This is a genomic window from Escherichia sp. E4385, from assembly GCF_963883145.1.
Taxonomy (GTDB): domain Bacteria; phylum Pseudomonadota; class Gammaproteobacteria; order Enterobacterales; family Enterobacteriaceae; genus Escherichia.
In genome coordinates this window covers 1-230,686 of record NZ_CAWOOJ010000001.1, presented here as the reverse complement: position 1 = coordinate 230,686, position 230,686 = coordinate 1, and the positions used below count along the sequence as shown (strand labels likewise).

The window sequence follows — 230,686 nt, the reverse complement described above, 5'->3', positions numbered from 1 at the left end:
TCAATGGATTTCACCCTGCCCGTTCTTCAGCGTACAGGTGGGCTGGATATGGTCCCGGCAGCGATTGTTCACGGTTTTATTCTCAGCCTGTTAGTGCCGATCCTCATCGCCTTTTTCTCCGCATAATACCTCTCTGGCGGTAGATCCCTGCCGCCAAAATTGCGCTAAATCAATCTCCCTTAAAGTTGCATGAAAAATCCCTTTTATCCCCGCGTTAAGCGACTTAACCTTAAACATGTATATTAAATATAACTTTAAAAGGTGTGATCATGTTTTGTGTGCAATGTGAACAAACTATCCGTACTCCGGCAGGAAACGGCTGCTCATACGCGCAGGGGATGTGTGGTAAAACGGCGGAAACCTCTGACCTTCAGGATTTACTCATCGCGGCGCTGCAGGGGCTTTCTGCCTGGGCTTTAAAAGCGCGTGAATACGGCATTATCAACCACGATGTAGACAGCTTCGCGCCGCGCGCATTTTTCTCAACCCTGACCAACGTTAACTTCGATTCTCCGCGTATTGTCGGCTACGCTCGTGAAGCGATTGCCCTGCGCGAGGCGCTGAAAGCACAATGCCTGGCTGTAGATGCCAACGCCTGCGTCGATAACCCGATGGCTGACCTGCAACTGGTGAGCGATGATCTCGGCGAACTGCAACGTCAGGCAGCTGAATTTACGCCAAATAAAGATAAAGCCGCGATTGGCGAAAACATTCTCGGCCTGCGTCTGCTGTGCCTGTATGGCCTGAAAGGTGCAGCGGCCTATATGGAACACGCCCACGTTCTCGGTCAATACGACAACGATATTTACGCCCAGTACCATAAAATCATGGCGTGGCTGGGGACCTGGCCCGCCGATATGAACGCGCTTCTTGAGTGTTCAATGGAAATCGGCCAGATGAACTTCAAAGTGATGAGCATTCTGGATGCAGGCGAAACCGGTAAATACGGTCACCCGACGCCAACCCAGGTCAACGTCAAAGCGACGGCGGGCAAATGTATCCTGATTTCCGGTCACGATCTCAAAGATCTCTACAACCTGCTGGAACAGACCGAAGGTACGGGCGTTAATGTCTACACCCACGGCGAAATGCTGCCTGCTCACGGCTACCCAGAGCTGCGTAAATTCAAGCATCTGGTCGGTAACTACGGCAGCGGCTGGCAGAATCAGCAAGTGGAGTTCGCTCGCTTCCCTGGCCCTATCGTGATGACTTCGAACTGCATCATCGATCCAACCGTAGGGGCTTATGACGATCGTATCTGGACCCGCAGCATCGTTGGCTGGCCGGGCGTGCGTCATCTGGATGGCGAAGATTTCTCTGCGGTCATTGCCCAGGCGCAACAAATGGCGGGCTTCCCGTACAGCGAAATTCCGCACCTGATCACCGTGGGCTTTGGTCGCCAGACGCTGCTTGGCGCAGCAGATACGCTGATTGATCTGGTGAGCCGTGAAAAACTGCGTCATATCTTCCTGCTTGGTGGCTGTGACGGCGCACGCGGCGAGCGTCACTACTTCACCGATTTCGCCACCAGCGTGCCGGATGACTGCCTGATCCTGACCCTCGCCTGTGGTAAATATCGCTTTAACAAACTCGAGTTTGGCGATATCGAAGGTCTGCCGCGTCTGGTGGATGCTGGTCAGTGTAACGATGCTTACTCAGCGATTATTCTGGCTGTCACTCTGGCAGAAAAACTGGGCTGTGGGGTGAACGATCTGCCGCTGTCGCTGGTGCTCTCCTGGTTTGAACAGAAAGCGATTGTCATTCTGCTGACACTGCTTTCTCTGGGCGTGAAAAATATCGTCACCGGCCCGACGGCACCTGGTTTCCTGACACCAGATCTGCTGGCGGTGCTGAACGAGAAATTCGGCCTGCGTTCTATCACCACTGTTGAAGAAGACATGAAGCAACTGTTGAGCGCGTAAGGAGTTTGTCGATGACGATGCCAACGAATCAATGCCCGTGGCGGATGCAGGTTCATCACATTACGCAAGAAACGCCGGATGTGTGGACGATTTCCCTGATTTGCCACGATTACTACCCATATCGCGCCGGGCAATATGCGCTGGTCAGCGTGCGAAACTCAGCGGAAACGCTGCGTGCTTACACCATTTCCTCCACGCCTGGCGTGAGTGAATACATCACCCTGACCGTGCGGCGGATTGATGACGGTGTCGGCTCCCAGTGGCTGACCCGCGATGTAAAACGCGGTGATTATCTCTGGCTTTCGGACGCGATGGGGGAATTTACCTGCGACGATAAAGCAGAAGATAAATTCCTGTTACTGGCGGCAGGCTGCGGCGTTACGCCAATTATGTCGATGCGTCGCTGGCTGGCGAAAAACCGTCCGCAGGCCGATGTACAGGTGATCTACAACGTGCGCACACCGCAGGATGTAATTTTCGCCGATGAGTGGCGTCATTATCCGGTAACACTGGTGGCGGAAAATGACGTTACCGAGGGGTTCGTTGCCGGACGCCTGACTCGTGAACTGCAGGCAAGCGTTCCTGATTTAGCCTCACGTACCGTGATGACTTGTGGTCCGGCACCGTATATGGATTGGGTGGAACAGGAAGTGAAGGCGCTCGGCGTGACGCGTTTCTTTAAAGAGAAATTCTTTACGCCAGTGGCGGAAGCGGCGACCAGCGGTCTGAAATTCACCAAACTGCAACCGGCGCAAGAATTTTACGCTCCGGTTGGCACCACGCTGCTGGAAGCACTGGAAAGCAATAAAGTTCCGGTTGTCGCCGCCTGTCGTGCGGGTGTTTGCGGCTGCTGTAAGACGAAAGTGGTTTCCGGTGAATATACGGTGAGCAGCACAATGACGCTGACCGACGCCGAAATCGCTGAAGGTTACGTACTGGCCTGCTCCTGCCATCCGCAGGGAGATATGGTGCTCGCGTAATCGCCTTATGCCCGATGATATTCCTGTCATCGGGCTGTTTAACCGTTAGTGCCTCCTTTTTCTCCCATCCCTTCCCCCTCCGTCAGATGAACTAAACTTGTTACCGTTATCACATTCAGGAGACGGAAAACCATGAAACAAACGGTTGCAGCTTATATCGCCAAAACACTCGAATCAGCAGGCGTAAAACGCATCTGGGGAGTCACGGGCGACTCTCTGAACGGTCTTAGTGACAGTCTTAATCGCATGGGCACCATCAACTGGATGCCTACCCGCCATGAAGAAGTGGCGGCCTTTGCCGCTGGCGCTGAAGCACAACTTTCAGGAGAACTGGCGGTCTGTGCCGGATCGTGCGGCCCCGGTAACCTGCACTTAATCAACGGCCTGTTCGATTGCCACCGTAATCACGTTCCGGTACTGGCGATTGCCGCCCATATCCCTTCCAGCGAAATTGGCAGCGGCTATTTCCAGGAAACCCACCCGCAAGAGTTATTCCGCGAATGTAGTCACTATTGCGAGCTGGTTTCCAGCCCGGAGCAGATCCCACAAGTGCTGGCGATTGCCATGCGCAAAGCGGTGCTTAACCGTGGCGTTTCCGTTGTCGTGTTACCGGGCGACGTGGCGCTAAAACCTGCACCAGAAGGGGCGACCACGCACTGGTATCATGCGCCACAGCCAGTCATAACACCGGAAGAAGAAGAGTTACGCAAACTGGCGCAACTGCTGCGTTATTCCAGCAATATCGCCCTGATGTGTGGCAGCGGCTGCGTGGGGGCGCATAAAGAGTTAGTTGAGTTTGCCGGGAAAATTAAAGCGCCTATTATTCATGCCCTGCGCGGTAAAGAACATGTCGAATACGATAATCCGTATGATGTCGGAATGACGGGATTAATCGGCTTCTCGTCAGGTTTTCACACTATGATGAATGCCGACACCTTAGTGCTGCTCGGCACACAATTTCCCTACCGCGCCTTCTACCCGACCGATGCCAAAATTATTCAGATTGATATCAACCCAGCCAGCATCGGCGCGCATAGCAAGGTAGATATGGCGCTGGTCGGCGATATCAAATCAACCCTGCGCGCATTGCTGCCACTGGTGGAAGAAAAAACCGATCGCAAGTTTCTGGATAAAGCGCTGGAAGATTACCGCGATGCCCGTAAAGGGCTGGACGATTTAGCTAAACCGAGCGAGAAAGCCATTCACCCGCAATATCTGGCGCAGCAAATTAGTCATTTTGCCGCCGATGACGCCATCTTTACCTGTGACGTTGGCACACCTACGGTATGGGCGGCACGTTATCTGAAAATGAACGGCAAGCGTCGCTTGTTAGGTTCGTTTAACCACGGTTCGATGGCTAACGCCATGCCGCAGGCGCTGGGCGCGCAGGCAAGCGAGCCAGAACGCCAGGTGGTCGCCATGTGCGGCGATGGCGGTTTTAGCATGTTGATGGGCGATTTCCTCTCGGTAGTGCAGATGAAGCTGCCAGTGAAAATTATCGTCTTTAACAACAGCGTACTGGGCTTTGTGGCGATGGAGATGAAAGCTGGTGGTTATTTGACTGACGGCACCGAACTACACGACACCAACTTTGCCCGCATTGCCGAAGCGTGCGGCATTACGGGTATTCGCGTGGAAAAAGCCTCTGAAGTCGATGAAGCCCTGCAACGCGCTTTCTCCATCGACGGTCCGGTGCTGGTGGATGTGGTGGTTGCCAAAGAAGAATTAGCCATTCCACCGCAGATCAAACTCGAACAGGCAAAAGGTTTTAGTCTGTATATGCTGCGCGCAATCATCAGTGGACGCGGCGATGAAGTAATCGAACTGGCGAAAACGAACTGGCTAAGGTAAAAAGGGTGGCATTTCCCGTCATAATAAGGACATGCCATGATTGATTTACGCAGTGATACCGTTACCCGACCGAGCCGCGCCATGCTCGACGCGATGATGGCCGCCCCGGTTGGGGACGACGTTTACGGAGACGACCCTACCGTTAATGCTCTGCAGGAGTATGCGGCAGAGCTTTCCGGTAAAGAAGCCGCCATTTTTCTGCCTACCGGCACTCAGGCCAACCTGGTCGCTCTGCTCAGTCACTGCGAACGCGGCGAAGAGTATATTGTCGGTCAGGCGGCGCATAACTATCTGTTTGAAGCCGGTGGCGCAGCAGTGCTGGGCAGTATTCAACCGCAACCCATCGATGCTGACGCCAACGGCACGTTACCGCTGGATAAAGTGGCGATGAAAATCAAACCCGACGATATTCACTTCGCCCGCACCAAATTGCTCAGTCTCGAAAACACCCACAACGGCAAAGTGCTGCCGCGTGAATACCTGAAAGAAGCATGGGAATTTACCCGTGAGCGCAATCTGGCGCTGCATGTTGACGGTGCGCGCATCTTTAACGCCATCGTGGCTTATGGCTGCGAACTAAAAGAGATCACGCAATATTGTGATTCGTTCACCATTTGTCTGTCGAAAGGTCTTGGTACGCCAGTCGGTTCGTTACTGGTCGGTAACCGTGACTACATTAAACGTGCCATCCGCTGGCGGAAAATGACCGGCGGCGGGATGCGCCAGTCCGGGATCCTGGCAGCCGCCGGGATGTATGCGCTGAAAAATAACGTCGCGAGGCTGCAGGAAGACCACGATAACGCCGCCTGGATGGCGGAGCAGTTGCGTGAAGCAGGCGCAGATGTGATGCGTCAGGACACCAATATGCTGTTTGTTCGTGTCGGGGAAGAAAATGCTGCCGCGTTAGGCGAATACATGAAAGCGAGAAACGTACTGATTAACGCCTCGCCGATCGTCCGCCTGGTGACCCATCTCGACGTCTCACGCGAGCAACTGGCTGAAGTCGCCGCCCATTGGCGCGCATTCCTGGCGCGTTAAGGAGAGAGACGTGCCGCAACGCATTTTAGTTCTCGGTGCCAGTGGCTACATTGGTCAGCATCTGGTGCGTACACTCAGCCAGCAAGGGCATCAGATCCTGGCGGCGGCACGTCATGTCGACAGGCTTGCAAAGCTGCAACTGGCAAACGTCAGTTGCCATAAAGTCGATCTCAGCTGGCCGGATAACCTTCCGGCCCTGTTGCAGGATATCGATACCGTCTATTTTCTGGTGCACAGCATGGGCGAAGGCGGCGATTTTATCGCTCAGGAGCGTCAGGTGGCTCTCAACGTCCGTGATGCGCTGCGCGAAGTGCCAGTTAAGCAATTAATCTTTCTCAGCTCGTTGCAGGCTCCGCCACATGAGCAGTCGGATCATCTGCGCGCCCGTCAGGCCACGGCGGATATTTTGCGTGAAGCCGGTGTGCCGATTACTGAATTGCGCGCCGGAATTATCGTTGGCGCAGGTTCAGCGGCGTTTGAAGTGATGCGCGATATGGTCTACAACCTGCCGGTATTAACGCCGCCACGCTGGGTACGTTCACGCACCACGCCCATCGCGCTGGAAAACCTGCTGCACTATCTGGTGGCACTGTTAGATCATCCGGCCTGCGAACATCGGGTCTTCGAAGCCGCTGGGCCAGAGGTGCTCAGTTATCAACAACAATTTGAACATTTTATGACCGTGAGTGGTAAGCGCCGCTGGTTGATCCCCATCCCCTTTCCCACCCGCTGGATTTCGGTGTGGTTTCTCAATGTGATTACTTCCGTACCGCCCACCACCGCCAAAGCGTTGATTCAGGGGCTGAAACACGATCTGCTGGCAGATGACACCGCGTTACGTGTACTCATTCCACAACCGCTGATCGCTTTCGATGATGCGGTACGTCGCACATTGAAAGAGGAAGAAAAACTGGTCAACTCCAGCGACTGGGGATATGACGCGCAGGCTTTTGCTCGCTGGCGACCAGAATACGGTTACTTCGCCAAACAAGCCGGTTTTACGGTTAAAACGTCCGCCAGCCTTCACGCGCTATGGCGGGTAGTCAATCAAATCGGCGGTAAAGAACGTTATTTCTTTGGCAATATTTTGTGGCAGACCCGGGCGCTAATGGACCGCGCGATCGGTCATAAACTGGCGAAAGGTCGCCCTGAGCGGGAATATTTGCAGACGGGAGATGCGGTAGATAGCTGGAAAGTGATTGTCGTTGAAGCGGAAAAACAACTTACGTTGTTATTTGGTATGAAAGCACCGGGACTGGGGCGGCTTTGTTTTACGCTGGAAGATAAAGGCAACTACCGCACCATAGACGTTCGCGCTTTCTGGCATCCGCACGGCATGCCAGGCCTGTTTTACTGGCTTTTCATGATCCCTGCGCATCTGTTTATTTTTCGCGGTATGGCAAAACGAATCGCCAGACTTGCAGAACAAATCACAGATTAATCGAAAAAAACCTGCGTGATTCTTTCATGTTTCCCATTGCATCAAGGGGGAAATCACGAAAGAATGCGCACGTCGTCTTATCAACAACAGTGGAATGATATGAAGGTACTGGTTACCGGCGCTACCAGCGGCTTAGGTCGAAACGCGGTTGAATTTTTATGCCAGAAAGGCATCAGCGTGAGAGCGACCGGTCGCAACGAAGCGATGGGCAAATTGCTGGAAAAACTGGGCGCAGAGTTTGTCCGGGCGGATCTGACCGAACTTGTCTCATCGCAGGCTAAAGTGATGCTCGCAGGCATTGATACGCTGTGGCACTGCTCCAGCTTTACTTCGCCGTGGGGAACGCAGCAGGCTTTCGATCTGGCCAACGTTCGCGCTACGCGTCGCCTGGGCGAATGGGCTGTTGCCTGGGGAGTGCGTAACTTTATTCATATTTCTTCGCCTTCACTGTACTTCGACTATCATCACCACCGGGATATCAAAGAAGATTTTCGCCCTCACCGCTTCGCTAACGAGTTTGCCCGCAGCAAAGCTGCCAGCGAAGAAGTGATTAATATGCTTTCGCAGGCGAATCCACAAACGCGCTTTACTATTCTGCGCCCACAAAGTCTGTTCGGACCGCACGATAAAGTGTTCATCCCCCGCCTGGCGCATATGATGCACCACTACGGCAGCATTCTGTTACCGCATGGCGGCAGTGCGCTGGTCGATATGACCTACTACGAAAATGCCGTGCATGCCATGTGGCTGGCGAGCCAGGAAAACTGCGACAAACTGCCTTCCGGCAGGGCATACAACATTACCAATGGTGAGCATCGTACACTGCGCAGCATCGTGCAGAAGCTCATCGACGAACTGAATATTGATTGCCGTATTCGTTCAATTCCCTACCCGATGCTGGATATGATCGCCCGCAGCATGGAGCGTTTAGGCCGCAAGTCAGCGAAAGAGCCGCCGCTAACTCACTACGGCGTCTCCAAGTTGAATTTTGACTTTACGCTGGATATTACGCGTGCACAGGAAGAGTTAGGTTATCAGCCTGTCATCACGCTGGATGAAGGGATCGAGAAAACTGCCGCCTGGTTGCGCGACCACGGAAAACTGCCGCGCTAATCCTGACCGTATTTCTCCAGCAACGCTTGTGCAATTGCCAGAGTTTCTGCATCCGCTTCGCCGTTATATAACGTCGGGCGGAAGTGCATCTGGAACGCCATAATCACTCGTTGCTGTTCGCCAGGAGTCATTTCTGGTTTCACGTCATAGCCGTAACGGGCCAACAGTTCCAGCAATGAGGCGGTATCTACCGGTGTGTGCGGCGCGCGCCCGGCAAGATAAAAGTTCACCCGCTGCGCATCAGGCCAGGCACCAATCCCCTCTTGTGCCAGTTGCTGCCAGGGAAATAATGGACCGGGATCATCTTTGCGCTGCGGCGCAATATCTGCATGAGCTACTACGTTTTCCGGTTTGATGTGATAGCGGGCGATAATATCCTTCGCCAGTGGAATGAGCGCCTGAATTTGTGTCGGTTCAAATGGCGCAAAATATTTCACCCCCGCTGATGTTTTCCAGCCGCGATTTTCCAGCTCAATACCTATAGAGGTGTCGTTAAGGCGCGTTGCCCCGCGCCAGGCGCTAATCCCCGCATGCCAGGCCAGTTCCTGTTCCGGTACCAGTTGCCAGATACGCGGCTTGCCGTTGTAAAGTGGTGGCTCGGCAGGAACCAGGTAATGCGAACTTACGTGCTTATCGGTCAGTGTCGCCAGTGACGTATCAAAGTCCTCTGCGGTGTAGTGGATCACCAGCACTTTAATGCGCGGATACGCCGCCTGCGCCTGGTGTCGGGTATCAAGCTGGTATCCCTCTTTCTCGACAATGCCTTTTTCGCCTGCACACCCAGCCAGAAACAAAGCGGCGGCAACCAGCCAGAAGACTCTGCTCATCGACGCGTTTTCACCGCCGTTCCGCTGACGCTAACCATCAGCATACTGCCGTTTTGCCCGACCGTTTCGTAGTCGATATCAATGCCGACCACGGCGTCAGCCCCCAGCGCTCGCGCCTGCTCACCAAGTTCCTCAAAGGCTATCTCCCGCGCTTTACGCAGTTCTTTTTCATACGCACCGGAACGTCCGCCAACGATATCGCGGATCCCCGCAAAGAAATCGCGAAAAATGTTAGCGCCTAAAATCGCTTCGCCGGTCACCACACCGCAATATTCAACGATGGTCTGACCTTCAAGTGTTGGGGTTGTGGAAAATTGCATGATCGATCTCCTTGTTTGCTAAGCCTTCGATCTTCAAAGCATTATCGGACTGATACGCTATTATTGAAAGGATATCATTATTATCGTAGAACGCTTTCAAGGTGTTCGCTTATAAGGAAATCATTATGCGCTACAGCAAATTGACTATGCTTATCCCTTGCGCACTGTTACTCAGTGCTTGTACCACCGTCACGCCTGCCTATAAAGATAATGGCCCCCGTACGGGATCTTGCGTTCAGGGCGGACCTGACAGCGTGGCCCAGCAGTTTTATGACTACCGCATTTCGCACCGCAGTAACGACATTACCGCTCTGCGTCCATATTTAAGTGACAAACTGGCAACTTTGCTGAGTAATGCCAGCCGCGATAACAGCCATCGTGAATTATTAAGCAGCGATCCGTTCTCCAGTCGCACCACTTTGCCTGACAGCGCACAAGTTGCCAGCGCCTCGACCATCCCAAATCGCGATGCGCGCAATATTCCGCTGCGGGTGAATCTGAAACAAGGCGACCAGAGCTGGCAGGATGAAGTGCTGATGATTCAGGAAGGACAGTGTTGGGTGATCGACGATGTGCGCTATTTAGGTGGCAGCGTACACGCACCTGCCGGCACTCTGCGCCAGTCCGTTGAGAACCGCTAAAACCTTGATTAAACGATAACCCCCATAAATTGTCTGGCATTCTGTGAAGAATGCCGACATTTATGCTCGCCGCCCTTCGCCGCCGTTATTTTGTGCTATGTTTATTGAATAATGTGCTTTGCTTTTAACTTTTAAAGCAGAAATATTGCATAATTATTCTGTCAAAGGTACTATCTTCGACTTCAATAGCTATCCGACTGCCAGTATACGAGTGTCAATGAGTATTCAATTAAACGGCATTAATTGCTTCTACGGCGCACATCAGGCGCTGTTCGATATCACGCTGGATTGCCCGCAAGGCGAAACGCTGGTGTTACTTGGCCCCAGCGGCGCGGGGAAAAGCTCGCTGCTGCGTGTACTCAATCTGCTAGAGATGCCGCGCTCCGGTACGCTCAACATCGCAGGCAACCATTTCGATTTCACTAAAACGCCATCTGACAAAGCGATCCGCGAGCTGCGTCGTAACGTCGGGATGGTGTTTCAGCAATACAACCTATGGCCGCATCTGACGGTACAGCAAAACCTGATTGAAGCGCCCTGCCGCGTGCTGGGGTTGAGTAAAGATCAGGCACTGGCCCGTGCAGAAAAACTGCTGGAACGTCTGCGTCTCAAACCTTATAGCGATCGTTACCCGCTGCACCTGTCTGGTGGTCAGCAACAACGTGTCGCTATCGCCCGCGCGCTGATGATGGAACCGCAGGTACTGCTGTTTGATGAACCGACCGCCGCGCTGGATCCGGAAATTACCGCACAAATCGTCAGCATTATTCGTGAGCTGGCGGAAACGAATATTACCCAGGTGATCGTCACCCACGAAGTTGAAGTGGCGCGTAAAACCGCCAGCCGTGTGGTGTATATGGAAAACGGTCACATCGTAGAACAAGGCGACGCGAGCTGCTTTACCGAGCCGCAAACCGAAGCATTTAAAAACTATCTCTCTCACTAAGATTCGGGATAACAACAATGAAAAAAGTTCTGATTGCCGCGCTAATTGCAGGTTTTAGTCTTTCCGCCACAGCTGCCGAAACCATTCGTTTTGCTACCGAAGCCTCTTATCCTCCGTTTGAATCGATGGATGCGAATAACCAGATCGTCGGTTTTGACGTCGACCTGGCGCAGGCGCTGTGTAAAGAAATTGATGCGACCTGCACTTTCTCTAACCAGGCGTTTGACAGCCTGATCCCGAGCCTGAAATTCCGCCGCGTAGAAGCGGTGATGGCCGGGATGGATATCACCCCGGAACGTGAAAAGCAGGTACTGTTTACCACCCCGTACTATGACAACTCCGCACTGTTTGTTGGTCAGCAGGGTAAATACACCAGCGTTGATCAGCTGAAAGGCAAAAAAGTCGGCGTGCAGAACGGGACGACGCACCAGAAGTTCATTATGGATAAGCATCCGGAAATCACCACCGTGCCGTATGACAGCTACCAGAACGCAAAACTGGATCTGCAAAACGGTCGTATCGACGGCGTATTCGGTGACACCGCTGTAGTCACCGAATGGCTGAAAGATAACCCGAAACTGGCGGCAGTGGGCGACAAAGTGACCGACAAAGATTACTTCGGTACTGGCCTCGGCATTGCGGTACGTCAGGGCAACACTGAACTGCAGCAGAAACTCAACACTGCGCTGGAAAAAGTGAAGAAAGATGGCACTTACGAAACCATCTACAACAAATGGTTCCAGAAGTAATTCCTGATGAATGAATTTTTTCCTTTAGCAAGCGCCGCCGGGATGACCGTCGGCCTTGCCGTTTGTGCATTGATTGTCGGACTGGCGCTGGCGATGTTCTTTGCGGTATGGGAGTCGGCAAAATGGCGTCCTGTCGCGTGGGCAGGTTCGGCGCTGGTAACCATTCTGCGTGGCCTGCCAGAAATTCTGGTGGTGCTGTTTATCTATTTTGGCTCCTCACAGCTGCTGCTGACGCTTTCGGATGGCTTCACCATCAATCTTGGGATCGTGCAGATCCCGGTGCAGATGGACATTGAGAACTTCGACGTGAGCCCGTTCCTTTGTGGTGTCATCGCTCTGTCGCTGCTGTATGCCGCCTATGCCTCGCAAACGCTGCGCGGTGCATTAAAAGCGGTGCCAGTTGGCCAGTGGGAATCCGGTCAGGCGCTGGGGCTGTCGAAATCGGCTATTTTCTTTCGTCTGGTGATGCCACAGATGTGGCGTCATGCGTTGCCTGGCCTCGGTAACCAGTGGCTGGTGCTGCTGAAAGATACCGCGCTGGTCAGTTTGATTAGTGTGAATGATTTAATGCTACAAACCAAAAGCATCGCTACCCGTACCCAGGAACCATTTACCTGGTACATTGTGGCGGCGGCGATTTACCTGGTGATTACCCTGCTCAGCCAGTACATTCTCAAACGCATTGACCTGCGCGCGACACGTTTTGAGCGGAGGCCCAGCTAATGTTTGAGTATTTACCTGAACTGATGAAAGGGCTGCATACCAGCCTGACGCTAACCGTTGCCTCGCTGATTGTGGCGCTGATTCTGGCGTTGCTTTTTACCATCGTCCTGACGCTGAAAACGCCGGTGCTGGTGTGGCTGGTGCGGGGTTATATCACGCTGTTTACCGGTACGCCGCTGTTGGTGCAGATCTTCCTGATTTATTACGGGCCGGGCCAGTTCCCGACGTTGCAGGAGTATCCGGCACTGTGGCATTTACTGTCAGAACCGTGGCTGTGTGCACTGATTGCGTTGTCGCTGAACAGTGCGGCGTATACCACGCAACTGTTTTACGGCGCGATCCGCGCGATCCCGGAAGGTCAATGGCAATCCTGTAGCGCCCTGGGAATGAGCAAAAAAGACACGCTGGCGATCCTGCTGCCGTATGCCTTTAAACGCTCGCTCTCTTCTTATTCCAACGAAGTGGTGCTGGTGTTCAAAAGTACCTCTCTGGCTTACACCATTACGCTGATGGAAGTGATGGGTTACAGCCAGTTGTTGTACGGGCGCACCTACGATGTGATGGTATTTGGCGCGGCGGGGATTATTTACCTGATCGTTAACGGCCTGCTGACGCTGATGATGCGCCTGATCGAGCGTAAAGCGCTGGCGTTTGAGCGACGGAATTAATATGGCTGCGTGCTGATGCCGGATGCGGCGTACATTAGCTGGATGATTTGTAGGTCTGATAAGACGCGTCAGCGTCGCATCAAACACCAGCACATACCCCACATACTGCATAAATTCTTATAATGAAGACGGGCAACCCACTAAGTTGTCCGTCTTTTTTTATTCCATTTAAATTATTTAATCATATTTATTGCATATAAATTCACTTAATGGCATTGTTATCCCATGCCACAGACACGGCCCAAAATCATAAGATTGACAGACGGGAGTTCCATCATGAAAAAGTTAGTTCTTGCCGCATTACTTGCATCCTGTGCGTTCGGCGCTTCTGCCGCGGAGAAAATCAATTTTGGCGTATCAGCGACCTATCCTCCGTTCGAGTCGATGGATGCCAATAACCAGATTGTCGGCTTTGATATCGACCTGGCAAAAGCCTTGTGCAAACAGATGCAGGCAGAATGTACTTTTACTAATCACGCGTTCGACAGCCTGATCCCGTCACTGAAATTCAGGAAATATGACGCCGTTATCTCCGGTATGGATATCACGCCGGAGCGTAGCAAGCAGGTATCGTTTACCACGCCCTACTATGAAAACTCAGCCGTCGTAATTGCCAAAAAAGATACCTACAAAACGTTTGCCGATCTGAAAGGTAAACGTATTGGGATGGAAAACGGCACCACGCACCAGAAATATATTCAGGATCAGCACCCGGAAGTGAAAACTGTCTCCTATGACAGTTATCAGAATGCCTTTATCGATCTGAAAAATGGCCGTATTGATGGGGTATTTGGTGATACAGCGGTGGTGAACGAATGGCTGAAAACCAATCCGCAACTGGGCGTTGCGACTGAGAAAGTGACCGATCCGCAATACTTCGGCACCGGCCTGGGTATCGCTGTACGTCCTGATAACAAAGCTCTGCTGGAAAAACTGAATAACGCGCTGGCAGCGATTAAAGCAGACGGCACATATCAGAAAATCAATGACCAGTGGTTCCCGCAGTAATTGAGACTGATGACAAAAGTAAGATTGCCTGATGCACTACGCTTATCAGGCCCGCATCAACTCTGCAATGTATTGATTTAGCATGATTTTGTAGGCCGGATAAGGCGTTCACGCCGCATCCGGCATGAACAAATCGCACCTGATCAGCAATCTGAAGCCGCACCTGCGGCTTTTTTATTGCTTCACCAGCAGCGTCAGCACTTCATAGTGCGCGGTGTGCGGGAACATATCAAAAAGCTGTACCCGCTCAATGCGATAACCAGGCAGTTCGCGAATATCTTTGGCCATCGTTTGAGCGTTACAGCTGGAGTAAATGATAAAACGTGGTGCCATCGTTGCGAGATAATCACACAGCGGTTTACCAATGCCGCGGCGCGGCGGGTTAACCAGCACCAGCTCCGGCACATCTCCCTGAGCGGTGGCAAACTGAGTGGAATCCAGCGCCTGAAATTGCAGACGCGTTAAGCCCAGTTCAGCGGCTGATTGCTTCGCACAGGCAATGGCTTCTGGCGCAATTTCGATCCCGGTTAACTGCATGTCAGCCGTCGCGCAGTGTAAACCAAACCCCCCCACGCCGCAGAACAGATCCCACATATGTTTAACCGGCAGCTGCCGTACCCAGTCGCGCGCGGTGGCATACAGCTGGCTGGCGACCGCCGGATTAGTCTGGAAGAAACTTTGCGGGCGGATCCACAGCGGCACATCGTTAAAACGCTCTGCCAGCGACTGTTGTTCCGTCAGGTAGATCTCCGTCTCCCCTTCCATAATCGCCATATGTACCGGCTGAATGTTGACGGTAATGACTTTCAGCTGCGGCAATTGTGCCTGTAACCACGGCAATGCCTTACGCAGTTGTGCCAGTTTGGTTTCAGAACGCAGTACAAAGCGCAGCATCATGCCGCCATCACTCTGGCTTTCAGTCAGCAGAATGTATTTCAGTTCGCCACGCTTACGCGCCACGTTGTAAGGCGTTAACCCCGCACGGGCGATAAACGGTTTTAGCGCCGCAAAAACGGGCGCAAAAGAGGCAGGATAAAGCGGGCAATCGCAAAGATCTTCCGGCGTGCCGTCGCGATGCAGCATTCCGAGCAGTGGTTTTTCAACACTGCCACTCACCACCATTTTGGCTTTATTACGAAACCCTTGTTCCGGGCCAGACACCGGCGCGCACCATTCCTCAACCGGAAAATCGGCCAGCAGATTCTTAAGATCGGCGGTTTTAGCGGAGAGTTGCTGTGGTATCGGCTGCGTTATCCACTGACAGGAACGACAGCGACCCGCGTCGTAAAGTGCGCACTGCATACATTGACCTTCACATCATCAGGGGCGACGATTATACACATTATTGCAACTGGAAGAACCGCCGACTGGTCGAGGGAACGAACAGCAGCATCAGGATGAGCATATCCGGCAGCTTCTGCAGCATCAGGCTATGGAAGATTTCACGTTTTGATTCACCGGGAATGCTGAACAACTCCGGATAACCATAACCCAGCGAAGCAGCCCACAAATAACTGGCGGCCGTGATTTGTGTCAGCAGATACAGCCAGCGCGCCCAGCGACGCCCTTTCACCAGCGAAAACGCACACCAGATCTCAATAAAAACCAGCGCCAGACTGCTTAAAAAGACCAGCGTTAAACTCCAGGTTTGTACGCTGCGATGAATGAACTCGCCAATACCGCGCACGCCTAATGTATTGAAAATCATCAACACGTCGAGGCCACGGATCATAATAATGGCGAGCGCCGCCACCTGCACCAGCGCAGGCACATTCAGGCGAGCATGTGATGAAGATGTTTTCTTAAAAAATCCCAACGGTTCGTCTTCCATGAAAACAATGCCGCGACATGCGCGGCATTATGTAGCCAGGTTGGCAAATTTTAGTGTCTTCAGCCACGTCTTGCACGCTGGATATCGCGTATCCGCTGCTTTTCTGCGCGAGCCATCAGATACCAGGCGATAAATCCGACAATTCCGACCGCACCGAGAATTAACGTTGCAAGTGCGTTAATTTCTGGATTAACCCCCATCCGCACGCTGGAGAAGACCAGCATCGGTAACGTCGTGGCTCCCGGCCCGGAAACAAAGCTGGCAATCACCAGATCATCAAGCGACAAAGTAAAAGCCAGTAACCAGCCAGAAATGATCGCGGGCATGATCATCGGTAGTGTAATGACGAAAAACACTTTCAGCGGCATCGCACCGAGATCCATCGCCGCTTCTTCTATCGATCGATCCAGTTCCCGCAGACGCGACGAAATAACGACTGCCACATAAGCCATACAGAAAGTGACATGCGCCAGCCAGATGGTGAGCATACCGCGGTCCGCAGGCCAGCCAATGGCATGTGCAAGCGCGACGAATAACAACAACAGCGACAAGCCCGTGATGACATCTGGCATCACCAGCGGCGCGGTGATCATAAAGGCAAAACCATTTGATCCGCGAAACCTGCCAAAGCGCACCAGCACCACCGCCGCAATTGTCCCGAGGATCGCCGCCGCCGTCGCCGCACAGGCCGCAATTGTCAGGCTTAAACCAACCGCACTCATCATTGCGTCATCGCGCAATAACTCACCGTACCAACGCGTTGACCAGCCCGCCCACACCGTCACCAGCTTCGAGCTGTTAAATGAATAGATAACCAGCATCAGCATTGGCGCATAAAGAAAGGTGAAGCCCAGCAGCAAAATCACAATCCGCCAGGGCGAACGAACGACCGGTAAATTATTCATCCGTGTTCTCCCACACTTTTTTGCTGATACTTGTGGAACCACATAATAGGCACGATTAGCAGCAACAACATGATAATCGCCACTGCCGAGGCGACAGGCCAGTCACGGTTATTGAAGAACTCCTGCCACAGCACGCGGCCAATCATGATGCTATCCGGACCGCCGAGCAGTTCCGGGATCACAAACTCGCCAACCGCAGGAATAAAGACCAACATCGATCCGGCAATAATTCCGCCTTTGGTGAGTGGCACGATCACGGTAAAGAACGTTTTCAGCGGTCGTGCACCGAGATCCAGTGCCGCTTCCACCAGCGAATAATCAATACGCATCAACGCGGTGTAGATTGGCAGCACCATAAACGGCACATAGGCGTAAACAATGCCAATATAGACCGCCAGGTTGGTATGCAGAATGGTCAGTGGTTGATCGATAACGCCCAGCCACAGCAGGAAGTTATTCAGCACGCCATTGTTTTTTAATATTCCCATCCAGGCATAAACGCGGATCAGAAACGAGGTCCACGACGGCAGGATCACCAGCAGCAATAAGATATTGCGGGTCGAGGGTTTACTGTGCGCCACCGCCCACGCCAGCGGGTAGCCAAGCAATAAGCAGCAGATGGTCGAAATCGCTGCCACCTGTAACGACTGGAGATAAGCATCGAAATAGAGCGGATCGTCGGTAAGTTGCAGGAAATTACCAAGATTGAGGGTGATTGACAGTTGCCCGTCGGCCCACTCCATCAGTTCGGTATAAGGCGGAATAGCTCGCGCCATCTCTGCAAGACTTATTTTAAAGACAATCAGAAATGGCAGCAGGAATAGCAAAATTAACCAGATATACGGCAGGGCAATCACCAGTTTGCGCCCGTGCTTCATCTGCCACTGCGTAAGCCACTGTTTTAACCCGCCCGGCTGGACAGGAGGTTCAAGTGTACTCATCTTTGCTCCTTAAACCGTCAGCACCACACAACTGTCCACTTCCCAACATAAACGAACTTCATCACCCCAGGTCGGTAGCCCTTTGCGGTGACGATGCGCGTTTTGTAGCTGGGCGCTAATCATCTGCCCGCTTTTCAGTCGAACGTGATACACCGAAAGATCGCCGAGATAGGCAATGTGTATCACCTCCCCCACCGCGAAGTTACAACCATTGGCGGGCGGCTCCTCGCAAAGCATGATTTTTTCCGGTCGCAGCGCCACATGTACCGGCACATTATCGACCACTGACGCCAGCGGATCGACTTTCAGCGGATGGACCAGCCCCGGTGAATCGAGCAACAGGCCGTCTTCCTGGCGCTCTTTTAGTAGCCCTTCAAAGACGTTGACTGAACCAATAAACTCAGCGCTGTAGCGGGTAGTCGGATGCTCGTAAATCTCTTCCGGCTCGCCAATCTGAACAAATTTCCCGCGATTCATAATGGCGATACGCCCCGCCATGGTCATCGCCTCTTCCTGATCGTGAGTAACCATTACGCAGGTCACGCCGACACGCTCCAGAATATCCACCACTTCAAGCTGCATCCGGTCACGCAATTTTTTATCCAGCGCGCCCATCGGCTCATCGAGCAGTAATAGTTTCGGGCGCTTGGCAAGGCTTCGGGCCAGGGCCACACGCTGGCGTTGGCCACCGGAAAGCTGGTGCGGTTTGCGTTTGGCGAACTCCTGCATATGTACCAGTCCGAGCATCTCGTTGACCCGGCTGGCAATTTCCGCTTTTGGCAATTTGTCCTGCTTCAGGCCAAAGGCGATGTTCTGTTCCACGGTCATATGGGGAAACAACGCGTAAGACTGAAACATCATATTGATGGGGCGTAGATAAGGAGGAACCCGTGACAGGTCGACGCCATCAAGCATAATCTGCCCGGCAGAAGGTTGTTCAAAACCTGCCAGCATACGTAGCAGTGTGGACTTGCCACAGCCGGATGCGCCCAGCAGTGCAAAGATTTCGCCTTTATAAATGGTCAGACTGACATCATCGACCGCATGTTGACCATCGTAGGATTTGGTCAAATTACGGATTTCTAATAGTGGTGTCAGCGACTTACGACTTTTCGCCTGCGGGCGAGGGATAGCGTCATTCACGGCTGCTCTCCGGCATTGAATGTGTGCAAGCGCACCATGATGGTGCGAATTGCCGGTGGGTGTGGTGCACCCGTCCGGCATCTACAACAGCAGATTATTTTCCGCTCTTCACTTTGGTCCAGGCGCGTGTGCGCACCCGATCGATTTTTGGATCCTGCACTTGTAGTGTGAACATTTTGGCGCGAACGTCCGCAGGCGGGTAAATTCCTGGGTTATCACGGACTTCCGCACTCACCAGCGGCGTGGCTGCTTTATTGGCGTTAGCATAGAACACATGGTCGGAGATATGCGCGACCACATCCGGACGCAGCAGGTAATTCAGGAACTGATAAGCTTCGTCTTTATTTTTGGCATCCGCAGGCATGGCGAATACATCAAAGAATGCCATCGCCCCTTCTTTCGGAATCGAGAAAGAGACATTCACACCGTTTTTCGCTTCTTTCGCGCGGTTAGACGCCTGCCACACATCGCCCGCCCAGCCAATAGCGACGCAAATATCGCCGTTTGCCAGATCGTTAATGTATTGAGATGAATGGAAATAACGAATATTTGGACGCAGCTTTAACAGCAGATCGGTTGCCGGGCCAGTGTAATCATCCGCTTTGGTGCTGTTGGGATCTTTGCCAAGATAATTCAGCACGGTAGCAAAAACTTCTTCCGGCGCATCAAGGAAAGAGACACCGCAGCTTTTCAGTTTTTCCAGATTTTCAGGTTTGAGGATCAAGTCCCAGCTATCGACGGGCGCGTTTTCGCCCAGTACCGCTTTGACTTTATCGACGTTGTAGCCAATTCCGGTGGTCGCCCACATATACGGCATGGCAAATTTATTGTCGGGATCGTGTTTTGCCACCAGCTTCAGCAGTTCTGGATCGAGATTCTTCCATTCTGGCAATTTGCTTTTATCCAACGGCTGGAATACACCAGCAGTCAGCTGGCGTTCAAGAAAACTGGCTGATGGAACGACAAGATCAAAGCCGGTGCTCCCCGCCATTAACTTGCCTTCCAATACTTCGTTGGAATCGAAAACATCGTAGACGACTTTTATACCCGTCTCTTTTTCAAAATTTGCCACTGTATCCGGGGCGATATAATCAGACCAGTTATAGATGTGGAGTGTTTTTTGTTCAGCCGCGAGAGTGCCGACAGAGACGGCCATCAGAGCACCTGCAACCAGACCCGATAGCCATTGTTTTTTTAAGGCGGTCATATCTCTTTCCTTCTGAAAGTTCGTTAACAAACGAACAAAAGTTGTCACACTGAAAGATATGCAATAAACGTGCATATTTTTTATCGGCGCGGCGCAAGAAAAGAGAACTCTCTCCCGGCCAGCATTGCTCGCTATATAAAAGCCTCGCAAGAATAACTTTAGCCAGGGTTTGAAACTATAGCTGTAATTAAAAAACAGTATTTAACAAATTTTTATGCGCATTTGCTCTATGTGATAAAGCAAATTCGGCATAAGACAAGTGAAAAAATCTTTAATGGAAGGTTAAATTTAGCAGGAAATATTATAATGCGCAGTCACTGTGGCAGCGACTGCGTGCTCAAAAAGAGTTATCAGTGAAGGAAATAGTTTTCGGTAACGTTATTTTGCCCTTCATCGTCAGTCGGCAACAGCAGTTGATGGGCATTGGCTTCAAGGATGACCATCGAAATCTGCTCTTCACTCTGGCGTACGAACCATGCAAATTGTTCATAGGTTACGCCCTGCATAACGGATAAAGACTGGCAAACCACCAGCTTTGGCAGATTATCATCCTGCATATCAAGAAATGCTTTCACAGTCAGCGAACTAGCATTGATGGCCGACAAATCCGCCGCCAGCGGCAACACGGCTGAAGGTCTGACTTCCGCCATGGCAGAAAACAGGATCGTGTTATCAATCAGGTCGATTTTGGCATCAAAGACACCGTCAAAATTCTGCATATGCGGCAGATGTAGCGCCTGACAGTTATCACATTCAAAAAAACTCATCCCCAGGTCATCGAGCCATTGACGCAACGTATCCAGACCAGGAACGACCAGCGATGTCATAATTTTGTACAACCTCTTCCGATAAAAAGACTGGCACAGCTTACGCAAAAAGCGCAGGCAAAACCATGATCAGTCACGTTATTGCGACTAACCACCGGTTTTTAAGCAATATTCTGCCGTGGCGTGACGCTCAATCCAGCGGATCATTTTACCCGCGATGTCGATACCGGTGGTTTTCTCTATTCCTTCCAGACCGGGCGACGCATTCACCTCCATCACTAACGGTCCGCGATTTGCACGCAGAATATCCACACCAGCAACATCCAGTGCCATCGTTCGTGCGGCTTTTATGGCGATTTCACGCTCCTGCGGGGTAATACTGGCAATGCTTGCCGCGCCGCCACGATGCAAATTGGAACGAAAATCGCCCTCCTTCGCCTGCCGTTCAATTGCCGCGACCACTTCATCGCCAACGACCAGACAACGAATATCACGGCCTTTTGCTTCTTTTATATATTCCTGCACCAGAATATGCGCATTAAGACCGCGAAAAGCGTCAATTACGCTTTCTGCTGCCTGACGCGTCTCCGCCAGCACCACTCCAATCCCCTGCGTGCCTTCGACCAACTTGACCACCAGCGGTGCACCACCGACCATCTCGATTAAGTCGCTGGTATCATCCGGCGAATGCGCCATGCCTGTTACAGGCAGGTCAATGCCCTGTCGCGCTAACAGTTGCATGGAACGCAATTTGTCACGCGCACGGGCAATCGCAACCGATTCGTTCAACGGATAGCTCCCCAGCATTTCGAACTGGCGTAACGCCGCAGTCCCATAAAAGGTAATGGCGGTGCCAATGCGCGGGATCACCGCGTCAAAATGGGGTAGCTTGCGGCCTTTATAATGAATAGAAGACGCCGCAGGATTAATGTTCATATAGCAAGAAAGCGGATCGAGAATTTCAACCAGGTGACCGCGCTGTATAGCGGCTTCACGCAGCCGCTTACACGAATAGAGCGTTCCATCCCGGGACAATATGGCAATTTTCACCCTGCACCTCTCTGTCAGACCTGGTCAAAAGCCCGCGTATCATACATCGGCGTTACGGTTTTAGCGCGTCGCCCAACCTTGTTTATGCAAATAATCGAGAATAAAAGGACGGCTTTCTTTGATAATCGTCCGACGAATATGATCGCTCCAGGTATCCCGACGATTATTGCTGCCACGGCTGAGATAATATTCCGCCAGTTGCTCGTCATACTGCGCCAGAGCGTCTTTATCCAGCGGTTGATAGCTGTTTTCATGCACCACAATAGAGGCGGGTAAACGCGGTTTGAGATCCGGTTTATCCGCAGGCCAGCCAAGACACAGACCAAATAGCGGCAAAACATGCTTCGGTAACTTCAGCAGTTCCGTCACCGCTTCGATATTATTGCGTAGGCCACCAATATATACTCCGCCCAATCCCAGAGATTCCGCTGCAGTTAATGCATTTTGCGCCATCATCGCCGTATCAACGACACCGAGCAACAGTTGTTCCGCCAGGCCAAGTTGTGCATCCGGACAGATCTGTAAATGACGGTTAAAGTCGGCACAGAACACCCAGAACTCCGCCGCTTGCGCCACATGTTTTTGCCCGCCGGTCAGCGTTACCAGTTCTTCACGCAGCGTTCTATCGGTAATGCGAATAATGCTACTGCATTGCAAAAAACTAGAACTGGAAGTCGCTCGGGCGCTGTTGATAATCGCCTCACGCTGCGCCTCAGAAATGGGGTCATCAGTGAAATGGCGAATGGAGCGATGGCCACAAATAAGTTCAATGGTTGGCGTCATTATCTTTTTCTCTTTCTGAACGTGAAGATTCCAGTGGACGGTTCATCAGTTGTGGGGCAAGCCGTTTTGCCACCTGAAGAATAACCACCACCGCAGCGGGAAGCATGAGCAAAACACCGAGAAAAATCATCAGAATTTGTATCTCTGGCGTCGAAAACGGCACCGGAAGCGAAAGGTAATGGCTTAACGACAGCAGCGCCGTCACCAGTAACATCATGCCGATGAATTCCAGTATCAGCACGCTTTTAGGTAATTTACCGATCGCGCGCATAAGCTTCCCTCTGCAAAGTGAATTGCTATTTTAAAACCTTTCGTTGCGTTGTGCTTAACAGTTATAGCTTTAAGCAATCAATGCAACAGGTTAAACCTACTTTCAGCGAGTAAATTTTGGCGTAATCATGGCGGACATAAACAGATGAGGAGAGAAACAATGCAAACCGTTATTTTTGGTCGTCCGGGTTGCCCTTACTGCGTGCGTGCTAAAGAGTTGGCAGACAAACTGAGTAATGAACGCGATGACTTTGAATATCAGTATGTTGATATTCGTGCAGAAGGGATTAGCAAAGAAGATTTACAACAGAAAGCGGGTAAACCAGTAGAAACCGTACCGCAGATTTTTGTCGATCAGCAACACATCGGCGGCTATACCGATTTTGCTGCCTGGGTGAAAGAGAATCTTGAAGCCTGATTGCCGGATAAGCCCTCTCTGTTTGAGGGCTTTATTGATTTTTTCTGTGCTGTGACTTGAACAAACTACTAATAAACAAGAAACACAACGCCCCCAACGCACACCAGAAGACGGCGCTCAATAACCATGCCAACTCTTGCCAGAATGAGCGTGTTGGTGAAAAAAACAGACGCATAATTAACATAGAACACGGTGCCGCCAGCATTGCGCCAAACAGCGGTTTAAGGACTTCTCTACGCTGCGAAAAAAAGCTGGCAACCGCCCCAGGAAGAATGAAAAACAGCAAGCCGATTTCAGGATGCCCGGCAGCCCGAAAAGCGCCTTTCATTTGCGTCGCCAGGAACAGGCACACTACAATGAAGAGGACAAAACAGCAGATTGCCCCCGCCCAACGTTGTTTATGTTTCACTCGCTCCTCCTGACACTGCCTCTATCGAACACATTTTCGCCACTATGGCGTTCAGTAAGATAAAGCCGCTTCGCATTCCATGCTAATATAGGCCAACGCAATTTTTATAGCCGTTGGTACTTAATGTGATTACACTAGTAAAATATATTGTTTCTTTACTATTGCTTATGTGCGCTGAATGAATCCGCGCCCTGATTTCAGGTGAAAACATTATCTTAAATTACCATTTCTTTCAACAGCTTACTCGTAAACAAGAAGTTAGTCTCCGTGAATATAAACGTCGCCGAATTGTTAAATGGGAATTACATTCTGTTATTATTTGTAGTCCTTGCGCTTGGACTATGTCTAGGAAAATTACGACTTGGTTCAATCCAACTGGGTAATTCCATTGGCGTTTTAGTCGTATCGTTACTATTAGGGCAACAACATTTCAGCATTAACACCGACGCGCTTAATCTTGGCTTTATGTTGTTTATTTTCTGCGTCGGGGTCGAAGCCGGACCCAACTTTTTTTCCATTTTTTTCCGCGATGGGAAAAATTACCTAATGTTAGCTCTGGTGATGGTTAGCAGTGCGCTGGCGATCGCCTTAGGGTTGGGTAAGCTGTTTGGCTGGGATATCGGTCTGACGGCCGGTATGTTGGCTGGCTCCATGACATCGACACCGGTTCTGGTCGGTGCTGGCGACACATTACGCCATTCCGGTATGGAAAGCGGACAGCTCACCACGGCACTGGATAATCTAAGCCTTGGGTATGCGTTAACCTATTTAATTGGCCTGGTGAGTTTAATTGTCGGTGCACGTTATTTACCGAAGTTGCAACATCAGGATTTACAGACCAGCGCCCAACAAATCGCTCGCGAACGTGGCCTGGACACCGATGCCAGCCGCAAAGTTTATTTGCCGGTGATCCGCGCCTACCGTGTCGGCCCGGAGCTGGTGGCCTGGACCGACGGCAAAAATCTGCGTGAATTGGGTATTTATCGTCAAACTGGTTGCTACATTGAACGTATTCGTCGTAACGGGATTCTGGCAAATCCAGATGGCGACGCCGTACTGCAAATGGGCGATGAGATAGCGTTAGTGGGATATCCAGACGCCCACGCCCGCCTCGATCCCAGCTTCCGTAACGGTAAAGAAGTTTTTGATCGTGACCTTCTCGACATGCGTATCGTCACTGAAGAGGTCGTCGTCAAAAACCATAACGCGGTAGGTAAACGTCTGGCACAACTAAAGTTGACCGATCACGGTTGCTTCCTTAACCGCGTCATCCGCAGCCAGATTGAGATGCCAATTGATGACAACGTTGTGCTTAATAAAGGTGATGTTTTACAGGTGAGCGGCGATGCCCGTCGCGTGAAAACCATTGCTGACCGCATCGGCTTTATCTCGATTCACAGCCAGGTCACAGACCTGCTGGCATTCTGCGCGTTCTTTGTTATTGGCCTGATGATCGGGATGATTACCTTCCAGTTCAGTACATTTAGCTTTGGCATGGGTAACGCTGCTGGCTTGTTATTCGCCGGCATTATGTTGGGCTTTATGCGCGCTAACCACCCGACCTTCGGTTACATTCCGCAGGGGGCGTTAAGCATGGTGAAAGAGTTCGGCTTGATGGTGTTTATGGCAGGCGTTGGTTTAAGCGCCGGTAGCGGTATTAATAACGGCCTGGGCGCGATCGGTGGTCAGATGTTAATTGCCGGATTGATTGTCAGTCTGGTACCGGTGGTTATCTGCTTCCTGTTCGGCGCTTATGTACTGCGTATGAACCGCGCACTCCTGTTCGGCGCGATGATGGGTGCGCGTACTTGTGCTCCGGCAATGGAGATCATCAGCGACACCGCACGCAGTAACATCCCAGCCTTAGGTTATGCGGGCACTTATGCAATAGCTAACGTACTGCTAACGCTGGCCGGGACAATCATTGTCATGGTATGGCCAGGACTCGGATAAAACTGAAGTTGCCCTGAAAATGAAATTTTTTTGTACAATCGGCGAACTTTTCTTTGGGGCATCAGTCTTAATTAGTGCCACTGCTTTTCTTTGATGTCCCCATTTTGTGGAGCCCATCAACCCCGCCATTTTGGTTCAAGGTTGATGGGTTTTTTGTTGCCTGAAATTTATGCCGTTTAAAATCATGATGTTAGAAGCACTGTTTTTTAACGATGGCGACAAAATGGCGGCAGCGTCAAAGAGAGAGCGCCATCTGTCCTGATTTCATTGGATGCGGCTGAACCGGATTTGACTCTTTTGGCGTTGCAATCGAACGAACAAAAGTTTCATGGGTAACAAAAGTATGGCTGCAGTTAATGTTCTGGCACTGGTTGTAACGCTCTTTGGTCAATGAAGATACCTGAAAACTGCTGCGAGTATGGGCGGCACTTCCACACAGTGGGCAAATCATCATTTTTCGAGCTCTCCCCATTTTTGCTAAATTCACAATAATGATACCGCATTATTCCATTTTGAAAACTTAAAAGTTCTCCATTGCGAAGAATCACTCCATTTCGAAATCATCAATCTTCACTTCAAGCTCCAGACTGGTCGTAAAACCGTTATCCGGGCTGACGGTATGCGTCAGAGTCGTAATGGTCCATTCCGCATCATCTATCGGCTGTTTAAAGCCACTGACTTTCACTGGCATTTCCGTGTAGAGATCTGCCCGCCCTTCCGCCAGTTGTAGCGAGAATGACGCAACGCCGCGTTGCAGGCGTTCCCACTGCATTTTCGCTGCCCGTTCAGCGTTGCTCCGGTTGGCATAAGTGCGATTAAGTACCAGCACGTTTTCATCCGTACCCACCAGGTAATCGCCCTGCTTCGCTTCCGGCTCTTTCTTCTGCTTCTTAGTCCTGCGCTTACGCTTCACCGTGGTGCTTTCTTTCTTCGCAGGTTCGCGGGTATGCAACCAGCTGGCAATTACGCCCGTGTAGGCTCCGCGATCTGCCAGGGTAAAGCGGTGACTGTCGCCGTCCTTCCGTGTGATAGTGATCACCGGCAGTGGTTTACCGCTGGCGCTTTTACCCTGTCCCTGCCGGATGAATAACAGATTGCCATTTTTCACCGACGCAATAGCACCGTACTGGCGCGCCAGCCGCATCAGAAAACTGCCGTCACTCTCATTGGTCTGGTCTATATGCTCCACGGGTTTATCCGACAGGTCTTCACCCAATGCCATCTTCAGTTTGTGCCGCGCAGCTATTTCCTTCACCACTTCCCCAACGGTGGTCTTGTGCCACGATTTTTCACGGCGGGTATTCAGGGTTTCACGAAAATCAGCACTTCGCGCCCGGATAGTCAGGCGGTCCGGTGCGCCAGTGTGTTCAATCTCGTCCACCGTGAATGCCCCTTTCGGGAAAAGCGGCTGCCCCTTCCAGCCCAGCGCCAGCGTAATGACCGCACCACGGCGCGGCAGCACGATTTTTCCGTCAGCGTCGTCCAGCTCCAGATCAAGCTGGTCTGCTTCAAAGCCCCGATTGTCCGTCAGCGCCAGACTCATCAGGCGGTTATCCAGCACTGTGGTGATATCCCTGCCCTCAATACTGATGCTGAATGCGGGAGTTTTGTTACCTTTGTTAAGCAGTTCAGAGCTGAAATTCACGACAGCAGCCCTCCCACCGTTTTACTGATATCGCTTAAGGCAGACGTTGCCATGTCCTGCAGATTATTCAGTTGCGCACTAAGATCACCGAACATATCGGACAGGGATTCATCCACCCGTTTGAGCGACAGGGTGAACTCAATCCGGCGCGGCATACCGTCGCGGAAAAACTCCGTTTTAGTCTGATTCAGTCCCTCAATCACATACATGCCGTAAATCGTGCCGCTGCCTTCAATCAGGGGCCATGCTTTCCCCTGTTCTGCCATCTGCTCCAGTGCCAGCAACGACAGCCTGCCGCCTGTTATCTCCGGCATAAGAACACCAGAAAGCGTCAGCATGTCGTTGTCCGGTCCCAGAAACTGCGTGGACGGACGACGATTTACCCGGCTGTTAGCCGCATGTCGCCAGCTGCGTTGATACTGCAGTTCCTGATACGGCACGGTGCGCAGCATAAACACGTACAATCCAAGCACCATCATCATGCGTCGTATCCCCCTTGATCGCTGTAGTTACTCCTGGCTTTTGCCTTCAGCCTGCGTTCACGTTCATCAAGCTGGCGTGCCACCTCCCGCGCAATATCCTGCGCACTTTGTCCTGGCTGCGTCTGAATGATGATCTGCGTCGGTGCCTCAATCCGTTGAACGGGCGGCACAGTGGCTGCACGACTCACCATCGCTCCGCCGCCTTTCGCGGGAAGTGCCAAAGGATGCAACGGTGGAAGCTCTGCAGGCGCGGCAGCAACGCCCATCATTCCGGCGACAACCGCAGCCAGTGCAGCTGTATTTCTCCGGCTGGTCACGTTTGCCGGGCCGTTGACAATTTCAGGCCCGTTTTCACCGACAATGCCGAACTGCCCGCGCGGGATATACCCGCCGCTGTCATACATCCCCGCAAAGCCATATCCCCATGACGGAAAACCACCCGATGTCATCATCACTTTACCGTCTGCATTCACCGTCGCAGGTTGCTGATGCGTCACGCTTTCCGGCAGTTTTGCCTTTGCGGCCTCTTTACTGACAATGCCGAGTTTTTCCAGCAACCAGGATACGCCGGATTTGAGGGAGTCCAGCGGATGCATAACCATATTCAGCCCTTCCGCCAGTGCCTCCCCGAATCGTCGCCCCATTGCCGCTGCGCTCTGCAGTTCGGCAGAGGTCGACTTAACAGGCGTCAGCAGATCAGTAAACCAGCCCCACAGCGCCTGTACTCTGTCGCCAATCCACTGAAACACAGGCTTAAGTGGTTCGAATGCAGCACTGATGGGACCTGCCGCCGCTTTGAATCCCTCCACCACGCCACCGAGAAATGCGGTGATGGGTTGCCAGTATTTCCAGACAACCAGCGCCACGCCTGCCAGTGCAGTAACCACTAGACCTATCGGACTGAGCAGAGCACCTAACAGACCAGATATGGCATACAGGGCAACGCGCAGCATCGCCAGTGGACCAGATGCCAGTACTCGCAGCACCGTGCCTGCGGCGACCAGTCCACCGCGCAGTACCGCCAGAGGATTCATAAACATCACAGCAACCGCACGTAAACCGGATAATCCAGACCGCAAAAGTGCAACCGGCGCACCTGCTACAGTTTTCAGGACATTTCCCGTCAGTGATGCCGTACGGCGCAAAGACGACAACGGCGCAGTAAGTAAACCCGCTGCGTTACCCGATGAAGCAAGCCCGCGTCGCAGCAGTGCCAGTGGAGCGCCAGCTAACCAGGACAACGCGCTGCTGGTTCGTGTTACTGCTGCCGTAACGGAAGGTAACGTTTTGATGCCCAGCACAGAGAATCCCAGACGGATGACTGCCAGCGGCCCCAGCACTGCAGCCAGCGCCACAGCCAAGGTGCCGAGGCCTACGGTAACCGCAGCCACAACAGCCGCTACTTTCATCAGTGTGCCTGTCAGTTCCGGGTTAGCTTCCACCCAGCGGCGCAACGCCCCCGTGATGCTTTTCACCGTGTACAGAATATCCATCAGCGGCTGGCGCAGCGTTTCGCCCAGGCTGCTGAAGGTGTTCTGCGCTCCGGTTTTGACCAGCAACCACTGAGCAGAAAGTGAGTCTTTGTTGATGTCGGATTCTTTCTGCATGGAACCGAGCGCATCATTGCCCGCTGTCAGTTTTAGCTGGCGCTGCAGTTCCGGCAGGTTGTTTGCCAGTTTCGCCGCGTCATCGCCAAACTCTTTACCAAACAACATGGTCATGGCAGACAGACGTTTATCCTGCGGTAGTGCGTTCACCTTCTCCAGTACGCGCTGGATAGTTCCCATCGCATCCTTCGTCATCTGCTTTTCAATCACTTCAGGATTGAGTTTCAGCAGATTCATCCCTTCAAAGAAACTCTTGCTTTGCATGGTGGCAATGGACAATTCACGCACCATCGCGTTTGCTGCACTGGCTGCAACCTCTGGCGCAGCGCCCAGTGTCAGAAAGGTGGAACCCAGCGCCGCCGCTTTACGATAATCCAGACGATCAGCCACACCGCCCAGGCGTTGCATGACATCAATGATGTCTGCCCCTTTCGACATGGCGTTATCATCCAGATAGTTCAGCGCATCACCGAGCTGTTCAATATTGCGGGTAGGGATTTTGTAGAGCTGGGCGATTTTCCCCAGACTTTCTGACAGTTCATCCGCTGGCAGCTCAAAAGCTGTTGCCGCCTTTGCTGCCGTGCTGGCAAAGGCCAAAAGGTCACGTTTCTGGTCTTCCCAGCTGTCGTCAGGGTTTGCGACGTTCATGCGCGCACCACCTTCAACCAGTGCGGCGAAGTCCACCGCACCATTTTCCATCGGTAACTGTTCGCTGGCAGCCTTGATGGCATCCTGCATTTCATAAAAACGCGCAGTGCGATTGCCATTATCGTCACGCAGACCATTGACCTGCTTTGCCACACCTTTCATGGCATCTTCCATACTGGTATAGCTTTTTACTGCCGCCATCACTGGTGCGCCCATTGCCAGCCCTGCAGCCGTGGTGGTGGCTCCGGCACCTGCAATACGATCACGCACCTCCAGCGAACGGGCATAACTGGCACGCGCCGCATTCATCCTGCGCTGAGCTTCCCCCAGTCGCTTCAGGCGCGCCTCCTGTTTCGACAATTCCTGGTTATAACGTGATGTTTCACGGGCTAAACGGGCAGTTGCTCCCGCATCATCTTTCGCAGAAATTCCCGCCCGGTACAGTTCTGCACGCACAAGCGCCGTTTGCTTCTGCAAATATTTTTGTTGTTCTTCCAGGCGTTGGACTGCCAGCGTTTGCCGACCTAAAGCCACAAGGTGCCGTTGTGATGGTTGTTCCATCGCCTCCAGCTCAGAGCTAAGCAAATTAGCCTTCTGTCTGGCATAGTTCAGCCTGTCGCCTAACTTCTTGTTATCGGCCTGCAGCTTGCGAAATTTTTCCAGGCTGTTACCCGCCTGATTGAGTTGCTTTAATGCGTCACGGGAGTTTCTGATTGCGCAAGCCAGCTCTTTCGAACTGGCCTGTGCAGCACGGAATGGGCGGGTGAGTTTGTCAACCGCATTAAGAATGACCTGCAGGCGCAGGTTATTATTACTCATCGTTGGCCCCGCTTCTCTGAATCGCTTTATACCGCCATTCCAGCACTTCGGTCAGCGGCATAACGTCAGTAACGGATGGCGGCCAGTGGAAAATGGTGGCGATATCTGCCACCAGATCGTCAACCGTCAGGCTGTCGGTAAACCGGCAAGCACCGACTTCTTCAACAAAAAAGTGACAACCTCAACCGACATAGCAGTGAGGTCTGCCGGGTCCATCTCTGCAATTTCCTGTGCAGTCAGTGCCGGACTGGAAATGCGGGGGATCACGGTCATCATCGCGTTCACATCCATATCCATAATGGCCTGCAGGCGTGTACCGCGCAGCGCACCGGACTGCGGTTTACGCAGCACAATTTCGGTAATTTCTGTTTTACCGCGCATGATGGGGGTGTCCAGTTGAATGGTCTTTTCAGTCTGCTTATCGCTCATTTTGCTGTCCTGTAAATTGGGTTCTGGCGCGGCATTCCGCGCCGTTCAGATACATCAGAGGCCAAGGGCGTTGCGGTGCGCTTCCATCAGGTCCACACCGTCCACAATTTCCACCATGTTGATAAGGTCCACTTCATAGAGCACCTCACCATTGATAGTCAGCTTCGCGTAGCTGTTGGTACTGGTCACTTTGGTGGTGTTGCTTTCGCCCGTCTTCCACTCACCGGAATCCACTTCTTTGTGACGTCCGCGCACCACAAGCTCTACGGCCTGCACTTCCCCGGTATCGTCACGCTGGATAGAGCCGGTAAAGCGCAGCTGGATGCCATCCACCGTGGCTTTGCCCATCTGTTTAAACAGCAGCAGTTCAGTACCACCAATGGAAAATTCTGTGTCCAGCGCACTGTCATCCAGTCCCAGATCCACATCCACTGCACCCGGCATTCCGCCGCCGCGATACTTCTCATATTTGCGGGTGAATTTCGGCAGCGTCAGCGACTCAACGATCCCCTGCCAGTTGTTCCCGTCGTTAAACAGGTTCAGGTGTTTTAATTTGCGTGGTAAAGCCATGTTGTCCCCTTACGCGCTGACCTGGCTGGCGAAATTCACCAGGTACTGATCGGTGATGCGCTGGCGCAGCATCAGATTTTCAAGTGGCGGCACTGGCGTGTAGTCGTAGTCGATGGTGAGCTTCCCGGCTTTCAGCGTGTCTTTATCGTTCACCGACTCGTCCAGCCAGCAATCACCACCAATGAGATAGCCCTGACTGACCAGGCTGCGCATTTTGGCACGGATACCCTCGATAATGTCGCGGGCCAGTGACGGATTCAGCGGTTTATCCACCGCCCACATGTGCGCTTCTGCCATTGTGTCCATCAGCACCTGCGCCGTGCGGGTGTAGTTTTCGAAGGCAAAGAGCGGATCATCACTCAGACAGCGGGAACCCCAGAAGCGGAAACCGTCCTTGCGGATAAGGGTGGTGACGTCGTTCTGGTTAAGCAGACCTGCATCGGTTGCCGGGTCCTGCAGATCCCAGAACACATCAGCAGAAATTCCGGTGACACCGTTCACGCCCACGTTGGACAGGCTTTTGTGCCATCCGGTCTGCTCGTCAATTTTGGCGCGCAGGCCAAGCGCACGCGCGGTGGCGTATGCCGTTGCTTCGGCATTCAGCACCGTGTCCCAGCTGATAAAATCCGGCCAGATCAGCATCCCTTCACGCTGGCTGAAGTTTTCACGGTAAGTGATCGCCTCCTGCACCGTCTTGCAGCCATATGCTGACAGGTAGGCAAACCCACGCAGGCTTTGCGCCACACTCAGCAGCTCAGTCGCAACGGCTTTGTTATCTTGACCTGGCACGCCGAGAATGCGCGGTTTAACGCCGAGCTGTGACTGAGCAGATAACAGGGCTTTCATGCCTGTTTTTTTACCCTCGGCGGTCACTGCGCCGATGATATTGGTTGTGGTTTCTTCTTCCGTTTCCCCCTGGGGCACACGCACAACAACGGTCACGGGTTTTGCCTGGTCAGCGATGGCATCCAGCGAACGAGCCAGCGTGCCGGACTCACCCGCTTTACCGCTGGCAGTCAGCACATCAGTGATCAGCACGGGTTTATTAAGAGGAAACATTTTTGCATCGGCATCATCGCCCGTGCAGACCATACCCACGATGGCGGTGCTCACCGTGGTAATGGATCGGGTGCCTTCGTTGACTTCAACAACGCGCACTCCGTGGTGGTAATCCTGAGCCATAGCGGCGAACCTCCTGATTGGATTAGGCTTCGCCCTATGTTGAAGTGATTGTGCCTGACAAACAGCTAAGCGCAGTTGTACCGTTATTCACACAAAATGACGGTATTTGTCTGCTTGCAGGGATAATCAAAATAATGCTGATTCAGGGAGATTAATTGCTCTTATTTGCCGGAAATTTTCTATAAATGGTGGAAACACCCACATCAAAAATCAGTGCAATACGCTGTCTTGATTCTCCGGCCTCGAGTAAACGTCCAATCTGTGCCCACTGTTCGGTGGTCAACTTAGGACGGCGTCCACCTACTCTGCCTTTGGCGCGAGCTGCAGCCAGTCCCGGCCTGTCGGACTTAGTGCCACTGATTTTATCCTCAAAAATCCGCGCACATCCCGCGCAGTTCAGCGCATTGCGTTGCAAATCAGTGTTCTGGTCATTTGTTGATACACGTACATAGCCAATAAGCATGAGCATCCCCCTAAATAAAAACCGGGGATGATGCCTGTTGGCCATTATCTCTGTATTTTCAAAAACGTTCGACTGGTGAAGCTCTTACCACACATTTACTGATAGTGGCCGTGTACTTCCCGGAACAACCCAAGATATCTAATATGAATGGACTTAATTTATGGTGTGATGACAGCAATAGTAGCATCTACCCCAAAATGAGAATCTGTTACATACAATAAAGCAATTCCTAATTGATTGAATTAATGATCATTGATAATATATGTAAATATTAGCTCACGAGTGTTTAGTTGCAATTCTTATACCACTCAATCTAAAGTTGACAAATTAAATGAAAAACGAACCACATCTTATTATAACAGAGACACCCAGCACTCGAAATTCCATTATAGACTCAATGAAAGGATTAGCTATAATTTTTGTCGTGTGGGGCCATTCAATTCAGTTTGTAAAAAAAGATAGTTTAAATTTTTTTGACAACCCATTATTTATTACCATTTACAGCTTCCACATGCCATTTTTTATGCTGCTTAGCGGCTATCTTTTCTATTTTTCTCTCAAGAGAAAACCATCATCAATTATCAAAAGAAAATTCATGCAGTTAATAATCCCATCCATTGCATGGTTCATTGCTGAATCCATTTTTGTGGGAAGAGATATAAATTTAATAAATATTAGATATGGAGCCATCTACGCCTTCTGGTTCCTTTCTGCACTCTTTGCAGTATCTATTGTTTATACTATTTGTCACTCAATAAGCAAACAATATTCTGTGGTGCTTTATTTACTGATATTTAGTATATCCCTTGCATATGGAGATGATTGGAATATGGACAAAATTAAATTTATGGCCCCTTATTTTATCGCTGGTATATCCGCCCATCGCATTTTAGATTTTGCCTCTAGAAATAGGCACAAAATTGGTGTGTTATCCGTATTAACATGGATTGGCATGCTTCTCCTATGGAATAGAGAGTATTATATTTACATATCTAAAATGACATATGAGAATGTTGATTTCTGGCATCAATCATTCATTATTATATTTCGCTACTTCATTGGCTTCGCCGGAAGCATATCGCTTATATATGCTTATACATTTTTATCAACGAAAAACAATTTATTTATACGAGCCACATCCTTTGTCGGTACTTACACCTTTCCCATCTATATAATCTCGTCGTTTATTTTTTACAGAATAGAGGCATACGTGAACATTAATAACCTATGCGAAAATCCACTCATATATAACCTCATCATAACCCCTTCATTTGTTTTCCTTATTGTAACCACCTGCATAATTGTAGCAAGGTTATTGAAAACCAACAAATACACCTCACACATTTTATTAGGAGGTAGGCAAATATAAAGGCATTAAGAATATTTTTGCCAATAGATAATAGCGAAAATGGGGTATAATGATGTATTATTTATCTATTATACCCCATTCAAATTGTCATGTATTATTCCCGTACAACCTGTAAATTATCATCACTGATACCGTCATCGATCATCAAGTCGCCAGCATCTTTGACGATTTACACTAAAGATTTCTACACTGGTTGCAGCGGCCAGGTGATATCCGGCGCAGTTGATGTATCCACTTTCGTCAGTGCATAGCGATATTTCTGCCATGCTGCCAGTCGCGGCACGTCAGCGTCATCGATATAACCGCCCGCCTGCGCATCAGCCAGCGGGGCGATAACGACTGACGCTTCTGCCAATAGTGCTGCTTTTTTCACATCTGCTACCGCAACGAGTTCATCATGAGCCGGTGGCGGAATATCCCCCCATGCTGGCATTCCGTCATTCCCGGCAACACGCACCTTACCTGCGGGAGGGTTGATGAATTGCTGAAAAATATCTTCATTCACATCATGGCCCGACTCCGGCCACATCCCTGCTTGTTCATACTCATTCTGTAGCTCATACGGATAAAATGCGTTTGTTATTGCGTCATAGCGATACGTTCTCATACCTATTCCCCCACTACGATAGCGCTACCACCAGTGCTCACATTTGTATTTCGTGAAATGATATTCGTTGCAGTACACGTCCCGGCTATTGTGCCAACTCCGCCTGACCCTGGTACATAATCGGACGTAATTGCCCATCCTATTGCGCGATTTGGAAATGGAATGGGTAGCGGGCTTGTAATATCCCCAGGGCCATTGTCTATTCCCCGCCACTGCAGAATCCTGCCTCCAGGTAATTTCTGCCAGCCAGAGCCAGAGCTAAAAGCGTTCATGTCAGGAATTTGATTTGTGCCAGTCCCAACGTCGCGTTGTGCGGCGTTTTTCAAACCCAGGAATGCGAGAAGACCAGCAACATCCTTTCCACTCAAATTAGTCAGCGTATTGTCCAGCGGTTGTTTACCTGACAGCGCATTAAGCATTGTCGTGGCAAAATTCGGGTCATTCCCCAGTGCCGCCGCCAGTTCGTTCAGCGTATCCAGTGCCGCAGGTGCAGAGCCTACCATTGCTGCAATCACCGATTTCACAAATGCCGTGGTGGCAATCTGTGTATTGTTGACCGACTGTGCCGCAGTAGGTGCTGTTGGCGTTCCGGTGAGTGCCGGACTCGACAGCGGTGCTTTGAGTGCCAGCGCATTGTTAATGGTGGTACTGAATTTCGGGTCATTATTAATAGCAGCTGCAATTTCTTTCAGCGTGTCCAGCGTGGCTGGTGCACCGTCAATCAGGGTGAGCAGTGCCGCCTGTACAAACGCGGTGGTCGCAACCTGCGTAGTATTATTCCCCGCCGCTGGCGTTGGCGCTTTGGGTGTTCCGGTAAACGTCGGACTTTCTTTGGGTGCATACTGTGAATGTGGGTCCTGTGCGGCAAGATGTTTTGCCATCAGGTCATCCACGTACACCTTCAGCTCCAGTACCTTATCATTCACATACTTGCGGGTTGCCAGCACTACAGCAGGGTCGATTTTCAGGGTGATATTGTCCGTGCTGCTGGTTATCAGCACCATACGCACGGTCTGGGTACGCCCGCTGCCTTCAGCCAGTTGCGGCTTATAGCTTTCCGGGCAGTTGCCCACGGCAATCAATGCCCCGAACTCATCAAACAGGCCCACTTCACGTATCCACCAACCGCCCTCGTTTTCAGGGATCACCTGTTCAGCAATAATCTGGCTGCTGTTCTGCGGGTCGATATAGAGCATATTCAGCGCAGCCCGGCGTTTCTCATTTACCAGTGCCGTCTGCTTTGCGTCCGGCGCTGGCAATGTTCCGCCGCCATCGCCGACCGCCATATGGGTAATTTTTACAGGCACACCGAGCGCGGCGGCGCTGGCAAGTTTCGCCGCGCCAATATCCGTCAGCAGGGTATAAAATTTTGTGCTCATGGATTCACTCTCATTGTGTCAATAACATGGACCGCCCCGCCTTCATGCGCGGTGCCGCCGGAAATAATTGTTTCGTTGATATACGGATAGATCGTGATTTCTTCGCCAAGATAGCTGGCGGCTCCCACCCAATGCGGGCCGCTGGTCTGCAGGTTGATGGACATGCCGACCATGTGACGGCTACATGGTTTGGCATCGCTTATCAGTCGCTCAAGTTCCAGATAGGTATCTTCAGTGATGCCCTGGTCCTGCACGCCGATATCCAGACGAAACGTGCCCGGTGTTTCTCCGGTCTGCCACCACTCAATAATGCGGATCAGGAATCCGAACGGTTCCACCACCCGCCGCACGGCACTGGTGGTTCCTTTGTGCTGATGAATATAAAAAGCATCCTTCACCACCTGGCGTTTGACGCTTTCCGTCCAGTCCTCGTCCCAGCGATCCACAGAGAACGCCCAGGCGAGATAAGGCAGGAAGCTGACCGGGCAGGTAGCCGGATTCCACAAGTCACGCAGCGGCACCTGCAGATCAGAAATCCCGCTGCACGTTTGCGCCAGTCGGCGCTCCAGTGAAGTTGACCCCGATGGCAGCAGACTATTCATCCGTTCCCCCGTTGGTCACGCTCCACTCCGTACATGATGCCGCCTGCGTTTTGTTCAAAACCACATCCGCCAGCGGCGAAGCCAGCTCCACACGCTGCACACCCTCAACATGCAGGGCGGCAAAGATGGCGCTACGGCGAATATCCCGACCAAGCCGCGTCTGACTGGCGATGTATTTCTGCAGGCTGGCTTTTGCCGCTGCCATTACCGGCTCTGCTTCCGGTCCCGGATAGAGAAAAATGGTGGCTTCCACGCGATACGGGATGATCTCCGCGCTGCGAACCGTCAGACGGTCAGCCACCGGGCGGACATTCTCACTGTTCAGTGCTTTCTCCACCACATCCAGCAGGTCTTTTTCTGCTGTTCCGTCGCCTTCGCGGCTAAGGACTGTCAGCACCACCTCTGCAGGTGCCGGACTGGTTGCACTGGCATCCGCCACCCGACCGTCGGCGCTTCGGGCATGAAATTCATAAGCGGCAGTTGGCCCCGCAACAGAAAGCCCTTCAAAGGCTGCGGGCACACGCAGGCGTAACGCTTCATCGCTTTCCATCACAGCCGCAACGGGTGGCACAGCGTCATTATCAGCAGGCGTCACCGTCAGGCGTTTCACGTTGTAGTTGGCAGCGAGCTGGTCAAGATCGCCGCCCATCGCATAAGCCACCATCACCGCCTGCGCGGCTTCGTTAATACGCTGGCGCAGAAGCAACTCACGGTAAGCGTTCTCCTGCAACAATTTGGTGACGGGTTCAGATTCCAGTTCCAGCGTGCGGATCACTGCTTCCTGCTCATCTTTCGGATGAAGCGCCACAAATTCTGCCTTGCGTTCGGCAAGCAGCGTCTCAAAGTCTGGCACATCGACAATCTGCGGCGCAGGCAACTGCGAAAGGTCAATCACTGCCATTCTCTGCTCCTGTTGATACGGAAAGGGAAACAGGCACACCGTTATTACGTCGCCCGGTCAGCTCCACCATCATTGAACCGTCAAAATGGCTGTTGATAGTGATGGAATCCAGCGTCATCCGTGGCTCCCAGCGACTCAGCGCCACATACACTGCCGACATGACCTGCAGGCGTAACGCCGGATTTTGTGGCTGGTCTATCAGTGCCGACAGCAGGGAACCATATTCACGGCGAGCAATGCGGCTACCCTGCGGCGTCAGCAGAATGTCCCGCACCGACTGGCGCAGATGGTCAATATCAGTAATGGCTTTACCGCTGGTATTGTTCATCCCGCTATAAAGCGTCATACCGGGCCTCCGGTGGTGTCACCGCCTTTCAGAACGCCAGTATGCTGATGCGCATCAACCACGATCCCGTTAGAACTCATTGCACCGCCGCCCTGGGTAACGCCACCATTGATCACCACTTCGCTGTTAATACGCGTGCGGTCAGCCTCCAGCACAAACTCACTGGTTTTCAGGGTGATGTTGTCGGCAGCCTCAATGACCATGGATTTGATGCCCCTGACATACCAGCGCCCGGTGGCGGGTTCGTATTCAAACCAGCCGCCGTCAGGATGTTCTGTCACGCAGGCGTCCGCCGACGTCGACGGTGGTGCGAACTGATTCGAATAGACAGCGGGCAGCGCAAAGGCGGTCTCCAGATTGCCGCCCAGACTCAGCAGCACCACCTGCTCACCTTCCGATGGTCGCCACCATGTGCGGGCATTCCCGGCACGCAGCGTCAGCCAGTTGATCCAGTTAGTTTCTAAGTCGCCTGTTTTCACCCGGCAAAGCCAGTTTTCCCGGTCCACTTCGGTGACTACACCAGTGCGGATCAGGTTGGTGATAAGGCGCATGATCTCGGTTAGTTGTCTATTCATATAGAAAATGATGTCATGACTAAAATTCTGATGTAATCTGAACAGCATGTACAATCGACCACACAAATTAGCTCGTTATGACGCCTACATCCGTAATAACATCCTTATTAATCGCAGCCATTGCAATTGCGTTCTTTGGAAGCAATCAGTTTAAAAAAGACATTAAGAATATTTTCAAATATAAGGTGGAAGAACTCAAAACTCCTGAAGACGAAAAAAAACCGAAACTGAAAAATCTGCAGATAGAATTCAATTTTTTTGTCAACGTCTTATATTTATCGGCTTAACAGGGTTCCTTTTATTCAAGGGTACAGTTGAACTAGCGGATACATTCTGGCCAATCGATATATCATCACAGCCATTCTTCGCCCACATACGACAAATCAAAACCCTAAGTTATGTTGCTAAAGCACTCGCAGTATCATGTGGTTTTCAACTTGCATTTATGCTTATAACAAAAGGACCTGATGAAGCAGTAGAACCTATAATGCTCGGTATAGCTTCAGTAATACTACTCATGCTTTCAGTAATAGACCCAGACAAATGGACAGTTCACAATTCTATTTCTGTAGTGCTATTGATCATATGTATCGCTGGACTATTCTTTTTATCCAAAAAACTAAAAAATAATGAATAGAAATTAAATGATGATATTTAAAAAGTTAATAAACGCAACAATGCATCTCGAACTAATAACTGAGAGCTTTCGTTGACCCCTAGTAGTTGGCGTTGAGTATAATTTACTTCAGGCCCCTTCTTGCTGACTCGGTCACGAAGTCCGTAATGGTGAACGCGGGCAATACGCTGCACCTTACCTTCAAACTGCACGCTGGCAGAATCCGTGCTGGCGGCGATTTTCAGGTATTTTTTGGTGCGAAGTTTTGTAAACATCTGCCGTTTGATGCGGCCTTTTTTACTGCGTGCTGTTACTCGCCTCGGTTCATAGCTGCTGCCATCAGGATTGCGTTGCATCCTGATGTTCTGCTGCTGTGCCCGGCGCAGTTCCTGCGCCAGCTGGCGCATCATGCGGCTTCTGGCGGCTGGCTCCAGATTCGCCAGCAAGGCACTCAGCCAGTCGTCCACTTTCTGCAGTTCAGCCACGTTTCACCGTCCACATTTCTTCAGGTTCATCAGGTTCCGCTATAGCTTCAACGCTCGACACACTGCCGTCAGTGCTGACCAGCACACGCTCCGTCAGTTGCAGGTTCAGGCTGATATCACAGACATCGTTGCGCAGAATATCCACCTCAAAGGTGAATAGTTTTTCCCGTAACGCCGGGTTATTGATGGCATCGGGCTGGTTATCCCTCAGCCACAGCAAAACCGGGGCCATCAGCAGATTCTGGTCGCCGCTGAAATCCTCAATCACCGCGTTCAGGGTGTAACGGTACTCCCACGACATGGAGCTGGCCCCCGTGGCAACCAGCGAACCGTTATCCACAAACAGATGCAGTTTGTCCGGGTTATTGCGGACATAAGGCACCGCTTTATTGAGGGCGTGGCGCAGGGATTGTGGTTTGTTCACTGTTTCGCTCCTGACACGCAATAATCATGTCCACTTTGTCTGCACAGACCGCCCAGGCGGCCTCCGTTTCATCCAGCAACGCGTTCAGATCACCGTTAGTGCGCGGCGCTGCCTGCCCCAGCCAACACGGCGTCACTCGCGGACAACCACTGACGGTAAGCTGCACCTCCGGTGAGTGCCGGACGTTCCCGCAGCCGGATAATGTCAGCAGGCAAAGGAGTATCAGCCCAGCGGCGTAAATCCTCGTTCTCACGTTTCAGTTCCTCAATCCGGCGTTGTCGTTGTCTCAGCAGCGCGCTGGTCTGTTCTGCGTCGGCATAGAGCCGCGCCTGCTCCCGGTTATTGGTTTCAGTCAGAATGGACAGGCTGATAAGCTGGCTGTTGCTCTTTGCCAGTGCCTGGCTTTTACTCCGAAGCTCGTCTGCCTGCGTGCTGATGGTCTGGCTGGCATCAGCCAGCCGCCACGTCTGCCAGCCCAGCGCCGCCAGTAATAACGCCAGCACAACCAGCAGCAACCGGTTCATGCTGATACCTGTTGCGCCATCCGATTACGGGTCATCCAGAAGGCAATAACGGTCAGTAGATAAAAGACCATGGTAATAGCCCACCCCGTCCAGGCGAGACTTACGACAATCAGCAATCGCATCACCCAGCTGATAAATACGTTTTCTTTTCGGGTAATGCTCTTCAGCAAAGATGCCCTCAACTCCTGCCAGAGCGGGCCGTTCTTAATTAACGCAGCCAGTGCTACCGGAATTACCGCCCATGTCAGCAAACAGGCTACCCAAACGCCGGACGCTGCCAGTACCGGAAAAATCCCCTGCGGATACACCATTGCTGCGATTAACAGCGCCATCCATAACATCAGAAACAGCCCGCTGATTAATTTCTTTTTCATTTCAGTTTGCTCCCTGTAAACACCAGGCCATCTCCCGCGCACGGCGGTTATCCAGCCCCTGATTAAACACACCTTTTACATACACCCAGCGCGGCAACTGTCGGCACGCATCCGCCCAGCGCCGCTGGTTGAGCAATTTCACCAGCGTGGAACTGCAGGCATTGCCCGTTCCCACGTTGAAGGCAAACGACACCACCGAGTCATACACCTTTTGCGGCGGCTGTTGCTTCACACACCTTTCCAGCGCCCGCTCCACACGTAGCACGTTGGAGATCAGCCCTTCCGCTGCCTGTCGTTCCGTAATGGTTTTTCCTGGAATGACACCTGATGTATTACCAATGCCGTCGGTCCAGACACCCGCGCTGCACTGATACGGCTGCAGACGACAGCCTTCGTAATCGGCAATCAGTTTCACCCCCTCCACGGAGGTGTGAAGCTGCTGAAAACCCGGCAGCGTGGCAGCAATAGCCAGCACGGCCCCGACAAGACAGCGTTTAACGATTGATGGATTCATAGTCCTCCCGCGAGATCTGCCCGTCGCACAGAAGCTGGTAGGCTTTGTGTTTGTAGTACCAGTTGATAGCCAGCATCAGCACACCAATCATCAGGCCGCCCAGCGTTGAGGCATCCTTGATGGACAAATCGCCCAGCCAGGCCAGCACAACGGCGATGCAGTACGTGATAAAGGCGCTGATTCGCTCAAGCGTCATAATTCAGTCCCATAGCTGGACGGTCTGCACGGTGGTGGTTGTCGGAATGTCCGGCAGCTCCACCTGCAGTCCGTGAGGTAAAAAGGGGCCGTATTCGGCAAGCCCCGGATTTGCCTTCAGTACCTGCTCCGTGACACCCTGCGTGCGCCCGTAATGACGCCAGCAAAGTGCATCCACCGTGTCATACTGATGCGCTCGCACTTTCATCAGATAAGCTCCACTGTGCAGTGCGGCGCGTCCTGCACCCGGCTGATGGCCCAGCGGGCGTCACGCCACAAATCACCGCTGGCTTCCGCCAGTTCCTCGCCTCGCTTCACACCGGATGCCGTGGCGTCATAGTCCTGGTAACGTTCGTTGAGCATGGCGCGTGCCCAGCAGTAAACCGCGTTGAAATAGTGCTGAATACGCTCACTTTTGCCGTCCAGCTGTTCTGCCGGAACCTCTGCCAGCGAGGCATACCCCAGCATCTGCTGGCGTCTGCGAAACTCATACAGCTCTGCGTTGACCTCCGAAATTGCCGACAGCGCAACCTGCTTTAAACGCGGCTGCGTCACCGTGCCGTCAGTGCGCATGACACTGCGAAACTCCGACAAGTCCACATCAGGCCAGAACGGCGTATTCCTGATGATTTCCGCCTGTTCCGGTGCCTGTTCTGGCGCAACAAACTTCATGCTGCTTTCTCCTGAAATAGAGGGCGGTGGACGGGGTTTTGATGTGGCAGTGCCTTTCGCCACCCCGTGCCGCCCGTGCGCGGGGGCACGTTCTGTCAGCGGCTGTCATTGCGCAGTCTGCGCTCCAGCTGCTGTTTGTCTTTTTTCACGCCACAGCGGGGATCGAGCTGTAACGCATGGTTGAGATGATTAAGGGCGGAAGCCGGATTGCTTTCACTCAGGACAGCGCCAATCGCTTTATGCAGACGCGCCCGTGACTGGTCCGGCATATCCAGACCGTCTGTCAGCTCCAGCGTCTGCAGCAACAGATCGGCATCAAAGCCGGTGGCGGCAAGCATTGCGCTCTGCGCTGCATCTGCCATTTCCTCTGCCAGCACGGTCTGCACGTTGCGGTTACCCAGCGGCATCACCCAGCCATGACGCAGGGCATGACGCCCGATCTCCAGCGCCCCGGCATAATCTCCGGCATCAATGCGCCACAGCATCACGTACATCAGCACGTCATCCTGTTGAGCGCCTCCGGCAGCCAGGACGCCCTCCGCCCAGGCGGCATATTTCGGCAGCAGCTCCACCTTTATTTCCGCTTTTTTCACCGTGGACTGAACGCCCTTGAGACGGCGGCGGTCTTCCGCCAGTTGCAGCAGCATCAGGTCATAGCCCGACGCGTGGCGAACGCTGCCGCCCTCGCGGGCGGCCTGTTCAGCCTGAACGCGCAGGCGATGCTGCCGTGCGGGACTCAGGCTCATGGGTTACGCTCCGGCTTCTGCTGCGGCGGCGCTGAAGTCGCCAATCTGGATGTTTTCCACCAGTGCAGCGCAGCGGTAGTCCTCAACCACATAGGCTTCGTTAACGGATTCAAAATTTTCAATCCGGTCACGTTTCGGGTTGTCGATAACTGAACGGCGGCGGGTGTCTTCCTGCCAGTAGATGGACAGGTTATCCAGACGGGTGATCAGCAGCGCATTCGGCGGGAAGAACGGCGCACGCACGGCCTGCAGGCCACCCATGCGTTTCTGACTGATGATCATATCGGCAGCCAGTTTTTCACTGTTTTCCTGCTCTTTGTTGACCAGCGGGAAATACTTGTCAGACAGCAGTTCACGACCGCAAATCACCACCAGATCGTCATCGTCCTGGTAGACCACGTCGATAAGCTCATTAACGGCATCCATCACTACGGCGTCCAGGTTGGCATATTCGCCACCTTTGCCGACTTTCACCGCGCCCGGTGTGGTTTCACCGCCCGTGGTGGTGCTGCCCATGACGTGATCCGGTGCATCCTCACGGATTTTCTGCAGCCAGCCTTTATTCACATCCTGCAACAGCGGGTTTTCGCTACGGTTGGAGGTTTTCGCACGCTTCACGCCGTTAAAGCCGATCATGATGCGGTCCAGTGCCTGACGTTTCACGATGGCGTCACGGATACGCACCTGGAAATCCTGAAACTTCGCCCACAGGTCCAGCTTCGCGTAGGTCAGCACCGTGTCAAAGTTGGTCTGCTCGCATTTATATTCCACATCGACCATCAGCGTCGGATCGACAGGTTCACGCTCTTTCGCGGTGGTGTCAGTGGTTCCGGCAATGGTGCTGCCAACACCCAGCCCCAGCAGCTGACCGGACTGCTCAGTCACTGGCGTGACGTTAATCAGCGTCAGGAAAGCGGCGGACTGCTGGATCTGGTCTTCCAGCGTCTGCTGCACAGACGGTTCCACGGTGAACTTGCTGGACAGTTCTTCAACTGCCACACCGTTCAGACACGCCAGCTGCTGCAGGTAAGCGTTAAAAGCAAAGCGGGTATTCTTCTTCATCGGGTTTTGTGCTCCATCAGCAATTGGTCAGAGTGTCAGCGGGGGCGTTACCGCCTGTTGCACGCTGGCGGTAGTCCTGGCGGCTGTCTTCATGACTCAGCTTGTCCACCAGTTCGTTAAAGGCGGTTTGCTGCGCCTGCAGGGCAGTCTCCAGCTCAGACAGGCGTTCTTCCTGCTCAGACAGGGATTTTTCGGTGCGTGCGCTCAGGTTCTGCTGCTCAGTGGCGACCAGCTCCACGGCCTTATGCACATCAGAGAACCGGGCGTCATCGGACTGCTCTTTTTTGGTAAACAGCGCCGTGACACGGGCAAACAGGGACGGTTTGTCGTCCTGGATTTCTTCCAGTTCGATCACCGTTTCCTCTGCAGCGGTAAAGAGATTGGCAGGATTCTGCTTGCGGTTTGCCAGTGGGTTATGGGCTGCACTGGCGCTGAATGTCAGCATTTCAGTGCCCAGACTGGCAGGGTCATCAGTGGCAGCCAGGCCGACCAGGTAGGCTTTGCCCGTATCAGCAAACTTCGGGCTGACTTCCATAGAGGTGAATAATTTCTGGCCTTTTTTCACCAGTTCCACCAGGGATTCCGTTGGCTCAACGTCGGCATACAGCGCCATCTTGCCTGCCAACGGACCTTCCGTGATTTCTTCAGCAAACAGCGCCGTCACCTTGCCGTAGCGGTTAAAGGTGCTGTCCGGCAGATAAGACTTGATGTGCTCAAGGTTAATCAGCGCGGTATACACCGCCGGGTTGTAGCTGGCTGCCATCTGTTCCAGCCATTCACGCTGGATTTCGCGTCCGTCGGTGGTGGCACCTTCCACCCCGATGCGAAAACGCTTTGCTTTCACTGTCATGAGCCGTGCTCCGTTAGAAAAAACTTACTGGAGCCTTATGGTTGCGGTGATGGGGGCAGTGAAACAATGCGCGGTATTTGTACCGACAACCACACAAACCGCAGGCGGGGAAAGCCTTCATTCAAGGCTGTAGGTTTGTGCCATGAACACCACACTGACACCCGCAGATCTCGATCCCCGTCGGCAGGCCATGCTGCTGTACTTTCAGGGATACCGCGTAGCCCGCATTGCTGAAATGCTGGGCGAGAAAGTTGCAACCGTTCACAGCTGGAAAAAACGCGACAAGTGGGGTGACTATGGGCCGCTGGATCAAATGCAGCTCACCACCGCCGCACGCTACTGTCAGCTCATCATGAAGGAGCACAAAGAAGGGAAAGATTTCAAAGAGATTGACCTGCTGGCGCGCCAGTCGGAGCGCCACGCGCGGATCGGCAAGTTTAACAATGGCGGCAACGAAGCCGACTTAAACCCAAACGTCGCCAACCGCAACAAAGGCCCGCGCCGTCAGCCGGAAAAGAATGTTTTCACCGATGAACAGATTGAGAAGCTGGAAGAAATCTTCCATTCCTCCATGTTCAACTACCAGCGCCACTGGTGGGAAGCCGGAAAAACCAACCGCATCCGCAACCTGCTGAAGTCACGCCAGATCGGCGCGACCTTTTACTTTGCCCGTGAAGCCCTGATTGACGCTCTGCTTACCGGACGTAACCAGATTTTTCTTTCCGCCAGCAAGGCACAGGCCCACGTCTTTAAGCAGTACATCATCGACTTCGCCAAAGAAGTGGAGGTGGAGCTGAAAGGCGATCCGATGGTGCTTCCTAACGGGGCCACGCTTTACTTCCTCGGCACCAATGCCCGCACTGCCCAGAGTTATCACGGCAACCTGTATCTGGATGAATATTTCTGGATACCGAAATTCCAGGAGCTGCGCAAAGTGGCTTCCGGTATGGCTATTCACAAAAAATGGCGACAAACCTATTTTTCCACGCCTTCCAGCCTGACACACAGTGCTTATCCGTTCTGGTCCGGTGCGCTGTTCAACCGTGGACGCAACAAAGCCGACAAGGTGGACATTGACCTGTCCCACAGCAATCTGGCCCCCGGCCTGCTGTGCGCAGACGGGCAATACCGCCAGATAGTCACCGTGGAAGATGCGGTGCGCGGCGGCTGTAACCTGTTCGACCTAGACCAGCTACGCATGGAGTACAGCCCGGACGAATACCAGAACCTGCTGATGTGTGAGTTCGTGGACGATCTCGCGTCCGTGTTCCCGCTCAGCGAGCTGCAGGCGTGCATGGTGGACAGCTGGGAAGTCTGGACTGACTTTCATGCACTGGCCCTGCGCCCGTTTGGCTGGCGCGAAGTGTGGATCGGTTATGACCCGGCAAAAGGTACGCAGAACGGCGACAGCGCCGGATGCGTGGTGGTGGCTCCGCCAGCCGTGCCAGGCGGTAAGTTCCGCATTCTTGAGCGTCACCAGTGGCGCGGGATGGACTTCCGCGCCCAGGCTGACGCCATCAAAAAACTGACTGAACAGTACAACGTGACATACATCGGTATCGACTCAACCGGCGTCGGTCACGGGGTTTACGAGAACGTAAAAGCGTTTTTTCCTGCCGTCCGGGAGTTTGTCTACAACCCCAACGTTAAAAACGCCCTGGTACTCAAGGCCTACGACATTATCAGCCACCGCCGTCTGGAGTTTGACGCCGGGCACACCGACATTGCGCAGTCATTCATGGCAATCCGCCGCGCCACCACCGCCAGCGGCAACCGCCCGACTTATGAAGCCAGCCGCAGCGAAGAAGCCAGCCATGCCGATCTGGCTTGGGCAACAATGCACGCACTCTTTAACGAACCGCTGCAGGGCGAGTCCGCCAATACCAGCAATATTGTGGAGATTTTTTAATGGGAAAGAGTAAGAAGAGCCGCACTGCGTCGACGACCCAGATTCAGCATAAAAGCCAGACTTCAGCCGAAACATTCAGCTTTGGCGATCCCGTTCCTGTTCTGGACCGCCGTGAACTGCTGGACTATGTGGAATGCGTACAGACAGATCGCTGGTATGAACCGCCAGTAAGCTTTGACGGACTGGCGCGCACCTTCCGCGCTGCCGTGCATCACAGTTCACCAATTGCGGTGAAATGCAACATTCTGACCAGTACCTACATCCCTCACCCGCTACTCAGCCAGCAGGCTTTTTCACGTTTTGTGCAAGACTATCTGGTATTTGGTAACGCCTACCTGGAGAAACGTACGAACCGCTTCGGTGAAGTTATCGCCCTTGAACCTGCCCTGGCGAAATACACCCGACGTGGGTTAGACCTGGATACCTACTGGTTTGTGCAATACGGTATGACAACCCAGCCGTATCAGTTCACGAAAGGCAGCATTTTTCATCTGATGGAACCGGACATTAACCAGGAGATCTACGGCCTGCCCGGTTATCTTTCTGCCATTCCGTCAGCTCTGCTCAACGAGTCCGCCACGCTGTTCCGCCGCAGGTATTACATTAACGGCAGTCATGCAGGCTTCATCATGTACATGACCGATGCTGCGCAGAACCAGGAGGATGTGAACAACCTCCGCAACGCAATGAAAAGCGCCAAAGGTCCGGGTAACTTCCGCAATCTGTTTATGTACTCGCCTAATGGTAAAAAAGACGGACTTCAGATTATCCCATTGTCAGAAGTCGCAGCGAAGGATGAATTTCTGAACATCAAGAACGTCAGCCGTGATGACATGATGGCTGCGCACCGCGTACCGCCTCAGATGATGGGGATTATGCCTAATAATGTCGGGGGGTTTGGGGATGTGGAGAAGGCAAGCCGTGTATTCGTCCGAAATGAGCTAATGCCACTACAAAAGCGATTACAGGAGATGAATGATTGGCTTGGCAAGGAGGCGATACGGTTTGATACCTACTCGCTAGATATAGCCCCATAATAAGAAAAGCCACCGTTTGGTGGCTTTTCTTCATTTACTCAATAGGTTCAAACTCATCTTGAGGAATCAGCGTCGATTGACAGGCTTGGCTTAGTACCCCTGATAATTTACATAATAACCGATAGTTATGAGGAGCATCATCACTAATCTTTTCGACCGTTAAAGTGATTGATTTTGGATCATCCAATAACATCTTCTTGATGTCATTACTTAAATACCTAGGGCAGTAACCAACGATTTCAGCTGGTTTATCTGCACGAACGACAACAGCATCCCCATCGTATTCATTTTGAAGATCCAAGCAAAGACGCAAAATTTGCCCCGGTTTCAATTCAGATACACGAGCATTAGCTAAGCTATTCAAGTAACCAAGTCCATGTAAGAAGAAAAAATGCTCAAAGTTACCATCAGAATCAAAATCAATTTTTTTGAAAATCTGCAGCTGATCAGTGCTTCGTAAGCCTCCCGAGCGAGCAAGAATATCGATAGGATTTACCTTATCTTCTTCAAATCCAAGCCATTTAATGAAACTCGGATACTCTGGACGTCTCGGTGATAAAAGGCGATTTTTAAAAAGAGGAAACAATTCTTCCGATACATAAGTTTCACGAACATCACTCATGCCGCTAAACTTTGTAAATTTAGAAGATTTAAGAGCACCTTTGGTATACCTGAAAACATACCCCGATTTGCGCTCTTGCAAGTTACCAACAACATGCCAGTCTCTGGTATCTGGTGCCTGCCATGCGACGTAAACGGAGTTTGTATTAGTCATTCTAGTAACCTTCTGCGATTTTCCATTACCATTAACGTTGCAAATCTACGTGCACTGTCGGATATACACGATGAAGGCACTTGGTTAAACACATCTGTAATGGAATCTTCTGTTAAAACGCTCAACTTACCTAACCAATGGTCGCGAGCGGCAACTCTCCCTTCAACTGCATGTTGAAATGCTTCAACAGTCAGCAAGGGCTTTTTATCAGTTTTTGCTTTGAATAGCTCAGAGCGAGCTTTTCTTACAAAACATGGGATTTGTCGATTTTTATCTTTAGTATTAAGCCGTTCGTTACGCTCATCATCTAACATCTCCCTTCCTAAACTAGCGGCATGATCGTATGTTGGACACAAAAACTGCTCACCAGTTTCATTGTTAAGCATGATTGCCCAATTTTCATGGTGGCGATCTTGATTACTCACAAGTGCATCGAGCATCAAATATCCACAAAATACATCTGCTGCATTTAGCCCGGTTAGATCATATACACTCGGAGGAGGCTTGATAGATTCCCTATCTAAACAACCCAAGACCCTTGTGACAGTGTGTTCTCTGACCCTTACCGGCTTTTCCCCGGCTTGTAAAGGCCCAGGATAATCGAATGTCGAACTGTGAAGCACTTCATTTCCCATTACCATCCGGAAACCAGATGGAATGATATTCTGAGTCACCACACCGAATCGACCATTGTATCGCGCCAAATCATAGCTAGCATGTGGAATGTTAAGCAAATGACATAACTCAGCAGCACACTTTTCAGACCAATGCTCGCCAGTACCTGGCCTAGAGTACTTAAACAACTGCAAATTTACAGTGTCATCGGAGAAATAGAACCAAAACTTCTCTTTGGTTCCTAACTGTTCAAGATCGTTAGCTACGGGGCTAAGCTCTACCAATTGGTATGGCATCTGACATCCCTGTTTAGCGGATTATGAATAAGTTAGGTTCCATTTTATCCAAACATTGTCAAATACCCTAAGATTTATTAGATGATAGAGCGACACTGTATGTATGTCCAGCAATCAAATCAATATATAACTCTTATATGACTTAACGCGCGCTCGTATCCCCGCCACGCCTGCCCGCTTTATGCAGTGGTTTTCATGCACCTGCATGACATAAGCAAAAGCACGCCAGCTCTGGCGGGCCTCAGCAAAAACGATCCCCAAACGATCATGCGGATTCATGCGGCATAGTCATGCACTGCCGAGGGTCGTGAAAATCCGTATCTGAATGACCGCTTGAAAAACGAAACATACAGGTTTACAAAGATGAAAGTCCGCTGTGAGCGAGGAACGGAAGTTAGTTTTCGGGCAACATAATCCATATGCAAGAGGACCTCCAAAAAAGAATGGGGCATCTTAGCGGGATACTTACAACGATTCTTGCCATATTCACAGCAAGCACTCTGTTTGGCGTATTTTTATTCAAATAGCAAACAACAATAAAGGAATTTTCATGAACAATATTCCCGCTATGCCACAGTTAGGGATTTATGTCTCAAAAATCGATCCCACCCTACGCATCACTGTAACCGACATTGATATTGTTGATGACGATGATGACTCTCCTGATGATGAATTGTTTTATTTAGTCCACTGGATCGAGGGGGAAGATGAAAGTGATATGTCTGCGATGGAGTTTGAGCTAGACCCAGTAGAGTGGCGGGCTTTCGTTGAATCTGAGCAATTAGTGTTTGAGCGCGATCCGTACATGGATTCAGTCCCCGAAAATTCAAACCTTGCGAAGATTCGGGATTCACTCATGAAAACTAAACAGAATGACCGTTCTTAAGCATCCATCAGGAAAGTAGCTTAACGAGTGTTATCAATTTGGGGCAAATGTCCGCCCACCTTACGCCTCGTTTCACTCGTTGCCCAAACCAGCCCCCATCAGAATGAATCCTCCTGGGGGCAACGTTTCTTAATGCAGCCAGCTGTCGTCTTCCCACACCTTCTGCATAATTTTCATCACTTGTTTTTTTTCTTCGTCCAGTTTCAGTCCGGTCAGTTCCACACCGTTAGAGCTACCTTTGCGGATGCGAATTACCGTTTTGGGATACAGGGGGCGCAGATTGCGGTAAAGCTCGGATTCAAGGGCGTCCAGGGTAGACTGGCTAATTTTTTGCTCTTTATCGATCATTATTTCAATGCGCATAAATTGCCCCTCAGTTAACAACATCCATTGAGCGGTTATATTCGTGGGTTCTGATTTTTGCCATGAGTTCATCCGTCAGTTCTGAAATCCAAAGCAGCGCAAGCTCTTTTTCCTGATCACTACATTCACTGGCCACTACAAGCTTAAGAAAAAAATCAATTCGCTGGAGTTTCAACGACTCTAAAAAATAATCCTGCATCTTCCCTCCTATCTCACTGTGGGTAGACAATACTGTATACTTAACCACTGGTTTTATATACAGTACATAATAATATCGTTAAAGTAAAAAGTTTTTTTAAAATCAATAGGATTTATCCTTTGCTTATTATTTAGAGCATTAATTGTTAATCAGCGTAATTAATACAGGTTCCGCCATTTATCATCCTCCTGCAGACGCTGGTCCCGATAGAAGATACGCAGGCCTGCTCCTGACGGAATACTGCCGCCGCGAAGAAGTAAATCGACTTCTTTCTCGCTGCCATCAAATCCTCTGGACTTCAGTTCATAGACGAGCTGCTGTCGCTGATGGTCTGTAATTCGCTGTTTATAGTCTTTACGCCGTTTCGGTTTCACCAGGCGTAACCTTGCTGCCAGTTCCCGGCGCTCTTTTTTGCTCATATTGTGCAGGTAATCGTGCAACTCCTTGTCATCCATGCGGGTAATGACCGTTCTGGTGTCCCCATCAGCTGATTTATCTTTCTCCTGCTGGTTCAAATTTTCAGCAAGGGGACAGTTATTGCCACGAGTCCAAGGGGCGCAAGCGCCCTGGTCGGCTACCGCCTCCTGAACGTCAACGGCCTTACGAACCATTTTCCACTTCACTGCATGAGTGCAGATCTTGCCCTCTGAAATGGGTGACCAGATGCCATAAATACGAATACCGTGATCGCCATAGGCGGTCGGCTCTTCGTTAATTTCATAAGCGGTTCTGATAAGGTGATATTTGCGGGGAACCAGTACGCCGCCCTGCTTCATGATGTAGGTGGCAAAACAACCAGCATCAGCAGCAGCCAGGATGGCATCAAGACGCGGGTCATCCAGTACCGGCGCACCTGCTTTTTTGTCACCCTGTTGCCTTGCCGCCTGACCAGCCAGCAAGCGAAGTTCACGGTAAGCCTGACGTCCCGGAATACCAAAGAAGCGGAACTGCTGAACACGATGCAGAGACGCCCAGGCATTCACGTATTCGGCGTTATCACGCAGGGATTTACCCGTTTCCTTGCTGATCTCGCCGGCCAGACCACGTCCGTCAATATTTTTACTGATATATTTCGCGATGTAGCTTGTCGGCGTTCCTTTGCGCGGGTTAATCAGCTCAGACTTAAAGCGTGGTCCCGTGTTATTACCCAGCTCCTCGCGGTCTTCACGGATGGCAAACTTACGCAGTAATGCAGTGATGGCGCGGCGGTCTTTTTTACGCATGAAGCACATAAGATGCCAGTGCACAGTACCGTCATGGTGCGGCTCAGCCACCCGCACGCCATACCAGCGCAGCCCGGTTTTATGCATTGCCTTACGAAATGCAGCAAACATGCCGACCAGATAATCGCTGCTTTGCCTTACCGTCGCGTTTGTCCAGGTCGGGTTGGGTCTGCCGTTGTTGAGCGTGGAATGGAAACGTGACGGACAGGTGATAGTGTAGAAAACGGCGCAGTCACCACGCATTTCCGCGATAAGCTCCAGACCTTTAACGCAGGCCATCATCTCATTGCGGCGATGTGCCGGGTTGCTGCTGCTGGCGTTTACCACATCTTCCATATCCAGCGTGTCTCCGTCTTCGTTCACCAGTTCATGAGAACGGAAAAACTCCAGCGACTTGCGGCGCTGCTCACGTTTATGCATCACGGCTTCATAGCTGACATAGGGAGATGCTTTTTTGCTGACCAGACAGACAGCACGCAACTGCTCTTCCCGCCATTCGCAACGCATCCTCCACAATTTTCGATACCACCAGTCGGCGCACAACATACGCGCCAGCGAACCCGGTATGAGTTCATAGGGCACGGGTTTGCGGCGGTTTCTTTTCCGACGAAGTTTCTCAAACGCAGGCGGGATAACATCCAGACGCAGGGTTTCCGCAGCCACCTTTTCCCATGTCTTGCGGATTTCTTCTGGCTTAACGTCATCGGTGGCGTACAAATCACCACAAGCGGCCTCAAGACACATGCTCATATGCGCTGCTACCAGGGTGGACAGGCGTTTCACCTGATCCTGGCTCATTTCAGGCAGGATCAGCAGACCCTCCAGCCCTTGATGGCTTGCCATAAAACGGAAAGAAACAGATAGCTGACTGTCACGTACACAATCCAGTCGCTCCAGACATGGCTTAATCGTCTCACGCAAATAGCGGGAATAAGCCTTTGGCCTGCCCAGGCTGCTGAAGTATTCGATACGTTGCATCAGCGGCTTGCTGATATGAGAAGGCTGGGCGCTGACATCTGCCAGAATGACCATGTCCGGGTTAAAACGCTGCTGTTCATGCGCCAGCTTTGCCCGGCTAATGAGCTTATCCTGCTCCATTTCGCGCTGGACAGGATCACGGGATTCATTAAAGAAATAACGTTCCCAGACCTGATCACTCAGTGCCTCGCGGCGCTGCTGTTCCTGCTCGTTATCGGCAGCGTACAGAGTGATCATGTTTGAAAGTGCAGACTCCGGCGCAACTTCCGCCGGTTCCAGATAAGGGTTAATGGCCTTTTTCGGGCCGTTCCATGAAAATGCTACAGCGACCTCGTTAAAGCCGCTAGAGTTGCTCATATCGTCATGACTCATACACGCACCTCGTACACAGCAGAACTATCCACGCCACGCGAAGGATCAAATCCCACCCAGCAGCGCGCCCCGGAAACAGCAATGATTTCTGTTGCAGATTTACTCTCGCCAGCCGACACGCCGATGCTGCGTTTTGCCTTGATGTAGTGGTGAGTGAAATTGCGATACAGCGAACGAATCAGGGATGTGTCACTGTTAGAAACAATGACCGGATGACCTTCAGATGATCGATGTTCAAGAACGGATGCCAGGTGATACTGGTCATCTTCAGTGAAGCCGTCAGTGTGATAACCGGAAAACGTGCCGTCATAAGGCGGATCGCAATACACCACATCCCCCGCCTTCAACATCGCCAGCGTTTCATCAAAGCTGGCGCAGATAAACGTTGCCCGCAGGGCTTTTACTGCAAATGCACGAATTTCTTTTTCAGTGAAATACGGATTTTTATAATTACCGTAGGGAATGTTGAAATGCCCGCTCTTGTTATAGCGACATAAACCACGGTAACCGTGACGATTGAGATACAGGAAATATACCGCTTTCATGAAATCAGTAATTTCAGTTGAGTAATTAAACTCCTGCCTTATGTTGTAATAAGCCACCTCCCTGTTTGCTTCCTTAAATAAAACTCTGGCGCGAGATATAAACGATTCACAATCAGCGGCAACCTTTTTATAGAGGTTGATTAAATCAGGATTAATATCCGCAACCAGATAGCTTGGATAATCCGTCGCCATCATCACAGCACAGGAACCCGCGAAAGGTTCAACCAGTCGCGGGCCAGCAGGAAGGTGTTTTTTCAGTTCGGACATAATTGCGGTTTTATTTCCCGCCCATTTCAGGATGGTGCTCATACAGCACCTCCGTTGTAATGTTTGCCTTTCAGCTCTGCGATTTCCTGACAGGTAATGCAAAGCTGCACACCTGGAATGGCGCGGCGGCGTGCTGGCGGAATTGGCGCTTCACACTCAATGCAAAGCACGCGGGACACGCCCGGCGTTTTGGCACGGGCAGCACGGATATGGCGCTGGCGTTCTTCTTCAACGCGCTGCTGTACGAGATCCATTGCATCAGCCATTAGTGGATCTCCTGCGCTTCGTTCTGGATTGCTTCAGCAGTTACACGCAGTAGTTCTGCTGCTTCGACGTGGTTTAGCTGGCGGGATGTGATATGACACGCCAGGCTATCAAGGCGAGCTGCCATTGCTTCAGCCCTTGCCCGGCGTTCTTCCAGACGAGCCTCTGTCAGTAAAATATTAAGCCCTGCATCATCCGGTCCGGTTTTAGTCGTGAGGGTTTCAATATTACGCATAATCAATTCTCCTGAATTTAGATAAAGGGATACCCGGCGGGTTTACGCCATTAATTTCATTAGTTGGTTAATTCGGCATGGTTAGCCGTCTGGGAAATAAGCTCACCACTGCACGAAAATGATTCATTGCTTTAATCAACTCCCGCTTTTCGTCAGTGGTCAGCTCATTAATGCTGATGCTATGACGTTCAGCTGGAATTTTTGCCATAAAGAATATAGCAGCCAGTGCCCGTTTATTTTGTTCGTTATTGATATCCCGTGGATCACGCATATCTTTAATAAACCGCTCAAGCTCTGACTCAATATTCAGGCCAAAAACTTTCGCCCTTAGCTCCGCAATGTGATTAAGTCCATTCAGGCGTTCACCGGGGCTTAATGGAACAGTCGCCGCAGCGCCATTAATTGCCATAATTCATATCCCCAAAACGCAACTATCGTTGTTTGTTATTACGGTAACGTTCAAGAGGAGATACATTTTTTCGTATCGTCTCTTTAACCTGCTCTCCCCGTAAAAACGTCCCATCTTTTAGCGTGAAAAAGTAACTGCCATCGCCCGACAACGACGGATAACAACAGAGCAAATCATCTTCAGGTACTGAATAACTCTCCCCTCTGTAACGAAACTGATAAACCACTTCACTTTCCGCTGCATACATTTTGACTTTCTCCGTTTCCTCGTGGTCAATTCAGACAGCAATTCATCTTGTGAATGACATGGATGCCAGCGTTTTCCATCCTCACCCATGATCCAGCCGTGACCGTAGTGCATTGCCGGGCTTTGCTTTACCAGCAGCGATGCAAATGATGGTTCTTTCGTCAGCATAAGTACCTCACAGCAAACCGAATGAAGCACCGAGGCCAGTCACGGTATCAACTGCACTCGCCATCGCAGGGTTAGCCTGTAAACGGGCCTGCAATGAAACAGCAGCCAACGCCATCAGTCGTGTTACAGAGTTAATGCTGCTGATAGCATCACGACGACCTGCACTGGTTTTTACATCGCCAGATACCGCACCTGCAGCAACACGCCCGATCTCTGCGGTTGCACTCATGACGTAATGTGGCAGTTTCTCTTTTGCCACCTCATTAATCGGTACACATGGCAGACAATGAATCTGTGCCAGAAAACCGTCTACCAGCGTTGAATCTTCAGTCAGATCGGTAAGTAGCCAGATATCTGGTGCGGTTAATAAATGAGGTTGAGCTGGGTTCAGCTTGTTCCGCAGAATCTGCACATTCATGCCTGCACGTTCTGCCAGTTGCACCAGGTTGTGGCGCAGTGCGAATGCACGACAGGCTTCATCAAAATGTGGATGTTTGGAAACTTGGTAATCAAACATGGTCGACACCCCTGATGTATCCCAAAATGGAACTAGTTGAATACAACATTGCAATCAGTAAGTGCATCAACGGTAAGAGCAGCAAGGTTGATCATCACCTTTTCTCTTTTCTTGTCTTTCCGAAGGCGATGGCGAGGGATGCGACCATCAGCCAACATATCGTTGATGGTGACGATAGAAAGACCAGTAAGTTCGCTATAACGCTCAATTGTGACGTGTGGCGTATTCAGAGTTATTGAAATGTTAGGGGTCATGATGCAACATCTCCTTTTAGCTTGTGGTGAGCTGGTTTTAATCGTGATAACAACATCACAAAACGGAGAATAGGTTCACATAAAGAATATGTCAACTCAAAAATTCACATTTCGCCATATTGATGACGATATGAAAGCCGTTGTCATACAAAATCGTGGTGGTCAGAAAGTAATCGAGCGGATACTCATGGCTTATGGCTTCAAGTCACGCCAAGCATTCTGTAACCATCTAGGTATTTCCCAAAGCACGATGGCTAACAGATATGCCCGCGATACATTTCCTGCAGATTGGATTGTTATCTGTTCAATGGAAACAGGAGCATCAATTAAATGGCTAGCATTTGGTTCAGATGATGACGAACAAATGCCATCTCCTTCACCAGAACAGCATGTTGAAACACACTCCGAAGATGGTTCTTATCATGACGTTCACTATAAACAACCAAAGTTCGACAATGAAAACATCATTGATTATTCTCGGGGTGGCAAGGAAGCAATAGAGCGAATTGTTAGGGCTTACGGTTATAAGACTCGCCAAGCCTTAGCTGATCACTTAGGTATTTCAAAAAGCACATTAGCCACAAGATATATGCGTGATGTTTTTCCTTCAGACTGGATAATTAAGTGCGCTCTCGAAACGGGTACTTCACTAATGTGGCTAACTACTGGTAAAGGCCCAAAGTTTGACGATGCAAGAAATGATGTAATTGCTATTACTCACAAAAAAATTACTGACGGGAATCTATTTGATTCAAATTTCTATATGCTTGATAAAGCGTTACTACCAGACTCAATCCAATTACCATTGATTGTTAGCACCGAAAAAAAAACATACCTATGTAATCAATCATTCGATGAAATTACAGATGGTAAATGGATTGTTAAAATAGAAGGAAAAGTGAGCATTCGAACCCTAACTAGAATACCTGTAGGAAGATTAAAAATTTCAGACAATGATTTATCATTTGAATGTAAAATTTCAGATATTGATGTTATTGCAAAATGCAAATTTATTCTGATAGAAGAATTATAAAAGGATATTGGAATGAGTGGTTCTGATTATAAAAGCAATAGTGAAAAATACACGTCTAGAAGTATTAAATTAGGAGAATTAAAATCACATTTAACCAATGACACCTATAATACTTTGAAAAACCTATTGGATTCTCTAGCGTTTGATGAATTCGATATGCTATTTGATGCTTACAGTCGAAATTTTTCTAAAAAAGAATATAAGTATGCCCCCTTCATGTCTGACCATACATCATTGCAAAACAGTGAAGCAGATAAGTACCTTTTAAAAATTGAGGAATTAGAACATAAACTACGCGAGTTTCAAAAAAACCATAACGCTCATTCAGAGCAAATGGAAAAGTTGAAAATGGAATTGTCAAATGAAATAGAAAGTAAAGAAAAACTAGTATCACAGCTAAAAGTCCAACACATCAAAAACAAAGAACTACAGTTTAAAAACCAAGAACTTTCAAGCAAAATTCAACAAAAGAAAATTGACGAAAAGGTTCCTGAATATGTGCAAGGCGTCAAAGCAAAACTACAGCAGGACGATAAAGACTTCACTACAATGTCTTACAATTGGGCGATAGCCGGAATACTATTTTCATTATTATCTATAAGCGCCGCCTTTTTAACATTTTTTTATAAAATCGATATAAAAGATACTACCCCCATTGAACTTTTTTATTATTTCACTCGAGGCTTACTTGGGGTTGCATTACTTTCTTGGCTTTCTTATTTTTGTTTAAACAATTCAAAAAAATACACACATGAAGCAATCATAAGAAAAGACAGACAACATGCTCTAATGTTTGGTGAGGTCTTCTTACAAATTTATGGTTCAACTGCAACAAAACAAGATGCTATTGATGTGTTTAAAGATTGGAATATGTCAGCTAATTCTGCATTCGCAGATAAAACGCAGCCACCTCCAAATTTATTTAACATTTTAGGCTCACTTGTAGATAAAAAATCAGCAGCAAATGATGACATCATTACCAAAAAGTGATGATGTATGACAACATGTATCTAATACATTGACACTGGTTATATATACAGTAAGAATGCTCTCCACTGGAGGGCATTTTTTATGGCAGTACGAAAACTCACCACAGGAAAATGGCTTTGCGAATGTTACCCCGCCGGACGTAGTGGACGTCGTGTGCGTAAACAATTCTCCACCAAAGGCGAAGCTCTGGCTTTTGAGCGTCACACGATGGAAGAAACCGAAGTAAAGCCCTGGCTGGGTGAATCAATGGATCGTCGAACGCTGAAAGACGTGGTTGAGCTATGGTTCAAACTACATGGTAAATCTCTGACTGCTGGGCAGCATGTCTATGACAAATTGCTGCTGATGGTTGACGCTCTGGGCAATCCCCTTGCAACTGATCTCACCTCTAAAATGTTTGCCCACTATCGAGATAAACGCCTGACAGGTGAGATCTACTTCAGCGAGAAATGGAAGAAAGGAGCAAGCCCGGTCACCATTAACCTGGAGCAAAGCTATCTAAGTAGTGTTTTTAGCGAACTATCCCGCCTGGGCGAATGGTCGTATCCGAACCCACTGGAGAACATGCGAAAATTCACCATCGCAGAAAAAGAGATGGCATGGCTTACCCATGAGCAGATTGTTGAATTGCTGGCTGATTGCAAACGTCAGGACCCAATTCTGGCACTGGTAGTTAAGATATGCTTAAGCACAGGCGCACGCTGGCGTGAAGCCGTAAATCTTACCCGCTCACAGGTGACCAAATACCGAATTACCTTTGTAAGAACAAAGGGGAAGAAAAACAGAAGCATCCCTATCAGTAAAGAGCTTTACGAAGAGATCATGGCGCTTGATGGGTTCAATTTCTTCACAGACTGCTATTTTCAATTTTTATCCGTGATGGAAAAAACGTCTATCGTGCTCCCTCGCGGTCAACTGACACACGTTCTGCGCCATACGTTTGCGGCGCATTTCATGATGTCGGGTGGAAATATCCTTGCTTTGCAAAAAATCCTCGGACATCACGATATAAAAATGACTATGCGCTATGCCCATTTAGCACCCGATCATCTTGAGACGGCTCTGAAATTCAACCCCCTCGCAACGCTAGAAGTGTGATCTACTGGTGCAAAAATAACATCATCCCCCACTAGCTGAGTTAATTGCGTCAGAGTAAACTTTTATCAGTATATAAGTTCACTTTTATTCAATATATTAAGAGATTACATGGCTATCATTACCGTAAAAAAACATACTGTCAAAAAAGCATTATCGATGGGATTTGAAAAAGTACTTGACGATCGTGGTTATGATTCTGGGGCGTACTACGTTAAAGATGGCAAAAAGTGGATTTTTGATATTGTTGCGCTTAAGCAAAAACAAGGAGCAACCTCAGATGATGAGTTAAAAATCCTTGGGTATGATGTTGATACATATAATCTTGTAAAAAATGAATCTAATGAACTGGCTGAACTTTATCAAGATATTGCAGTTGAAGATGGTGAGCCAATGTATCTAGAGGGTGGCGTGTATTTATATCCTGATGGTTCTATCCGTTAGCATGCAAATTGGCAGCACAACCGGGTTGTTCCAAATGGCGACAAAGTGGCGGCAGCGGTTGGCATTACCCCGTAATAACCACCACTGACCACAAACCTAACTTATTGTTTTTAATCTAACTTATTGTTTTCATTAACCCGTTTACATAAATGGGTTTTTTGTTGCCTGAAATTTATCTCCTGCCCCGCCACTCGTGCCACCATCCGTAAAATCTCCTCGCGCGATAGCGGCTTACGGTCAGTGACAAAATGCAGCGTCATCCCTTCAATAAAAGCATCCAGAGCCCGGGCCGTTCCAGGTTCAAACCATTGTTCGAGTGTTTGCTGACTGCGCTGCATCCAGTTTTGCATCACTGTTTTTAATAACGGTTTTCGACTGGCCAGCGCGTAGAGTTGATACATCAGTTCCATGTTGTCCGGCGTTGCAACCTGCGAGCTGTAGATCATTTCTGTGATGGCCTGGCAGGCACTGGGGGCATCTCTGACATCGAGAAAAAATGCCTGATATTGCAGTGACATAGTCTGCGTAAAGCTACTGAACGCCTCCAGTAATAGCTCATCAATTCCTGAAAAATAGTAGGTCATCGACCCTAACGGTACCCCGGCAAGGGTAGCTATTTTACGGTGCGTCACGGCATGTATTCCGTAAAGTTTCACCGCCTCGAGAGTGGCCTGGATGATTTTTTCTCGCCGTTGTGGATCGTTAGCGCGACGCATGTCATTTCCTCTCTCTGCAATTGTGTACAAATGTACACAACCTTGCTAAGGTTGTCTTCTCTCTTCTTTTTTTGACGTGATCTATGACAGTAAATTCTTCACGTAATGCCTTGAAACGCCGTACCTGGGCGCTGTTCATGTTCTTCTTTTTGCCGGGCCTTCTAATGGCTTCCTGGGCAACCAGAACGCCCGCTATCCGCGACATTCTTTCTGTCTCTATCGCCGAAATGGGCGGAGTGCTCTTTGGTCTGTCAATCGGTTCGATGAGCGGCATTCTCTGCTCGGCGTGGTTAGTAAAACGCTTTGGGACGCGTAATGTCATCCTGGTCACGATGTCCTGCGCATTGATCGGGATGATGATATTAAGTCTGGCGCTCTGGCTGACATCTCCTGTGCTCTTTGCCGTTGGTCTTGGCGTTTTTGGCGCCAGTTTTGGTTCCGCAGAAGTGGCGATAAACGTTGAAGGTGCTGCCGTTGAGCGAGAAATGAATAAAACGGTTTTGCCGATGATGCATGGCTTCTACAGTCTCGGTACGCTGGCGGGGGCTGGTGTAGGGATGGCGCTGACGGCCTTTGGAGTTCCGGCAACTGTTCACATTTTGCTGGCGGCGCTGGTGGGCATCGCGCCTATTTATATCGCTATTCAAGCAATCCCTGACGGTACGGGAAAAAATGCTGCCGATGGCACGCAGCATAGTGAAAAAGGGGTTCCTTTTTATCGCGATATTCAGTTGCTATTAATTGGTGTCGTGGTGCTGGCAATGGCTTTTGCAGAAGGTTCTGCCAACGACTGGTTACCCTTATTAATGGTTGATGGCCACGGATTTAGCCCAACATCCGGCTCATTGATATACGCAGGTTTCACATTGGGGATGACCGTTGGACGTTTTACCGGCGGCTGGTTTATTGATCGCTACAGCCGCGTTGCCGTGGTACGTGCCAGTGCACTAATGGGTGCGTTGGGTATCGGGCTAATTATTTTTGTTGATAGCGCCTGGGTCGCCGGGGTATCTGTCGTTCTTTGGGGACTGGGTGCCTCGCTGGGCTTCCCGCTGACCATTTCAGCCGCCAGTGATACCGGCCCCGATGCACCAACCCGTGTCAGCGTAGTGGCCACGACCGGTTATCTGGCTTTCCTCGTCGGGCCGCCACTGCTGGGCTATCTCGGCGAACATTATGGATTACGTAGTGCAATGCTGGTTGTACTGGCGCTGGTTATTCTCGCGGCTATCGTCGCAAAAGCCGTAGCCAAACCCAATACAAAAACGCAGACTGCGATGGAGAATAGTTGATGGGCATTAAATTAATTGCGGTAGACATGGACGGTACTTTCTTAAGCGATCAAAAAACCTATAACCGCGAGCGGTTTATGGCCCAATATCAGCAGATGAAAGCACAAGGTATTCGCTTTGTGGTTGCCAGCGGGAATCAATATTATCAGTTGATCTCATTCTTCCCCGAAATTGCCGATGAAATTGCTTTTGTGGCGGAAAATGGTGGCTGGGTAGTGAGCGAAGGCAAAGATGTTTTTAATGGTGAGCTATCGAAAGATGCTTTTGCCACTGTTGTGGCGCATTTGCTGACGCGCCCGGAAGTGGAAATTATTGCCTGCGGCAAAAATAGCGCCTATACCCTCAAAAAATATGACGATGCCATGAAAACCGTGGCGGAAATGTATTATCACCGTCTGGAATACGTCGATAACTTTGACAACTTAGAAGATATCTTCTTCAAGTTTGGCCTGAATCTTTCCGATGAACTGATTCCACAAGTGCAGAAAGCATTACATGAAGCCATCGGCGATATTATGGTGCCAGTGCATACCGGCAACGGCAGCATCGATTTAATCATCCCCGGCGTGCATAAAGCCAATGGCCTGCGTCAACTCCAGAAATTATGGGGAATAGACGACAGCGAAGTCGTGGTCTTTGGCGATGGCGGTAATGATATTGAGATGCTGCGTCAGGCAGGGTACAGCTTCGCAATGGAAAATGCCGGCAGCGCGGTTGTTGCAGCGGCGAAATATCGTGCAGGTTCCAATAACCGTGAAGGCGTACTGGACGTGATTGATAAAGTTCTTAAACACGAAGCGCCATTTAATCAATAAAACGGCAGCACGCCCGGCAACACAACGCCTGAATGAAGGCTGCATAATTCGCAGAAATTAACTCACCGGATTATTTCAGGCGAAATGATTATGAAGAATTATGTTTTGCTGGGCGCGTTTCTCATGAGCTTTGCCGGTGCAACGATGGCGCAAAGCGTTACCGTCGATGTGCCGAGTGGATACAAAGTGGTAGTAGTCCCTGATTCTGTCAGCGTTCCACAAGCAGTCAGTGTCGCTACTGTGCCGCAAACCGTCTATGTGGCCCCGACTCCTGCTCCAGCTTACCGTCCACATCCGTATGTTCGTCACCTTGCCAGCGTTGGCGAAGGAATGGTTATCGAACATCAGATCGATGACCATCACCATTAATACGAAAATGCCTGATTGCATTGTGCAATCAGGCATTTTTTTACCCTTCGTGCGAATTTCCTACTTGTTTATCTTTTAAAAAGATAAACATCAGCAGCAGCCACAAAATTCCGTTGGCAAGGTTGAAGAGATTAAACAGACCATTGCCGCCGTTCAGATACGCGTGTTTACTGATCTCAATACCGACAGTGAAAATCAGCATTTGCAACATCCCCATCGCCGCCGAGACAGTACCTTTACTCATATCGCTGGCAAACAGGGTTAATCGCACCAGTCCCGCATTCGCCAGACCAATACCAAAAGCATAAATACTTAACCCAGCGGTCATCCACAAATACGCGTGCGATGAGATGACCGTTGCCGCAGCAGCGACCAACAGACCAATCATAATCGGCCAACCGCCCATAATGATCAGCGAACGTACGGTGCGACGCGAGGTCAGTCGCGCCAGCAGTAGGTTCCCCGCAATTAATGCGCCGAAAATGGGAACTTGCAGCAAACCATATTCATAGCTGCTCAACTGCTCGCCGGTTATGATAATAATCGGCGACTGGGCAATCCACGCCAGCAACGGCAGACTAACAAACCCCAGTGCCAGCGCCCCCGCAACAAAGCGACCATTCTTCAGCACCAGCTTGTAGTCACGCCCGAGCTCTTTCAGCGACAGTTTCTCACCTATACGCGTGGCGGTTTCTGGCATGGCACGTTGCAGACCGAAGAAGGAGATCGTTGCCAATGCGGCAAATAATACAAACATCCCTTCCCAGGGCAGCACATGGATCCACGCCGCCCCCACCAACGGGCCGAGTAGCGGAGCAATCAGCGCCACGTTCGCCATCAGCGCGGTGATCTTGATACAAACCGCCTCTTCGAAGGATTCCTGAATTGCGGCGTAACCCACAGCGCCAATGAAACAGAGGCTTATGCCCTGCAAGAAGCGCAACAGCGTGAATTGTTCAATGTTTTGCGCCAGTAATATCGCCAGACAAGTGATGATAAACCACACTACGCCCGCCAGCATCACCGGACGGCGACCAATACGATCCGACAATGGCCCCAGCAGCCACTGTAAAAACATCCCACCCGCAAGGTACGCGGTCATCGAGGTAGGAACCCAATCAATGCCCGCCTGGTACTGTTCCACCACGGCCAACATACCGGGCTGAATCATATCGTTACCGATATAGGTTGAGAATTCGTAGAGCACCAGACAGAGAGGGAAAAGTAATGCCTGACGTCCAAGTCTGGCACCATTAGCTAATCTATTTTGCATGCAATTTCTTCGCCAAGAATAATCGCGCAAAGTTTAATAAAAGCGTGGCTAACGAGAAAGCAATTTTTGCTCCTTAAGCACATTCTTACATTAATCGGCGATTAGATTCTCTTTTTTAAGCTTTATTTAACTACCGCGCGTTACCATTACTTCACGTAATACGGGCCGCTTATGAGAAATAAGACGATGCCGCTTTACCCTGTTTAACATGCACCTTATTCTCACCGCCTTGCCTGACGGCTCCCCATTAAACACCTTATGAGTCTGGAAGTTATGCTGGAAAATCTCAATTACTCATTATTCTCTCTAATTAATGCCACGCCAGATTCTTCTCCGTGGATGATCTCGTTGGCGATTTTTATTGCCAAAGATTTGATTACTGTGGTGCCGCTACTGGTCGGGGTACTTTGGCTGTGGGGACGTACGGCGCAACGGCAGATAGTGATAAAAATAGCGATCGCACTGGCTGTAAGTCTGTTTGTTTCCTGGTGGATGGGTCATTTATTTCCACATGACCGCCCGTTTGTCGAGAATATCGGCTATAACTTCCTGCACCATGCGGCGGATGACTCTTTCCCGAGCGATCACGGCACGGTGATCTTCACCTTCGCTCTGGCATTTTTAATCTGGCATCGTTTGTGGTCCGGATCGCTTCTCATGGTGCTGGCCGTAATTATTGCCTGGTCGCGGGTCTACCTTGGCGTCCACTGGCCACTGGATATGCTTGGTGGGTTGTTGGCGGGAATGATTGGTTGCCTTAGCGCGCAGATTATCTGGCAAGCTGCGGGGGCGATGCTCTACCAGCGGCTGCAATCGTGGTATCGCTTCTGTTTCGCCTTACCGATCCGTAAAGGCTGGGTACGTGGCTGATTTCGGATAAAACGTGTAATATCAGGCGGCTCGCTTCAATAACTATTCAGAGGGAATATGGAAACACGTCGCGAAGAGCGCATCGGGCAATTACTCCAGGAATTAAAACGCAGCGATAAGTTACATCTGAAGGACGCCGCCGCCCTACTTGGGGTTTCAGAGATGACGATTCGTCGCGACCTGAATAACAACAGCGCCCCCGTCGTATTACTCGGCGGCTATATCGTTCTCGAACCACGCAGCGCCAGCCATTACCTGCTAAGCGACCAAAAATCCCGTCTGGTGGAAGAAAAACGCCGCGCTGCGAAACTGGCCGCGACGTTGGTAGAACCCGGTCAGACCCTCTTTTTTGACTGCGGCACCACTACGCCCTGGATTATTGAAGCGATTGATAATGAAATCCCTTTCACCGCCGTTTGTTATTCACTAAATACCTTTCTGGCGCTGCAAGAGAAACCACATTGCCGGGCGTTTCTTAGTGGGGGAGAATTTCACGCCAGCAACGCCATCTTCAAACCTATCGATTTTCAACAAACGCTGAATAATTTTTGTCCGGATATCGCTTTTTATTCCGCTGCGGGTGTACATATCAAAAAAGGCGCAACCTGTTTTAATCTTGAAGAGTTGCCGGTAAAACACTGGGCTATGTCGATGGCGCAAAAGCATGTGCTGGTTGTCGACCACAGTAAGTTTGGTAAGATACGTCCGGCACGCATGGGCGACCTGAAACGCTTTGATATCGTAGTAAGCGATCGTTGTCCGGAAGATGAGTATGTGAAGTACGCGCAAACGCAGCGTATTAAGTTAATGTATTAATTAAGCATCGCCGGATGACGTCAACGCGCCATCCGGTCATCTAAAGATTAAGAGAACCAGCTACCAAACCACTGATGGAATTTCATCATCACGAAATCCCACATCCGACCAAAGAATCCCCCCTCTTCCACATTCTCCATTACGATCAGCGGACGCTGTTCAATAGATTTACCGTTAAGCTGGAAATCAATGGTTCCGACGACCTGGCCTTTTTTCAGCGGTGCGGTGAGCTGCGGTTCGGTTAATGTATAACTGGCTTTCAGGTTTTTCAGTTGTCCACGCGGAATAGTCACCGATCCGCCTTCGCCAGCACCGAGATTCACTTCACTCTTATCGCCAAACCAGACTCGCTGGGTCACAAAGGTGGCATCAGGTTTAATTGGTGTCACGGTTTCAAAGAAACGGAAGCCCCAGGTGAGCAACTTTTCGGACTCATTAAAACGGATACGATCGGTTTTCGCTCCCAGTACCACAGAGATCAAACGCATGTCGCCCTGGGTCGCGGAGGCCACCAGGTTGTAACCGGCACCTGCCGTAGTACCGGTCTTCATACCATCGACATTGACATTACTACTCCACAGCAGACGGTTACGGTTAGGCTGGCGAATCTTGTTGAAGGTAAATTCCTTCTCTTTATGAATGGCGTACTCTTCCGGTACATCGTGGATTAACGCTTTGCCCAGCAAGGCCATATCGCGTGCGGTACTGAACTGCCCCGGAGCGTCAAGGCCGTGCACCGTCTGGAAGGTGGTGTTGGTCAGGCCCAATTTTTTAGCATAACCATTCATCAAGCCAATAAATGACTCCTGACTGCCCGCGACGTAATCTGCCAGCGCAATACAGGCGTCATTACCGGACTGAATAATCACGCCTTTGTTTAAATCGGCCACTGAAACCTGATCGCCCGGTTTGAGGAACATCACCGACGAACCGCGCAGCGCCGGATTCCCCGTCGCCCAGGCATCTTTACCGACCGTCACCATATCGGTGAGTTTAATCTTATCGGCCTTGAGCGCCTGCCCAACCACATAGCTGGTCATGATTTTGGTCAGACTGGCTGGGTCCAGTTTCTCATCCGCATTACCTTCAGCCAGCACTTTTCCGCTGGCGTAATCCATTAAAATCCATGCACGCGCATCCACGCTCGGCGCGTCAACGGTCTGTTCCGCCGCGAATGCCGTTGGGGCAAAAAGAAATAAAAATGCAGAACCCGCTGCAAGACCACGAAGGAGAGAGGAGTATTGCGTCATAAATGCCACCCGAGTATCCATTCAAAAAAAATACGTTATATCGCCGTATGATAAGTTCGGTGATTAATAACGCACACACAAACTTAAAGAAACCGTAAGTTGGTAAAGTTTTTAAAGTTTATGCAATATCCTGCCGCTCCGCTGCTTCTGGCGTCATTTTTTTGCCAACTGTTGCTTAAAAGTTAACTTTACTCCACCATCAGAGTCCTGTTCAGCCTGTGGCTGCCTGTGTAAAAAGGGGTGAGTATGATTACGCTGTGGGGTCGGAATAATTCAACCAACGTAAAAAAAGTGTTGCTGACGCTCGAAGAACTGGATCTACCTTATGAGCAAATTCTCGCGGGTCGTGAGTTTGGAGTAAACCATGACGCCGATTTTCTGGCGATGAATCCCAACGGGCTGGTGCCGCTGTTGCGCGACGACGAAAGTGATTTAATTCTCTGGGAATCGAACGCCATTGTCCGCTACCTGGCAGCACAGTACGGGCAAAACCGCTTGTGGATCGACTCGCCAGCACGTCGTGCAGAAGCGGAAAAATGGATGGACTGGGCAAACCAGACGCTCAGTAATGCCCATCGCGGGATCCTGATGGGATTGGTCAGAACACCGCCTGAAGAGCGCGACCAGGCCGCCATTGATGCCAGTTGCAAGGAATGCGACGCTCTGTTTGCCCTTCTTGATGCGGAACTGGCAAAAGTGAAATGGTTCTCTGGTGATAAATTTGGCGTGGGTGATATCGCTATTGCACCGTTTATCTACAATTTGTTTAACGTCGGTCTGACCTGGACACCGCGCCCAAATCTGGAACGCTGGTATCAACAGCTCACTGAACGCCCCGCAGTGCGTAAAGTGGTGATGATCCCCGTTAGCTAATTATTACGTGGACTTACTTTCAGTAATTCGCCATTGGACTCGTCGGTCAATACGTACAAATAACCGTCGGGCCCAGTGCGAACATCACGAATTCGCTGCCCTCTGTCCGTTAATATGCGGCCATCTTCCGTTACCTGATTGCCTTTGACGCTCATCACGATGACATCTTTGTCTTTTAACGCGCCAATAAATAATTTTTGCTGCCACTGGGGGAATTTGTCGCTGTTATAGAAGGCCATACCGCTCACGGCGGGCGAATCTTTCCAGTAGAAAATCGGTTGTTCGGTACCGGCAACGATTCCCCCTTTCGCTTCCGGTATTTTAAGTCCCGAGTAATTGATGCCCCAGGATGCCAGCGGCCAGCCGTAATTTTTGCCTTTTTCCGGGATATTAATTTCATCACCACCGCGCGGACCATGCTCATTCAACCACAGCGCATTGCTCCACGGATTCATCGCCATCCCTTGCGGATTACGAATGCCGTAAGACCAGATCTCAGCGCGTGCACCGGATTCCTTTGCAAAAGGATTATCATCCGAGATCTCGCCCTGGTCGGTCAGACGCACCAGTTTGCCCTGTAATTTATCCAGATCCTGCGCCGTCGGGCGCTGATTGTTTTCCCCCAGACCAATAAACAAATAACCTTTGCCGTCAAACACCAACCGCCCACCAAAATGGTTACCGGTAGAAAGCTTAGGCATCTGACGAAAACGGTGCGGAAATCCGTTATTTTTGTCAGATCATCGCTCAAACGGCCATAACCTACGGCAGTACCGGCTTTGTCATCATCTCCCTGTTCTGAATAACTTAACCAGATGCGGCGAGACTGGGCAAAATCAGGCGCTAAAGCTACATCCAACAAGCCTCCTTGCCCGTGCGCCCAGACTTCCGGCACACCAGCCAGCGGCGCAGATAATCCTTTTCCTTCTTGCCAGTGGCGTAACTCGCCACCACGCAGCGTGATTAACATACCGTGATTATCGGGTAAAAAGGCCAGCGCCCAGGGATGGTCGAGTTTGTCTTGCAATACTTCGACATTTACCGTTGCAGGCGCCGCCCAGAGAGCGGAAGAAACACAGAAAAGGGTCACAAGGAAAAGAGATTGTCGATGCATAACGCCTCCGGATTGACTCTGGCTTAAAGCGTAGTCAGTCAAAAGCGCAACAAATGCATTTTTACATAAACTTAAACATGAAGGGGGAGATGCATTCTCCCCCTTAGTTTTCAGGCCTTCTCAAGCATGGCGTGCTTCTGCAGGCTCTGGATACTCAGCGTTAAGCTCATCAGACAATTTTCAAGCTTATCGGCGTTGACGGTAATAAAATTTGGGCAATCATGATACCCACTCATCAAACATACTGCGGCTGTCGCTAATGCTTCTTCAGCATGATGAAGAGCATCCCACTCTTCCTTATCCAGATGAAGATTCAACCGCAGCGATTTATCGTGCAATTCGCGATGCAGTTTAAAAAAGTTATCTCGTAGATGATTGCTTTCGCTGACGGACATGTATCCTTTGGCCTTCCTCAAATGCACGTATGCAGCGAGGTCAACTTGAGCGTCTTTCAACCGGTTCAGCAGGTCGATTCGCTGTCTGTCAACGAACATACTTCGATCCTCCTCTTTCCAACCTTGTTGCAATTAAATAGTATGGCTATTTTTTGAGCAAAATGCTGTCAAGGATCAATACTTCACATCTTATTAATATTAATTTACATTATTTCTCTTTCCAGTACCTCACATCCCCACGGCGCCAGTTCTAATTCTTGTGAACAAGCCTTGCCCGTTTCCGCCACTCGCCACGCGCCAGGAAGCACAACATTTTGTACATGAGCAGTGTAATTTTGTACAAAAACCCATTCCTGCTCGCCGTCTGTCCGACGCGTTGCAATAACGCCAGCAGGAAGTTCAGTAGCAAATGCTTTTGGGAGATGAAGTGTGTTGATCAACATCGCGGCAAACGCTTGATGAAATGACGCATCATTACGCGAAGCCACATAGAAAGCACGACCTTGTCCGACGTGATTTACCGTTAACGCAGGTGTACCCGCATAAAAATCCTCACCATAGCGCGCCAGAACCTGAGCACCTTCAGCGTGAACAACCGCACATAATTCCCGTGCCTGCCATTGCCCCTGCAGTCCATACGCATTCGGCTCGCAGATAACGTCGTTATGCTGATAATCATTAAGACTATCAATCTCTTCAGCCCATACGCCCATCAGGTCACGCAACGGGCCAGGGAAGCCACCCAGGTGACATAAATCGGTTTCATTGACAATCCCGGACCAGTAAGTGGTAACAAAATTGCCACCAGCTTCGACATAGGCACGAGCACGCGCAGCAAATCCATCGCGAACCATATAGAGCATTGGAGCGATAACTAACTGATAACCCGTAAGATCACAATCAGCATTGATAATATCGACCGCCACGCCCTGCTCCCAGAAAGGTCGGTAATGCTCCACTACCGTTTGTTCGTAGTGGATCCCGCAATTGCGCGGCCCGGCAGCATCATTGACCGCCCAGCGGTTTTCCCAGTCGAAAATAATGGCAACTTTGGCCTGCGTTTTCGTCCCAACCAGTTGTTTAAGATGAGCCAGCCGTTGCCCCAGTTGTATGACTTCGCGCCCGGTACGCGTCTCCAGATGACCGACGTGATCAACCACCGCACCATGAAACTTCTCCACGGCACCACGACTCTTACGCCACTGAAAATAGTGCACGCCGTCTGCGCCGTGAGCGACGGCCTGTAAGGAAGAAAGAATATTCATTCCCGGCTTTTTCAATTTGCTGGTTGGCTGCCAGCTTGTCTGGCTGGGCGTGGATTCCATCAGAATAAACGGTTTATTTTTCAAGGTACGCATCAGGTCGTGATACATCGCGGTTTTACAGGCTACGGCGCGTTCATCTTCCTGTTTGTGCCACATGGGGTAGCTATCCCAACTCACAAAATCAACCACTTCGGCTAATGCCCAGTAGTTGTAGTCATTGAAATACCACATAAAATTGGTCGTCGCAGGTAAATCGGGGCGTTCTGCTTTTAACGGCGCGATTTCCATTTGATAGAACTCTTTTACCTGCGATGTGACAAAGCGCCGCCAATCAAGATTCAAACCGTGGTTGGACATTTCACCTATTGGGGAAGGAGATTCAATTTGTGACCAGTCACTGTATGTATGACTCCAGAAGCCAGTCCACCATGCCTGATTAAGCGCCTCAAGAGTGGTGTAACGCGTCTGCAACCAACGGCGAAACGCCTGTTGGCATCCATTACAATGACACTCTCCGCCATACTCATTACTGATATGCCATCCCATAACCGCCGGATGATTGGCGTATCGCTGCGCCAGCTTACGGTTAATTTGCGTCACTTTATCTTTATACACTGGCGAAGAAAGGCAGTGATTATGGCGACCACCGTGAAGCATTTTCTCGCGTGAGGCGCTAACTCTCAGAACCTCTGGATAACGAGCAGCAAGCCAGGCGGGTTTGGCTCCGCTTGGTGTTGCGAGGAAGACAGAGATCCCACCAGCATGAAGTTTATCCAGCACCTCATCCAGCCAGTCAAAGCGATACTCACCCTCTGTGGGTTCAAGCATTGACCAGCTAAAAATGCCCACCGACATGGTGTTACAACCAGCCTGTTGCATCAGGGCGATATCTTTCTCCAGAATCCCAGGGACATGTAACCATTGCTCCGGATTGTAATCAGCGCCATGAAGTAACCATGGGGCTCTGGGGATGATCGGTGGGTACTTGTCCATGTTGACTCCTGAATTGTTTTAAACAGACAAAAAATGTTATTCGTTCACAATAATGTCATCTAGTAATTTATTGCTTCGTTATGCAAGGAATGTCCGGCAGGAATGTGATCAAGTACGCGTTTTTCCCTTCAAACAGGTTCGTCGGTTCAGCTTACCGGCACTGAGACAGGTGAGCGTGATACGTATGACATTCACTGCGGTATACTGTGACAAATCTTTTAGCCGGGGCGAATATGAAAACCAAAGCTGCAACCCTTGCCGATGTTGCTCGTCATGCCAATGTTTCTTATCAGACAGTGTCGCGGGTGCTTAACAATTCAGCGAACGTGTCTGCTAAAACACGTCAAAAAATTGAACAAGCCATTGCCGAACTTAAGTACGTTCCAAATCGCGTAGCTCAACAGTTGGTAGGGAAAGAGAGCAAAACGGTCGGGCTGGTTACAACTTCACTTGCCCTGCATGCCCCCTCGCAAATTGCGGCAGCAGTGAAAAAATATGCCGGAGAACAGGGATATCAGGTGCTGATATCCATGATTGACGATGTTGATATTAAAGGTATTCAGGCTGCAATTAATGAATTAAAAGCACAACGGGTAACAAAGATTATTATCAACGCACCGCTGGAAATGGCATTGGCTGAAACACTGGTTGCTGAAAACAGCGATGTATTGTGTTTGTTTCTCGACGTGGACCCTTATAGCCCGGTATTTAACGTCACTTTTAATCCCGCAGAAGGTGCACGCGCCAGCGTGAAACATCTTTACGATTTGGGGCATCGTCAATTTTGCTTGATCTCTGGCCCTGAAAATTCAGTACCCGCGCGGCTACGACTCAATACCTGGCGCGACACCCTCGCTTCACTCCAACTGACGCCGCTGGCCATTCATTATGGTAGTTGGGACGCTCAAAGCGGCTATCTGGCGACGTTACAAATGCTACGTGAAACACCACAGGTAACCGCTCTTCTGATCGCCAATGATCAGATGGCATTGGGGGCATTAAGCGCCTTACATCAACAAAAACGTAAAATCCCGCAAGATATTTCTGTCATAGGCTATGACGACACCTATGAGAGTGCATTTTTTGAACCTTCGCTAACGACGGTCGCAATCGACTTTGATTTACAAGGGAAAATTGCCGTTCAACAAATTTTACAGCCGGACGATGAACACGCGATGCTCCGCTCTTCAACCATCCTTCCCAGTCGCCTGGTCGTGCGTAACTCTGCTGGTCCCCTGCACTCACCACAGACTGATCTGATGAATATTGCTGAACACCTTCGCACACTGGCAGATGAGCTAACACGAAAGGCATAAAAGTAATACGTTCTCATAAAAAGATTTAGTGATCTGTTTCGCTAAATCTTTTTTATTATCAGCAATAATTGTGATGTAAATCTCAAACATTCATTTAACACATTGCCTAATCATCGCGGTCAGGGTCAGAGTAAAAATGAAATTGTTAACGTATGACATTTCCGGAGATGCATACCAAAACAATAACCAGTAAGCACAGCTAATGCCTGTGCCAACGGTAAATGACCCAACGCCAGTGATTGAGGATATGGCTATGTTATTGCCCGGTAAACGTAATTATATTTTGCTCAGTATTTTCGATTTTCTGTACCTCTTCGCCTGGTCGGCAACGATGGCATTTTTTGTCATATGGACGACACAGCATCTGGAAATTACCGCCACACGCACAGGATTGCTTTATTCCGTTAATGCTTTCATTGCGTTATTAATGCAGCCGTTCTTCGGTTTCATCTCCGATAAATTTGGTCTTAAGAAACAACTCATCTGGATCCTCGTCGCATTATTACTTCCCGTAGGCCCATTCTTTATTTATGTGTATGCCCCGCTTCTGGTTCATAACTTCTGGCTGGGCGCTGTTTTGGGTGGCGTTTACCTGGGGATCATTTTTAATTCTGGCTGTGGCGTTCTGGATTCCTGGATAGATAAAGTTTCGCGCCGTTATCATTTTGAATATGGTCGCGTAAGAATGTGGGGCTCTCTGGGATGGGCCGCTGCCGCGTGGATTGTGGGTAAATACATTGATACCAGCCCTAATCTCTCTTTCTGGCTGGCAAGCTGTGCCATTGTGATCGCCGCAATCTGCTTTATGTTTACCAAAATTGAACTGACCGAGGCGGAAATTGAAAAAACCAATTCGTTGAAAGCTATCCATGCGCTTGAACTGGCGAAAAATAGTCAGTTCTGGTTTTTATTGATGTTCACTCTGTTCGTAACGCAAATTTATGACACCTACGATCAACAATTCGCACAATATTTTTCGCTGCAATTCCCGACGCCAGAAGAAGGCAATCGCTGGTACGGGATTCTGGCTTCTGTCCAGGTCTGTGGAGAAACCTTATTTCTCTGTCTGATGCCGTGGTTTGTTAACCGCACTGGCGCCAAATGGGCATTGGTTATTGCCGGAACCATTATGTCGCTACGCATTGCCGGTTCTGCTATCCAACTGGGACCAGTGTGGATTGCGGCCGTTAAAATGATGCACGCCATCGAAAAACCACTGATCCTGGTGTCTGTGTTTAAATTTATCGCGGCTAACTTTGATCATAAACTCTCTTCGACGGTATACCTGCTGGTGCTTTTTGTGGCATCCATCGCCACGGCAATCTATTCACCCATTGCCGGCTATCTGTATGACACCATTGGCTTTGCTGAAACCTATCTAATCCTGGGGGCGATTGCCGGTTGCTTCACGATTATTTCGGTCTTTACGCTGCGGGACAAATCCAGCAGCCAGCCTGCGGAGACGCTAACTGAAAACCCAGTAGCATGACAATCATTTGCGCCCCGATATTTGGGGCGTTTTCCTCACCTGTTGACCAGATTACGATACAAATTTTATCCAGAACTCTGTAGAATCCCTGCCCTGACCTTTCCTGTAACTGAATATTTTTTAAGCTATGAGCAAAGTAACTCCCCAGCCGAAAATCGGCTTTGTTTCCCTTGGCTGCCCGAAAAACCTTGTCGATTCGGAGCGCATTCTGACCGAACTGCGTACTGAAGGTTATGACGTTGTACCGAGCTATGACGACGCGGATATGGTGATCGTTAACACCTGCGGCTTTATTGACAGCGCGGTGCAAGAATCTCTGGAAGCCATTGGCGAAGCGTTGAATGAAAACGGCAAGGTGATTGTGACTGGTTGTCTGGGGGCAAAAGAAGATCAGATCCGCGAAGTCCACCCGAAAGTGCTGGAAATCACCGGGCCTCATAGCTACGAGCAGGTTCTGGAGCACGTTCATCACTACGTGCCAAAACCGAAACACAATCCGTTCCTGAGCCTGGTGCCGGAACAGGGTGTTAAGTTGACCCCACGTCATTATGCCTATCTGAAGATTTCCGAAGGCTGTAACCACCGCTGCACCTTCTGCATTATTCCTTCAATGCGCGGCGATCTGGTGAGCCGCCCGATTGGCGAAGTTTTAAGCGAAGCGAAACGTCTGGTGGATGCGGGCGTTAAAGAGATTCTGGTGATCTCACAGGATACTTCCGCCTATGGCGTAGATGTTAAACACCGTACTGGCTTCCACAACGGCGAGCCGGTAAAAACCAGCATGGTCAGCCTGTGCGAACAGTTATCGAAACTGGGGATCTGGACACGTCTGCACTACGTTTACCCTTATCCGCACGTGGACGACGTCATCCCGCTGATGGCTGAAGGCAAAATCCTGCCATATCTGGATATTCCGCTGCAGCATGCCAGCCCGCGCATTCTCAAACTGATGAAGCGCCCAGGTTCGGTTGATCGCCAACTGGCACGTATCAAAAAATGGCGTGAAATCTGCCCAGAACTGACCCTGCGTTCAACCTTTATTGTCGGCTTCCCTGGCGAGACGGAAGAAGATTTCCAGATGCTGCTCGACTTCCTGAAAGAAGCACGTCTGGATCGCGTTGGCTGCTTTAAATACAGCCCGGTTGAAGGCGCAGATGCCAATGCTCTGCCGGACCAGGTCCCGGAAGAAGTGAAAGAAGAACGCTGGAATCGCTTCATGCAACTGCAACAACAGATTTCCGCCGAGCGCCTGCAGGAGAAAGTTGGCCGTGAAATTCTGGTGATCATCGACGAAGTGGATGAAGAAGGCGCGATTGGCCGCAGTATGGCTGATGCGCCGGAAATCGACGGCGCGGTCTATCTCAACGGTGAAACCAAGGTTAAGCCGGGCGACATCCTGCGTGTGAAAGTCGAGCATGCCGATGAGTACGATTTGTGGGGTAGTCGAGTTTAATTAATGCCAGGCCGGGCAAATTTATTTTCCCGGCCTGCTAATAAACATTATTGCCAGCTAATCTGCGCCCTGCCGTTTTTCTTACTCTTATACAGTCGCTCATCTGCCAGAATTTTCAGCCGTTCAACGGTGGTACATTCATTTGAATGCGCTACGCCGATACTGGTGCTTAAATTAATGCTTCCCACCTGGAAATGAACGATTTCTTTTAATATCGATAGCAACTCTTCCAGCGTTCCACCTGTATAAATCACCGCAAATTCGTCGCCGCCAAAACGATAGACTTTGCCTTTATCCACCGGAATTTGTGATTTAAGGATTTTCACAACCTTAATCAACACTTCATCGCCCAACAAATGACCGAAGGTGTCGTTAATGTTCTTGAATTTATCGACGTCAAACAGGCACAAATATCCGCCTTTTTCCGGCAAGGCTTTTAAGTCTTCGTCAAAGGATTTTCTGCCCATCGCTTTGGTCAGGTCGTCAAGAAACGCTGAGTTATACGTACTGTAGAGTTTTTTGACATCCGCCGCCGAGAAGAAAAGCCCACCGTCCAGCACACGGTCAAAATGGTTATTAATAATGGCTTCTTTTTCAACAATGCCCTGATTGATCACTCTGCGTACCAGATAGAGGCAGCTGGCCCCTGATATAACCGCCACCAATGCGGCAAAGAAGATGATCAACGTACATACCTGAAAATAAACGTCTTTTTTATAGGCAAACACATACAATCCTGTCGGCAAATAGGAGAAGTGCTCCATCGCTTCCGAAACAGTGAAGATGGCGTTTTTGGCGTTATATTCATCACCAGTAACCGATTTGCCATTCTTAAAAAGTGAGAACATCAGGTTATCGCTGTCCATTGCCAGTGATTTTGACAGTAAAGAAAAGCGCTCCAGCCCAAGCAAAAATATCAGACTACGATTATGGCTAACCGGGTAGAGATAATAGACGAAGGTTTTACCGTCAAAAGAGATAAACCCCGTATTCTTAACATGCAAATATTTAACCACCTGCATGATATTTGTACAATAGTTATTCTCGTACTCCTTTACCTGAATACACTCATCACTGGAAATCAGATAAGGTCCAACATCATACAAATAAGAAGGAGAAACCGAATCGGCATAGGCTGTGCGTAAGCCAACCAGCAATTGTTCTTCCGTAGGGTTTAGCGTATTGATGAGATCAATTGCCACACTACGCCGATATTCAGCAATATTTGCCACCGCAAAAGCAGTATCAATAACGGACTGTTTCAGGCCATACACCCGTTCTTTCACCATTTGAGTGTAGATCCCGCAGGCAACTGCCGAAATCATAATAAAAATCAGCAGACTGACTGTAAGTACGAATTTATTGATTCTGGACATACCTAAACTACTCTTTTACTAACTTTCCACTTTTATCCCAGGCAGAGAATGGCATAGGCTTCTGGTACAGATACCCTTGGGCCTGAACACAGCCTAATTTGATTAATTCACGCGCAACCTCTTCGCTCTCAACACCTTCTGCAATCACCGGAATCTGGTTATAGCGTGCCAGGTCGAAGATAATGCGTACAATTTTTCCCGCGGTGCCGAAAATATCGCCGGTAAATTGTGAATCTACTTTTATGCTGTCAGGGTTAATTTCATAAAAACGTTTCAGGTTTGACAGCCCTGTGCCAAAGTCATCAATCGATATCCCTACCCCTTGTTTACGCAGTTGTGCAATATTGAGATAAAAATGTTCATTAATTCGTTCGATCACTGTTTCAGTGATCTCAATACAGATACTATTCGCCTGCAGACCATGTTCTTTCATGATAGTTGTAAAATGCTCATGAAAGTGTGGTTCGTTTAGCTGCCAGGGTGACACATTAATATGCAGTAAGAAACCGTCCTTCAGGGCCGCACGCTGGCTAAAATGCCTGAATTCACGCATTGCGGTTTTAATAATTTGATAGCCAAGCTCATTGATAAACCCAATATCTTCAGCAATCGTAACAAACTTCAGCGGTGAGATTATCCCTCGTTCCGCAGAGATCCAGCGGCATAATGCTTCTGCGCCGATAATGTCTCTGGTTTTCATATCAACAATCGGTTGATAGACTAAAAACAATTCGCCTATTTCCATTGCATGGCGAATATTACGCGCAATCCAGATATTCTCTTCAATTTCGTTGAGTTTCGCGTCATCACAGAAAATAAACTCAGAGAACATATGGTCACGGATACTGGAAATCGCCAGTTTCAGTTTTTCGGCATAACTCCAGGCATTTTCACCTTTCAAAGGTTCACAAATGGCAGATTTGTGTATACGCAGATTACGATAACCAAAGCTGCTGTCAAAATCATTTACCATCGCTATCTTGCGGGTAAACGTCTGTACATTTTCCCGGCACAATAATAAATAGAGATCGGCATTGAATGTCACTATATCGCAGCATTGCGCATATTTCTCGGCAATTCGCTGACACAGTTTCCTGACGATTTTATTGCGTTCCTCGACGCCAAACACAGCTTCGACGGCTTCCAGTCCGCACAGTTTGATGATCCCGACGGCCAGATATTGGTTATTATTAGATTCAATAATCGCCAAGTTTTTGATAAAACCACTCTCCTGATCGTAGGAGATTAGCGAGAGCAGTTTATTCGAACGTTCAATTTCGGCATCTTTCATTTCCGCTATGGAATTTTTGATGCTAATAATCTCTTTCGCATCGCCTTCACGGATTTTCAGCGCCTGCATTTGTTCAGTAGAATCGGGCAAAAACTCCAGCGTATTGACCAGTTCTGTCATTTCGGAAAATTGTCGACGAAACACACGCGTGGTCATTAAGTAAACCAACAGCAGTACGATAATAATAAATACAAATGGTAGATAAAAGAGTTTATCTGATGCGTTAAATAAATTACCTGTGGGATAATAAAAATATATTTCGAACAACGCGTTATTTGGAACTTCTGATGTTCTTGCGATATATTCCGTATCGAAAGAATCAATAATGTTATAATTTCCTTCGCTATTATAAATAATCAGTTTTTCACGGGCGAGTTGGTTTTTGGCGATGATCTCATGGCCTTGTTTCAAAAACAGCACTTCATCAGTCGAACTGATTTGATCAAGATATTCATTCAGATAGCGCCAGTTTAAGTCAACATGAATTTTGTTAACCGCCAGTAAGTCACGGTCTTTTCCATTAATTCGTAGGGTAAAAGAGATACACTTTTTCCCTGGTCGATCAAAGCAATTGTAGGCCGGATTCCAACTACTGACCGAGTTGTCTGATGCCACCGACCAGGGCCGCTGCGACGGGTTAAAGTCGGCAAAGATGACGCGTCCTGCCTCATCGACAAGCGGCCCATTTACTTTTTCCTGATGGTAAACAATGATTTTATCATTCGCCCGACGTGAAAAGAGATAATATTTATTATCATCCAGTACCAATCCTACCGAATCCAGAAATGGCATCATTTCCATTTTCAGAATGACGGCACGTTTAATTTCTTCACTGTTTTTTAATAAATACAACGAGTCCTTTAACGTTAAGGCAGAACGCTCAATATCTTTAAAAAAATAACCTACGTTTTTTTGAATAAGTTCAAAGCGGCTATCGGCACGTTTTACCACCCTTTCCGATACCAACTGATAGTTAATGATGAAAAAAAGACCAATAAATGACAGCGTAGCCAACAAAAATAAAATAATCAGTCTTATCTTTATCTTTTCGTATAAACTAAGCATGTTAATACACGTAACAAAATAACTATCAGTACGCTGCCCTGCTGCATAAATAGACTTTTACAGCAGCATATTTACCCAATTACCTGATTCTACAAAATCGGCAGAAAGTTACAACATTTGCGTATAGCAATAATTTCCTATGACGCCATTACATTTTTAAGCAATATTCTGCCGTGGCTATGCTTTAATTTTCGGGTCCAGCGCGTCGCGTAAGCCATCGCCCAGCAAGTTGAAAGCCAGCACGGTAAGGAAGATAGCGAGTGCCGGGAAAACCGCCACATGCGGCGCGATGACCATATCCGCTCGCGCTTCATTGAGCATAGCCCCCCATTCTGGTGTCGGCGGCTGCGCCCCCAGGCCAAGAAATGAAAGGCTGGCAGCCGAGATGATCGAAGTGCCAATACGCATTGTGAAAAAGACGACAATGGAAGAGACAGTCCCGGGCAAGATATGGCGCAACAAGATGGTCATGTCGCTGGCACCAATACTGCGCGCCGATTCAATAAAAGTTTGCTGTTTCAACACCAGCGTGTTGCCGCGCACCAGACGGGCAAAAGCCGGAATGGAAAAGATGGCGACTGCGATAATTACGTTGGCAATACCGCTTCCTAACACCGCAACAACAGCAATCGCCAGTAAAATACCCGGGAAGGCAAACAGCACATCGCAAATACGCATAATCAATCGGTCCCACCAGCCTTCGTAATATCCCGCCAGTAAGCCCAATAGCGTACCGATCGCCGCACCAATAAAGACAGCAAACACACCCGCCGCCAGCGAGATTTGCGCGCCGACCAGGACACGGCTGAAAATATCACGCCCCAGCGAGTCGACACCAAACCAGTGTTGCAAAGAAGGTCCGTTATTCAGGTTGTCATAATCGAAAAAATTCTCGGCATCATAGGGGGCGATCCAACGGGCAAAAATTGCCACCACAATCAGCAAAATGACGAACAGTGCGGCGGCCATCGCCATATGCTGACGACGAAAACGTCGCCAGAATTCATGCCACGGTGTACGTACCTGGTCAGGTTTTACCAGTGGCATAGCGTTTAACACCGCCTGACGTCGCCAGTTAAATAGTCGCATCCTTACTTGTACCTGATAGCCGGGTTAATGGCGGCGTAAAGCACATCCACCACTAAGTTGATAAGAATAAACTCCAGCGAGAAGAGCAGAATTTCTGCCTGAATCACCGGGTAATCACGCATTTCTACGGAGTCAACGAGTAAGCGTCCAAGTCCGGGCCAGTTGAAAACTTTCTCCACCACAATGGAACCACCGAGCAAAAAGCCAAACTGCAATCCCATCATGGTGACCACAGGGATCATGGCGTTGCGTAAACCATGCTTGAGGACAACCCAGGTTTCGCTTACCCCTTTCGCCCTCGCGGTACGCATATAATCTTCATTTAAAACGTCAACAAACGAGGCGCGGGTAAAACGCGCCATCACTGCCGCCACCGCCGCGCCGAGCGTCAGAGAAGGTAATATGTAATGCTGCCAACTGTCTGCACCTACGGTAGGCAACCAGCCCAGTTCAACAGAGAAAACCTGAATCAGCAGTATTCCGAGCGCAAATGCCGGAAATGAAATTCCTGATACTGCGATGGTCATACTTAATCGATCCGGCCAACGGTTACGCCAGACGGCGGCGATAATACCCGCCGCCATGCCGAACAGCACCGCCCATGTCATACTGGTAATGGTCAACCACAGCGTAGGCATGAAACGGCTGGCGATCTCCTCGGCAACCGGACGACGCGACACCATCGACAGACCAAAATCCCCCTGCACGGCATTGCTGATATAGTGCCAGAACTGGTGATACAGCGGCTGATCCAGCCCCAGTTGCTGACGCACCAGTTCGATGACCTGCGCATCGGCTTCTGGACCGGCAATCAATCGCGCCGGGTCGCCGGGTAGCATATGGACAAACAAAAACACCAGCACCGAGACAATAAACAGCGTCGGAATCAGCCCCAGCAAGCGTTTGATAACGTAATTAAGCATTCCTCTCCCTGCGCTACTTATTGCAAATCCGCATCTTCAAAGCTAAAGCCAGTGTCTGGCATAATCCAAAAACCGCTCAGTTTTTTGCTGTGTGCCGACACCAGTTTTTCTACCACCAGCGGGATCCACGGCGACTCTTGCCAGATGGTATCCTGCGCCGCCTTATACAAGCGCGCCTTTTCCGCCGGATCGTTGGTTTTCAGCGCCTGGGCAAGCTCGTCATCCACCTGCTTATTGCTGTAAAACGCAGTATTAAACAGCGTCGGTGGCCAGTTCTGCGAGGCGAACAGCGGCGATAGCGCCCAGTCAGCTTCACCGGTCGAGGCCGACCAGCCAGTATAGAACATTCGCACGCCGCTCTCTTTCTGCCCTTTACCTTCAACTTCTGCCGCCCGCTGCCCGGCATCCATCGCCGTTACCTGGGCTTTAATCCCCACCTGCGCTAGCTGTTGCTGGGTAAATTGCAGCACTTTCTGCGCGGTACTGTGATTATGTGATGACCACAATGTGGTGCTGAAACCGTTGGGATATCCCGCCTCTTTTAATAGTTCGCGCGCTTTAGCCGGATCGTAAGGCCACGGTTTATAACTTTGCGCGTAGGCAATACTCGGTGGCACCACACCAGTGGCAGGAACGGCATATCCCGCAAAGGCCACTTTCACCAGTGCCTGACGGTTGATGGCGTAATTCAGCGCCTCACGCACTTTTGGGTTATCGAATGGTTTCTGCGTCACGTTCATACTGATATAACGCTGCATAATCGACGGGCTGGCCATCAGCTCGATATTTTTGTTCTTGTCCAGTAGCGCAGCTTGTTCATAAGGGATAGGGAAAGCAAACTGCGCTTCACCGGTTTGCAGCATTGCCGCGCGGGTATTGTTGTCCGCCACCGGACGCCAGGTGATGCTGTCCAGTTTGGGCAAGCCTGGCTGCCAGTAACCCGCAAATTTTTTAACCTTCACAAAATCGGTCTGGTTCCAGGTATCCAGTTCATACGGGCCAGTTCCGACCGGGTGAAAACCAATCTCCTTACCATATTTTTCCAGCGCCGCCGGTGAAATCATCGCGGTCGCCGGGTGAGCGAGGATGTTAATAAACGCGGAGAACGGTTGCCTGAGCGTAATCTTCACCGTTGTCGGATCGACCGCTTCAGTTTTGGCAATATTTTTGTACAGGTTATAGCGTTTTAGATGATTTGCCGGATCGCTGGCTCGGTCCAGATTCGCTTTGACGGCTGCGGCGTTAAAGTCGGTGCCATCCTGGAACTTAATCCCTTCGCGCAATTTCACGGTGTAAGTGAGGCCGTCATCGGAAACGGTATAACTCTCCGCCAGCACGTTTTTCAGTTTCATCTCTTTATCCAGGCCGAACAGTCCCTGATAAAAAGATTTCGCTACGGCCTGAGATAACGTGTCATTCGCGTCATACGGATCGAGCGTAGTGAAGTTCGATCCCACTGCCACAACCACATCTTTGGCAGCGAATGCACAAGGTGCCATCAACGCTGCGGCAATGCCCAGCGCCACTAACCCACTACGGTGTACAGCTCTTGCCATTTTATTCTCCGCCTGAATGTTATCTACGCAAAAATGCGTACTCTGATTGTGGTTGTGCGACGTAATGCCCTGGCCCGACGCATTGCAACGAGACGGCGGCAACTTCTTCGCCACGCAGATGAATATTGCTGGGAAGATCATCCGACAGCAGCACGCGCTGCGGTCGTAGTCGGGACGGTTCAGCGACCGGAACTGCCGCCAGTAATTTACGTGTATAGGGGTGCTGCGGATTTTCAAAGACCGCGCGCCGTGGACCAATTTCAACGATTTGCCCGAGATACATCACCGCCACACGATGACTAATCCGCTCTACAACGGCCATATCGTGGGAGATAAACAGAAAGGCGATGCCAAACTCGCGCTGGAGATCGAGCAACAAGTTGATGATTTGCCCACGGATAGAAACATCCAGCGCCGAGACGGCTTCATCGGCAATGATCACTTTCGGGTTCAGCGCCAACGCGCGAGCAATGCAGATGCGCTGACGCTGACCGCCGGAAAACTCATGCGGGTAACGCCACGCATGTTCAGGTAACAGGCCAACGCGTTCCAGCAACCACGCAACGCGTGCAGCAGCTTCTTTACCTTGCAATAAACCGTGTACGCGCAGCGGTTCAACAATCGAATCACCAATGGTCTGTCGTGGATCCAGCGAGGCGTAAGGATCCTGAAAAATAAACTGGATGTCGCGACGCAATGCCTGAAGTTTGCCAGGTGAAAGGGTATCGATTCGCTGCCCTTTGAAGATGATTTCGCCGCCCTGGGATTCAACCAGGCGCAGCAACGCCCTACCGGTGGTTGATTTGCCACTCCCGGACTCTCCCACCAGCGACAACGTTTCGCCCGGCCAGAGATCAAAACTGACCTTCTCAACCGCATGCACTTCTCGCGTAACGCGATTCAGTAAGCCACTACGTAAAGGGAAACGGGTCACCAGATTACGCACCTGTAAAACAGGGTCGCCATCAACCACCGTTTTCTGCTCGACAGGTCGTTCCTGTTTAGCCGGATCTTCAAGCGATATCAGCGGGAAACGGCGAGGATAATCTTGCCCTTTCATCGCCCCCAACTGCGGCACGGCAGCCAACAGCGCGCGGGTATAAGGATGCTGTGGCGCATGAAAAATCTGTTCAACGCTGCCCGTTTCGACCGCTTCGCCCTGATACATCACCAGCACCCGATCGGCAATCTCTGCCACCACGCCCATGTCGTGAGTGATAAAGATGACGCCCATCGACATCTCTTTTTGCAATACTTTGATTAATTGCAGGATCTGCGCCTGAATGGTGACATCCAGTGCGGTGGTCGGTTCATCCGCAATCAGCACCGCCGGGCGACATGACAGCGCCATTGCAATCATCACTCGCTGGCGCATCCCGCCGGAGAGTTGATGCGGATAACGCGAAAGAATGGTTTGGGCTTCCGGGATGCGAACCTGATCCAGCATCCGCTTCGCCTCTACCATCGCCTGTTCACGACTGGCGTTTTGATGCAAACGGATAGACTCGGCAATCTGCTCACCCACTGTAAATACCGGATTCAGCGAGGTCATCGGCTCCTGAAAAATCATCGCGATATCTGCGCCGCGCACATGTTGTATTTGACTGGCACTCTGCTCGTTAAGCTCAATCACTTCACGACTGCATCGCCGCAACAGCATTTTATCGCACTGCACCAGACCGCCTGCTTGTTCCAATAGACGCATCAATGCCAGTGCTGTGACAGATTTACCGGAACCTGATTCCCCGACAATGGCCAGCGTCTCACCGCGTCGCAGCCGAAAAGAAAGATTGCGCACCGCAGCCACTTTCTGCTGGTCCTGCATAAAGGCAATGTTGAGATTATCGACCGCCAGGACATCACCGGCATCAAGTTCATCACTGTGTGGCAACGGTGTCCCCTTTTTCGCGGTAGATACCAGTGGTTGGTGTATCGCCTGCATAGCCCCAGGCGCGATACATTCCTTCGGTGTTAAACGGTAGTGCGACGTTACCTTCGTGGTCGATAGCGATTAAGCCACCGCTGCCGCCAAGCGCAGGGAGTTTTTCCATCACCACCCGCTCGCAGGCTTCCGCGAGGCTTAGACCGCCATAATCCATTAACGCGCCGATGTCATACGCCGCCAGCGCGCGGATGAAGACTTCGCCCGTACCGGTACAAGAAACCGCCACACTGGCGTTATTGGCGTAGCATCCGGCACCCACTAAGGGACTATCGCCCACTCGTCCGGGTAATTTATTGGTCATTCCGCCCGTGGACGTGGCGGCCGCCAGATTGCCGTCTAAATCCAACGCCACGGCCCCCACGGTGCCCATTTTTTGTTTTTCATCCAGCGGAGCGCCGCTATGGTCGAGGACTGTTGCCCCTTCCTCGCGCGCTGCCAGTAGTTGTTCATAACGCAACGGCGTGGAGAAAATCTCCGGCGAGACGCGCTCCATGCCATGAGAAAAAGCAAAGTTTTCCGCCCCCTCACCAATCATCATCACATGCGGGCTTTGCTCCATCACCAGCCGGGCGGCAAGAACCGGATTACGCAGATGACTAATGCCCGCCACCGCCCCCGCTTTCAGTGTGTTGCCATCCATCACGCAGGCGTCCAGTTCATGCGTTTCATCACGCGTAAAGACGGCGCCAATTCCGGCGTTAAAGAGCGGACACTCTTCCAGCAGGCGCACCGCTTCTGTCACCACATCCAGCGCGCTTTCACCCGCTTCGAGCATTTGCTGTCCGGTTTCAACAATGGCAGACAGCGCCTCAATGTAGCGTAATTCCTGTTGCAGACTCATCTGTGCGCGGCTAATTGCGCCTGCGCCGCCGTGGATTGCAATGACTGCTTTGCCCATAGTCTTCGTCCATTAAGGGTGGCTCGCCACTTTTGCTATAAATATCAGAATTTTTATGAATTACTCATTCAATTTTTGAATATAGAAAGATGTATATGGCATGTAAAGGCGAGCGTCTGCTCTACGACCGAGGTGGCATACAGTCTGTGGCGTTTTTCTGACATAATAGGCAAATTCGATTTTGCCTCCGCAGGAGTGTTTTCATGGAATTTACCACCGGATTGATGTCGCTCGACACCGCGCTTAATGAGATGCTTTCTCGCGTTACCCCACTGACCGCCCAGGAAACGCTGCCACTGGTACAGTGTTTTGGCCGTATTCTGGCGAGCGATGTGGTTTCGCCGCTGGATGTCCCAGGGTTTGATAACTCCGCAATGGACGGTTACGCGGTACGTTTGGCCGATATCACCTCCGGACAACCGCTGCCCGTTGCCGGGAAGTCGTTTGCCGGTCAGCCTTATCATGGAGAGTGGCCCGCTGGCACCTGCATCCGCATTATGACTGGCGCACCAGTACCGGAAGGCTGCGAAGCAGTGGTCATGCAGGAACAGACTGAACTAACGGACAATGGCGTGCGTTTTACCGCTGAAGTGCATAGCGGGCAAAATATTCGCCGTCGCGGTGAAGATATCTCTGCGGGCGCGGTTGTTTTCCCAGCAGGTACTCGCCTGACTACCGCTGAACTGCCAGTGATTGCTTCGCTAGGGATTGCCGACGTTCCGGTGATTCGTAAAGTGCGAGTGGCGCTATTTTCCACGGGTGATGAGTTGCAGTTACCCGGTCAGCCTCTGGGCGACGGGCAAATTTACGATACCAACCGCCTCGCGGTGCATTTGATGTTAGAACAGTTGGGATGCGAAGTGATCAACTTAGGGATTATTCGCGACGATCCACATGCCCTGCGCGCCGCATTTATTGAAGCCGACAGCCAGGCGGATGTGGTGATCAGTTCCGGTGGTGTTTCGGTTGGTGAGGCGGATTACACCAAAACCATTCTCGAAGAACTGGGCGAAATTGCTTTCTGGAAACTGGCGATTAAACCGGGCAAACCGTTCGCGTTTGGTAAACTCTCTAATAGCTGGTTCTGCGGCCTGCCGGGCAATCCGGTTTCTGCAACGCTGACCTTCTATCAATTGGTACAACCTTTGCTGGCCAAACTAAGCGGCAATACCGCCAGTGGCCTGCCCGCGCGCCAGCGCGTACGCACGGCATCTCGTCTGAAGAAATCCCCTGGACGTCTTGATTTCCAGCGCGGCGTGCTGCAACGCAACGCCGACGGCGAGCTGGAAGTTACGACCACCGGGCATCAGGGTTCACATATATTTAGCTCCTTTAGCCTCGGCAACTGCTTTATCGTGCTGGAGCGCGATCGCGGCAATGTTGAAGCGGGCGAATGGGTGGAAGTCGAGCCATTTAATGCGTTGTTCGGAGGCCTGTAATGGCGGAACTCAGCGATCAGGAGATGCTGCGCTACAATCGGCAAATCATCCTGCATGGTTTTGATTTTGACGGTCAGGAAGCATTGAAAGATTCCCGCGTGCTGGTCGTTGGCCTGGGCGGCCTCGGCTGCGCAGCCTCGCAGTATCTGGCAAGCGCCGGCGTCGGTAACCTGACGCTGCTCGACTTCGACACGGTTTCGCTCTCAAATTTGCAGCGCCAGACGCTGCACAGTGATGCCACGGTCGGGCAACCGAAGGTAGAATCAGCCCGTGACGCACTGGCGCGGATCAATCCACATATCGCGATTACGCCGATAAACGCGTTGCTTGATGACGCTGAACTGGCTGCGTTGATTGCTGAACACAATCTGGTGCTCGACTGTACGGATAACGTTGCGGTACGTAATCAACTGAACGCGGGCTGTTTTGCCGCGAAGGTGCCGCTGGTTTCCGGCGCGGCAATTCGTATGGAAGGGCAAATCACGGTCTTTACTTATCAGGACGGTGAGCCGTGCTATCGCTGCCTTAGCCGTTTGTTTGGCGAGAACGCGTTAACCTGCGTGGAAGCGGGCGTAATGGCACCGTTGATTGGGGTGATTGGTTCGTTGCAGGCAATGGAAGCGATCAAACTGCTGGCAGGTTATGGCAAACCTGCCAGCGGGAAAATCGTGATGTACGATGCGATGACCTGTCAGTTTCGCGAAATGAAACTGATGCGTAATCCGGGGTGTGAGGTGTGCGGGCAGTAATTGCCAGCTCCAGGCCTGATAAGACCCGGCAAGCGGCGCATCAGGCATTTGATCCAGACGCCAGATGCGGCGTGAACGCCTTATCTGGCCTACGGTTCGGGCGCAGATTTCCAGGTCTGATAAGACGCGGCAGGAATCAGTGCACTCCGCCACGTCAACAGCAATTTATGAGGATGACAAGCGCCCTGTTAAATCGACGTTCTGCCAAACGCCCCCTGCCAGTCCTGCTCAAACTTCGCCACGGCGGCATCAACTGCCGGATAGCTAATCATCTGTTGCGCGACATCCAGCGGCAGTGTGATTGATTCGCATCCTGCCAATAAGCAGTCCAGCGCCTGACGCGGGGTTTTGAAACTGGCTGCCAGCACTTTCGCCTGTGGCGCGTGCATTTTCAGTAACTGGTGTAAGTCGGTCACAGTCTGAATACCACTCCCGCCCTGGGCATCAATTCGGTTGACGTAAGGCGCAACATACTCTGCCCCCGCCAGCGCCGACAGCAGCCCTTGCGCCGCGCCATACACCGCCGTACCCAACGTCGGAATACCTTCCGCTTTTAATAGCTTAATCGCTGCCAGCCCCTCGGCAGTCACAGGTACTTTAACCACGATATCCGCAATAATAGAACGCAGTTTACGCGCATCGTTCACCATACCTTCAGCAGTAGTAGACATGACCTGCGCAAACAAACGCCCCTGTCCGCCCATCGCCTCATGTAACTCAGGAAGTAAAACTTCCAGAGGCTTCTTACCTGCCGCCACAATACTTGGATTAGTGGTCACACCCGCCAACGGAAAAACACGAGCCAGCGTCTTCACTGCGGCGACGTCTGAAGTATCCAGATACAGTTCCATAGTCATCCTCTAAATCTACTTTTGTATGAAATCAGACTATCACGAAAAAACTCTCTGAACAGTTGATGCACATCAATCTAACTTTCATTCGAAAGTATTTTAATGTTTGAACGAAAAAAAGGGGCATCTATGATTTTCAACATTCAGCGCTATTCGACCCACGACGGTCCCGGTATCCGCACGGTAGTTTTCCTTAAGGGGTGCTCGCTGGGCTGCCGCTGGTGTCAGAACCCGGAAAGCCGCGCCCGCACGCAAGATCTGCTGTATGACGCACGACTGTGTCTGGAAGGCTGCGAACTATGCTCAAAAACCGCTCCGGAAGTGATTGAGCGCGCGCTGAATGGTTTACTCATTCACAGGGAAAAGTTAACGCCTGAACATCTGAAGGCGCTGACCGATTGCTGTCCGACTCAGGCATTAACCGTGTGCGGTGAAGCGAAAAGCGTTGAGGAGATCATGGCGACCGTTCTGCGCGACAAACCGTTTTACGATCGCAGCGGCGGCGGCTTAACGCTTTCCGGTGGTGAGCCGTTTATGCAGCCGGAAATGGCAATGGCACTACTGCAAGCCAGCCACGAAGCCGGTATTCATACTGCGGTAGAAACCTGTCTGCATGTGCCGTGGAAATACATCGCCCCTTCTTTGCCGTATATCGATCTGTTTCTTGCCGATTTAAAACACGTTGCCGACGCGCCGTTTAAACAGTGGACTGACGGCAGCGCCACCAGAGTGCTGGATAATCTGAAAAAACTCGCCGCAGCGGGCAAAAAAATCATCATTCGCGTGCCGCTGATTCAGGGCTTTAATGCCGATGAAGCCAGTGTGAAAGCCATTACTGATTTTGCCGCCAGTGAACTGCACGTTAACGAAATCCATTTCTTGCCCTACCACACGCTGGGCATCAACAAATATCACTTACTTAATCTGCCCTATGACGCCCCGGAAAAACCGCTTGATGCGCCAGAACTGCTCGACTTTGCCCAGCAGTATGCCTGCCAGAAAGGGTTAACCGCGACCTTACGAGGATAACAATCATGACAACACTGAAACTGGACACGCTCAGCGACCGCATTAAAGCGCACAAAAATGCGCTGGTGCATATTGTGAAACCGCCGGTCTGTACCGAGCGCGCACAGCACTATACTGAGATGTATCAACAACATCTCGACAAGCCAATCCCGGTACGTCGCGCGCTGGCGCTGGCGCACCACCTGGCGAATCGCACCATCTGGATCAAACACGATGAGTTGATCATTGGCAACCAGGCAAGCGAAGTTCGCGCCGCGCCGATCTTCCCGGAATATACCGTCTCCTGGATCGAAAAAGAGATTGATGATCTGGCGGATCGTCCGGGTGCTGGTTTTGCGGTCAGCGAAGAGAACAAACGTGTTCTGCATGAAGTGTGCCCATGGTGGCGCGGTCAGACGGTACAGGATCGCTGCTATGGCATGTTTACCGATGAGCAAAAAGGCCTGCTGGCGACTGGCATCATTAAAGCGGAGGGCAATATGACCTCCGGCGATGCGCACCTGGCGGTCAATTTCCCGCTGCTGTTGGAAAAAGGGCTTGATGGTCTGCGCGAGAAAGTGGCAGAGCGCCGCTCACGTATCAACCTGACTGTGCTGGAAGATTTGCACGGCGAGCAGTTCCTCAAAGCGATTGATATCGTACTGGTGGCAGTCAGTGAACACATTGAACGTTTCGCTGCTCTGGCGCGAGAAATGGCCGCCACCGAATCCCGCGAAAGTCGTCGCGATGAACTGCTGGCGATGGCAGAAAACTGCGACATCATCGCCCACCAGCCGCCGCAAACTTTCTGGCAGGCGCTGCAACTGTGCTACTTCATCCAGTTGATTTTGCAGATTGAATCTAACGGTCACTCGGTGTCGTTTGGTCGTATGGATCAGTATCTCTATCCGTACTATCGCCGCGACGTTGAACTCAACCAGACGCTGGATCGTGAACACGCTATCGAGATGCTGCATAGCTGCTGGCTGAAACTGCTGGAAGTGAACAAGATCCGCTCCGGCTCGCACTCAAAAGCCTCTGCGGGAAGTCCGCTGTATCAGAACGTCACCATTGGCGGGCAAAATCTGGTTGATGGTCAGCCGATGGACGCGGTGAATCCACTCTCTTACGCAATCCTCGAATCTTGCGGTCGCCTGCGTTCGACTCAGCCTAACCTCAGCGTGCGTTACCATGCGGGAATGAGCAACGATTTCCTCGATGCCTGTGTGCAGGTGATCCGCTGCGGCTTCGGGATGCCTGCGTTCAACAACGACGAAATCGTGATTCCGGAATTTATTAAACTCGGTATTGAACCGCAGGACGCTTACGACTACGCAGCGATTGGTTGTATCGAAACCGCCGTCGGCGGTAAATGGGGCTATCGTTGCACCGGCATGAGCTTTATCAACTTCGCTCGCGTGATGCTGGCGGCGCTGGAAGGTGGTCGTGATGCCACCAGCGGCAAAGTGTTCCTGCCACAAGAAAAAGCGTTGTCAGCGGGTAACTTCAACAACTTCGATGAAGTCATGGACGCGTGGGATACGCAAATCCGTTACTACACCCGCAAATCAATCGAAATCGAATATGTCGTCGACACCATGCTGGAAGAGAACGTGCACGATATTCTCTGCTCGGCGCTGGTGGATGACTGTATTGAGCGAACGAAAAGTATCAAGCAAGGCGGCGCGAAATATGACTGGGTTTCTGGCCTGCAGGTCGGCATTGCTAACCTCGGCAACAGCCTGGCGGCAGTGAAGAAACTGGTATTTGAACAGGGCGCGATTGGTCAGCAACAACTGGCTGCCGCACTGGCGGAAGACTTCGACGGTCTGACTCACGAGCAGTTGCGTCAGCGTCTGATTAACGGCGCGCCGAAGTACGGCAATGACGATGATAGCGTCGATACGCTGCTGGCTCGTGCTTATCAGACCTATATCGACGAACTGAAACAGTATCATAACCCACGCTACGGTCGTGGCCCGATCGGCGGCAATTATTACGCAGGTACATCATCTATTTCCGCCAACGTACCATTCGGCGCGCAGACTATGGCAACGCCGGACGGACGTAAAGCGCATACCCCGCTGGCAGAAGGCGCAAGCCCGGCCTCCGGTACCGACCATCTCGGCCCAACGGCGGTTATTGGCTCAGTGGGTAAACTGCCTACCGCAGCGATTCTCGGCGGTGTGTTGCTCAACCAGAAACTGAACCCGGCGACGCTGGAGAACGAATCTGACAAGCAGAAACTGATGATCCTGCTGCGCACCTTCTTCGAAGTGCATAAAGGCTGGCACATTCAGTACAACATCGTTTCCCGCGAAACATTGCTGGAAGCGAAAAAACATCCGGATCAATACCGCGATCTGGTGGTGCGCGTAGCAGGTTATTCCGCCTTCTTCACCGCGCTCTCTCCAGACGCGCAGGACGATATCATCGCCCGTACCGAACATATGCTGTAACTCTTCCGCCCGGCGGCCACCGTCGCCGGGCTATATCATTCACAGTATCAATTTCTCGCTCAATTACATTCGAAATAAATTTGTGCCCTGCGTCACATTGTTATTACACTGTGGCGGTTTGCATTCATTGCCAGGAGCACTTCTTATGAGCGTAAAAGTTATCGTCACAGACATGGACGGTACTTTTCTAAACGACGCCAAAACGTACAATCATGAGCGTTTTATGGCGCAATATCAGGAACTGAAAAATCGCGATATTGAGTTCGTTGTCGCCAGCGGTAACCAATATTACCAGCTCATTTCCTTCTTCCCTGAGCTAAAAGATGAAATCTCTTTTGTTGCAGAAAACGGCGCTCTGGTTTACGAACACGGCAAGCAGCTTTTTCACGGCGAACTGACCCGACATGAATCGCGGATTGTTATTGGCGAGTTATTGAAAGATAAACAACTGAATTTTGTTGCCTGTGGTCTGCAAAGTGCATACATCAGTGAAAATGCCCCGGAATCATTCGTTGCATTGATGGCAAAACACTACCATCGCCTGAAACCTGTAAAGGATTACCAGGACATTGACGACGTACTGTTCAAGTTTTCTCTGAACCTGCCAGATGAACAGATCCCACAGGTGATAGACAAACTGCACATTGCACTCGACGGCATTATGAAACCGGTGACCAGTGGTTTTGGGTTTATTGACCTGATTATACCTGGCCTGCATAAAGCGAACGGTATTTCGCGGTTACTGAAACGCTGGGATCTGTCGCCGCAAAATGTGGTAGCGATTGGCGACAGCGGTAACGATGCGGAGATGCTGAAAATGGCGCGTTATTCCTTTGCGATGGGCAATGCTGCGGAAAATATTAAACAAATCGCTCATTACGCTACCGATGACAATAATCATGAAGGCGCGCTGAATGTGATTCAGGCGATGCTGGAAAATAAACCGCCGTTTACTCTTTAACGAGAGTCGGGGCAATTGCCCCGATTTCTCAATGAGTATTACACTCGTCTTGTTCAATCAGTTCAACCACTAATGTGGTCCCAGGTCCCTGTAAGTAATATTCATCGTCAAGGGGATCGCGCAATTTCATAAATGTTGTTTCACCAACTTGCATGGTATGCCCGGCAGCCATTTCTGCTCCACTTTCAAGCAGATAACGCAGAACATTATTGAAAATATCAGAGTATTTTTGCCCTTCGTGATGCCCTTGTGCGTGTGCTGCGAAATCTGGTAGCCCAAAGCAATCAGCACCATAGGTACGCATCCATACACCTTCGACATCCTCAACTTCATACTTCACAAATCCACAAAATATTAATGTCAGCGGAAAACCCTCGCGCCACATTTCCAGACTATGCTTACCTAATTCCTGAGACTTAAATACCCCCGCAGGTAATGAAGTATGAGCCGATTCATTTAATACAGCGACAGCTCCCATGTTACTTAATGCACCGGCAACCGCAGCCAACGCAACATATTGCTCTAAAGGCGAAGTGTCATAACCCTTATAATATAAAATAATATTTGCACCAGTTGCCCGTACCTGCTCTTTTACTTCCTGTGAGTAATGAGCTGGCACGACGCATTGCTCGATGGATTCTTGTGGGTAAGGTGCTTTAAATCCGACCATTGAAATAACATGTTTTCCCCACCCTGCTAAACCGAAAAAATCCGCTTCAGGCTCAAGTTCACACTTCGCCTGTTTCATAGTAGAGTGATAATTGCGCAACAAGCGGGTGAGTTCTTTTGAATTATTTTCCGGAAGGGTATCAAATACAACAACCAAACTTAGTGGATTTTCAATTTCAGCATTCGCTACCAAAACCCCTTCTGTATTAAATGAATCTTTTTCTTTACTACCAAAAAAACGTTCCCAAATGCTCATATTCATTCCTTTTGTTGAATAATAAAGGAATATAAAATAGCACTTGAGTTCTTATAAAGAAAATAACATTACAATATGTTTACCACAAAATATATTCACAATTTTTATGATATATCATCTTCTTTCATTTAATTTTAAAATCGAATATTAAGAGTATATACTTTTCACATTGCATTCGGAAAAAATAAAAATCACCTTGTTAACGTTCTGTAACCCCGACGCTATCGGGGTTACAGATAATAACTTATTCGATCCCTTTACTACGCAGGTAATCTTCGTAATTACCGCTAAAGTCGATCACGCGTTCCGGAGTGATTTCCAGAATGCGGGTCGCCAGGGAGCTTACAAACTCACGGTCGTGAGAAACAAAGATCAGCGTACCCTGATACAGTTCCAGCGCCATGTTCAGTGACTCGATGGATTCCATATCCAGGTGGTTGGTCGGTTCGTCCATGATCAGAATATTCGGTTTCTGCATCATTAACTTACCAAACAGCATCCGCCCTTTTTCCCCACCGGAAAGCACTTTAGCTGGCTTTTTGATATCGTCCTGGCTGAACAGTAAACGACCGAGAATGCTGCGTACCGCCTGCTCGTCATCGCCTTCCTGCTTCCACTGGCTCATCCATTCGAACACGGTCAGATCATTTTCAAACTCATATTCGTGGTCCTGGGCATAGTAACCAATGCGCGCGTTCTCAGACCATTTTACGGTGCCGCTGTCCGGTTGCAGATCGCCCACCAGTGTTTTCAACAGGGTCGATTTACCGACGCCGTTGGTACCCAGTACCGCCAGTTTTTCACCGACTTCCAGCAGCAGGTTAAGATTTTTAAACAGCGGACCGTTATCAAAACCTTTTGTCAGACCTTCCACTTCCAGCGCGTTACGGAACAGTTTCTTATCCTGCTCAAAACGGATGAACGGGTTCTGACGGCTGGAGGCTTTTACCTCTTCCAGTTTGATTTTATCAATCTGACGCGCGCGCGAAGTCGCCTGGCGAGATTTCGAGGCGTTGGCGCTAAAGCGGCTAACGAAGGATTGCAGCTCAGCAATCTGCGCTTTCTTCTTGGCATTATCAGCCAGCAGACGTTCACGCGCCTGGGTCGCGGCCGTCATGTACTCATCGTAGTTGCCCGGATAAACGCGCAGTTCGCCGTAGTCCAGATCCGCCATGTGGGTACAAACCATGTTGAGGAAGTGACGGTCGTGCGAAATGATGATCATGGTACTGTCACGCTCGTTCAGCACCTGCTCCAGCCAGCGAATGGTGTCGATGTCCAGGTTGTTGGTCGGTTCGTCGAGCAGGAGAATGTCCGGGTCAGCAAACAGCGCCTGCGCCAGCAGCACACGCAGCTTCCAGCCAGGAGCAACTTCACTCATCGGGCCGTAGTGTTGTTCCAGTGGAATACCGACGCCAAGCAACAATTCCCCCGCACGCGATTCTGCAGAGTAACCGTCCATTTCGCCGTATTTCACTTCCAGATCGGCCACTTTGTAGCCATCTTCTTCGCTCATTTCCGGCAAAGCATAGATGCGGTCGCGCTCTTGCTTCACTTCCCACAACTCTTTATGCCCCATGATCACCGTATCCAGCACGGTGTACTCTTCAAAGGCAAATTGATCCTGGCGCAGCTTACCAATGCGCTCATTCGGATCGAGGGAAACGTTGCCCAGCGTCGGCTCAAGGTCGCCGCCGAGGATTTTCATAAAGGTGGATTTACCACTACCGTTCGCGCCAATCAGGCCGTAACGGTTGCCGCCGCCAAATTTGACGGAAATGTTTTCAAACAACGGCTTACTGCCAAACTGCATGGTGACGTTACTGGAAACTAACACAGGCGTATCCTGAAAAGAGATATGACAAACCGCGCATTATGCCATAAGTCTGAAAGAAGATCCCGTCCGTCGCTTAAGGTCTACACTCTTCCCAAAGGCAAAAAATGTGATTTAGTACACATCTGATTTCACTGTTAGCTGGAATGAACATATAATGCGCTTCCAATACTCTAATATTCTCAACCTAATGGCCTGCCAGGCACTAAATCTCGCTTAACATGAATATGAAATTGAAAACATTATTCGCAGCGGCCTTCGCTGTTGTCGGCTTTTGCAGTACCGCCTCTGCGGTAACTTATCCTCTGCCAACCGACGGGAGTCGCCTGGTTGGTCAGAATCAGGTGATCACTATCCCTGAAGGTAACACTCAGCCGCTGGAGTATTTTGCTGCCGAGTACCAGATGGGTCTTTCCAACATGATGGAAGCGAACCCGGGTGTGGATACCTTCCTGCCGAAAGGCGGCACCGTACTGAACATTCCACAGCAGTTGATCCTGCCAGATACCGTGCATGAAGGTATCGTCATTAACAGCGCAGAGATGCGTTTGTACTACTATCCGAAAGGGACCAACACCGTTATCGTGTTGCCGATCGGGATTGGTCAGTTAGGTAAAGACACACCTATCAACTGGACCACCAAAGTAGAGCGTAAGAAAGCAGGCCCGACCTGGACACCGACCGCAAAAATGCACGCCGAGTACCGCGCAGCAGGCGAACCGCTTCCGGCTGTCGTTCCGGCTGGCCCGGATAACCCGATGGGGCTGTATGCACTGTACATCGGTCGCCTGTACGCTATCCACGGCACCAACGCTAACTTCGGTATCGGTCTGCGCGTAAGCCACGGCTGTGTGCGTCTGCGTAACGAAGACATTAAATTCCTGTTCGAGAAAGTGCCAGTCGGTACTCGCGTGCAGTTTATTGATGAGCCGGTAAAAGCGACTACCGAGCCAGACGGCAGCCGTTATATTGAAGTCCATAACCCGCTGTCTACCACCGAAGCCCAGTTTGAAGGTCAGGAAATTGTACCGATTACTCTGACGAAGAGCGTGCAGACAGTGACTGGTCAGCCAGACGTTGATCAGGTTGTTCTGGATGAAGCGATTAAAAATCGTTCCGGGATGCCGGTTCGCCTGAATTAATCGTTAAAACTTAAGCAAAAGGCGGAGTGATAATCCGCCTGAGGCTGCTAATGGCAATACATAATTGCCTGATGCGCTACGCTTATCAGGCCTACGCAGAACCTGCAATATATTGAATCCGCAAGATTTTGTAGGCCGCATCCGGCATGAACAAAGCGCGTATTACCAACACTCAGAGGCGGACTAATAATCCGCCTTTTTAATTTGTCAGACCTTACCCCGCCGGGATCATAACCAACAAAACATATCCCACCAGCGCCGCCCACAACAGCATCGGTATTGAATAGAGATGGAAACGCCACCAGATACGGCGATCGTTCGCCATACGTAGTGCAATCAAATTTGCCAGCGATCCGGGTAATAAACCAAAGCCACCTACGTTTACCGCCCATGCCAGTAGTAAAGACGGAGGCACATAATTGAGCAGCAAAATCGTGCCCGGCACGTTACTGATTACCTGCGATAAACCAATCGCCGTCAGCCATAATCCAGGTTCAGATAAATGACTCACGTTGCTCAACACGCCCTGTAATACCGGAAGTTGGGTCAGTAAATGGACGTCGATAAACATCGCCATAAACACCAGCAGCAACGTCCAGTCCACGCTCAGCACCACGCGACGCGCCAGAAGCGCAAAGCCCGCCGCCACAATCACCAGCCCCCACAGCTCTTGTTTCAACTCCAGCGCCATAAGGAAGACGATATACAGCCCCAGACAACTCCACACCAGCCGAGGCTTCCACTCCGGCATCTGCGAACCAGTATGGTATTGCAGCGCCTTTCCAGGGAAACAACACCAACACAGCAGCAGTAGTGTCAGCATCATCGCACCAGCCAGCGGGGCCATTTGGGCAATAAAACCGACAAACGAAAGATCAGAGCGTCCCCAGATTAGGATATTTTGCGGATTGCCAATCGGCGTCAGCAACGATCCGGCATTCACCGCCAACGCCTCGAAAATAATCAGCCGATTAACCGGGATCTCACACAGTCTTTTTAGCGTGATGGTCAGCGGAACCACAATAAACAGCGCGACGTCGTTGGTCAGAAACGTAGAAAGCAGCGCCGCTGCCAGCACCATAAACATCGCCAGTCGACGCTCAGTAGCAAAACGGCGCACCATTTTGCGCCCAAGCACATCAAAATAGCCGCTTAACTCGACGCCTTTGGTCAGCAGCATCAGGCCACTTAAGGTAATGATGGTGTGCCAGTCAATAGCGCCAGGCCAGGACTTAGGTGTGAAAGGAACGAAAAAACTTAATCCGATGCCAACAAGAATTAATAACTGAAAAAAGCGATCGCCTTGCAGCGAGCGTAAAAAAGGCAGGCTCATTTAGCACCGTGTTTCTGGGTAAACAAACGAAAGGCGTCCAGCGTCTCCTCACTGACATGGTGCTCCATGCCTTCCGCGTCGCGACGGGCGATTTCCGGGCTAACGCCCAACACCAACAAGAAATTTTCGACGACCTGATGACGCTCGCGACTTTCCTGCGCCAGCTTCTCTCCTTCTGCCGTTAAAAACACGCCACGCCAGGGGATCATTTCAATCAATCCCATTGTTGCCAGTCGCTTAAGCATTTTAGCCACCGTAGGTTGAGAGACTCCCAGACGGGCGGCCATATCAACCTGGCGCGCTTCTCCCACCTCCATCATCAGGTCAGAAATCAGCTCAACGTAATCGTCGATAAGTTCACGGCGATGTGCCTCTCTGACCTGGCGGAATCCTTCAACGTGCTCTTCCACGTTCACTAACTGCGTCACTTTTTTTGCTGTTGGCGTACCTGCGCGACGACTCATTGTGCTTCCTCATTATGGTGACACATACATAGCGTTCTCATTTCGTGCGCACATTGTAAACCAGAGTTGCGAAGGTACAAAAAATTAACGTTTTAGCAATAGCTATATAATATAGCCTGTGCTATATCTGTATGTAATGCAATCATCCCTCATGGAACGACGGGATTAGCAAGTCAGGAGGTCTTATGAATGAGTTCAAGAGGTGTATGCGCGTGTTTAGTCACTCTCCCTTTAAAGTACGGTTAATGCTGCTCTCGATGTTGTGCGATATGGTCAACAACAAACCGCAGCAAGATAAACCTTCCGATAAATAGCGGCGTCGCGGTACGCCGCTTTACTCCTGCTTTATTGCAGGCATAGATTGTTCTGGATTGCCCCCCCACTTTTTATCGGATTTGCTATTCTCTTCGCAAAAGATTTGTTCCTCAGTAGTTGACCTGAACGGCAGCTCGCTCTATCTTCTTGCAGCCCTGCGTATATTGCGGCTCGCAGATGCGGACCCTTCCCCCTCTTCACGCACTCTTGCAGGTATTGACCCTTGACGCCAGGGTAAGCACATGGCGTTTGTTACGATAGTGGCATATGAACTTAACCCTTAAAGAATCGCTTGTTTCCCGTAGCCGGGTTTTTAGCCCGTGGACTGCGTTCTACTTTTTACAGTCGCTATTGATTAACCTTGGTTTAGGTTATCCCTTTAGTTTTCTCTACACCGCCGCTTTTACTGCCATTTTGCTTTTGCTATGGCGGATGTTGCCGCGCGTGCAAAAAACCTTAATAGGCGTCTGTTCGCTGGTGGCGGCCTGTTATTTCCCTTTTGCTCAGGCGTATGGTGCGCCTAACTTCAATACATTGCTGGCGCTGCATTCCACCAATATGGAAGAGTCGACCGAAATTCTTACGATCTTCCCGTGGTATAGCTATCTGGTCGGCTTATTTATTTTTGCGCTCGGCGTGATTGCGATCAGGCGGAAAAAAGAGGATGAAAAAGCACGCTGGAATAAATTCGACAGCCTGTGTCTGGTATTCAGTGTGGCGACATTTTTTGTCGCTCCGGTTCAAAATCTCGCCTGGGGCGGTGTATTTAAACTCAAAGACACCGGTTATCCGGTATTTCGTTTTGCCAGGGATGTCATCGTCAACAATAATGAGGTGATTGAAGAGCAAGAACGGATGGCGAAACTTTCCGGGATGAAAGATACCTGGACAGTCACTGCGGTTAAACCCAAATATCATACTTATGTGGTGGTCATTGGCGAAAGCGCACGTCGCGATGCCCTCGGTGCCTTTGGCGGTCACTGGAACAATACCCCGTTTGCCAGCAGCGTTAACGGCCTGATTTTTTCTGATTATATTGCTGCCAGTGGCTCCACGCAGAAATCTCTCGGATTAACGCTTAACCGCGTAGTCGATGGCAAGCCACAGTTTCAGGATAACTTTGTGACCCTGGCCAACCGAGCAGGATTCCAGACCTGGTGGTTTTCTAATCAGGGGCAAATAGGCGAATACGATACAGCTATCGCCAGCATCGCTAAACGTGCAGATGAAGTGCAATTCCTGAAAAACGGTAATTTTGAAGCAGATAAAAACGCTAAAGACGAAGAACTACTGACAATGACCGCTCAGGTATTGGCGGAAGAACACTCGCAGCCGCAACTGATTGTTTTGCATCTGATGGGCTCACATCCTCAGGCCTGTGACCGGACACAAGGCAAATACGAAACCTTTGTACAATCGAAAGAAACATCGTGCTATCTCTACACCATGACGCAAACTGACGATTTACTGCGCAAACTGTACGACCAGTTACGCAACAGCGGCAGCAGTTTCTCCATGGTTTATTTTTCAGACCACGGTTTAGCCTTTAAAGAACGCGGAAAAGAAGTTCAATACCTGGCCCACGATGATAAATATCAGCAGAATTTCCAGGTGCCTTTTATGGTCATTTCCAGCGACGATAAAGCGCATCGGGTGATTAAAGCCCGCCGTTCAGCCAATGATTTCTTAGGTTTTTTCTCACAGTGGACGGGAATTAAAGCGCAGGAAATCAACATCAACTACCCGTTTATTTCCGAGAAGAAAGCCGGGCCAATCTACATCACCAACTTCCAGTTACAGAAGGTGGACTACAACCATCTCGGAACCGATATTTTCGACCCGAAATCCTAAGATAAAAAAATCCGCCCCGAGGGGCGGATTTTTTATATCACCGAAGTGATTAGAAGCGGTAACCAACACCGGCGATCCAGGTGCCTACGTCAACGCTACGAATACGGCTCTGCTCGTAAGAGAAGTCCAGAGCAACGTTTTCGATCGGGTTGAACTGCAGACCTGCGCCGTAGGAGAAACCGTAGTCGCTGGTGTCGTGTTTATAGGTCGGGTAGTTGGTGTCCTGGAATTTACCGTAGCCCACACCTACAACACCGTAGATGCTCGCCCAGTCGTTGATGCGGTATGCCGGACCAGCAGTGATGCCGTAGTACTGGGTTTTGTTGTAATCGCCTGCACTGTTAGTACGACTTTTTTCAGTGTAAGTGAAAGAACCGATCACACCCAGCGGGCTGTTGTCTTCTTCATAGCGGTATTTCAGGTTGAAACCGCCCATTTTGTTCATTTTGCCCTGAGCGTCGCTCTGAGCGTAACCGCCAGTTACGGTAGAAGTAGCAGCTACGGAAGTACCTGCGGTGAAAGCCAGAACTGCGGCCAGTGCTGAAAGACATGCAATTTTTTTCATAACCACCTCAAATGTGATTCAAATAAGTCCTAAGCTTTAAATATATCAAAAATTAATGGGAAACTCTTCGCGATTTGTGATGTCTAACGGGCCATTTCATGTAACAGAACGTTTCCACATGCCGCTATCCATCTAAATTTACATCATTTTTTCAGTAAACTGCGTAAGTATTACGCATATTTTCACTGTCGTTCATCCAGATTATTCCTAATCACCAAGCTGATGAATCAATCAATCCTGGCGCATTTTAGTCAAAACGGGGAAAAATTTTTCAACAAATGCTCAACCAGTTTTAGTTATATCCAGTACACTCCTCGCTTTACCTGACTATACAAATTTATGGGGGAACGGATGCCAGGGACATTACGTAAAATGCCGGTCTGGTTACCGATATTATTATTGCTCGTTGCCATGGCGTCTATTCAGGGCGGGGCCTCATTAGCAAAGTCGCTTTTTCCACTGGTCGGCGCGCCGGGCGTGACTGCACTGCGTCTGGCGCTGGGAACACTGATTCTTATCGCATTCTTTAAACCGTGGCGACTGCGGTTTGCCAAAGAACAGCGCTTGCCGCTGTTGTTTTACGGCATCTCACTGGGTGGAATGAACTATCTTTTTTATCTTGCTATTCAGACCGTACCGCTTGGGATTGCGGTGGCGCTGGAGTTCACCGGACCACTGGCAGTGGCGCTGTTCTCTTCACGCCGCCCCGTAGACTTTGTTTGGGTTGTGCTGGTGGTACTCGGCCTGTGGTTCCTGCTGCCGCTGGGGCAGGATGTTTCGCATGTCGACCTAACCGGCTGTGCGCTGGCGCTCGGTGCCGGTGCTTGTTGGGCTATCTACATATTAAGTGGGCAACGCGCCGGTGCGGAACACGGCCCGGCGACGGTGGCAATCGGTTCGCTGATTGCGGCGCTTATTTTCGTGCCGATTGGCGCATTCCAGGCCGGAGAGGCGCTCTGGCACTGGTCGGTTGTTCCATTGGGTCTGGCTGTCGCTATCCTCTCTACCGCTCTGCCCTATTCGCTTGAGATGATTGCCCTCACCCGTCTGCCGACCCGGACATTTGGTACGCTAATGAGTATGGAACCTGCGCTGGCTGCCGTTTCCGGAATGATTTTCCTCGGTGAGACATTGGCGCCAATACAACTGCTGGCCCTCGGCGCGATTATTGCCGCCTCAATGGGCTCAACGCTGACAGCGCGCAAAGAGACTAAAATTAAAGAATTAGATATTAATTAAAGCTAGCTTTCTGCATGGTTATGCATAACCATGCAGAATATTACACGACTCTTCATCCCTGCCCTTTTTATATATCTTGTTATCCTAAAACCTATTCTCTCTGAATAGCTCGCGTAAAAAAGAAAATAAGAATTGCCTCCAGCAATATACATAACTATGTGAATTTATATGGTTTTTATTTTTCACGCTTGTTACCGCTATTAGTGTGATAGGGACAGCCAGAATAGCGGAACACCAGGGTGGTGCTATACTTAGTCTCGTTAATTACTGGGACACAACATCAAGAGGATATGAAATTATGAGTACCGCTAAATTAGTTAAAGCAAAAGCGACAAATCTGCTTTATACCCGCAACGATGTCTCTGACAGCGAGAAGAAAGCGACAGTTGAGTTGCTGAATCGCCAGGTTATCCAGTTTATTGATCTCTCTTTGATTACCAAACAAGCGCACTGGAACATGCGCGGCGCTAACTTCATTGCCGTACATGAGATGCTGGATGGTTTCCGTACCGCACTGACCGATCACCTGGATACTATGGCAGAGCGCGCGGTGCAACTAGGCGGCGTTGCCCTTGGTACCACTCAAGTTATTAACAGCAAAACCCCGCTGAAAAGCTACCCCCTGGACATCCACAGCGTTCAGGATCACCTGAAAGAGCTGGCTGACCGTTACGCGATTGTTGCCAACGACGTGCGCAAAGCGATTGGCGAAGCGAAAGATGACGACACCGCAGATATCCTGACCGCCGCTTCCCGCGACCTGGATAAATTCTTGTGGTTTATCGAATCTAATATCGAATAAATCCATCGCAGATGGTGCAAAACTTAAGTAAGCGATAAAGGCGGCTTCCTGACAGGAGGCCGTTTTGCATTGCTGCCCGCCTCTACGCACTTTTTTAGTGCAACTCATCGTCTTTCCCGCCTGTCAAAGTAAAACATTTGTATCAACAACATCACACAATCGTTACATAAAGATTGTTTTTTCATCAGAATTTACGCTAAATAACCTATGTGTTGAGTGCACTATTTTTGCGCACCACTTTGGCGCCCCAATATGGTGCAGACCGGAGATATTGCCCCATAAATTGTGCAACCCGTTTTAACTGCTCCTATAAAAATCAAAGAGTTGTAAAACTGGCACGATTTTTTCATATACGTAAATGTCACGCAGGGGATCGTCCCGTGGATAGAAAAAAGGAAATGCTATGAAGTCTGTATTAAAAGTTTCACTGGCTGCACTGACCCTGGCTTTTGCGGTTTCTTCTCATGCCGCGGATAAAAAACTGGTTGTGGCGACGGATACCGCCTTCGTTCCGTTTGAATTTAAACAGGGCGACAAATACGTTGGTTTTGATGTGGATCTGTGGGCTGCTATCGCCAAAGAACTGAAGCTGGATTACGAACTGAAACCAATGGATTTCAGCGGCATCATCCCAGCACTGCAAACCAAAAACATCGATCTGGCGCTGGCGGGCATTACCATTACCGACGAGCGTAAAAAAGCGATCGATTTCTCTGACGGCTACTACAAAAGCGGCCTGTTAGTGATGGTGAAAGCCAACAATAACGATGTGAAAAGCGTGAAAGATCTCGACGGTAAAGTGGTTGCTGTGAAAAGCGGCACCGGCTCCGTTGATTACGCAAAAGCGAACATCAAAACCAAAGATCTGCGTCAGTTCCCGAACATCGATAACGCCTATATGGAACTGGGTACCAACCGCGCAGACGCCGTCCTGCACGACACACCAAACATTCTGTACTTCATCAAAACCGCCGGGAACGGTCAGTTCAAAGCGGTAGGTGACTCTCTGGAAGCACAACAATACGGTATTGCGTTCCCGAAAGGTAGCGACGAGCTGCGTGACAAAATCAACGGCGCGTTGAAAACCCTGCGCGAGAACGGCACATACAACGAAATCTACAAAAAATGGTTCGGTACTGAACCGAAATAATGATTGCCTTTAATTTATGGCCCGGTGGCCTTTTGCATACCGGGCCAGCGTTTCTCCCCGCCAACCTTCTGGCTCGGGTATTTACACCACGGTAACAGGAACAACATATGCAGTTTGACTGGAGTGCCATCTGGCCTGCCATTCCGCTTCTGATTGAAGGCGCCAAAATGACCCTGTGGATTTCGGTCCTCGGTCTGGCTGGCGGCCTGGTTATCGGACTGGCGGCAGGTTTTGCACGCACCTTCGGTGGTTGGATAGCCAACCACGTCGCGCTGGTCTTTATTGAAGTGATCCGCGGCACACCTATCGTCGTCCAGGTGATGTTTATCTACTTCGCCCTGCCGATGGCGTTTAACGACTTACGCATCGACCCGTTTACTGCGGCGGTGGTCACCATCATGATCAACTCCGGCGCGTACATTGCAGAAATCACGCGTGGTGCGGTGCTGTCAATCCACAAAGGTTTTCGTGAAGCAGGACTGGCGCTCGGCCTTTCACGTTGGGAAACCATTCGCTACGTGATTTTACCGCTGGCACTGCGCCGCATGCTGCCGCCGCTGGGTAACCAGTGGATCATCAGCATTAAAGATACATCGCTGTTTATTGTTATCGGCGTGGCGGAACTGACCCGTCAGGGGCAAGAAATTATTGCCGGTAACTTCCGCGCCCTTGAAATCTGGAGCGCCGTGGCGGTGTTCTATCTGATTATTACCCTGGTGCTGAGCTTTATTCTGCGTCGTCTGGAAAGAAGGATGAAAATCCTGTGATTGAATTTAAAAACGTCTCCAAGCACTTTGGCCCAACCCAGGTGCTGCACAATATCGATTTGAATATTGCCCAGGGCGAAGTCGTGGTGATTATCGGGCCGTCCGGTTCCGGTAAATCGACCCTCCTGCGCTGCATCAACAAACTGGAAGAAATCACCTCCGGCGATCTGATTGTCGATGGCCTGAAGGTTAACGATCCGAAAGTTGACGAGCGCCTGATTCGCCAGGAAGCGGGTATGGTGTTCCAGCAGTTTTACCTTTTCCCGCATCTGACGGCGCTGGAAAACGTCATGTTTGGCCCGCTACGCGTGCGTGGCGCGAACAAAGAAGAGGCGGAAAAACTGGCACGTGAACTGCTGGCGAAAGTCGGTCTGGCAGAACGTGCACATCACTACCCTTCCGAACTTTCTGGTGGTCAGCAGCAGCGTGTAGCGATTGCCCGCGCGCTGGCGGTGAAACCGAAAATGATGCTGTTTGATGAACCGACTTCCGCTCTTGACCCGGAATTGCGCCATGAAGTGCTGAAGGTTATGCAGGATCTGGCTGAAGAAGGGATGACGATGGTGATCGTGACCCACGAAATCGGTTTTGCCGAGAAAGTAGCTTCGCGCCTGATCTTTATCGACAAAGGCCGGATTGCGGAAGATGGCGATCCGCAGGTGTTGATCAAAAATCCGCCTAGCCAGCGCTTGCAGGAATTTTTACAGCACGTCTCTTAATAAGACACATTGCCTGATGCGCTACGCTTATCAGGCCTACAGGATATATGGCAACTTATTAAAATTGCATGAACGTGTAGGACGGATAAGGCGTTCACGCCGCATCCGGCAAAAAAGCCCGCACGTTGTCAGCAACCTGCTTAATATCCCTTCCTCCCTTTCACCCGAAAGGGAGGCACACCAGATTCCTCTCATTTAAAATCGCCCCTCCCCCAGCATCTATACTTATCTTTTTGCTCTGTTTTCTCACTGGAGGAGTCATGCGGTGGATCCTGTTCATCCTCTTCTGCCTGCTGGGCGCACCTGCCCACGCGGTATCCATACCCGGCGTTACAACCACAACGACAACGGACTCAACGACTGAATCGGCCCCGGAACCGGATATCGAACAAAAAAAAGCGGCCTATGGCGCACTGGCGGATGTGCTGGATAATGACACCTCGCGTAAAGAGTTGATCGACCAGTTGCGCACCGTCGCCGCGACGCCCCCTGCGGAACCGGTCCCGAAGATCGTGCCGCCAACGCTGGTTGAAGAGCAAACCGTGCTGCAAAAGGTCACCGAAGTCAGCCGCCATTATGGTGAAGCCCTTTCCGCCCGCTTCGGGCAACTTTATCGCAATATCACCGGCTCCCCACATAAGCCGTTTAATCCACAAACCTTCAGCAATGCGCTGACCCATTTTTCAATGTTAGCGGTTTTAGTGTTTGGTTTTTACTGGCTGATTCGCCTGTGCGCACTGCCGCTGTATCGCAAAATGGGCCAGTGGGCGCGGCAAAAAAATCGTGAGCGCAGTAACTGGTTGCAGCTTCCGGCAATGATTATCGGGGCGTTTATTATCGACCTGCTGTTACTGGCTCTGACATTATTTGTCGGTCAGGTTTTAAGCGACAACCTGAATGCGGGCAGTCGCACCATCGCTTTCCAACAAAGTTTGTTTCTCAACGCCTTTGCCCTGATTGAATTTTTCAAAGCCGTACTACGCCTGATTTTTTGCCCAAACGTGGCGGAGCTGCGCCCGTTCACGATTCAGGACGAGAGCGCCCGTTACTGGAGTCGCCGCCTTAGCTGGTTAAGCAGTTTGATAGGCTATGGCCTGATTGTGGCAGTGCCGATTATCTCTAATCAGGTGAATGTACAAATTGGCGCGCTGGCAAACGTGGCAATCATGCTATGCATGACCATCTGGGCGCTGTACCTGATCTTTCGTAATAAAAAAGAGATTACCCAGCATTTGCTCAACTTTGCGGAGCATTCGCTGGCCTTTTTCAGCCTGTTTATCCGCGCCTTTGCGCTGGTCTGGCACTGGCTGGCAAGCGCCTATTTTATCGTGCTGTTTTTCTTTTCGTTGTTCGATCCGGGCAATAGCCTGAAATTTATGATGGGCGCGACGGTGCGCAGCCTGGCGATTATTGGTATCGCAGCGTTTGTTTCCGGTATGTTTTCCCGCTGGCTGGCGAAAACCATCACCCTCTCGCCACATACTCAGCGTAACTATCCGGAGCTGCAAAAACGGCTGAATGGCTGGCTTTCGGCGGCACTGAAAACGGCGCGTATTCTGACAGTCTGCGTGGCGGTAATGTTGCTGTTGAGCGCATGGGGATTGTTCGATTTCTGGAACTGGCTGCAAAACGGTGCGGGGCAAAAAACGGTAGATATCCTGATCCGTATCGCGCTCATTCTTTTCTTCTCAGCGGTTGGCTGGACGGTGCTCGCCAGTTTGATCGAAAACCGACTGGCCTCGGATATCCATGGTCGCCCGCTGCCCAGCGCCCGCACACGTACCCTGCTGACGCTGTTTCGTAACGCGCTGGCAGTGATCATCAGTACCATCACCATCATGATTGTGTTGTCGGAAATCGGCGTCAACATTGCGCCGCTTCTGGCTGGTGCAGGGGCGTTGGGGCTGGCTATCTCTTTCGGTTCGCAAACGCTGGTGAAAGATATTATCACCGGGGTATTTATTCAGTTTGAAAACGGTATGAACACCGGAGATTTAGTCACTATCGGGCCGTTGACGGGTACGGTGGAACGAATGTCGATTCGATCCGTTGGCGTGCGCCAGGATACCGGGGCGTATCACATCATTCCGTGGTCTTCGATTACCACCTTTGCCAACTTTGTCCGTGGCATTGGTTCAGTGGTGGCAAATTACGATGTTGATCGCCATGAAAATACTGATAAAGCCAATCAGGCGCTGAAAGATGCGGTAACGGAACTGATGGAAAACGAAGAAATTCGCGGGCTGGTTATTGGTGAACCGAACTTTGCCGGGATTGTCGGCTTAAGCAATACCGCGTTTACACTGCGTGTGTCGTTCACCACGCTGCCACTCAAACAGTGGACGGTACGCTTTGCCCTCGACAGCCAGGTGAAAAAGCATTTCGACCTGGCGGGTGTTCGCGCGCCAGTGCAGACTTATCAGGTGCTGCCGGCTCCGGGCGCGGCCCCGGCAGAACCGCTGCCACCGGGGGAGCCAACGCTTTAACGCTGGCGATTGACAAAACGGCGACGCTGCTCGTCGTTCATAAAGGTCCAGGCAATAAAGCGACTCTGCTTTTGCCCCTGGGCCATCTCTTTTTTTACCACCTTCACCGCGCCCACGTCCGTCAGTGCACGATACAACGGCGGTAAGTTTTCACCACGAGATACCAGCGAGGTAAACCACATCACTTGCTTCGCGAAGCCTTTGCTCTCTTCAATCATCTTTTTGATAAAGGCGACTTCACCGCCTTCACACCACAGCTCTTGTTGCTGACCACCAAAGTTCAGCGCATCGTCTTTGTTCAGCCCAAGGTTACGGCGTTTACGCTCACTACCTGCCCGTGCCGCAGCGGCGGAATCGTGGAACGGTGGGTTACACAAGGTGGCATCGTATTGCTCATTTTTATGGATAATGCCGTTAAAAATCGCCCCGCTCTCTTTCTGCCGACGCAGACGAATGGCGCGGTTAAGCCCCGGATTAGCACTGATGATCGCCTGCGCACTGCTTAACGCCTGGCTGCTGGTTTCGCTGCCGGTAAAACGCCAGCCATATTCATGTACGCCAATCAGCGGGTAAATACAGTTCGCACCAACGCCGATATCCAGAATGCTGGCATTAGATGGAATTGTTCCGCTTGCTTCTGCCAGTAAATCGGCAAGGTGATGAATATAATCCGCCCGGCCCGGTACTGGCGGGCAGAGAAAACCGTCCGGAATGTCCCAGTTCGCTACGGCGTAAAAATGGGCCAGCAACGCCTTATTGAGCGCCTTCACCGCCAGCGGATTGGCAAAGTCTACGCTTTGCTCCCCGGCGGGTGTAAGCGTGAGGAATTGCTTAAGTTCAGGATTGACCTGACAAAGCGTGGCGAGATCGTAGCGGCTGTGATGACGGTTGCGCGGATGCAACCCCGGTTTCTGGGCGGACATAGCATTCTCCTTTAAGCAGCGGCGTAAGATACCCGCATAACGCGACAGGGTAAATATCTGGCTGCATTTATCATTCCCCAAAACCTTAACATGACTATGGTTTATGGCAATTCACCATAAAAATCAGCATCATGCATGTCATTGATTTGTCTTATTTTGTAAAAATATATCGTTCAAAAAACAAGCACATCTCTGTCAATTTTTTGCGTCATTTGCATCGCACAGGCGACCTACACTTATCAGGCACTACTCGTTGTATTTCTGAGGATGTCATTATGAAAAAGTGCCTCGCACTACTGATTGCCACCGTCCTGAGCGGAATCTCTCTCGCGGCTTATGCCGCGCAGCCTCTGAGTAACCAGGACAGCGGTCAGCTACGGCCCGCCGGTACCGTTTCGGCGACCGGCGCATCAAACCTAAGCGATCTGGAGGATAAACTGGCAGAAAAAGCGCGCGAACAAGGCGCGAAAGGTTATGTCATTAATTCCGCAGGCGGAAATGACCAGATGTTCGGTACTGCAACCATCTACAAATAACCCCACCAACGTAACTGCATTCGCCTCTGGATGCAGTTTTCGTTTGTTTTGTAATCAAAAAACATCAAATATGAACACAATGTAAATAAATGTATTTCTTTTTCGCGCAATGGGTGATAGAAAATCGCGCCAAATGATAATGCTTATCAAAATTATTATCACTTTCACAAATGCTATTACGGGATTAACAGTGGCATCGCATCCGCAGAGATGCTTTCTCGTGACAGTGAAAACTTAAACATATAAGAAAAAGTCACCTGCTAAATGGAAAACAATCGCAATTTCCCTGCCAGACAATTTCATTCGCTCACGTTCTTTGCCGGTCTTTGTATTGGCATCACGCCTGTGGCACAGGCACTCGCCGCCGAAGGGCAAACTAACGCGGATGACACGCTGGTTGTCGAAGCATCAACGCCTTCGCTTTATGCGCCACAACAATCTGCCGATCCGAAATTCTCGCGTCCGGTAGCGGATACGACCCGCACGATGACGGTGATTTCCGAACAGGTGATTAAAGATCAGGGCGCGACTAACCTTACCGACGCACTCAAAAACGTCCCCGGCGTAGGCGCATTTTTTGCTGGTGAGAACGGTAACTCCACCACTGGCGACGCCATTTATATGCGCGGTGCCGATACTTCTAACAGTATTTATATTGATGGCATTCGCGATATCGGCAGCGTCTCGCGCGACACCTTCAATACCGAGCAGGTCGAAGTGATTAAAGGGCCGTCCGGCACCGACTACGGGCGCAGCGCGCCGACGGGCTCGATCAATATGATCAGCAAGCAGCCGCGCAATGATTCCGGCATTGACGCCTCCGCCAGTATTGGCAGCGCCTGGTTCCGCCGCGGCACGCTGGACGTCAATCAGGTGATTGGCGATACCTCCGCGGTGCGTCTGAATGTGATGGGCGAAAAAACGCACGATGCCGGACGCGACAAAGTCAAAAATGAGCGTTACGGCGTCGCCCCTTCTGTCGCTTTTGGCCTTGGCACAGCGAATCGTTTGTATCTTAATTATCTGCATGTCACCCAGCACAACACGCCAGACGGCGGCATTCCGACCATCGGTTTGCCGGGCTATTCCGCCCCATCTGCGGGAACAGCGGCACTGAATCATTCCGGAAAAGTAGATACGCATAACTTTTATGGCACGGATTCCGATTACGACGATTCGACCACCGATACCGCCACCATGCGTTTTGAGCACGACATCAACGATAACACCACCATTCGCAATACGACTCGTTGGTCGCGCGTAAAGCAGAATTACCTGATGACGGCGATTATGGGTGGGGCGTCAAATATTACCCAGCCCACCAGCGATGTGAATACCTGGACCTGGTCGCGCACGGCGAACACGAAAGATGCCAGCAATAAAATCCTCACCAACCAGACTAACCTGACCGCGAAATTCTTCACCGGATCGCTCAGTCATGATGTGAGTACCGGCGTGGAATTTACCCGAGAAACGCAGACCAACTACGGCGTTAATCCGCTGACGTTACCGGCGGTGAATATTTATCATCCTGACAGCAGCATTCATCCCGGCGGCCTGACGCGCAACGGCGCAAACGCCAATGGTCAGACGGATACCTTCGCAATTTATGCCTTCGATACGCTGCAAATCACCCGTGATTTTGAGCTGAACGGCGGGATCCGTCTGGATAATTATCATACTGAATATGACAGTGCCACCGCCTGCGGCGGCAGTGGACGCGGCGCAGTCACCTGCCCTGCTGGCGTGGCAAACGGTTCTCCGGTCACCACCATCGACACTGCCAAGTCGGGCAATCTGGTGAACTGGAAAGCCGGGGCGCTGTATCACCTGACGGAAAACGGCAATGTCTATATTAACTATGCCGTTTCCCAGCAGCCGCCAGGCGGCAACAACTTCGCCCTTGCGCAGTCTGGCAGCGGTAACAGCGCCAGCCGCACCGACTTTAAACCGCAAAAAGCCAACACCAGTGAGATTGGCACCAAATGGCAGGTGCTGGATAAACGCCTGTTGCTTACCGCCGCGCTGTTCCGTACTGATATCGAAAATGAAGTTGAGCAAAATGATGACGGGACTTACTCGCAATACGGTAAGAAACGCGTCGAAGGCTATGAGATATCCGTGGCCGGGAATATCACGCCCGCGTGGCAGGTGATTGGCGGATATACCCAGCAAAAAGCGACCATTAAAAATGGCGCGGACGTGGCTCAGGATGGTTCATCATCACTGCCATATACACCAGAGCACGCCTTTACCTTATGGAGCCAATATCAGGCAACCGATGATATTTCCGTTGGCGCGGGCGCGCGTTACATCGGCAGTATGCATAAAGGTTCAGACGGCGCGGTGGGAACGCCAGCATTTACCGAAGGTTATTGGGTCGCCGATGCCAAACTGGGGTATCAGGTTAATCGCAATCTCGACTTCCAGCTAAACGTCTACAACCTGTTTGATACCGATTACGTCGCCTCGATCAACAAGAGCGGCTACCGTTATCACCCGGGCGAACCAAGAACGTTCCTGCTCACCGCCAATATGCATTTCTGATTCAGATGTGGGGCGCACGGCCCCACTTTTTGGAGAACTTGTATGATGTACCACATTCCTGGCGTGCTATCGCCACAGGACGTCGCCCGGTTTCGCGAACAACTGGAACAAGCCGAATGGGTTGATGGACGCGTCACCACAGGTGCACAAGGCGCACAAGTTAAGAGCAATCAGCAAGTGGACACCCGCAGCGCCCTGTACGCCGCACTGCAAAATGAGGTGCTGAACGCGGTTAACCAACATGCTTTGTTCTTTGCCGCTGCCTTGCCGCGTACCCTTTCCACACCGCTGTTTAATCGCTATCAGAACAATGAAACTTATGGTTTTCATGTGGATGGCGCAGTACGCAGCCATCCACAAAACGGCTGGATGCGCACTGACCTTTCTGCCACGCTGTTTTTGAGCGATCCACAAAGCTACGACGGCGGCGAACTGGTCGTTAATGACACCTTCGGACAACATTGGGTAAAACTCCCGGCTGGCGATCTGGTGTTGTACCCCTCCAGCAGCCTGCACTGCGTGACACCCGTAACCCGCGGCGTGCGAGTGGCATCATTTATGTGGATCCAGTCGATGATCCGCGATGATAAAAAGCGCGCCATGCTGTTTGAACTGGACAACAATATTCAGTCGCTGAAAAGCCGCTATGGCGAAAGTGAAGAGATCCTGTCGCTGCTCAATCTTTATCATAATCTGCTGCGGGAATGGTCGGAGATCTGACGCTTGAACTGCCCGAGTTCGTCCCTATATTAGCTATACTTAACTGTACAAGCATTGATATGGGGGGGACGATATGGCATCCGGTTGGGCTAACGATGACGCCGTCAACGAACAGATCAACAGTACAATTGAAGATGCGATTGCTCGCGCTCGGGATGAAATTCCGCGTGGCGAAAGCCTGTATGAATGTGAAGAGTGTGGCGCCCCCATCCCGCAGGCCCGTCGGGAAGCCATTCCTGGCGTGCGCTTATGCATTCATTGTCAGCAGGAGAAAGATTTACAAAAACCAGCTTATACAGGATATAATCGCAGAGGTTCGAAAGACAGCCAGTTACGTTAACTGCAACTGGCGCGATGCATAGCGAGTATAATTTGTATTTTGCGTGGCATTCCGTGCCTTTAACGCTACCGTGACTGCCACGCGATATAAAACGGGTCCATAAGTACAACAAATAAATGGTTTATCAATATGTTATATATCAATCAATTTATTTGAACAAGGCGGTCAATTCTCTTCGATTTTATCTCTCGAAAAAAAACGTGATACTCATCACATCGACGAAACAACGTCACTTAAACAAAAATCACCTGCGAGAGATTAATTATGAAAACTATCAATACTGTTGTTGCTGCTATGGCTCTTTCAACTCTGTCATTTGGCGTGTTCGCCGCGGAACCGGTAACGGCATCCCAGGCACAGAGCATGAACAAAATCGGCGTAGTTTCTGCCGATGGCGCATCCACCCTCGATGCCCTGGAAGCGAAACTGGCTGAGAAAGCTGCGGCAGCCGGTGCTAGTGGATACAGCATTACTTCCGCCACCAACACTAATAAATTAAGTGGTACCGCGGTAATTTATAAGTAATTCGTAAGCCGGATCAAGCGTTTACGCTACGTCCAGCACAAGTATTTCCCTGTCTGTTTGCCGACAGACGCATATGCTCTAACCCTCATTGATCCTATATTACCCTTGTTTGCCCGTCCGCCACTGGACGGGCTTTTTTTTAGCTGGCTAACTGCTGACAGAAAGACTGCAACGTCTCTTCTGACATACCAACCTGTCGCGCTGCATCACAAATGGCCTGCCAGCTTCCCGCATCCAATGGGATCCCCAACTCCTGCCGTTCGCGACGCGTGTTCACTTCCCACTCACCCGGTAGCAAAATCGGCTTATCTTCATCATGCGGCGAAGCTTTCACCCACTCGGCAAAGGCTTCGGTCTGCGCACTACAATCCGGCGCGCCGAACAGTTCCGGGTTGATGATGATAGTGGTCATGCAGTTAAGAATGGTATCGGGACTGGTTTGTAACGTTTCCTGATGCGTCGTTTTACCGCCGGAAAGCGCCCCGCCAAGAATTTCACACATCGCCGCCAGCGCGTAGCCTTTATGTTCAGCAAAGGTCAACAACGAACCCAACGGCGACTCCTGCATGACCGCCGGATTTGTCGTCGGGACGCCGTTAACATCAATCAGGCAGCCTGGCGGCACGGGAACACCTTTATGCCAGGCGACGCGAGTTTTACCAAATGCGATGGCACTGGTGGCGTAATCAAGCAACAGCGGGAAATTATCTTTACGTGGGAAAATCACACAGAACGGATTGGTGCCAAAGCGGCTGTCGCGGCCGTGGAACGGTGCAACCATTGGAATACCCACCACGTTAACAAAGTGGATAGAGACAAACCCCGCTGCCGCGCACTGTTCCGCCCAATAACCGATTCGGCCGATATGATGCGAGTTATGTAGCGCCACGGCGGCAATGCCGTGCTGACGCGCTTTCTCAATCCCCAGCGCCATCGCTTCGTGTGCCGCTACCTGACCAAATGCGCGATCGCCATCAAGCGTGACCACAGCCCCCGCCTCTTTGATAATTTTGGCGTGATGGTTGATTTGCAAAGAACCCAGCCTCCAGGAATGCACATAGCTTGGGATCATGCCAATACCATGTGAATCATGCCCAGCCAGATTTGCCGCGATTAAATGATCGGCAACTAATTTTGCTTCCTGTTCCTCGCTCTCCATCTGACGAAATACAGTCTGAATAAAATGGTGTAGCGTCTGCGCATCAAAGCGATGACCACTTTCCATGGTTAACTCCTGTTTATGTTATATGCCTGTTGCTTTTTTATGCTGCGCGCCAGACGCGGGAAGGTCAATAAAGATGCAGGAATTTCATATTGCGGTGGGGTAAAGGCCGGATGACATTGCTCATCCGGCGGAGAGAAAAATTAAAATGCCTGATTAACGCGCGCCAGGCCGTCGCTAATGGTTGCCACTTCGCCCGCCGCCAGCAGGCAGCAAGCCATCTGGATTTTTAGTGACTGAGGGATCGGTTCGTTGCCAGCCAGGCAACGTTCAATCCACTGCGCCGTGGTTTCCGGGTCTTTGGCTTGTGGCAGTAGCTCGCTGCCAGCAGTGTCCTGTTTTTCATACAGCACCCGCATCCCTTCACGGTCAATGAGATTGATTTGCGGGCAGCGTTGCGGATTAGCATACACTTCACCTTCAGTACCATGCATTAGTAGCGCTCGTCCGCCAATATCGCTAAAGAACTTCGCGACGCGTCCGATGTATTCCGGATGCGAAACACTGGAAAGACGCAGTGCCTCACCTTCGGCAAATGGCGTCGCCAGTTTCGCCAGGGTATGCGCACTGTTACGCACGCCCATCCGCCAGCGCATCGCCAGTTGTTTTTCCAGCGGCGGGCAAAACGCGCCTACAGGCATAAACACCGGTTGATGTTCGTCGAGCTTCGCCTGCGCCTGCCCGCCGTGCAATGTTGGTGTAATACCCATCAGTTCGAAAATGGTTTCTGTCAGCACGCGAGTTGGATCTTCGCTAACCCCATGAACCACCACAGGAAAACCGAGTTTGTGTAGCAGAATCGCCAACAACGGCGTCAGGTTGGCCTGTTTACGCGCGCCGTTGTAACTGGGGATGACAATCGGCATCGGCTTGCCAGCAGGCGGCGTCAGCTTGATGGTGTGATTTTGCATGGCTTCGTAAAAGCCGAGCATCTCTGCTTCCCCTTCCCCTTTGATACGCAGCGCAATCAATACGCCGCCCAACTCAAGGTCAGGGACTTCACCGTTGAGCATATGGGCATACAGACCGCGCGCAGTATCCCGGTCTAAATCGCGCGCGTGGTTTTTCCCGCGCCCGATCTCTTTAATGATTTTGCGATAGTCCATTTACGACTCCTTACCTGACTCACATCATTAACGCCGCCGACGGCGTGGGGATTTCGCTTTTTCTTTCTTTTTAACTATACCTTCAGGGACTTCCGGTTGCTCAATCGGAAATACCGGTAATGCATCCAGTAGTCGCTTGCCATAGTTTTTGGTCAGCAAGCGTTTATCGTAAATCACCACTTCCCCCCAGCAGCTGTGGCTTCGGATCAAACGCCCGACCTGCTGGATCAGGTTAAACGAGGCGCTCGGCAGGCTTTGCACCTCAAACGGATAGCGGTTGAGGCTTTTCAGCCATTCTCCTTCGGTGATCACCACCGGGCTGTCAATAGGCGGAAAAGCGATTTTGTGGATATGCACCTGGCTGAGAAGATCGCCTTTCAAATCCAGCCCTTCGGCAAAAGACTGTAAACCCACCAGTACGCTGCGCTCACCGTTGGCGACGCGTTTGCGATGCAGTTCAACTAAACGGTAACGCGGCTGATCGCCCTGCACCAGCAACATCAACCGTAAATCCGTCACATAGTCGAGAAACCGCTGCATCGCACGCCCGCTGGCAAACAGTACCAACATACCGAGATGTTTTTTGCTCTCCACCTGCTCACGGAAGAACGCCGCCATTTCAGCAATGTGCAGTTCTTCGTTGTCAATGGAAGGCTCAAAGCGCATCCGGGGAATAACAATTTTGCCCTGTTCGCAGTGGTTGAAGGGAGAATCCAGCGCCACAAAGCGGTCGCCTGCTTTCTCTTTCAGCCCGCTCATCTCCTGTAAACGCGAAAAACTGTTCAGCGAACGCAAGGTCGCGGAGGTGACAATAATGTGCGGAATGCTGCGCCACAGCAGCCTTTCCAGTTGATCGCTAACACGTATTCCCACGCAGTGAAACCAGAGATGCAGCTGCCCTTCGCGCTCTTCCCGCGTCGCCCATTTGGTCACGGGCGCACCGGAAGATTGCGCCAGCGAAGCCAACCGCCAGAGTTTGCTTTGCGCCTCAAACATCCCCAGCGCGCGGTTCATCTGCAAAATCAAACGGTGCAGACGCACAATGTCATGAGTACCAGTTTTCTCGCTTAAATCGTTAAGAAATAACTCCGCCAGACCACGCAGCATCTCGGTGAGTTTTGCCAGCCGCTGGCAGATCTCCAGCACTTCCTCAGGCAGTTCGCCCATCGCAAAACGGTGCTCTGCCTCCTGCCCGGCAGGCATGTAGAGATTGAGAATGTTGTTTAACGAGGCGATAAGCTCATACAACTCTTCACAATGCGCATTCAAACGCTCGGGGATCGCCAGCGGTGGGATCGTCTTCGGGCGAAACTGTTCCATGCAGGTGGCGACCAGTTTGGTGAACAAGTCCAGCTGTAGCCGATACCACGGTGCGGTGATTTCGGCGCTCATCTCCAGCGCATCTCGCGCCACATCCGGCAGGTGATGACCTTCGTCCAGCACCAGCAGCAGATTTTTCGGGTCAGGTAATACGGCTTCGCTTTCCATCGCCGCCATCACCAGCGCATGGTTTGCCACCACCACTTCCGCTTCCTGAATCTCCCGACGGGCAACAAAAAACGGGCATTCGCGATAGTAATAACAGTTGCGGTTAAGGCAACTGGCCTTATCGGTACTCAAACGACGCCAGAGATCGTCATCTATAGCGATATCAGTATGATCGCGCAGACCGTCCCATTTATAAGTGTCGAGATCGCCCTTCAGCTTCGCACAACGTTTTTGCTCTTCCTGATTATTTGGCGTCAGTTCGTCGTCAAGAAACGCCAGCAGATCCTGTTGCGTGGGTTCAGTGCTGGCGAGCGCCGTCAGATTACGCGGGCAAACGTAGCGCCCACGCCCAAAAGCGGCAGTGAATTTAAGATCGGGAATGATTTTTTTCAGCAGCGGTAAATCTTTGCTGTAGATCTGATCCTGCAACGCCACGTTGGCGGTACTCACCACCAGCGTTTTTTGCTCTTCGCGGGCAATGGCGATGCCGGGAATCAAATAGGAGAGCGTTTTCCCAACGCCGGTGGGCGCTTCAATCGCCAGATGCCGCCCTTCTTCTCCGGCCAGCGTTTTGGCGACGTCCGCAATCATCTGCCGCTGCGGCGCACGGGGAATAAAGTCGGGGATCTGTTCCTGAAGCGCCTTATACCAGGCGGCGATTTGCGCTTTAAGCGCGGCGGTTAATGCCATGAGAAAACCTGAAATACTGTATAAACAGCCAATATTGTGGCATTTTTCGGTTTTCAGGGGTAATGGTTTTTCTGTTTCTGGAAAGCGGCTCGCAATAACGTTTACTGGAGGTGAGATTTTCCCACAGCAGAAGAAGCATCATTGCGTAGTAAAAGACAATGCACGCAGGCTTATTGCGCTGGCGGCCATTGCAGGGCGGTATGTAAAACACGCAATACCGAGAGCGTATCGCCCTCCACTTGATAGATAAGCACATAATGCGGCCTGACAACGGCTTCATGTGTACCAGCGACTCGTCCGGCCCGGTACATATCCGGGCGTTCACATGCCTGTTCCGCAATGGCTTCAAATTGATTATCCAGGGCAATTGCCGCTTGCGGATTATCTTTACTGATGTATTCCATGATTTGCTCCCTGTCTGACAGGGACATTGGCTTCCATTCCAGACGCATTAATCCCCCTTCAACAAGGCTTTTTTACGGGCAGCAAATAGACTTCTGGCCTCTTCATGAGAGAGTGCCGGACGTGGGTCGTCAATGGCGGCCTGCACCTGTTCACGAAACCAGGCATCATACGCGGCAGCTTCATGAGCTCGTTTTAATGCCTCTGCCCTGTCAGGTCGGGTCGTTTTCTTCTGACCGTCCGGGTCGTAATTAGAGGCGTCGACCTCAAACCGGGCAATACCAACATCTTTAAGGTAGTTGACAACCGTTTCCAGCCGTTTAAACAAGCGAATTTGCCGACTGCGTTGTGCTGCAAGAGGCCGTTCAATGTGGCCGTATTTCACGGTCAACGACCAGCCTCCCTGGGTGCCAATAACGTGTGCTGCATCCACTACGCCAGATTCAACCAGTTTATGTAAGGTTGAGTGATCGATCGTTTCTGGTGCCATAATGCGCTAACCTTTTTGTATATGTCATGCAATTTATAATTAAAGATAGCGCAATTAATAATAAGTTGCAGCACCTTGATCGTAAATTGCCCAAGATATAATTGCGGTAGAAAGAGACTTGTTGAGAAGATGCCGGGCATAGCCCGGCATAAAAGATTACTGCGCAGCGGCAGGTTTACGCGGACGGCGACGACGTTGTTGCTCACCTGCCGGTTTGGCATCGCCGAGGCGACGAGAGGGTTTTTCTGCAGGTTTCGCGCTTGCAGATTTTGCGCCACCTTCCCCACGGCGAGGTTGCTGTTGACTGCGACCACCGCCCTGCCCACGACCGCCGCCGCCACGTTGCTGGCGACCATTCTGGATTGGTTCCGCTTTGATTGACGGGTCCGGCTCATAGCCCGGAATCGCAATGCGCGGGATCTCTTTTTTCAGCAGTTTTTCGATATCACGCAGCAGTTTGTGTTCATCAACACATACCAGCGACAACGCTTCACCAGTAGCTGCCGCGCGACCGGTACGCCCGATACGGTGGACATAATCTTCCGGTACGTTTGGCAGTTCATAGTTGACGACGTGCGGCAACTCTTCGATATCCAGACCGCGCGCAGCGATGTCAGTTGCCACCAGTACACGAATATCGCCCGATTTAAAATCGGCCAGCGCACGAGTACGCGCACCTTGCGATTTATTACCGTGGATCGCCGCACTACGGATGCCATCTTTATTAAGCTGTTCCGCCAGATGGTTAGCGCCATGTTTGGTACGGGTAAACACCAGCACCTGCTGCCAGTTCCCTTTACCAATCATATGCGACAGCAATTCGCGTTTGCGTTTCTTATCGACAAAGTGAACGTGCTGGGTCACCTGATCAGAAGCGGTATTGCGGCGTGCCACTTCGATTTCCAGCGGGTTGTGTAGCAGCTTTTCTGCCAGCGCTTTAATGTCGTCAGAGAAAGTGGCGGAGAACAGCAGGTTCTGGCGCTTCGCTGGCAGTTTTGTTAACACGCGACGAATATCGTGGATAAAGCCCATGTCGAGCATGCGGTCAGCTTCATCGAGGACGAGGATTTCTATCTGGTCCAGCTTCACCGCATTCTGATGTTCCAGGTCCAGCAAACGCCCCGGTGTTGCCACCAGCACATCAACGCCGCCACGCAGTTTCATCATCTGCGGGTTAATGCTCACACCACCAAACACCACCAGCGAACGAATGTTCAGGTATTTGCTGTAATCACGGACGTTTTCGCCAATCTGCGCCGCCAGTTCACGGGTCGGGGTAAGAATGAGCGCACGAACCGGACGACGCCCTTTGGCGTGCGGCTCGCGGGAAATCAGGTGTTGTAGTAGCGGCAACGTAAAGCCCGCTGTTTTGCCCGTGCCGGTCTGGGCACTGGCCATCAGGTCGCGGCCTTCCAGCACCGCAGGGATCGCCTGCTGCTGAATAGGGGTGGGTTCACGGTAACCTTGCTCGGCAACGGCGCGCAGGATATCAGGGCTTAAACCCAAAGAATCGAAAGACATAACTACTCCGAACCGCCCCGACCGTTACCGGTGTAGTTTTCAGGGAGATACTGAAAAGGAAAATGACAAAAACCACAATGTCATGAGGGAGCGGAGTGTAGCAGTTTTTGTGACGCAGCGCATAAATTATCCCTGTGACTGGCGTTGCTAAAATTCCTGGCCATACTGGACAACGCTAAAAATGAGTCATAATCTTAATCAATCATTTGATTAAGAATGGGCTGTGCTATGAATAGTCCTGCCATGACAACCAAAGGTGAACAGGCGAAAAAACAGCTGATTGCTGCGGCACTGGCACAGTTTGGTGAGTATGGAATGAACGCCACCACCCGCGATATCGCCGCCCAGGCCGGGCAGAATATCGCTGCCATTACCTATTACTTCGGTTCGAAAGAAGATTTGTACCTCGCCTGCGCCCAGTGGATTGCCGATTTTATTGGCGAGCAGTTCCGTCCGCACGCCGAGGAAGCCGAACGCTTGTTCGCACAATCACAGCCGGATCGCGCCGCTATCCGCGAACTGATCCTTCGCGCCTGCAGGAACATGATCCAACTGCTCACCCAGGATGACACCGTCAACCTCAGCAAGTTTATCTCCCGTGAACAGCTCTCTCCCACGGCGGCCTACCATCTGGTGCATGAACAGGTGATTAGCCCGCTACACAGCCACCTGACACGCCTGATTGCCGCCTGGACCGGCTGCGACGCCAACGACACCCGCATGATCCTCCATACCCATGCGCTGATCGGCGAGATTCTGGCGTTTCGTCTCGGCAAAGAAACGATTCTGTTACGTACCGGCTGGACCGCGTTCGATGAAGAAAAGACCGAACTGATTAACCAGACGGTAACCTGTCATATCGACCTGATTTTGCAAGGATTATCGCAAAGGAGTTTGTAGTGATGAAAAAACCTGTCGTGATTGGACTGGCGGTAGTGGTACTTGCCGCCGTGATTGCCGGAGGCTACTGGTGGTATCAAAGTCGCCAGGATAACGGCCTGACGCTGTATGGCAATGTGGATATTCGCACCGTAAATCTGAGCTTCCGTGTCGGTGGTCGCGTTGAATCGCTGGCGGTGGACGAAGGTGATGCGATCAAAGCGGGTCAGGTGCTGGGCGAGCTGGATCACAAGCCATATGAGATTGCGCTGATGCAGGCGAAAGCGGGCGTTTCGGTGGCGCAGGCGCAGTATGACCTGATGCTTGCCGGGTATCGCGATGAAGAAATCGCTCAGGCTGCCGCCGCTGTAAAACAGGCACAGGCCGCTTATGACTATGCGCAGAACTTCTATGCCCGTCAGCAAGGATTGTGGAAAAGCCGCACCATTTCGGCAAATGACCTGGAAAATGCCCGCTCCTCGCGCGACCAGGCGCAAGCCACGCTGAAATCAGCACAGGATAAATTGCGTCAGTACCGTTCCGGTAACCGTGAACAGGACATCGCCCAGGCAAAAGCCAGCCTCGAACAGGCACAGGCGCAACTGGCGCAGGCGGAACTGAATTTACAGGACTCAACGCTGGTAGCACCGTCTGATGGCACGCTGTTAACCCGCGCGGTAGAGCCTGGCACGGTGCTCAATGAAGGTGGCACAGTGTTTACCGTTTCACTAACGCGTCCGGTGTGGGTGCGCGCCTATGTTGATGAACGTAATCTTGACCAGGCCCAGCCGGGGCGCAAAGTGCTGCTTTATACCGATGGTCGCCCGAATAAGCCCTATCACGGACAAATTGGCTTTGTCTCGCCAACCGCTGAATTTACGCCGAAAACCGTCGAAACGCCGGATCTGCGTACCGACCTCGTCTATCGCCTGCGTATTGTGGTGACCGACGCCGATGATGCGTTACGCCAGGGAATGCCGGTGACGGTACAATTCGGTAACGAGGCAGGACATGAATGATGCCGTTATCACACTGAACGGCCTGGAAAAACGCTTTCCGGGCATGGAAAAGCCCGCCGTCGCGCCGCTCGATTGTACCATTCATGCCGGTTATGTGACGGGGCTGGTGGGGCCGGACGGTGCGGGCAAAACCACGCTGATGCGGATGCTGGCGGGATTACTGAAACCCGACAGCGGCAGCGCCACGGTGATTGGCTTTGATCCGATCAAAAACGACGCTGCGCTGCACGCCGTTCTCGGCTATATGCCGCAGAAATTCGGCCTGTATGAAGATCTGACGGTGATGGAGAACCTCAATCTGTACGCGGATTTGCGCAGCGTCACCGGTGAAGCACGTAAACAGACTTTTGCTCGTCTGCTGGAGTTTACGTCTCTTGGCCCGTTTACCGGGCGCCTGGCGGGCAAGCTCTCCGGCGGGATGAAGCAAAAACTCGGCCTGGCCTGTACCCTGGTGGGCGAACCGAAAGTGTTGCTGCTCGATGAGCCCGGCGTCGGCGTTGACCCTATCTCACGGCGCGAACTGTGGCAGATGGTGCATGAGCTGGCGGGCGAAGGGATGTTAATCCTCTGGAGCACCTCGTATCTCGACGAAGCCGAGCAGTGCCGTGACGTGTTACTGATGAACGAAGGCGAGTTGCTGTATCAGGGAGAACCGACGGCCCTGACGCAAACCATGGCCGGACGCAGCTTTCTGATGACCAGCCCGCACGAGGGCAACCGCAAACTGCTACAACGCGCCTTGAAACTGCCACAGGTCAGCGACGGCATGATTCAGGGGAAATCGGTACGCCTGATCCTCAAAAAAGAGGCCACGCCAGACGATATTCGCCATGCCGACGGGATGCCGGAAATCGACATCAACCCAACCACGCCCCGCTTTGAAGATGCGTTTATTGATTTGCTGGGCGGTGCCGGAACCTCGGAATCGCCGCTGGGCGCAATATTACATACGGTGGAAGGCACACCTGGCGAGACGGTGATCGAAGCGAAAGAACTGACCAAGAAATTTGGTGATTTTGCCGCCACCGATCACGTCAACTTTGCCGTTAAACGTGGGGAGATTTTTGGTTTGCTCGGGCCAAACGGCGCGGGTAAATCAACCACCTTTAAGATGATGTGCGGTTTGCTGGTGCCGACCTCTGGTCAGGCGCTGGTGCTGGGGATGGATCTGAAAGAGAGTTCAGGTAAAGCGCGCCAGCATCTCGGCTATATGGCGCAAAAGTTTTCGCTCTACGGCAACCTGACGGTCGAACAGAATTTACGTTTTTTTTCTGGTGTGTATGGCTTACGCGGTCGGGCGCAGAACGAAAAAATCTCCCGCATGAGCGAGGCATTTGGCCTGAAAAGTATCGCCTCACATGCCACCGATGAACTGCCATTAGGTTTTAAACAGCGACTGGCGCTGGCCTGTTCGCTGATGCATGAACCGGACATTCTGTTTCTCGACGAACCGACTTCCGGCGTTGATCCCCTCACCCGCCGTGAATTTTGGCTGCATATCAACAGCATGGTAGAAAAAGGCGTCACGGTGATGGTCACCACCCACTTTATGGATGAAGCAGAATATTGCGACCGCATCGGCTTGGTGTACCGTGGGAAATTAATCGCCAGCGGCACGCCGGACGATTTGAAAGCACAGTCGGCTAACGATGAGCAACCCGATCCCACCATGGAGCAAGCCTTTATTCAGCTGATCCACGACTGGGATAAGGAGCATGGCAATGAGTAATCCGATCCTTTCCTGGCGTCGCGTGCGGGCGCTGTGCGTCAAAGAGACGCGGCAGATCGTTCGCGATCCGAGTAGCTGGCTGATTGCGGTAGTGATCCCACTGCTACTGCTGTTTATTTTTGGATACGGCATTAACCTCGACTCCAGCAAGCTGCGCGTCGGGATTTTACTGGAACAGCGTAGCGAAGCGGCGCTGGATTTCACCCACGCCATGACCGGTTCGCCCTACATCGACGCCACCATCAGCGATAACCGTCAGGAACTGATCGCCAAAATGCAGGCGGGAAAAATTCGTGGTCTGGTGGTTATTCCGGTGGATTTTGCCGAACAGATGGAGCGCGCCAACGCCACCGCACCGATTCAGGTGATCACCGACGGCAGTGAGCCGAATACCGCCAACTTTGTGCAGGGGTATGTCGAAGGGATCTGGCAGATCTGGCAAATGCAGCGAGCGGAGGATAACGGGCAGACTTTTGAACCGCTTATTGATGTACAAACCCGCTACTGGTTTAACCCGGCGGCGATAAGCCAGCACTTTATTATCCCCGGTGCGGTGACCATTATCATGACGGTCATCGGCGCGATTCTCACCTCGTTGGTAGTGGCGCGAGAATGGGAACGCGGCACCATGGAGGCTTTGCTCTCTACGGAGATTACCCGCACGGAACTGCTGCTGTGTAAGCTGATCCCTTATTACTTCCTCGGTATGCTGGCGATGTTGCTGTGTATGCTGGTGTCGGTGTTTATTCTCGGCGTGCCGTATCGCGGTTCGCTGCTGATTCTGTTTTTTATCTCCAGCCTGTTTTTACTCAGTACCCTGGGGATGGGGCTGCTGATTTCAACGATTACCCGCAACCAGTTCAACGCCGCTCAGGTCGCCCTGAACGCCGCGTTCCTGCCGTCGATTATGCTTTCCGGCTTTATATTTCAGATAGACAGTATGCCCGCGGTGATCCGCGCGGTGACGTACATTATCCCCGCACGTTATTTCGTCAGCACCCTGCAAAGCCTGTTCCTCGCCGGGAATATTCCAGTGGTGCTGGTGGTGAACGTGCTGTTTTTGATCGCTTCGGCGGTGATGTTTATCGGCCTGACATGGCTGAAAACCAAACGTCGGCTGGATTAGGGAGAAGAGCATGTTTCATCGCTTATGGACGTTAATCCGCAAAGAGTTACAGTCGCTGCTGCGCGAACCGCAAACCCGTGCGATTCTGATTTTACCCGTGCTGATTCAGGTGATCCTGTTCCCGTTCGCCGCCACGCTGGAAGTGACCAACGCCACCATCGCCATCTACGATGAAGATAACGGCGAGCACTCGGTAGAACTTACTCAACGTTTTGCCCGCGCCAGCGCCTTTACCCATGTGCTGCTGCTGAAAAGCCCACAGGAGATCCGCCCGACCATCGACACACAAAAGGCGTTACTACTGGTGCGTTTCCCGGCTGACTTCTCGCGCAAACTGGATACCTTCCAGACCGCGCCGTTGCAGTTGATCCTCGACGGGCGTAACTCCAACAGTGCGCAAATTGCCGCCAACTACCTGCAACAGATCGTCAAAAATTATCAGCAGGAGCTGCTGGAAGGAAAACCGAAACCTAACAACAGCGAGCTGGTAGTACGCAACTGGTATAACCCGAATCTCGACTACAAATGGTTTGTGGTGCCGTCGCTGATCGCCATGATCACCACTATCGGCGTAATGATCGTCACTTCACTTTCCGTCGCCCGCGAACGTGAACAAGGTACGCTCGATCAGCTACTGGTTTCTCCGCTCACCACATGGCAGATCTTTATCGGCAAAGCCGTACCGGCATTAATTGTCGCCACCTTCCAGGCCACCATTGTGCTGGCGATTGGTATCTGGGCGTATCAAATCCCCTTCGCCGGATCGCTGGCGCTGTTTTACTTTACGATGGTGATTTACGGTTTATCGCTGGTGGGATTCGGTCTGTTGATTTCATCACTTTGTTCAACGCAACAGCAGGCGTTTATCGGCGTGTTCGTCTTTATGATGCCCGCCATTCTGCTTTCCGGTTACGTTTCGCCGGTGGAGAACATGCCAGTATGGCTGCAAAACCTGACGTGGATTAACCCTATTCGCCACTTTACGGACATTACCAAGCAGATTTATTTGAAGGATGCGAGTCTGGATATTGTGTGGAACAGTTTGTGGCCGCTACTGGTGATAACGGCCACGACAGGGTCAGCGGCGTACGCGATGTTTAGACGTAAGGTGATGTAACTTCTTATCTTTCGCCAGTAACGACACTACCGCCGGGCCGGCAAGGATTGCCAGCCCGGCAACGGCCAACAAATAGTTATTTTCCAGTACGCGGGACAGCAGCCACAGCACAATCAGCGCCGCGCCAAAATACCAGGTGGTGGTCAGCTCTTCCAGCACATCCGCCACCTCACGCCAGCGTTGCTCGGGGTGACGCTGAAACACCAGCATCATTACCACAGTGACACAATACAGCACGCATAATCCCACGCCGACGTGAACCAGAGTTTTACTCATCCAGCCCACCACCAGCAGCGCCACTACCAGTAAATGCAACATAATCTGCCAGCAACTTAGGCCAGTTGCGACACGAACACGTTGTTGCCACTTCATGGCTTCTCTCCTGAAGAATTTATCTCTACTTACTCAGAGTACCGAACTTTACGGAAAATTCCGTAAGACCGCACCTTTTTGTGACGCCGACTACACTATTTCAATGAGATAAGAGGCCAAAACGGGAAAATTATGCCCGATCAAACACAACACTTTTCGTTCAAGGTACTCACCATCAATATTCACAAAGGCTTTACCGCGTTTAACCGACGCTTCATTTTGCCGGAACTTCGCGACGCGGTGCGCACCGTCAGCGCCGATATAGTTTGCCTGCAGGAAGTGATGGGCGCGCACGAAGTTCATCCGCTGCATGTGGAAAACTGGCCCGATACCTCGCACTACGAGTTTCTCGCCGACACCATGTGGAGCGATTTTGCCTACGGTCGCAATGCTGTGTATCCGGAAGGGCATCACGGCAACGCCATACTGTCACGCTATCCCATTGAACATTATGAGAATCGTGATGTTTCGGTCGATGGTGCGGAAAAGCGCGGCGTGCTCTACTGCCGCATTGTTCCGCCGATGACCGGGAAAGCGATTCATGTGATGTGCGTACATTTGGGCCTGCGTGAGGCGCACCGTCAGGCGCAGATTGCGATGCTCGCCGAATGGGTGAATGAGCTGCCGGACGGCGAACCGGTATTGGTAGCGGGTGATTTCAACGACTGGCGGCAAAAAGCTAATCATCCGTTAAAAGTGCAGGCCGGACTGGATGAGATTTTTACCCGCGCCCACAGACGCCCGGCGCGCACGTTTCCGGTGCAATTTCCTCTACTACGACTGGACAGGATCTACGTCAAAAATGCCAGCGCCAGCGCGCCAACCGCGTTGCCGCTGCGGACATGGCGACACCTTTCTGATCATGCCCCTTTAAGTGCGGAGATTCATTTATGAAATGTAGCTGGCGCGAAGGCAATAAGATCCAGTTGCTGGAAAATGGCGAGCAATATTATCCCGCGGTGTTTAAAGCAATTGGCGAAGCGCAAGAGCGCATCATTCTTGAAACGTTTATCTGGTTTGAGGATGACGTCGGCAAACAGCTGCATGCGGCGCTACTGGCAGCAGCGCAACGCGGAGTAAAAGCGGAAGTCTTGCTGGATGGCTACGGTTCGCCGGATCTCAGCGATGAGTTTGTCAATGAACTGACGGCGGCTGGCGTGGTGTTCCGCTACTACGATCCCCGCCCTCGCCTTTTTGGTATGCGCACCAATGTGTTTCGCCGGATGCATCGCAAAATTGTGGTGATCGACGCGCGTATCGCCTTTATTGGCGGGCTGAATTACTCCGCTGAGCATATGTCCAGCTACGGTCCAGAGGCTAAACAGGATTACGCGGTACGCCTCGAAGGGCCGATTGTTGAAGATATTCTACAATTTGAACTGGAAAACCTGCCGGGGCAGAGCGCGGCACGACGCTGGTGGCGACGTCATCATAAAGCGGAAGAAAACCGCCAGCCGGGAGAAGCGCAGGTATTGCTGGTCTGGCGCGATAACGAAGAACATCGCGATGATATTGAACGCCACTATCTGAAAATGCTCACTCAGGCGCGGCGGGAAGTCATTATCGCCAACGCCTACTTCTTCCCCGGCTATCGATTTTTACACGCCTTACGTAAAGCGGCACGGCGCGGGGTGCGGATCAAACTGATCATTCAGGGCGAACCGGATATGCCCATTGTCAGAGTCGGCGCACGCTTGCTGTATAACTATCTGGTTAAAGGCGGCGTTCAGGTGTTTGAGTACCGCCGCCGCCCGCTACATGGCAAAGTCGCATTGATGGACGATCACTGGGCAACGGTGGGTTCCAGTAATCTCGACCCGCTCAGTTTGTCGCTGAATCTCGAAGCAAATGTCATCATCCACGATCGAAACTTTAACCAGACGCTGCGAGACAATCTTAACGGCATTATCACCGCCGATTGCCAGCAAGTGGATGAAAGTATGCTGCCAAAACGGACCTGGTGGAACCTGACCAAAAGCGTGCTGGCGTTCCACTTTTTACGCCACTTCCCGGCGCTGGTGGGCTGGCTTCCGGCGCACACGCCACATCTGGCGCAAGTTGATCCCCCCGCACAACCGGCAATGGAAACGCAGGATCGGGTCGAAACTGAAAGTTCGGGGATGAAGCCCTGATGAGTAAATCACATCCGCGCTGGCGCTTAGCAAAGAAGATCCTCACCTGGCTGTTTTTTATCGCGGTGATTGTGTTGCTGGTGGTCTACGCCAAAAAGGTGGACTGGGAAGAGGTCTGGAAGGTCATCCGCGACTACAATCGCGTTGCGCTGCTCAGTGCGGTCGGGCTGGTGGTCATCAGTTATCTGATTTACGGCTGCTATGACCTGCTCGCCCGCTTTTACTGCGGTCACAAACTGGCGAAACGCCAGGTGATGCTGGTGTCGTTTATCTGCTATGCCTTCAACCTGACGCTCAGTACCTGGGTCGGCGGCATTGGTATGCGCTATCGTTTGTACTCCCGGCTAGGGTTACCGGGCAGCACTATTACACGAATTTTCTCGCTCAGTATTACCACCAACTGGCTGGGCTATATTTTACTGGCAGGGATTATCTTTACCGCAGGCGTGGTGGAACTGCCGGATCACTGGTATGTCGATCAAACTACGCTGCGTATTCTCGGCATTAGCTTACTGATGATTATCGCGGTTTATTTGTGGTTTTGCGCTTTCGCGAAGCACCGCCATATGACCATCAAAGGGCAAAAGCTGGTGCTGCCTTCATGGAAATTCGCCCTCGCCCAGATGCTGATTTCCAGCGTTAACTGGATGGTAATGGGAGCGATTATCTGGCTGTTACTTGGTCAAAGCGTGAACTATTTCTTTGTACTGGGCGTGTTGCTGGTCAGCAGTATTGCCGGGGTAATTGTGCATATTCCGGCGGGAATTGGTGTGCTGGAAGCGGTGTTTATCGCGCTACTGGCTGGGGAGCATACCTCCAAAGGCACAATTATCGCCGCCCTGCTCGCTTACCGTGTGCTGTATTACTTTATCCCGCTGCTGCTGGCGCTGATCTGTTACCTGTTGCTGGAAAGCCAGGCGAAGAAGCTACGGGCGAAAAATGAAGCGGCGATGTGAAGTTCGGTTAAGTTCTTTAGTATGTGCATTTACGACTAATGAAAAAACCGCGTATGCCTTTGCCAGACAAGCGTTATCGCTATTGCTGCAAGTATCCCAAAGAGGCCGATAAAATAGTAATAGAGTGTTAATGCACCTGTAACAGCGCAACGAACCGGACTCCATAATTCTTCACTATGGCATTTTCCCGCCAGTGCAAGGAGCTTATTTCGTCCATGAAAGATGGATGCGAAAAACACAACCACCACGCCATAAATTGCTTTTTATACCAGACTCTTGTTTGTTATCGTTTTAAATAAAAAAATCCCGACACATGGCCGGGATATTGGTGGTGAAAAAAGAATTAACGACGATTGCCAAAAATTCGCAGCAACATCAGGAACAGGTTGATGAAGTCCAGATACAAGGTTAATGCGCCAAGAATGGAGTATTTGCGCAGGTTCGACACGTCGCGGGTATCAATCTGCTCACCCATATTTTTCAATTTCTGAGTGTCATACGCCGTCAATCCGACAAAGACAATCACGCCGATGTAGGTGACCGCCCACATCAACGCTTCGCTTTTCAGCCAGAAGTTGACCAGCGATGCCAGCACAATGCCGATCAACGCCATAAACAGCATATTGCCGAAGCCGCTTAAATCGCGTTTGGTGGTGTAACCGTACAGGCTCATTGCGCCGAACATCCCGGCAGTAACGACGAAGGTGCTGGCGATAGAGGCAGCGGTATAGACAATGAAAATACTGGAAAGCGTCAGGCCCGTCAGCGCTGAATAAAGCATAAAGAGCATGGTTGTCACACCTGCACTCAGCTTTTGAATCATCGCTGATAACACAATAACCAGAGCTAATTGTGCTATTACCAGACCAATTAAAAAGATGCGGTTGGTGAATAACAGCTCCATAACGGCGGCGGAATTGGCCGCATACCAGGCAACAAACGCGGTAAGCAGCAAGCCTACCGTCATCCAGCCATAGACCTGTGCCATATAGGTTTGCAGGCCAGCTCGGGTTTGTACAATTGAATCAGAACGTGGGAATCTGTCCATGACTTTCTCCTGAAGATATAAGGAATATCTTAAGGATACTGCAAATGATGGGGCTGTGCATCGACGCAGCGTAAACGCATGTACTGAGCGGTGAAATTGCCGGACGCAGCTATGCGGTATCCGGCCTGCTAAAAACTACCAGCGTTTTGCCGCCTGCTGATCGCTCTCCCGAGCTTCGACCCAGCGGTCGCCTTCCGGCGTGGCTTCGCGCTTCCAGAACGGCGCGCGGGTTTTGAGATAGTCCATTATAAACTGCCCGGCTTCGAACGCACTGCTGCGATGCGCACTGGTAACACCGACAAAAACAATTTCATCACCCGGCCATAATTCACCAATGCGGTGAATTACCGTGACGCGCCCCAGCGGCCAGCGGTTACGCGCTTCATCAACGATTTCCGCCAGTGCTTTTTCCGTCATTCCCGGATAGTGTTCGAGGGTTAATGCTTTGACGCTGTCTCCCAGGTTATGGTTGCGCACCTTACCGGTAAACGTGACCACTGCACCGTCTTCGTCACGCTCAGCCAGCCACGGGTACTCTTCCCCTACACTGAACGGCTGCGGGCCGACAACAATTTTGGTTTCTGCCATTTCAACCTCCGGTTACCGGCGGGAAGAAAGCCACTTCGTCGCCGTCAGTCAGCGGATGGTCAAAACTCACCAGCGTCTGGTTGACGGCAGCCAGCAATTTGCCATCTTCCAGCGCCAGCGCCCAGCGATCGCTCTGCGCAGCCAGATGTTGGCGTAACGCTTCAACGGTGGGGAAATCCGCAGCCACTTCGGTTGCATCCGTTCCCACCAACTCGCGTACCTGGGCGAAAAAAAGAACTTTAATCATCCGCTTCCACCTTAAAGTCACCTGATTTGCCACCGCTCTTTGCCAGCAAACGTACCGGACCAATCACCATATCTTTTTGCACCGCTTTGCACATGTCATAAATGGTCAGCGCCGCCACGGAGGCCGCGGTTAACGCTTCCATTTCAACGCCGGTTTTCCCGGTCAGGCGGCATAAGGTTTCTATACGTACCCGATTGTGTTCCGGCTCGGCCTGTAAATTGACTTCGACTTTACTGAGCATCAGCGGATGACACAGCGGGATCAGATCCCAGGTGCGTTTTGCCGCCTGAATACCGGCAATACGCGCTGTGGCAAACACGTCGCCTTTATGGTGGCGACCATCGATGATCATCGCCAGCGTCTCGCTACGCATGGTGACAAAGGCTTCCGCCCGCGCTTCACGTACAGTTTCCGCTTTGGCGGAAACATCCACCATGTGCGCTTCGCCAGCGGCGTTGATATGGGTCAGTTGCGACATACTTATTTCTTCAAATGTGGATGGAAATTACACGGACGCGTACGGGCATCCAGCTGCGGCGCGATGATATTTTCCCACGCGGTGCGGCACGCTTTGGTCGAGCCCGGCATGGCGAAAATCAGTGTCTTATTAGCGACGCCCGCTACCGCACGGGATTGCAACGTTGCGGTGCCAATCTCTTCGAACGACAGCATACGGAACACTTCGCCGAAACCTTCGACTTCACGGTCGAACAGCGGCAGCAGTGCTTCGGGAGCCTGATCACCTTCCGTCAGGCCAGTGCCGCCAGTAATCAACACCACTTGTACATCGTCACTGGCTATCCACGCAGATACCTGAGCGCGAATAGCGTAGCGGTTTTCTTTGACAATGGCTTTATCGACAACGTGATGGCCCGCTTCCTGCGCCGAATCGCGCAGATAGTGACCGGAGGTATCGTCTTCTTCACCGCGACGATTAGAAACCGTAAGAATAGCAATACGGGTCGGGATAAATTCAGTGCTTACCTGACTCATCTGATCTCTCCTTTTGACGTTTTATCCGCCAATGTACGATAAGTTTTGCGTAATACCGGTATTGTTTTGATGCAGGAAATGAGTCTGTTTTTTCTCCCGCAGCGCCGCTGAAATACGCGCTTCCAGCGCCTGTTGCTGGGTATCGTCTTCCAGCAGATCGCGCAGGTTAACGCCGCCTTCACCAAACAGGCAGAGATGGAGTTTACCAATGGAGGAGACACGCAGGCGGTTGCAAGTGGCGCAGAAGTCTTTTTCATACGGCATAATTAGACCAATCTCTCCGGCGTAATCCGGATGACAAAAGACTTGCGCGGGACCGTCGCTACGTTGACGTAATTGGTGGATCCAGCCGCGACGCAGTAGCTCGTCACGCAGAACCTGACCAGAGATGTGATGTTTACGGAATAGCTCGCTGCCCTCTCCCGTTTCCATCAGTTCGATGAAACGCAGCTGGATATGACGATGTTGGATCCAGTTCAGAAAGGTGTCGAGCTGGTGATGGTTGACATCGCGCATCAGCACGGTATTGACTTTGACCTTCTCAAAGCCCGCCTCAAATGCAGCATCGATGCCAGCCATGACCTGATTGAATTTATCCTGGCCGGTAATGGCATGAAACTGACGAGCGTCGAGACTATCAACACTGACGTTAATGCCCGTCAGTCCGGCATCGCGCCAGTTCGCCACGTCGCGTTCCAGACGGTAACCATTAGTGGTGACCGCAATCTGACGGATGGCGTCATTTTCCCGCACTGCGGCGATGATATCGGTAAAGTCGCGACGTAAAGACGGCTCTCCGCCTGTCAGACGGACTTTTTCGGTGCCCAGACTGGCAAAGGCGCGCGTGACCCGGCGAATTTCATCGACGGTCAGAAAGCCTTTATTGGTGACGCCGCTCGGCTTGTAGCCATCCGGCAGGCAATATGTGCAACGAAAGTTACACACATCGATAATCGACAGGCGCAAGTAATAAAACTTACGCGCAAATGCATCAGTCAGTTGTGAAGCCATGTACACCTTTCCAGATACGGGAGGCGAAGTCATTTCTTCCTTCGCCCTGGTGGCAACCTTTCAAAGCATTGTCACGGCCAAAGCACCATATCAGTTGACCCAGGTGCAGAGGCTAGAGTGTTTAGTGGTTATGCCGATACTAGCGCGTAAATGAGATTTTTACCATTCACCCTTTTCGCTATGTAATCATGTATATAGCGTCATGATCGGCCTATTTCGCTACAGAATAAGGGAAAATGGCGGTTTTACTTTGATATACATCATCAGGGATGCAGAGCGAATATTGTCCTTTGGGGGTAGAAAACTATGAGTTGTATCCTCAATATTGGCAGGCTAATTGCTGTTTCCCCGTAATTTGCGCTACTGTAGCGAGGATAATCTGACTTCAGGAATGTATATGCGCAATCGTACGCTGGCTGACCTTGATCGTGTCGTTGCTCTCGGCGGGGGGCATGGACTGGGACGCGTTCTCTCATCACTTTCGTCTTTAGGCTCTCGCTTAACGGGTATCGTCACCACCACGGATAACGGTGGCTCGACGGGACGTATTCGTCGCTCGGAAGGCGGTATTGCCTGGGGCGATATGCGCAACTGTCTCAACCAACTGATAACGGAACCGAGCGTCGCCTCCGCGATGTTTGAATACCGTTTTGGCGGCAATGGCGAGCTTTCCGGTCATAATCTCGGAAACTTGATGTTAAAGGCGCTGGATCACCTTAGCGTGCGGCCTCTGGAAGCCATCAATTTAATTCGTAATCTGTTGAAAGTGGACGCGCAATTAATTCCGATGTCAGAGCATCCCGTTGATCTGATGGCCATTGACGATCAGGGACATGAAGTTTACGGCGAGGTCAACATCGACCAGCTAACTACGCCGATTCAGGAACTACTGTTAACCCCCAACGTACCTGCCACCCGTGAAGCGGTGCTGGCAATTAATGAGGCTGACCTGATAATCATCGGGCCAGGCAGTTTTTATACCAGCCTGATGCCAATCCTGCTGCTTGAGGAAATGGCGCAGGCACTACGCCGCACGCCAGCCCCGATGGTTTATATTGGCAATTTGGGAAGAGAATTAAGCCTGCCTGCGGCGAATCTGAAGCTTGAAAACAAGCTGGCGATTATGGAGCAGTATGTCGGTAAAAAGGTGATTGATGCGGTTATTGTTGGGCCGAAGGTCGATGTTTCTACAGTTAACGACAGATTAGTCATTCAGGACGTACTGGAGGCCAGCGATATCCCCTATCGTCATGACCGCCAGTTATTACATAACGCACTGGAAAAGGCATTACAGGCTTTGGGTTAACGGGAAGTCGAAAGAAAATTCCGGCTTCCTATTGAAGACAAAGTACACGTTGTTCATGCCGGATGCGGCGTGAACGCCTTATCCGGCCTACAAACCGCGCAAATTCAATGTATTGCAGAGATCATGTAGGCCTGATAAGCGTAGCGCATCAGGCAATTTTGCTTTTGCCATCTCTCTTCTTCGTTATCCTGTCACGGAGCCGCAATAAACAACTCACGCAGCTGATGCAACTGGTCACGAATTTGCGCCGCCTCTTCGAACTCCAGATTTTGCGCGTGTTGCATCATCAGCCCTTCCAGTTCATGGATTTTCTGCTGCAACGCTTTAGGCGACATATCCATCGGTACATTATCCGGCTCAACAATCGGGCGCGATTTTCCTCTGCCCTTCGCTTTGGTTTTGGCAATGTTCTGCCCCAGCGCCAGGATATCGACCACTTTCTTGTTCAAGCCTTGCGGCGTAATGCCGTGTTCCTCGTTGTACTTCTGCTGCTTCTCACGGCGACGTTCGGTTTCGCCAATCGCTTTCGCCATTGATGGGGTGATCTTATCGCCGTAGAGAATCGCTTTACCGTTGACGTTACGCGCCGCGCGACCAATGGTCTGAATCAATGAACGTTCGGAACGCAGGAAGCCTTCTTTGTCTGCGTCGAGGATCGCCACCAGCGAAACTTCTGGCATATCCAGACCTTCGCGCAGTAAGTTGATCCCCACCAGCACATCAAACTCGCCCAAACGCAAGTCGCGGATGATTTCCATACGCTCGACGGTGTCGATATCCGAGTGAAGATAACGCACGCGTTCACCGTGTTCTTCCAGATATTCGGTGAGATCTTCCGCCATCCGCTTAGTCAACGTCGTGACCAGTACGCGTTCGTTAATTGCCGCCCGCAGGCGAATTTCTGAGAGAAGATCATCAACCTGGGTCGCTACCGGGCGCACTTCGATAATCGGGTCCAGCAGCCCTGTTGGACGCACGACCTGATCCACCACGTCGCCACCGGATTTCTCCAGCTCGTAATTACCGGGTGTTGCAGAAACATAGATGGTTTGCGGGGCTAACGCTTCGAACTCTTCGAATTTCAGCGGACGGTTATCCAGCGCCGATGGCAGGCGGAAACCGTACTCCACCAGCGTCTCTTTACGCGCCCGATCACCTCGATACATGCCGCCAATTTGCGGAATAGTCACGTGGGATTCATCGACCACCAACAGGCCATCGGCGGGGAGATAATCAAACAGCGTCGGCGGTGGCTCACCGGGTCCACGACCGGAAAGAAAGCGCGAATAGTTTTCAATGCCTGAGCAATAACCCAGCTCGTTCATCATCTCCAGATCAAACTGGGTACGCTGAGTCAGGCGTTGTTCTTCCAGCAGCTTGTTATTTGCCAGCAGCACTTTGCGCCGATCGGCCAGCTCTTCTTTGATCTCTTCCATCGCCTGCACAATACGCTCGCGCGGGGTGACGTAATGTGTTTTCGGATAGATGGTAAAGCGGGGGATGGTTGAGATAATTTGCCCGGTTAATGGGTCGAAAAGCGACAGCCGCTCTACCTCTTCGTCGAACAATTCAACACGTAGCGCAACGTCGTCGGACTCCGCCGGAAAAATATCAATCACTTCCCCGCGAACACGGAAAGTCCCGCGCTGGAACGCCTGGTCGTTACGGGTGTATTGCAGTTCCGCCAGGCGCCGCAGAATCGCGCGCTGATCGATAATCATGCCGACCGTCAGATGCAGCATCATCTTAAGATATAAGTCAGGGTCGCCCAGACCGTAGATGGCTGAAACAGAGGCGACCACCACCACATCGCGCCGCTCCAGCAAAGCTTTGGTCGCTGAAAGCCGCATCTGTTCAATATGTTCGTTTACCGAGGCATCTTTTTCAATGAAGGTGTCCGAGCTCGGCACATAGGCTTCCGGTTGATAGTAGTCGTAGTAAGAGACGAAGTATTCCACCGCATTTTCCGGGAAAAATTCTTTCATCTCGCCGTACAACTGGGCTGCCAGCGTTTTGTTGGGCGCCAGCACCATCGTCGGGCGCTGAAGGTCGGCAATGACGTTAGCAATGGTAAATGTTTTCCCGGAGCCCGTTACGCCGAGTAGAGTCTGGTGAGCCAGGCCATCTTCAAGCCCTTCTTCGAGGCGTCGAATTGCCTCAGGCTGATCGCCAGAAGGTTTAAAAGAGGAATTCAGTTTGAACGGTTTACTCATGAGTCGCTACCTGAAGGAGTGGGCGGGCAGGTATGTAATTTTACTCGTCGTGCTTAATAATGCCAACAAATTATACTGGATAAAAAAACAGTTTCACGCCACATTATTTCTGTTACACCGTCAACGAAGGTATCAATCATGAGCATAATTTGCTCAGTGACGAGATAAAACTCCAGGATTGCGGGGTTATCCCCAAAGCAACGGCTTTTTTAACAATTGTCAAGATGGCTGATGACGGATTTATGGCAAGAGATGTCACTTTCATGACTGCCATTGCTTTTATATAATTAATTGAAAAATAACAAATATTTCCTTAAGCCTTCTTTCGCGTCAATTCGCGTGCAAGCCGCGTATTCTCTCGCTTGCATCGCGTTTTCTAACTCTAATGCACATGGTTATCCACAGGAATAGTGGATAACTGCCTGCAGCCCGTATGCCCTGCCGCCTGGGCAATTCCCACACTAACCGCATATTGTGGGGGTAAATATTTTTTCTCAATTCTTTTGAAATTTAATTGGTTGAATTGCAGGCAGCAGACGACGCGATCTCGCTCGCAATTTAACCAAATATATTGCTACAACAATGCGGTGAGATTGAGGTACTTTCCGGTTAGCGCGTTTTCAGGGGGTTCATCAAGCCATGGGATCTCCCCAAGCAGCGGTGCGGAAATCATCCGCTTGAGCGTGGCCATATATTCAGCGTGACGTTTGCCCGGTGGAGTCACATCGTTCGCTACCCACCCTGCAAGGGTAAGTCCGGCTTGCTGTACAGCCTGTGCGGTCAGCATCGCGTGATTAATACAGCCGAGTTTCACGCCCACAACCAGTATCACTGGCAGTTGTTCTTGCGTTACCCAATCCGCGAAAGTGAAAGACTCAGAAAGCGGCGTAAACCAGCCTCCTGCACCTTCTACCAGTACCCAGTTTGCATGCTGTGCCAGCGCGTGTAACCCGGCGCTCATAACCACGGGGTCGATGGGTCTGCCCTCTTCCGTACTGATGATATGCGGCGAGGTCGGTTCTGCGAAGGTGTAAGGGTTTACCGTGGCGTAATCCAGCTGCAGGCTACTGTTGCGTTGCAACGCCAGTGCGTCGCTATTACGTAAGCCTTCTACTGTCATTTCGCTGCCGGAGGCAACAGGTTTGTAACCTGCCGTCCGGTAGCCTGCCGCCTTCGCGGCCTGTAAAAGCGCACAACTGGCGACGGTTTTCCCTACTTCGGTATCCGTTCCGGTGACAAAATAACGTTTACTCACGAGCAATCACTCCCAAAAAAAGATGATACGTCAGAGGATATCGCCCCTGTTGTTGCGGCCAGGCTAGTTGCAATCGCTGCAACTGCGAACGCGTTAATATTCGCGGGTCGCGCCCTTCATGAAGATGCGTTGCGCCAATGCCTTTGAGCGAGCGCATGGCACTGAGCGCATCATCAAACCACAGTGTGACGGGCTGCATATTGTATTGATAACGAAAGTCTTTCAGCGCCTGTTCAATTTCTGCTGGCGGTAAAAAACGATTGGCATGCGGACGTTCGTCTACCGCCAGCCACGCCTGATGCAGTTCGGGTAACGATCCCTGCGCCAGCGTGGTAAACGCGACCATGCCTCCGGGGCGCACCACCCGATACAGCTCGCGGAGTGCCGTGGATAAATTACCGCACCACTGCACCGCGAGATTGCTCCATGCAAGATCGAACGTCGCATTCGCCAGCGGTAAGGATTCGATATCGCCTGCCAGATAATGATCTGCGGCATCTTGTTGGCGTGCCTGCGCAAGCATAAGTGGCGAGAGATCTAACGCCGTCACCTGCGCGTGACGTTCTCGCCAGTGGCGGCTCATCCAGCCAGGTCCACAGCCAGCGTCCAGCACACGGGGGTATTTACGCTGTGAGAGCATTGCCAGTAAGGCATCGGCACTCTGGCGCTGTAACTCTGCGTGTTGCTCATAGTGCGCGGCTGCCCGACCAAATGCCGCCGCAATGGCTTGTTTATTGACCGTTGCCATGCAGCACCTCCAGCAGACGGTCGATATCCTGTGTTTCATGTGCCGCAGTCAACGTCAGGCGCAGTCGCGCAGTGCCGACGGGTACGGTTGGCGGGCGAATCGCCGTGACCCAGCAACCTTGCTGGCGCAGTTTTTCTGCCAGTTGTAACGCACGGCTGTTATCACCGACAATCAATGGCTGGATGGCGCTGCATGAATCCGCAAGCGTAAACGGCAAACCCTGCACTCCGGCACGAAAAAGCGTAATGAGTGCCGCCAGTTTTTCGCGCCGTGCATCACCCTCATCACTACGAATGACCGCCAGCGATGCACGTAATGCCTGCGCCTGAGCGGGCGGCATACTGGTGCTGTAGATAAGATGGCGGGCGAATTGCAGCAGATAATTCGCCACGCTATCAGAACAAAGCACCGCCGCGCCGCTGACGCCAAATCCTTTGCCAAAAGTGACTACCAGCAGTTCCGGCTTCACCTTTTGCTGCCAACAACTGCCTCGCCCCTGTTTACCGATAACCCCCGTGCCGTGGGCATCATCGACCATCAACCAGCCATTGTGCTGTTGCGTTACCTGTTGAATTTCCGTAAGCGGCGCGCTATCGCCGTCCATACTAAACACACCTTCTGTCACCACCAGTTGCTGCCCCAGACAGGAGGCAGCAAGCAGACGTTCCAGATGAGCGACATCGTTATGAGTAAAACGGCGAAGCGGCGACGGGCTTAAACTGGCAGCCTCCAGCAAGGAGGCGTGGCTAAGCCGGTCGGCAACAATACGATCCTCTTTCGCCATCATCGCAGTAATGACCGCCTGATTAGCGGCAAAACCAGAGATAAACAACAGCGCCCGCGAATAGCCCAGCCACTCGGCCAACTCTTCTTCCAGCGACTGATGCGCCACGCTATAACCGCTGACATGACCGGAACCGCCGCTACCGACGCCAAATTGTTCCGCCCCCTTCTGCCAGGCACGGATAATTTGCGGATGATGGCTTAAACCGAGGTAATCATTGCTGGAAAAGTTCAGATACTGGCGCTCGTCCGCCACCAGCCAGCGCCCGGCTCCTTGCGCCACCGGATAACGGCGACGCAGGGCATCGGCAGCACGCCGCGCATCGAGCGCCGCGTTGATTTTCTTCTGCCAGCTCATAGTGCTGCCGCGTTGTAATATTCGTCGGTGTCCGGGGTCATCAGCGCCTGCTCCAGACGCTGCTGTTGTTCGTTATCGCCTGCCAGCACGGCAGTTTGCTGCGGATTCAGCCCCAGTTTGCGGAACAGTTGCAGGTCTTTATCTTCTTCTGGATTCGGCGTGGTTAGCAGTTTGCAGCCGTAGAAAATCGAGTTTGCGCCAGCCATAAAGCACATTGCCTGAGTCTGTTCGTTCATCTGCTCACGTCCTGCAGAAAGGCGCACGTAAGAGGTCGGCATCATGATCCGCGCTACGGCAATGGTGCGAATAAAATCAAAGGCATCGACATCATCGTTATCGGCCAGAGGCGTGCCTTTCACCTTCACCAACATGTTGATTGGCACGCTTTCCGGCGGCGTCGGCAGGTTTGCCAGTTGCAGCAATAATCCGGCGCGATCTTTTACTGTTTCGCCTAAGCCGACAATGCCGCCAGAACAGACTTTGATCCCGGCATCGCGCACTTTTTCCAGCGTATCGAGACGTTCCTGATAAGTGCGTGTGGTGATGATATTGCCGTAAAACTCCGGCGAGGTGTCGAGGTTGTGGTTGTAGTAATCCAGCCCGGCATTCGCAAGGCGCTGCGCCTGAGATTCACTCAACGTACCCAGCGTCATACACGCCTCCAGGCCCATCGCTTTTACCCCCTGCACCATTTGTTCCAGGTACGGCATATCGCGTTCGTGGGGATTCTTCCACGCCGCGCCCATGCAAAAACGCGTCGATCCCGCCGCTTTCGCTTTGCGCGCCGACTCCAGCACCTGTTCAACTTCCATCAACCGCTCGGCTTCCAGTCCGGTTTTATAGCGCGAGCTTTGCGGGCAATATTTGCAATCTTCCGGACAAGCTCCGGTTTTAATTGACAGCAAAGTGCTGACCTGCACCTGACGAGGATCAAAATGCTGACGATGCACCTGCTGCGCTTCAAACAGCAGATCCAGCAATGGTTTTTCAAATAATTCTGTGACTTGCGACAATGTCCAGCGTGGGCGGTGAGCCATGGGGCTTCTCCAAAACGTGTTTTTTGTTGTTAATTCGGTGTAGACTTGTAAACCTAAATCTTTTCAATTTGGTTTACAAGTCGATTATGACAACGGACGATCTTGCCTTTGACCAACGCCATATCTGGCACCCATACACATCCATGACCTCCCCGCTGCCGGTTTATCCGGTGGCGAGCGCCGAAGGTTGCGAGCTGATTTTGTCTGACGGTAGACGCCTGGTTGACGGTATGTCGTCCTGGTGGGCGGCGATCCACGGCTACAATCACCCGCAACTCAATGCCGCGATGAAGTCGCAAATTGATGCTATGTCGCATGTGATGTTTGGCGGTATCACCCATGCGCCAGCCATTGAGCTGTGCCGCAAACTGGTGGCAATGACGCCACAACCGCTGGAATGCGTTTTTCTCGCGGACTCCGGTTCCGTGGCGGTGGAAGTGGCGATGAAGATGGCGTTGCAGTACTGGCAGGCCAAAGGCGAAGCGCGCCAGCGTTTTCTGACCTTCCGCAATGGTTATCATGGCGATACCTTTGGCGCGATGTCGGTGTGCGATCCGGACAACTCAATGCACAGTCTGTGGAAAGGCTATCTGCCAGAAAACTTGTTTGCTCCGGCTCCACAAAGCCGCATGGATGGCGAATGGGATGAGCGCGATATGGTGGGCTTTGCCCGCCTGATGGCGGCGCATCGTCATGAAATCGCGGCGGTGATCATTGAACCGATTGTCCAGGGCGCAGGCGGGATGCGCATCTACCATCCGGAATGGTTAAAACGAATCCGCAAAATGTGCGATCGCGAAGGTATCTTGCTGATTGCCGACGAGATCGCCACCGGATTTGGTCGTACCGGCAAACTGTTTGCCTGTGAACATGCAGAAATCGCGCCGGACATTTTGTGCCTCGGTAAAGCCTTAACCGGCGGCACGATGACCCTTTCCGCCACGCTTACCACGCGCGAGGTTGCGGAAACCATCAGTAACGGCGAAGCCGGTTGCTTTATGCATGGGCCAACGTTTATGGGCAATCCGCTGGCCTGCGCAGCAGCAAACGCCAGCCTGGCGATTCTCGAATCTGGCGACTGGCAGCAACAGGTAGCGGCTATTGAAGTACAGCTGCGCGAGCAACTTGCCCCCGCCCGTGATGCCGAAATGGTTGCCGATGTGCGCGTGCTGGGGGCAATTGGCGTGGTCGAAACCACTCGCCCGGTGAATATGGCAGCGCTGCAAAAATTCTTTGTCGAACAGGGCGTCTGGATCCGGCCTTTTGGCAAGCTAATTTACCTGATGCCGCCCTATATTATTCGCCCTGAACAGTTGCAGCGCCTGACCGCAGCGGTTAACCGTGCTGTACAAGATGAAACATTTTTTTGCCAATAACGAGCAGTCAGCCTGAAGGTTTCTGGCTACACTTTCTGCAAACAAGAAAGGAGGGTTCATGAAACTCATCAGTAATGATCTGCGCGATGGCGATAAGTTGCCACATCGTCATGTCTTTAACGGCATGGGTTACGATGGCGATAATATTTCGCCGCATCTGGCGTGGGATGATGTTCCTGCGGGAACGAAAAGTTTTGTTGTCACCTGCTACGACCCGGATGCGCCAACCGGCTCCGGCTGGTGGCACTGGGTAGTGGTTAACTTACCCGCTGATACCCGCGTATTGCCGCAGGGGTTTGGCTCTGGTCTGGTAGCAATGCCAGACGGCGTTTTGCAGACGCGTACCGATTTTGGTAAAACCGGGTACGATGGCGCCGCGCCGCCGAAAGGCGAAACGCATCGCTACATTTTTACCGTTCACGCGCTGGATGTAGAACGTATTGATGTCGATGAAGGTGCCAGCGGCGCGATGGTCGGGTTTAACGTCCATTTCCACTCTCTCGCCAGCGCATCGATTACCGCGATGTTCAGTTAATCACTCTGCCAGATGGCGCAATGCCATCTGGTATCACTTAAAGGTATTAAAAACAACTTTTTGTCTTTTTACCTTCCCGTTTCGCTAAAGTTAGTATAAAAAAGCAGGCTTCAACGGATTCATTTTTCTATTTCATAGCCCGGAGCAACCTGTGAACACATTTTCAGTTTCCCGTCTGGCGCTGGCATTGGCTTTTGGCGTGACGCTGACCGCCTGTAGCTCAACACCGCCCGATCAACGTCCTTCTGATCAAACCGCGCCTGGTACCTCTTCTCGCCCGATTCTGTCGGCAAAAGAAGCGCAGAATTTCGATGCTCAACACTATTTTGCATCCCTGACACCAGGTGCTGCAGCGTGGAATCCTTCCCCGATTACCCTGCCTGCGCAACCTGACTTTGTTGTCGGCCCGGCGGGTACACCGGGCGTGACGCACACGACTATTCAGGCAGCGGTGGATGCGGCAATTATCAAACGTACCAATAAACGCCAATATATTGCTGTGATGCCAGGTGAGTATGAAGGCACGGTCTATGTCCCTGCAGCTCCGGGTGGAATCACCGTCTACGGTACAGGCGAAAAACCGATTGATGTGAAGATTGGGCTTTCCCTTGATGGTGGCATGAGTCCTGCCGACTGGCGTCACGACGTCAACCCGCGCGGCAAATATATGCCAGGTAAACCAGCGTGGTACATGTACGATAGCTGCCAGAGCAAACGCAGCGACAGTATCGGTGTTCTCTGCTCTGCGGTCTTCTGGTCACAAAACAATGGCCTGCAACTGCAAAACCTGACCATCGAAAACACGCTGGGCGATAGCGTAGATGCGGGTAACCATCCGGCGGTGGCGCTGCGTACTGATGGCGATAAAGTGCAGATCAATAACGTCAACATTCTCGGTCGTCAGAACACCTTCTTTGTCACCAACAGTGGTGTGCAAAACCGTCTGGAAACCAATCGTCAACCGCGTACTCTGGTGACCAATAGCTATATTGAAGGGGATGTGGATATCGTTTCTGGTCGCGGCGCGGTGGTGTTCGATAACACCGAATTCCGCGTGGTGAACTCCCGTACCCAGCAGGAAGCGTATGTGTTTGCACCGGCTACGCTGTCTAACATCTATTACGGTTTCCTGGCAGTAAATAGCCGTTTCAATGCTTCTGGTGATGGCGTCGCACAACTGGGCCGCTCGCTGGATGTTGATGCCAATACCAACGGTCAGGTGGTGATCCGTGATAGCGCCATCAACGAAGGTTTTAACACGGCTAAACCGTGGGCTGATGCGGTGATTTCCAATCGTCCATTTGCGGGTAATACCGGCAGCGTTGACGATAGCGACGAAGTACAGCGCAATCTGAATGACACTAACTACAACCGCATGTGGGAATACAATAACCGCGGCGTGGGTAGCAAAGTGGTTGCAGAGGCGAAAAAGTAAGAGCTATTCACTTTTTGCCGGATGCGGCGTGACCGCCTTATCCGGCCTACAGTTCGATGCGATTTGTAGGTCGGATAAGATGCGCAAGCATCGCATCCGACAATAAATGCCGGATGCGGCGTAAACGCCTTATCCGGACTACGGTTCGATGCGATTTGTAGGTCGGATAAGATGCGCCAGCATCGCATCCGACAATAAGTGCCGGATGCGGCGTGACCGCCTTATCCGGCCTACGGTTCGATGCGATTTGTAGGTCGGATAAAATGCGCCAGCATCGCATCCGACAATAAGTGCCGGATGCGACCTACATTCACATGGCGCTTTTTACATCTGACGGTTTTTATTGAAGTTAATCAAACTACCCGCCTTGATAATCTCGCGCTCTTCAGCAGTCAGACTTTCCATATAGAGCGTAATCTCCGTTACCGGCGCATCTTTATGGATCACATAACCTTTAAATGTCGTACCTGGATTATCCAGCGCCGCTTTAATGCCAGGGATGTAAATGTAATCACCTACGTCAAAGTTCGGTGCTTCCGCCATTTGCAGCGGTAACATCCCCCAGTTGATGACGTTAGAACGGTAGCGTTTAGTCGCGTACTCCTCGGCAATATTCGCCAGACCGCCAATCACACGCTGGCAACTCGCCGCCTGCTCACGCGCAGAACCATCACCTGGTTTGACCGCATAGACCATGCTGCCAATTTCAGTTTGCAGCGGATCAATATTTTCCTGACCAGCAATCTGCTTAATGCGCGCAAAAACGTCTGCCAGTTCACTGACATTCCCCGCCAGACGCTGATTTTCCAGCTCGGCAGTGGCTTTACTTCTGCCAACATAACCCGGATCACGGCGTGACAGGGTAAACTCCGCCAGACCAATTGGATTTGAACGATACGAAGAGGTTTCACCGGAAGGAATCAATTCGTCAGTGGTGGTCACTTCGTCGAGGATCTTCGAGCACACTTTGAGGACGATATTGTCAGTCAGTGCGCCTAATTCCGGCCAGTCTTTAATGTTCGGTCCGTAGATCAGCGGTTGCTGAGTCGCCCCTTTCACAAAACCCTGATAAACACGGTTTTTATACGGCGTTACATCAAAGGCGTACTCCGGCACGTTGTCCCAGCAATCGAGTTCGCTGGCAGAGGTTAAATAGCCACCGTTTGCCGCAGTCGCAGCGATAGAGCGAGCGTCCATCAACGCTACCGCTGACATCTGCCCATTGGCTGGCTTAGAGCCTTCACGGTTCGGGAAGTTACGCGTGGTGTGGCGAATACTCAAACCGTTGTTGATTGGCGTATCGCCCGCGCCAAAGCATGGGCCGCAGAACGCGGTTCTGATGATTGCGCCTGCGCCAATCAAATCTGCTACCACACCTTTTTTGGCGAGATCCATAAACACCGGCTGTGATGACGGGTAAACCGCCAGCGAGAAGGTGTCATTGCCACAGGATTGACCGCGCAGCGCATTTGCTGCGGCGATAACGTTTTCATAGTTACCGCCAGAACAGCCAGCGATAATCCCCTGCTGTACTTTCAGGCGACCATTTTCCACTTTATCCAGCAGCGAGAGTTTGGCTTTACCGTGCGCCACGCGTTCGGACTCAATTTCAATCTCACGCAGAATGTCAGTCAGATTCTGGTTCAGCGTGTCGATTTCATACACGTTGCTCGGGTGGAACGGCAGCGCAATCATCGGTTCGATGGCACTTAAATCAACGCTGATGCAGCCATCGTAGTACGCCATTGGCTGAGGATTAAGCTGGCAGTAATCCTGGCCGCGACCGTGCAGCGCCAGCCAATTATGCACTTCTTCATCGGTTTGCCAGACAGAACTTAAACAGGTAGTTTCAGTGGTCATCACGTCAACGCTGTTACGGAAATCGGTAGAGAGCGCAGCAACACCGGGACCTACGAATTCCATCACTTTGTTTTTGACGTAACCGTTTTTGAACACGGCACCGATGATAGCCAGCGCCACATCCTGCGGCCCCACATACGGCGCAGGTTTTCCGGTCAGATGCACCGCAACCACGCCCGGATAGTCGATATCCCAGGTGTCATTAAGCAGTTGTTTTACCAGCTCGCCGCCGCCCTCACCGACTGCCATTGTCCCTAATGCACCGTAACGGGTGTGGCTGTCTGACCCGAGGATCATTTTGCCGCCGCCTGCCATCATTTCACGCATATATTGATGGATGACCGCAATATGCGGAGGCACAAAAATACCGCCATAACGCTGAGCTGCCGATAAACCAAAAATATGGTCATCACCGTTAATAGTGCCGCCCACAGCACAGAGTGAATTATGGCAGTTGGTCAGCACATACGGCAGCGGGAAACGTTCCATACCGGACGCTTTAGCGGTCTGTACAATACCAACAAAGGTAATATCGTGAGAGGCTAATGAATCAAACTTAATTTTAAGTTTATCCATATTTCCGGACGTATTATGAGAAGAGAGTATTGACCAGGCAATAGTGCCTTTTTTTGCTTCTTCTTTTTTTATTTCGCCGGTGAAATGTTCTTCGGCAATTATTTCGTTATTGCTGGCGAGAAACACGCCTTTTTCAGATAACTTGATCATCAAATGCTCCAGATATCTGCGCACCGTGAAGTGCGCAGATAGATAATAAATGGATATACTCTAAATAATTCGAGTTGCAGGAAGGCGACAAGCGAGTGAATCCCCAGGAGCTTACATAAGTAAGTGACTGGGGTGAGCGAACGCAGACGCAGCACATGCAGCTTGAAGTATGACGAGTATATTTACAGCATGTTCCAGCCGATCAGCATATTCCACCACCATACGCCGAGGGTGATATGCACCAGGAAGGTTAATATCGTCAGTACCGCACCAACCAACCACCAAGATTTAATATCGTTGTAACCCACACCAAAGATGACCGGACCAGCCGCGCCACCATAGTGAGTAACCATGCCGCCATAGGAGTTGGAGAACAACAGTGCCAGCGCGGTTAACATTAACGGTGCGCCGGAGACGTTCGCCAGCATGGCAAATACCGGCAACATGGCAACGATATAGGCACTACCGGAAGCGAAGAAATAACGCACGATGATGCTAAGGAAAATAATAACGAAGAAAGCAACGTTACCGTGGCCATCAAATGCCAGGTTATTTTTAAAGACTTCAGCTAACCATTCGAAGAATTTCACTTTCGATAATAATGAGCTTAAGCCGATAATACCGCCGTACCAGATTAAGGTATTCCAGCCGCCTTTATTTTTAACCACGTCTTCCCAGGTAACAATACCCAGCAGCAGCATGGTCGCCATAACAACGATTGCCACTGAAGATTCATCAACACCCAGGCTCTTACTGAAAATCCAGCCCAGCAGTGCCAGCACAAAGACAACGAGCAGCATTTTTTCACGGATTTTCATCGGCCCCAGTTCAGCAAGGCCCGCTTTGGCGATGGTTTTGTTATCCACCTTTTTAATTTCTGGCGGATACATGGTGTAAATCACCAGCGGAGTAACCAGCAGCATAATGATGCCCGGCAATCCGGCGGCCAGCGCCCATCCACCCCAGCTAATTTGCAGGTGCAGAATGTCGTTGATCATTTTCAGCGCCAGAATGTTCCCCGCCATTGCGGTAAAGAACATATAGCTGGTGGTTTTGGTGACCATGTAAATGGACATCATCAAGTAATGTCCGACACGACGCGGGCTTTTTTCAGGTTCTGACCCCAAAGCCACCGCCACGCTGTTGATGATCGGTAATACAATACCGCCCGCACGCGCGGTATTCGAAGGCGTAGCCGGAGCGAGTACCAGATCAAGGAATACCGTAACGTAACCCAGACCCAGCGTAGTGCTACCAATTTTACCAATCAGCAAATAGGCAATACGTTTGCCTAAGCCGGTGGTCACAAATGCGGCGCTTAAGGTAAATGCCGAGAACACCAGCCAGGTGGTACCTGAAGAGTAACCGCTTAATACGGCGGTGGTTTTAAACGCACCGTCGGATAAGTTACCGACCACCACCATCGAGGCAGCAACGGCAATTAACAGTACGACAGGTTCCGGGAAAGGCTTGATAACCAGCCCCACAATCGCCGCCAGGTATATACCAAAAAGTACCCATGCCAGTTCGCTTAATCCTGCCGGGGCTGGCATAACGCCAATAATACATGGGATCGCTAATATCAGAATTAGCTTCCATAACGATTTCTTATTCATTTAAAATCCTGTTCTTTCTGTATGACTCATACAGAAGTCCTTTATTGATTGTCCTTATCACGACAACGAAATTTTTCAGGGAAGATAAACTTCACCGGAAAATATTTTTCTGGTCGTCCGAATAACAGATGCACGTAACGTTGTGGCATCCTGACCGTCATTACTTAAATGAACGTCAAGCGCACCACTGGGGTGTTCAATATTGATATTGCCGTACCCCACAGAAGGGACGATTTGTCGGGTGACGGTGCCTTCCAATGCACAGCTACTGGAAATGGCAATAGCGCCAGTTATCGCCAGTGCGCGATGGCAAGAATGCGGCATAAAATAACGCACATTAATTGCCCCGCCTTTCTGCGCTGGAGAAATAAGCACAGGTTTAGGGATAACCATATTACTAACATCGCCTAAGCCCATTGCTTTACCCGCTTGCAGACGGATAGATTCAATGCGGGCTAATAATGCTTTGTCGGCATCCAGTTCCGCCGGTAATTCATAGCCTGTTTTGCCCAGATATTCAGCCGGAATAATGACGACTGGCATCGCCATATCAATACAGGTCACTGGAACATCGTCAAAATAATCAATCTGTTTATCAGTCGGGAAGACTTTTCCGGTTTTTGTTCCTGCTGCATTCAGGAAAGTGAGAGCGACCGGTGCGGCTGTCCCTGGCACACCATCAATTCTGGCGCTACCCTCGTACTCGACAACACCATTTGGCGTTTGCACATCAGCTTCGATGAACGTACCAGTATTGACGTTGCGGATACGCACACGGGTGATCGGTGATGTCGGGGCAATCAAACCATTTTCAATGGCGAATGCCCCAACCCCAGACAGCATATTGCCGCAGTTTGGTGTCGTATCAACACGCTGCTCATGGACGATAACCTGAGCAAACAGATAATCGACATCAGCACGCGGATCGTCGGAACGGCTAATAATGGCGACTTTACTGGTCAGCGGATTACCGCCGCCGATACCGTCTATTTCCAGATCGTTACCGGAACCCATAATTGCCATCAATATTTTATCGCGCTGCGTTTGATCTTCGGGTAAATGTTCCGCTAACAGGAACGCGCCCCTCGAGGTTCCACCTCGCATCATCACGCAGGGTATTTTTTTCATAATAATGCCCTCAATTTAAAAACATAACTTATTGCGATATGGTTACATTAAGGGCAAAGCATCTCTAATGACTTTAGCTCCACGATTAATAACATTTTTTCATTAATTTAAGTGATTAAATTGCAGTTAAACTGTTTAACTGTAAATCACTAAAATGCACCGCTTCCATTTTTCGGAGTAATAATGAAGCATGAATTATCAGGTATGAAGGCATTCGTTACGCTGGCAGAGTCCAGTTCATTTAACAATGCCGCTAAATTACTCAATATTACGCAACCTGCATTAACGCGAAGAATAAAAAAGATGGAAGAAGATTTACATATTCAACTTTTTGAGCGTACAACTCGCAAGGTTACGTTAACAAAAGCAGGAAAAAGGTTGCTCCCGGAGGCGCGGGATTTAATAAAGAAATTCGATGAAACGCTTTTTAGTATTCGTGATATGAATGCTTATCATCGTGGTATGGTGACGTTAGCGTGTATTCCGACCGCCGTATTTTATTTTTTACCGCTGGCAATCGGTAAATTTAATGAGCTGTATCCCAATATTAAAGTGCGGATTCTGGAACAAGGTACGAATAATTGCATGGAATCGGTGCTGTGCAATGAATCTGACTTTGGCATAAACATGAACAATGTCACAAATTCATCCATTGACTTTACCCCACTGGTCAATGAGCCGTTCGTGCTGGCCTGTCGGCGTGACCATCCATTGGCCAAAAAGCAGCTGGTGGAATGGCAGGAGTTAGTAGGTTACAAAATGATTGGCGTGCGTTCCTCCAGCGGCAACCGACTACTGATTGAGCAAAAATTGTCCGATAAGCCCTGGAAACTGGACTGGTTTTATGAAGTGCGTCATCTTTCGACGTCATTAGGATTGGTGGAAGCGGGACTGGGGATTTCGGCGCTTCCTGGCCTGGCAATGCCTCATGCGCCCTATTCTTCGATTATTGGTATCCCATTGGTGGAACCCGTTATACGTCGGACATTGGGAATAATTCGCCGTAAAGATGCCGTACTTTCTCCAGCAGCAGAACGCTTTTTTGCCTTGCTGATTAATTTATGGACTGACGATAAAGACAATTTGTGGACCAATATCGTCGAACGCCAGAGACACGCGTTACAGGAGATGGGCTAATACTCCCGGCGCAGGAGATTCAGCGCCGGGTAAATCAGCGGTTAGTGTGCGTTCACCACAACCCACATTGGCCCCTGCCCTACCGCATAGCGGCCTTTTTCATGCAGCAGCCCCTGCTCGCCGACAATTTCGTATACCGAGATATGGTGCGATTTTTGCCCGGCGGCAATCAGATATTTGCCACTGTGATCAACATTAAAGCCGCGCGGCTGAGTTTCCGTTGGCTGGAAGCCTTCTTTACTCAACACGCTGCCATCTTCCGAAACGCTGAAAACGGTAATCAGACTGGCGGTACGGTCGCAGGCGTATAAATGACGACCATCCGGGGTGATATGAATATCAGCCGCCCAACGGGTGTCGGAGAAGTTTTCCGGCATCATATCCAGCGTCTGGACACATTCGATATTGCCGTGCGGATCTTTCAGTTCCCAGACATCCACTGAGCTGTTTAACTCATTGACGCAATATGCATATTGTTCGTTTGGATGGAACACCATATGACGCGGACCGGCCCCTTCAACGGTAGTCACTTCTGCGGGGTCCTGCGCCACCAGATGACCGTCATCGCTGACCGTAAACAGGCAAATACGATCCTGCTTTAATGCCGGAACCCACAGAGTGCGGTTATCTGGTGAAATATTGGCGGAATGACAGCCGTCCAGTCCCTCAACCACATCGACAACGCCCACAGGCAGGCCATCTTCCAGTCGCGTTACGCTCACGTTACCCGCATTATAAGAGCCGACAAAGACAAACTGCCCATGGTGATCGGTGGAAATATGCGTCGGGCTACCCGGCAGCGCAGACTCTGCGGCAAATGTCAGTGCGCCATCATCTGGTGCAATGCGATACGCCAGAACGCGAAATTCGGGACGAACGCCAACGTAGAGGTAACGTTTATCCGGGCTGACCACCATCGGCTGCACCTGCCCCGGCACATCGACAACCTGTGTCAGCGTCAGCACGCCTTCATGATTCAGGTTCCAGACGTGAATTTGCTGGCTCTCAGGGCTGGCGATATAAACTGTTTGCTTCATGAATGCTCCTTTGCATTTAGCAACTGACTTTAACAGCTAAAATTAGTCGCTTTTGGCGGTGAATGCTGAATTAAAACGCAGAATTTTGTCCGATAGTGGTATCGGTGTACCATTCGCGCAGACGAAAATTCTTAACCTTAATCTGGAAAACGCCATGACCACACGCGTGATTGCTCTCGACTTAGACGGCACCTTATTGACCCCGAAAAAGACTCTGCTTCCCTCATCGATTGAAGCGCTTGCCCGCGCTCGCGAAGCAGGTTACCAATTGATTATCGTCACGGGTCGCCATCACGTCGCTATTCATCCTTTTTATCAGGCGCTGGCGCTGGATACACCTGCTATTTGCTGTAATGGCACCTATTTGTATGATTATCATGCAAAAACTGTGCTTGAAGCCGATCCAATGCCCGTTAACAAAGCCCTGCAACTCATTGAGATGCTGAATGAACACCACATTCACGGTCTGATGTATGTGGATGACGCAATGGTCTATGAGCATCCGACCGGACATGTCATTCGCACGTCTAACTGGGCGCAGACTTTGCCGCCGGAACAACGCCCGACTTTCACACAAGTCGCTTCTCTGGCTGAAACGGCGCAACAAGTTAACGCCGTGTGGAAGTTCGCTCTGACGCACGATGACCTGCCGCAGTTACAGCATTTTGGTAAGCATGTTGAACATGAGTTGGGTCTGGAGTGTGAATGGTCCTGGCACGATCAGGTTGATATTGCACGCGGCGGCAACAGTAAAGGTAAACGCCTGACGAAATGGGTTGAGGCGCAAGGCTGGTCGATGGAAAACGTAGTCGCATTCGGCGATAACTTCAATGATATCAGTATGCTGGAGGCTGCCGGAACGGGTGTAGCGATGGGCAATGCCGATGACGCGGTAAAAGCACGCGCCAATATCGTGATTGGTGACAATACCACCGACAGCATCGCCCAGTTTATTTATAGCCACCTGATTTAATCAGGCGGTTATCGACACACTTTTAATTTGCGCGTATAGCCACAGGCCAGGTTTGATCGCCAGTTCATCCCTGGCCCACGGGCTTATTCGCGCCCACAGCGTTTTACCGCCGACTTCCAGTTCCACTTCCACCTGGCCGTTATCGTCATAGCTATTGACGACTTTTGCGCGCAGCACATTGCGGATGCTGGTTTGTTGCGGCGGTTGTAAAACCAGAGAAACATCGGAAGCCTGGATGCGGATGCGTAGCGCGGCTTGCAGCGGTTCATCCAGCTTATTAACCCATAAATGCTGATCGCCCAGCGCCAGCGCGGTCATTGCGTAACGCGGATGATGTTCCAGTACCGTTACTTTCAGAATGCTGCTTTGTTGCTCTTTCGGCAGCCACGGATTCATCACGCTACTGCCCCACACTTCTTCCAGCGCCCCGAAAGCTTTCACCTGGCCGTTTTCCAGTACCATCACTTTGTCCGCCAGATGGAGGATTTCATCCAGCGAATGACTGACATACAGCATCGGAATGTTGATTTCCCGCGTCAGCCGTTGCAGATAAGGCAATAGCTCGCGTTTGCGCGGAAGATCCAGCGACGCCAGTGGTTCATCCAGCAATAATAATTCCGGAGCCGTCAGCAATGCCCGACCAATTGCCACACGCTGTTTTTCGCCTCCGGACAGGCTGCCCGGTAAACGGTCAAGCAACGGTTCAATGCCTAAAAGCGCCACCAGCTTATCGAACTGATCGACCATACTTTTCGACATGCCGTAGCGCAGATTGCCACGCACTTTGTAATGCGGGAACAGCCGTGCATCCTGAAACACATAGCCAACGCGACGCTTTTCCGGCGTCAGGCAGATACCTTTTTCGGCATCATTTAGTACCCGACCATTGAGGACAATCCGCCCTTTTTGCGGGCGCGTCAGTCCACTAATGGCGTTAATCAGCGAAGTTTTTCCGGCACCGGAGACGCCAAAGATAGCAGTGATGCCATTGGCGGGCAGCGTTTCATTAATGGTCAGGCAATGGTTGCCCAAGGTCTGGGAAAAATTCAGTTCCAGCATGATTAGCGCCCCGCCCGTTCACGGCTGATTCTGGCCAGCCATTCTGAAATCAACAGGGAGATCATCGCCAGCGCAATAGAAATAATGCAGAGTCTCGCCGCGCCGCTTTCACCGCCTGGGGTCTGGATCAGGGTATACATGGCAGAAGGAATGGTTCGCGTTTCACCTGGAATGTTAGAAACAAAGGTGATGGTTGCACCAAATTCACCGAGCGAACGAGCAAATGCCAGTACTGTACCGACGATAATTCCCGGCAACGTCAGCGGTAACGTGATAGTAAAGAAAACACGCCAGCGCCCAGCCCCCAGCGTTCTTGCGGCCTGTTCCAGTTTGACATCAACCCCTTCCAGCGCCAGACGAATCGCCCGCACCATCAACGGAAAAGACATGACGGCGGCAGCGAGAACCGCGCCGCGCCAGCTAAACGCGAAGGTAATGCCAAACCAGTCATACAGGCGTTCGCCGATAAATCCGCGCCGTCCCATAGAAACTAACAGCAAGTAACCGACAACCACGGGCGGTAACACCAGCGGTAGATGCAGTACGCTGTCGAGCAGAGCTTTGCCCGGAAACGTGCAACGCACCAGTAACCAGGCAAAAAAGATCCCAAACGGCAGGCTAAACAGCACAGCCAGGGAAGAAACTTTCAGGCTTAATAAAACCGCCTGCCATTCTGGATCGGTCAGTATCATTACTTAGTTGTAAATCCGTAACGTTTAAAGATTTCCGCAGCCTGCGGTCCCTTCAGATAATCGTAAAATGCTTTCACTGTCGCGTTGTTATGCCCTTCCACGACGGCAACCGGATATTCCACTTTTTTATGCGAATCTTCCGGGAAAGTGGCGACCACTTTTACCCCTTTGCTGGCAACTGCGTCAGAACCGTAGACAATACCCAGCGGCGCTTCATTACGTTCGACCAGCGCCAGCGCCCCACGAACATCTTCTGCCGGAGCCAGTTTCGGGGAGAGCGTATCCCATGCGCCCAGTTTTTGCAGAGCTTCTTTCGCATAAATGCCAGCCGGAACATGTTCCGGATCGCCAACCGCCAGGCGGCCGCCATTCAGCAGAGAGGTCCAGTTAGTTTTGCTGTCGATGGTGAACTCTTTCTGCTCGCTGGTTTTCGGTGCTACAACGACCAGGCTATTGCCGAGCAAGGTTTGACGCGTGGCGGTATCAATTCCTTTTTTATCAATTGCATAATCCATCCATTTCTGATCGGCAGAAATAAACAGATCCGCAGGCGCACCTGCTTCAATCTGACGAGCCAGAGTAGAAGAGGAGGCGAAAGAAGAAACGACGTCTACGCCTTTCTCTTTTTTATACTGCGTAGCGATATCCTGCATCGCGTTGGTCAGTGATGCTGCGGCAAAAACCGTGATTTTCCCTTCATCCGCCAATGCATTGCCAGCAACAGTGAAAGAGAGCGCCGCCCCGGCAAACAGGTTTAACCATTTACGAGCCATTTGTAACCCCTTTATTTAACGTTATGTAGGCGTCAATATAACGGCAAGTTCAGAATTTTCCCAGCAGTTATTGTTAACCTTTGAGAGGTAGATAGAAAAAATATCGGCAGGAAAAGCAGGAAGTTGAGAAAAAGAAAATGCCCGACTCAGCGGGCATTCATGGAATCAATGATTTTGTCCGGGCTGGTCTTTTTTACCAACACCAGAAAAGATGTTGAATACTTCACCAAGACCGTAAATCAGACCCAGGATGATGGCCATCACGACAGGTACCATGATTACGGCGAATACCAGACTTTTTAATAACTCTAACATGGTCAACTCCAGATGTAGTCCTGTGACTATTCTAACCGTTAAGCACAGAAAAGCACTCCCCTTTTGTGCGGTCAGCTTTGCGTGGCGCTCATTTTCCGTCACAATAAGACTTTTGCCAGGACATTGTTATGCAGGCCGAAATCCTTCTCACTCTTAAGCTGCAACAAAAGCTCTTTGCCGACCCACGCCGCATTTCGCTACTAAAACACATCGCGCTTTCCGGTTCCATCAGCCAGGGGGCGAAAGATGCCGGTATCAGCTATAAAAGCGCCTGGGATGCCATTAACGAAATGAATCAGTTAAGTGAGCATACGCTGGTTGAACGAGCTACGGGCGGAAAAGGCGGTGGCGGTGCTGTGCTGACCCGCTATGGTCAACGACTGATTCAGCTTTACGATCTTCTCGCCCAGATCCAGCAAAAAGCCTTTGATGTGTTAAGTGACGATGACGCCCTGCCGCTGAACAGTCTGCTGGCCGCGATCTCACGTTTTTCACTGCAAACCAGCGCCCGTAACCAGTGGTTCGGTACCATCACCGCCCGCGATCATGATGACGTTCAACAGCATGTTGATGTCTTACTGGCCGACGGCAAAACACGCTTAAAAGTCGCGATTACCGCGCAAAGTGGCGCGCGTCTGGGGCTGGATGAAGGCAAAGAAGTGTTGATTCTGCTGAAAGCGCCGTGGGTGAACATTACCCAGGATGACACCGTAGCCCAGAGTGCCGACAACCAATTGCCGGGCATTATTCGCCATATAGAGCGCGGCGCAGAACAGTGCGAAGTATTAATGGCGCTACCCGACGGGCAAACCTTGTGCGCCACGGTGCCGGTAAATGAAGCGGCTTCTCTTGAGCAAGGACAGAATGTCACGGCCTACTTTAATGCCGACAGCGTGATTATCGCCACACTGTGCTAAGCATGTTGACAATTTGTTATGAAACACGTATCCCTGTCAGTAATCGCTGCAAAAAATGGGATATAAAATGTCATCGTTGCAAATTTTGCAAGGCACGTTTCGTCTTAGCGACACAAAAACGCTGCAATTGACTCAGCTAACGTTAAACGCGGGTGATAGTTGGGCGTTTGTCGGTTCTAATGGCAGCGGGAAATCGGCGCTGGCCCGCGCGCTGGCCGGTGAACTTCCGCTTTTGAAAGGTGAACGGCAAAGCCAGTTTTCCCACATCACTCGTCTCTCCTTCGAGCAATTGCAAAAGCTCGTCAGTGACGAATGGCAGCGGAATAACACCGATATGCTCGGCCCTGGCGAAGATGACACCGGGCGCACCACGGCTGAGATCATTCAGGATGAAGTTAAGGATGCACCGCGTTGTGCGCAGCTGGCGCAGCAGTTTGGCATTACCACCCTGCTCGACCGACGTTTTAAATATCTTTCCACTGGCGAGACGCGTAAAACCCTGCTCTGTCAGGCGCTGATGTCGAAGCCTGCCTTATTGATTCTTGATGAACCGTTCGATGGTCTTGACGTTGCCTCACGTCAGCAGCTGGCAGAATTACTCGCCTCGTTACATCAGTCCGGTATTACTCTGGTACTGGTGCTCAATCGCTTCGATGAGATCCCGGAATTTGTCCAGTTTGCTGGCGTGCTGGCGGATTGCACGTTAGCGGAAACTGGCGCTAAAGAAGAACTGCTCCAGCAAGCACTCGTCGCGCAACTGGCGCATAGCGAACAGCTTGAAGGTGTGCAACTGCCGGAGCCGGATGAACCTTCAGCACGTCACGCCTTACCCGCCAACGAACCGCGCATTGTGCTGAACAATGGCGTGGTTTCTTATAACGATCGCCCCATTCTTAATAACCTTAGCTGGCAGGTGAATCCAGGTGAACACTGGCAAATTGTCGGGCCAAATGGCGCGGGAAAATCGACGTTATTAAGCCTGATTACTGGCGATCATCCGCAAGGTTACAGCAACGATTTGACGCTTTTCGGACGACGTCGTGGCAGCGGCGAAACCATCTGGGATATTAAAAAGCATATCGGTTACGTCAGCAGTAGTTTGCATCTGGATTACCGGGTCAGCACTACCGTGCGTAATGTGATCCTTTCTGGCTATTTTGATTCGATTGGCATTTATCAGGCCGTTTCGGATCGCCAGCAAAAGCTGGTGCAGCAGTGGCTGGATATTCTCGGCATTGATAAACGCACGGCTGACGCCCCTTTCCATAGTCTTTCCTGGGGGCAACAACGCCTGGCGCTGATCGTCCGCGCACTGGTGAAACATCCGACTTTGCTTATTCTCGATGAACCACTACAGGGACTGGATCCGCTCAATCGCCAGCTTATCCGCCGTTTTGTTGACGTGCTAATTAGCGAAGGTGAAACGCAATTATTGTTTGTTTCGCACCATGCTGAAGATGCGCCTGCCTGTATTACCCATCGACTGGAATTCGTGCCGGACGGTGACCTTTATCGCTATGCGCTGACAAAAATAAACTGAGCAGGAAATGCTGACTGTGCCGGATGCGGCGTAAACGTGTTATCCGGCCCACGGTTCGACGCATCCAGGCATAAAACCGCATCTTTTTTTCAGATAAAAAGCGCAATCATTCATAAACCCTCTGTTTTATAATCACTTAATCGCGCATAAAAAACGGCTAAATTCTTGTGTAAACGATTCCACTAATTTATTCCATGTCACACTTTTCGCATCTTTGTTATGCTATGGTTATTTCATACCATAAGCCTAATGGAGCGAATTATGAGAGTTCTGGTTACCGGTGGTAGCGGTTACATTGGAAGTCATACCTGTGTGCAATTACTGCAAAACGGTCATGATGTCATCATTCTTGATAACCTCTGTAACAGTAAGCGCAGCGTACTGCCTGTTATCGAGCGTTTAGGCGGCAAACATCCAACGTTTGTTGAAGGCGATATCCGTAACGAAGCGTTGATGACCGAGATCCTGCACGATCACGCTATCGACACCGTGATCCACTTCGCCGGGCTGAAAGCCGTTGGAGAATCGGTACAAAAACCGCTGGAATATTACGACAACAACGTCAACGGTACTCTGCGTCTGATTAGCGCCATGCGCGCCGCTAACGTCAAAAACTTTATCTTCAGCTCCTCCGCCACCGTTTATGGCGATCAGCCCAAAATTCCATATGTTGAAAGCTTCCCGACCGGCACACCGCAAAGCCCTTACGGCAAAAGCAAGCTGATGGTGGAACAGATCCTCACCGATCTGCAAAAAGCCCAGCCGGACTGGAGCATTGCCCTGCTGCGCTACTTCAACCCAGTTGGCGCGCATCCGTCGGGCGATATGGGCGAAGATCCGCAAGGCATTCCGAATAACCTGATGCCATACATCGCCCAGGTTGCTGTAGGCCGTCGCGACTCGCTGGCTATTTTTGGTAACGATTATCCGACCGAAGACGGTACTGGCGTGCGCGATTACATCCACGTAATGGATCTGGCGGACGGTCACGTCGTAGCGATGGAAAAACTGGCGAACAAGCCAGGCGTACACATCTACAACCTCGGCGCTGGCGTGGGCAGCAGCGTGCTGGACGTGGTTAATGCCTTCAGCAAAGCCTGCGGCAAACCGGTTAATTATCATTTTGCACCGCGTCGCGAGGGCGACCTTCCAGCCTATTGGGCGGACGCCAGCAAAGCCGATCGCGAACTGAACTGGCGCGTAACGCGCACACTCGATGAAATGGCGCAGGACACCTGGCACTGGCAGTCACGCCATCCACAGGGATATCCCGATTAAGGAACGACCATGACGCAATTTAATCCCGTTGATCATCCACATCGCCGCTACAACCCGCTCACCGGGCAATGGATTCTGGTTTCACCGCACCGCGCTAAGCGCCCCTGGCAGGGGGCGCAGGAAACGCCAGCCAAACAGGTGTTACCTGCGCACGATCCAGATTGCTTTCTCTGCGCAGGTAATGTGCGGGTGACTGGCGATAAAAACCCCGATTACACCGGGACTTATGTTTTTACCAATGACTTTGCGGCCTTGATGTCTGACACGCCAGACGCGCCAGAAAGCAACGATCCGTTGATGCGTTGCCAGAGCGCGCGCGGTACCAGTCGCGTGATCTGCTTTTCACCTGATCACAGTAAAACACTGCCAGAACTCAGCGTTGCGGCATTGACGGAAATCGTCAAAACCTGGCAGGAGCAAACCGCAGAGCTGGGAAAAACGTACCCGTGGGTGCAGGTATTTGAAAACAAAGGTGCGGCGATGGGCTGCTCTAACCCGCATCCGCACGGACAGATTTGGGCAAATAGCTTCCTGCCTAACGAAGCTGAGCGCGAAGACCGCCTGCAAAAAGAATATTTTGCCGAGCAGAAATCGCCAATGCTGGTGGATTATGTCCAGCGCGAGCTGGCAGACGGTAGCCGTACCGTTGTCGAAACCGAACACTGGTTAGCCGTAGTGCCTTACTGGGCTGCCTGGCCGTTCGAAACGCTACTGCTGCCCAAAGCCCATGTTTTGCGGATCACCGATTTGACCGACGCCCAGCGCAGCGATCTTGCGCTGGCGTTGAAAAAGCTGACCAGTCGTTATGACAACCTCTTCCAGTGCTCCTTCCCCTACTCTATGGGCTGGCACGGTGCGCCGTTTAATGGCGAAGAGAATCAACACTGGCAGCTGCACGCGCACTTTTATCCGCCTCTGCTGCGCTCCGCCACCGTACGTAAATTTATGGTCGGTTATGAAATGCTGGCAGAAACCCAGCGTGATCTGACGGCAGAACAGGCAGCAGAGCGTTTGCGCGCAGTCAGCGATATCCATTTTCGCGAATCCGGAGTGTAAGAAATGAGTCTGAAAGAAAAAACACAATCTCTGTTTGCCAACGCATTTGGCTACCCTGCCGCTCACACCATTCAGGCGCCTGGCCGCGTGAATTTGATTGGCGAACACACCGACTACAACGACGGTTTCGTTCTGCCCTGCGCGATTGATTATCAAACCGTCATTAGCTGTGCGCCACGCGATGACCGTAAAGTTCGCGTAATGGCAGCCGATTATGAAAATCAGCTCGACGAGTTTTCCCTCGATGCGCCCATTGTCGCGCATGAAAACTATCAATGGGCGAACTACGTTCGTGGCGTGGTGAAACATCTGCAACTGCGTAACAACAACTTCGGCGGCGTGGACATGGTGATCAGCGGCAACGTGCCGCAGGGTGCCGGGTTAAGTTCTTCCGCCTCACTGGAAGTCGCGGTCGGAACCGTATTGCAGCAGCTTTATCATCTGCCGCTGGACGGCGCACAAATCGCGCTTAACGGTCAGGAAGCAGAAAACCAGTTTGTTGGCTGTAACTGCGGGATCATGGATCAACTCATTTCCGCACTCGGCAAAAAAGATCATGCCTTGCTGATCGACTGCCGCTCGCTGGGGACCAAAGCGGTTTCCATGCCGAAAGGCGTAGCTGTGGTCATCATCAACAGTAACTTCAAACGTACCCTGGTTGGCAGCGAATACAACACCCGTCGTGAACAGTGCGAAACCGGTGCGCGTTTCTTCCAGCAGCCAGCCCTGCGCGATGTCACCATTGAAGAGTTCAGCGCTGTTGCGCATGAACTGGACCCGATCGTCGCGAAACGCGTGCGTCATATCCTGACCGAAAACGCGCGTACCGTTGAAGCTGCCAGCGCGCTGGAGAAAGGCGACCTGAAACGTATGGGCGAGTTGATGGCAGAGTCTCATGCCTCTATGCGCGATGATTTCGAAATCACCGTGCCGCAAATTGACACTCTGGTCGAAATCGTAAAAGCTGTGATTGGCGACAAAGGTGGCGTACGCATGACCGGCGGCGGATTTGGCGGCTGTATCGTCGCGCTTATTCCGGAAGAGCTGGTGCCTGCCGTACAGCAAGCTGTCGCTGAACAATATGAAGCAAAAACAGGTATTAAAGAGACTTTTTACGTGTGTAAACCATCACAAGGAGCAGGACAGTGCTGAACGAAACTCCCGCACTGGCACCCGATGGTCAGCCGTACCGACTGTTAACTTTGCGTAACAACGCAGGGATGGTAGTCACGCTGATGGACTGGGGTGCGACTTTACTTTCCGCCCGTATTCCGCTTTCCGATGGCAGCGTCCGCGAGGCTCTGCTTGGCTGCGCCAGCCCGGAATGCTACCAGGATCAGGCCGCATTTCTTGGGGCCTCTATTGGTCGTTATGCCAACCGTATCGCCAATAGTCGTTATACCTTTGACGGTGAAACCGTGACGCTGTTGCCAAGTCAGGGCGTCAACCAACTGCACGGCGGCCCGGAAGGGTTCGACAAACGCCGCTGGCAGATTGTGAACCAGAACGATCGTCAGGTGCTGTTTGCCCTGAGTTCAGATGATGGCGACCAGGGCTTTCCGGGTAATCTCGGCGCAACGGTGCAATATCGTCTGACCGACGATAACCGCATCTCTATTACTTATCGCGCCACAGTTGATAAACCTTGCCCGGTGAATATGACTAATCACGTCTATTTCAACCTCGACGGCGAGCAGTCTGACGTGCGCAATCACAAGTTGCAGATTCTGGCGGACGAATACCTGCCGGTTGATGAAGGCGGCATTCCGCGCGACGGCCTGAAATCTGTCGCCGGAACGTCTTTTGATTTCCGCAGCGCCAAAATCATCGCCAGTGAGTTTCTTGCCGACGACGATCAGCGCAAAGTGAAAGGTTACGATCACGCGTTCTTGTTACAGGCCAAAGGCGATGGCAAAAAAGTGGCGGCGCATGTCTGGTCAGCAGATGAAAAATTGCAGCTGAAGGTCTACACCACCGCTCCGGCTCTGCAATTCTACTCCGGCAACTTCCTCGGCGGCACGCCATCAAGAGGAACTGAACCTTACGCCGACTGGCAGGGGCTGGCGCTGGAAAGCGAGTTTCTGCCGGACAGCCCGAACCACCCTGAATGGCCGCAGCCGGACTGCTTCTTGCGTCCTGGCGAAGAGTATTCCAGCCTGACGGAATATCAGTTTATTGCTGAGTAATGTTAAGCCCTCGTCATGAGGGCTTTATCCTCGTATTGTTCAAATCACCAGCAAATACCGACATATTTGCAACTCAATATTCACAACAACCTTACACTGCGACACTATTTTCGCTATGGTTATGCGTAAGCATTGCTGTTGCTTCGTCACGGCAATATAATGAGAATTATTATCATTAAAAGATGATTTGAGGAGTAAGTATATGGCTGTAACTAAGCTGGTTCTGGTTCGTCATGGCGAAAGTCAGTGGAACAAAGAAAACCGTTTCACCGGTTGGTACGACGTGGATCTGTCTGAGAAAGGCGTAAGCGAAGCAAAAGCAGCAGGTAAGCTGCTGAAAGAGGAAGGTTACAGCTTTGACTTTGCTTACACCTCTGTGCTGAAACGCGCTATCCATACCCTGTGGAATGTGCTGGACGAACTGGATCAGGCATGGCTGCCCGTTGAGAAATCCTGGAAACTGAACGAACGTCACTACGGTGCGTTGCAGGGTCTGAACAAAGCAGAAACCGCCGAAAAGTATGGCGACGAGCAGGTGAAACAATGGCGTCGTGGTTTTGCGGTGACTCCGCCGGAACTGACTAAAGATGATGAGCGTTATCCGGGTCACGATCCCCGTTACGCGAAACTGAGCGAGAAAGAACTGCCGCTGACGGAAAGCCTGGCGCTGACCATTGACCGCGTGATCCCTTACTGGAATGAAACCATTCTGCCGCGTATGAAGAGCGGTGAGCGCGTAATCATCGCTGCACACGGTAACTCTCTGCGTGCGCTGGTGAAATATCTCGATAACATGAGCGAAGAAGAGATTCTTGAGCTGAATATCCCGACTGGCGTGCCGCTGGTGTATGAGTTCGACGAGAACTTCAAACCGCTGAAACGTTATTATCTGGGTAATGCTGACGAGATCGCGGCGAAAGCAGCGGCGGTTGCTAACCAGGGTAAAGCGAAGTAAACGTCATTCGTTTAATAATGAGAAAGCCGACTGCAAGTGAGTCGGCTTTTTTGTTTGTCGTTGCTAACAATGGAGCACATTGCCTGATGCGACGCTACGCGTCTTATCAGACCTACAAACATACAGTCATGGCGATTTGACTATAAATTATCCACGACGCGCTTTTACTGCATTTGCCAGTTGACGTAACAGAGCATCGGTATCGTCCCAGCCAATGCAGGCATCAGTGATACTCTTGCCATAAGCCAGCGGCTCCCCGCTCTCCAGACTCTGATTGCCTTCTACCAAATGACTTTCCACCATCACGCCAATAATGGCCTTTTCGCCACCGGCAATCTGCTGGCAAACGTCAGCACAAACATCCATCTGCTTTTTGAATTGTTTGGACGAGTTAGCATGGCTGAAATCGATCATCACCTGTGCTGGCAGGCCTGCTTTGTTCAGCCCTTCTTTCACTTCAGCAACGTGTTTTGCACTGTAATTAGGCTCTTTACCGCCGCGCAGAATGATATGGCAATCGCCGTTACCGCTGGTATTCACAATCGCCGAATGACCCCATTTGGTCACTGAAAGGAAGCAGTGCGGCGCACCGGCGGCATTAATGGCATCGATAGCCACTTTAATCGTACCGTCTGTGCCATTTTTGAAACCTACCGGGCAAGAAAGACCAGACGCCAGTTCGCGATGCACCTGCGATTCGGTTGTTCGCGCCCCAATTGCGCCCCAGCTCATCAGGTCAGCGAGATACTGAGGGGTGATCATGTCGAGAAATTCGCCCGCCGCTGGCAGACCGCTGTCGTTAATATCGAGCAGCAATTTACGGGCAATTCGCAAACCGTCGTTGATCTGGAAGCTGTTGTCCATATGCGGATCGTTAATCAGCCCTTTCCAGCCCACCGTGGTGCGTGGCTTTTCAAAATAAACGCGCATTACGATTTCCAGGTCGTCTTTTAGCTCTTCACGCAGCGCCAGCAAGCGAGTGGCATACTCTTTAGCCGCGACAGGATCATGAATTGAGCACGGACCAATCACCACTAACAGGCGATCATCATTACCTTTCAGGATCTTATGGATCGCTTTTCGGGCATGGGCAACCGTATTCGCGGCATTTTCAGTAGCGGGGAATTTTTCCAACAGTGCGACAGGAGGAAGTAACTCTTTGATTTCTTTGATGCGTAAATCGTCGTTCTGATAATTCATGTCTGTTCCAGTGTTGCCATACTTATCTTGGTGAATGCAATCCTTCCAATCTATATCTTCCGTCAGAATGTGTAAACGGGGTTTTACACTATGGACGGAATAATCCTGGAATCGGTAAGAAATACGCCAGATTGTCGCGAAAAACGAGATCTCTCCTACAATTTCTAACTGTAACTTCTTTGTTTATTAATTTTTTCAAGATTCTCTGCTGGATCTCTTCTTCTGGCTGAAATCTTCAACCATTGCCTGATATTCACCTGCAAATGCACTGTTGGAAGAGGTTATCCGACATAACGCCCATAACAGGAGCATCCTATGAAAATGACAAAACTGGCCACACTATTTTTGACTGCCACTCTAAGCCTTGCCAGCGGCGCTGCTCTGGCTGCCGATAGCGGAGCGCAAACCAATAACGGCCAGGCAAACGCCGCGGCAGATGCGGGCCAGGTTGCCCCGGACGCTCGTGAAAATGTCGCACCAAATAACGTCGACAATAACGGGGTTAATACCAACTCGGGCGAGACGATGCTGCACCCGAATGGTTCATCCATGAATAATGACGGCATGACCAAAGATGAAGAGCACAAAAACACCATGTGCAAAGATGGTCGCTGCCCGGACATCAATAAAAAGGTACAAACCGGTGATGGCATCAACAATGATGTCGATACCAAAACCGACGGTACTACGCAGTAAGCCAGGATATATGGCTGATAATGGGAGAGCGGAGGCTCTCCTTTTTAATTTTTCCCTTCTAAAAGAAGTATGATGTCATAAAGTTAAGTGAGATAAATTAAGGGATGACTCGTCATGGCGCACTCACACTCACACACTTCCCCACACCTACCAGAAGATAATAATGCTCGTCGCTTGTTGTATGCTTTCGGCGTAACTGCCGGGTTTATGCTGGTAGAAGTCATTGGCGGTTTTCTTTCCGGTTCTCTGGCATTGCTGGCTGATGCCGGACATATGTTGACCGATACTGCCGCCCTGCTTTTCGCCCTACTAGCAGTGCAATTTTCACGTCGTCCTCCCACCATTCGCCACACTTTCGGTTGGCTAAGATTGACCACGCTCGCGGCGTTTGTGAATGCCATCGCCCTGGTGGTGATTACGATTTTGATTGTCTGGGAGGCGATAGAACGTTTCCGCACGCCGCGTCCGGTTGAAGGCGGTATGATGATGGCGATTGCCGTGGCGGGATTGCTGGCAAATATACTTTCTTTCTGGTTACTTCATCACGGTAGTGAAGAGAAAAACCTCAACGTGCGAGCAGCGGCACTGCATGTGCTCGGGGACCTGCTGGGTTCCGTTGGCGCTATCGTCGCCGCGTTGATAATTATCTGGACCGGCTGGACACCTGCGGACCCCATTCTCTCGATACTCGTGTCGCTTCTGGTTCTACGCAGCGCGTGGCGATTATTGAAAGACAGCGTGAATGAATTACTTGAAGGTGCGCCCGTTTCGCTGGATATTGCTGAAATGAAACGCCGCATGTGCCGGGAAATCCCGGAAGTCCGCAATGTGCACCATGTACATGTGTGGATGGTGGGCGAAAAGCCAGTGATGACGCTGCATGTGCAGGTGATCCCGCCACACGATCACGACGCGTTGTTGGATCAGATCCAACACTATCTGATGGATCACTATCAGATTGAGCACGCCACCATCCAGATGGAATATCAACCTTGTCATGGGCCAGACTGCCACCTGAATGAAGGGGTGTCTGGCCATTCACATCATCACCATTAATGGGACAGCGCGCGTGAACCTCTTTCGCGTGCGCTGTTGATCCACATCCGGCTGCCGTTGAGGGCAATAAAGGTCAGGATCAGATACTCCAGCGACATGGCATAGACGCCCTGCAAGGCGAAAATCACCACGCTAATCACGTTAATGATGACCCACAATAACCAGTTTTCGACGTATTTACGCGTCATCAGGATCATTGCCACGATGGAGAGTACCATCATGCAGGAGTCCCAGAATGGGAAGGCGTCCGGTTGCAATTCTGGCATCACTACCTGCAAACCCAATGCTTGCATAATCGTGACTGCCACGCGGGTCAAAAATGCAAACACCGGATTGATAAATACCGTCATCAGACCAATCGAAACCACGCAAACCGCCAACCAGCTTAGCGCCTTCGGCAATGGCAACCAGCGAATTTTCAACTCGGTTTCATGTTGACTGGTTTGTCGCGACCAGGCATACCAGCCATAAATGTTAGCGGCAAAGAAAAACACCTGTAACAGCAGGCTGGCATACAGCTGAATCTGAAAGAAAATAATGCCAAACAGGGTAACGTTGATCAGGCCAAAAAAGTAGTTGCTGATCTTCTCCAGACTGGCAAGGCCAATACACAGTAACCCAGCGATCGTCCCCACCGCTTCGATCAATGAGAGATCGTAACCGCCAGCACCGATCGGTATATGAACCAGAATGCTCTGTGTGCTAAAAAAATCCATCTTTCCCCCAATGCGTAGCGTGACGCCTTATTGTCAGTTATCCACGTAGTGTAGCCGCAAAATCCAGCATGCGGTTGAGCGGCACCAGCGCCCTCTCTCGCAGATTTTCGTCAACATGAACCTCGTGATTGCTTCCTCCCTGTTCCAGCGCCTCTGCGATGGCCTGAAGGCCATTCATTGCCATCCACGGACAATGAGCGCAACTTCGACAGGTAGCGCCCTCGCCTGCGGTTGGCGCTTCCAGCAATTCTTTATCTGGCACGGCCTGCTGCATTTTGTAGAAAATACCCCGGTCAGTCGCCACAATCAGTTGCTGATGCGGCAATGTTTTTGCAGCGTTAATCAACTGACTTGTGGAACCAACAGCATCGGCCATATCGACAATAGCTTGTGGTGACTCCGGATGCACCAGTATGGCAGCATCAGGGTACTGTTTTTGTAAGCGGGTTAACGCCTGAGTCTTAAACTCGTCATGAACGATACAGGCACCTTGCCAGCATAAGATGTCTGCGCCTGTCTGTTTTTGCACGTAACGCCCCAGATGTTTATCTGGTGCCCAGATAATTTTTTCACCCAAGCTATCCAGATGATCAATGAGTTCGACGGCAATGCTTGAAGTTACCACCCAATCTGCACGCGCTTTTACCGCAGCAGAAGTGTTGGCGTAGACAACGACAGTACGATCGGGATGGGCATCGCAAAATGCGTTGAATTCTTCAATCGGACATCCGAGATCCAGTGAACATTCAGCCTGAAGTGTTGGCATCAGAATTGTTTTTTCCGGGCTGAGAATTTTGGCGGTTTCCCCCATAAATCTCACCCCAGCGACTAACAGCGTAGAAGCGGGATGCTTTGCACCGAAGCGGGCCATTTCCAGAGAATCAGAAATACAGCCACCGGTTTCTTCAGCCAGCTGTTGAATTTCGGGATCGGTATAGTAGTGGGCGACCATCACCGCATTACGTTCTTTCAGCAGACGTTTTATTTTCTTGCGATAATACGCTTTTTCATCAATGCTTAACGGCGTTGGCTTCGGTGGAAAAGGATATATCGCCGTTTCAGGATCAAACATCACGCTCATTTGGCCATCTCGTTTTACAGGCTTAACGTTTATACCGACATGAAGCGTTCAACCCGCTGCAATCGGCCTCAATTGTTTTATATGCTAAACAAAATAGCCGAATGGTGAGGAAAAGTCACACGTATTACGCCTGATGTGCAGGATGCGTCATTTTACGCCTAATTCCACCGACGTAGAGTTGCTTGCACAGCAAGCTCTGACTATGTCATCAGGTTTACAACTTGAAATTGTGGGATGCCTGAATAGCAAAAAAGCGCCTTTAGGGCGCCTTTTTACATTGGTGGGTCGTGCAGGATGACTCGCTTCGCTCGCCCTTCGGGCCGTCGCCGCGAGCGGCTCCGTTGTTTCGCTGCGCTCAACTCGAACCTGCTGCAGGTTCGAATCTTTGAGTATCGCAGATAGCAAAAAAGCGCCTTTAGGGCGCTTTTTTACATTGGTGGGTCGTGCAGGATGACTCGCTTCGCTCGCCCTTCGGGCAGTCGCCGCAAGCGGCTCCGTTGTTTCGCTGCGCTCAACTCGAACCTGCTGCAGGTTCGAATCTTTGAGTATCGCAGATAGCAAAAAAGCGCCTTTAGGGCGCCTTTTTACATTGGTGGGTCGTGCAGGATTCGAACCTGCGACCAATTGATTAAAAGTCAACTGCTCTACCAACTGAGCTAACGACCCCTTGCGGGATTATGCTGCTTAATCATTCAGGATGGTGGGTCGTGCAGGATTCGAACCTGCGACCAATTGATTAAAAGTCAACTGCTCTACCAACTGAGCTAACGACCCATATGGGTGTTACCTGAAAGATTTCTACTCGAATCCAATCTTTAAGATTGGTGGGTCGTGCAGGATGACTCGCTTCGCTCGCCCTACGGGCCGTTGCTGGCGCAACGTTATCCTTCACGCTTAACATCTGAGTTTGATGTTAAAATTGGTGGGTCGTGCAGGATTCGAACCTGCGACCAATTGATTAAAAGTCAACTGCTCTACCAACTGAGCTAACGACCCGAGTGGTGGGTGATGACGGGATCGAACCGCCGACCCCCTCCTTGTAAGGGAGGTGCTCTCCCAGCTGAGCTAATCACCCGATACTACGCTGGATACTACAAACTACTTCCACCAAACCCACCGCAATTAGTGGTGGGTCGTGCAGGATGACTCGCTTCGCTCGCCCTACGGGCCGTTGCTGACGCAACGTTATCCTACACGCTTAACATCTGTCTTCGATGTTAAAACTGGTGGGTCGTGCAGGATTCGAACCTGCGACCAATTGATTAAAAGTCAACTGCTCTACCAACTGAGCTAACGACCCGGTGGTGGGTGATGACGGGATCGAACCGCCGACCCCCTCCTTGTAAGGGAGGTGCTCTCCCAGCTGAGCTAATCACCCGATACTACGCTGGATACTACTTAAAGTGGTGGGTCGTGCAGGATGACTCGACTTCGTCTCGCCCTTCGGGCCGTTGCTGACGCAACGTTATCCTTCACGTTTTACTACCGCTTCCACCTTAGCGATTGGTGGGTCGTGCAGGATTCGAACCTGCGACCAATTGATTAAAAGTCAACTGCTCTACCAACTGAGCTAACGACCCACTTTTTCGTTGCTTTCGGTTTGTTTGATATCCCGTGGCAACGGCGGCATATATTACTGATTTCAGACTTGAGCGCAACAAAAATTTCGATGTAGATCACTCAACTGCTTATGAATCGCACGACACGACCAGAAATAATGCGACTTCTGGTCGCGTGTTATGCATTACATGGCGTTCAGACGTTTTTGCGCCTGTTTAGCACCATCAGTACCAGGGTATTTACTGATAACCTGCTGGTACACGGCTTTTGCTTTCGCGGTGTCACCTTTGTCCTGCATGATGACGCCAACTTTAAACATCGCATCTGCAGCCTTCGGTGACTTCGGATAGTTTTTCACTACCGAAGCAAAATAGTACGCCGCATCATCTTTCTTACCCTTGTTGTAGTTTAACTGACCCAGCCAATAATTGGCGTTGGGCAGGTAAGTTGAATCAGGATAATTTTTGATGAAATTCTGAAATGCCACCATCGCGTCATCCTGGCGGGATTTATCCTGTACCAGCGCAATAGCTGCATTGTAATCAGTGTTTGCATCGCCGCTTTTCACCGGCGCACCAGCATTCGCAGTACCTGCATCAGCTGTTGGCGTCGTTGCCGCCGCCCCGCTTTGATCGCCGCCGGCTGATTGTGCCGCTGCACCACCGCTGCTAAGGCTATCGATCTGCAACAAGATCTGCTTCTGCCGCTCCACGACCTGATTCAGTTGATACTGATTTTCCTGAATTTGACCACGCAGGGAATCAATATCGGACTGATTATCAGAGAGTTGCTGCTGGAGTTGGGTCAAAAGCTGGCTGTGAGCATTTGAAATACGCTCAAGTTGAGTGACGCGGTCTTCGACCGAGCCTGAGCCGACACTACTGATTGGTGCCTGAGCAAAAGCGGCCCAGGGGGCCGCTATACCAACCAGTAACGACAGACTCAATAGTTGATGTCTGAAGTTACTGCTCATGCAATTCTCTTAGTAAACCAGTACCGCACGACGGTTTTTGGAGTATGCCGCTTCGTCATGACCCAGTACTGCAGGTTTTTCTTTACCGTAAGAAACGATGGAGATCTGGTCTGCAGAAACGCCTTTACCCTGCAGGTACATCTTAACGGCGTTCGCACGACGTTCACCCAGGGAGATGTTGTATTCCGGAGTACCACGTTCGTCCGCGTGACCTTCTACGGTGACTTTGTAAGACGGGTTGCTACGCAGGAAGTTTGCGTGTGCATCCAGCATTTGAGCGAAGTCAGAACGGATATCGTATTTGTCCAGATCGAAGTAAACGATGTTGTTCTGCTGCAGCTGTTGCATTTGCAGACGAGCCTGCTCTTCGGAAGACATGTTGCCATTTCCGCCGTTCGCATCCATGCCAGTGCCGGCACCCAGCATGCCTTCGCTGCCGTCATTGCTGGCGTTCTTGTTGGAAGAACATGCCGCAATTGCCATAACAGGCAGAGCAATCATCAGCCCTTTCAGCACTTTGTTCAGTTGCATTTCAATGATTCCTTTACTATTCAATTAATTATTATCACAGATACGGCGACCAGGCAGGAAATTTGACCTGTCCATCAGTTGCCGGAAGACGCGCTTTGAAACGCCCATCTGTAGAAACCAAATTCAGCACGGATCCCATCCCCTGAGAAGAGCTGTAGATTACCATAGTGCCGTTAGGTGCCAGACTTGGCGTTTCATCCAGGAACGTTGAGGACAGAACTTGTACGCCTCCCGTTACCAGATCTTGTTTGGCAATGTGCTGCTGCCCACCATTGGAGCTGACCATTACCATAAATTTACCGTCGCTGCTGACATCCGCATCCTGGTTCTGCGAACCTTCCCAGGTAATACGTTGCGGCGCACCGCCGTTGATATTCACTTTATAAACCTGCGGACGACCGGCCTGGTCAGAGGTGAAGGCCAGGTTTTGACTGTCCGGGAACCAGGTCGGTTCGGTGTTGTTGCTGCGACCATCTGTCACCTGACGGATTTGACCAGAGGCTAAATCCATTACGTACAGATTCAGGCTACCAGTTTTCGACAGAGCAAAAGCCAGTTTGCTGCCGTCCGGCGAGAATGCAGGCGCACCGTTGTGACGCGGGAAGGAAGCAACCTGACGCACTGCACCGTTAGCCAGCGTCTGGATTACCAGCGCGGAACGACCGCTTTCGAAGGTAACATATGCCAGTTTAGAACCGTCCGGTGACCACGCCGGAGACATCAGCGGCTGCGGAGAACGGTGAACCACAAACTGGTTGTAGCCATCATAGTCAGACACGCGCAACTCATACGGGAACTGGCCACCATTGGTCTGAACAACATAGGCAATACGGGTACGGAACGCGCCTTTAATGCCGGTCAGTTTTTCAAACACTTCATCACTGGCGGTATGGCCAGCGTAACGCAGCCATTGTTTGTTTACTTTGTATGAGTTCTGAGCAAGCACAGTACCCGGTGCACCGCCGGTATCAACCAGCTGATAAGCAACATTGTAAGAACCGTCCGGATTCGGAGTGACTTGACCTACAACGACAGCGTCAATGCCCAGCGCAGACCATGCAGCAGGTTGAACTTCCTGCGCGCTACCTGGCTGTTGAGGCAGACGAGCGCGATCTAACGGATTAAATTTACCGCTGTTACGCAAGTCAGCAGCAACGATGCCGCCAATATCTTCAGGTGCCGCACCTGGACCCGCCCACTGGAATGGAACGACACCAATAGGACGACCGGAATCAACACCACTGTCGATCACAATGCGGACTTCAGCATGCAGAACTGACGCCCACAGTATGAGAAAACCAAATGCTACTCGTAATGCCTGCTTCATCATATCTCCCTTATCTGGACAGATAGCCCACGATAATTTAGCAGAATGTTAACAAACTCAAATACACAAAACTACCAGAACCCTGCGACAACCGATGTCTGATGTTGACCGCCGTGACGACCAACATCGCGATTACGGTTTGAAGTCCAATGGTGCGTTCTTGAACACTTCATATACTGCCTGGCTTGGAGGTTTCGGGATCTTCGCAAGTTTAGCTGCTGCCAACGCAGCCTGACAAAGAGCGGGATCGCCACCTTCAGGTTTGATATCCAGTAACATGCCATCCGGTGCCAATTTTATGCGCAGCGTACAGGTTTTACCTGCATAGGACGATGCATCATAGAACTTACTTTCGATAGCAGATTTAATCTGCCCGGCATAGTTATTGATATCTGCGCCTGATGCGCCATTGTTTTTAGTATTACCACTCCCGGCAGGCGAAGCATTGTTCCCTTTCGCCCCTCCCCCCGTTTTCGGTGCATTCTTACCAGAGCTTAGCTCACCGAAAATATCATCTGCCTCCGCGGCAGTTTTTGCTGCAGCCGCTTTTTCAGCTGCTGCTTTTTCTGCTGCTGCTTTTGCCGCTGCGGCTTTTTTGTCTGCGGCGGCTTTTTCTGCCGCTGCTTTCTTATCAGCTGCTGCCTTTTCAGCAGCCGCTTTTTCTGCTGCTTTTTTGTCGGCTGCAGCTTTTTCAGCGGCGGCTTTCTTATCTGCAGCCGCCTTTTCAGCAGCCGCTTTCTGCTCAGCTTCGGCCTTCGCTTTTTCAGCAGCTTCAGTTGCCGCTTTCTTTCTTGCTTCAGCTGCAGCAGCTTCTGCCGCTTCCGCTTTCTTCTTCAGCGCCGCTGCAGCTTTGGCGGCTTCGGCCTCGGCTTTTTTCTGCGCTTCGGCTGCGGCTTTGGCGGCTTCTGCTTCTGCTTTTTTCTTCGCGTCCGCAGCCGCTTTCTTCGCTGCTTCTTCGGCAGCTTTGGCTTCCGCTTCAGCCTTCGCTTTAACATCTGCCGCCGCTTTCGCTGCTGCCTCTTCCGCTTGCTTCTGCTTTAACTCGGCCTGTTTAGCGGCTTCTTCAGCCTGTTTCTTCTGTTCCTGAGCAGCTAACCGTTCTTTCTCAAGCTGCTTCAGGCGTTCCTGTTCAGCCGCTTGTTTCTCACGCAGTTCTTCAGCAGCCTGCTGTTCCTTCATCTTGCGCTGCTCTTCAGAACGCTTCGCGCTTGATTCCTGGCTTTGCATACGTTTGTACTGCTCAACTACCGCACCTGAATCAACCATTACAGCATCGATGGACGAACCACCGCCGCCTCCGGCTGAAGCTTCTATATTCTCATCGAACGAACTCCAGATCAGCGCTGCAAATAAGATGACATGCAGCACTGCTGAAATAATTATCGCCCGTTTGAGCTTGTCGTTTTGTTCGGTTGCCTTTGACACTCTCGGTTCCCAAAAACTGTTCGCCTGTTACCCGCTCTCTTAAAGCAAGGGAAACGCAGATGCTTAAATAGGCTGCGTCATTAAACCAACCGATTTCACACCCGCACTGTGTAACAAGTTCAGCGCTTTAATTATTTCATCGTAAGGCACATCTTTTGCGCCACCGATCAGAAAGACCGTTTTCGGGTTGGCCTTGAAACGGCTGGATATTTCCGCCACCACCTGCTCTGGTGGTAAACGCTCCAGACGATCTTTCTCAACCACCACGGTGTACTGACCAATACCAGACACTTCAACAATCACAGGCGGATTATCGTTACTGCTCACCGCCTGTGATTCAGTAGCGTCTGGCAGATCGACCTCCACGCTCTGGGTGATGATGGGCGCTGTCGCCATAAAGATCAGCAACAGCACCAGCAGTACGTCCAGCAACGGTACAATGTTGATTTCGGACTTGAGATCGCGACGACCTCGTCCACGCGCTCTGGCCATGGCTTACCCCTTGTTGCTCTCGCTAACGGTAAACGCCTGGCGGTGCAGAATGGCGGTGAACTCTTCCATAAAGTTGTCGTAGTTCAGCTCCAGTTTGTTGACGCGCTGGTTCAGACGGTTGTAAGCCATAACCGCAGGGATTGCGGCAAACAGACCGATAGCCGTGGCGATCAACGCTTCTGCGATACCCGGTGCAACCATTTGCAGCGTCGCCTGTTTCACCGCGCCGAGCGCGATAAAGGCGTGCATGATCCCCCAGACCGTACCGAACAGACCGATATACGGGCTGATGGAACCTACCGTACCGAGAAACGGAATGTGCGTTTCCAGATTTTCCAGCTCACGGTTCATGGAAATACGCATCGCGCGCGACGCGCCTTCCACTACGGCTTCCGGTGCATGGCTGTTAGCACGATGCAGGCGCACAAATTCTTTGAACCCACTGTAAAAGATTTGTTCCGACCCCGAGAGATTATCTCGTTTTCCCTGGCTCTCCTGATAGAGGCGAGAAAGTTCGATTCCAGACCAGAATTTATCCTCAAACGCTTCGGCTTCGCGAGCCGCGGCGTTAAGAATACGGGTCCGCTGGATAATAATGGCCCAGGATGCGATTGAAAAACCAATCAAAATCAACATGATAAGTTTAACCAGAAGGCTCGCCTTCAGGAACAAATCAAGGATATTCATGTCAGTCACTGCTTAAACTCCGCGACAATAGACTTGGGAAGCGCACGAGGCTTCATTTTGAGTGGGTCAACGCAAACAATCAGAACCTCGGCTTCATTCAGCAGAGTATTCTCAGCGTTGACAATACGTTGCGTGAAAACCAAAGAGGTGCCACGCATTGATGTTATTTCAGTCTGTATTTCGAGCATATCGTCGAGCCGCGCAGGCGCGTAATATTCCACCGTCATCTTACGCACCACGAAGGCAACGCGTTCAGCCATCAGAGCCTGTTGACTGAAGTGATGATGACGCAGCATCTCTGTGCGTGCTCTTTCATAAAAAGCGATGTAACTGGCGTGGTACACCACACCACCGGCATCGGTATCTTCATAGTAGACGCGAACCGGCCATCGAAACAGCGTTGTATTCACTTTACATCCCAGTAATGCAACAAAAATTAGAACTTTTAAACGCTGCTACTATACGCGCGCGATTGAGGTTTGGGAATGAGGGCAAGTTAAGGGAGCGTAAAAATTTATGGACTGTTGAAGGTCCATAAATTTTTAAAGAGAATTCTGATTTAAAAGAAGAAGAAAATCAGCCCGACAATGAGAACGATATCGGCAAGCAGTGGGCAAAAAATCCCTTGCCAGAGAACCTTCTGCGGACGAAAACCCACGCCGTGAATTACGCCAGCACAGACGGCCCACATCAGCAATAAACCATGCCAGATTTCCAGTTCACTGGTCTTCGCGGCAAAACGTGATGGGTCCCAAAACATACATCCTGCTAACAGAAGCGCCATCACGAAGGAAAGCGCCCGCAGGGGGCGCTTGTCCATTACCGCATACAAAGTTGCGATAACCTTACTCATCAGCTGTCTTCTTGACCGGCTTTACCTGATTCGACGTGCTCAAGCGCCAGCGCGGTGATTACCCCAAACGAACAGGCAAGAAGCGTTCCCAGAATCCATGCGAAATACCACATTTTTAGCTCCTTACTTAGTACAGAGAGTGGGTGTTACGTTCAATATCTTCTTTGGTGATACGTCCGAACATTTTCCAGTAACACCAGGCGGTGTAGAGCAGAATGATCGGAACCAGAACCACCGCAACCCAGGTCATGACGTTAAGCGTCAGCTGGCTGGAAGTTGCATCCCACATTGTCAGACTTGCATTCATCATGGTGCTGGACGGCATCACAAACGGGAACATCGCGATACCGGCAGTCAGGATAATGCAGGCCAGCGTCAGGGAAGAGAACACAAACGCCCACGCGGCTTTATCCATACGTGCAGTCAGGATGGTCAGCAGCGGCAGAACCACACCCAGCGCCGGAATAGCCCACAGAATCGGCGTGTTGTTGAAGTTCGCCAGCCATGCGCCAGCTTCACGAACCACTTCTTTATTCAGCGGGTTAGAGGCAGCGTAATGGTCCATTGTCGATTTCACGACATAACCATCGATACCGTACATCACCCATACACCCGCCAGTGCGAAGCAGACCAGCGTCACCAGTGCCGCTACCTGTGCCGTTGCACGGGTACGCAGGTGCAGTTCGCCCACGGTACGCATCTGCAGATAGGTTGCGCCCTGGGTAATGATCATCCCTACGCTTACCACACCTGCCAGCAGGCCGAATGGGTTAAGCAGCTGGAAGAAGTTACCGGTGTAGTACAGACGCAGATATTCATCAACGTTAAACGGTACGCCCTGCAACAGGTTACCGAACGCCACACCAATCACCAGCGGCGGAACGAAGCTACCAATGAAGATGCCCCAGTCCCACATGTTACGCCAGCGGGTTTCTTCAATCTTGGAGCGGTAATCAAAACCGACCGGACGGAAGAACAGAGACGCCAGCACAAGGATCATCGCCACATAGAAGCCGGAGAACGCAGCGGCATAGACCATCGGCCAGGCAGCAAACAGTGCGCCGCCTGCGGTGATCAGCCATACCTGGTTACCGTCCCAGTGTGGTGCGATGGAGTTAATCATAATTCGACGCTCGGTGTCGTTACGACCGAGGAAACGGGTGAGCATGCCCACCCCCATGTCGAAACCGTCAGTGACTGCAAAACCAATCAGCAGAATGCCAACCAGCAGCCACCAGATAAAACGCAATACTTCATAATCGATCATTTGACGACTCCTGTCTTAGCGTGCCGGCTGAGTAGTCGTGGAGGACTGCTCAAAGTGATAGCGACCGGTTTTCAGGCTGCTTGGGCCGAGGCGTGCAAACTTGAACATTAAGAACAATTCTGCCACCAGGAACAGGGTATACAGGCCGCAAATCAGCACCATCGAGAAGATGAGATCGCCTGCGGTCAGTGACGAGTTCGCCACAGCTGTCGGCAGCACTTCACCGATAGCCCACGGTTGGCGGCCATATTCAGCCACGAACCAGCCCGCTTCTACAGCAATCCACGGCAGCGGAATACCGTACAGCGCGGCGCGCAGCAGCCATTTTTTCTCGCCAATGCGGTTGCGGATGACACTCCAGAAGGAGAGCGCAATGATTGCCAGCAGCAGGAAGCCACACGCCACCATGATACGGAACGCGAAGTACAGCGGCGCTACACGCGGAATGGAGTCTTTGGTTGCCTGTTGAATCTGAGCTTCAGTCGCATCAGCCACGTTCGGCGTATAGCGTTTCAGCAGCAGACCGTAACCGAGGTCTTTCTTCATGCTATTGAACTGGTCACGAACCGCCTGGTCGGTAGAACCAGAACGCAGTTGTTCGAGCAGAGAGTACGCTTTCATCCCGTTACGAATGCGTTCTTCATGCTGAACCATCAGCTCTTTCAGGCCGATCACTGGCGTATCCACGGAACGCGTTGCAATGATGCCCAGCGCGTAAGGGATCTGGATCGCAAATTTGTTCGTCTGCTCATCCTGATCAGGAATACCGAACAGAGTAAAGGCAGCAGGCGCAGGTTGCGTTTCCCACTCGGCTTCAATTGCAGCCAGTTTGGTTTTCTGCACGTCGCCCATTTCGTAACCGGATTCATCACCCAGAACAATAACAGACAGAACGGCAGCCATACCGAAGCTTGCAGCGATAGCAAAGGAGCGTTTAGCGAAGGCGAAGTCACGGCCTTTCAGCATATACCATGCGCTGATACCGAGGATGAACATCGCGCCAGTCACATAACCAGAGGCTACAGTGTGAACGAATTTCACCTGAGCAACCGGGTTAAGCACCAGTTCGGAGAAGCTCACCATCTCCATACGCATGGTTTCGAAATTGAAATCGGACGCGATTGGGTTTTGCATCCAGCCGTTCGCAACCAGAATCCACAGTGCGGACAGGTTTGAACCGAGCGCCACCAGCCAGGTGACACACATATGCTGAACTTTACCCAGACGATCCCAACCGAAGAAGAACAGACCTACAAAGGTGGATTCGAGGAAGAAGGCCATCAGACCTTCGATTGCCAGCGGCGCACCGAAGATATCCCCTACATAGTGGGAATAGTAGGACCAGTTAGTCCCGAACTGGAACTCCATGGTCAGACCGGTTGCCACACCCAGAGCAAAGTTGATACCAAACAACTTGCCCCAGAACTTGGTCATATCTTTATAAATCTGTTTGCCGGAAAGGACGTAGACCGTTTCCATAATGGCCAGCAGGAACGCCATACCGAGCGTCAGCGGCACAAAAAGGAAGTGGTACATCGCGGTCAAGGCAAACTGTAAGCGCGACAGTTCGACTATATCTAACATCATGACTCCTTGCTCATCGCATGAAGACTCCGAGAGTGAACCCCGTTAGAAAGGGTCACACGCATGCCCCAATACAAAATTATTTGCTCGCCCCTATCGTTGCCATTTCATCAAAAGAGGAAAGACAATGATAAAAAAGTTACAAATATGTTAATGAATAAACCAAATTGATCCCGTAATTATATTACGCCGCAAAATCCTTACAATAAACAGGTTTTTATTGAGCAAATTTGCATTTTTCGACAGTGATCAATTTATAGTGAAATTGTCACCATCCCACCAATTTGATCTACGACAATTTATCGCGTTTTGCAGATTTTTTTCAAGAATTAAAAATTGATTTATATCAAAATCAACCAGATATGTTAACCATGTATAATCTATAGATCATTGGTAATTTTATTGTTAATTTATTGTAACCAAATAGCGCAGTAAAATTACCACTATGGAAATGCATAGATAAAAAACCAGTATTTTATTTAACAGAACCGCCTTACCCACTTTTTATAAGACTAATTGGTTAGATTAGCCAATTTGTTGTCATTTTACATAACATATTTTTATCAAAGTTAATTGATTGTTGTCTTTATGAGCACCAACCTTTACCACGGAATGTTATTGTTGCTTTGCTAATAATCACATTGAAGGATGGATTTGTAGAATTCAGGAAGAAGGGAAAGAGAGCTTTTAAGCTAAATTACATCTGATATAAGTATTTTTCCCCTTTTTATATTCAATGAACGGCTCAGTGACCCAACATCAAACAACATGAGATTCAATAACTAAGTTTATCCTGTGTTGGTATATGTAAATTATTTTTATTAACCCAGCAGCAAGACGAGACAATGAAACGGTATTATATCTGGACGTTATTGAACACCAGCCCACTCGAAGTAATACGTTCCACTGCTCAAGAATAATCATTTGAGTAGAAGTGATTAATTAGGTCCAATGAATAGCACAACCCCAAATGAGTTATTAACCATTTGTTACTTTAAACATTACCGTTACAATTCCATGTTAAGACGGCAGTAAATTGCATTAATAATGCGCACCAAACTTTATGAACTACTTTTATAACCAGTTCCCTCTTAAAAAATGCAAATCAGATGTTGATCACAAATATATCAATACATTAAATCAATATAATTTGAAAAATTAAAATCAATAACAACCATATACGTAACCCATTGAAATAACCGTCATATTTAAAGCAATCACATAAACAAGCATTTTTCGAAAGATATTTTGAAAATAGATCAATTGCAACCAGACGACAGGACACAGACACTCCAGTGTTATTAATCATGTGCCACAGAAACGGCCATAAATACGACGTGTGTAACTTATTTTACTCTCTGTCTTACAAAGGATTACCCATGAAGAAAGCAACACTAGTGCTTGGCGTTATTGGTGCCGACTGCCATGCAGTTGGCAATAAAGTTCTGGATCGCGTTTTTACTTCTCATGACTTCAGAGTCATAAACCTGGGCGTAATGGTCAGCCAGGATGAATATATTGATGCTGCCATTGAAACTGGCGCTGACGCGATAGTAGTTTCCTCTATCTATGGGCATGGGGATATCGACTGTCTGGGTATGCGTGAACGCTGCATCGAACGTGGGCTGGGCGACATTCTGCTCTATGTAGGCGGTAACCTGGTGGTGGGTAAACATGACTTCGCTAACGTGGAAATCAAATTCAAAGAGATGGGTTTTGACCGCGTCTTCGCCCCCAGCCATGACTTAGAAGATGTCTGCCAGCTGATGGCCAACGATATCAACCAGCGTCATGGTGTTGAAACACGTATTTTCGAAGAGGCCATCTGATGCAAATCGTCTCTGTCGATATTGGATCGACGTGGACCAAAGCTGCCCTCTTTACCCGGGAGGGGGACGCGTTAACGCTGGTTAACCACGTTCTGACCCCAACCACCACGCATCATCTGGCCGATGGTTTTTTCTCAAGCCTGAATCAGGTGTTAAACGTAGATAACGCCCTCCCCCTGTTAAAAAGCGGCGAAGTCGCATTGAAGTACTCTTCTTCAGCCAAAGGTGGACTGGCGGTTGCCGCAATGGGATTAGTGCCTTCTATTACCCTGGAATCCGCGAAAGTAACCGCTCACTCTGCTGGCGCTAAAATTGCGCAGCATTACTCCTACAAGCTGAACCGCCGTGATATTCAGGCGCTGGAAGAGTCACCACCCGATATCCTCTTATTCACTGGCGGCACCGACGGCGGAGAAGAGAGTTACGGGCTAAATAACGCCCGTGTGCTGGCGGAATCAAAACTCGATTGCGCCATTATATATGCCGGAAACAGGGACATTCAGGACAATATACAGGACATCCTCGGGCATAAAGATCTGACTATCGTCGATAACGTTCTGCCTGACCTTGAAAATCCCTCCCCTTTCGCCGCGCGACAGGCCATCTGCGACATTTTCCTCAAACGCATTGTTAAAGGAAAAGGACTGGATGTCATTGTTGATGAAACGGGCGAAGAGCCAATGCCAACGCCGTGGACAGTTTTTGAACTGGTTAAGGCAATCAGTAATGTCGATAGCCGTTGGAAAGAGTTCATGCTGATCGACATGGGCGGCGCAACCACCGATATGTATTCTGCCTGTGCCAATAATCTCTCACCCGACACCGTTTTACACGGCGTACCGGAACCCTTCGTAAAACGGACCGTTGAAGGCGATCTGGGAATGCGCGTCTCAGCAATGGTGGTTGGTGAAAGCGCAAAAGACTTAGTTAATGTGATCTTTTCTCAGCACCCCACGCAGCAGGACGCTTTTTATCATTATCTCCGTCATTTGGTTGCACATCCCGACCATTTACCCACTAACGCAGAAGAAAAATATTTCGATACTGTGCTGGCCGGGCTGTGCGTAGGTTACGCCACTGAACGTCATGCCGGCACCAAAAAAGAGGTCTGCACCTGCGTCGGCAATGTCGATTTACAGATGGGACGCGACCTGACCACCGTGCGCAAAGTCGTTGGTTCCGGTGGATGGCTGTCGCGCGCCAGCCAGTTTGATATTCATCGTTGGTTGAAATACCGCGAGTTAAACGACGACGGCAAACGCATTCTCTTACCGACCGAATTTGAATATTACCGCGATTCACGGGGGCTATTTCCACTGCTGGCAAACGTCGCCAGAGTCGATCCGCAGGCCGCCGCGCGTACCAGTATTCAATGCTTAACCCTATAACAATTAAGGTAGCAATCAATGGAACTTCGAAATAAGAAATTAACCCATGACGAATTCATGACCGAGCGGCAACAGGTACTGAAAACCTGGGAAACCGGCAAGGATGTTGAAAACTTCGAAGATGGCGTTAAATATCAACAAACTATTCCTGATCACAAACGCTTCTCCCTTGCCCTACTGAAAGCAGACCTGGAAGGTAAAACGCTTAGCCAACCGCGCGCAGGCGTGGCGTTGATGGACGAGCACATCGAACTACTGAAAACACTGCAAGATGAGTGCGATTTGCTACCGAGCACCATCGATGCCTATACCCGTCTGAATCGTTACGAAGAAGCCGCGGTAGGGATTAAAAAATCCATCGAAGCCGGAACCTCTAAACTGAACGGTTTACCGGTGGTTAACCACGGCGTCGCCGCATGCCGTCGTCTGACCGAAACCTTGCAAAAACCGCTACAGATCCGCCATGGCACACCAGATGCGCGGCTGCTGGCTGAAATCTCAATGGCCAGCGGCTTCACCAGCTATGAAGGCGGCGGCATTTCCTACAATATTCCGTATGCCAAACGCGTAACGCTGGAAAAATCGATCCGCGACTGGCAGTACTGCGACCGTTTAATGGGGCTGTATGAAGAGCACGGAATTCGCATCAACCGCGAACCGTTTGGCCCGCTTACAGGTACCTTGATTCCACCGTTTATCTCGCACTCTATTGCGATAATCGAAGGCTTGCTGGCACTGGAACAGGGCGTGAAATCTATCACCGTCGGTTATGGTCAGGTCGGAAGCCTGACGCAAGATATTGCGGCGATCCAGTCTCTGCGGGAACTCGCTCACGAATACTTCCAGAATCATGGCTATGCAGAGTACGAATTAAGTACGGTGTTCCACCAGTGGATGGGCGGTTTTCCGGAAGACGAGTCAAAAGCATTCGCGATTATCTCCTGGGGCGCGGCGGTTGCCGGAATGTCGGGCGCAACCAAAGTGATCACCAAGAGTCCGCATGAAGCCTGGGGCATCCCTACCGCAGCCGCCAACGTGCAGGGACTGAAAGCTTCCCGCCAAATGCTCAATATGGTTAGCGATCAGAAATTCCCACCGTGTCCTGCGGTGGAACTGGAAGTTGAGCTGATTAAGAGTGAAGTTCGCGCCGTGCTGAATAAAGTGTTCGAACTGGGGAATGGGGATATCGCGCGCGGTACGGTGCTGGCATTTGAAGCGGGCGTACTGGATGTGCCGTTTGCACCAGCCGCCTGCAACGCGGGCAAAATTCTTCCGGTTCGCGACAACACCGGCGCGATACGCGTGCTGGAAGCAGGCGCCGTTCCGTTGCCAAAAGACATTCTCGACCTTCACCACGATTACGTTGCTGAACGCGCACGCTTTGAAGGACGCCAACCGACATTCCAGATGGTTGTTGATGACATCAATGCTGTATCCCACAGTAAATTAATAGGAAGACCATAATGAAAATAAAACAGGCCCTGTTCACCGCTGGCTACTCCTCATTCTATTTCGATGACCAGCAGGCGATAAAAAACGGAGCGGGCCACGACGGATTTTTTTATACCGGGGAGCCGGTTACGTCTGGTTTTAGTGCAGTACGTCAGGCTGGGGAGTGCGTTTCAGTTCAGTTGATTCTGGAAAATGGCGCGGTCGCGGTTGGTGACTGTGCTGCGGTACAGTACTCCGGGGCAGGTGGTCGCGATCCGCTGTTCCTCGCCGAGCATTTTATTCCGTTCCTTAATGACCATATCAAACCGTTACTGGAAGGCCGCGATGTGGATGCGTTTGTGCCGAACGCCCGTTTTTTCGACAAGCTGCGTATTGACGGCAACTTGCTGCATACCGCCGTGCGCTATGGATTATCGCAGGCGTTGCTTGACGCTACCGCGCTGGCAACGGGCCGTCTGAAAACTGAAGTCGTTTGCGATGAATGGCAGCTACCGCGCGTGGCAAAATCCATTCCTTTATTTGGTCAGAGCGGCGACGATCGGTATATCGCCGTCGATAAGATGATCCTTAAAGGGATCGACGTACTGCCCCATGCACTGATTAATAACGTCGAAGAGAAGCTGGGCTTTAAGGGCGAAAAACTGCGCGAATATATCCGCTGGTTGTCAGATCGCATTCTGAGCAAACGCACCAGCGCTCGCTACCACCCTACGCTGCACATCGATGTATACGGCACCATCGGTCTGATCTTCGACATGGATCCCGTTCGCTGCGCGCAATACATCGCCAGCCTGGAAGAAGAAACACAAGGTCTGCCGCTGTACATTGAAGGTCCGGTCGATGCCGGTAACAAACCTGACCAAATTCGCCTGTTGACTGCCATCACCAAAGAGCTGACGCGCCTCGGTTCCGGCGTGAAAATTGTCGCCGACGAATGGTGTAACACCTACCAGGATATCGTTGATTTCACTGATGCAGCCAGTTGCCACATGGTGCAAATCAAAACGCCTGATCTGGGCAGTATTCACAACATCGTCGACGCGGTTCTGTACTGCAACAGCCACGGAATGGAAGCTTATCAGGGTGGCACCTGTAACGAAACCGATGTTAGCGCCCGAACTTGTGTCCACGTAGCTCTTGCCGCGCGTCCCATGCGGATGCTGGTAAAACCGGGGATGGGGTTTGACGAAGGCCTCGACATCGTGTTCAACGAAATGAATCGTACTATCGCGCTGATGCTGGCTAAGGATTAACAGATGGCTCGTTCTTTTAAAGTCTTATCACCTACTGCGATCCTCGGTTACGGCTTCCCTGAAGAGAGCTTCCGCAAAGCGATGGCGGAAGCTCCCGATCTGATCGCCGTTGATGCCGGATCTTCCGATCCTGGCCCGCACTATCTGGGGGCGGGTAAGCCCTTTACCGACCGCGCGGGAGTTAAACGCGACCTGCGCTATATGATAACCGCAGGCGTGCAAAATAATATTCCAGTGGTGATCGGGACGGCCGGTGGTTCTGGCGCAGCCCCGCATTTGGAGTGGTGTCGTCAAATTATTCACGAGATAGCGCAAGAGGAAAAACTTTCGTTTTCGATGGCGCTGATCCCGGCGGACGTTGACAAAGCCATCGTCCACCAGGCACTGGATAACGGCAAAATAACGGCGCTGGATTTTGTCCCGCCGTTAACGCACGACGCGATTGACGAAAGTACCTATATCGTCGCGCAAATGGGCATCGAGCCCTTCCAGCGGGCGCTGAAAGAAGGCGCACAGGTGGTGCTGGGCGGCCGGGCTTATGATCCGGCCTGCTTTGCCGCGCTCCCCATCATGCAAGGCTTTGACGAAGGGCTGGCGCTGCACTGTGGGAAAATTCTCGAATGTGCAGCAATTGCCGCAACGCCAGGCTCCGGCTCTGACTGTGCGATGGGCATCATCGACGATAATGGCTTCACGCTGAAGACGTTCAATCCGCAGCGTAAATTCACCGAAACATCCGCAGCCGCGCATACGCTGTATGAGAAATCGGACCCGTACTTCCTGCCGGGACCGGGTGGTGTTCTGAATCTGAAAGGCTGCACCTTCAAAGCCGTGAACGACGGTGAAGTTTATGTCAGCGGTTCTAAGCATGAAGAAACGCCATATGCCCTGAAACTGGAAGGTGCGCGGCAGGTGGGCTTCCGCTGCCTGACCATCGCAGGCACTCGCGACCCAATCATGATCGCCGGGATCGACAAAATCATTGAAGATGTCAAAGCCAGCGTAACGCGCAACCTGTCGCTGACCGATGACAGCATTCGAATGACATTCCACCTGTACGGTAAAAATGGTGTCATGGGCGACCACGAGCCCATGGAAACTGCCGGACATGAACTGGGGATCGTCCTGGATGTAGTCGCGCCGACGCAAGAAATCGCCAACAGTGTTTGTTCACTGGTGCGCTCCACTATGCTGCACTACGGTTATGAAAATCGCATCGCCACTGCGGGCAACCTGGCGTTCCCGTTCTCCCCTTCTGATATCCAGAGCGGACCCGTATACGAGTTTTCTATCTATCACCTGATTGAAGCCAACGACGCACTGCGCTTTGATTTCCATATTGAACAGGTGACGCCAGAAGGAGTTCAGGCATGAAACAGTCAATTGTCTCACTGGCGCAAGTCATTCGTTCGAAAAATGCCGGACCCTACGAACTGGTTTTAGATATTTTATTTAAAACGAAAGAAAACTATGAGCGAGTTAAATCATCAGGGCAATTAACTCCAGAGCTGATTGCGCGCTTATATCATGTTGAACCTGACTTTATTCATCGTATTGTCTGGTTTGATCCTTCTAATGCAGTAAAAATCGTCATGCCACGAGATATTATCTCCGGGAATGTGGGCGATAATGATGTTTATGGTGCGCAGCAGCACGCACCTTTATTAAGCATTCATTTTGACATTTAATAATTAATACTGTTTAGATTATCAATCCCATAAATGTACCTGCACAGATTTCTTTATGTCAGGTACATTTATCTAAACATATCAATAAAATAGATTACGAAGCTGCCAGCATTATCACAACTGGAATAACTGGTGGCCTACGTTCCCATAAAAATCATACAACAACCACACGTAATTAAACAAAAAATACTTAAGTCAATACCGAATCTCTGCTGGAAAAAAGACTGCCTTATCATTCGGTAAAAATAACCACAATGTGAGAACACATCATGTCCAAACCATTTATCTGGCAAGAACCGTTTTTACAATATAAAGACGCAACGGAATATAAATTAATCAGCGATCAATATATTACAGTAACGGAAATAGACGGCGAAGAAGTGATAAAAGTCGCTCCGGAAGCATTAACGTTGCTTGCCCGGGAGGCATTTTATGAAGCCTCTTTTTTCTTACGTCCCGTTCACCTGCAACAAGTCGCCAGCATTCTGAACGATCCGCAGGCCAGCAGTAATGACAGATATGTGGCCTTGCAGCTACTGCGCAATGCCGAAGTCTCGGCAAAAGGGATATTACCCAACTGCCAGGACACCGGCACCGCTACCATTGTCGCCAGTAAAGGGCAACACATCTGGACCGGGGGCAATGACGCCGAAGCCTTAAGCAAGGGTATTTACACCACTTTCCAGGAAAATAATCTGCGCTTTTCACAAAATGCGCCACTGGATATGTATACCGAAGTCAATACACAAACCAATCTTCCGGCGCAGATTGATATCAGCGCCGTCCCCGGCGACGAGTACCATTTTCTGTGTGTCAATAAAGGGGGTGGCTCTGCCAATAAAGCTGCGCTTTACCAGGAAACTAAATCTCTCCTGCAACCAGAAAAACTGACTGCGTTTTTAATCGAAAAAATGAAATCGCTGGGAACTGCCGCCTGTCCGCCCTACCACATCGCCTTTGTCGTCGGGGGACTTTCTGCCGATCAGGCGTTAAAAGTCGCCAAACTAGCGTCGACAAAATACTACGATAATCTGCCCACCAGCGGAAACGAGCAGGGACAAGCCTTCCGCGATGTTGAGCTGGAAAAAACCTTGCTCGACGCCAGCCAACAATTTGGTATTGGTGCTCAGTTTGGTGGCAAATATTTCGCTCATGATATTCGTGTTATCCGTCTACCGCGCCACGGCGGCTCCTGCCCAATCGCTATGGCACTCTCCTGTTCCGCCGATCGTAATATTAAAGCCAAAATTAACAAGCACGGCATCTGGCTGGAAAAACTCGAACATAATCCGGGGCAATATATTCCAGCCTCAATGCGGGAAGACAATCACACGCATAACGTACAGATTGATCTAAATCGTCCATTGCGTGAGGTAATGCAGGATCTCGCCATCTTACCGATCGGCACCCGAGTGTCGTTAAGCGGCCCCATCGTAGTGGCGCGTGATATCGCCCACGCCAAAATAAAAGAACGACTGGATAACGACGAACCGATGCCGGATTACCTGAAACATCATATTGTCTATTACGCTGGCCCCGCGAAAACACCGGAAAATATGGCCTGTGGTTCTCTTGGACCCACCACGGGCGGTCGAATGGACGGTTATGTCGACGCCTTCCAGGCGGCTGGCGGCAGTCTGGTGATGTTATCGAAAGGCAACCGCAGCCAGCAGGTTACCGATGCCTGTCACAAACATGGCGGCTTTAATCTGGGAAGTATCGGCGGTGCGGCGGCGTTACTGGCACAAGAATATGTCAAAAGCCTGCATTGCCTGGAATATCCGGAGTTGGGCATGGAAGCTGTGTGGATGATGGAGGTTGAAAACTTGCCCGCGTTCATTCTGGTGGATGATAAAGGCAATAATTTCTTTAGTCAGTTTGAGCAGCAACACCGTTGCGCCAATTGCCCCGCCGGGCATTAAGGAAAGTGAATGGAAGCGCGAATTTCAACTGAACGACATATTCAGCGCCAGCAGAAACTGAAAGAACAGGTCGACACACGCATCGCGGCGGCGACGGAGAAAAAAGGAATATTGATTGTTTTCACTGGTAACGGAAAAGGAAAATCCACCGCCGCTTTTGGTACCGTGACGCGCGCCGTAGGTCATGGCAAAACGGTTGGCGTTGCGCAGTTCATCAAGGGACAGTGGGACAACGGCGAATATAACCTTCTCCATCCACTGGGCGTTGAATTTCATATTATGGGAACAGGTTTTACCTGGGAGACACAGAATCGGCAAGCGGATATCGACGCGGCGAAAGAGGTCTGGTCTGAATGCAAGCGGATGCTGGCTGATGAGCGTTACGATTTAGTGGTGCTCGATGAGCTGACCTACATGCTGGCTTACCATTATCTGGATACCGAAGAAGTGATCGCTTCGCTACAAAATCGCCCGACGCAGCAAAACGTCATTGTCACCGGGCGCGGCTGCCATAGTGAGATAGTAAAAATGGCGGATACGGTAAGCGAAATCCGCCCCGTCAAGCATGCTTTTGATAACGGTATTCAGGCACAGCCTGGTATCGACTGGTAATGACTGCGCCTGGCATCTCGCCAGGCGCAGGTTTTACATCTCCTCCGGTACGACCGATTTTGCCAGCAACCACTCACGAAAGAGTTGCAAGTGCGGATAATCAGCCTTCTCTTCCCGCCACGTCATAATAAAGCGATTGCCGGTACGAATAGGCACATCACACGGAATCACCATGTCACCGCTATCTAAATCGTGTTGAATTGCAAACCGGGGCAGGAGCGCCACACCGAGATTAGATCGCACGGCGGCAATCAGCATTGAAAGTAAATCAAAACGAGGTCCGTTATTCACCAACGGATTACTAACGCCAGACAATGCAAACCACTCTTCCCAGCCAGTAATACGGGTGCTTTGATGCAGCAGTGGTAGCTCACTTAATAGCTCTGCAACAGACAGTTTTTGGTCAGGAAGTGAAAGTAAACTGCCGCTGCATACCGGCAGGATCTCTTCCTCAAAGAGATATTCTACCTCCGACCAGGGCGCACAAAAATTTTCGCGCATAATGACGGCATCGTATTCCCGATTAAGAAAATCCCCGTTATTAGCTAATGAGTGAATATTGACAATTATATCGGGATACAATTTATTGAACTCACGTAAATTGGGGATCAACCAGTGCGTACTGAAAGTAGGATTGACAGCAAGCTCAATAACCTGAACCGTAGGTTGCCAGGTCATGATAGTATTTGTGTCACGTTCAAGCTTATTCAATGTTTCTTTAACAATGCCCAGATAATGCTTTCCGGCATCATTAAGAAATATTCTTTTTTTAGAATGCGCAAATAATGATATATGTAAAAAATCTTCCAGTGCGCTAACTTGCCTGAATACTGCGCTTTGGGTTAATGCTAACTCCTCTGCCGCTCTGGTATAACTTTCATGGCGTGCGACTACCTCAAAAGTTACCAACAGTTCCGTTTTGGGTATTTTTCCTCTCATAATGCCGTCCCTTAAAAATAGTTTAAACTATCAAAAAACCATTACTTATTGCTAAGTAATGGCAACCAAAGCAGCAATAGATATTTTATAAAAATCATGATCGATATTTATAACCCAGCAAGCCCGGCGTGACAATTGTCTCAATCAGATAATAATAATCCGAAAAGCAAAGCGCCCTTCGGATTATTATGATTCAAGTTAAGTGAAGACTATTAAATTGATAGCAATTATCATATCTATGGATATTATGATAAACAATCAACAAAAATTTTATTTTTGATTTATAGCATATCCTTCTAAGAATTTTTGCGAAGCTGCAATATCTGGGGTAAAGACCCGATCCTGGTCGACAAACGGCACGACTTTTCTGTATTCGGTAAACATTGCTTTGGTGGATTTTCCTAATGCCAGTTGTGGATTGGCCTGCAACCGTAAATCGAGAGCCTGTGCGGAATGCATCAGTTCAATGCCATAAATCACGTTCAGATTATCGACAACCTGTTTCAATCTTCTGGCCGCGTGGTCATTATTGGCGCCGGTGTCTTCTATACCTCCGGCAACCGGTTGAATATCGAAAGAAACAGGATTGGCGAGATCGACGTTTTCCGCATGCAGCGCGACAAACGGAATATGCAGCGAACCGAAGCCGTGACCTTTATTACCGGGTGCCGACAGGAAGCGCGTTAAACCGGTAAAGTGCTCATCTTCCAGGTGCAGCGAGCGACGCATACTGTTATGCGAAACATGTACCAGCGCCACGGTCAGACGCTGAGTGGCAAGCGCAACAGGTAACGATTCGAAGTTCGCCGTCGGGAAGATCCCGCCGCTGACTGCGCCATCTTTAACAAAATATTGCGCGACCTGACTGGAGTCCTGATACGCCTTGTCAGCATTCAGCACCGTTGCTGGGTTGTCATCGGAACTGTTGATTTGTACGGTTATGACCTCTTCAGCATCATGCAAAGCACGTACTGATTCAGCAATGGTATATACCGTAGTTCTGAACGATAACGGATCTTGCAATGCACGTTTGTCATCTTTATGCCATAAATATGAACCGGTTAACGCATCGCGAATCTCTTTTGCAGAGTCAGCCAACTGCGGGAAAGGACGCACGGCAATTGACTGCGGCAGTACCGGTGCGACGTTACCATTCAACGCTTCCAGACTCATAGCGAAAACCACCGGGCTGACATTCAGCAACTGACGTGCCGAACGAACTGCTTCGATAGCGTAGGCTGTCCCGACGCTGTTGTTCGACAAAATCGCCAGCATATCTTTACCCTGCGGCACCAGTGGCTTAAGTCCCACTTTCGCCAGCGCGTCACCACCGCTCATTTGCACGCCATTTACTCGGGCTTTCCATTCCCCCATCATCACCAGACCAACGTGCGAAGCGAGCATAATATCCGCTGCGCCGATGCTTCCCCGCGCCGGAATTAACGGTGTAACGCCGCGATTAATAAATTCGGCATACAACTCGGCAATATAAGGCTGCGCGCCGGTTTGCCCATGCAGCATGGTATTTAAACGTAATACCATTGAAAGGCGTGCCAGATAATCCGGTAACATCGGACCAACGCCCGCAGAATGGGCGCGCAGCGCGGCAGCATTAAATTTTTTCGACGCGTCAATCACCTCAGGCGTTAAATTGCCTTTGGCATCAAATATCGGCTGGTCTTTATTTAGCCCCACGCCTACGGTTAAACCATAAACGGGTGTTCCTGAATGCGCGGCGGTCATCACCAGATCATAACTTTTTTCCATTCTGTCCAGAGCTTTCGCCGCGATTTTGACGTCGTTATCACCTAACGCAATTGACCAGGCCTGGTCAATGGAAAGATGTTCGCCATCCAGAGTAATGGTTGATTTCGCCATCGCGATGGAGCAAACGCTCCAGAGCACAACGGTGACAGTGACTCTTCGTATCAATCCTTTCATTGTGTTTCCTTATCATGATGAGTTTAACAACGGGTTACTGCGACAACGTTTTAATTTGTTCTATCTGTTTTCCCCCGCCGGACAATACTGGTCACCAGGCGAGCGGCTACTTTCGCGGTTAAATTATCGCGGTCCAGGTCCGGGTTAAGTTCGGCAATATCCGCCGCAATCAACTTCTCGCTACCGGCGATTAAATTCACAACGGCTTCAGTAATATTTAACGGCACGCCTAACGGTGATGGCGCAGAAACGCCTGGCGCCTGATAACCGGGTAAAACATCGAGACAAATCGTTAAATAAATGGCGTCACACACCTGAATATCTGCCGAGAGCGCATTAGCGACCTCATGCAAACCACGTTCAAATTGCAGAGATTCGTCCAGCCAATAACGCACACCAAGACAATCAGCGCGATCAAATAACGCCTGAGTATTGGCAAAACGACTTATTCCCAGCACGCGATAATTAAACGGTTTGCCATGCTGCGCGTTCCACTCTTGCATCTGACGAAACGGCGTACCTGAATTGGCTTTTTCCGCCATCCGTAAATCAAAATGCGCGTCAAGGTTCACAATCAGTAACCGCTGAATATCAGGACGCGACTGCATAATCCCCTGAAATGTTCCCCACGCCACTTCATGACCGCCACCCAGAACCACCGGTAAACTGCCGCGCGCAATGGCTGTAGATACGTTGGCCGCCAGACGATTTTGTGCGGACTCCAGCGCGTGGTCCTCGCTTTGTACATCGCCCATATCGAAAATAGCGCCTTCACAGAGCACCGGCATATTTCCCAACATGCTGCGCAACGCGCCCGGTCCGCCTGCTGCACCCGCTCGCCCACCATTACGTTGCACCCCGTCATCAACGGCAAAACCAATCAGCGTACAACCGCCGTGGCTTTGTTCACTAAACGGTTGCACATGCTGATGCCAGCGAGTGCTGATGCCGATTTCCTGCGAGTCAACACGCCCACTCCACGGCAATAATGTTTGCTTCATTACCAACTCCTTTTTCCGCCGACAATAAGCCCCTGGCAAGGCTGATGCCCAAACCAGTAAGCCAGTTCACGTGGATGGTTAAGATCCCAGACCGCCATATCCGCCCGTAATCCCGGTGCAAGTTCACCCCGGTCAATAAGTCCAAGTGCCTTTGCCGCATGACGCGTAACGCCCTGAACGGCTTCCAGCGGCGTCATGCGAAACAGCGTACAGGCCATATTGATCATCAATGGCAATGACATATTGGGAGACGTTCCGGGGTTATGGTCCGTGGAGATAGCAATCGGCACGCCCGCTGCCCGCAAAGCAGCAATCGGCGGCAGATGGGTTTCGCGCAGGAAGTAATAAGCACCGGGGAGCAGTACCGCCACTGTTCCAGCTGCTTTCATGGCGGCGATCCCCGACTCGCTCAGGTATTCCAGATGATCGCAGGAGAGTGCAGAAAACGCCGCCGCCAGCGCAGCGCCTTGCTGGTCAGAAAGCTGTTCGGCATGCAGTTTTACAGGTAATCCATAGTGTTGTGCTTTACTGAAAACGCGCCGTACCTGGTCTGGGCTAAAGGCGATGTTTTCACAAAAAGCGTCAACCGCATCAATCAGCCCCTGTTCATGTAAGACGCCCATCCAGTCGCAAAGCGCCGTAATGTAATCATCACTGCGCCCGGCAAACTCTGGCGGCAAGCTGTGCGCCCCAAGAAACGTAGACTGGATACGTAATCCTGTAGATTCCTGTAAGCGGCGGATAACGCGCAAACAGCGCGCTTCATCTTCCAGCGTCAAGCCATAACCGGATTTTATTTCCAGCGTACTGACGCCTTCACGCAACCATTTTTGTAGTCGCTGCGCCGCCAGTTCAAACAGTTGTGTTTCGCTGGCCGCCCGCGTGGCATTGACGGTAGATAAGATCCCGCCGCCCGCTTTGGCGATATCTTCATAAGCCACGCCTTGTAGCCGCATCTCAAACTCATTCGCCCGCTGGCCGCCATACACCAGATGCGTATGGCAATCCACCAGGCCGGGGGTCAGCAACTTACCCTGCAGGTCGTGTTCCTCTGTAATGTCAGCCGTCAGTTCGCGAGGGATCTGCGTGGCCTTGCCAAGCCAGACAATAGTGTCGCCACGGCTGATTAATGCACCATTTTCAATCACTCCCCAATCGTTAGCGGAAAGCGTCGCCAGCGTGGTATTTCGCCAGAGCGTTAATGCACTCATAAGGATTTTTCCCCTCGTAGATAATAAAGCCACCAGCCCACCAGCCCACCGGCGGAGACTTTTTTCCGTGGTACGAAACGCCAGGGCTTGCCATCAGGCGCAACCAGCCATAACAACATATTTGCCGCGACAAACACCCTTTTCTCGCCGCTTATCCACTCCCCTTCACACAGCGTGAACAGGCCCGCTTGCGCAAGTGATGGCGGAAGCCAGTCAACGGCACTTTGCACCCGCAACATCCCCGTATCGCCTTCCCGCGCCATGACATTGAGATCGCGAACTGCACCGCCCATCAGCTGGCAATCTGGCCTGGCTTCTCCGGGAAAAATTAAGGCGGGATCGTGACGTTGCAGGTTGATTATCGAATCGGCAAACGTCAGCCTCACCCCTTCCCCATCGAGAATGGCGAGGCCACGTACCACGCCAGGCCACGCCGAAAAAGGACCGTCCTGGCTGACATTGGCCATACTGATGCGTAACAGCCAGTTTTCATCATCAGGCCAGGCATGCAGTTGTCGCGTAAAACCCCCGCCGTTGCGCCACGGTTGCAAGGGCTTATCCATTGCAGATATCAGCATTGGTTCCATATTACGACTCGGGATAAATAGTCTGGGCAGGAACGCTGGTAGTACGTTTTGCCCACGGGTAATAAATAACGGCTGTAATTAACAAGCCGATAATCCAGGAAATATCCGCCCCGCCCATCAGTACAGAAATGGGTCCCTGATACAGTTTTTGATTCAGGAAGGGGATCTGCACCAGCACACCAATTCCGTAGCAAACCAACGCGGTTTTGTTATACGCGCCATAGCGTCCCTCCGGGGTATAAAGTGCTGGAATATCGGTTTTACCTTGTGAGATGAAGTAGTAGTCGATGAGATTGATAGCGCTCCACGGCACAAATACCGTCAACAGCAGCAGAACGAAGTTTTTGAAATTATTCAAAAAGTCTGCGCTTGCCGCCAGCGCGACGACCATCGACAACAGCACGAAACCTACAACGTAGGCAGCACGAACACGCTGTGAAACCTGGCTGCGATTGTTAAAGGCGCTGACGGTCGCCAGAATCGACATAAAGCCGCCGTAGGCATTCAAACAGTTAACCGTCAGTTTGCCGCAAACAATCACCGTATAAATCAGAATGGCAAACGTTGGTCCGGCTAAATCGCCCATAAAACCAACCTGATCTTTCAGGAAGTTAGCACCGCAAGCAGCAACAAGAACGCCAAAAGTCATGGCACATTGCGCGCCAAGCGTAGTTCCCAGAAAGGTGGCAAAGAAGATTGATTTTGCTGGTGTATCAGAGGGTAAATAGCGGGAATAATCAGAGGCGTATGGTGCAAACGTTAATTGCCATCCGGCTGAGAGTGCAATCGTTAATAAGAACACCGATAAGCTAAATGGCTTTTGACCAAATGCCGCAGCCACATCGTAGTGACCGCTAAGTTGAGTGGCCAGGTAAATAAACCCCAGAATACTTAATATCCCTGCAACACGGCCAACGACGTGAATAAGTTTATAACCGACCAATGCGATCATCGCGGTAAGCATGCCGAAAATAATAATTCCGGTCGATGCTGACTCAAAACCAAATATCCGGTTAATCGCCTGACCGGATAATACCGTACCCGTCGCGGCAAATCCGAGATACATAATAATCACCATCAGTAACGGTAGCGCCGCTCCTTTGACGCCAAAGCGGATACGACTGGAGATCATCTGTGGTAATCCCAGCTTTGCCCCCTGTGACGAGTGCAATGCCATAACCGCGCCGCCGATAATATTACCGATTAATAAACCAATAATTGCTGACATGGCTTCAGAGCCAAAAATAATCGCTAACGCGCCGTCCACCACGGCGGTAATTTGTAAGTTAGCACTTAGCCATAAAGTAAACTGGCTGGAGGGCGCGCCGTGGCGAGCGGACTCAGGAACGGCGTTAATCGTATTTGATTCTAATACTGGTTTTTTACTGCGGATAGGGCTGCTTGATTCCATGAAAAAGTCTCCTGCAAAATGAGAGGTCATTTTTTGAAACAGCAATAGAGGGTCGAGAGATATTTCTCTCGACGATGTAATGAATATTTTTGATAATTATTGTTATACAGGCGGATGACTTCCCGCCTGTATTAGCGCAAATATTAAATAACAGCGTTAATATTTAGCGAATCATCGGCAATTTCAGACCATAATTTTTGGCACATTCAATTGCCGCCTCATAACCCGCATCCGCATGACGCATAACCCCGGAAGCGCAGTCATTCACCAGCACACGCGCCAGACGTTTTTCGGCTTCTTCGCTACCGTCGGCAACAATAACCATCCCGGCGTGTTGTGAATACCCCATCCCGACGCCGCCGCCATGATGCAGAGACACCCACGTTGCGCCACCTGCGGTATTGAGCAGACCATTGAGCAACGGCCAGTCAGAAACCGCGTCACTGCCATCGAGCATGCTTTCAGTTTCGCGGTTCGGGCTGGCGACAGAACCGGTAACAAGATGATCGCGACCAATCACAATTGGTGCTTTTAGTTCACCGTTGCGCACCATTTCGTTGAATGCCAGCCCCGCCAGGTGACGCTCACCAAGCCCCAGCCAGCAAATACGTGAAGGAAGCCCCTGGAAGGCGATACGCTCACGCGCCATATCCAGCCAGCGATGGGTCAGTACGTTATTGGGGAATAGTTCTTTAATTTTGGCATCGGTTTTATAGATATCTTCCGGGTCACCAGACAGCGCCACCCAACGGAACGGGCCTTTGCCTTCACAAAACATGGGACGAATGTAAGCAGGAACGAAGCCCGGGAAATCGAAGGCATTTTGCAGACCTTCGTTGAAAGCCACCTGGCGGATGTTGTTACCATAATCGACAACCGGGATCCCCATCGCCTGGAAGTCCAGCATCCCCTGAACATGCACCACGCAACTCTGTGCCGCTTCTTTTTGCAGTCTGGCGTGCTGTTGTGGATCCTGCTGTGCAGCACGCCATTGTTCTACGCTCCAGCCCATTGGCAGGTAACCATAGACCAGATCGTGAGCGGAGGTCTGGTCGGTCACCAGATCCGGTTTGATCGCTCCCTGATGCGCACGTTTCACCAGCTCAGGAACAATTTCCGCCGCATTGCCCAGCAGCGCGATAGAAACGGCTTCTTTGCGTTCGGTGTGGTATTTAATCAGCGCCAGTGCATCATCAAGATCTTTCGCTTGTTTATCGACATAACGGGTACGCAGACGGAAGTCGATGCTACTTTGCTGGCACTCGATATTTAATGAACAAGCCCCTGCCAGAGTCGCCGCCAGCGGTTGTGCACCGCCCATACCACCGAGCCCCGCGGTCAGGATCCATTTTCCACTTAGCGAATTGTTGTAGTGCTGGCGACCTGCTTCGACAAAAGTTTCGAACGTTCCCTGCACAATGCCCTGACTACCGATGTAGATCCACGAGCCCGCGGTCATCTGGCCGTACATGAACAGACCTTTGCGATCCAGTTCATTGAAGTGATCCCAGTTGGCCCATTGCGGCACCAGGTTAGAGTTGGCAATCAGCACGCGGGGCGCGTCAGTATGAGTTTTAAACACGCCCACGGGTTTACCGGACTGTACCAACAGCGACTCATCAGGCTCGAGATTTTTGAGTGATTCGAGGATCTGGTCGAAACATTCCCAGTTACGCGCCGCGCGGCCAATGCCACCGTATACCACCAGATGCTGTGGATTTTCGGCTACGTCGGGATCAAGGTTGTTCTGCAACATCCGATAGGCAGCTTCGATCTGCCAGTTTTTGCAATGCAGTTGAGTTCCTTGTGGCGCATGGATGACGCGACTGGTATCAATACGAGGGTCTGAAGGCTTACTCATGAATCTTCTCCTGTTACTGGATAAAATTAAATGCTGTCATCGCCCAGAAAAAATGAGCGAAGGAATACAGAAACGGTTTATATAATCCCCGTTTATAATTTCGCATTATCAATTCACTTGGTGAATTTCATTTGTTATGGAATATTCACCCTGAATGTAAATTCAAAAAAACTGCCAACGCTTTGTATGCGATTTCAATATGCTTAATTTAACTTTTGGAAAAAGTGATATTGTTGGCAAAATATTTTCTCATTTGAACATATGAATATGATGAGATTGCAAGATGTCTGTAATTTAATTATCCGGAGAAATGCGTTAATAACAACCAGACATTAGCGTAACAACAGGTAACCCGACACCATACAGCACGCATAACACAATGATATTTAAAATAAGATCTTCATTGCTCGTCATAACGATATGTTTTATTATCATTAATAATCCATTTGTTTTTATCCCACTTTGATAATTAAAAAACGGCAAGCAATGGATAGTTACCGCCGTAAGAACAGGCGTAAAAATAACTCTTAAAATATATATTCCGGGAGTTATCATTTTTCATATTTTACAATCCAGCGTCGATGATTCACATCCTTTATAACAACAACCCTCCTTGACAATCGGTATTTTTATCTTGTTTTCATCATCTTTGCTGAATACACTACGCGCGTTTTCTTTCCCTTTTGCTGGCTGCTGACCGGAAAGACAAAATTACCTCGCAATACAGGGGGTTGATTAACGTCTATATTTCAGGACAGCGTTATGCATCATCTTTCGAGGCTTGATAAAGCCTTTCTGCGCAAAGGGATCCAACTTTCCCGCGCCAACAATATTGTTTCATTATCTCGTCCATCAGGAGCCAGAGCCCACGTACTGCTGCCGGACGAACTGCCGCCAGAAGAAAAAGCAGTGACACAACTGCTTGATTTTGCAGAAGTGAAGCTACCAGATCATCCAGGTTATGTACGCCAGACGTGCGCGACGCCAGATTTTCACCCCGGCAATGGCGTCCCCGTTGGCGCAGTGGTGGCCACAACGCCGGCACGCGCAGGCGATCTGGCGTTAATCCCCAGATCAATGGGCGATTACTCGTGGCTTGCGGTCGGTTGCGGCAACCCGCAGTGGCTGTGGTCATGCAGTCACGGAGCAGGACGCAGCCAGCGACGACAGGCTATGCGCACTCGTGCTACTGAAGAGTCAACGTTGCCGTGGCAATGCGTCACATTGCGCGAAGAACGACGTCTTGAAGAAGCGCCAGCTGCTTATAAAGATATTGGTCCGGTTATCGAAGCCCAACAAGCAGCCGGATTAATTCAACCTGCGGTCAGATTTCGACCGTGGTTAACATTTAAGGGGTAACGCAATTAACAAAACCCAATCGGATATAGAAGTATCTGATTGGGCATTGGGCCATTGATTACAGCCAACAGTGCGGAAAACGAGGAATTAGGCACGGGAAAGTGGCAAACAGGCCTGGCGGCGGTAGCGGTTGATTGGTCGCCAAAATGGTTGAAGGTGGGTCTGGTGCAATGGCAAAAAAGCTTTGCTGGCGATAACGATCGTGAGTCGGTGGCATCAACCACTTTTCAGCCCTTCATCATTTATAAAATGTCTAAAGGCTGGTTTTTACGCTCAAGCGGGATCTGGACGTTGAATGTTAAAAACGATGATTACTATATTCCCGCTGGCCTGGGGGTAAGGAGGCTAACACCACATAGCCTCCTGTTTGCTAACCGCTACATTTTCGCTTTTACCCGTGCGATGGCCTCTTCATAAGAGGGCTTATTTTTTTCCGCATAAGCGAGTTGATAATGCTGCAATGCATCGGCGTTCTGTCCAGCAGTTTCATAAATTTTGGCAATGTTATAATAGGAGTTAGCGCGCGTTGTCGCCGCATTTGCTCCACTGGCTAACGAGATCGCTTTACGATTTGCCCAAATCGCTTCCGCTATGTTGCCATTTTTCTGATAAGCCAGACCCAGGTTACTAAATGCCTGACCGTAATTGCCGTCTAATTCTGTTGCCTGTTGGAAGAGTTGAATGGCTTGCTCAAGTTGACCGGTTTTATAGACAGCTTCACCTTCGCGATTATATTTTCTTGCCAGTTGAGAATCTCCACTGTTTTGCATCGCAGGTGAAGCCGGAGTTGAAGACTCCGTCGCAGGCATTATCACAGTGGCTAGATCCCTGACGCCTAATGTGGTGTCGTTAAAATTGGCACTGGTCACAGAGTTGATATCTTCAAACTCGCCGTTTGGATTGAGTTTAAACACGGTCCAGATGTTCCCTCGTTCTCCAGCTGGGACACTATAGCTACGCACCAGGGAGCTCCCTACATAGACAAACACTTTTGCATTACTGGCAGAGAGATAATTACTGTTGGGCAACCCTTTATTGCTATAGTCCTGCACGGCATAGATGTAACTTTCGCCAAAATGCTTTTTGCTGATGGTGATAGTTTCTGGTCCATAGCTATCCGTATCATCAACATCCAGATTGGCATCAGTCCCCCCTTTACTATCAAAATAGATATGTCCGCCAGGGAAGATCAAATGCGAATCAAGATCAAAAGGCCTGTCCCCCCAGCTCAATACTACACGCACGCCATCCAGATTAGTCATTACCGGACTAATAGCATAAGTCATGCCCGCACACGGGCATTTGACCACCAGATTGGAATAACCCTCTTTTTTGACGATTAACAAAGCATCTTGATCATCGGCAAAGGAAGAGCCCAGATTAATGCTGCCCGAGGCATTTGTGGTGCCAGAAACAGATTGTGCGCCATTGCGTTGCAGCGTCACCGATGCCCCCTCAATGCGTTTATCTTTCACTGTCGCACTTAAAATATCGATCTTTACATCGGCCGCATAAACGTCCGCATTTATACCCATCAGGGCCAGAGCAACCGGCAGAACAATTTTCTTCATGTATAAATCCTTTTACAGAACGGAGAGGAGGTATTTCGCCGGGCATTATTGCGCAGAGGATGGGGAAAAAAAGCAGTGGGCAAACTTTTCAGATTAGCGCCCGACATACAACAAAAAAGGCCATCATACGATGGCCAACCATGTCGAAACCGACAGCCCTTCGCCATTCCTGTAGAGGGAAGCGGCGAGGGCTATTTCTTATTACAGATATTTATTTCAGAACAGTTTTCAGTGCTTCACCGATATCCGCCAGGCTGCGAACGGTTTTCACGCCTGCGGCTTCCAGAGCAGCGAATTTCTCATCCGCAGTCCCTTTCCCACCGGCAATAATGGCACCCGCGTGGCCCATACGTTTGCCTTTCGGCGCAGTCACACCAGCGATGTAACCCACAACGGGCTTGGTGACGTGCTCTTTGATGTACGCAGCCGCTTCTTCTTCAGCGCTACCGCCGATCTCACCGATCATCACGATCGCTTCGGTCTGCGGATCTTTTTCGAACATTTCGAGGATGTCGATAAAGTTAGAGCCTGGGATCGGGTCGCCGCCGATACCGACACAGGTCGACTGACCGAAACCGTAATCCGTGGTCTGTTTAACCGCTTCATAGGTCAGTGTACCGGAACGGGAAACGATACCCACTTTACCCGGTTTGTGAATGTGACCCGGCTGGATACCGATTTTACATTCACCCGGAGTGATTACGCCCGGACAGTTCGGGCCGATCATACGAACGCCTGCTTCGTCCAGTTTCACTTTCACGGTCAGCATATCCAGCGTCGGGATGCCTTCAGTGATGGTGATAATCAGTTTGATGCCTGCATCGATAGCTTCCAGAATGGAGTCTTTGCAGAACGGTGCTGGTACGTAGATAACAGAAGCGGTAGCGCCAGTAGCAGCAACAGCTTCACGCACAGTGTTGAACACCGGCAGGCCGAGATGGGTAGTACCGCCTTTACCTGGAGTTACACCGCCAACCATTTTGGTGCCGTATGCAATGGCCTGCTCAGAGTGGAAAGTCCCCTGGCTACCGGTAAAGCCCTGGCAGATAACCTTGGTGTTTTTATCAATTAAAATGGACATTATTTCCCCTCCACTGCGGCAACAACCTGCTGAGCTGCATCCGTCAGACCTTTTGCTGCAATAATATTCAGGCCGCTGTCAGCCAGTTTCTTCGCGCCGAGTTCGGCGTTGTTACCTTCCAGACGGACCACGACCGGTACGTTAACACCCACTTCCGCTACCGCGCCGATGATACCGTCAGCGATTAGGTCACAGCGAACGATACCGCCGAAGATGTTAACCAGAACGGCTTTCACTTTGTCGTCAGAGAGGATGATTTTGAACGCTTCGGTTACACGTTCTTTGGTTGCGCCGCCGCCCACATCAAGGAAGTTAGCCGGTTCACCGCCGTGCAGTTTAACGATGTCCATCGTACCCATCGCCAGACCTGCGCCGTTAACCATACAACCGATGTTGCCGTCCAGCGCAACGTAGTTCAGTTCCCACTGTGCAGCCTGTGCTTCACGCGGATCTTCCTGCGACTGGTCACGCATTTCGCGCAGATCAGGCTGGCGGAACAGTGCGTTGCCGTCAGCGCCCAGTTTGCCGTCGAGGCAGATCAGATCGCCCTGTTTGGTGATGACCAGCGGGTTGATTTCGATCAGCGCAAGATCGCGCTCCAGGAAAATGGTCGCCAGGCCCATGAAGATTTTGGTGAACTGCTGAACCAGTTTACCTTCCAGACCCAGTTTGAACGCCAGCTCGCGTCCCTGATACGGCATCGGGCCAGTCAGCGGATCAAGCGCAACTTTGTGGATCAAGTGCGGAGTTTCTTCCGCCACTTTTTCGATTTCCACGCCGCCTTCGGTGGAGGCCATAAAGACCACGCGACGTGAACTACGGTCTACAACGGCACCGAGATACAGCTCTTTAGCGATATCGGTCGCCGCTTCAACCAGAATTTGGTTAACCGGTTGGCCATTGGCATCTGTTTGATACGTTACCAGACGCTTGCCCAGCCAGTTTTCTGCAAAAGCACGGATGTCTTCTTTGCTGTTTACAACTTTCACACCGCCCGCTTTACCGCGGCCACCAGCGTGAACCTGACATTTCACTACCCACGGACCGGCACCGATTTTTGAAGCGGCTTCTTCTGCTTCGCGCGGAGTAGTACAGGCATAACCCACCGGTGCTGGTAAGCCATAGCGGGCAAACAGTTGTTTTGCCTGATATTCATGTAAGTTCATGTGTTCTGTCCATCCTTCAGTAATCGTTATCTTTTAAACCGTAGACCGAATATTTCGTATCGGTTCCGGGCATTGTCGGTCACCCGTAGGCCTGATAAGACACGTTAAGCGTCGCATCAGGCATCGCTTGTCGGATGCGGCGCGAGCGCCTTATCCGACCTACATTGGTGGTCCCCGTAGGCCTGATAAGACGCGTTTAGCGTCGTATCAGGCATCGCTTGTCGGATGCGGCGCGAGCGCCTTATCCGACCTACATTGCTGGTCCCGTAGGCCTGATAAGACGCGTTTAGCATCGCATCAGGCTTCAATTGCCGGAGAAGGCGATAACGCCTTATCCGGTCTACAGTGCAGGTGAAACTTAAACTACTACACGTCCAGCAGCAGACGCGTCGGATCTTCCAGCAACTCTTTGATCGTTACCAGGAAGCCCACGGATTCGCGACCATCGATCAGACGGTGATCGTAGGACAGCGCCAGGTACATCATCGGCAGGATCTCAACCTGACCATTCACCGCCATCGGACGATCTTTGATAGCGTGCATACCCAGAATTGCGCTCTGCGGCGGGTTGATGATCGGCGTAGACATCAGGGAACCGAACACACCACCGTTGGTGATGGTGAAGTTACCACCGGTCAGATCTTCAACCGTCAGCTTGCCGTCACGGCCTTTGACTGCCAGCTCTTTGATTTTCTTCTCGATGTCTGCCATGCCGAGGGTATCGACATCACGCAGTACCGGCGTCACCAGGCCGCGCGGCGTAGAAACCGCCATGCTGACGTCGAAATAGTTGTGGTAAACCACATCATCGCCGTCGATAGACGCATTCACTTCCGGGTAACGTTTCAGGGCTTCAACCACGGCTTTCACGTAGAAGGACATAAAGCCCAGGCGGATGCCGTGACGTTTTTCAAACGCTTCACCGTACTGCTTACGCAGATCCATAATCGGCTTCATGTTGACTTCGTTGAACGTGGTCAGCATGGCGGTGGAGTTTTTCGCTTCCAGCAGACGCTCTGCCACACGCTTACGCAGGCGAGTCATCGGGACACGTTTTTCGCTACGTGCAGCCAGAACCGGTTGCGCCGCCGGAGCAGCCGCGGCCGGAGCAGACTCTTTCGCCGGGGCTTTCGCCAGATGTTTTTCCACATCTTCACGGGTCAGACGACCACCCACACCGGTGCCTTTAATGGCGCTGGCGTCGAGGTTGTGTTCAGCCAGCAGGCGACGGATCGCCGGGCTTAACGCATCGTTGTTTTGCTCTTCCAGAGACGCCTGCTGGCGTTGCGCCGGAGTGGACGCTTTCTCTTCAGATTTGGCGCTGGTTTCTTTACCGGCGCTGTTGCCTTCACGCAGGCGACCGAGGATCTGACGAGACGTTACCGTTGTACCTTCATCTTCCAGAACCGCATCCAGAATGCCGTCTGCTGATGCCGGTACTTCCAGTACCACTTTGTCAGTTTCGATTTCTACCAGCACTTCATCACGTACGACTGCGTCGCCGGGTTTTTTATGCCAGGTTGCGACGGTGGCATCGGCTACGGATTCAGGCAGGTCAGGGACCAGAATATCTACGCTACTCATTGTGTATCCTTTATTTATTCGACGTTCAGCGCGTCATTAACCAGATCTTGTTGCTGTTTCTGGTGAACGGACATATACCCTACCGCCGGAGAGGCGGAGGCCGGGCGGCCTGCATAACGCAGAGAAGCCCCAAATGGAATCACTTCACGGAAATGATGCTGGCTGCAGTACCATGCGCCCTGGTTGAGCGGCTCTTCCTGGCACCAGACAAAATCCTTGACGTGAGCAAACTGCTGCAACACTTCCTGCATCGCTTTATGCGGGAACGGGTAGAGTTGCTCGATACGCACAATGGCGACATCGTGTTGATTGTTCTTACGACGTTGTTCCAGCAGGTCGTAATAAACCTTACCAGAACACATCACTACGCGCTTCACGCCCTTCGGATCAAGCTCGTCGATTTCACCGATGGCGGGCAGGAAGGTGCCGTTCGCCAGTTCTTCGAGGCTGGAAACCGCCAGCGGATGACGCAGCAGGGATTTCGGCGACATCACGACCAGCGGACGACGCATCCCGCGCAGTGCCTGACGACGCAGCATGTGGTAAACCTGTGCCGGGGTAGACGGTACGCAAACCTGCATGTTTTGCTCAGCACAAAGTTGCAGATAACGTTCCAGACGCGCGGAGGAGTGCTCCGGCCCCTGCCCTTCGTAACCGTGCGGCAGCAACATCACCAGACCACACATCCGGCCCCATTTCTGTTCGCCAGAGGAGATGAACTGGTCGATAACCACCTGCGCACCGTTGGCGAAGTCACCGAACTGTGCTTCCCAGATAGTCAGAGTGCGTGGTTCTGCGGTGGCATAACCGTATTCAAACGCCAGCACGGCTTCTTCAGACAGTACGGAGTCCCAGACACGGAACGCGCCCTGACCGTTATGGATATGTTGCAGCGGCGTGTAAGTGGAACCGTTAGACTGGTTATGGATCACCGCGTGGCGGTGGAAGAACGTACCGCGACCGGAGTCTTCACCCGACAGACGAACCGGGATGCCTTCGTCAACCAGCGTGGCGTAAGCGAGGTTTTCCGCGCCGCCCCAATCGAACAGTTTCTCACCGGCAGCCATCGCCTGGCGATCGCCATAAATCTTGGCAACGCGAGACTGCATTTCAACCGCTTCCGGCACCGTACTGATGCGTTTAGCCAGCTCCTGCAGGCGCTTCATCTCAACTTTGTTCGGGTACTCTTCGTCCCATTCGTGGTTGAGGTACGGCGACCAGGTGAAAGAGTGCATGTTCATCGGACGCCACTCTGCCACTACGCAATCGCCAGCATCCAGCGCATCGCGGTACAGGTTAACCATCTCGGTGGCATCTTCCAGCGTCGCCACTTTTTCCTGCTCCAGCTTGTCAGCGTAGATTTTGCGCGGCGTTGGATGTTTTTTGATTTTCTGATACATCAGCGGCTGGGTTGCGCTCGGCTCGTCGGCTTCGTTGTGGCCGTGACGGCGGTAGCACACCAGGTCGATGAAGACATCACGTTTAAAGGTGTTACGGAAATCGAGCGCCAGACGGGTCACAAAGGCAACGGCTTCCGGATCGTCCGCGTTAACGTGGAAAATCGGTGCCTGAACCATCTTACCGATATCAGTACAGTACGGCGTAGAACGAGCATCCAGCGGATTAGAGGTGGTGAAGCCAACCTGGTTGTTGATAACGATACGTACCGTACCGCCAACTTCATAACCACGTGCTTTCGACATGTTCAGGGTTTCCTGAACCACGCCCTGTCCGGTCACTGCGGCGTCACCGTGGATGGTGATTGGCAGCACTTTGTTGCTGCTCGGCTCATCAAGTCTGTCCAGACGGGCACGAACAGAACCGATAACTACCGGGCTTACAATCTCAAGGTGAGACGGGTTAAACGCCAGCGCCAGGTGCACCAGGCCGCCATCGGTCTGGAAGTCAGACGAGAAGCCCATGTGGTATTTCACGTCACCCGTGCCGAGGTGTTCTTTATGTTTACCGGCGAACTCGTCGAACAAGTCTTGCGGTTTTTTACCCAGCACGTTCACCAGCACGTTCAGACGACCACGGTGCGCCATCCCGAGAACCACTTCGCGGGTGCCGCTGTTGCCAGCGTGGCGGATCATCTCTTTAAGCATCGGGATTAACGCGTCACCGCCTTCCAGCGAGAAGCGTTTTGCACCAGGGAATTTTGCACCGAGGTAACGTTCAAGGCCTTCAGCGGCGGTCAGTTCGCTTAAGAAGCGTTTTTTCTCTTCGCTATTGAAAGTCGCGCGACCAGACTCGATACGCTGTTGGATCCAGCGTTTTTCTTCGGTGCTGGTAATGTGCATATACTCGGCACCAATCGGGCCGCAGTAGGTTTGCTTGAGGGCTTCCAGCAGTTCGCCGAGTTTCATGGTTTCTTTGCCGCTGGCAAATGAACCGACGTTGAAGGTCTCCTGGAAGTCTGCTTCGGTCAGATCGTGGAAAGACGGATCCAGATCGGCCACTTTATCTTGCTGCCACAGTCCCAGCGGATCGAGATTCGCATGCTGGTGACCACGGAAGCGGTATGCGTTAATGAGCTGCAGGACTTTAACCTGCTTCACATTGGTGTCAGGGTCGGAGATCGTTGAAGAGTAACGTGAAGCGTCTTTCGCCAGGCGGCGGAAATATTCACGCGTTTGAGAGTGGAATTGATCCGGTTTGACTCCCGTACCAGGTAACTGCTGGAACGTCGAACGCCAGTTAGCGTCAACCGAGTCAGGATCGGTTAAGAAGTCTTCATAGAGCTGTTCTATCCAGCTCTGGTTTGCGCCAGAGAGGTAAGAAGAGTCCAACCAGGCTTTCAAAGCGCTGTTCTGCATCGTGATCCCTTAAGCATCTTTTTTATGCTTACTTCGCCGTGGATACTACCACGCACATTTCATATCAGATGTGCGTGCCGGGGTTCACTTGTTGCGGACTTGTCGTATTTTCTGCGTCCGCTAAGGAACCTTTAAAAACTGTCTTAGTGTCAGGGGCAGTTTTTAAAGATTTCCTGCATTTCTTTGTTACGCCTGATGCGACGCTTGCGCGTCTTATCAGGCCTACAGTTTCTGCATTTCTTTTGTAGGCCGGATAAGGCATTCACGCCGCATCCGGCTCTGGTTGCCTGATGCGACGCTTGCGCGTCTTATCAGGCCTACGGTTTCTGCATTTCTTTTGTAGGCCGGATAAGGCGTTCACGCCGCATCCGGCACTGGTTGCCTGATGCGACGCTTGCGCGTCTTATCAGGCCCGGGGTTTATGCATTACGCTGCAATAACATCGACTTGATATGGCCGATGGCGCGCGTCGGGTTCAGCCCTTTCGGACATACACTGACGCAGTTCATGATGCTGTGACAGCGGAATACACTGAATGCATCACTCAAACCGTCGAGGCGCTCGTCAGTCTCGGTATCACGGCTATCGATCAGGAAACGATATGCCGCTAACAAGCCTGCCGGGCCGATAAACTTATCGGGATTCCACCAGAAAGACGGACAAGAGGTTGAACAACATGCGCAGAGAATACATTCATACAGCCCGTCGAGTTTTTCGCGCTGCTCTGGCATCTGTAAATGCTCACGAGCTGGCGGATTTTGCCCATTATTCAACAGGTAAGGTTTGATTTTCTCATATTGCGCATAGAATTGTCCCATGTCTACCACCAAATCGCGGACAACCGGTAAACCTGGTAACGGGCGAATTACAATTTTCTTACCCGGCTGGTTGAGTGCCGAAATTGGGGTAATACAGGCCAGACCATTCTTACCGTTCATGTTCAGACCGTCGGAACCACATACCCCTTCACGACAGGAGCGACGGAACGACAGGCTGGGATCTTTCTCTTTCAACTGGATAAGCGCATCCAGCAGCATCATGTCGCGACCTTCATCCGCTTCCAGGGTGTAATCCTGCATACGCGGAGCATCATCAACATCCGGGTTATAGCGATAAATTGAAAACTCGAGTCTCATTTTCCTGTCTCCGCATTAGTAAGTACGAATCTTCGGCGGGAATGCCGGGCGCAGTTTCGGTTCCATGTTGACGCTTCGGCGCGTCATGGATTCCGACTCTGGCAGATACAGGGAGTGGCACAGCCAGTTTTCATCATCGCGATCCGGGAAGTCGAAGCGGCTATGCGCACCACGGCTTTCGGTACGGAAGTTGGCAGAAACAGCCGTTGCATACGCCGTTTCCATCAGGTTATCCAGTTCCAGGCACTCAACGCGCTGGGTGTTGAACTCACTTGAAGTATCATCCAGACGGGCATTTTTCAGACGCTCGCGGATCACTTTCAACTGCTCAAGCCCTTTCGCCATCGCATCACCTTCACGGAAGACCGAGAAGTTATGCTGCATACATTCTTGCAGTGCTTTACGAATCGCCACCGGATCTTCACCGTTACGGTTGTTGTTCCAGCGGTTCAGACGATCGAGAGAAGCTTCAACATCAGACTCGCTGGCATCGCGCAGTACGCCCTGCTCGGCAATAGACTCTTGCAGATGCAGACCTGCCGCACGACCAAATACCACCAGGTCCAGCAGCGAGTTGCCGCCCAGACGGTTTGCGCCGTGTACGGATACGCAGGCAATTTCACCTACCGCGAACAGCCCAGGGATCACCACATCTTCGCCTTTCTCGTTCACGGTCAGCGCCTGACCGGTCACTTTGGTCGGAATACCGCCCATCATGTAGTGACAGGTTGGGATTACCGGAATCGGCTCTTTCACTGGATCGACGTGAGCGAAGGTGCGGGAGAGTTCAAGGATACCCGGCAGACGGGATTCAAGAACTTCTTTACCCAGGTGGTCGAGTTTCAGTTTTGCGTGTGGCCCCCACGGACCATCACAGCCGCGACCTTCACGGATTTCGATCATGATGGAACGCGCCACCACGTCACGGCCCGCCAGGTCTTTGGCGTTCGGCGCATAACGCTCCATAAAGCGTTCGCCATGTTTGTTCAGCAGATAACCGCCTTCACCACGGCAACCTTCGGTGACCAGTACGCCCGCACCGGCAATACCGGTCGGGTGGAACTGCCACATTTCCATATCCTGTACCGGTACGCCTGCACGGATAGCCATGCCGACACCGTCGCCAGTGTTAATGTGGGCGTTGGTGGTGGACTGATAAATACGCCCTGCCCCGCCAGTCGCCAGCACGGTAGCGCGAGCTTTAAAGTAAACCACTTCACCAGTTTCGATGCACAGTGCGGTACAACCGACCACCGCGCCATCGGCGTTTTTCACCAGATCCAGCGCATACCATTCGGAGAAAATAGTGGTGTGGTTTTTCAGGTTCTGCTGATAAAGCGTGTGCAGCAGTGCGTGACCGGTACGGTCGGCAGCCGCCGCAGTACGTGCCGCCTGCTCGCCGCCGAAGTTTTTCGACTGGCCGCCAAACGGACGTTGATAGATACGACCATCATCAAGGCGCGAGAAAGGCAGGCCCATGTGTTCCAGTTCCAGAATCGCTTCCGGCCCGGTTTTACACATATATTCAATCGCGTCCTGGTCACCGATATAGTCCGACCCTTTTACGGTGTCGTACATATGCCATTCCCAGTTATCTTCATGGGTATTACCCAGCGCAACGGTAATGCCGCCCTGCGCAGAAACGGTATGGGAACGGGTCGGGAAAACTTTAGAGAGCAGCGCACAAGTCTGGCCGCTCTGGGAAATTTGTAGCGCCGCGCGCATACCTGCGCCTCCGGCACCAATCACAACTGCATCAAATTCTCTGACTGGCAATTTCATCACACACCCCACACCACAACGAATCCATAAATCACGTAAACCACCAGTGCAACGACAATCACCAGTTGCAGAATCAGGCGCACGGCCAATGGTTTAACGTAGTCGGTCAACACCTGCCACATGCCGATCCAGGCATGGATCAAAATGGAAAACAGTGCCAGCAGAGTGAAGACTTTAGTGAACGCAGAGGCAAAGAAACCACTCCAGACGTCATATGTCAGTTCGCCACTGATAGCAAAAAAACCGACCATATAAATGATGTAAAGCGTCAGGACGAGAGCAGTAGCGCGAACGAGGATGAAATCATGTACGCCATTGCGTCCTAATGCGGAAGCGTTGCTTACCATACGAGGACTCCTGCAAGAAGTGAAAGCACGACAGTAATGACAAAGGAGATTTTGGCAGAGCGTTTACCCGCTTCGAATGTTTCTTCCAGATAGCCAAAATCCATCATCATGTGGCGAATACCTACGACGACGTGATATGCCAGAGCGGTAAGGATGCCCCACATGATAAATTTCACGAAGAAGCTACCCATAATGGCGGAAGCTTGCTCGAAACCTTCAGGGGAAGAGAGGCTGGTACCCAGAAGCCACAGCAGGATGCCCACTGCAACAAACGTAATCACACCGGAAACGCGATGAAGAATGGACGCTATCGCCGTGATGGGGAACCGGATGGTCTGTAGGTCCAGATTAACAGGTCTTTGTTTTTTCACATTTCTTATCATGAATAACGCCCACATGCTGTTCTTATTATTCCCTGGGGACTACGGGTACAGAGGATAACTTTCTGTTACCTGGAGACGTCGGGATTTCCTTCCTCCGGTCTGCTTGCGGGTCAGACAGCGTCCTTTCTATAACTGCGCGTCATGCAAAACACTGCTTCCAGATGCGAAAACGACACGTTACAACGCTGGGTGGCTCGGGATTGCAGGGTGTTCCGGAGACCTGGCGGCAGTATAGGCTGTTCACAAAATCATTACAATTAACCTACATATAGTTTGTCTGGTTTTATCCGGAACAGTGATCTGGGTCACGATAACAACATTTATTTAATTTTTAACCATCACATTTGACAATCATTCAACAAAGTTGTTACAAACATTACCAGGAAAAGCATATAATGCGTAAAAGTTATGGGGTCACTATTTCACCGAAGATTAACTTATGTAACAGTGTGGAAGTATTGACCAATACATTCGAGACAGTTATTAGTGATAGACAGGTTTAATAATTCGGATTGCTAAGTGCTTGATTCGCCGTTTATTCGTCATCAATGAATTCTTTACCTGCAAGCGCCCAGAGCTCTGTACCCAGGTTTCCTCTCTCCCACAGAGCGGCGAGCCAAATAACAAACGGGTAAAGCCAGGTTGATGTGCGAAGGCAAATTTAAGTTCCGGCAGTCTTATGCAATAAGGCGCTAAGGAGACCTTAAATGGCTGATACAAAAGCAAAACTCACCCTCAATGGGAACACAGCTGTTGAACTGGATGTGCTGAAAGGCACGCTAGGTCAAGATGTTATCGATATCCGTACGCTTGGTTCAAAAGGCGTATTCACCTTTGACCCTGGTTTCACTTCAACAGCATCCTGCGAATCTAAAATTACTTTTATTGATGGTGATGAAGGTATTTTGCTGCATCGTGGCTTCCCGATCGATCAGCTGGCAACCGATTCTAACTACCTGGAAGTTTGCTACATCCTGTTGAATGGTGAAAAACCAACCCAGGAACAGTATGACGAGTTCAAAACGACGGTGACCCGTCATACCATGATCCACGAGCAGATCACCCGTCTCTTCCACGCTTTCCGTCGCGACTCGCATCCGATGGCGGTAATGTGCGGTATTACTGGTGCGCTGGCGGCGTTTTATCATGACTCTCTGGACGTCAATAACCCGCGCCATCGTGAAATCGCCGCGTTCCGCCTGTTGTCGAAAATGCCGACCATGGCAGCAATGTGCTACAAATATTCCATCGGGCAGCCGTTTGTTTACCCGCGTAATGACCTCTCCTACGCTGGAAACTTCCTGCACATGATGTTCTCCACGCCGTGCGAACCGTATGAAGTCAATCCGATTCTGGAACGCGCGATGGACCGTATTCTGATCCTGCACGCTGACCACGAACAAAACGCCTCTACTTCTACCGTACGTACCGCAGGTTCTTCGGGCGCAAACCCGTTTGCCTGTATCGCGGCAGGTATTGCTTCTCTGTGGGGACCAGCACACGGCGGCGCCAACGAAGCTGCACTGAAAATGCTGGAAGAAATCAGCTCGGTTAAACACATTCCGGAATTTGTTCGTCGTGCGAAAGACAAAAATGACTCTTTCCGTCTGATGGGCTTCGGTCACCGTGTGTACAAAAACTACGACCCGCGCGCGACTGTAATGCGTGAAACCTGCCATGAAGTGCTGAAAGAGCTGGGTACCAAAGATGACCTGCTGGAAGTGGCCATGGAGCTGGAAAACATCGCGCTGAACGACCCGTACTTTATCGAGAAGAAACTGTACCCGAACGTCGATTTCTACTCTGGTATCATCCTGAAAGCGATGGGCATTCCGTCTTCCATGTTCACCGTCATCTTCGCCATGGCCCGTACCGTTGGCTGGATCGCTCACTGGAGCGAAATGCATAGTGACGGCATGAAGATTGCCCGTCCGCGTCAGCTTTACACTGGTTACGAAAAACGCGACTTTAAAAGCGACATCAAGCGTTAACCATTGATTGCATGACAGTAAATCCTTCTAACCCGTCTTTTCTATGGCGGGTTATTTTTTATTTGCCTAAACACAAAAAATTGTAAAGATAAAATCCATTATCGGACCAACATAGATATTGTAAAAAAAATAACACTGCTCATTTTATGATCAGCCTGATGGTTTTTTATTACACCCTCCAGATAGCAAGATTTTTAACCTCATGAAAATGAGGGGAATCTCTAATAAACCTGCATCCTTTTCATTAAGCAATTAATTCACCGCATCAATTAATTAGCCTTGTATTTAATATAGTTAACAATGTTTTTAAGTAAAACTAAAAACATTTGATATTCAAGTAAGTTATTCTGGTACCGCTATACTTTTTCTATTTCCTTAAAGGACTCCGTTATGTTTAAAGGACAAAAAACACTGGCGGCGCTGGCCGTATCTCTGTTAATTTCAGCCCCTGTTTATGCTGCAAATGAAGGCTCTGGTGAAATTCACTTTAAAGGTGAAGTTATTGAAGCGCCTTGTGAAATTAAGCAAGAAGACATTGATAAACAAGTAAATCTTGGTGAGGTGACCAAGACCCGCATCAACCAGGATCATCACAGTGCATTAACGCCTGTCGATATTCATTTAGTTAACTGTGACCTGCCAAATTCCGATAACGGTTCTGGTTCCGTAGTATCAAAAGTCTCAGTAACCTTTGACAGTTCGGCGAAAACCACGGGAGCCTCACCAATGCTCAGTAACACCAGCGCTGGTGAAGCCACTGGTGTTGGCGTGCGCTTAATGAACAAAGACCAGTCCAACATCACTCTGGGTTCAGAAAGTCCAGATATTGGGCTGGAACCAACAGCCACAGAACAAACACTAAACTTCTTCGCCTGGATGGAGCAGATTGATAACGGCACTCCCGTGACGGCGGGTGAAGTCACTGCCAACGCGACCTATGTGCTGGATTATAAATAATCACCGCGTCGTCATTGATTAATCTATACATATGACAGCGACGTATTACGGCGGCAAGTTAGCCGCCTTTCTTCAAATATTTATCAGGTATGGATGCCGTGAATATTTACCGAGTTTCTGTTTTATCCTGCCTGACAATGGCTATCCCCTCTGCATTGGCAGTGGAGTTTAACCTTAACGTCCTTGATAAATCGATGCGCGATAGCGTTGATATTTCTCTGCTCAATGAAAAAGGCGCTATCGTCCCCGGTGATTATTTTGTTAGCGTCGTTGTTAATAATATTCAAATCAGCAGTGGGCAATCTATTCACTGGCAAAAAGCCAACGACAAAACAATTCCTTGTATCAATGATTCCCTGTTGAGTAAATTTGGCCTTAAAGAAAAAATCCGCCAGACATTGCCGCAGGTTAATCAGTGTTTTGATTTTAGCGGCCTGCCGGAAATTGTCTTTACGTTTGATCAGACCAACCAACAACTTAATATCTCGATTCCACAAGCCTGGCTGGCATGGCATTCAGACAACTGGGCGCCGCCTGAAACATGGGATACCGGAGTTTCGGGTGTCCTGCTGGACTACAACCTGTTTGCCAGCACTTATCGTCCGCAAGAAGGAAGCAGTAATACCAATCTGAATGCTTACGGTACAACGGGTATTAACGCCGGAGCATGGCGGTTGCGTAGCGATTACCAGCTCAACCAGTCCGATAATGGTGATGTACATGATCAATCCGGGGCCATTTCCCGAACCTATCTGTTTCGCCCGCTACCACAAATAGGCTCCAGATTAACGCTTGGCGAAACCGATCTCAGTTCCAATATTTTTGACGGTTTTTCGTATACCGGCGCCTCCCTGACCAGCGATGACCGAATGCTTCCCTGGGAATTACGCGGATATGCACCGCAAATTAGCGGCGTGGCGCAAACTAACGCTACCGTCACCATAAGCCATACCGGACGCGTCATTTATCAGAAAAAAGTCCCACCTGGCCCGTTTATCATTGATGACCTGAATCAGTCAGTTCAAGGCACACTGGATGTTAAAGTGACGGAGGAAGATGGCCGGGTTAATAATTTCCAGGTATCCGCAGCATCAACGCCTTTTCTGACCCGCCAGGGGCAGGTGCGTTATAAACTTGCAGCGGGTCGTCCGCGCCCTTCTTTGTCTCATCATACTGAAAACGAAACGTTTTTAAGTAATGAAGCTTCCTGGGGGGTGTTCTCCAATACTTCACTGTATGGCGGGTTGATTCTCGCCGGGGACGATTATCATTCTGGCGCGCTGGGTATAGGGCAAAATATGCTGTGGCTGGGGGCGCTCTCCTTCGACGTCACCTGGGCTAAAAGTCGTTTTGATAATCAACCGGACGAGAAAGGTTACAGTTATCGCTTCAACTACAGTAAACGGATAGATGCCACCGACAGTCTTCTTTCGATAGCGGCATATCGTTTCTCCGACCGCCATTTCCATAGCTACGCCAATTATATCGATCATAAATACAATGACGCTGATGCTCAGGATGAAAAAAGGACAATCAGCCTTTCCGCCGGGCAACCCATTACGCCGCTGAATCTCAACCTGTACGTCAACGTGTTGCGTCAAACCTGGTGGAATGCGGAGTCCTCCACAACCGCCAATATTACCGCTGGCTTTAACGTTGATATCGGTGACTGGAAAGATATTTCCGTCTCAACCTCATTTAACACCACACATTACGAAGACAAAGCTCGTGATAACCAGATTTACCTGTCCATTTCATTGCCTATTGGTGACGGTGGCCGCATTGGTTATGACATGCAGGACAGTAAAAATAGTACCTCGCACCGCATGTCGTGGAACGATACCCTGGATGACCGTAACAGTTGGGGAATATCGACCGGCCTGCAATCTGACCGCCCTGACAATGGCGCGCAGGTTAGCGGCAATTATCAGCATCTTAGTTCTGCGGGCGAGTGGGATCTGTCTGGCACGTACGCCGCTAATGATTACAGCTCTGCCAGCACCAGCTGGAGTGGCTCCTTTACTGCTACACGCTATGGCGCTGCGTTTCATCGCCGTAGCTCCACCAACGAACCTCGTCTTATGGTTAGTACAGACGGTGTAGCCGACATTCCGATTCAGGGTAATCTCGACTACACCAACCGCTTTGGCATTGCGGTCGTACCGTTTGTCTCCAGTTACCAACCCTCGACTGTCGCGGTCAATATGAACGACTTGCCCGACGGCGTCACGGTATCCGAAAACGTGGTCAAAGAAACCTGGACGGAAGGTGCGATCGGCTATAAAGCGCTGGCTTCACGTTCTGGAAAAGATGTCAACGTCATCATCCGCGACTCCAGCGGTCATTTCCCACCACTCGGCGCCGATATCCGGCAAGAAGGAAGCGGAATCAGCGTCGGAATGGTGGGGGAAGATGGCCACGCCTGGTTAAGTGGTGTGGGTGAAAGTCAGCGATTCACAATACTTTGGGGTGATAAACAGCGTTGTTTAATTCAGCTTCCTCAGCACCTGGAAGATATGAGTAAACGTCTGATTCTCCCCTGTCATTAATTAAGGAAAAGACAATGACAATTTTTAAAGGAATGCCCCTTATTCTGCTGATCGTGAGCTTATGCAGCCATGCTGCGTTACAGCCCGATCGCACTCGCATCGTGTTTAACGCCAAAGATAAAGCGACCAGCCTGCGGATAGAAAATCGCAGCGATAAACTTCCCTATCTCGCATACTCATGGATAGAAAATGACAAAGGGGATAAAAGCGATGATTTCCTCGTAGCCTTGCCGCCAATCCAACGTCTGGAAGCGAAAGCGACCTCGCAGGCGCGTATCGTCAAGCAATCTTCAACCAGCCAATTGCCGACCGATCGTGAGTCGCTGTTTTACTATAATCTGCGCGAGATCCCCCCCGCTCCGGAAAAAGCAACCGGTCATGCCATTCTTCAAGTTGCTATCCAGAGCCGTATAAAGTTGTTCTGGCGGCCCGCCGGATTACGCAAAAAATCGGGCGAGCATGTGGAATTACAGTTACAGGTCAGCCAGCAGAATAATCAACTTACCCTGAAAAACCCGACCCCTTATTACCTGACAATCGCCTATCTTGGCCGCGATAAAAAAGGCATTCTGCCCGGCTTTAAAAGTACGCTCATAGCGCCTTTTACTTCGGCAATCGCCAGTACGGGTAACTATAACGGCAACCAGTTTTATCTTGGTTATATGGATGACTATGGCGCGTTGCGTATGACGACGCTCAACTGTCAGGGGCCATGCAAAATGCAGCGCGTGGTGGAGGATAAACAATGAGTATAAGCAAAGGACTGTTACTCATTGCCTGTTTGTTATTTCTGCCCTTAAAAAACGCGTTGGCGCTGGACTGTTATTTTGGCGCCTCAGGCGGCTCGGTGGAAAAAGCAGAAACGATTATGCCATTCGCCGTCCCGGCTAACGCCAAAACGGGAGATAAAATCTGGGAATCCGATGATATTAAAATCCCCGTCTATTGTGATAACAATACTAACGGTGATTTCGAAAGTGAGCACGTTTATGCATGGGTAAACCCCTACCCCGGTATGCAGGATCGCTACTATCAACTCGGTGTAACCTATAACGGCGCTGATTATGACGCCAGCCTCGGAAAAAGCCGTATCGATACTAACCAATGCATCGACAGTAAAAAAATTGACATGTATACGCCAGAGCAAATAATCGCAATGGGATGGCAAAATAAAATTTGTTCTGGTGATCCTGCAAATATCCGTAAATCGCGAACATTTATGGCACGTATGCGACTGTACGTCAAACTACGCGAAATGCCGCCACACGATTATCAAAGCACCCTTAGCGATTACACTGTCGTACAATTTGATGGCGCTGGCGGCGTCAACGAAGATCCCTCGGCCAAAAACCTGAAATATCACATCTATGGGCTGGAAAATATTCGCGTTCTTGACTGCGGTGTCGACTTCGCCATTACCCCCGATAATCAGGTCATCGATTTTGGTAAATTTAACGTGCTGGATATTCGCCGTCACAATATGACAAAAACGTTCTCCATCAAAACGACCAAAACCCAAAATGGTGAATGCACCGATGGCTTCAAAGTCAGTTCTTCGTTTTATACCGAAGAAACATTGGTGGAAGGCGATCAGGCGCTGCTCGTGGGGAATGGATTGCGGCTACGTGTGCTGGATGAAAATTCTTCACCCTATACATTCAATAAATATTCTGAATACGCCGACTTTACCAGCGACATGCTGGTCTATGAAAAAGCCTATACGGCAGAACTGTCATCTATAAGCGGCACGCCCATTGAGCCCGGCCCCTTTGATACCGTGGTGCTGTTCAAAATTAACTACAACTAAATTCTATTCACGCGGATAGAACGTTGTGTGTATCACTGTCGTTATATTGTTATCAACGTTCTGGCCTTCTGGTCAGAACGTTTTCTAACCAGCATATACTCTAAATTATTTTAAAAAACACCCCATCGGTTGACCATAGAAAAAATAATGCAAAAGCCTATGGGTAAAATACCCCCGAAAAAATCACGGGGGTCATACTCAATCAAAGGGTATTACATTTATTGTTTAAACCAGCAGCAAAGATATTATCGGAATATAGGTAATGACCAACAGAAGTAAAATCAGACTTATCAGTAGTGGTACCGCTTCTCGCATAAATTGCCCGACAGAAACCTGTACGGTATTACACACCAGCAGCATCACCGTTCCGACAGGCGGTGATAACGTTCCTAACGATAAGTTGAGGATCATGATGATGCCAAAATGCACCGGATCAATGCCAAAATGCGCCACCACAGGTTTAAGCAACGGCACTAATATCAGCAGGATGGCGCTGCCTTCAAGGAACATGCCAAGCACCAGCAGCAATAGATTAATAATCAATAAAAAGACGTATTTATTATCGGTCAGAGAGGTCACAAACTCCGCAACTGTTATACCGGCCCGCTCGAGGGAAAATATCCAGCCCAGCGCGGCACTCGCCATAATGATTAACATGACTGACGCCGTGGAACGCGCCGTCTCAGAGAGCGCAGTAAATACATGGCTGATTTTCAGTTCGCGATAAATGACAAAACCAATAAACATCACCAACAATACCGCCACTGCTCCGGCTTCCGTTGGCGTGAAGATATTTGCCCGAATGCCGCCGATAACCGCAACGATTAAAAACAATGCTGGCCAGGCCTGCACCAGAGCCACCGACACTTCTTTCGGTTTTGGCCAGTGTTCACTGGAAGGCTTTAAATCGCGACGAATAGCCACCAGCCAGACGGTGACAATCAACATCGCGGCGCACAGCAGTCCCGGAAGGATCCCGGCCATAAACATGGAACCGATGGAGACATCCGCCACCAGTCCGTAAAGGATCAGTGCAATACCCGGTGGGATAATAGGCGTGATCAGCGAGCCGCTGGCAGTTATCGCAGCGGCAAAGCCACGGGAATAACCTTTCTGTTCCATTTCCGGCACCATCATGCGCGACAACATCGCAGCATCCGCCAGGTTAGAAGCACTGACGCCGCCCATCATGGTACTCACCAGAATGTTAGCCCCGCCCAGGCCACCGCGCATTCTACCAACCAACACGTTGGCAATTTGCAAAATACGCGCGGCAATACCGGTATAGCTCATTAGCGTACCTAATAAGATAAAAAACGGAATAGCTAACAGCGAAGGAGTTTGCGTCGTGGCAATCAAGCGCTGAATTGCCACCATTAACGGTACGTTTGAATAGCAAAGGAAGTAGGTCAGAATGCCGCAAAACATCGCCAGCCATACCGGCATATTAATAAATAAACAGATGAACATCAGCGGAATGATCATCAGCCAGTTATCCAGCCAACTTCCCGCCAGTAATTCACTCAATGCGGTCATTATTCACCTTCCTTGTTGGGTGTTTTCTTTATCAGGTGTAAGGCGGTAAAACAGGCAATGCCGATAGCACCAACCGTGACTGCAATATCGATCCAGAACCAGGATATTTTTAATATTTGGGTTGTTTTAAACGCTGTCCCGGCAGCTAATTTCCATGCAGACCAGGCCATAACAACCAGCAAAATAATAGATATCAGAGAGACAAATAAGGTTAATACGCGTTGCCAGCGAGGTGTAAGTGCATCAGCTAAAAATGGAATAGACAAATGAGTATTATCTCTTTCAGCAACAACGGCACCGAACATCACCACCCAAACCATTAATAAACCGGAGATTTCTTCTGTCCATTGTAATGGCATATTAAATACGTAGCGCATGATTACCGCGCCAATGGTTATTATCACTAATAAAAAGAGCGTTAATACTGCGGCAACTTCAATTACTTTCCCTAAAAGACGCATACACACCTCTGCTCTTAACGGTCGGTGCCGAAACACCGACCTGTCCTTGTGCCATGAAGTTATTTCAGCTGTTGCTGAATAGTGTCATATAACCCCGGGGTCCATTCCGGGAATTGTTGGTACACTTTTAAGGCTTTTTCTTTGAAAGGAGCCACGTCAGGATAGATAATTTCTACGCCCTGCTCCTGCATGGTTTTCAACATTGCTGCATCCTGCTCAGTGGTAATTTTCTGGCTATATAAACCAGCTTCATACGCTGTCTGGTGAATAATATCTAACTGCGCAGGTGTCAGGGTACTGAAAAACGCTTCTCCACCCAACCATAATGATGTATTGGTCAGATAGTTCACCATTGACAGATATTTCGCCTGCTCATGCAGTTTTTGCCCATACAGAACAGAAACCGGGTTTTCCACACCATCGATCATTCCCTGAGTCAGCGCCGGATAAACGTCTCCCAGCGGCATCGGTGTTGGCGTTGCGCCCATTGCTTCAATGGCCTTAATCTGCATGACGTTATTCGGTACGCGAATCTTCATTCCTTTCAGGTCTTCCGGTGTACGAATTGGTTTTTTAGCAATGATCTGCCGGGTACCGTACAGATAGTTGCTCATGACAATATGCACACCTTTTTCCCGCAGCTTTTGTTCTTTCTGTTTAAACCAGTCGCTGGCATAAATCGCAAACAGTTTCTGCGGATCTTCGGTTAAATAAGGCCCAAATAATATTCCCAGGTCTGCATCATAGTCAGTTAAAAAACCAACATCACTGATGGTGATAATATTCATCCCCATCAACGCTTGCTCTGTAATATCTTGTTTAGATCCTAACTGTGAACTTGGGTAAAGCTCGAAAACAATATCTCCATTGCTTTTTTTCTTCACAAGATCTGCCCAGTACTTCACTACTGTATCCGCGGGTTCGCCAAGGTTACTTTCATAGGCGATTTTGATAGTTACCGGTGCGGCATTCAGCATCGGACTTAATATAGCGAAAAGAAATAAAAATGACGTCAGTAATTTCTTCATTATTATTACCTGTGAGAGCTTTATTGATTAACGGGGATCTGCCCGACAGACTGCGTTTTTGTTGTAATCAAATGCTTTATACGTTAAAACAAACTCCTGATGTTCCAGTCGTTCTGCGGCACAATGTTGACCGTTGGCGACATTTTCAATCACCTGCATAATATCGTCCGCAATGTCGTCGAGCGTTGCGCCTTCGCTAATAACCCGTCCGGCATTTACGTCCATATCGTCAGATAAATGCTCCCACGTCTGCGGGTTATTACACACTTTAATAATCGGTGCGATCACAGAACCAATAACCGAACCGCGCCCCGTGGTAAATAACACCATATGACAGCCAGAGGCGATAAGTTCCAGCGCTTCTGATGAGTCATTAATATTCGGATAACCAAAACGTGGCTCACCATCAGGCACAACGTCCATCAACCAAAGTCCGGGAAAAGGTGTTTGTTGTGTCGGTAAAATAACACCAGCAATATGCGCATCACCCGATTTGGTATATGCCCCGAGGGATTTTTCTTCCTGCGTGGTTAAGCCACCTTCGGCATTACCATTGGAAAAACTCCCCAGCCCCATCAAACTGTAATAACGATCTGCTTTTGTCATTGCCGCTTCGATGGCATCACGTGCCTGCGGACTGCCCGCTCGCGACATCATATGTTGCTCACAACCAAGCAACTCACCGCTTTCTTCAAAAATGCAGGTAGCCCCTTTCTCCAGCAACTGGTCAAAGGCACGCCCTACTGCCGGATTGCCCGTGATACCACTGGTGCCATCGGAACCACCGCAGATAGTGCCAACCACCAGGTCGCTCCAGTTCAGAGTACAACGCGGTGTATCCGCAAGCTGTTCCAGCATTTCAGCGACCAACTGCTTACCCAGAGTAATGGTGTTGGTCGTACCTTTATTTTCCTGAATGACGAGCGTATGACACGGTCGCCCGCTTTCGCGAACTTCTTGCTCCAGCCGACGGCGATCGAAATTCTCGCACCCCAGCGAAATAATCAGTACACCACCTACGTTGCTATGCGTCGCCAGATTTTTCACCAGCCGATAGCCGTAATCGCTGGGATAACAACCTGAAAAACCAAAATACTGCACATCGTGACAAGGAAATCCTTCGGCAATCTTTTTAGCGACGTGGCTGGCACACTCCACCATAAAGATTACCTGCACAGTATTACGAATACCCGGTCGGCCATTTTGCCGTACATAACCTTCCATTATGCTTTTTCCTCTGGCTGATAGCCGGCATCATCATGATGAAAAATGGCGATGGCATTGCTGGCAAGATTATGGGAATGCACATGTTCACCCATGGCAATATCACGAGTGGCATGTCCGATAATGGCGCCATATTTCAGAATCGAATCACCATTGTTCAGCGCTTCGCAGGCCAGTTTGTGACCCAGGGTAACGGAACTACAGGCCACCATTTCCCCCTCATCCCACCAGACAATATCGCCACTGGCGATGTCATTCAGCGCGACTACACAGTTATCTTTGGCATGTAGCTTTAACGCACGTTTGCGCATAATTCCTCCGTACATCAGAAGCCGATCAATGCGCCGCCATCGACCACCAGCACCTGACCACTGACAAATGCCGCTGCGTCTGAAGCCAGGTAAACCGCTGCCCAACCGATATCTTCCGGCTTACCGAATTTTTTCATCGGTGTACGACCAAGGATTTTGTTACGGCGTTCGTCATCGCCTTCAATGGCCTTACGCAACATTGGTGTATCGATCCAACCAGGCGCAATGCCATTGACGCGAATCCCGTGTCCGGCAAGCTCCGTGGTCATACCGCGAATCATGCCGAGATAGGCTGACTTCGCAGCGCTGTAGCCAGTAACCAGAGGCTGCCCAAGAAATGAGGTCATAGAGGCGGTAAACAGAACACAACCTTGACCGCGTTGTTTCATATGCGGCACAAGGGCTTTGGTTAACGCAAATGCACCGACCACGTGAACGTCGAGCACTGACTCAAAATCACTGACACTCATCTCTTCAATCGGTTTTTTGCAGTGATTGCCTGCGTTATTGACCAGGATATCGATAGCCCCGTGTTCGCTAATAAGCGCATCAACTTTTTCCTGCGCGGCTGCGGTATCGCCGACATCCATTTGTATCCAACTGGCCTGCGACCCCAATGTTCCGGCAGTAGCTTTTGCCAGCTCGCTGTTCATGTCAGCAATAATGACCTTCGCCCCGCTGACTATCATGCATTTGGCCATTGCCAGCCCCAGTCCACTGGCCGCCCCTGTAATCAGCGCGGTTTTGTTATGTAAAGAAAAAGCATTCATGGTGTCGCTCCTTAAAGGTCAATGAGGATTTTGGTATACGCGCCGGGATCACTTGCCCAGTCGCTAAAAGCGTGATCAGCCTGTTCCAGCGGATAGTGAGCGCTCACCAGATTGCTGACCGGATAACGCCCGGACTCCATCAATGCCAGCACGGCACGAAAATCCGCCACGGTGGCATTGCGCGAACCACGGATATCCAGTTCTTTCATCAGGAACTGCGCACTCTGATAACTCACTGGTTGTTTGGCGTAACCGACATAAACCACACGACCGCTAAACGCCACCAGCCCTGTAGCCTGTTCAATGGTTTGTTGATTACCCACCGCTTCAATCACCACTTCCGGGCCGCGACCGTCATTTAACAGCGCCAGTTCTGCCGCCACGTCACATTGCTGCGAATTAAGAAAACGTTGCGCGCCGCACTCCTGGGCAATGTTCTGCTTGCGATCATCAATATCGATAGCAATTACGCGCGCGCCCATCGCGGATGCCGCAGCGATAGCGCCAAGGCCAATTACCCCACAACCGATAACTGCGACCCATTCACCGACATTAATTTGCGCACGTCTGGCTGCATGTAGTCCCACCGCCAACGGTTCTACCAGCGCTAACTCATCAACACTTAAGGCATTACAAACAATGACCTTATGTGCAGGCATCGTCAGTTGTTGCGCCATCCCACCCTGACGCTGTACACCGAGAGTCTGGTTGTTCTTACAGGCGTTAGGACGACCGCTCAGACAGGAGCTGCACACGCCACACTCAGTGCACGGCAGTACGACCACCCGGTCACCAGGCTTGATCGCCCCCGCCATATCGCCAGTTGCCAGCACCGTGCCGCCAATTTCATGCCCCGGAATACAGGGATAATTAACCAGCGGATTCAGCCCCCGCCAGGTATTGAGGTCAGAGCCACACAGCCCAACACGCTCAACATTGATAAGCACTTCTCCTTTCCCGCAGACCGGTTCGGGGATATCAACAAATCGCGCCTGACTTCCCTGCTCAATGGTTAATGCCTTCATTCGTTGCTCTCCTTACATTACGCCGAAGGTTTCAAAGGCCTGTACCGTGCTCATGCCATCACTGATGGCTTTGCGCACTTCACTTTCAGTTGCCACTTTTTCCAGCGCCTGGCTAATAACTTCTTTCTCAACAACCTGGGGAATAATCAGTAATCCGTCACGATCGCCAAACACGATATCGCCCGGATTCACCCGCACACCGTGAAATTCGATGGGTACGCCGAAATCGATAACTTTGCCGCGCGGACCTTGATCCTGTGCGTAAGTGCCATGGCAAAAGGTGGGAAATTTCAATTCAAGAATTTCAGCAGAGTCACGGGCGTAACCATCAAGTACCGCTCCTGCTGCTTTCAGATGCATGGCACGGGTAGACATCAACCCGCCCCATAACGCATAGCGCAGAGAGCTGCCCGTAGTGATGTAAACATCATTCTCTTTGAGGGCATCCAGCGCTTCAAACATGATGCCAAACGGTTTTTCGCCGATCGCCGTCTTACCCGACGTCGATTTGGTTTCGTAAACGTCGGACTCCAGCACCGGCATTGCCCGGCCTGCCACCACCATATTCACCTCCAGCGGCTTGATTGCCGGAGAAACAAACTGGTGCATATAGCCCAGCGTGTCGAGAATATCGCCAACCACGGCGGTAAATAGCCGGGTTTTCATCAACGCAAAAAGTTCGTTATCACTCTTCCACATCATATTTACCTATAAGCCTGTTTAACAGGTTTACAGGGTAAGGAGAAAAAGCGCACAATACTGCGATGGGCGTCACGAAAAAATTGGGTATTTACTATTTCTTCGCCACGCTTTGACGCAATATGTCTTTGATTCGCACTGCATGGCGGGCGCACAGGCGCAGTAGTCTATTGATAATCAAGGGTTCTGGAGGAAAATATGAAGGATACAGTCCCGGTATTCTGGATTTTACCGACCAGGAAAAAGTACAACAGGAGTAAAAATGAGTGAGAGTGCGTTATTGACCAGCGTAACGTTATCGTCACAGGTCAAAAATCATATTCTTAACCTGATCGCCGAACAAAAATTGACACCGGGGATGCCAGTTCCCAGTGAAGTTCAGTTGATTCAGAAATTGGGTGTCAGTCGGGGTATTGTGCGTGAGGCCTATCGTTCACTTGCCGCCCTGGGGATTCTGGAAACGCACAGCGGTAAAGTGCCACGAATCAAAAAATTTGATGATGAAGTGCTGCGCGTGGTGTTTGGATTTGCCCTGGCGACCGAACAAGTGACAACAGAGCAAATTCTTCAAGTACGCCGCTGGCTGGAGTTGGGCGTTGTGGAAGCGGCTGCCCGTAATGGCGAAGAGGAAGATTTTGCTAACCTACGGGCTGAAATGGCAAAAATCCGCGAACAGTTCGATGATGTTGAAAGCTTTATCACCCATGATATCCGCTTCCATCAGTTACTCGCCGTTGCCTCAAAAAATCCGCTTTTTATGATGTTATTGCAGGCATTACATCAGCAGTTGCGGCAATCCATCCAGGAGGGGTTAAACGCCCAAAGCGATCAAAAAGAGTATGGCAATCACATCATCACACTACACCAGAAAATCTGCGACGCGGTGTGTGCCAGAGATGTCGAAACGGCGACTCAAGCCATGAAATCACACTTCGACAGCCCGGTCAGTGCACTGATCAATAATTCCTCGCCTTGACATCCTCCACGCCCTGAATGACGAGGATCCCTGCTACGTTCAGCCTGTCGCCTGAATCATTTCGGTGGGTTCCTGCTTCAACGGGCGGCCTGACTGCACCATCCCTCCACAGGCAAGAACGGCGTGCCCCGCCGCTAAAATGTTACGAGCGCCGTTTACATCGGCGTTCGCTGTATATCCACATACCTGGCATCTGAATTTACTTTGTGACGGGCGATTTTCTTTCGCTGTATGACCACAGCACGCGCAACGCTGGCTTGTGTACGCTGGCGAAACCGCAAGCACCTGACCGCCACGCCAGAGCTCTTTGTACTCAAGCTGGCGGCGCATTTCATACCAGACCTGATCCAGTATCGAACGGTTTAAATCTGATTTTGCCCGGACATTGCGCCCCGGCTGGTTGACCGTACCCGCTGCTGACTTTGACATGTTGCTGACCTTCAAATCCTCAATGACTATCATTGCGTGGTTTTTGCTGATTGTCGTTGTGACTTTGTGAAGGTAGTCCCTGCGGATATTTGCGATACAGGAATGCAGACACTGTATTTTGCGTTTCTGCTTCTGCCAGTTGTTGCTGAATTTGACCTTGCGGCTTAACTGTCGCTGAAGTCTCGCCAGCTTTTTCTGGTTTTTCTGAAAACTGTTTACAGGCTCAAAGACTGTGCCATCTGACAGCGTGGCAAGTTTAGCCACGCCAGCATCCAGTCCGACCATTGATACTGAAGGATGAACAGGAGTAGATACTTCACTTTCTGTCTGAATACTGATGTACCACTTACCGCAGGACTGGCTGACTGTGACATTTTTTACAACTCCCATGACCTGACGACTGTTCCGGTAGCGCATCCAGCCAAGTTTCGGCAGAAAAATACGGCTGTTTTCCTGATCGAGCTTAACGCCCTGCGGGTAGCGAAATGCATCATTCTGTCCCTGCTTTTTGAATCGGGGAAAA

General features: G+C 50.8%; 229 protein-coding genes, 7 tRNA genes, 2 other RNA genes, 2 pseudogenes and 1 riboswitch (1 of these 241 cut by a window edge). Of the genes and pseudogenes, 91 read left to right on the top strand and 149 right to left on the bottom strand.

The window, feature by feature from the left end; genetic code table 11:
• From lysO to AACS80_RS01170, 7 genes are all read left to right on the top strand, one after another.
• A protein-coding gene (lysO, locus tag AACS80_RS01200; RefSeq protein WP_130205245.1) for an L-lysine exporter LysO crosses the window boundary here: on the top strand, positions 1–126 show its 3' portion. 774 nt of this gene lie to the left of the window's left edge; the window shows 126 of its 900 coding nt (coding positions 775–900); the start codon falls outside the window, past its left edge; it ends in the stop codon at positions 124–126.
• Between the two features lie 143 nt (positions 127–269).
• A complete protein-coding gene (gene hcp, locus AACS80_RS01195) occupies positions 270–1,922 on the top strand; it encodes a hydroxylamine reductase (protein WP_130205243.1) in 1,653 nt (550 codons plus the stop codon).
• Positions 1,923–1,933: 11 nt separating this feature from the next.
• Positions 1,934–2,902 (top strand): NADH oxidoreductase, encoded by a 969-nt coding sequence (gene hcr, locus AACS80_RS01190; RefSeq protein ID WP_135409777.1) that lies wholly within the window; start codon positions 1,934–1,936, stop codon positions 2,900–2,902.
• A 132-nt stretch (positions 2,903–3,034) separates the two neighbouring features.
• Positions 3,035–4,753 carry a ubiquinone-dependent pyruvate dehydrogenase gene (gene poxB / locus AACS80_RS01185; RefSeq protein ID WP_135409776.1) on the top strand — a complete coding sequence of 573 codons (1,719 nt, stop codon included), beginning with the start codon at positions 3,035–3,037 and terminating at the stop codon, positions 4,751–4,753.
• Positions 4,754–4,789: 36 nt separating this feature from the next.
• Positions 4,790–5,791: a low-specificity L-threonine aldolase gene (gene ltaE / locus AACS80_RS01180; RefSeq protein WP_135409775.1), complete on the top strand. Its 1,002-nt coding sequence runs from the start codon at positions 4,790–4,792 to the stop codon at positions 5,789–5,791.
• Between the two features lie 10 nt (positions 5,792–5,801).
• Positions 5,802–7,232 (top strand): SDR family oxidoreductase, encoded by a 1,431-nt coding sequence (locus AACS80_RS01175; protein WP_135409774.1) that lies wholly within the window; start codon positions 5,802–5,804, stop codon positions 7,230–7,232.
• A 99-nt stretch (positions 7,233–7,331) separates the two neighbouring features.
• Positions 7,332–8,345 carry an NAD-dependent epimerase/dehydratase family protein gene (locus AACS80_RS01170; protein WP_130205719.1) on the top strand — a complete coding sequence of 338 codons (1,014 nt, stop codon included), beginning with the start codon at positions 7,332–7,334 and terminating at the stop codon, positions 8,343–8,345.
• On the opposite strand, the gene AACS80_RS01165 is transcribed toward AACS80_RS01170, so the two are convergent.
• On the bottom strand, positions 8,342–9,172 hold the full coding sequence (locus tag AACS80_RS01165) for an N-acetylmuramoyl-L-alanine amidase (RefSeq protein WP_135409773.1): 831 nt from the start codon (positions 9,170–9,172) through the stop codon (positions 8,342–8,344). The two genes, AACS80_RS01170 and AACS80_RS01165, sit on opposite strands and share 4 nt — an antisense overlap.
• The gene (locus tag AACS80_RS01160) at positions 9,169–9,492 is read right to left on the bottom strand and encodes a heavy metal-binding domain-containing protein (protein WP_001160732.1); all 324 of its coding nucleotides are present in this window, start codon (positions 9,490–9,492) and stop codon (positions 9,169–9,171) included. Before AACS80_RS01160 ends, AACS80_RS01165 begins: the two co-directional genes overlap by 4 nt.
• Positions 9,493–9,617: 125 nt before the next feature.
• Here AACS80_RS01160 and AACS80_RS01155 point away from each other — a divergent pair, with 125 nt between their 5' ends.
• The 6 genes from AACS80_RS01155 (at position 9,618) to artJ (ending at position 14,227) form a co-directional block, all read left to right on the top strand.
• The gene (locus tag AACS80_RS01155) at positions 9,618–10,133 is read left to right on the top strand and encodes a lipoprotein (RefSeq protein WP_130205231.1); all 516 of its coding nucleotides are present in this window, start codon (positions 9,618–9,620) and stop codon (positions 10,131–10,133) included.
• Between the two features lie 217 nt (positions 10,134–10,350).
• Positions 10,351–11,079, top strand: a complete 729-nt coding sequence (gene artP, locus AACS80_RS01150) for an arginine ABC transporter ATP-binding protein ArtP (RefSeq protein WP_000027211.1) — start codon at positions 10,351–10,353, stop codon at positions 11,077–11,079.
• A gap of 17 nt (positions 11,080–11,096) precedes the next feature.
• On the top strand, positions 11,097–11,828 hold the full coding sequence (gene artI, locus AACS80_RS01145; RefSeq protein WP_130222141.1) for an arginine ABC transporter substrate-binding protein ArtI: 732 nt from the start codon (positions 11,097–11,099) through the stop codon (positions 11,826–11,828).
• A 6-nt stretch (positions 11,829–11,834) separates the two neighbouring features.
• A complete protein-coding gene (artQ, locus tag AACS80_RS01140; RefSeq protein ID WP_001001699.1) occupies positions 11,835–12,551 on the top strand; it encodes an arginine ABC transporter permease ArtQ in 717 nt (238 codons plus the stop codon).
• A complete protein-coding gene (gene artM / locus AACS80_RS01135) occupies positions 12,551–13,219 on the top strand; it encodes an arginine ABC transporter permease ArtM (protein WP_135409772.1) in 669 nt (222 codons plus the stop codon). The genes artQ and artM overlap by 1 nt, the downstream gene beginning before the upstream one ends.
• A 276-nt stretch (positions 13,220–13,495) precedes the next feature.
• Positions 13,496–14,227 carry an arginine ABC transporter substrate-binding protein ArtJ gene (gene artJ, locus AACS80_RS01130; RefSeq protein WP_130222142.1) on the top strand — a complete coding sequence of 244 codons (732 nt, stop codon included), beginning with the start codon at positions 13,496–13,498 and terminating at the stop codon, positions 14,225–14,227.
• 174 nt (positions 14,228–14,401) lie between these two features.
• On the opposite strand, the gene rlmC is transcribed toward artJ, so the two are convergent.
• The 10 genes from rlmC to AACS80_RS01080 all read right to left on the bottom strand — a co-directional run bounded on the left by rlmC (position 14,402) and on the right by AACS80_RS01080 (position 23,125).
• Positions 14,402–15,529, bottom strand: a complete 1,128-nt coding sequence (rlmC, locus tag AACS80_RS01125; protein WP_135409771.1) for a 23S rRNA (uracil(747)-C(5))-methyltransferase RlmC — start codon at positions 15,527–15,529, stop codon at positions 14,402–14,404.
• A gap of 40 nt (positions 15,530–15,569) precedes the next feature.
• Entirely contained in the window at positions 15,570–16,058 is a 489-nt protein-coding gene (locus AACS80_RS01120) for a YbjO family protein (RefSeq protein ID WP_130205221.1), read from the bottom strand.
• A gap of 59 nt (positions 16,059–16,117) precedes the next feature.
• A complete protein-coding gene (gene potI, locus AACS80_RS01115) occupies positions 16,118–16,963 on the bottom strand; it encodes a putrescine ABC transporter permease PotI (protein ID WP_135409770.1) in 846 nt (281 codons plus the stop codon).
• Positions 16,960–17,904: a putrescine ABC transporter permease PotH gene (gene potH / locus AACS80_RS01110; RefSeq protein ID WP_130205217.1), complete on the bottom strand. Its 945-nt coding sequence runs from the start codon at positions 17,902–17,904 to the stop codon at positions 16,960–16,962. Before potH ends, potI begins: the two co-directional genes overlap by 4 nt.
• 9 nt (positions 17,905–17,913) lie before the next feature.
• Positions 17,914–19,047, bottom strand: a complete 1,134-nt coding sequence (potG, locus tag AACS80_RS01105) for a putrescine ABC transporter ATP-binding subunit PotG (protein ID WP_130214734.1) — start codon at positions 19,045–19,047, stop codon at positions 17,914–17,916.
• 94 nt (positions 19,048–19,141) lie between these two features.
• Complete coding sequence (potF, locus tag AACS80_RS01100) at positions 19,142–20,254, bottom strand: spermidine/putrescine ABC transporter substrate-binding protein PotF (RefSeq protein ID WP_135491089.1); 1,113 nt, start codon at positions 20,252–20,254, stop codon at positions 19,142–19,144.
• Positions 20,255–20,604: 350 nt separating this feature from the next.
• A complete protein-coding gene (locus AACS80_RS01095) occupies positions 20,605–21,081 on the bottom strand; it encodes a YbjN domain-containing protein (RefSeq protein ID WP_000203025.1) in 477 nt (158 codons plus the stop codon).
• 87 nt (positions 21,082–21,168) lie between these two features.
• A complete protein-coding gene (gene rimK / locus AACS80_RS01090) occupies positions 21,169–22,071 on the bottom strand; it encodes a 30S ribosomal protein S6--L-glutamate ligase (protein WP_130205211.1) in 903 nt (300 codons plus the stop codon).
• Between the two features lie 60 nt (positions 22,072–22,131).
• Positions 22,132–22,854 carry a nitroreductase NfsA gene (gene nfsA / locus AACS80_RS01085; RefSeq protein WP_135409768.1) on the bottom strand — a complete coding sequence of 241 codons (723 nt, stop codon included), beginning with the start codon at positions 22,852–22,854 and terminating at the stop codon, positions 22,132–22,134.
• The gene (locus tag AACS80_RS01080) at positions 22,838–23,125 is read right to left on the bottom strand and encodes a DUF1418 family protein (RefSeq protein ID WP_130205207.1); all 288 of its coding nucleotides are present in this window, start codon (positions 23,123–23,125) and stop codon (positions 22,838–22,840) included. The genes nfsA and AACS80_RS01080 overlap by 17 nt, the downstream gene beginning before the upstream one ends.
• Positions 23,126–23,284: 159 nt before the next feature.
• On the opposite strand from AACS80_RS01080, the gene AACS80_RS01075 reads away from it, so the two are divergent.
• Positions 23,285–23,542 carry a GrxA family glutaredoxin gene (locus AACS80_RS01075; RefSeq protein WP_130205205.1) on the top strand — a complete coding sequence of 86 codons (258 nt, stop codon included), beginning with the start codon at positions 23,285–23,287 and terminating at the stop codon, positions 23,540–23,542.
• 31 nt (positions 23,543–23,573) lie between these two features.
• Here AACS80_RS01075 and AACS80_RS01070 read toward each other — a convergent pair whose 3' ends face one another.
• Positions 23,574–23,951 (bottom strand): inner membrane protein YbjM, encoded by a 378-nt coding sequence (locus AACS80_RS01070; protein WP_130205203.1) that lies wholly within the window; start codon positions 23,949–23,951, stop codon positions 23,574–23,576.
• A 267-nt stretch (positions 23,952–24,218) separates the two neighbouring features.
• Between AACS80_RS01070 and AACS80_RS01065 the strand changes: the two genes are divergently transcribed.
• On the top strand, positions 24,219–25,904 hold the full coding sequence (locus AACS80_RS01065; RefSeq protein ID WP_131162166.1) for an aspartate:alanine antiporter: 1,686 nt from the start codon (positions 24,219–24,221) through the stop codon (positions 25,902–25,904).
• Between the two features lie 235 nt (positions 25,905–26,139).
• On the opposite strand, the gene AACS80_RS01060 is transcribed toward AACS80_RS01065, so the two are convergent.
• The 9 genes from AACS80_RS01060 to AACS80_RS01020 form a co-directional block, all read right to left on the bottom strand.
• Positions 26,140–26,358, bottom strand: coding sequence for an ogr/Delta-like zinc finger family protein (locus tag AACS80_RS01060; RefSeq protein WP_135409783.1), 219 nt, complete (start codon positions 26,356–26,358; stop codon positions 26,140–26,142).
• Between the two features lie 90 nt (positions 26,359–26,448).
• Complete coding sequence (locus AACS80_RS01055) at positions 26,449–27,549, bottom strand: phage late control D family protein (RefSeq protein WP_135409767.1); 1,101 nt, start codon at positions 27,547–27,549, stop codon at positions 26,449–26,451.
• Entirely contained in the window at positions 27,546–28,031 is a 486-nt protein-coding gene (locus tag AACS80_RS01050) for a phage tail protein (RefSeq protein WP_000980389.1), read from the bottom strand. The genes AACS80_RS01055 and AACS80_RS01050 overlap by 4 nt, the downstream gene beginning before the upstream one ends.
• The gene (locus AACS80_RS01045) at positions 28,028–31,105 is read right to left on the bottom strand and encodes a phage tail tape measure protein (RefSeq protein ID WP_135409766.1); all 3,078 of its coding nucleotides are present in this window, start codon (positions 31,103–31,105) and stop codon (positions 28,028–28,030) included. Before AACS80_RS01045 ends, AACS80_RS01050 begins: the two co-directional genes overlap by 4 nt.
• The gene (locus AACS80_RS01040) at positions 31,098–31,217 is read right to left on the bottom strand and encodes a GpE family phage tail protein (RefSeq protein ID WP_000763311.1); all 120 of its coding nucleotides are present in this window, start codon (positions 31,215–31,217) and stop codon (positions 31,098–31,100) included. Before AACS80_RS01040 ends, AACS80_RS01045 begins: the two co-directional genes overlap by 8 nt.
• A 14-nt stretch (positions 31,218–31,231) precedes the next feature.
• The gene (locus AACS80_RS01035; protein WP_001281016.1) at positions 31,232–31,534 is read right to left on the bottom strand and encodes a phage tail assembly protein; all 303 of its coding nucleotides are present in this window, start codon (positions 31,532–31,534) and stop codon (positions 31,232–31,234) included.
• 54 nt (positions 31,535–31,588) lie between these two features.
• Positions 31,589–32,104 (bottom strand): phage major tail tube protein, encoded by a 516-nt coding sequence (locus AACS80_RS01030; protein WP_001207660.1) that lies wholly within the window; start codon positions 32,102–32,104, stop codon positions 31,589–31,591.
• 9 nt (positions 32,105–32,113) lie between these two features.
• Positions 32,114–33,286, bottom strand: coding sequence for a phage tail sheath protein (locus tag AACS80_RS01025; RefSeq protein ID WP_135409765.1), 1,173 nt, complete (start codon positions 33,284–33,286; stop codon positions 32,114–32,116).
• A gap of 151 nt (positions 33,287–33,437) precedes the next feature.
• Positions 33,438–33,749, bottom strand: a complete 312-nt coding sequence (locus tag AACS80_RS01020) for a recombinase family protein (RefSeq protein ID WP_135409764.1) — start codon at positions 33,747–33,749, stop codon at positions 33,438–33,440.
• Between the two features lie 331 nt (positions 33,750–34,080).
• On the opposite strand from AACS80_RS01020, the gene AACS80_RS01015 reads away from it, so the two are divergent.
• Positions 34,081–35,118, top strand: coding sequence for an acyltransferase family protein (locus AACS80_RS01015; protein WP_138183621.1), 1,038 nt, complete (start codon positions 34,081–34,083; stop codon positions 35,116–35,118).
• 184 nt (positions 35,119–35,302) lie between these two features.
• Here the strand turns inward: AACS80_RS01015 and AACS80_RS01010 are convergent, their stop codons facing one another.
• The 18 genes from AACS80_RS01010 to AACS80_RS00925 form a co-directional block, all read right to left on the bottom strand.
• On the bottom strand, positions 35,303–35,725 hold the full coding sequence (locus tag AACS80_RS01010; protein ID WP_106901664.1) for a tail fiber assembly protein: 423 nt from the start codon (positions 35,723–35,725) through the stop codon (positions 35,303–35,305).
• Positions 35,726–35,727: 2 nt separating this feature from the next.
• A complete protein-coding gene (locus AACS80_RS01005) occupies positions 35,728–37,104 on the bottom strand; it encodes a phage tail protein (protein ID WP_240730904.1) in 1,377 nt (458 codons plus the stop codon).
• Positions 37,101–37,706: a phage tail protein I gene (locus tag AACS80_RS01000; protein ID WP_135409761.1), complete on the bottom strand. Its 606-nt coding sequence runs from the start codon at positions 37,704–37,706 to the stop codon at positions 37,101–37,103. Before AACS80_RS01000 ends, AACS80_RS01005 begins: the two co-directional genes overlap by 4 nt.
• Entirely contained in the window at positions 37,699–38,607 is a 909-nt protein-coding gene (locus AACS80_RS00995; RefSeq protein ID WP_001518817.1) for a baseplate assembly protein, read from the bottom strand. The genes AACS80_RS01000 and AACS80_RS00995 overlap by 8 nt, the downstream gene beginning before the upstream one ends.
• Positions 38,594–38,953, bottom strand: a complete 360-nt coding sequence (locus AACS80_RS00990; RefSeq protein ID WP_135409760.1) for a GPW/gp25 family protein — start codon at positions 38,951–38,953, stop codon at positions 38,594–38,596. The genes AACS80_RS00995 and AACS80_RS00990 overlap by 14 nt, the downstream gene beginning before the upstream one ends.
• The gene (locus tag AACS80_RS00985; protein ID WP_135409759.1) at positions 38,950–39,528 is read right to left on the bottom strand and encodes a phage baseplate assembly protein V; all 579 of its coding nucleotides are present in this window, start codon (positions 39,526–39,528) and stop codon (positions 38,950–38,952) included. The genes AACS80_RS00990 and AACS80_RS00985 overlap by 4 nt, the downstream gene beginning before the upstream one ends.
• A 654-nt stretch (positions 39,529–40,182) precedes the next feature.
• Complete coding sequence (locus AACS80_RS00980) at positions 40,183–40,629, bottom strand: phage virion morphogenesis protein (protein ID WP_138183620.1); 447 nt, start codon at positions 40,627–40,629, stop codon at positions 40,183–40,185.
• Entirely contained in the window at positions 40,622–41,053 is a 432-nt protein-coding gene (locus AACS80_RS00975) for a phage tail protein (protein ID WP_001039936.1), read from the bottom strand. Before AACS80_RS00975 ends, AACS80_RS00980 begins: the two co-directional genes overlap by 8 nt.
• Positions 41,016–41,264 (bottom strand): Rz1-like lysis system protein LysC, encoded by a 249-nt coding sequence (lysC, locus tag AACS80_RS00970; RefSeq protein ID WP_240727097.1) that lies wholly within the window; start codon positions 41,262–41,264, stop codon positions 41,016–41,018. The genes AACS80_RS00975 and lysC overlap by 38 nt, the downstream gene beginning before the upstream one ends.
• On the bottom strand, positions 41,149–41,577 hold the full coding sequence (gene lysB / locus AACS80_RS00965; RefSeq protein WP_135409757.1) for an Rz-like lysis system protein LysB: 429 nt from the start codon (positions 41,575–41,577) through the stop codon (positions 41,149–41,151). The genes lysC and lysB overlap by 116 nt, the downstream gene beginning before the upstream one ends.
• Complete coding sequence (locus tag AACS80_RS00960; protein ID WP_135409756.1) at positions 41,574–41,951, bottom strand: DNZ54_00345 family protein; 378 nt, start codon at positions 41,949–41,951, stop codon at positions 41,574–41,576. Before AACS80_RS00960 ends, lysB begins: the two co-directional genes overlap by 4 nt.
• Before the next feature lies 1 nt (position 41,952).
• Positions 41,953–42,465 carry a lysozyme gene (locus AACS80_RS00955; protein WP_135409755.1) on the bottom strand — a complete coding sequence of 171 codons (513 nt, stop codon included), beginning with the start codon at positions 42,463–42,465 and terminating at the stop codon, positions 41,953–41,955.
• Positions 42,446–42,661, bottom strand: a complete 216-nt coding sequence (locus AACS80_RS00950; protein WP_086518804.1) for an HP1 family phage holin — start codon at positions 42,659–42,661, stop codon at positions 42,446–42,448. Before AACS80_RS00950 ends, AACS80_RS00955 begins: the two co-directional genes overlap by 20 nt.
• 3 nt (positions 42,662–42,664) lie before the next feature.
• The gene (locus AACS80_RS00945; protein ID WP_000868175.1) at positions 42,665–42,868 is read right to left on the bottom strand and encodes a tail protein X; all 204 of its coding nucleotides are present in this window, start codon (positions 42,866–42,868) and stop codon (positions 42,665–42,667) included.
• The gene (locus AACS80_RS00940; protein WP_000673523.1) at positions 42,868–43,332 is read right to left on the bottom strand and encodes a head completion/stabilization protein; all 465 of its coding nucleotides are present in this window, start codon (positions 43,330–43,332) and stop codon (positions 42,868–42,870) included. The genes AACS80_RS00945 and AACS80_RS00940 overlap by 1 nt, the downstream gene beginning before the upstream one ends.
• A gap of 95 nt (positions 43,333–43,427) precedes the next feature.
• Entirely contained in the window at positions 43,428–44,078 is a 651-nt protein-coding gene (locus AACS80_RS00935; protein WP_000059191.1) for a phage terminase small subunit, read from the bottom strand.
• 3 nt (positions 44,079–44,081) lie between these two features.
• Positions 44,082–45,140: a phage major capsid protein, P2 family gene (locus tag AACS80_RS00930; RefSeq protein WP_135409754.1), complete on the bottom strand. Its 1,059-nt coding sequence runs from the start codon at positions 45,138–45,140 to the stop codon at positions 44,082–44,084.
• A 16-nt stretch (positions 45,141–45,156) separates the two neighbouring features.
• Positions 45,157–45,990 carry a GPO family capsid scaffolding protein gene (locus AACS80_RS00925; protein WP_000216237.1) on the bottom strand — a complete coding sequence of 278 codons (834 nt, stop codon included), beginning with the start codon at positions 45,988–45,990 and terminating at the stop codon, positions 45,157–45,159.
• Between the two features lie 142 nt (positions 45,991–46,132).
• Here AACS80_RS00925 and AACS80_RS00920 point away from each other — a divergent pair, with 142 nt between their 5' ends.
• Positions 46,133–47,899 carry a terminase ATPase subunit family protein gene (locus AACS80_RS00920; RefSeq protein ID WP_001098431.1) on the top strand — a complete coding sequence of 589 codons (1,767 nt, stop codon included), beginning with the start codon at positions 46,133–46,135 and terminating at the stop codon, positions 47,897–47,899.
• Complete coding sequence (locus AACS80_RS00915) at positions 47,899–48,936, top strand: phage portal protein (protein ID WP_138183619.1); 1,038 nt, start codon at positions 47,899–47,901, stop codon at positions 48,934–48,936. The genes AACS80_RS00920 and AACS80_RS00915 overlap by 1 nt, the downstream gene beginning before the upstream one ends.
• A 34-nt stretch (positions 48,937–48,970) precedes the next feature.
• Here AACS80_RS00915 and AACS80_RS00910 read toward each other — a convergent pair whose 3' ends face one another.
• Entirely contained in the window at positions 48,971–49,711 is a 741-nt protein-coding gene (locus tag AACS80_RS00910; RefSeq protein WP_000185756.1) for an HIRAN domain-containing protein, read from the bottom strand.
• The gene (locus AACS80_RS00905; RefSeq protein WP_001146828.1) at positions 49,708–50,622 is read right to left on the bottom strand and encodes a hypothetical protein; all 915 of its coding nucleotides are present in this window, start codon (positions 50,620–50,622) and stop codon (positions 49,708–49,710) included. Before AACS80_RS00905 ends, AACS80_RS00910 begins: the two co-directional genes overlap by 4 nt.
• Positions 50,623–51,172: 550 nt before the next feature.
• On the opposite strand from AACS80_RS00905, the gene AACS80_RS00900 reads away from it, so the two are divergent.
• Positions 51,173–51,508 (top strand): hypothetical protein, encoded by a 336-nt coding sequence (locus tag AACS80_RS00900; RefSeq protein ID WP_138183618.1) that lies wholly within the window; start codon positions 51,173–51,175, stop codon positions 51,506–51,508.
• A 129-nt stretch (positions 51,509–51,637) separates the two neighbouring features.
• Here AACS80_RS00900 and AACS80_RS00895 read toward each other — a convergent pair whose 3' ends face one another.
• The 10 genes from AACS80_RS00895 to AACS80_RS00850 all read right to left on the bottom strand — a co-directional run bounded on the left by AACS80_RS00895 (position 51,638) and on the right by AACS80_RS00850 (position 57,548).
• Entirely contained in the window at positions 51,638–51,871 is a 234-nt protein-coding gene (locus AACS80_RS00895; RefSeq protein WP_054628032.1) for a DinI family protein, read from the bottom strand.
• Positions 51,872–51,881: 10 nt separating this feature from the next.
• Positions 51,882–52,070, bottom strand: a complete 189-nt coding sequence (locus AACS80_RS00890; RefSeq protein WP_103253965.1) for a hypothetical protein — start codon at positions 52,068–52,070, stop codon at positions 51,882–51,884.
• Between the two features lie 158 nt (positions 52,071–52,228).
• Entirely contained in the window at positions 52,229–54,643 is a 2,415-nt protein-coding gene (locus AACS80_RS00885; RefSeq protein ID WP_135409752.1) for a replication endonuclease, read from the bottom strand.
• Positions 54,640–55,497 (bottom strand): DNA adenine methylase, encoded by an 858-nt coding sequence (locus AACS80_RS00880; RefSeq protein WP_135409751.1) that lies wholly within the window; start codon positions 55,495–55,497, stop codon positions 54,640–54,642. Before AACS80_RS00880 ends, AACS80_RS00885 begins: the two co-directional genes overlap by 4 nt.
• Positions 55,494–55,721, bottom strand: a complete 228-nt coding sequence (locus AACS80_RS00875; protein WP_000752613.1) for a TraR/DksA family transcriptional regulator — start codon at positions 55,719–55,721, stop codon at positions 55,494–55,496. The genes AACS80_RS00880 and AACS80_RS00875 overlap by 4 nt, the downstream gene beginning before the upstream one ends.
• Positions 55,721–55,954, bottom strand: coding sequence for a DUF2732 family protein (locus AACS80_RS00870; protein ID WP_001244228.1), 234 nt, complete (start codon positions 55,952–55,954; stop codon positions 55,721–55,723). Before AACS80_RS00870 ends, AACS80_RS00875 begins: the two co-directional genes overlap by 1 nt.
• 67 nt (positions 55,955–56,021) lie before the next feature.
• The gene (locus tag AACS80_RS00865) at positions 56,022–56,363 is read right to left on the bottom strand and encodes a DUF5347 domain-containing protein (protein ID WP_000996717.1); all 342 of its coding nucleotides are present in this window, start codon (positions 56,361–56,363) and stop codon (positions 56,022–56,024) included.
• A 117-nt stretch (positions 56,364–56,480) separates the two neighbouring features.
• A complete protein-coding gene (locus tag AACS80_RS00860; RefSeq protein ID WP_000956176.1) occupies positions 56,481–56,777 on the bottom strand; it encodes a phage filamentation protein Fil family protein in 297 nt (98 codons plus the stop codon).
• 7 nt (positions 56,778–56,784) lie between these two features.
• On the bottom strand, positions 56,785–57,294 hold the full coding sequence (locus tag AACS80_RS00855) for a phage regulatory CII family protein (protein ID WP_000460883.1): 510 nt from the start codon (positions 57,292–57,294) through the stop codon (positions 56,785–56,787).
• A gap of 32 nt (positions 57,295–57,326) precedes the next feature.
• On the bottom strand, positions 57,327–57,548 hold the full coding sequence (locus AACS80_RS00850; RefSeq protein WP_135409750.1) for a regulator: 222 nt from the start codon (positions 57,546–57,548) through the stop codon (positions 57,327–57,329).
• Between the two features lie 88 nt (positions 57,549–57,636).
• Between AACS80_RS00850 and AACS80_RS00845 the strand changes: the two genes are divergently transcribed.
• From AACS80_RS00845 to AACS80_RS00830, 4 genes are all read left to right on the top strand, one after another.
• Positions 57,637–58,581, top strand: a complete 945-nt coding sequence (locus tag AACS80_RS00845; protein ID WP_138183617.1) for a phage repressor protein CI — start codon at positions 57,637–57,639, stop codon at positions 58,579–58,581.
• A 12-nt stretch (positions 58,582–58,593) separates the two neighbouring features.
• Positions 58,594–59,571 carry a hypothetical protein gene (locus tag AACS80_RS00840; protein WP_240730902.1) on the top strand — a complete coding sequence of 326 codons (978 nt, stop codon included), beginning with the start codon at positions 58,594–58,596 and terminating at the stop codon, positions 59,569–59,571.
• Positions 59,572–59,652: 81 nt separating this feature from the next.
• Entirely contained in the window at positions 59,653–60,669 is a 1,017-nt protein-coding gene (locus AACS80_RS00835) for a phage integrase (RefSeq protein WP_138183616.1), read from the top strand.
• Positions 60,670–60,777: 108 nt separating this feature from the next.
• A complete protein-coding gene (locus tag AACS80_RS00830) occupies positions 60,778–61,110 on the top strand; it encodes a hypothetical protein (RefSeq protein ID WP_000974872.1) in 333 nt (110 codons plus the stop codon).
• Positions 61,111–61,220: 110 nt separating this feature from the next.
• On the opposite strand, the gene AACS80_RS00825 is transcribed toward AACS80_RS00830, so the two are convergent.
• Positions 61,221–61,826 (bottom strand): TetR/AcrR family transcriptional regulator, encoded by a 606-nt coding sequence (locus tag AACS80_RS00825; protein WP_135409748.1) that lies wholly within the window; start codon positions 61,824–61,826, stop codon positions 61,221–61,223.
• An 83-nt stretch (positions 61,827–61,909) separates the two neighbouring features.
• Between AACS80_RS00825 and AACS80_RS00820 the strand changes: the two genes are divergently transcribed.
• The 3 genes from AACS80_RS00820 to ybjH all read left to right on the top strand — a co-directional run bounded on the left by AACS80_RS00820 (position 61,910) and on the right by ybjH (position 64,302).
• Positions 61,910–63,118, top strand: coding sequence for an MFS transporter (locus AACS80_RS00820; RefSeq protein WP_131162165.1), 1,209 nt, complete (start codon positions 61,910–61,912; stop codon positions 63,116–63,118).
• Complete coding sequence (gene ybjI, locus AACS80_RS00815) at positions 63,118–63,933, top strand: 5-amino-6-(5-phospho-D-ribitylamino)uracil phosphatase (RefSeq protein WP_130205195.1); 816 nt, start codon at positions 63,118–63,120, stop codon at positions 63,931–63,933. Before AACS80_RS00820 ends, ybjI begins: the two co-directional genes overlap by 1 nt.
• Positions 63,934–64,017: 84 nt before the next feature.
• A complete protein-coding gene (gene ybjH / locus AACS80_RS00810) occupies positions 64,018–64,302 on the top strand; it encodes a protein YbjH (RefSeq protein WP_074399644.1) in 285 nt (94 codons plus the stop codon).
• 40 nt (positions 64,303–64,342) lie between these two features.
• On the opposite strand, the gene mdfA is transcribed toward ybjH, so the two are convergent.
• Positions 64,343–65,575 (bottom strand): multidrug efflux MFS transporter MdfA, encoded by a 1,233-nt coding sequence (gene mdfA / locus AACS80_RS00805; RefSeq protein WP_130205191.1) that lies wholly within the window; start codon positions 65,573–65,575, stop codon positions 64,343–64,345.
• A gap of 273 nt (positions 65,576–65,848) precedes the next feature.
• On the opposite strand from mdfA, the gene ybjG reads away from it, so the two are divergent.
• Positions 65,849–66,445, top strand: coding sequence for an undecaprenyl-diphosphate phosphatase (gene ybjG, locus AACS80_RS00800; protein WP_130205717.1), 597 nt, complete (start codon positions 65,849–65,851; stop codon positions 66,443–66,445).
• A 57-nt stretch (positions 66,446–66,502) separates the two neighbouring features.
• A complete protein-coding gene (gene deoR / locus AACS80_RS00795; RefSeq protein ID WP_138183615.1) occupies positions 66,503–67,261 on the top strand; it encodes a DNA-binding transcriptional repressor DeoR in 759 nt (252 codons plus the stop codon).
• Positions 67,262–67,308: 47 nt separating this feature from the next.
• Here the strand turns inward: deoR and dacC are convergent, their stop codons facing one another.
• Entirely contained in the window at positions 67,309–68,511 is a 1,203-nt protein-coding gene (gene dacC / locus AACS80_RS00790; protein WP_130214756.1) for a serine-type D-Ala-D-Ala carboxypeptidase, read from the bottom strand.
• Positions 68,512–68,757: 246 nt separating this feature from the next.
• Between dacC and gstB the strand changes: the two genes are divergently transcribed.
• Complete coding sequence (gene gstB, locus AACS80_RS00785) at positions 68,758–69,384, top strand: glutathione S-transferase GstB (RefSeq protein WP_130222154.1); 627 nt, start codon at positions 68,758–68,760, stop codon at positions 69,382–69,384.
• Here gstB and AACS80_RS00780 read toward each other — a convergent pair.
• From AACS80_RS00780 to AACS80_RS00770, 3 genes and pseudogenes are all read right to left on the bottom strand, one after another.
• Positions 69,381–70,498 (bottom strand): annotated as a pseudogene (locus tag AACS80_RS00780) (PQQ-dependent sugar dehydrogenase). The gene gstB and the pseudogene AACS80_RS00780 sit on opposite strands and share 4 nt — an antisense overlap.
• Before the next feature lie 110 nt (positions 70,499–70,608).
• A complete protein-coding gene (gene bssR / locus AACS80_RS00775; protein WP_130259751.1) occupies positions 70,609–70,992 on the bottom strand; it encodes a biofilm formation regulator BssR in 384 nt (127 codons plus the stop codon).
• Positions 70,993–71,096: 104 nt separating this feature from the next.
• Positions 71,097–73,151, bottom strand: coding sequence for a beta-galactosidase (locus tag AACS80_RS00770; protein WP_135409747.1), 2,055 nt, complete (start codon positions 73,149–73,151; stop codon positions 71,097–71,099).
• 233 nt (positions 73,152–73,384) lie between these two features.
• Here AACS80_RS00770 and AACS80_RS00765 point away from each other — a divergent pair, with 233 nt between their 5' ends.
• From AACS80_RS00765 to rimO, 3 genes are all read left to right on the top strand, one after another.
• On the top strand, positions 73,385–74,467 hold the full coding sequence (locus tag AACS80_RS00765; protein ID WP_138183614.1) for a LacI family DNA-binding transcriptional regulator: 1,083 nt from the start codon (positions 73,385–73,387) through the stop codon (positions 74,465–74,467).
• Positions 74,468–74,720: 253 nt separating this feature from the next.
• Positions 74,721–75,956 carry an oligosaccharide MFS transporter gene (locus AACS80_RS00760; RefSeq protein WP_135409781.1) on the top strand — a complete coding sequence of 412 codons (1,236 nt, stop codon included), beginning with the start codon at positions 74,721–74,723 and terminating at the stop codon, positions 75,954–75,956.
• A gap of 127 nt (positions 75,957–76,083) precedes the next feature.
• Positions 76,084–77,409 carry a 30S ribosomal protein S12 methylthiotransferase RimO gene (gene rimO / locus AACS80_RS00755; RefSeq protein ID WP_130205175.1) on the top strand — a complete coding sequence of 442 codons (1,326 nt, stop codon included), beginning with the start codon at positions 76,084–76,086 and terminating at the stop codon, positions 77,407–77,409.
• A gap of 47 nt (positions 77,410–77,456) precedes the next feature.
• On the opposite strand, the gene AACS80_RS00750 is transcribed toward rimO, so the two are convergent.
• The 7 genes from AACS80_RS00750 to iaaA all read right to left on the bottom strand — a co-directional run bounded on the left by AACS80_RS00750 (position 77,457) and on the right by iaaA (position 87,552).
• Positions 77,457–78,785 (bottom strand): GGDEF domain-containing protein, encoded by a 1,329-nt coding sequence (locus tag AACS80_RS00750; RefSeq protein WP_138183613.1) that lies wholly within the window; start codon positions 78,783–78,785, stop codon positions 77,457–77,459.
• 7 nt (positions 78,786–78,792) lie between these two features.
• Positions 78,793–81,141, bottom strand: a complete 2,349-nt coding sequence (locus AACS80_RS00745; protein ID WP_138183612.1) for a sensor domain-containing phosphodiesterase — start codon at positions 81,139–81,141, stop codon at positions 78,793–78,795.
• A gap of 177 nt (positions 81,142–81,318) precedes the next feature.
• Positions 81,319–82,230 (bottom strand): glutathione ABC transporter permease GsiD, encoded by a 912-nt coding sequence (gsiD, locus tag AACS80_RS00740; protein WP_130205171.1) that lies wholly within the window; start codon positions 82,228–82,230, stop codon positions 81,319–81,321.
• 2 nt (positions 82,231–82,232) lie between these two features.
• Complete coding sequence (gene gsiC / locus AACS80_RS00735; protein WP_130214772.1) at positions 82,233–83,153, bottom strand: glutathione ABC transporter permease GsiC; 921 nt, start codon at positions 83,151–83,153, stop codon at positions 82,233–82,235.
• 17 nt (positions 83,154–83,170) lie between these two features.
• Positions 83,171–84,709 (bottom strand): glutathione ABC transporter substrate-binding protein GsiB, encoded by a 1,539-nt coding sequence (gene gsiB / locus AACS80_RS00730; RefSeq protein ID WP_138183611.1) that lies wholly within the window; start codon positions 84,707–84,709, stop codon positions 83,171–83,173.
• Between the two features lie 19 nt (positions 84,710–84,728).
• The gene (gene gsiA, locus AACS80_RS00725) at positions 84,729–86,600 is read right to left on the bottom strand and encodes a glutathione ABC transporter ATP-binding protein GsiA (RefSeq protein WP_135409780.1); all 1,872 of its coding nucleotides are present in this window, start codon (positions 86,598–86,600) and stop codon (positions 84,729–84,731) included.
• Positions 86,587–87,552, bottom strand: coding sequence for a beta-aspartyl-peptidase (gene iaaA / locus AACS80_RS00720; protein ID WP_135409746.1), 966 nt, complete (start codon positions 87,550–87,552; stop codon positions 86,587–86,589). The genes gsiA and iaaA overlap by 14 nt, the downstream gene beginning before the upstream one ends.
• Before the next feature lie 203 nt (positions 87,553–87,755).
• On the opposite strand from iaaA, the gene moeA reads away from it, so the two are divergent.
• Both moeA and moeB read left to right on the top strand, forming a co-directional pair.
• Positions 87,756–88,991 (top strand): molybdopterin molybdotransferase MoeA, encoded by a 1,236-nt coding sequence (gene moeA / locus AACS80_RS00715; RefSeq protein ID WP_130214780.1) that lies wholly within the window; start codon positions 87,756–87,758, stop codon positions 88,989–88,991.
• A complete protein-coding gene (gene moeB / locus AACS80_RS00710; protein ID WP_135409745.1) occupies positions 88,991–89,740 on the top strand; it encodes a molybdopterin-synthase adenylyltransferase MoeB in 750 nt (249 codons plus the stop codon). The genes moeA and moeB overlap by 1 nt, the downstream gene beginning before the upstream one ends.
• Before the next feature lie 188 nt (positions 89,741–89,928).
• Here moeB and fsa read toward each other — a convergent pair whose 3' ends face one another.
• Positions 89,929–90,591: a fructose-6-phosphate aldolase gene (gene fsa / locus AACS80_RS00705; RefSeq protein ID WP_130214784.1), complete on the bottom strand. Its 663-nt coding sequence runs from the start codon at positions 90,589–90,591 to the stop codon at positions 89,929–89,931.
• Between the two features lie 129 nt (positions 90,592–90,720).
• Here fsa and AACS80_RS00700 point away from each other — a divergent pair, with 129 nt between their 5' ends.
• From AACS80_RS00700 to ybiV, 3 genes are all read left to right on the top strand, one after another.
• Positions 90,721–91,620 carry a glycyl-radical enzyme activating protein gene (locus AACS80_RS00700; protein ID WP_135409744.1) on the top strand — a complete coding sequence of 300 codons (900 nt, stop codon included), beginning with the start codon at positions 90,721–90,723 and terminating at the stop codon, positions 91,618–91,620.
• 5 nt (positions 91,621–91,625) lie between these two features.
• Positions 91,626–94,058 carry a glycyl radical protein gene (locus tag AACS80_RS00695; protein ID WP_135409743.1) on the top strand — a complete coding sequence of 811 codons (2,433 nt, stop codon included), beginning with the start codon at positions 91,626–91,628 and terminating at the stop codon, positions 94,056–94,058.
• A 145-nt stretch (positions 94,059–94,203) separates the two neighbouring features.
• Positions 94,204–95,019 carry a sugar-phosphatase YbiV gene (gene ybiV / locus AACS80_RS00690; protein ID WP_135409742.1) on the top strand — a complete coding sequence of 272 codons (816 nt, stop codon included), beginning with the start codon at positions 94,204–94,206 and terminating at the stop codon, positions 95,017–95,019.
• Between the two features lie 28 nt (positions 95,020–95,047).
• On the opposite strand, the gene AACS80_RS00685 is transcribed toward ybiV, so the two are convergent.
• Entirely contained in the window at positions 95,048–95,791 is a 744-nt protein-coding gene (locus tag AACS80_RS00685) for a DUF4261 domain-containing protein (protein WP_135409779.1), read from the bottom strand.
• Positions 95,792–96,188: 397 nt separating this feature from the next.
• A complete protein-coding gene (locus AACS80_RS00680) occupies positions 96,189–97,781 on the bottom strand; it encodes an ABC-F family ATPase (RefSeq protein ID WP_135409741.1) in 1,593 nt (530 codons plus the stop codon).
• Positions 97,782–97,999: 218 nt separating this feature from the next.
• Between AACS80_RS00680 and ldtB the strand changes: the two genes are divergently transcribed.
• On the top strand, positions 98,000–98,920 hold the full coding sequence (gene ldtB / locus AACS80_RS00675; RefSeq protein WP_001056384.1) for a L,D-transpeptidase: 921 nt from the start codon (positions 98,000–98,002) through the stop codon (positions 98,918–98,920).
• Between the two features lie 214 nt (positions 98,921–99,134).
• On the opposite strand, the gene AACS80_RS00670 is transcribed toward ldtB, so the two are convergent.
• Complete coding sequence (locus tag AACS80_RS00670; protein ID WP_130205147.1) at positions 99,135–100,253, bottom strand: anion transporter; 1,119 nt, start codon at positions 100,251–100,253, stop codon at positions 99,135–99,137.
• A complete protein-coding gene (mntR, locus tag AACS80_RS00665; RefSeq protein WP_130259766.1) occupies positions 100,250–100,717 on the bottom strand; it encodes a manganese-binding transcriptional regulator MntR in 468 nt (155 codons plus the stop codon). Before mntR ends, AACS80_RS00670 begins: the two co-directional genes overlap by 4 nt.
• A 185-nt stretch (positions 100,718–100,902) precedes the next feature.
• Here mntR and mntS point away from each other — a divergent pair, with 185 nt between their 5' ends.
• Positions 100,903–101,031: a manganase accumulation protein MntS gene (mntS, locus tag AACS80_RS00660; protein WP_001001761.1), complete on the top strand. Its 129-nt coding sequence runs from the start codon at positions 100,903–100,905 to the stop codon at positions 101,029–101,031.
• 268 nt (positions 101,032–101,299) lie between these two features.
• Positions 101,300–102,883, top strand: a complete 1,584-nt coding sequence (opgE, locus tag AACS80_RS00655) for a phosphoethanolamine transferase (protein WP_131162152.1) — start codon at positions 101,300–101,302, stop codon at positions 102,881–102,883.
• Between the two features lie 49 nt (positions 102,884–102,932).
• Here opgE and ompX read toward each other — a convergent pair whose 3' ends face one another.
• Both ompX and AACS80_RS00645 read right to left on the bottom strand, forming a co-directional pair.
• The gene (gene ompX, locus AACS80_RS00650) at positions 102,933–103,448 is read right to left on the bottom strand and encodes an outer membrane protein OmpX (RefSeq protein ID WP_105289445.1); all 516 of its coding nucleotides are present in this window, start codon (positions 103,446–103,448) and stop codon (positions 102,933–102,935) included.
• Positions 103,449–103,500: 52 nt separating this feature from the next.
• Positions 103,501–103,566 (bottom strand): protein YliM, encoded by a 66-nt coding sequence (locus AACS80_RS00645; RefSeq protein WP_120795379.1) that lies wholly within the window; start codon positions 103,564–103,566, stop codon positions 103,501–103,503.
• Between the two features lie 233 nt (positions 103,567–103,799).
• Here AACS80_RS00645 and rhtA point away from each other — a divergent pair, with 233 nt between their 5' ends.
• The 6 genes from rhtA (at position 103,800) to ybiO (ending at position 110,611) form a co-directional block, all read left to right on the top strand.
• A complete protein-coding gene (rhtA, locus tag AACS80_RS00640; RefSeq protein ID WP_130205141.1) occupies positions 103,800–104,687 on the top strand; it encodes a threonine/homoserine exporter RhtA in 888 nt (295 codons plus the stop codon).
• A gap of 298 nt (positions 104,688–104,985) precedes the next feature.
• Positions 104,986–105,489: a DNA starvation/stationary phase protection protein Dps gene (gene dps, locus AACS80_RS00635; protein ID WP_064530112.1), complete on the top strand. Its 504-nt coding sequence runs from the start codon at positions 104,986–104,988 to the stop codon at positions 105,487–105,489.
• A 403-nt stretch (positions 105,490–105,892) separates the two neighbouring features.
• A complete protein-coding gene (gene glnH / locus AACS80_RS00630; RefSeq protein ID WP_130205139.1) occupies positions 105,893–106,639 on the top strand; it encodes a glutamine ABC transporter substrate-binding protein GlnH in 747 nt (248 codons plus the stop codon).
• Between the two features lie 107 nt (positions 106,640–106,746).
• Positions 106,747–107,406 (top strand): glutamine ABC transporter permease GlnP, encoded by a 660-nt coding sequence (glnP, locus tag AACS80_RS00625; RefSeq protein ID WP_061090926.1) that lies wholly within the window; start codon positions 106,747–106,749, stop codon positions 107,404–107,406.
• Entirely contained in the window at positions 107,403–108,125 is a 723-nt protein-coding gene (glnQ, locus tag AACS80_RS00620; RefSeq protein WP_000569080.1) for a glutamine ABC transporter ATP-binding protein GlnQ, read from the top strand. The genes glnP and glnQ overlap by 4 nt, the downstream gene beginning before the upstream one ends.
• 260 nt (positions 108,126–108,385) lie before the next feature.
• Entirely contained in the window at positions 108,386–110,611 is a 2,226-nt protein-coding gene (ybiO, locus tag AACS80_RS00615; RefSeq protein ID WP_135406247.1) for a mechanosensitive channel protein, read from the top strand.
• Here the strand turns inward: ybiO and rlmF are convergent.
• The gene (rlmF, locus tag AACS80_RS00610; protein ID WP_167850462.1) at positions 110,608–111,534 is read right to left on the bottom strand and encodes a 23S rRNA (adenine(1618)-N(6))-methyltransferase RlmF; all 927 of its coding nucleotides are present in this window, start codon (positions 111,532–111,534) and stop codon (positions 110,608–110,610) included. The two genes, ybiO and rlmF, sit on opposite strands and share 4 nt — an antisense overlap.
• A 275-nt stretch (positions 111,535–111,809) precedes the next feature.
• On the opposite strand from rlmF, the gene mcbA reads away from it, so the two are divergent.
• From mcbA to ybiJ, 5 genes are all read left to right on the top strand, one after another.
• Entirely contained in the window at positions 111,810–112,070 is a 261-nt protein-coding gene (gene mcbA / locus AACS80_RS00605; protein ID WP_135491056.1) for a DUF1471 family periplasmic protein McbA, read from the top strand.
• 264 nt (positions 112,071–112,334) lie between these two features.
• Positions 112,335–114,617 carry a catecholate siderophore receptor Fiu gene (locus AACS80_RS00600; protein ID WP_138183610.1) on the top strand — a complete coding sequence of 761 codons (2,283 nt, stop codon included), beginning with the start codon at positions 112,335–112,337 and terminating at the stop codon, positions 114,615–114,617.
• Positions 114,618–114,659: 42 nt separating this feature from the next.
• Entirely contained in the window at positions 114,660–115,337 is a 678-nt protein-coding gene (gene ybiX, locus AACS80_RS00595) for a PKHD-type hydroxylase YbiX (protein ID WP_135409739.1), read from the top strand.
• Positions 115,338–115,410: 73 nt separating this feature from the next.
• Positions 115,411–115,677 carry a C4-type zinc finger protein YbiI gene (gene ybiI / locus AACS80_RS00590; protein WP_130259772.1) on the top strand — a complete coding sequence of 89 codons (267 nt, stop codon included), beginning with the start codon at positions 115,411–115,413 and terminating at the stop codon, positions 115,675–115,677.
• A 264-nt stretch (positions 115,678–115,941) separates the two neighbouring features.
• Entirely contained in the window at positions 115,942–116,202 is a 261-nt protein-coding gene (gene ybiJ / locus AACS80_RS00585) for a DUF1471 family protein YbiJ (protein WP_130259773.1), read from the top strand.
• 13 nt (positions 116,203–116,215) lie between these two features.
• On the opposite strand, the gene ybiE is transcribed toward ybiJ, so the two are convergent.
• The 7 genes from ybiE to rhlE all read right to left on the bottom strand — a co-directional run bounded on the left by ybiE (position 116,216) and on the right by rhlE (position 123,121).
• Positions 116,216–116,275 (bottom strand): protein YbiE, encoded by a 60-nt coding sequence (ybiE, locus tag AACS80_RS00580; RefSeq protein WP_211180490.1) that lies wholly within the window; start codon positions 116,273–116,275, stop codon positions 116,216–116,218.
• A 66-nt stretch (positions 116,276–116,341) separates the two neighbouring features.
• Positions 116,342–117,427 carry a hydroxycarboxylate dehydrogenase HcXB gene (gene hcxB, locus AACS80_RS00575; RefSeq protein ID WP_135409738.1) on the bottom strand — a complete coding sequence of 362 codons (1,086 nt, stop codon included), beginning with the start codon at positions 117,425–117,427 and terminating at the stop codon, positions 116,342–116,344.
• A gap of 140 nt (positions 117,428–117,567) precedes the next feature.
• The gene (gene ybiB, locus AACS80_RS00570; protein ID WP_135409737.1) at positions 117,568–118,530 is read right to left on the bottom strand and encodes a DNA-binding protein YbiB; all 963 of its coding nucleotides are present in this window, start codon (positions 118,528–118,530) and stop codon (positions 117,568–117,570) included.
• A gap of 27 nt (positions 118,531–118,557) precedes the next feature.
• Positions 118,558–120,708: an ATP-dependent DNA helicase DinG gene (dinG, locus tag AACS80_RS00565; protein ID WP_135409736.1), complete on the bottom strand. Its 2,151-nt coding sequence runs from the start codon at positions 120,706–120,708 to the stop codon at positions 118,558–118,560.
• Positions 120,709–120,878: 170 nt separating this feature from the next.
• The gene (locus AACS80_RS00560) at positions 120,879–121,160 is read right to left on the bottom strand and encodes a type II toxin-antitoxin system RelE/ParE family toxin (protein ID WP_130259777.1); all 282 of its coding nucleotides are present in this window, start codon (positions 121,158–121,160) and stop codon (positions 120,879–120,881) included.
• A complete protein-coding gene (locus AACS80_RS00555; protein ID WP_135409735.1) occupies positions 121,160–121,600 on the bottom strand; it encodes an antitoxin PaaA2 family protein in 441 nt (146 codons plus the stop codon). Before AACS80_RS00555 ends, AACS80_RS00560 begins: the two co-directional genes overlap by 1 nt.
• A gap of 156 nt (positions 121,601–121,756) precedes the next feature.
• Positions 121,757–123,121: an ATP-dependent RNA helicase RhlE gene (gene rhlE, locus AACS80_RS00550; protein ID WP_130214883.1), complete on the bottom strand. Its 1,365-nt coding sequence runs from the start codon at positions 123,119–123,121 to the stop codon at positions 121,757–121,759.
• 228 nt (positions 123,122–123,349) lie between these two features.
• On the opposite strand from rhlE, the gene cecR reads away from it, so the two are divergent.
• Genes cecR through AACS80_RS00525 form a run of 5 tightly spaced genes read left to right on the top strand, consistent with a single transcriptional unit; the run spans position 123,350 to position 128,991 of the window.
• The gene (cecR, locus tag AACS80_RS00545; RefSeq protein ID WP_135409734.1) at positions 123,350–124,021 is read left to right on the top strand and encodes a DNA-binding transcriptional regulator CecR; all 672 of its coding nucleotides are present in this window, start codon (positions 123,350–123,352) and stop codon (positions 124,019–124,021) included.
• 2 nt (positions 124,022–124,023) lie between these two features.
• Complete coding sequence (hlyD, locus tag AACS80_RS00540; protein WP_130205709.1) at positions 124,024–125,019, top strand: secretion protein HlyD; 996 nt, start codon at positions 124,024–124,026, stop codon at positions 125,017–125,019.
• On the top strand, positions 125,012–126,748 hold the full coding sequence (locus AACS80_RS00535) for an ATP-binding cassette domain-containing protein (protein ID WP_130205113.1): 1,737 nt from the start codon (positions 125,012–125,014) through the stop codon (positions 126,746–126,748). Before hlyD ends, AACS80_RS00535 begins: the two co-directional genes overlap by 8 nt.
• The gene (locus AACS80_RS00530) at positions 126,741–127,874 is read left to right on the top strand and encodes an ABC transporter permease (RefSeq protein WP_125097825.1); all 1,134 of its coding nucleotides are present in this window, start codon (positions 126,741–126,743) and stop codon (positions 127,872–127,874) included. The genes AACS80_RS00535 and AACS80_RS00530 overlap by 8 nt, the downstream gene beginning before the upstream one ends.
• Before the next feature lie 10 nt (positions 127,875–127,884).
• Positions 127,885–128,991, top strand: coding sequence for an ABC transporter permease (locus AACS80_RS00525; protein WP_000469031.1), 1,107 nt, complete (start codon positions 127,885–127,887; stop codon positions 128,989–128,991).
• On the opposite strand, the gene AACS80_RS00520 is transcribed toward AACS80_RS00525, so the two are convergent.
• Positions 128,953–129,363, bottom strand: a complete 411-nt coding sequence (locus tag AACS80_RS00520; protein WP_025237330.1) for a YbhQ family protein — start codon at positions 129,361–129,363, stop codon at positions 128,953–128,955. The genes AACS80_RS00525 and AACS80_RS00520 overlap by 39 nt on opposite strands.
• A gap of 132 nt (positions 129,364–129,495) precedes the next feature.
• Here AACS80_RS00520 and AACS80_RS00515 point away from each other — a divergent pair, with 132 nt between their 5' ends.
• The 3 genes from AACS80_RS00515 to AACS80_RS00505 are packed head-to-tail and all read left to right on the top strand — an operon-like array spanning position 129,496 to position 132,451.
• Positions 129,496–130,257, top strand: a complete 762-nt coding sequence (locus AACS80_RS00515) for an endonuclease/exonuclease/phosphatase family protein (protein WP_135409733.1) — start codon at positions 129,496–129,498, stop codon at positions 130,255–130,257.
• Positions 130,254–131,495, top strand: coding sequence for a cardiolipin synthase ClsB (gene clsB / locus AACS80_RS00510; RefSeq protein WP_130205109.1), 1,242 nt, complete (start codon positions 130,254–130,256; stop codon positions 131,493–131,495). The genes AACS80_RS00515 and clsB overlap by 4 nt, the downstream gene beginning before the upstream one ends.
• A complete protein-coding gene (locus AACS80_RS00505; protein WP_135409732.1) occupies positions 131,495–132,451 on the top strand; it encodes a lysylphosphatidylglycerol synthase domain-containing protein in 957 nt (318 codons plus the stop codon). Before clsB ends, AACS80_RS00505 begins: the two co-directional genes overlap by 1 nt.
• Before the next feature lie 35 nt (positions 132,452–132,486).
• Here AACS80_RS00505 and AACS80_RS00500 read toward each other — a convergent pair.
• The 7 genes and pseudogenes from AACS80_RS00500 to moaA form a co-directional block, all read right to left on the bottom strand.
• Positions 132,487–132,675, bottom strand: a pseudogene (locus AACS80_RS00500) (Bax inhibitor-1/YccA family protein); the annotation flags it as partial.
• A 119-nt stretch (positions 132,676–132,794) separates the two neighbouring features.
• Positions 132,795–133,499, bottom strand: a complete 705-nt coding sequence (locus AACS80_RS00495) for a Bax inhibitor-1/YccA family protein (protein WP_135491049.1) — start codon at positions 133,497–133,499, stop codon at positions 132,795–132,797.
• A gap of 135 nt (positions 133,500–133,634) precedes the next feature.
• Positions 133,635–134,087 (bottom strand): molybdopterin synthase catalytic subunit MoaE, encoded by a 453-nt coding sequence (gene moaE / locus AACS80_RS00490; RefSeq protein ID WP_000852287.1) that lies wholly within the window; start codon positions 134,085–134,087, stop codon positions 133,635–133,637.
• A 1-nt stretch (position 134,088) separates the two neighbouring features.
• Complete coding sequence (moaD, locus tag AACS80_RS00485) at positions 134,089–134,334, bottom strand: molybdopterin synthase sulfur carrier subunit (RefSeq protein ID WP_000598612.1); 246 nt, start codon at positions 134,332–134,334, stop codon at positions 134,089–134,091.
• The gene (moaC, locus tag AACS80_RS00480) at positions 134,327–134,812 is read right to left on the bottom strand and encodes a cyclic pyranopterin monophosphate synthase MoaC (RefSeq protein ID WP_000080885.1); all 486 of its coding nucleotides are present in this window, start codon (positions 134,810–134,812) and stop codon (positions 134,327–134,329) included. Before moaC ends, moaD begins: the two co-directional genes overlap by 8 nt.
• Positions 134,813–134,814: 2 nt before the next feature.
• Positions 134,815–135,327 carry a molybdenum cofactor biosynthesis protein B gene (moaB, locus tag AACS80_RS00475; RefSeq protein WP_000084634.1) on the bottom strand — a complete coding sequence of 171 codons (513 nt, stop codon included), beginning with the start codon at positions 135,325–135,327 and terminating at the stop codon, positions 134,815–134,817.
• Positions 135,328–135,348: 21 nt separating this feature from the next.
• Positions 135,349–136,338 (bottom strand): GTP 3',8-cyclase MoaA, encoded by a 990-nt coding sequence (moaA, locus tag AACS80_RS00470; RefSeq protein ID WP_135409731.1) that lies wholly within the window; start codon positions 136,336–136,338, stop codon positions 135,349–135,351.
• A riboswitch (molybdenum cofactor riboswitch) is annotated at positions 136,326–136,470 on the bottom strand. Its footprint overlaps the gene before it by 13 nt.
• 265 nt (positions 136,471–136,735) lie before the next feature.
• On the opposite strand from moaA, the gene yvcK reads away from it, so the two are divergent.
• Positions 136,736–137,644: a uridine diphosphate-N-acetylglucosamine-binding protein YvcK gene (gene yvcK, locus AACS80_RS00465; protein WP_130214903.1), complete on the top strand. Its 909-nt coding sequence runs from the start codon at positions 136,736–136,738 to the stop codon at positions 137,642–137,644.
• A 191-nt stretch (positions 137,645–137,835) separates the two neighbouring features.
• Here the strand turns inward: yvcK and uvrB are convergent, their stop codons facing one another.
• The 5 genes from uvrB to bioB all read right to left on the bottom strand — a co-directional run bounded on the left by uvrB (position 137,836) and on the right by bioB (position 144,038).
• Entirely contained in the window at positions 137,836–139,857 is a 2,022-nt protein-coding gene (uvrB, locus tag AACS80_RS00460; RefSeq protein WP_135409730.1) for an excinuclease ABC subunit UvrB, read from the bottom strand.
• Between the two features lie 574 nt (positions 139,858–140,431).
• A complete protein-coding gene (bioD, locus tag AACS80_RS00455) occupies positions 140,432–141,112 on the bottom strand; it encodes a dethiobiotin synthase (RefSeq protein ID WP_135409729.1) in 681 nt (226 codons plus the stop codon).
• Positions 141,105–141,860: a malonyl-ACP O-methyltransferase BioC gene (gene bioC, locus AACS80_RS00450; protein ID WP_135409728.1), complete on the bottom strand. Its 756-nt coding sequence runs from the start codon at positions 141,858–141,860 to the stop codon at positions 141,105–141,107. The genes bioD and bioC overlap by 8 nt, the downstream gene beginning before the upstream one ends.
• Entirely contained in the window at positions 141,844–143,001 is a 1,158-nt protein-coding gene (gene bioF / locus AACS80_RS00445; protein WP_135409727.1) for an 8-amino-7-oxononanoate synthase, read from the bottom strand. The genes bioC and bioF overlap by 17 nt, the downstream gene beginning before the upstream one ends.
• Positions 142,998–144,038, bottom strand: coding sequence for a biotin synthase BioB (gene bioB / locus AACS80_RS00440; protein WP_000951213.1), 1,041 nt, complete (start codon positions 144,036–144,038; stop codon positions 142,998–143,000). Before bioB ends, bioF begins: the two co-directional genes overlap by 4 nt.
• A gap of 86 nt (positions 144,039–144,124) precedes the next feature.
• Here bioB and bioA point away from each other — a divergent pair, with 86 nt between their 5' ends.
• The 3 genes from bioA to AACS80_RS00425 all read left to right on the top strand — a co-directional run bounded on the left by bioA (position 144,125) and on the right by AACS80_RS00425 (position 147,384).
• On the top strand, positions 144,125–145,414 hold the full coding sequence (bioA, locus tag AACS80_RS00435; RefSeq protein WP_130259787.1) for an adenosylmethionine--8-amino-7-oxononanoate transaminase: 1,290 nt from the start codon (positions 144,125–144,127) through the stop codon (positions 145,412–145,414).
• A 58-nt stretch (positions 145,415–145,472) separates the two neighbouring features.
• Positions 145,473–145,949, top strand: a complete 477-nt coding sequence (locus AACS80_RS00430) for a kinase inhibitor (RefSeq protein WP_000767391.1) — start codon at positions 145,473–145,475, stop codon at positions 145,947–145,949.
• A 151-nt stretch (positions 145,950–146,100) separates the two neighbouring features.
• Positions 146,101–147,384, top strand: coding sequence for a putative acyl-CoA thioester hydrolase (locus AACS80_RS00425; RefSeq protein ID WP_130259788.1), 1,284 nt, complete (start codon positions 146,101–146,103; stop codon positions 147,382–147,384).
• Positions 147,385–147,708: 324 nt separating this feature from the next.
• Here the strand turns inward: AACS80_RS00425 and AACS80_RS00420 are convergent, their stop codons facing one another.
• From AACS80_RS00420 to AACS80_RS00410, 3 genes are all read right to left on the bottom strand, one after another.
• The gene (locus AACS80_RS00420) at positions 147,709–149,970 is read right to left on the bottom strand and encodes a hydratase (RefSeq protein ID WP_138183609.1); all 2,262 of its coding nucleotides are present in this window, start codon (positions 149,968–149,970) and stop codon (positions 147,709–147,711) included.
• Between the two features lie 182 nt (positions 149,971–150,152).
• Positions 150,153–151,586: an anion permease gene (locus tag AACS80_RS00415; protein ID WP_130259791.1), complete on the bottom strand. Its 1,434-nt coding sequence runs from the start codon at positions 151,584–151,586 to the stop codon at positions 150,153–150,155.
• A gap of 75 nt (positions 151,587–151,661) precedes the next feature.
• Positions 151,662–152,714 (bottom strand): 4-oxalomesaconate tautomerase, encoded by a 1,053-nt coding sequence (locus AACS80_RS00410; RefSeq protein ID WP_135409726.1) that lies wholly within the window; start codon positions 152,712–152,714, stop codon positions 151,662–151,664.
• Between the two features lie 183 nt (positions 152,715–152,897).
• On the opposite strand from AACS80_RS00410, the gene AACS80_RS00405 reads away from it, so the two are divergent.
• Positions 152,898–153,851, top strand: coding sequence for a LysR family transcriptional regulator (locus tag AACS80_RS00405; protein WP_135409725.1), 954 nt, complete (start codon positions 152,898–152,900; stop codon positions 153,849–153,851).
• A gap of 41 nt (positions 153,852–153,892) precedes the next feature.
• On the opposite strand, the gene pgl is transcribed toward AACS80_RS00405, so the two are convergent.
• A complete protein-coding gene (pgl, locus tag AACS80_RS00400) occupies positions 153,893–154,888 on the bottom strand; it encodes a 6-phosphogluconolactonase (protein WP_130209934.1) in 996 nt (331 codons plus the stop codon).
• Positions 154,889–155,042: 154 nt separating this feature from the next.
• Here pgl and ybhA point away from each other — a divergent pair, with 154 nt between their 5' ends.
• Complete coding sequence (gene ybhA, locus AACS80_RS00395) at positions 155,043–155,861, top strand: bifunctional pyridoxal phosphate/fructose-1,6-bisphosphate phosphatase (protein WP_000213425.1); 819 nt, start codon at positions 155,043–155,045, stop codon at positions 155,859–155,861.
• On the opposite strand, the gene modC is transcribed toward ybhA, so the two are convergent.
• The 4 genes from modC to acrZ all read right to left on the bottom strand — a co-directional run bounded on the left by modC (position 155,862) and on the right by acrZ (position 158,700).
• A complete protein-coding gene (gene modC, locus AACS80_RS00390) occupies positions 155,862–156,920 on the bottom strand; it encodes a molybdenum ABC transporter ATP-binding protein ModC (protein ID WP_130209932.1) in 1,059 nt (352 codons plus the stop codon).
• Positions 156,921–156,922: 2 nt separating this feature from the next.
• On the bottom strand, positions 156,923–157,612 hold the full coding sequence (gene modB, locus AACS80_RS00385) for a molybdate ABC transporter permease subunit (protein ID WP_000604034.1): 690 nt from the start codon (positions 157,610–157,612) through the stop codon (positions 156,923–156,925).
• Positions 157,612–158,385: a molybdate ABC transporter substrate-binding protein gene (gene modA / locus AACS80_RS00380; protein WP_130209930.1), complete on the bottom strand. Its 774-nt coding sequence runs from the start codon at positions 158,383–158,385 to the stop codon at positions 157,612–157,614. The genes modB and modA overlap by 1 nt, the downstream gene beginning before the upstream one ends.
• 165 nt (positions 158,386–158,550) lie before the next feature.
• The gene (acrZ, locus tag AACS80_RS00375; protein ID WP_000891515.1) at positions 158,551–158,700 is read right to left on the bottom strand and encodes a multidrug efflux pump accessory protein AcrZ; all 150 of its coding nucleotides are present in this window, start codon (positions 158,698–158,700) and stop codon (positions 158,551–158,553) included.
• Positions 158,701–158,828: 128 nt separating this feature from the next.
• Here acrZ and modE point away from each other — a divergent pair, with 128 nt between their 5' ends.
• The 7 genes from modE (at position 158,829) to gpmA (ending at position 166,632) form a co-directional block, all read left to right on the top strand.
• Entirely contained in the window at positions 158,829–159,617 is a 789-nt protein-coding gene (gene modE, locus AACS80_RS00370) for a molybdenum-dependent transcriptional regulator (RefSeq protein ID WP_130214929.1), read from the top strand.
• A 67-nt stretch (positions 159,618–159,684) separates the two neighbouring features.
• Positions 159,685–161,157 carry a molybdate ABC transporter ATP-binding protein ModF gene (gene modF / locus AACS80_RS00365; protein WP_135409724.1) on the top strand — a complete coding sequence of 491 codons (1,473 nt, stop codon included), beginning with the start codon at positions 159,685–159,687 and terminating at the stop codon, positions 161,155–161,157.
• A 261-nt stretch (positions 161,158–161,418) separates the two neighbouring features.
• Positions 161,419–162,435 (top strand): UDP-glucose 4-epimerase GalE, encoded by a 1,017-nt coding sequence (galE, locus tag AACS80_RS00360; protein ID WP_001265443.1) that lies wholly within the window; start codon positions 161,419–161,421, stop codon positions 162,433–162,435.
• 9 nt (positions 162,436–162,444) lie between these two features.
• The gene (gene galT, locus AACS80_RS00355; RefSeq protein ID WP_000191508.1) at positions 162,445–163,491 is read left to right on the top strand and encodes a galactose-1-phosphate uridylyltransferase; all 1,047 of its coding nucleotides are present in this window, start codon (positions 162,445–162,447) and stop codon (positions 163,489–163,491) included.
• Between the two features lie 3 nt (positions 163,492–163,494).
• Entirely contained in the window at positions 163,495–164,643 is a 1,149-nt protein-coding gene (galK, locus tag AACS80_RS00350; protein WP_135409723.1) for a galactokinase, read from the top strand.
• Entirely contained in the window at positions 164,637–165,677 is a 1,041-nt protein-coding gene (gene galM / locus AACS80_RS00345) for a galactose-1-epimerase (RefSeq protein ID WP_135409722.1), read from the top strand. The genes galK and galM overlap by 7 nt, the downstream gene beginning before the upstream one ends.
• Positions 165,678–165,879: 202 nt before the next feature.
• Positions 165,880–166,632 (top strand): 2,3-diphosphoglycerate-dependent phosphoglycerate mutase, encoded by a 753-nt coding sequence (gene gpmA, locus AACS80_RS00340; protein WP_001295305.1) that lies wholly within the window; start codon positions 165,880–165,882, stop codon positions 166,630–166,632.
• Between the two features lie 147 nt (positions 166,633–166,779).
• Here gpmA and aroG read toward each other — a convergent pair whose 3' ends face one another.
• The gene (aroG, locus tag AACS80_RS00335) at positions 166,780–167,832 is read right to left on the bottom strand and encodes a 3-deoxy-7-phosphoheptulonate synthase AroG (RefSeq protein ID WP_130209918.1); all 1,053 of its coding nucleotides are present in this window, start codon (positions 167,830–167,832) and stop codon (positions 166,780–166,782) included.
• Between the two features lie 315 nt (positions 167,833–168,147).
• Between aroG and AACS80_RS00330 the strand changes: the two genes are divergently transcribed.
• On the top strand, positions 168,148–168,528 hold the full coding sequence (locus AACS80_RS00330) for a YbgS-like family protein (RefSeq protein WP_135409721.1): 381 nt from the start codon (positions 168,148–168,150) through the stop codon (positions 168,526–168,528).
• Positions 168,529–168,642: 114 nt separating this feature from the next.
• Positions 168,643–169,584 carry a CDF family zinc transporter ZitB gene (gene zitB, locus AACS80_RS00325; RefSeq protein WP_130259796.1) on the top strand — a complete coding sequence of 314 codons (942 nt, stop codon included), beginning with the start codon at positions 168,643–168,645 and terminating at the stop codon, positions 169,582–169,584.
• Here zitB and pnuC read toward each other — a convergent pair.
• The 22 genes from pnuC to cydA all read right to left on the bottom strand — a co-directional run bounded on the left by pnuC (position 169,581) and on the right by cydA (position 182,080).
• Positions 169,581–170,300, bottom strand: coding sequence for a nicotinamide riboside transporter PnuC (gene pnuC / locus AACS80_RS00320; protein WP_135409720.1), 720 nt, complete (start codon positions 170,298–170,300; stop codon positions 169,581–169,583). The two genes, zitB and pnuC, sit on opposite strands and share 4 nt — an antisense overlap.
• 37 nt (positions 170,301–170,337) lie before the next feature.
• The gene (gene nadA, locus AACS80_RS00315) at positions 170,338–171,381 is read right to left on the bottom strand and encodes a quinolinate synthase NadA (RefSeq protein ID WP_131161680.1); all 1,044 of its coding nucleotides are present in this window, start codon (positions 171,379–171,381) and stop codon (positions 170,338–170,340) included.
• A 278-nt stretch (positions 171,382–171,659) separates the two neighbouring features.
• Positions 171,660–171,785, bottom strand: a non-coding RNA gene (locus AACS80_RS00310) — RtT sRNA.
• A gap of 30 nt (positions 171,786–171,815) precedes the next feature.
• Positions 171,816–171,941: non-coding RNA, RtT sRNA (locus AACS80_RS00305), on the bottom strand.
• Between the two features lie 30 nt (positions 171,942–171,971).
• Positions 171,972–172,047 (bottom strand) — tRNA-Lys (locus AACS80_RS00300).
• Between the two features lie 32 nt (positions 172,048–172,079).
• A tRNA-Lys gene (locus AACS80_RS00295) sits at positions 172,080–172,155 on the bottom strand.
• A gap of 146 nt (positions 172,156–172,301) precedes the next feature.
• Positions 172,302–172,377: transfer RNA gene (locus tag AACS80_RS00290), tRNA-Lys, on the bottom strand.
• 3 nt (positions 172,378–172,380) lie between these two features.
• A tRNA-Val gene (locus AACS80_RS00285) sits at positions 172,381–172,456 on the bottom strand.
• Between the two features lie 149 nt (positions 172,457–172,605).
• Positions 172,606–172,681, bottom strand: a tRNA-Lys gene (locus AACS80_RS00280).
• Between the two features lie 2 nt (positions 172,682–172,683).
• Positions 172,684–172,759, bottom strand: a tRNA-Val gene (locus tag AACS80_RS00275).
• Positions 172,760–172,885: 126 nt separating this feature from the next.
• Positions 172,886–172,961 (bottom strand) — tRNA-Lys (locus AACS80_RS00270).
• A 164-nt stretch (positions 172,962–173,125) separates the two neighbouring features.
• On the bottom strand, positions 173,126–173,914 hold the full coding sequence (cpoB, locus tag AACS80_RS00265; protein ID WP_130209908.1) for a cell division protein CpoB: 789 nt from the start codon (positions 173,912–173,914) through the stop codon (positions 173,126–173,128).
• 9 nt (positions 173,915–173,923) lie between these two features.
• Positions 173,924–174,445 carry a peptidoglycan-associated lipoprotein Pal gene (pal, locus tag AACS80_RS00260; protein ID WP_001295306.1) on the bottom strand — a complete coding sequence of 174 codons (522 nt, stop codon included), beginning with the start codon at positions 174,443–174,445 and terminating at the stop codon, positions 173,924–173,926.
• A gap of 34 nt (positions 174,446–174,479) precedes the next feature.
• Positions 174,480–175,772, bottom strand: a complete 1,293-nt coding sequence (tolB, locus tag AACS80_RS00255) for a Tol-Pal system beta propeller repeat protein TolB (RefSeq protein ID WP_010352214.1) — start codon at positions 175,770–175,772, stop codon at positions 174,480–174,482.
• Between the two features lie 132 nt (positions 175,773–175,904).
• Positions 175,905–177,197, bottom strand: coding sequence for a cell envelope integrity protein TolA (tolA, locus tag AACS80_RS00250; RefSeq protein WP_135409719.1), 1,293 nt, complete (start codon positions 177,195–177,197; stop codon positions 175,905–175,907).
• 63 nt (positions 177,198–177,260) lie between these two features.
• Positions 177,261–177,689: a colicin uptake protein TolR gene (gene tolR / locus AACS80_RS00245; protein WP_000090096.1), complete on the bottom strand. Its 429-nt coding sequence runs from the start codon at positions 177,687–177,689 to the stop codon at positions 177,261–177,263.
• A 3-nt stretch (positions 177,690–177,692) separates the two neighbouring features.
• Positions 177,693–178,385 (bottom strand): Tol-Pal system protein TolQ, encoded by a 693-nt coding sequence (gene tolQ / locus AACS80_RS00240; protein ID WP_000131310.1) that lies wholly within the window; start codon positions 178,383–178,385, stop codon positions 177,693–177,695.
• Entirely contained in the window at positions 178,382–178,786 is a 405-nt protein-coding gene (ybgC, locus tag AACS80_RS00235; protein ID WP_001098372.1) for a tol-pal system-associated acyl-CoA thioesterase, read from the bottom strand. Before ybgC ends, tolQ begins: the two co-directional genes overlap by 4 nt.
• A 149-nt stretch (positions 178,787–178,935) precedes the next feature.
• Positions 178,936–179,229: a cyd operon protein YbgE gene (gene ybgE, locus AACS80_RS00230; protein ID WP_063096546.1), complete on the bottom strand. Its 294-nt coding sequence runs from the start codon at positions 179,227–179,229 to the stop codon at positions 178,936–178,938.
• Positions 179,229–179,342, bottom strand: coding sequence for a cytochrome bd-I oxidase subunit CydX (gene cydX, locus AACS80_RS00225; protein ID WP_000270283.1), 114 nt, complete (start codon positions 179,340–179,342; stop codon positions 179,229–179,231). Before cydX ends, ybgE begins: the two co-directional genes overlap by 1 nt.
• A gap of 14 nt (positions 179,343–179,356) precedes the next feature.
• Positions 179,357–180,496 carry a cytochrome d ubiquinol oxidase subunit II gene (gene cydB, locus AACS80_RS00220; RefSeq protein WP_135404561.1) on the bottom strand — a complete coding sequence of 380 codons (1,140 nt, stop codon included), beginning with the start codon at positions 180,494–180,496 and terminating at the stop codon, positions 179,357–179,359.
• A 15-nt stretch (positions 180,497–180,511) separates the two neighbouring features.
• A complete protein-coding gene (gene cydA, locus AACS80_RS00215; RefSeq protein ID WP_010331061.1) occupies positions 180,512–182,080 on the bottom strand; it encodes a cytochrome ubiquinol oxidase subunit I in 1,569 nt (522 codons plus the stop codon).
• Positions 182,081–183,459: 1,379 nt separating this feature from the next.
• Between cydA and glmS the strand changes: the two genes are divergently transcribed.
• The 8 genes from glmS (at position 183,460) to cobO (ending at position 192,224) form a co-directional block, all read left to right on the top strand.
• Positions 183,460–183,909, top strand: coding sequence for a methylaspartate mutase subunit S (gene glmS / locus AACS80_RS00210; RefSeq protein WP_138183608.1), 450 nt, complete (start codon positions 183,460–183,462; stop codon positions 183,907–183,909).
• Positions 183,909–185,297, top strand: coding sequence for a methylaspartate mutase accessory protein GlmL (glmL, locus tag AACS80_RS00205; RefSeq protein WP_131161677.1), 1,389 nt, complete (start codon positions 183,909–183,911; stop codon positions 185,295–185,297). The genes glmS and glmL overlap by 1 nt, the downstream gene beginning before the upstream one ends.
• A gap of 18 nt (positions 185,298–185,315) precedes the next feature.
• Entirely contained in the window at positions 185,316–186,761 is a 1,446-nt protein-coding gene (locus AACS80_RS00200; protein ID WP_130209900.1) for a methylaspartate mutase subunit E, read from the top strand.
• Positions 186,761–188,002: a methylaspartate ammonia-lyase gene (locus AACS80_RS00195; RefSeq protein ID WP_130209898.1), complete on the top strand. Its 1,242-nt coding sequence runs from the start codon at positions 186,761–186,763 to the stop codon at positions 188,000–188,002. Before AACS80_RS00200 ends, AACS80_RS00195 begins: the two co-directional genes overlap by 1 nt.
• A gap of 3 nt (positions 188,003–188,005) precedes the next feature.
• Positions 188,006–189,376: an acyclic terpene utilization AtuA family protein gene (locus tag AACS80_RS00190; RefSeq protein WP_135409718.1), complete on the top strand. Its 1,371-nt coding sequence runs from the start codon at positions 188,006–188,008 to the stop codon at positions 189,374–189,376.
• Positions 189,373–189,690 (top strand): DUF4387 domain-containing protein, encoded by a 318-nt coding sequence (locus tag AACS80_RS00185; RefSeq protein ID WP_130214960.1) that lies wholly within the window; start codon positions 189,373–189,375, stop codon positions 189,688–189,690. Before AACS80_RS00190 ends, AACS80_RS00185 begins: the two co-directional genes overlap by 4 nt.
• Before the next feature lie 269 nt (positions 189,691–189,959).
• Positions 189,960–191,612 (top strand): class I fumarate hydratase, encoded by a 1,653-nt coding sequence (locus AACS80_RS00180; protein ID WP_135409717.1) that lies wholly within the window; start codon positions 189,960–189,962, stop codon positions 191,610–191,612.
• A 9-nt stretch (positions 191,613–191,621) separates the two neighbouring features.
• Positions 191,622–192,224, top strand: coding sequence for a cob(I)yrinic acid a,c-diamide adenosyltransferase (cobO, locus tag AACS80_RS00175; protein WP_130222235.1), 603 nt, complete (start codon positions 191,622–191,624; stop codon positions 192,222–192,224).
• A gap of 33 nt (positions 192,225–192,257) precedes the next feature.
• Here cobO and AACS80_RS00170 read toward each other — a convergent pair whose 3' ends face one another.
• The 7 genes from AACS80_RS00170 to hutU all read right to left on the bottom strand — a co-directional run bounded on the left by AACS80_RS00170 (position 192,258) and on the right by hutU (position 201,175).
• Positions 192,258–193,163, bottom strand: a complete 906-nt coding sequence (locus tag AACS80_RS00170) for a LysR substrate-binding domain-containing protein (RefSeq protein ID WP_138183103.1) — start codon at positions 193,161–193,163, stop codon at positions 192,258–192,260.
• 270 nt (positions 193,164–193,433) lie between these two features.
• Positions 193,434–195,104, bottom strand: coding sequence for an HAL/PAL/TAL family ammonia-lyase (locus AACS80_RS00165; RefSeq protein WP_138183607.1), 1,671 nt, complete (start codon positions 195,102–195,104; stop codon positions 193,434–193,436).
• Between the two features lie 50 nt (positions 195,105–195,154).
• Positions 195,155–196,105 carry a formimidoylglutamase gene (gene hutG, locus AACS80_RS00160; protein ID WP_135409716.1) on the bottom strand — a complete coding sequence of 317 codons (951 nt, stop codon included), beginning with the start codon at positions 196,103–196,105 and terminating at the stop codon, positions 195,155–195,157.
• Positions 196,105–197,316, bottom strand: coding sequence for an imidazolonepropionase (gene hutI / locus AACS80_RS00155; RefSeq protein ID WP_135409715.1), 1,212 nt, complete (start codon positions 197,314–197,316; stop codon positions 196,105–196,107). The genes hutG and hutI overlap by 1 nt, the downstream gene beginning before the upstream one ends.
• Positions 197,313–197,879 (bottom strand): HutD/Ves family protein, encoded by a 567-nt coding sequence (locus AACS80_RS00150; RefSeq protein ID WP_240730899.1) that lies wholly within the window; start codon positions 197,877–197,879, stop codon positions 197,313–197,315. Before AACS80_RS00150 ends, hutI begins: the two co-directional genes overlap by 4 nt.
• 25 nt (positions 197,880–197,904) lie before the next feature.
• The gene (locus AACS80_RS00145; protein ID WP_130209878.1) at positions 197,905–199,314 is read right to left on the bottom strand and encodes a cytosine permease; all 1,410 of its coding nucleotides are present in this window, start codon (positions 199,312–199,314) and stop codon (positions 197,905–197,907) included.
• Positions 199,315–199,477: 163 nt separating this feature from the next.
• Positions 199,478–201,175, bottom strand: coding sequence for a urocanate hydratase (hutU, locus tag AACS80_RS00140; RefSeq protein ID WP_135409713.1), 1,698 nt, complete (start codon positions 201,173–201,175; stop codon positions 199,478–199,480).
• Positions 201,176–201,937: 762 nt separating this feature from the next.
• Between hutU and AACS80_RS00135 the strand changes: the two genes are divergently transcribed.
• A complete protein-coding gene (locus AACS80_RS00135; RefSeq protein ID WP_135409711.1) occupies positions 201,938–202,534 on the top strand; it encodes an RtcB family protein in 597 nt (198 codons plus the stop codon).
• Between the two features lie 39 nt (positions 202,535–202,573).
• Entirely contained in the window at positions 202,574–202,951 is a 378-nt protein-coding gene (locus AACS80_RS00130; protein ID WP_205713194.1) for a hypothetical protein, read from the top strand.
• On the opposite strand, the gene AACS80_RS00125 is transcribed toward AACS80_RS00130, so the two are convergent.
• From AACS80_RS00125 to sdhC, 9 genes are all read right to left on the bottom strand, one after another.
• Positions 202,912–204,069 carry a tetratricopeptide repeat protein gene (locus AACS80_RS00125; RefSeq protein ID WP_171021435.1) on the bottom strand — a complete coding sequence of 386 codons (1,158 nt, stop codon included), beginning with the start codon at positions 204,067–204,069 and terminating at the stop codon, positions 202,912–202,914. The two genes, AACS80_RS00130 and AACS80_RS00125, sit on opposite strands and share 40 nt — an antisense overlap.
• A 247-nt stretch (positions 204,070–204,316) precedes the next feature.
• Complete coding sequence (sucD, locus tag AACS80_RS00120; protein ID WP_000025458.1) at positions 204,317–205,186, bottom strand: succinate--CoA ligase subunit alpha; 870 nt, start codon at positions 205,184–205,186, stop codon at positions 204,317–204,319.
• Complete coding sequence (gene sucC, locus AACS80_RS00115; RefSeq protein ID WP_001048602.1) at positions 205,186–206,352, bottom strand: ADP-forming succinate--CoA ligase subunit beta; 1,167 nt, start codon at positions 206,350–206,352, stop codon at positions 205,186–205,188. The genes sucD and sucC overlap by 1 nt, the downstream gene beginning before the upstream one ends.
• A 366-nt stretch (positions 206,353–206,718) precedes the next feature.
• The gene (odhB, locus tag AACS80_RS00110) at positions 206,719–207,936 is read right to left on the bottom strand and encodes a 2-oxoglutarate dehydrogenase complex dihydrolipoyllysine-residue succinyltransferase (protein ID WP_130214980.1); all 1,218 of its coding nucleotides are present in this window, start codon (positions 207,934–207,936) and stop codon (positions 206,719–206,721) included.
• Between the two features lie 14 nt (positions 207,937–207,950).
• Positions 207,951–210,752 carry a 2-oxoglutarate dehydrogenase E1 component gene (sucA, locus tag AACS80_RS00105; protein ID WP_001181473.1) on the bottom strand — a complete coding sequence of 934 codons (2,802 nt, stop codon included), beginning with the start codon at positions 210,750–210,752 and terminating at the stop codon, positions 207,951–207,953.
• A gap of 419 nt (positions 210,753–211,171) precedes the next feature.
• Entirely contained in the window at positions 211,172–211,888 is a 717-nt protein-coding gene (gene sdhB, locus AACS80_RS00100; protein ID WP_064528883.1) for a succinate dehydrogenase iron-sulfur subunit SdhB, read from the bottom strand.
• Between the two features lie 15 nt (positions 211,889–211,903).
• Positions 211,904–213,670, bottom strand: coding sequence for a succinate dehydrogenase flavoprotein subunit (gene sdhA / locus AACS80_RS00095; protein WP_130214982.1), 1,767 nt, complete (start codon positions 213,668–213,670; stop codon positions 211,904–211,906).
• A complete protein-coding gene (sdhD, locus tag AACS80_RS00090; protein WP_130222245.1) occupies positions 213,670–214,017 on the bottom strand; it encodes a succinate dehydrogenase membrane anchor subunit in 348 nt (115 codons plus the stop codon). The genes sdhA and sdhD overlap by 1 nt, the downstream gene beginning before the upstream one ends.
• Complete coding sequence (gene sdhC / locus AACS80_RS00085; protein ID WP_000263347.1) at positions 214,011–214,415, bottom strand: succinate dehydrogenase cytochrome b556 subunit; 405 nt, start codon at positions 214,413–214,415, stop codon at positions 214,011–214,013. The genes sdhD and sdhC overlap by 7 nt, the downstream gene beginning before the upstream one ends.
• A 380-nt stretch (positions 214,416–214,795) precedes the next feature.
• Here sdhC and AACS80_RS00080 point away from each other — a divergent pair, with 380 nt between their 5' ends.
• The 6 genes from AACS80_RS00080 (at position 214,796) to AACS80_RS00055 (ending at position 221,704) form a co-directional block, all read left to right on the top strand.
• Positions 214,796–214,903, top strand: a complete 108-nt coding sequence (locus AACS80_RS00080; RefSeq protein WP_123057984.1) for a hypothetical protein — start codon at positions 214,796–214,798, stop codon at positions 214,901–214,903.
• Between the two features lie 204 nt (positions 214,904–215,107).
• The gene (gltA, locus tag AACS80_RS00075; RefSeq protein ID WP_064528891.1) at positions 215,108–216,391 is read left to right on the top strand and encodes a citrate synthase; all 1,284 of its coding nucleotides are present in this window, start codon (positions 215,108–215,110) and stop codon (positions 216,389–216,391) included.
• A 390-nt stretch (positions 216,392–216,781) separates the two neighbouring features.
• A complete protein-coding gene (locus AACS80_RS00070) occupies positions 216,782–217,348 on the top strand; it encodes a fimbrial protein (RefSeq protein WP_130209862.1) in 567 nt (188 codons plus the stop codon).
• 89 nt (positions 217,349–217,437) lie between these two features.
• Positions 217,438–219,897, top strand: coding sequence for a fimbria/pilus outer membrane usher protein (locus AACS80_RS00065; RefSeq protein WP_171021434.1), 2,460 nt, complete (start codon positions 217,438–217,440; stop codon positions 219,895–219,897).
• A 14-nt stretch (positions 219,898–219,911) separates the two neighbouring features.
• Positions 219,912–220,646: a fimbrial biogenesis chaperone gene (locus AACS80_RS00060; protein ID WP_130209858.1), complete on the top strand. Its 735-nt coding sequence runs from the start codon at positions 219,912–219,914 to the stop codon at positions 220,644–220,646.
• Entirely contained in the window at positions 220,643–221,704 is a 1,062-nt protein-coding gene (locus tag AACS80_RS00055) for a fimbrial protein (RefSeq protein WP_138183605.1), read from the top strand. The genes AACS80_RS00060 and AACS80_RS00055 overlap by 4 nt, the downstream gene beginning before the upstream one ends.
• A 225-nt stretch (positions 221,705–221,929) precedes the next feature.
• Here AACS80_RS00055 and AACS80_RS00050 read toward each other — a convergent pair whose 3' ends face one another.
• The 8 genes from AACS80_RS00050 to AACS80_RS00015 form a co-directional block, all read right to left on the bottom strand.
• Positions 221,930–223,240 (bottom strand): TRAP transporter large permease, encoded by a 1,311-nt coding sequence (locus AACS80_RS00050; RefSeq protein WP_130209854.1) that lies wholly within the window; start codon positions 223,238–223,240, stop codon positions 221,930–221,932.
• Positions 223,240–223,701: a TRAP transporter small permease gene (locus tag AACS80_RS00045; RefSeq protein WP_130209852.1), complete on the bottom strand. Its 462-nt coding sequence runs from the start codon at positions 223,699–223,701 to the stop codon at positions 223,240–223,242. Before AACS80_RS00045 ends, AACS80_RS00050 begins: the two co-directional genes overlap by 1 nt.
• A 59-nt stretch (positions 223,702–223,760) precedes the next feature.
• Positions 223,761–224,678, bottom strand: a complete 918-nt coding sequence (locus tag AACS80_RS00040) for a C4-dicarboxylate TRAP transporter substrate-binding protein (RefSeq protein ID WP_445236437.1) — start codon at positions 224,676–224,678, stop codon at positions 223,761–223,763.
• 78 nt (positions 224,679–224,756) lie between these two features.
• On the bottom strand, positions 224,757–225,953 hold the full coding sequence (locus tag AACS80_RS00035) for a UxaA family hydrolase (RefSeq protein ID WP_135409687.1): 1,197 nt from the start codon (positions 225,951–225,953) through the stop codon (positions 224,757–224,759).
• On the bottom strand, positions 225,953–226,264 hold the full coding sequence (locus tag AACS80_RS00030; RefSeq protein WP_001361279.1) for a UxaA family hydrolase: 312 nt from the start codon (positions 226,262–226,264) through the stop codon (positions 225,953–225,955). Before AACS80_RS00030 ends, AACS80_RS00035 begins: the two co-directional genes overlap by 1 nt.
• 14 nt (positions 226,265–226,278) lie before the next feature.
• A complete protein-coding gene (locus AACS80_RS00025) occupies positions 226,279–227,034 on the bottom strand; it encodes an SDR family NAD(P)-dependent oxidoreductase (protein WP_130259820.1) in 756 nt (251 codons plus the stop codon).
• 11 nt (positions 227,035–227,045) lie between these two features.
• Complete coding sequence (locus AACS80_RS00020; RefSeq protein ID WP_000646084.1) at positions 227,046–228,059, bottom strand: zinc-binding alcohol dehydrogenase family protein; 1,014 nt, start codon at positions 228,057–228,059, stop codon at positions 227,046–227,048.
• A 12-nt stretch (positions 228,060–228,071) separates the two neighbouring features.
• The gene (locus tag AACS80_RS00015) at positions 228,072–228,761 is read right to left on the bottom strand and encodes an RraA family protein (protein ID WP_240725799.1); all 690 of its coding nucleotides are present in this window, start codon (positions 228,759–228,761) and stop codon (positions 228,072–228,074) included.
• Positions 228,762–229,020: 259 nt separating this feature from the next.
• Here AACS80_RS00015 and AACS80_RS00010 point away from each other — a divergent pair, with 259 nt between their 5' ends.
• Positions 229,021–229,734, top strand: coding sequence for a FadR/GntR family transcriptional regulator (locus AACS80_RS00010; protein ID WP_130209844.1), 714 nt, complete (start codon positions 229,021–229,023; stop codon positions 229,732–229,734).
• A gap of 39 nt (positions 229,735–229,773) precedes the next feature.
• Here AACS80_RS00010 and AACS80_RS00005 read toward each other — a convergent pair.
• The coding region (locus AACS80_RS00005; protein ID WP_138183603.1) for an RNA-guided endonuclease InsQ/TnpB family protein at positions 229,774–230,686 on the bottom strand (913 nt) is incomplete at its 5' end.

Bases quoted from the DNA above. Each gene is read 5' to 3' on its own strand.
- hcr (WP_135409777.1), top strand. From the start codon at position 1,934: ATGACGATGCCAACGAATCAATGCCCGTGGCGGATGCAGGTTCATCAC.
- mcbA (WP_135491056.1), top strand. From the start codon at position 111,810: ATGAAAAAGTGCCTCGCACTACTGATTGCCACCGTCCTGAGCGGAATC.
- sdhB (WP_064528883.1), bottom strand. From the start codon at position 211,888: ATGAGACTCGAGTTTTCAATTTATCGCTATAACCCGGATGTTGATGAT.
- AACS80_RS00845 (WP_138183617.1), top strand. From the start codon at position 57,637: ATGTCAACTCAAAAATTCACATTTCGCCATATTGATGACGATATGAAA.
- AACS80_RS01050 (WP_000980389.1), bottom strand. From the start codon at position 28,031: ATGATGATGGTGCTTGGATTGTACGTGTTTATGCTGCGCACCGTGCCG.
- ybjI (WP_130205195.1), top strand. From the start codon at position 63,118: ATGGGCATTAAATTAATTGCGGTAGACATGGACGGTACTTTCTTAAGC.
- AACS80_RS00945 (WP_000868175.1), bottom strand. From the start codon at position 42,868: ATGAAAGTGCGAGCGCATCAGTATGACACGGTGGATGCACTTTGCTGG.
- galE (WP_001265443.1), top strand. From the start codon at position 161,419: ATGAGAGTTCTGGTTACCGGTGGTAGCGGTTACATTGGAAGTCATACC.
- cydX (WP_000270283.1), bottom strand. From the start codon at position 179,342: ATGTGGTATTTCGCATGGATTCTGGGAACGCTTCTTGCCTGTTCGTTT.
- gsiD (WP_130205171.1), bottom strand. From the start codon at position 82,230: ATGCGACTATTTAACTGGCGACGTCAGGCGGTGTTAAACGCTATGCCA.
- AACS80_RS00770 (WP_135409747.1), bottom strand. From the start codon at position 73,151: ATGGACAAGTACCCACCGATCATCCCCAGAGCCCCATGGTTACTTCAT.
- ybiI (WP_130259772.1), top strand. From the start codon at position 115,411: ATGGCATCCGGTTGGGCTAACGATGACGCCGTCAACGAACAGATCAAC.
- AACS80_RS01060 (WP_135409783.1), bottom strand. From the start codon at position 26,358: ATGATGATTTGCCCACTGTGTGGAAGTGCCGCCCATACTCGCAGCAGT.
- AACS80_RS01080 (WP_130205207.1), bottom strand. From the start codon at position 23,125: ATGCGCGCGATCGGTAAATTACCTAAAAGCGTGCTGATACTGGAATTC.
- rhlE (WP_130214883.1), bottom strand. From the start codon at position 123,121: ATGTCTTTCGATTCTTTGGGTTTAAGCCCTGATATCCTGCGCGCCGTT.
- gsiB (WP_138183611.1), bottom strand. From the start codon at position 84,709: ATGGCAAGAGCTGTACACCGTAGTGGGTTAGTGGCGCTGGGCATTGCC.
- AACS80_RS00125 (WP_171021435.1), bottom strand. From the start codon at position 204,069: ATGGGTATAAATGCGGACGTTTATGCGGCCGATGTAAAGATCGATATT.
- acrZ (WP_000891515.1), bottom strand. From the start codon at position 158,700: ATGTTAGAGTTATTAAAAAGTCTGGTATTCGCCGTAATCATGGTACCT.
- AACS80_RS00900 (WP_138183618.1), top strand. From the start codon at position 51,173: ATGAACAATATTCCCGCTATGCCACAGTTAGGGATTTATGTCTCAAAA.
- potH (WP_130205217.1), bottom strand. From the start codon at position 17,904: ATGAGTACACTTGAACCTCCTGTCCAGCCGGGCGGGTTAAAACAGTGG.
- AACS80_RS00835 (WP_138183616.1), top strand. From the start codon at position 59,653: ATGGCAGTACGAAAACTCACCACAGGAAAATGGCTTTGCGAATGTTAC.
- AACS80_RS00830 (WP_000974872.1), top strand. From the start codon at position 60,778: ATGGCTATCATTACCGTAAAAAAACATACTGTCAAAAAAGCATTATCG.
- moaE (WP_000852287.1), bottom strand. From the start codon at position 134,087: ATGGCAGAAACCAAAATTGTTGTCGGCCCGCAGCCGTTCAGTGTAGGG.
- moaB (WP_000084634.1), bottom strand. From the start codon at position 135,327: ATGAGTCAGGTAAGCACTGAATTTATCCCGACCCGTATTGCTATTCTT.
- modC (WP_130209932.1), bottom strand. From the start codon at position 156,920: ATGCTGGAACTGAATTTTTCCCAGACCTTGGGCAACCATTGCCTGACC.
- AACS80_RS00930 (WP_135409754.1), bottom strand. From the start codon at position 45,140: ATGAAGAAGAATACCCGCTTTGCTTTTAACGCTTACCTGCAGCAGCTG.
- glnP (WP_061090926.1), top strand. From the start codon at position 106,747: ATGCAGTTTGACTGGAGTGCCATCTGGCCTGCCATTCCGCTTCTGATT.
- nfsA (WP_135409768.1), bottom strand. From the start codon at position 22,854: ATGACGCCAACCATTGAACTTATTTGTGGCCATCGCTCCATTCGCCAT.
- AACS80_RS01030 (WP_001207660.1), bottom strand. From the start codon at position 32,104: ATGGCTTTACCACGCAAATTAAAACACCTGAACCTGTTTAACGACGGG.
- hcxB (WP_135409738.1), bottom strand. From the start codon at position 117,427: ATGGAAAGTGGTCATCGCTTTGATGCGCAGACGCTACACCATTTTATT.
- AACS80_RS00405 (WP_135409725.1), top strand. From the start codon at position 152,898: ATGAAGCATGAATTATCAGGTATGAAGGCATTCGTTACGCTGGCAGAG.
- AACS80_RS00065 (WP_171021434.1), top strand. From the start codon at position 217,438: ATGGATGCCGTGAATATTTACCGAGTTTCTGTTTTATCCTGCCTGACA.
- AACS80_RS00150 (WP_240730899.1), bottom strand. From the start codon at position 197,879: ATGGATAAGCCCTTGCAACCGTGGCGCAACGGCGGGGGTTTTACGCGA.
- AACS80_RS00555 (WP_135409735.1), bottom strand. From the start codon at position 121,600: ATGGCACCAGAAACGATCGATCACTCAACCTTACATAAACTGGTTGAA.
- moaD (WP_000598612.1), bottom strand. From the start codon at position 134,334: ATGATTAAAGTTCTTTTTTTCGCCCAGGTACGCGAGTTGGTGGGAACG.
- clsB (WP_130205109.1), top strand. From the start codon at position 130,254: ATGAAATGTAGCTGGCGCGAAGGCAATAAGATCCAGTTGCTGGAAAAT.
- sucA (WP_001181473.1), bottom strand. From the start codon at position 210,752: ATGCAGAACAGCGCTTTGAAAGCCTGGTTGGACTCTTCTTACCTCTCT.
- potF (WP_135491089.1), bottom strand. From the start codon at position 20,254: ATGACCGCCTTAAAAAAACAATGGCTATCGGGTCTGGTTGCAGGTGCT.
- artJ (WP_130222142.1), top strand. From the start codon at position 13,496: ATGAAAAAGTTAGTTCTTGCCGCATTACTTGCATCCTGTGCGTTCGGC.
- modA (WP_130209930.1), bottom strand. From the start codon at position 158,385: ATGGCTCGTAAATGGTTAAACCTGTTTGCCGGGGCGGCGCTCTCTTTC.
- artP (WP_000027211.1), top strand. From the start codon at position 10,351: ATGAGTATTCAATTAAACGGCATTAATTGCTTCTACGGCGCACATCAG.
- AACS80_RS00505 (WP_135409732.1), top strand. From the start codon at position 131,495: ATGAGTAAATCACATCCGCGCTGGCGCTTAGCAAAGAAGATCCTCACC.
- AACS80_RS01155 (WP_130205231.1), top strand. From the start codon at position 9,618: ATGCGCTACAGCAAATTGACTATGCTTATCCCTTGCGCACTGTTACTC.
- AACS80_RS01045 (WP_135409766.1), bottom strand. From the start codon at position 31,105: ATGAGTAATAATAACCTGCGCCTGCAGGTCATTCTTAATGCGGTTGAC.
- cydA (WP_010331061.1), bottom strand. From the start codon at position 182,080: ATGTTAGATATAGTCGAACTGTCGCGCTTACAGTTTGCCTTGACCGCG.
- AACS80_RS00055 (WP_138183605.1), top strand. From the start codon at position 220,643: ATGAGTATAAGCAAAGGACTGTTACTCATTGCCTGTTTGTTATTTCTG.
- pnuC (WP_135409720.1), bottom strand. From the start codon at position 170,300: ATGGATTTTTTTAGCACACAGAGCATTCTGGTTCATATACCGATCGGT.
- AACS80_RS00760 (WP_135409781.1), top strand. From the start codon at position 74,721: ATGTTATTGCCCGGTAAACGTAATTATATTTTGCTCAGTATTTTCGAT.
- bssR (WP_130259751.1), bottom strand. From the start codon at position 70,992: ATGTTCGTTGACAGACAGCGAATCGACCTGCTGAACCGGTTGAAAGAC.
- AACS80_RS00410 (WP_135409726.1), bottom strand. From the start codon at position 152,714: ATGAAAAAAATACCCTGCGTGATGATGCGAGGTGGAACCTCGAGGGGC.
- opgE (WP_131162152.1), top strand. From the start codon at position 101,300: ATGAACTTAACCCTTAAAGAATCGCTTGTTTCCCGTAGCCGGGTTTTT.
- AACS80_RS00515 (WP_135409733.1), top strand. From the start codon at position 129,496: ATGCCCGATCAAACACAACACTTTTCGTTCAAGGTACTCACCATCAAT.
- AACS80_RS00430 (WP_000767391.1), top strand. From the start codon at position 145,473: ATGAAACTCATCAGTAATGATCTGCGCGATGGCGATAAGTTGCCACAT.
- hlyD (WP_130205709.1), top strand. From the start codon at position 124,024: ATGAAAAAACCTGTCGTGATTGGACTGGCGGTAGTGGTACTTGCCGCC.
- AACS80_RS00560 (WP_130259777.1), bottom strand. From the start codon at position 121,160: ATGCGTCTGGAATGGAAGCCAATGTCCCTGTCAGACAGGGAGCAAATC.
- yvcK (WP_130214903.1), top strand. From the start codon at position 136,736: ATGCGCAATCGTACGCTGGCTGACCTTGATCGTGTCGTTGCTCTCGGC.
- AACS80_RS00850 (WP_135409750.1), bottom strand. From the start codon at position 57,548: ATGACCCCTAACATTTCAATAACTCTGAATACGCCACACGTCACAATT.
- AACS80_RS01020 (WP_135409764.1), bottom strand. From the start codon at position 33,749: ATGCTTATTGGCTATGTACGTGTATCAACAAATGACCAGAACACTGAT.
- sdhD (WP_130222245.1), bottom strand. From the start codon at position 214,017: ATGGTAAGCAACGCTTCCGCATTAGGACGCAATGGCGTACATGATTTC.
- modF (WP_135409724.1), top strand. From the start codon at position 159,685: ATGTCATCGTTGCAAATTTTGCAAGGCACGTTTCGTCTTAGCGACACA.
- gpmA (WP_001295305.1), top strand. From the start codon at position 165,880: ATGGCTGTAACTAAGCTGGTTCTGGTTCGTCATGGCGAAAGTCAGTGG.
- AACS80_RS00700 (WP_135409744.1), top strand. From the start codon at position 90,721: ATGATTTTCAACATTCAGCGCTATTCGACCCACGACGGTCCCGGTATC.
- AACS80_RS00960 (WP_135409756.1), bottom strand. From the start codon at position 41,951: ATGAAAAAGAAATTAATCAGCGGGCTGTTTCTGATGTTATGGATGGCG.
- AACS80_RS00920 (WP_001098431.1), top strand. From the start codon at position 46,133: ATGAACACCACACTGACACCCGCAGATCTCGATCCCCGTCGGCAGGCC.
- deoR (WP_138183615.1), top strand. From the start codon at position 66,503: ATGGAAACACGTCGCGAAGAGCGCATCGGGCAATTACTCCAGGAATTA.
- sucD (WP_000025458.1), bottom strand. From the start codon at position 205,186: ATGTCCATTTTAATTGATAAAAACACCAAGGTTATCTGCCAGGGCTTT.
- AACS80_RS00165 (WP_138183607.1), bottom strand. From the start codon at position 195,104: ATGAAAGGATTGATACGAAGAGTCACTGTCACCGTTGTGCTCTGGAGC.
- uvrB (WP_135409730.1), bottom strand. From the start codon at position 139,857: ATGAGTAAACCGTTCAAACTGAATTCCTCTTTTAAACCTTCTGGCGAT.
- bioF (WP_135409727.1), bottom strand. From the start codon at position 143,001: ATGAGCTGGCAGAAGAAAATCAACGCGGCGCTCGATGCGCGGCGTGCT.
- AACS80_RS01005 (WP_240730904.1), bottom strand. From the start codon at position 37,104: ATGAGCACAAAATTTTATACCCTGCTGACGGATATTGGCGCGGCGAAA.
- AACS80_RS00870 (WP_001244228.1), bottom strand. From the start codon at position 55,954: ATGCGTAATATTGAAACCCTCACGACTAAAACCGGACCGGATGATGCA.
- pgl (WP_130209934.1), bottom strand. From the start codon at position 154,888: ATGAAGCAAACAGTTTATATCGCCAGCCCTGAGAGCCAGCAAATTCAC.
- ybhA (WP_000213425.1), top strand. From the start codon at position 155,043: ATGACCACACGCGTGATTGCTCTCGACTTAGACGGCACCTTATTGACC.
- lysB (WP_135409757.1), bottom strand. From the start codon at position 41,577: ATGAACCGGTTGCTGCTGGTTGTGCTGGCGTTATTACTGGCGGCGCTG.
- AACS80_RS00040 (WP_445236437.1), bottom strand. From the start codon at position 224,678: ATGCTGAATGCCGCACCGGTAACTATCAAAATCGCCTATGAAAGTAAC.
- AACS80_RS01010 (WP_106901664.1), bottom strand. From the start codon at position 35,725: ATGAGAACGTATCGCTATGACGCAATAACAAACGCATTTTATCCGTAT.
- AACS80_RS00060 (WP_130209858.1), top strand. From the start codon at position 219,912: ATGACAATTTTTAAAGGAATGCCCCTTATTCTGCTGATCGTGAGCTTA.
- potI (WP_135409770.1), bottom strand. From the start codon at position 16,963: ATGAATAATTTACCGGTCGTTCGTTCGCCCTGGCGGATTGTGATTTTG.
- ybiO (WP_135406247.1), top strand. From the start codon at position 108,386: ATGCGGTGGATCCTGTTCATCCTCTTCTGCCTGCTGGGCGCACCTGCC.
- AACS80_RS00985 (WP_135409759.1), bottom strand. From the start codon at position 39,528: ATGAATAGACAACTAACCGAGATCATGCGCCTTATCACCAACCTGATC.
- mdfA (WP_130205191.1), bottom strand. From the start codon at position 65,575: ATGCAAAATAGATTAGCTAATGGTGCCAGACTTGGACGTCAGGCATTA.
- ybjH (WP_074399644.1), top strand. From the start codon at position 64,018: ATGATTATGAAGAATTATGTTTTGCTGGGCGCGTTTCTCATGAGCTTT.
- ltaE (WP_135409775.1), top strand. From the start codon at position 4,790: ATGATTGATTTACGCAGTGATACCGTTACCCGACCGAGCCGCGCCATG.
- dinG (WP_135409736.1), bottom strand. From the start codon at position 120,708: ATGGCATTAACCGCCGCGCTTAAAGCGCAAATCGCCGCCTGGTATAAG.
- AACS80_RS01160 (WP_001160732.1), bottom strand. From the start codon at position 9,492: ATGCAATTTTCCACAACCCCAACACTTGAAGGTCAGACCATCGTTGAA.
- AACS80_RS00695 (WP_135409743.1), top strand. From the start codon at position 91,626: ATGACAACACTGAAACTGGACACGCTCAGCGACCGCATTAAAGCGCAC.
- AACS80_RS00990 (WP_135409760.1), bottom strand. From the start codon at position 38,953: ATGACGCTTTATAGCGGGATGAACAATACCAGCGGTAAAGCCATTACT.
- AACS80_RS00885 (WP_135409752.1), bottom strand. From the start codon at position 54,643: ATGAGTCATGACGATATGAGCAACTCTAGCGGCTTTAACGAGGTCGCT.
- AACS80_RS00940 (WP_000673523.1), bottom strand. From the start codon at position 43,332: ATGAAGTTTGTTGCGCCAGAACAGGCACCGGAACAGGCGGAAATCATC.
- bioA (WP_130259787.1), top strand. From the start codon at position 144,125: ATGACAACGGACGATCTTGCCTTTGACCAACGCCATATCTGGCACCCA.
- AACS80_RS01035 (WP_001281016.1), bottom strand. From the start codon at position 31,534: ATGAGCGATAAGCAGACTGAAAAGACCATTCAACTGGACACCCCCATC.
- hutG (WP_135409716.1), bottom strand. From the start codon at position 196,105: ATGAAGCAAACATTATTGCCGTGGAGTGGGCGTGTTGACTCGCAGGAA.
- AACS80_RS00525 (WP_000469031.1), top strand. From the start codon at position 127,885: ATGTTTCATCGCTTATGGACGTTAATCCGCAAAGAGTTACAGTCGCTG.
- AACS80_RS00865 (WP_000996717.1), bottom strand. From the start codon at position 56,363: ATGGCAATTAATGGCGCTGCGGCGACTGTTCCATTAAGCCCCGGTGAA.
- AACS80_RS01015 (WP_138183621.1), top strand. From the start codon at position 34,081: ATGAAAAACGAACCACATCTTATTATAACAGAGACACCCAGCACTCGA.
- AACS80_RS00915 (WP_138183619.1), top strand. From the start codon at position 47,899: ATGGGAAAGAGTAAGAAGAGCCGCACTGCGTCGACGACCCAGATTCAG.
- AACS80_RS00750 (WP_138183613.1), bottom strand. From the start codon at position 78,785: ATGTCCAGAATCAATAAATTCGTACTTACAGTCAGTCTGCTGATTTTT.
- ldtB (WP_001056384.1), top strand. From the start codon at position 98,000: ATGAATATGAAATTGAAAACATTATTCGCAGCGGCCTTCGCTGTTGTC.
- mntS (WP_001001761.1), top strand. From the start codon at position 100,903: ATGAATGAGTTCAAGAGGTGTATGCGCGTGTTTAGTCACTCTCCCTTT.
- AACS80_RS01095 (WP_000203025.1), bottom strand. From the start codon at position 21,081: ATGACATCGCTGGTCGTTCCTGGTCTGGATACGTTGCGTCAATGGCTC.
- cpoB (WP_130209908.1), bottom strand. From the start codon at position 173,914: ATGAGCAGTAACTTCAGACATCAACTATTGAGTCTGTCGTTACTGGTT.
- AACS80_RS00025 (WP_130259820.1), bottom strand. From the start codon at position 227,034: ATGAATGCTTTTTCTTTACATAACAAAACCGCGCTGATTACAGGGGCG.
- AACS80_RS01025 (WP_135409765.1), bottom strand. From the start codon at position 33,286: ATGGCTCAGGATTACCACCACGGAGTGCGCGTTGTTGAAGTCAACGAA.
- AACS80_RS01075 (WP_130205205.1), top strand. From the start codon at position 23,285: ATGCAAACCGTTATTTTTGGTCGTCCGGGTTGCCCTTACTGCGTGCGT.
- ybiB (WP_135409737.1), bottom strand. From the start codon at position 118,530: ATGGACTATCGCAAAATCATTAAAGAGATCGGGCGCGGGAAAAACCAC.
- artQ (WP_001001699.1), top strand. From the start codon at position 11,835: ATGAATGAATTTTTTCCTTTAGCAAGCGCCGCCGGGATGACCGTCGGC.
- AACS80_RS00035 (WP_135409687.1), bottom strand. From the start codon at position 225,953: ATGGAAGGTTATGTACGGCAAAATGGCCGACCGGGTATTCGTAATACT.
- AACS80_RS00950 (WP_086518804.1), bottom strand. From the start codon at position 42,661: ATGACGCTTGAGCGAATCAGCGCCTTTATCACGTACTGCATCGCCGTT.
- sdhA (WP_130214982.1), bottom strand. From the start codon at position 213,670: ATGAAATTGCCAGTCAGAGAATTTGATGCAGTTGTGATTGGTGCCGGA.
- AACS80_RS00495 (WP_135491049.1), bottom strand. From the start codon at position 133,499: ATGGACAGATTCCCACGTTCTGATTCAATTGTACAAACCCGAGCTGGC.
- ybiX (WP_135409739.1), top strand. From the start codon at position 114,660: ATGATGTACCACATTCCTGGCGTGCTATCGCCACAGGACGTCGCCCGG.
- AACS80_RS00195 (WP_130209898.1), top strand. From the start codon at position 186,761: ATGAAAATAAAACAGGCCCTGTTCACCGCTGGCTACTCCTCATTCTAT.
- galT (WP_000191508.1), top strand. From the start codon at position 162,445: ATGACGCAATTTAATCCCGTTGATCATCCACATCGCCGCTACAACCCG.
- rimO (WP_130205175.1), top strand. From the start codon at position 76,084: ATGAGCAAAGTAACTCCCCAGCCGAAAATCGGCTTTGTTTCCCTTGGC.
- AACS80_RS00600 (WP_138183610.1), top strand. From the start codon at position 112,335: ATGGAAAACAATCGCAATTTCCCTGCCAGACAATTTCATTCGCTCACG.
- moeB (WP_135409745.1), top strand. From the start codon at position 88,991: ATGGCGGAACTCAGCGATCAGGAGATGCTGCGCTACAATCGGCAAATC.
- cecR (WP_135409734.1), top strand. From the start codon at position 123,350: ATGAATAGTCCTGCCATGACAACCAAAGGTGAACAGGCGAAAAAACAG.
- glmS (WP_138183608.1), top strand. From the start codon at position 183,460: ATGAAGAAAGCAACACTAGTGCTTGGCGTTATTGGTGCCGACTGCCAT.
- rhtA (WP_130205141.1), top strand. From the start codon at position 103,800: ATGCCAGGGACATTACGTAAAATGCCGGTCTGGTTACCGATATTATTA.
- AACS80_RS00875 (WP_000752613.1), bottom strand. From the start codon at position 55,721: ATGGCTGATGCAATGGATCTCGTACAGCAGCGCGTTGAAGAAGAACGC.
- AACS80_RS00995 (WP_001518817.1), bottom strand. From the start codon at position 38,607: ATGGCAGTGATTGACCTTTCGCAGTTGCCTGCGCCGCAGATTGTCGAT.
- poxB (WP_135409776.1), top strand. From the start codon at position 3,035: ATGAAACAAACGGTTGCAGCTTATATCGCCAAAACACTCGAATCAGCA.
- ybgE (WP_063096546.1), bottom strand. From the start codon at position 179,229: ATGAGTAAGGTTATCGCAACTTTGTATGCGGTAATGGACAAGCGCCCC.
- AACS80_RS00670 (WP_130205147.1), bottom strand. From the start codon at position 100,253: ATGAGCCTGCCTTTTTTACGCTCGCTGCAAGGCGATCGCTTTTTTCAG.
- tolR (WP_000090096.1), bottom strand. From the start codon at position 177,689: ATGGCCAGAGCGCGTGGACGAGGTCGTCGCGATCTCAAGTCCGAAATC.
- AACS80_RS00045 (WP_130209852.1), bottom strand. From the start codon at position 223,701: ATGCGTCTTTTAGGGAAAGTAATTGAAGTTGCCGCAGTATTAACGCTC.
- AACS80_RS01000 (WP_135409761.1), bottom strand. From the start codon at position 37,706: ATGAATAGTCTGCTGCCATCGGGGTCAACTTCACTGGAGCGCCGACTG.
- AACS80_RS01120 (WP_130205221.1), bottom strand. From the start codon at position 16,058: ATGGAAGACGAACCGTTGGGATTTTTTAAGAAAACATCTTCATCACAT.
- AACS80_RS00840 (WP_240730902.1), top strand. From the start codon at position 58,594: ATGAGTGGTTCTGATTATAAAAGCAATAGTGAAAAATACACGTCTAGA.
- pal (WP_001295306.1), bottom strand. From the start codon at position 174,445: ATGCAACTGAACAAAGTGCTGAAAGGGCTGATGATTGCTCTGCCTGTT.
- AACS80_RS01170 (WP_130205719.1), top strand. From the start codon at position 7,332: ATGAAGGTACTGGTTACCGGCGCTACCAGCGGCTTAGGTCGAAACGCG.
- glmL (WP_131161677.1), top strand. From the start codon at position 183,909: ATGCAAATCGTCTCTGTCGATATTGGATCGACGTGGACCAAAGCTGCC.
- AACS80_RS00170 (WP_138183103.1), bottom strand. From the start codon at position 193,163: ATGAGAGGAAAAATACCCAAAACGGAACTGTTGGTAACTTTTGAGGTA.
- AACS80_RS00910 (WP_000185756.1), bottom strand. From the start codon at position 49,711: ATGACTAATACAAACTCCGTTTACGTCGCATGGCAGGCACCAGATACC.
- moaC (WP_000080885.1), bottom strand. From the start codon at position 134,812: ATGTCGCAACTGACCCATATCAACGCCGCTGGCGAAGCGCACATGGTG.
- ybiV (WP_135409742.1), top strand. From the start codon at position 94,204: ATGAGCGTAAAAGTTATCGTCACAGACATGGACGGTACTTTTCTAAAC.
- AACS80_RS00925 (WP_000216237.1), bottom strand. From the start codon at position 45,990: ATGACAGTGAAAGCAAAGCGTTTTCGCATCGGGGTGGAAGGTGCCACC.
- rlmF (WP_167850462.1), bottom strand. From the start codon at position 111,534: ATGTCCGCCCAGAAACCGGGGTTGCATCCGCGCAACCGTCATCACAGC.
- dps (WP_064530112.1), top strand. From the start codon at position 104,986: ATGAGTACCGCTAAATTAGTTAAAGCAAAAGCGACAAATCTGCTTTAT.
- AACS80_RS00905 (WP_001146828.1), bottom strand. From the start codon at position 50,622: ATGCCATACCAATTGGTAGAGCTTAGCCCCGTAGCTAACGATCTTGAA.
- AACS80_RS00010 (WP_130209844.1), top strand. From the start codon at position 229,021: ATGAGTGAGAGTGCGTTATTGACCAGCGTAACGTTATCGTCACAGGTC.
- AACS80_RS00520 (WP_025237330.1), bottom strand. From the start codon at position 129,363: ATGAAGTGGCAACAACGTGTTCGTGTCGCAACTGGCCTAAGTTGCTGG.
- AACS80_RS00530 (WP_125097825.1), top strand. From the start codon at position 126,741: ATGAGTAATCCGATCCTTTCCTGGCGTCGCGTGCGGGCGCTGTGCGTC.
- cobO (WP_130222235.1), top strand. From the start codon at position 191,622: ATGGAAGCGCGAATTTCAACTGAACGACATATTCAGCGCCAGCAGAAA.
- AACS80_RS00330 (WP_135409721.1), top strand. From the start codon at position 168,148: ATGAAAATGACAAAACTGGCCACACTATTTTTGACTGCCACTCTAAGC.
- iaaA (WP_135409746.1), bottom strand. From the start codon at position 87,552: ATGGGCAAAGCAGTCATTGCAATCCACGGCGGCGCAGGCGCAATTAGC.
- gltA (WP_064528891.1), top strand. From the start codon at position 215,108: ATGGCTGATACAAAAGCAAAACTCACCCTCAATGGGAACACAGCTGTT.
- ompX (WP_105289445.1), bottom strand. From the start codon at position 103,448: ATGAAAAAAATTGCATGTCTTTCAGCACTGGCCGCAGTTCTGGCTTTC.
- AACS80_RS00200 (WP_130209900.1), top strand. From the start codon at position 185,316: ATGGAACTTCGAAATAAGAAATTAACCCATGACGAATTCATGACCGAG.
- AACS80_RS00935 (WP_000059191.1), bottom strand. From the start codon at position 44,078: ATGAGCCTGAGTCCCGCACGGCAGCATCGCCTGCGCGTTCAGGCTGAA.
- AACS80_RS00030 (WP_001361279.1), bottom strand. From the start codon at position 226,264: ATGCGCAAACGTGCGTTAAAGCTACATGCCAAAGATAACTGTGTAGTC.
- artI (WP_130222141.1), top strand. From the start codon at position 11,097: ATGAAAAAAGTTCTGATTGCCGCGCTAATTGCAGGTTTTAGTCTTTCC.
- odhB (WP_130214980.1), bottom strand. From the start codon at position 207,936: ATGAGTAGCGTAGATATTCTGGTCCCTGACCTGCCTGAATCCGTAGCC.
- gsiC (WP_130214772.1), bottom strand. From the start codon at position 83,153: ATGCTTAATTACGTTATCAAACGCTTGCTGGGGCTGATTCCGACGCTG.
- AACS80_RS01165 (WP_135409773.1), bottom strand. From the start codon at position 9,172: ATGAGCAGAGTCTTCTGGCTGGTTGCCGCCGCTTTGTTTCTGGCTGGG.
- AACS80_RS00015 (WP_240725799.1), bottom strand. From the start codon at position 228,761: ATGATGTGGAAGAGTGATAACGAACTTTTTGCGTTGATGAAAACCCGG.
- glnH (WP_130205139.1), top strand. From the start codon at position 105,893: ATGAAGTCTGTATTAAAAGTTTCACTGGCTGCACTGACCCTGGCTTTT.
- fsa (WP_130214784.1), bottom strand. From the start codon at position 90,591: ATGGAACTGTATCTGGATACTTCAGACGTCGCCGCAGTGAAGACGCTG.
- AACS80_RS00855 (WP_000460883.1), bottom strand. From the start codon at position 57,294: ATGTTTGATTACCAAGTTTCCAAACATCCACATTTTGATGAAGCCTGT.
- cydB (WP_135404561.1), bottom strand. From the start codon at position 180,496: ATGATCGATTATGAAGTATTGCGTTTTATCTGGTGGCTGCTGGTTGGC.
- AACS80_RS00820 (WP_131162165.1), top strand. From the start codon at position 61,910: ATGACAGTAAATTCTTCACGTAATGCCTTGAAACGCCGTACCTGGGCG.
- hutI (WP_135409715.1), bottom strand. From the start codon at position 197,316: ATGAGTGCATTAACGCTCTGGCGAAATACCACGCTGGCGACGCTTTCC.
- AACS80_RS00765 (WP_138183614.1), top strand. From the start codon at position 73,385: ATGAAAACCAAAGCTGCAACCCTTGCCGATGTTGCTCGTCATGCCAAT.
- sdhC (WP_000263347.1), bottom strand. From the start codon at position 214,415: ATGTGGGCGTTATTCATGATAAGAAATGTGAAAAAACAAAGACCTGTT.
- moeA (WP_130214780.1), top strand. From the start codon at position 87,756: ATGGAATTTACCACCGGATTGATGTCGCTCGACACCGCGCTTAATGAG.
- AACS80_RS00745 (WP_138183612.1), bottom strand. From the start codon at position 81,141: ATGCTTAGTTTATACGAAAAGATAAAGATAAGACTGATTATTTTATTT.
- hutU (WP_135409713.1), bottom strand. From the start codon at position 201,175: ATGAGTAAGCCTTCAGACCCTCGTATTGATACCAGTCGCGTCATCCAT.
- AACS80_RS00135 (WP_135409711.1), top strand. From the start codon at position 201,938: ATGCATCATCTTTCGAGGCTTGATAAAGCCTTTCTGCGCAAAGGGATC.
- AACS80_RS00420 (WP_138183609.1), bottom strand. From the start codon at position 149,970: ATGATCAAGTTATCTGAAAAAGGCGTGTTTCTCGCCAGCAATAACGAA.
- rlmC (WP_135409771.1), bottom strand. From the start codon at position 15,529: ATGCAGTGCGCACTTTACGACGCGGGTCGCTGTCGTTCCTGTCAGTGG.
- AACS80_RS00880 (WP_135409751.1), bottom strand. From the start codon at position 55,497: ATGAGCACCATCCTGAAATGGGCGGGAAATAAAACCGCAATTATGTCC.
- AACS80_RS00415 (WP_130259791.1), bottom strand. From the start codon at position 151,586: ATGAATAAGAAATCGTTATGGAAGCTAATTCTGATATTAGCGATCCCA.
- bioC (WP_135409728.1), bottom strand. From the start codon at position 141,860: ATGGCAACGGTCAATAAACAAGCCATTGCGGCGGCATTTGGTCGGGCA.
- aroG (WP_130209918.1), bottom strand. From the start codon at position 167,832: ATGAATTATCAGAACGACGATTTACGCATCAAAGAAATCAAAGAGTTA.
- AACS80_RS00825 (WP_135409748.1), bottom strand. From the start codon at position 61,826: ATGCGTCGCGCTAACGATCCACAACGGCGAGAAAAAATCATCCAGGCC.
- AACS80_RS00955 (WP_135409755.1), bottom strand. From the start codon at position 42,465: ATGAATCCATCAATCGTTAAACGCTGTCTTGTCGGGGCCGTGCTGGCT.
- AACS80_RS00080 (WP_123057984.1), top strand. From the start codon at position 214,796: ATGCGTAAAAGTTATGGGGTCACTATTTCACCGAAGATTAACTTATGT.
- AACS80_RS00070 (WP_130209862.1), top strand. From the start codon at position 216,782: ATGTTTAAAGGACAAAAAACACTGGCGGCGCTGGCCGTATCTCTGTTA.
- AACS80_RS00190 (WP_135409718.1), top strand. From the start codon at position 188,006: ATGGCTCGTTCTTTTAAAGTCTTATCACCTACTGCGATCCTCGGTTAC.
- ybiJ (WP_130259773.1), top strand. From the start codon at position 115,942: ATGAAAACTATCAATACTGTTGTTGCTGCTATGGCTCTTTCAACTCTG.
- moaA (WP_135409731.1), bottom strand. From the start codon at position 136,338: ATGGCTTCACAACTGACTGATGCATTTGCGCGTAAGTTTTATTACTTG.
- AACS80_RS00860 (WP_000956176.1), bottom strand. From the start codon at position 56,777: ATGCTGACGAAAGAACCATCATTTGCATCGCTGCTGGTAAAGCAAAGC.
- AACS80_RS00050 (WP_130209854.1), bottom strand. From the start codon at position 223,240: ATGACCGCATTGAGTGAATTACTGGCGGGAAGTTGGCTGGATAACTGG.
- AACS80_RS00180 (WP_135409717.1), top strand. From the start codon at position 189,960: ATGTCCAAACCATTTATCTGGCAAGAACCGTTTTTACAATATAAAGAC.
- galK (WP_135409723.1), top strand. From the start codon at position 163,495: ATGAGTCTGAAAGAAAAAACACAATCTCTGTTTGCCAACGCATTTGGC.
- AACS80_RS00890 (WP_103253965.1), bottom strand. From the start codon at position 52,070: ATGCAGGATTATTTTTTAGAGTCGTTGAAACTCCAGCGAATTGATTTT.
- tolB (WP_010352214.1), bottom strand. From the start codon at position 175,772: ATGAAGCAGGCATTACGAGTAGCATTTGGTTTTCTCATACTGTGGGCG.
- hcp (WP_130205243.1), top strand. From the start codon at position 270: ATGTTTTGTGTGCAATGTGAACAAACTATCCGTACTCCGGCAGGAAAC.
- mntR (WP_130259766.1), bottom strand. From the start codon at position 100,717: ATGAGTCGTCGCGCAGGTACGCCAACAGCAAAAAAAGTGACGCAGTTA.
- AACS80_RS00145 (WP_130209878.1), bottom strand. From the start codon at position 199,314: ATGGAATCAAGCAGCCCTATCCGCAGTAAAAAACCAGTATTAGAATCA.
- dacC (WP_130214756.1), bottom strand. From the start codon at position 68,511: ATGACGCAATACTCCTCTCTCCTTCGTGGTCTTGCAGCGGGTTCTGCA.
- AACS80_RS00020 (WP_000646084.1), bottom strand. From the start codon at position 228,059: ATGAAGGCATTAACCATTGAGCAGGGAAGTCAGGCGCGATTTGTTGAT.
- nadA (WP_131161680.1), bottom strand. From the start codon at position 171,381: ATGAGCGTGATGTTTGATCCTGAAACGGCGATATATCCTTTTCCACCG.
- bioB (WP_000951213.1), bottom strand. From the start codon at position 144,038: ATGGCTCACCGCCCACGCTGGACATTGTCGCAAGTCACAGAATTATTT.
- sucC (WP_001048602.1), bottom strand. From the start codon at position 206,352: ATGAACTTACATGAATATCAGGCAAAACAACTGTTTGCCCGCTATGGC.
- AACS80_RS00895 (WP_054628032.1), bottom strand. From the start codon at position 51,871: ATGCGCATTGAAATAATGATCGATAAAGAGCAAAAAATTAGCCAGTCT.
- ybjG (WP_130205717.1), top strand. From the start codon at position 65,849: ATGCTGGAAAATCTCAATTACTCATTATTCTCTCTAATTAATGCCACG.
- modB (WP_000604034.1), bottom strand. From the start codon at position 157,612: ATGATACTGACCGATCCAGAATGGCAGGCGGTTTTATTAAGCCTGAAA.
- modE (WP_130214929.1), top strand. From the start codon at position 158,829: ATGCAGGCCGAAATCCTTCTCACTCTTAAGCTGCAACAAAAGCTCTTT.
- zitB (WP_130259796.1), top strand. From the start codon at position 168,643: ATGGCGCACTCACACTCACACACTTCCCCACACCTACCAGAAGATAAT.
- AACS80_RS00185 (WP_130214960.1), top strand. From the start codon at position 189,373: ATGAAACAGTCAATTGTCTCACTGGCGCAAGTCATTCGTTCGAAAAAT.
- gstB (WP_130222154.1), top strand. From the start codon at position 68,758: ATGATTACGCTGTGGGGTCGGAATAATTCAACCAACGTAAAAAAAGTG.
- artM (WP_135409772.1), top strand. From the start codon at position 12,551: ATGTTTGAGTATTTACCTGAACTGATGAAAGGGCTGCATACCAGCCTG.
- AACS80_RS00535 (WP_130205113.1), top strand. From the start codon at position 125,012: ATGAATGATGCCGTTATCACACTGAACGGCCTGGAAAAACGCTTTCCG.